Genomic DNA, 230,686 nt, shown 5'->3' with positions numbered 1-230,686 from the left:
GTTGTATCAATAGGATGAATGACACTATTGATGTCTGCCGCGTTGAGGGTGACATCAGGATTGATGGCGAAGACATCTATGATCCGAAAGTCGATCCAGTCCAATTGCGCGCCAAGGTTGGTATGGTTTTTCAAAAACCCAATCCGTTTCCCAAATCGATCTATGACAACGTAGCCTACGGGCCCAAAATCCATGGATTGGCCCGCGACAAGGCCGAGCTAGACGAGATTGTGGAAACCGCTCTGCGTCGTGGTGCGATCTGGGACGAGGTCAAAGATCGTCTTGATGCGCCGGGGACCGGCCTCTCTGGTGGTCAGCAACAGCGCTTGTGCATTGCGCGTGCTGTGGCGACCGAACCCGAGGTTTTGTTGATGGACGAGCCTTGCTCTGCTCTTGACCCGATCGCGACGGCCCAAGTAGAGGAATTGATAGACGATCTACGCCAGCGGTTTTCGGTTGTTATCGTCACCCACTCGATGCAGCAGGCCGCGCGTGTCAGCCAACGCACGGCATTCTTTCACCTCGGAAATCTGGTTGAAATGGACGATACAGACAAGATATTCACCAACCCCCGCGATCCGCGCACCGAGAGCTATATCTCGGGTCGGATCGGATAAGGAGGCTACCATGTCAGGCACCGATCAACACATTGCGTCCGCGTACGACCGCGACCTCGAAGACATCATCTCGAAGATCATGAAGATGGGCGGTCTCGTTGAAGCCGCAATCCTCGATAGCGCCAAAGCGCTTGAAACCCGCAACCTAGAGCTTGCCGAGCAGGTCCGAGCCGGGGACAAACAAATTGACGCGTATGAAGAAGAAATCAATGAAATGGCAGCGCGGACCATTGCGTTGCGGGCACCAGTCAGCCGCGACCTGCGCATGGTGCTGTCAGTTCTGAAAATTAGCGCAAACCTCGAACGGGTCGGCGACTATGCAAAGAACATGGCGAAACGCACGCCTATCGTCGCTGGGTTCTCGCGGATCAATGGAACGGATGCCGCATTGCGCCGGATGTGCAAAGAGGTACAGCTGATGCTCTCGGATGCGCTGGATGGCTATATCCGTGGTGACGCCGAGCTCGCCGAACAGGTGCGCGAGCGCGATTTGGAAGTCGACCAGATGTATAACGCTCTGTTCCGAGAGTTTCTAACATTCATGATGGAAGACCCCAGCAACATCACCAGCTGTATGCATCTGCATTTCATCGCCAAAAACGTCGAGCGTATGGGCGATCACGTGACCAACATCGCGGAACAAACGATCTATTTGGTCACTGGTGAAATGCCCGAAGAAGACCGCCAGAAGGCCACAGCGATTACGACGGACGTGTCGTAATGTCAGCGGGTAAACCTCAAGTCCTCGTGGTTGAAGACGAACCTGCACAGCGCGAGGTTCTTGCCTACAACCTTGAGGCCGAAGGGTTCATCGTCCGGATAGCCGAAGACGGCGAAGAGGCCTTGATGTTGATTGATGAGGTCGCCCCCGACGTCATCGTTTTGGACTGGATGCTTCCTAATGTATCTGGGATCGAAGTCTGTCGGCAGACAAAAACCAAAGCAGCCACGCGCAATATCCCGATCATCATGCTGTCAGCGCGCTCTGAGGAAGTCGACCGTGTACGTGGCCTAGAGACTGGTGCGGATGACTATGTGATCAAACCCTATTCTGTAGTCGAACTGATGGCGCGGGTTCGGACACACTTGCGCCGCGTGCGCCCTACGACAATGGGGCAGGTGCTGGTATATGGTGATATCACGCTGGATTCCGAAACCCACCGGGTGACCCGTGGCGAGCACCCCATCAAACTGGGACCAACAGAGTTCAAGCTGCTGGCATCCTTCATGGAAAAGCCCGGCCGCGTTTGGTCGCGTGATCTGCTGCTAGATCGCGTTTGGGGTCGCGAGATTTACGTGGATACGCGGACCGTCGACGTTCATGTCGGACGGCTGCGCAAGGCTCTCAATCAGTTTGGCGGTGATGACCCCCTAAGAACGATTAGGGGTGCAGGCTACGCGCTGGGGTAGGGTCACGGTAAATCGATTGCAGGTCGGACTGTGCCTGAACAATTTCCAAACCCAATACGGTAACCATCGCCGTTCGCAGCACCTTTCAATGTCAAAAGATCACCGTCTTCGATAAAGCTGCGGGTCGTTCCACCTTCGAGCTGTAAGGGGTCTTTGCCTCCCCAGCTTAGCTCAAGGAATGAACCACGGCTCTCTCTGTGAGGACCCGAAATCGTACCAGAACCTAGCAAATCACCCACCCGCATCGGGCATCCAGACGTTGTGTGATGCGCCAACTGTTGCGGCGCAGAATAGTACATCTCAGCATAGTTGGTTCGGACGATGGTGCTCTCTGCTCCACCTCCTGGTGTCAGACTGACCTCGAGCTCTAGATCATATAGCATCGGACCAGGTTCATGGAGGTGCGACAAGAGAGGCGTCTCGCGCTCAGGTGTCGACGTTCGGAATGGCTCAAGGGCCGCAGTGGTCACAATCCATGGACTGATGGTCGTTGCGGTGGCTTTGGCCTGAAACGGCCCAAGCGGTTGGTATTCCCACGCCTGAATGTCGCGAGCTGACCAGTCGTTTAATAGGACGTAGCCAAAGATGTTCTCAAACGCCCTTGCCACAGAGATAGGTCCGTTTGACGGCTGACCGACGATTGCACCCATTTCTAGCTCGATGTCAAAACGGGCCGAAGGCGCAAAGCGGGGCAGGTCATCGTTTGGCCCCTTGAGCTGCCCGTGGGGGCGCGTGACATCAGTTCCGGAAACCACCACCGACGAGGCGCGCCCATTGTAGCCGATCGGGATGTGAAGCCAGTTGGGTGGCAACGCATTCTCGGCACCGCGAAACATCGTACCCACATTCGTGGCGTGATGTTTGCTGGCATAGAAATCAGTGAACTCTGTGACAATGAACGGCATATGCAGCTGGGCATCCGCCATTGGAACCAGATGAAGCTCTAATTCTGATTGCTGGGCTGATCCATCTTTTAGCATCTGGGTCAGTTCGTTGCGCAGCTTGCCCCATGCGCGGGGTCCAAGGGCCATAAACGCGTTCCAGCTTGCCGATTGCAACGTGCCGCCAAAGGATAGAACGCCCACATCCTCTAATGTGGCCACGTCGAGGATCAGATCACCAATGGCAACCCCGCAACGCGGCGCTGTCTCGCCCACAGAAAACACGCCATAGGGCAGGTTATTCAGCGGAAATTGTGTCTGGGCGGAATTGGCGCTGGTGACCCAGCTTTTGATCAAATCGCTCATGTATGGTCCTTAGATTGCATCTGGTTGCCTGCGTGGATGGGCCGCGTCAAAGGCTGGATGCGCAAGACAGCGTGTTTCGATTTCTGTCAGGCGCTTGAGTGAAGAAAGGTCAGTGCCCCAGCGATGTGCATTATTAAGCTGAGGAATGAGACAAACATCCGCGAGCGTTGGCGCATCGCCAAAGCTGAACTTGGTCCCAGCTGGCAAGAGCGCTTGGAACGCCTGCAAACCGCGCAGCATCCAACGGTTCATCCACGACACCACCTCGTCTTGGGTGTGGCCCATGGATTTGATCGTCGAGACAACTCGCAAGTTGTTCACTGGGTGAATATCACTCGCAATGACGTTCGCTGAGGCACGCATATTTGCCGCCATCAATGGGTTGCTGGGGATCATAGAGGGTGCAGGGCAGACAGCCTCTAGGTATTCAAGGATCGCCATAGATTGCGTCAGGACCGAGCCATCCTCAAGCACAAGGCTTGGCACGCCCCCAATCGGATTGCGCTGCAAATTGCTCTGCGTGTGCTGATCCCCTGTCGCCAAATCCAACGCTATCGTTTCATAGGAAAGCCCCTTGAGGTTTAGAGCAATCCGAAGGCGGTAAGATGTGCTTGAACGCCAGTAGCTATAGAGCTTCATTTGCGTCCTGGCTTCCCATCAAAATGCTTTTCTAGATCAGTCCAACAGTCGATGTAGTTGTCTTGCAGCGGGGCTTCCTTTGCGGCGAAATGGGTCAGGTGTTGCGGGAACCGCGTCTCGAACATGAAAGACATCGTATTGTCGAGCTTCTCTGCCTTTAGATCAGCATTCGACGCGCCTTCGAACGCATCGCGATCGGGCCCATGCGGCAACATCATATTGTGTAGGCTAATTCCACCGGGAATAAAACCCTTGGGCTTGGCATCGTACTGGCCGTAAATATTGCCCATCAATTCGGACATGATGTTCTTGTGATACCACGGCGGGCGGAATGTATCTTCGGCAACCATCCAACGTTCACGGAACAGAACAAAGTCGATGTTTGCGGTGCCTTCTTGTCCAGAAGGTGCCGTCAGAACGGTAAAGATCGAGGGGTCAGGATGATCGAACAATACAGCGCCGACAGGACAATAAGTCTTTAGATCGTATTTGTAGGGCGCATAATTTCCGTGCCAAGCCACCACGTCCAACGGCGATTGGTTGATCTTTGTCTCGTGAAATTGACCGCACCATTTGGCGGTGACGGTTGATGGCACTTCACGATCTTCAAAGGCCGCGACCGGTATTTTGAAATCGCGCGGATTGGCCATGCAGTTGGCCCCAATCGGGCCTCGGTTCGGCAGTTCAAACTTTTGCCCGTAGTTTTCACAAACGAAACCACGACAGGGACCTTCCAAAACCTCGACACGGTAAACCAGCCCTCTGGGGAGAACCGCGATTTCCTGTGGCGCGATATCGATGATCCCTAGCTCTGTGCAAAACCGCAATCGTCCTTCTTGCGGGACGACAAGCATTTCGGAATCCGCCGAATAAAAATACGCATCCACCAAGCTTTCCGTGACGAGGTATACATGCGTCGCCATTCCAAACTGCGTGTTAACATCGCCCGCAGTCGTCATTGTGCGCATCCCCGTGAGCCATGTCAGCGGCACATCTGAATGAGGTACAGGATCCCATCGGTACTGGCCCAACGACACCACGTCGGGGTCGATATTTGGGGCTGATTTCCAGCTGGGCAGATCGATCTTTTCAAACCTATTTGTGTGTTTGACCGAGGGTCTAATCCGGTAACACCATGTCCGTTCGTTTTGATGACTGGGCGCTGTAAACGCAGTTCCAGATAGCTGCTCACCATAGAGGCCATAACTACATTTCTGCGGCGAATTCATACCTTGGGGCAGGGCGCCTGGCAGCGCCTCGGTTTCGAAATCGTTTCCGAAACCTGGCATGTATCCTTGGTGTGGGCCCGCAACAGAAGGTGCTTGATGTAGCGAGGTCGGGTTCGTTTTAGATGTCATGTCGGCCTCATTTTAGTCAGCGAAGGTCTAGACGTAGGGTTTAGCGCCTCAATCATAGACCAGACAGGCCAGCGGGCCGATCTGTTTTGGCATCCCAATAGAATTCTGTCGGGGTGCCAATAGTGTTCATGTCTTAGACGTCACTCAAAACACCGCGTTCGATCTGATCCGCCTCAATGCTTTCAAACAACGCTTTGAAGTTGCCTTCGCCAAAGCCATCATCACCCTTGCGCTCGATAAATTCAAAGAAGATCGGGCCGATCACGGTTTTTGAGAAAATCTGCAACAGGATACGGGTTTCCCCTCCACCAACGACGCCTTCTCCGTCAATCATGATCCCGTGCTTCTTCATCCGGTCAATGGGTTCTTCGTGGTCCACGACGCGTGTTTTGCTAAGCTCATAATATGCTTCAGGCGGGCCCTTCATATACTTGATTCCACGCGACGCGATTTCATCGGTTGATGCGTAAATATCATAAGCACCGACAGCGATATGTTGGATACCTTCACCTTTGTACTGCTTGAGATATTCAACGATCTGACCAGTTTCACCACGGTCTTCGTTGATCGGAATGCGGATCCGGCCACAGGGCGACGTCAACGCACGACTAAGAAGGCCGGTGAATTTGCCTTCAATGTCAAAGAAACGGATTTCCTTGAAACCAAACAGATCGCCGTAGAACTTGAACCAGACGTCCATGTTCCCTTTGTGTACGTTGTGGGTGAGGTGGTCCAAGTAGTGGAAACCAACGCCCTCGGGATGGGTTTTGCTCACCCAGTCAAATTCTTCGTTGTATGGGTTTGCCTCATAGTACTCTTCGACAAAGTAAATCAGCGAACCGCCAATGCCCTCGATCGCGGGAACGTTCATGGCCTTATCATCGCCCAGATAGGGTGTCGCGCCCTTGGATACAGCATGATCGAACGCATGCTGCGCATCCACAACACGCCAGCCCATTGAAGGTGCACAGGGCCCATGCAGATCAACAAAACGGCGTGCATGGCTCTCAGGTTCGTCGTTGATCACATAGGTGATGTCACCTTGCTGCCAAAGCTCAATGGCCTTGGATTTATGCGTCGCCGTATGCACATATCCCATTTTCCCAAACAACTCTCTCAGCTCGTCTGGATTTTCATGAGCAAACTCAACAAACTCGAATCCGTCTGTTCCTGCTGGGTTTTCGGGGGTGATTGTCGACTTTGGCGCATCATGCGGGAAAGGTCCCATGGCTTATCTCCTTGATTTCCACAAAGATAGGCCAGTGTCGGCGCGTTCGGTGCGCAAAGTGGCGTAAGATTTTTAAAATTATTGCGTTAATATTGCAAGAATAATGTAAAATACGCACTATATCCGCATGCTTCAGCTCGATTCGTTAGATATCAAACTCTTAGCGGCCCTCCAAAGCGAAGGCCCGCATTCTGCTATCGATCTGTCAAAACACCTGGGCATGTCCGCCTCGCAGATCGGGCGACGCCGGCAACGGCTTGAACAAGAGGGTTTTATCGACCGCTCTGTTTTTCGACTGAGCCCCAAGGCGCTTGGGCTTGATGTGCAGGCGTTCATACAAATCCAGACGGAATCGCAAACACGGGCGACACACCAGTCGATCCTCGAATTGGTGAACAGGCAGCCACAGGTTGTTGCGGCATGGACCTTAACGGGCGAAGACGACTACATCTTTCGTGTGTTCTGTTCTGGCTTGCCGGATCTGAACGCTCTCATTCAGAACGTTCTCTTACCCCACAAAGGGATTGGCCGCGTACAGAGCCAAATTGTTATGGGTGAGATGAAAGACGACACCGCGCTACCGCTGGATCACTTGACCTAATATGGGGCAGGGCGGCTCTGTCCTACCTCAAACATCAATTGGCAACGCACCTGAAACCTTCATTTGTCGCAGAATGAATGTCGTCGTGGTCGTCCACACAACGCCCAATCGTAGAACCTTGTGCATGATGAACCGCTCAAGAGCCTCGGGGGCCGTCGCCGCGACTTTGAGAACAAAATCAAAATCCCCAGTTATCGAGGCACATTTCAACACCTGTTCTTCACGTGCAATGAATGCCTGAAAGAATTCGATCGACTCTTCACTATGATCAACGAGCGAAACCTGAACATGCGCAAACGCATTCAACCCAAGCTTCTTGCGGTCCAGAATTGCCGCATACCGAAGGATAAACCCATCATCCTCAAGCCGTTTGACACGACGCCAGCAGGGCGAGGGCGACAGCCCAACGGCGTCTGACAATTCCTGCGTACTCGCCCGTCCATTGCGTTGAAGCGACTTCAGGATCAGTTTTTCAAATCTAACGAGCAAATCTTTTCCTCGCTTATGGTTTTGAGGGTAAATTTTACCGCAAACCGTTCAAAAGATGCGACTCTAGGCGACTTATTTCCATCAGTCTGGAATAATCTACCCCTAATGATAGGGAGACAGAGACGCCCAAGGATACAAAATACTCCGCGAAAAAGTCCGATAGTTCTGGCTGGATCGAGTACACAAAGGAAGAAGATCGGATCTGGCACGACCTCGTCGCTCAGCAACAGCAACGGGTAGATGCGCTTGCCGCGAGTCCGTTTCTAGAGGGCAGAGGGCATTGAACCTGCCAACTGACCGAGTTCCTCAATGCGTAAAAGTCGCCAAGTGCTGATGGATCAGACGGGCTGGCAGGTCGAGCCAGTGCCCGCATTGATCGGGTTCTCACAGTTCTTTGGAATGCTGTCCAAGGCCACATTTCCAGCCGCGTCATTCATTCGAGGTCGCGAAGATTTCGACTACATAGAAGAGCCCGATATTTTCCATGAAATCTATGGCCATACACCACTCTTGACCGACCCCAGGTTTGCAAAATTCTCGCAGAAGCTTGGTGAAACTGGAACCAAATGCGACAAGTCTGAATACTCTTGGTTAATCCGCCTATATTGGTTCACTGTCGAGTTTGGCTTGATCCGCGAGGGACATGAAATCAAAGCCCTAGGCTCTGGGCTAGCCTCATCCCCAGGAGAGCTGGATCATTCGATAAACGAGCCGACAGTCGTCCGGAAACCTTTTGATATCATCGATATTTTGCGAACACCTTACCGCATCGACATCAATCAACCGATCTATTTCGCCTGAGAGAATGTGGACCAACTTCTTGAAGCAGCCGAGCGCGACTTGGTTACCGATATTCGCCATGCCAAGGCACTGGGCCTTCATGCGCCGTCATATCCGCTAAAGAACAAAGGGGAGCAAATCCAATGAGCGACTTAACTTCTAAGAATTGCGCAGCCTGCGACGGTTGGGCGCCCGAGCTGACCGACGACCAGATTGGAAAGCTGAAAACCGATCTAGACCCGAGCTGGGAGATGGACGCCCAAGCACAGACACTTACACGAAAGTTCGCATTCAAGGGGTTTGCCAAGGCGGTGTACACAGCCAACCTATTAGCGTTTCTGAGCGACAAGGAAGGCCACCATGCGGATATCGCGTTCGGCTGGGGCTACTGCCACGTCACCTTTACGTCGCATGAACTGGGACGGTTGACCGAAAATGACTTCATCTGCGCGGCAAAGGTGGCTGCTGCTGCAGCCTGATGGTCGTGACGAATGTCATCGTCGGCCTTGGGATCGCTACCGTCATACCGGGCAGGGCCGTCCACATCCGTTTCTGACAGGCAGCAAGGATCTGAGAATCCTCGCGACTTTGAAAAATAAACGATCAACGCTCGAACGAACCCCAAGTGCTCGATGAGTTGCCGCTGTGTTGTCCCATCAGCAGACTTCATCCTAGGATCGCCATCATGTCGCGCCGTTTGTCCAACTGGGTTGGACTGGGATCAGTAAGGATGTTCAGAATTCGCAAATGACCTAAGCATACCGAATGTGTGGAGGACGTTGAGTTCTGGTGCAAGTTGCTTGGGAGCTGGAGTTAGGTAAGACTATACTCACCATTCGCATAATCAGTATTATGTAATATAAATAACTACGCTTTTTGATAAGAAGTCCGATTAATATTAATTATTATCAATATCCTGCGGCACATTCCGAACCTCAAAACAAATGACTTGAACGGCCCCAGCAGCGTGACCGCCACCAAAGTTAGCCGCAAGGTCAAACGAAATTGTGTATGTTTCGCCAGCAACTGTCGATGCTGATTGCGAAATCTGCGATTGACCGTCTTTGTCGGTCATTGTCCATCCGCCGCCCTCGACCAACCCGTCGAACGTCGTGCTGTTGGAAGACAAATTCTCGAGCAGATTATCGTCTTTGTTGTCTCCATACACGATGTCGTCACCAGCGCCCACGTTAATTACGTCGTCGCCATGACCGCCCTCCGCTACATCGTTGCCGTTTTCGAGATAAATGCGGTCATTACCTGCTCCACCAAATGCTACATCGTCGCCGCGGCCCGCAATGATGCGGTCACCGCCAGCGCCAGCGTCGAGGTGATCATTGCCGCCATTCCCGAGCAGTACATCGTTCCCCTGCCCTGTCACGATCACGTCGTGGTATGAATATGCCATACCATAATCGGATAGGACTACTGCGCTTTCGTCATAGACCCATTCGCCATCAATGAAGGTCCACTCGTCACCAAACATGTCGCCAGCGGCTAGGTCGTTGGCGTCTTTTGTGACGATCTTATCATCACCTTCAAGACCGTTCGATTTGATCGCTTCAGGCGCTGACGTATCCATTACGGTCCCAGAATTGCCAGCAAATCCGTCGATAATGTCATCGTTTACTTTGGTTCCGATCACCTCTTGTACCGGTGCGTTCACTACTAATGCCATGTCTCTTCCAGTTTTATCTTAAAGAGAGTGGGCAAGATGATTTCAGAGGCCTCGAAATCACCTTGCCCAATGGAGGGTGGATAGTAGTGTTCCCTCTTTCACCGACTGGAAAACAAAATGCGAAGGCGCAAATAGATGCTTAGCTGCGCGAACGGATAGGTGCGCCACTCAAAGAGTTATCAAGTTCAGGAAGATCGGATATAACATGCTAAAAAAGCAGGGTTTTCGCCATAATTGACGTGAAAACAGAATGAAGAATTACGGTAAAGAGCCGCGGGTTCTTGGGGCAAAAACCCCCTAATCGCGTGCTAGTTGTACACCAAGCATAGGTGTTTATCCAACAATTCGATGGTGTTTGAAATGGATGTGCCCCAGCCCGCATCTTCGACGAAAACGTCCATTGCAGCAAACGATTTTGGTCCAAGAAATCCATCAATCGGACCCGGATCTGCTCCTGCCATTTTCAGCAATCGCTGCAATGTGGCCGCTTCAGTCAACTCGTCGGCCAGCGCTCTGCCACAGGCGACAACGCCATCTCCTTGGGCCTCTAGAGTAGCAAGTCCATCGGGCACTTCGAGAACCATGCTGTCGTCGGCTGGTTTCGGAGCCGATGCCATATCCCGTCCAAGCAAGCACGCCCCTAGCCTCTTGGACACGCCATCAGTGGTCTCAGGCGGCGTGCCCTTGGTCTCGTACGTGCAGCTTTCTGCGTTCTTGGCGCAAGAAAACGCAATTCTCCATTCAGCGTTACGCTCCGCACTTGTGACCACTCCGTCACCGTTTGAAAAATACGATACCGATACATGTCGAGGGTCCCTTCTTGCCAGAACGCAGGGAACTGAACCGAAGGTACATCCGAGATATGTGAAACCACATTTTGCGCGCCTGGTACTGACCTATCAAAAGTAGATGATACGCACGCCTGACCAAGTACAGGTGATGCTGCCGCGACGAGAACGAACGGGATGATTGAGCGCACAATGTTCATTGGCCGGCTCGGATCAATGGGCCATTTGCACGAAATGCAAGCGATGCGAGGACGACCGCGTTTGTGTTTACCGTCACTGACGAATTAGTCGTGCCGTCAATCTCGTAAATCCCTTCGCGCCAACCAACATCAGTGTCCCCAAGCGGGGCGATCGCGTCGATCAGTTCTTGGGTATATTCGGTGCCGAACAGTGCGTCCCATGCAAATGCGACCTTGGTCGTGACGGTGCGCTTGCTGTCTAGGCGCTCGCCCGAAAAGCTCATCACAGCCCAAGGCGCCCCCCCCGCCCCAGACAGACGAATAGATAAAGTATGGCGCCTGATCGATATGCGACTCACTGACAGCAGTTAGGATCCCTGTGTCGCGATAGCGTTGCTCTTGGGCCTTGTAGATTGACGAGGCAAAACGCAAAGACCGAGCGTCAAACCCGAATTCCAAACCATCGAACAGATACGGCTCGATAGCCGTGAATGCAGGCGTCAAGTTCCGGTGCAAACGGTCATCGACGGGAATAGGATGCCCCAAGACGTCCTTGACCATCAGATGTGCTGACGCATCGTAGGCGCGGTACATATCAAAGCCGAATAGCATCATAGCCTTGACCGCGTATTGCTCGTAGCGGACCCGCCCCTCTTGATCATAGCGCGGGTTGCCATCGGCCATATTGCCGCCAATCAATTGGCCATCCTTTACCATCTCATCCAAGGCCCACCGGTTGATCAGGGCCGCCGTCTTAGAAGCGAACACAGGATAGTTCGCTTCGACATGGGAGAGTGCCGCGACCATTCCTGCGATGTCTAACGCCGACCAACCTAACCCGCGCTCAACGGGCTTGTTGCCGTAATTTACCAGACCACCGTCGCGGACATCATAGGCTTTGTTCGGCAAGAGATCATCGAACAAACGCATCTCAATCAACGTATCAAGCGCCTTGCCGATGCGTTCGATGGCTTCATCGCTTTGGATGACGCCAAGTGTGTCAGCCGAGATCGTCGCAACAAAATAGGACCCCGTTTCCCACATGGTGGTAGAGAGATAGTTGTTCGTCGAATTGACCAACCCTGTGTCCGGATTGGTGTTATTGGCAAAGTAAGTCCATGCGATCCGAGCGTATTCGAAGTCGTTTTCACGCGAGGTGCCAGTCGGAGCCAGAAGCAACGGTTGGGTCTCTTCGAACGCATCTATAGCACCGCTATTCGATTGGGCGCTCTCAGCCGTTGCGGCGCCAATTTTTTCGATTTGGGTCACGAGCAATAGTCCACATCCAAGAGCAGAAATTCCAACGCATCGGAATGTTATCGACCGCATTAGAATGATGAGGATATTTTTCCTTAATGATCCGCAAACAGATCAAAAGCCGACCAATGTCATTTGCAGACATGCCAACTTGGCCCGGCTCATTTGCATAGTTCACCTTTTGACCGGTGCTAGCGTTGCATACTTTGTTGGGCGCTTCACCTTCGAAGAGGCTCAAATTACGGAGCGTATTGGTCAGTTCTGCGATGCGAGTATCAAGCACGCGTTTATCAACGATGCAGAGCTCGTAAGCCGCGACTAAACCACTGATATAGGATGACGTGTCCCACATCGTGGTCGACGGGAACCCATTCACCGCATTCACCAAACCGGTGCTCTCTTGGTAATTCCGTTCGAAATAACACCAAGCGGTTTGGGCCATTTCCATTTCACGCGGTGTCAGTTCACCATTGCGTCCAAAGTGCGGTGTCGAACTGCGCCCACGGTCGCGATCACACGTCGCTACGGAATGGCCGCCTTCTGACACAGTCAGCGTCAGTGGCGTCTCAGAGCTGATGGTGACGCTGTTGTAGCTTTCGCCATCCAATGTGACGCCATCAATTGTTAGCGTTTTTCCAGCTGGAAGCGTCTCCTGTGCATGAGCGATCGGAGCAAACACGAGCGCACTCGAAATAACCAAGTTCTTTAAGAAAGGTGTCTTGGGCATCATTGTTTTCCCCTTCTTGGAAAAATTCTCATTTGTTTAATACTGCATCACACTGCCTCTTTCAGAAAATCTAGAGCCAGACGGTTGCGTCTGCCTACGGCCCCATACGAAACATCATCTGCGCATTGCATGATGATCCCTAAACCACGGCCGCTTTCGGTCATAAGTTCGATTTTTGAAAGATCCTTGGCGTGAGCCCGCACATCAAACACGGGCGTGCCTTCTGGATCATAGATATCTACGCGAACCCTTTCGTTGCCTTCGCGCAGGTCGATCTGCACCACAGCATCTGTCGCATCCGATGCAGCGTATTTGACGAGGTTGACCAGAGCTTCGGCCAAACAAATCTCAAAACGGATCAGGACGTCAGCCCCCAACACATCAACCACGACTGATTTGAGCGCCAGCACGGCGGCGTCCACATTCTCGAGGACGGTCAGCATATAATGGGTGTGTTTGATCACAGCTTGCTGCGCATCGCGTCTACGGCATCATTTGCGGTTCTATGAACCGTAAAAACACGGTCCATCCGGCAGATGCGGAACATTTGCTCGACCTCAGCGTCCAATCCGCAAACGGTGAGTTCGCCGCGGTGACCTATGATCTTTAGAAGTCCAACCAGAGATCCCAGTCCGGACGAATCCAAGAATGACACATCCTGGAAGTCACACACCAGAAGGCTTGCCCCCTTTAGGATCAAGGTTACGACCTCATCCTTGAAATCATTGGCTTCAGAGCGGTCAATCGATCGACCCCAGGCCGGAAGACTGTGATCTAATTTTCATGTTGTATTGTCGGGATCATCTTCTTCGCTTCTTTCTAATGCTACGACTGTTAGGTCGTCTTCTATAGGGTGCCCGGCACGCCATTCTTTGAGTTGGTCCACCAGAGCATCGGGGAAATTCCGAACGCCGATTTCACTAAGACTAGCGGCCGCGTTTTGTACGCGATCATTTCCAAAGGGTTCCATATTCGGGTTTTCAGCTTCCGAAGCGCCATCCGAGCACATCACAAGTGCGTCGCCCCTTGAGACGTGCAAGGATCTGTTCTCGTAGGTTGCAGCAGCGATCATCCCAACAGGGAAACCACCGTCCCCCACGGGTGTCGCAATGCCATCTTTGGTCACGTGATACGGAGAAGGATACCCCGCCTGACAATAAACCAAGTTGCCAGATGACTTATCAATCAGCCCGCAAAACATCGTAAAGTATTCGGCATTGTCTGCTGCGCTGAACCGAACATTCAACGCACCAACGAGATTTGCAGGATCAAAGAGCCCGTCTTTTGTCCGCGCTTTATCGCGGAAATATTCTGGCGTAATCAAATGGCCAATCGCGACCGACAACAACGATGCGTGAACGCCGTGGCCAGACACGTCGACCGCATAAAACCCGAGAGTTTCATCATCCAAAAGAGAGCACCCAAACATATCGCCTGATACAATCGCAGACGGAACAAATGCCGACGCAACCTTAAACCCCAAGATGTCGTCTTGGATATCCGGCAACAGTTGTTGTTGTGCGGCGGCCGCGGCGCGCAGGTCATCCAAGATTCGATCATTCGCTTCTTTTAGGACTTGGGTGCGTTTCGCCAGCTCAGCGGCATGGGTCACGGAACGGCTTGCTATCATGATGCGAGCCCTGAGCATCGTTGGGCTATCACCTTTGGTGAAGAAGTCATCGACACCAGCCTCAAGAGCCTCTTGCCGCACGTCGATCTCATCGCTGCCGGTTATCACGATGACATGGACATACCGGTCGAGATCAAGCGCACGAATACTGCGGGTCAAATCAATGCCATTCAAATTCGGCATCTGAAGGTCGCTTAGTACAATCTGAGCCTTGCTGTCTTGCAGCAAGGCCAAGGCTTGCTGTCCATCTTCTGCGGGGATTGTCTCGTGACCCATCGCGTCCAACAGGCTGCACAAATACAACCGTTGGATTTCGCTGTCCTCAGCAACAATAATTTTTAACCTAGCGGTAGACATCACACTAATTTCCACGGGGTATGAAACCCAAAAAATGAATTTTTCCCACAGGACACAAATGCGCGCTGCGGCAGTCTATATACTGTCTCGCTACCTTTAATAGCTGGTAAAGCCGCCAAAAAAAGAGGGAAAACGGCGACAAAATTATCAGAGATTTTAATGCCCCAAAACACGGCCTACATAATTTTGGGTGCCAGAGAGATAACCGTCGGCTTTATATCCCGCCGCGCCTTTCTCTCTGTCATATTTTCTCTCTGTCATATGTTGTCTCCTTGACAGAAGACTAGCATGTGCAGTTGGCTCACCGATGATGCGCTATGGTACAAGTGGCGCGCTCATTTGTTCCGCCTCCTATCCTGCTGGGTATTTCAGAATAGCCCCGCTTCACGAGCGATCAACGCGGCTTGCGTTCGGTTGGATGCCTCTAATTTACGGTACAGCGTTTTCATATGAAGTTTGACCGTGGGTTCTTGGATCTCCAAGTCCCTTGCAATTTCTTTGTTTGACTTGCCCTGCGTCAACCCTTCGAGCACCTGCAATTCGCGTTGGGTCAGATTTTTTGCCAGCTCGTGCGTTTCAGGCTCTTCTTCAGCAGTCATAAAATCGAGCGGCGCATATTGCTCGCCCATCGCCATGAATTTCACTGCATTCACAAGCGACTTGGCCGGCAGCGACTTTGGAACAAATCCAGCAGCTCCAGCAGCTAGAGCCGTTTCGGCGACTTGTTTAGACGCTTCGCCAGAAATCAGGGCTACTTTTTGCCCTCCATTTGTTTCAAGCGCTTCTTTAAGTCCAGAGAGGCCGTTCATCCCAGGCATGTTGTAGTCGAGCAGAACGAGGTCAAATGCCTCGCTTGAATTGATGGCCTCAATTGCATCCTTCAGTGTTCCAACTGACTCTGTTTCAATGCCCCCTTCGTTCCCCAGATACAAAACCAAGGTATCGCGCAAAAGTTCATGATCGTCCGCAATCAATATTCTCATAGTAAATATTCTTCGACCTCCTAAGGCTGACTATTCTCACAATATGACCGTTCGACAGCCTAAGTCATGTTAAATCGGCAACTTTCTTAAATCCTTTTGAATTGGTCACCACTTCAATGGGCGATAAATGCCTCCATTAGGGGGTAAACACTGACCTTCTGCGTCGTTGCTTGAGCCGTGCATTTAAGCGACACTTCTTCAGATTGTTTGTTAACAATGTTCGAAAGGCTGTCGATTCGCATAGCCGCTTCCTGCGTCGTTGACACGAGCACTTGTTCCCGCCCTGTCACGAAGTCAGCTGCAATAGAGATGCTGACGCTCGTCGATCTACCCCTCATTTTATATGTGATCGACGAAGCGCCGGGGGCTCGAATAGAAGAATTCATATCCGTTTATGTGGCCGGTAAGAGCGCGTTAGAAGATTATTTTGACACTGCCGCTACCCTAGAGCACCGCTTGACACAAAGCGGCAAGCCCGAAGTCGCTCTGACAATTCAACGCTAGGCGCAGCTCGTGGGCATGGGCCACGCCAAATGCCACATTGGCAACGATTCATTGACTGTTGTTCCTGCCCGATGACGTCATCAAGAGCCCTCGTGGTGCGCTGTAACAGATGGTTGAGGCCCATGCCCAGGTTGGCGGTCACATGCTCGCCACGATGGAGGTGCCTCGCGCCGCAACAAGCAACTACGGCGACCTAGACGTAACGCATGAAAGCGGCCCCCTCGCCAATGTTCGCGTTTTGGTGGAAAAGCCCTGCGCCGATGTTGCTTCAGTTGGCGTCACGGGTCTCAGTTTCCAAGGCGAACGCTTTGATTGCGGTTCGATCCAAGGCTTTGTTCAAGCAACCACAGCATATGCCCCTATTCGTCCGGAACTGCGCGACGATTACGCGCATTTCTTGGTGGCGCGCCGCGCGCCGCTCGAACTGGTCGCATAAGCCGGCGCCCAATAGTCAACCTATTCTAACGGATATCTAACTATCCGAATGCCCAAATGCATTTTGGCAAGACGTGTGACCAAATACTTGTAATTTTAACGTACGGAAAAAGTTTATGCATTTGATACCATTGGTTTTTAGCTTTGCGGTGGCCGCAGTAACGAGCCTACAGGCTCAAGAGATTACAGCACCAACTGGCGATGCAATTTTGACGATCACGGGCGGCATTGCCGTGACAAATGTTGGCGAAACACTGGTCTTTGATCTTGATAGCTTGATGGCCCTGCCTTCTGAGATAGTCGAAACAGAGACTATTTGGACGACCGACATCCAGAAATTCAAAGGTGTATCGCTCGTCACCTTGGCGACGCTGATCGGTGCAGACGCCGGAGAACTTTTGGCGACAGCCATTAATGACTACACCGTCAGTATTCCGATCAGCGATGCAATCGAAGGTGGTCCAATTATTGCCTATATGTTGAACGACCAAGAAATGTCCGTCCGAGACAAAGGCCCACTGTGGTTGATTTACCCGTACGACAGCAGTCCCGACTACCGAACCGAGGTCGTATACTCACGAAGCATTTGGCAGCTCGACAGGATTGAACTGGTTGAATAACGGGCGAAACCGACACCTAGCCCAAAGAGAGGATCATTGCGTTGGCAACAAAGGCCCGTGAAAGAAACACGGCAGGTCGTACTTTTGCTGTGCTGGCCGCTTTCATTGCGATTTCCGCAATCTCCTTGCTTACATATAATGTTTCGCGCGAAATCAGTCTGCTTGGCTCGGCAAAGTCGGACAACATCCAATGGTCGCTCGCCCAAACCCAAGTTGAATTCTTAAACTACCAAGAACAATTGAACATGACGCCAGTTGAGCTTCCGACGCTCCGGCGCGAGTTCGATGTGTTCTACAGCCGCATCGCAACCATCCGCGAAGCCCAAGTTTTTGATATCGTTCGGCAAAACCCAACATCCCAAGACTACCTTAACGACGTGTCAGCATTTTTGGTAAACAGCGTACCAATCATCGATGCATCTGATGCTGAAATTACCCAAGAGCTCCCTGCCCTGCAGACCACAACAGCCGATATTCGTCCTGTCGTTCGGGCTTTGTCGAATTCCGGCCTCGATATCTTTGCGGAAAAATCTGACAATCAGCGCCAAGCTGTGGCCCGCACGATGATGCAACTCGCGATCGCAATCGCGACTCTGATCGGGGCTCTTGCACTGACCGTATGGTTTCTAAACCGCTCGAACGCCAGCATCTCCCGACGTGAACAAGAGAAAAATCAAACGTCAGAGCGGATGAACACAGTCATGGGCACTTCTTTGGACGGCGTCATTGTGACTGATTCCAACGGGCAGATCATCGAATTCAATCCTGCCGCCGAGACCATTTTTGGCCACCGAAAGTTAGACGTCTTGGGGCTGGATATCATCGATTTGATCATCCCCAAACACATACAAAACACGCTCGATTTAGGGGGCAACCGCGCACAGACTAACGATAAAAGGAGAGTCGTTGGCCAAGGTCGTGTCAAGCTTGAAGCCAAGCATTTCGACGGCAGCGTTTTTCCCGTGGAACTGGCCGTACAATCAGCAAAGACGGATCAAGGCGAAATATACATCGCGTTCATCCGAGACATCTCAAGACGCGTTGCGGACGAGGCCGAACTTGTGATGGCCCGTGACAAAGCCTTGGCCGGAGAGAAGCTTAAGACTGATTTTCTTGCGACCATGAGCCATGAAATTCGCACACCGCTCAACGGTTTATTGGGAAACATGAGCCTACTTCGGGATACCCACCTCGACACAGCGCAAGATAGATATGTCGGGTATATGGAAACGTCCGGTCGCCTGTTGATGAACCACATCTCAGACGTCCTAGACATCACGCGCTACGATGCTGGAAAATTGGACACGCGGCTTGGACCAGTCAATATCTCGGCTCTGTTGCAGGACATTGTGGACAACCAAAGCAGCGCAGCGTCCAAGCACGAAACGTCACTGACGTGGAAATGGTTGAGCGAGGAAACAAGCTGGATTCTATCTGACCATGACAGACTACAGCACGTCATGATTAACCTTATTGGCAACGCGGTGAAATTCACCAAACGTGGTCGGGTGGATATTACAGTCGAAGAGATCAAAGAGCACGACAACCCAACGCTTCAAATTCAAATCAAGGACACAGGTCCTGGAATGACCGAAGACTTGGTCAAGAGTGTCTTTGATGACTTCGTCACCGGCGACACTTCCTATCATCGTGATGTTAGCGGCACAGGTTTGGGGCTAAGTATCGCAAAACGCTTTGTGAATGCTTTGGGTGGCGATATCCGTGTCGAGAGCAAAGCCGGCTTTGGTAGCACCTTTTGGGTCACTCTGCCGCTTATCCCAGCCACGGCGCCAGCCGTAACAACTGAGACAAAGCCCATAAAACGATCGGATGTATCGCTAAAGGTCCTGTTGGTTGAGGATAACGAAATCAACCGTATCATCGCGAGCGAAATGCTCCAAGCGAATGGCCATACCGTCGCTCTTGCCCATAACGGCGAAGAAGGCGCGCAGGCTGCTCTTACGACCAATTACGACCTGATCTTGATGGACATTAGCATGCCGGTTATGGACGGACGCACAGCGACCCGATTGATCCGAAGCCAAGGCGGTGAATCTGCCCAGACGCGGATCGTGGCGTTGACTGCAAATGCGATGCCCGAAGAGCAAGAAAAATTTCTTAAGGATGGCATGAACGCGATCTTGACCAAACCACTCTCGAGGGACGCTTTGAACAATCTGTTGGATGACGTCAGCGCTGACAAACCAAGCAACACGCCCCCTATGGTCGATCATTCGCACAGTGCCGAAGCCCGAGAGGCCCTGGGTGAAGACGCATTCGCAAAACTGCGGGCCCGTTTCATGACCGAAGTCGACACTCTCCACGATTGGTTATCGACTGACGCCTCCCAAGATCTGCTCGAAATCGCAGAAAAAAGTCATAAGGTCGCAGGCAGCGCCGCGGTATTTGGTGCCGATCGACTACGCGAAAGCCTAAAGGTCATCGAAAGAGCAGCCAGAGAAGGTGATTCGAGCATTGTAAATACTGAAGTCGGCGGCATTAAAACTATCTGGACCCAAACCAAGACCGAGCTTTTATCTGACGCCTGACGCTCGACCGGTGGCAAATCGCGGAAAATGCAAACCCGAGTTGTTGAATTCGCCTAATTGGTCCTGCATGGTCTGCTCAATACTGCTATGAGCACAAGGGCCCTGATGACAGTCCTTATCCAATATTTGGACACGATCACAAACGCACAATCGTTAGAAGAGCTCTGGCAACAGCACTGTGACAAGATGGCGACCTACGGGTTTGACCGTCTGATCTATGGCTACACGCGCCAACGGACGAACAAATCTCTGGGCGACATCGAAGACATGGTCATCTTGACCAACCAACCACCTGAATACATGAACCAATTTCTGGACGCGGGCCTCTATGATGACGCGCCAATGGTAAACTGGGCGTTGGAAAACGCAGGTGCATGTAGTTGGTCTTGGATCCAAGATCAGATCGAACAGGGTGCGTTTTCGCAAGCCGAAATGGACGTCATCGAGTTCAATCAAAAGATGAATACGACAGGCGGTTATACCGTGAGCTTAAAATCGGTTTCTGCCCGATCCAAGGGGGCGATCGCGCTGACGGCCCGCCAAGACGTGAGCCAAGAGGCCATCGATCAGGTTTGGCACCGGCATGGTACCGATCTCATTGTTATGAACAATGTGCTGCACCTCAAAATCCTGACCCTGCCCCATTTTGGCGGCCGTCCCCTGACATCGCGCCAACGCGAGGTTCTTGAATGGGTCGGCGACGGTAAAACAACACAAGACATCGCAACCATTTTGTTGCGGACCTCTGCGACTGTCGAAAAACACCTTCGCCTTGCCCGTGACGCGTTGGGTGTCGAAACCACGGCCCAAGCCGTGCTCAAAGCTGCGTTCCAAAATCAGATGTATGTGCTCGATCGCGCCGGATAGCATGCGCCCCTGACACCAAACCTCGCCTAGAGGTTGCATTTGGCTGCCCAAAGGTAAGGGTAACCACACTTTAACTGTTTTCCGCGGGCTGATCATATTGGTGCAGCTTCGTGAGTGGTGGCCTAAGGCCCAGGAGCAGCGGGATGGGACCCTTTGTGATTTCAAAGCAGACAGTCCGCTCCGGGTAACCGGGCGCTGGTTTGTGGATGGCTAGGCCATTTGGAAACCAGCATCTTCTTTGCACGTGTCCCTCGTTCCCAGATGGTCCGTGCCATAAACGGCACCGATCAGATCCCGATCGGTGCCGTTTTGTTTTCAACTATACCCAACAAAAAAGGCCGCGCAGTCTCCTGCACGGCCTCTTAAAATTATCAGTGGGACTTACCCTTTGACGGCTTTAGCAACCTCAGCTGCAAAGTCTTCTTTTTCGACTTCGATGCCTTCACCTACTTCGAGGCGAACAAAACCAGTGATCTCAACGCCAGCTTCTTTCGCTGCCGCTTCGACTGTCAGGTCAGGGTTCACAACGAACTGCTGGTTCAAGAGAGTGACTTCGGCCATGAACTTCTTCATGCGGCCAACAATCATTTTCTCGATCACTGCTTCTGGCTTGCCGCTCTCACGAGCGATGTCCATCTGAACTGTTTTCTCTTTCTCAACAACGGCTGCGTCGAGATCAGCTTCGGACAAAGACGCTGGGTTCACAGCTGCGATGTGCATCGCAACCTGCTTGCCAAACGCTTCGTTGTCGCCAGACAGAGCAACCAAAACGCCGATCTTGCCCATATCGGTCGTAACCGAATTGTGGACGTAGGACACTACGGATGTACCTTCGAGTGATGCCATGCGGCGAACCGACATGTTTTCACCGATCGTCGCGATTGCGTCTGTGATTGTTGTCTCAACAGATTTGCCGTTGATCTCTGCAGCCTTAAGCGCGTCTACGTCCGACGCGTCTATTGCGACATTCACAATCGAAGCAACCATGCCTTGGAAATCGGCGTTCTTACCAACAAAGTCAGTTTCCGAGTTCACTTCGACAGCAACACCTTTGCCGCCAGCAACGTTCACGGCCACGAGACCCTCTGCCGCAGTACGCCCGGATTTCTTGGCAGCTTTGGCGAGACCTTTGGTGCGCAGCCAATCAACCGCAGCTTCCATGTCGCCATCTGTTTCAGTCAACGCTTTTTTAGCGTCCATCATGCCTGCGCCTGTGCTGTCGCGCAGTTCTTTCACCAATGCAGCTGTAATCGCCATTTGGAGGTTCCTTAAATCAGAATTTAAAGGGGGTGCGAGGAGACCAAAGCCCCCTCGCCTATATCACTTAGCCTTCGGCGGCTGGTGCAGCCTCAGCAGCAGGCGCTTCTTCAGCAACTGCCTCTTCGACTGGCGCTTCGGCCATCTCGCCCAGATCGATGCCAGCGGCGCCCATCTGTGCTGTCATGCCGTCCAGAGCCGCGCGAGCGACCAGATCGGTATACAACGCGATCGCACGTGCTGCGTCGTCGTTGCCCGGGATGACATAGTCCACGCCGTCTGGCGAACAGTTGGTGTCGACAACAGCTACAACAGGAATGCCCAGCTTTTTCGCTTCTGCGATGGCCAGGTCTTCCTTGCGTACATCGATGACAAACAGCAGATCAGGAACACCGCCCATTTCGCGAATACCGCCCAAGGACGCCTGAAGCTTGCCTTGGTCACGTTCCATGCCCAAACGCTCTTTCTTAGTCAGACCTTCGAAACCGGTTTCCATAGCTTCGTCGATAGACTTGAGACGGTTGATCGACTGCGAAACAGTCTGCCAGTTAGTGAGCGTGCCGCCCAACCAACGGTGGTTCATGTAGTACTGTGCGGATTTCTCAGCAGCATCTGCAATCGGGCGCTGTGCCTGACGCTTGGTGCCGACGAAGAGAACGCGGCCACCTTTGGCGACAGTTTCGCGCACAACATTCAGTGCTGCGTCCAGCATTGGAACTGTCTGTGTCAGGTCCATGATGTGGATGCCATTGCGGCTGCCGTAGATGTATTGTTGCATCTTTGGGTTCCAGCGCTGTGTCTGGTGACCAAAGTGAACGCCTGCTTCCAAGAGCTGGCGCATGGTGAACTCGGGTAGAGCCATGTCCGTTTTCCTTTTCCGGTTTTCGCCTTGGCTGAGGGTGAGTGCGGATGCACAACCGGTGGACCATCTTGGGATTTCTCCCCAATAGGCCCGCCTCAACCTGCGGGATTTAGTGCGCGCCGTATAACGGGCTGAGTTATACGGCGCAAGCGTTCATTTAGCGCTAGAAAAAGACCCGTTCGATCACCCAGTAAATCCCAACAGCCGCGATGGTCAGCGACGCCGGAATCGACACGAATTGGCGGTAGGCAGCGGTTCCAACACTCGACGCCGCTGTGCAGACTGCGCACAGCAAGCTGAGCACCAAAAGCGGCAACAGGAATGGCACCAAATAGACATTCAAGAATTCGGGCAATTCCAAGATCGAAAGCGCGCCAAAGATCAACGCGAGAAGGATATAACCGTAGACGACCATGGTCTCCATTCCCGCCACTCGGCTGGCACGCAGCGCCGCATAAGATACCAGAAATGCCACCGCGATAACCGTCAGCTGGCCGCCCTCGACACCAATGTTGAACCCGATGAGCGCGGGGATAAACGCAGCCTCTGGCAGGCCGTAGTCGCCCAACACGGATGCAAATCCCAGTCCATGCAACAGACCAAAGCCAAAGATGATCGCGGGGCGCCATTTGTTCAGCCCCTCGGTAAACACGTTCTCTACAGCAACATAAACAATGGATGCGGCGATCAACGGCTCGACGATGCTGGCAGGAATGTTGACCACACCCAAAGCGCCAAGAGCCAGCGTTACAGTGTGTGCCAGCGTGAACATGGTGACCTGCCACAACAGCGGTCGCACAGTCGCCGCGAGGAAAAACAGACCCAAGACAAACAGAATGTGGTCCAACCCTAGTGGAATGATGTGGTCAAAACCTGCTGGAATGTAGTCCAGAAACACCTGCCAGCCGGACAAAACCGTGCCGCCATTGATCAAGAACGGCTGCGTCAGATCGCCTTCAGATACCGTACCAGTAAAAGGCGCATTTGCGATTGCGTTTTGACGTACGACCAAGGTGCCGTATTCACGTGCCCAGCCGATTTGAAACGTCTCGGCGTCGCCTGCATAGTCCCCCGACAGTGTGACTGTACTGATCCGAGCGAGCTCTGGGTCAATCTCGTCGTTCACAATGATAGACACATTAATCAGCGCAACAGGTTCGCCATCCGCCAAAACGGTAAAGTTCGGAGCAAACGTCGAGTAGTAACCCGCCCACATGTCGGCCAGCGCCTGAACATCAAGCGCGCGCAAGGCGTCATAGTCGGTCGCATTCTCTGCAGCGTCCGTATCCTCGACCCCGTCCAGATCGATCCCAGCCATGATCGCCTCGGCGCTAAAGTCGAGCTCCATCACTATTTGCCCGTCGTCAGCCCGCAAATTTAGGATGGACGGAAACACTTCATGTGCGGCCAATGGTAAACTCAGCGCGAGCCACAACGCGATTGCACTTGACATTACACGTGCCAAAGCCACCCTAAGTTCCAAATTTTTGGAGATCGCCATGCGTCTTGCCCTATCTGTATTTGCTACGTCTTTTGCCATACTTACGAGTAGCGCGACGCTCGGGCATGAGTTTTGGATCGAACCCAAAGAGTTTCAAGTCGAAAATGGTGAAAACATCGTTGGCGACCTCATAAACGGTCAAAATTTCGACGGCGTAAAACTGTCGTTCTTTGAAAAACGCTTTCGGCTCTTTGATCTTTCGGTTGATGGCACGACACAGCCCGTCGCGGGCCGGACGGGTGATCGCCCAGCCCTAAACGTAACTGCACCCGAAGATGGCCTGCATGTTTTCAGCTATGTCTCGACCGACAGCCGCGTGAAGTACGAAGAATGGGACAAATGGCTCGCCTTTGCGGATCACAAGAAATTCGATGACGTTGCCACCCGTCACGCAGCCCGCGACCTGCCCCTCACAAATTTCTGGGAGGCGTATTCGAGATTTGCGAAATCTGTCGTCGCTGTCGGGTCTGGCGAAGGGGCTGACCAAGCGCTCGGGCTCGAGATCGAATTTGTGATGCTGACCAACCCTTATGTTGACCAATCCGACACTGTTCAGGTCCGACTCTTGTATCAGGGCAGCCCCAGACCAGATGCACAAATCGAACTATTCACCAAGGCACCTGACGGCACGGTCACCATTGAGTTGTACAAAACCGATAATGACGGCGTTGGTACGCTCCCCGTCAAACCCGGCTACCGCTATCTCGCCGACAACGTGGTTTTGCGCGAACCGTCCGTTGAATTAGCCGCTGAAAAAGATGCCGTATGGGAAACCGTCTGGGCGTCTCTAACTTGGGCGATGCCAGCAGAATAACTGCCGCATCGATACTTGCGGACGCCTGCGCATCGGGTCATTACAGAGATCATGACAGATCAAATTCTTTGCATCGGATCCGTACTTTGGGACGTGGTCGGCCGGACTGCCAGCTACATGAGCCCCGGCTCCGACGTACCTGGCCGGATCAGCCGCATCCCGGGTGGTGTCGCCCTAAATATCGCAATGACGTTGCGCCGCTTTGATATGGTGCCTGTTCTATTGTCAGCAGTAGGACGTGACGCCGAAGGCGCCGAGCTGATTGCAGCAACAGATCAAATGGGACTGATTTCACAGCATCTCTATCGCTCCGACGACTTACCAACAGACATTTATATGGCGATCGAGGGTGCAAACGGTCTAATTGCCGCGATCGCTGACGCACATTCCCTTGAAAAAGCGGGCGAAAAGATCCTTCGCCCCCTAGAAGATGGAACACTTGGAAGCGCAGAACAGCCGTTTGACGGTTTGATCGCGCTCGACGGCAACCTAACCGAGGCTTTGCTGACGGATATCGCCCATAGCCCACTGTTTGCGCGGGCGGACTTGCGTGTCGCGCCAGCATCACCGGGCAAAGCGACCAGATTGCTGCCCTTGTTGAACCACCCAACGGCCACGCTCTATCTGAACTGTGAAGAGGCCGGATATCTGTGCCAAACCACCTTTAAGACCAGCGCAGACGCCGCGCGTGCGCTGATTTCTCGGGGCGCGCACCGTGTGCTTGTGACCAAAGGGGGCGACCCCACGACAGTGGCCTCTGGCGCTGATCTGATTACGCAAACCCCTCCACCTGTTCTGGTGACACGGGTCACGGGCGCGGGTGACACATTCATGGCGGCCCATATTGCATCAGAAGCAGCGGGCGCCGATGGCCCAACTGCACTGTCCCGCGCGCTGAACGCCGCAGCTGCCTACGTCTCAGGAGACACCTCACTATGACCTTCCCCCTCACCTTTTCGCCCGAAGTCGCAAAGGCCGTTGCAGATAAAACTGCGATTGTTGCGTTGGAAAGCACGATCATCACCCACGGGATGCCCTATCCGCAAAACGTAGAAACGGCCCGTGTGGTCGAAGAAACGGTGCGGACACATGGCGCCACACCCGCAACCATCGCCGTTATGGACGGACAACTGCACATCGGACTGACCGAAACGCAGCTGACCACCCTCGCCCAATCGACAAACGTCGCCAAACTGTCGCGCGCTGACATGGCGGCCTGCATGGCGACCGGCGGAACAGGTGCAACCACAGTTGCAGCTACAATGATCGCAGCGCGGCTCGCTGGTATCAGCGTCTTTGCGACAGGCGGCATTGGCGGCGTTCACCGTGGCGCTGAACACAGCTTTGATATCTCTGCCGACCTGCGCGAACTGGCGAAAACCGACGTCACAGTGGTCGCCGCTGGTGCCAAGGCGATCCTCGACGTCCCTAAGACGCTCGAAGTTCTCGAGACACTTGGCGTGCCCGTGATCGCCTACGGCCAAGACAGCTTTCCCGCGTTTTGGTCCGCGGCATCGCAACATAGCGCACCTTTGCGAATGGATAGCGCCGCTGACATCGCCCATGCGCAGATCGTGCGCCGCGATATGGGGCTAGAGGGCGGGCAGCTGATCGCCAATCCGATCCCCAAAGACGCCGAAATTCCCCAAGAGGTCATCAACCCAATCATTGAACAGGCCCTAAGCGAAGCAGACGCACAGTCAATCAGCGCCAAGGCTGTGACACCATTTCTATTGGGCCACATATTCGAGCTGACCGAGGGTGCATCTCTGACCGCCAACATCGCATTGGTGTTGAATAATGCGAAATTGGCGGCAAAAATCGCCCAAGAGATTGCCAAACGCTGAAAAACACACCGTTGCTGAGACTGGTCATTGTGGCGCACGTCCCAATTGCCTACATAAGCCAATGCACTGTACCGGACGACATTGATGACTAGCCCCTTTGACGAAAACAATGACACACGCCGCCGCGGCATGATTGCGCGTCTGCGGACCAACTTTTTGGCGGGTCTCGTCGTGGTCTTGCCGATTGGTCTGACCCTATGGCTTATTTGGAGCGTGGTTGGCTGGATTGACGGTGTTGTCCTGCCCTTTTTGCCCGATGCAATCGAACCCGCGAACCTGATCAACCAGTATGTCAGCGAAGACAGCCGCATTCGCCAATGGCTTGGTCAAGATACCCGCATCAACGTGCGCGGCATCGGCGTTATTATCTTCTTCTTGTTCACCATGCTCATCGGTTGGATGGCCAAAGGTGTCATTGGTCGCTCGTTCCTGCGCTGGGGCGAAGGTGTCGTCAGCCGGATGCCAGTCGTGCGTTCGATCTATAACGGCGTTAAACAGCTGGCCGAGACGGTGTTCGCACAGACCGAAGCCAGCTTTGAAAAGGCGTGCTTGATCGAATACCCGCGCAAGGGCATCTGGGCGATCGCGTTCATTTCCACTCACACCAAGGGCGAAGTGTTGACCAAAGCGAACACCGGCCCAATGACATCGGTGTTTGTGCCAACAACGCCGAACCCCACCTCAGGGTTTTTGTTGTTCTTTCCAACCAAAGACATCATCGAGCTTGATATGTCGGTTGAAGACGCGGCCAAACTCGTGATTTCAGCAGGTCTCGTTTATCCAAACGGCGAAGGCGGCGTCACGGACGAAGCCCCCGAGTAATGTTTGAACCTGCAGCCACTGGCTTTTTGACAGGATTCTCCTTGATCCTCGCCATCGGCCCGCAAAACGCCTTTGTCCTGCGCCAAGGATTGTTGCGCCAACATATCTTTGCGGTCTGCTTGCTCTACGCAGTTTCAGATGCGATTTTGATCATCGTGGGCGTCATCGGGTTCGGTGCAATTGTATCCCTTTGGCCGAAACTCCCAATGATCATGGCGATTGGTGGGGCGATTTTTCTCTTCTTTTACGGACTGAATCGCTTTGTCGCGGCATGGCGGGGTGACTATGACCTCGTGTTATCTGGCACCTCTTCTGGCTTTGCCGCCACGCTGACCACAGCCGCCGCCATCACGTTGCTGAACCCTCATGTTTATCTGGATACGATTGGATTGATCGGCGCGGTTTCGACGAATTACCCGCTCACCGATGCCAAGACTTTGTTCGCGGCTGGTGCAGTGACATCATCCTTCGTCTTTTTCTTTGGACTAGGGTACGGCGCGCGTCTCTTGGCCCCCGTGATGCAATCAGCACGCTCTTGGCGCGTGCTGGATACAGTCATCGGCCTTGTGATGTGGGCCATTGCGCTACAACTATTGCAGGGGCTCGGCCACTAGGCGAACATTGCGGCCAAATCCACAGTCGCGCGTGTGTTCAAGTCTTGTTTATACGCCGTTAGAAAACGATCTGCCGCCGTGCGCCCCGCATCCTTGAGTTTCGCCAAAACAACAGGCTGTGGGATCATCTTGGTCGCAACACCCAGCTTCACCATCAGGTCATCGTCGGCGACCATATGGATCAACACATCCTTCATCGTGCCCTTGGGAACATTTCCATCCGCCAATAGACGTTTGACAAAATCAATCGCGCGCAGCTCGCGTAACAGGCTGGTGTTAAAGCCAATTTCGTTAATTCGGTTCTGAATAGCTTGCCCATCTCGTGGCATATCAGGGCGCTGCAAGGGGTTGATATTCAGGATCAAAATGTCATCGGGATATGTCTCTGAAAACAGCGGGAACAACGCGGGGTTACCCGTATAGCCACCGTCCCAAAACGCCTCGACCTGTCCCGTCTTAGGGTCTTCGAATTCAACCGCTTTGAAGACAGTCGGCAAACATGCCGTCGCCAACAGCGCCTCTGGCCCGACCTCGTCCCCCTGAAACACTCGGATTTTCCCGCTACGGACATTGGTCGCACAGACAAATAGATCTGGCCCCTGATCGCCACACACGGCCTCGAAATTGAACCGCTCAACAATCGGCTCTAGCGGGTTTTGGTAGAGCGCCCCGTAAGAATACGGCGAGAACATCCGCATCGTCGCATCACGCGCTACAAAGGCAGGTAAATATTTCAATGCCTTGGACAACACACCGGGATCAGGAGACACCACTGACATCCATTGTGCGAGGCCGTCGTCCTGGACGGCTCCAATTTGGCCCCAGAACCAATTAAGATTTTCGCGTGCCCCATCACGGCCATCATGCTGCCAACCCGCTTTGAACGCAGCGCCATTCAACGCACCCGCAGACGTCCCTGAAATCGAAGCGATTTCAATGTCGTCCTCGTCCAAAATGCGGTCCAGCACACCCCATGTGAACGCGCCATGCGCACCGCCGCCCTGTAGGGCCAGATTGATCCGTTTGGTCATCTACAAGGCCGTCCAGCCGCCATCGACACTGATTGTCGTACCGGTGATTTGCGCGGCTGCGTCAGAGCACAGAAATGCAGCCGTTCCACCCAACTGTTGGGTCGTTGCAAATTCTTTGGACGGTTGCCGCTCGAGCATCACGGTCTTGATCACATCCTCGCGGGACATGTCGTATTCTTTCATCGTGTCGGGGATCTGGCTCTCGACCAATGGCGTCAAAACGTATCCCGGACAGATCGCATTCGCGGTGATTGGCAACTGGGCCGTCTCTAACGCCACAGTTTTGGTCAGACCAACGATCCCGTGTTTAGCTGCGACATAGGCAGATTTATAGGGTGATGCGGTCAATCCGTGGGCAGATGCAATGTTGATCACCCTGCCCCAACCGCGATCCTTCATCCCAGGGATCGCAGCCGCTGTTGTATGGAAGGCCGAGCTGAGATTGATCGCGATAATCGCGTCCCATTTCGCGACCGGAAATTCCTCGACCGGCGCTACATATTGAATACCAGCGTTGTTGATCAGGATATCGCAGCCACCAGCCGCATCTATCAGACGTCGGCAATCTTCGGCTTTGGACATGTCAGCTTGGACGTAAGTCGCGGTCACGCCTGTGACATCAGCAATATCACGGGCCAGTTCGTAATCTTCGTCACGGTCCGTGAATGAATTCAGGACAACGTTTGCCCCCGCTTTTGCCAGTTCGCGCGCGACCCCCAGACCGATGCCCGAGTTTGATCCTGTGATTACAGCTGTCTTACCTGCCAATGTCATGTGCCGTGTCCTGTGATTGGGTTTCCCGAACTGTTGTAGAATGCTGCACCTGCAAAGAACAGCCTTAGACAGCCACCATTCCAGCGATGGCACCCCACCATCCTGATCAACAATTACGGGCCGAATGATCTTTTCTTGAAACAGCAACAGTTTGTTTCTTCGGCACCATATGACCCAGAACCTGCACCATTTAGTACACAGTTACTTGGTTAATGCCCCTTTAACACGAGCATTGAAACCAAATCGGACACAATCAAAATGACCGAAGTAATTACATCTGATGGCGCAACACGATTTTTTTACGGCGTCCACACCGAAGACGAAACAGGATCTACCTTTACCGGTATCGTCGTAAAGGGCACGGACATCGAATATGATCCCGCCTCTGGCTTGCCAGTGTTTGGTACAATCGACCGGATGGAATACCACGATATCGTCAATGGCGAGATCATCGTGACCTACGGCACTTACACAGATTTCTCGCGTTCAATCACCAAGATGAACCAGCTCTTCTCGTCTGAAGACGCGCCTTGGTATTCAGCGTCCAACTTTTTGGGCACATCCATTATGACCGCCGACAGCGCAGTCACCTACCAAGCGTCTAGCGCTGACGATTATGTTCTCGGCACTGCAAAGGCCAATGAACTGATTAGTTATGACGGGAATGACCTGATCTACGGCATGGGCGGCAACGACATCTTAAAAGGCGGCGAAGGCGCGGACGTCATCGCCGGTGGTGGTGGTCGCGACCTCATTCACGGCGGCAATGGCGAAGACACTATCAATGGTGGGCTCGGCAATGACACTGTCTTTGCAGGCGACGACAATGACTATGTCGACGGCGATGACGGCAACGATTTGATCTATGGCCATAACGGTGACGACACATTGATCGGCGGCCTTGGCAAAGACGAGATCTATGGCGGCGACAGCAACGACGCATTGAGCGGTGGCGAAGACAACGACATTCTCAAAGGTGGTGACGGAGAAGACATCATCTATGGTGATGAGGGTCGCGATGGTCTCTACGGAAACGATGGTGCCGACGTCATGAACGGCGGTCTCGGAAACGACGAACTGTTCGGTGGCACTGGTGAAGACAACCTGGTTGGCGGCGAAGGCAATGACTACCTCTTTGGAGGTGATGACAACGACACCGTTCACGGCGGCAATGGCAGCGACCGGATGCAAGGCAACAACGGCGACGATTGGATATACGGTGACGCCAGTATCGACAAGATGGCTGGTGGCTACGGCAACGATTTTATGCACGGCGGGGCTGACAACGACAAATTGAACGGCAACTCGGGCGACGACACCCTCGACGGTGGCGCACGTTACGATAAACTTTACGGCGGCGCATGCGATGACACCCTGAACGCTGGCGAAGGCATCGATCAGCTCTCGGGCGGTATTGGCAGCGATACATTCTCTGTAGACGTGACCGGCGATGTTTCCAAAACCACCATTCGCGACTTCAAGGCTGCGGACGATCACCTGACGCTGAACCTTGACACCGAAATGACAGCAGAAGAGGTGTTTAACGCCTTTACCGCCGGTGCGGTTCAGACAGGCAAGCACGTCTATCGGTCAGATGAGGAAGGAAACGAGGTCATTTTGCGTCACTTCGATCTCGTTGAACTGACGGTCGATCACTTCGAAGAGCAAGAAGAAGACGACTTCATGCTTCTCTAATCGCACCCGATTCTCTCAAAAACGAGGCCAGCGGAAACGCTGGCCTTTTTTGTGTCGAACAGATCAAATAGCCATAAAAAAAACGCCCGCGCGAAGCGGGCGTTAAGTTATTGAGGCAGGTTTCATACAGGCAAGAAACCTATCGAGCAGTGTTCTCTATATAAGCATTTACCCGCTCGCATCCAAGCTAAAAGTTTGAAAAGGCTAGAGACCCTCGTTAGGCTCAGGCCCAATAGAACAAGGGACAACAGGGATTAGCTCGAAAATGACAACAGTATTATTCCAGCCTATGCGCGGCCTCGCGTTTACAATCGGGCTGATCGCCGCTGCGGGATTCGCAACCGCCGAACCCAAGCACGGCATCTCGATGTATGGGGAACCTGCACTGGGCGCAGATTTCACCCACCTGCCCTATGCCAACCCTGATGCGCCCACAGGCGGCCAGATCGTTACAGGCGAAGTTGGCGGCTTTGACAGCCTCAACCCCTACATCCGCAAAGGCAGCGTGCCTTGGCAGCTGCGTTTCCTAGCATCCGAAAGCCTCATGGGCCGTTCTTACGATGAACCCTTCGCTTTGTACGGTGTGCTGGCTGAAACGATCGAAACGGGTCCGAACCGTGAATGGGTCGAATTCACCCTGCGCGAAGAAGCTCGTTTTTCTGACGGCAGCCCTGTAACTGTCGAAGACGTAATGTGGTCCTATGAAACGCTCGGCACCCAAGGCCACCCACGCTATGCGGGTCTATGGGGCAAGATCGGTTCGATGGAGCAAACAGGCGACCGGTCGATCAAGTTCACATTCAACGTCGAAGACCGCGAGCTTGCACTGATCGTCGGCATGCGTCCAATCCTGAAAAAGGCACAATGGGACGGCCTCGACTTTGCCGAAAGCGGTCTTGATGTCGTGCCAATCACCACGTCCCCTTATGTGATCGGTGATTTTGAAGCGGGCCGTTTCGTGTCCTTGCAGCGCAATCCAGACTATTGGGGTGCCGATATCCCGTTCCGCCGTGGCACGAACGTGATGGACGAGGTTCGGCTCGAATTCTATGCCGATGGCACAGCCCAATTCGAAGCCTTCAAATCTGGTGAAGTGAATTCTAACCGCGAATTCAACGCGGCCAAGTGGGACAGCCAGTATGACTTCCCCGCCATCGATGATGGTGACGTGGTCAAATCCATTCTGCCTCATGAGCGTCCCAGCGGGATCACCGGCTTTGTCATGAACACCCGTAACCCGATCTTTGCCGATTGGCGCGTCCGCGACGCAATGATCCATGTGTTCAACTTTGAATTCATCAACGAAGCGATGACAGGGTCTGCACAGCCGCGGATCACGTCGTATTTCTCGAATTCGGTTCTCAGCATGCAAGAAGGTCCAGCAGAGGGTCGCGTACGCGAATTCCTCGAACCCTTCGCCGCAGATCTTCTGCCCGGTACGCTCGAGGGGTATGATTTGCCCGTATCTGACGGATCCGAACGGAATCGTGCAGGTATTCGTGCCGCAATTACCCAGTTCGAGGCCGCAGGTTGGACCGTCCAAGACGGCGCTTTGAAAAACAGCGATGGCGAACCGTTCGAATTTGAAATCCTGCTCAAATCCGGTGCTACTGAGAACCAAGCAATCATCGACATGTATGTGCAATCGCTTGAACGTGTTGGCATCACGCCAACTGTGACAGCGATCGACAGTGCGCAATACAAAGAACGCACCAATGCCTATGACTTTGACATGACGTACTACCGTCGTGGATTGTCCCTGTCTCCGGGCAACGAGCAAAACCTCTATTGGGGCAGCGCTGGTGTCACCGAACCTGGAACGCGCAACTGGATGGGGATGAACAGCCCCGCCGCCGAGGCGATGATCGAACGTCTGTTGAACTCGCCAGATCAAAACGATTTCCTTGCCGCAACCCGCGCATTGGACCGTGTTTTGACGTCGGGGCGCTATGTCATCCCGATCTATCAGTGGAATATCAGCCGCATCGCCCACTCCAAGAACTTGCATTATCCAGAGAATCTGCCGATTTATGGCGATTGGATTGGATGGCAACCGGATGTCTGGTGGTATGAAGAAAAGTAAGCTGATTTTTGCATTGGTGGCGCTGGCTGGTTTGACCGCTTGCGCCACCGTCGAAGGCATTGGCCGCGATATTTCTCGTGGGGCCCAAGCCGTAGATCGCGCCTTGTGAAAACTTTGATTTGGAGTGTCGCCGTGGGCTGTCTCTTGACAGCCTGCGGTCCTGCCCGCCTCGCTGGCCAAGCCGCAGTCGGCACAGGCAAGGTTATCGTGGGCACCGCAGACGTCGTTTTATAGGCGACTGTCACAAAACTGTTGTCCTGTTGGGTTAACCAGCGGCAACACAAAGGAATACGCAATGAATATTTTGGTCTTGTGCACAGGCAATTCTGCCCGCTCGATCCTGCTTGAATGTTTGCTCAACCGTGATGATCGGATCACGGCCTACTCAGCAGGCTCCAAACCCGCCGGCAAGGTACACCCACAGTCGTTGACCCTCTTGGCCGACAAAGGGTACGACACAGCAGGTTTGCGTTCCAAAAGCTGGGACGAGTTTGCCCAAGACGATGCACCGCAAATGGATGCCGTCATAACGGTGTGCGGATCCGCTGCTGGCGAGACCTGTCCGATGTGGCCGGGTACACCGGTACGTGTCCATTGGGGCATCGACGATCCGGCAGCCGCATCACCCGAGGACTGGGACAGCGCGTTCGAGCTGGCCTATTCATTGCTCTTGACCAAGGCCGACGCCCTGTCCACAACCGAATTTGCCGATCTGTCGGATCAGGTGCTCGTTAATCACCTCAAATCCGTGGGGGCGCCAGCATGATCCGCAAATACATTGCAGAAGGACTGGGGACCGCGCTTTTGCTCATTAGCGTTGTCGGATCAGGCATCATGGGCGAGACGCTCGCCGACGGAAACACAGCGATTGCTCTCTTGGCGAATGCGATTGCCACGGGATGTATGCTCTATGTTATAATCACAACGCTTGGCCCGATCTCTGGCGCGCATTTCAATCCGGCGGTCACATTGGCGTTCTGGATACGTGGCGAGATCACAACCCGCCCTGCGCTGGGCTATGTCGCCGTACAAATCGCTGGCGGTATTTTGGGCGTATGGGCAACGCATCTCATGTTTGATCGTACGATATTGCAAAGCTCGACCACCGACCGCGCATCTATCGGTCTTTGGTCATCCGAGGCGATTGCGACGTTTGGACTGTTGTTCGTGATTTTCGGAGGGCTGCGCAGCCGCCCCGAGGCAGTGCCGACCCTCGTCGCTCTCTACATCACGGGGGCCTATTGGTTCACGTCTTCGACCAGCTTTGCCAATCCCGCTGTCTCTATCGCGCGGTCGTTCTCGGACACGTTTGCAGGGATCAATCCCGCACATGCACCTATGTTCATCGGGATTCAGATCGTGACGGCGATTGTGGCAACCGGCCTGCTGGCGCGACTGTTCTCAGACGAGTGATGTCACCCACAAGATCGTCGCGTCTTCGGCGCTGACGGACACGACGTTGTGGCCCATAGACGCATCGTAATATGCGCTGTCGCCCCGCCGCATCGTCACGGGTTCATAAAACTCGGTGAACAGCGTCACCTCGCCGGTTAACACGTATAGAAACTCTTCTCCGTCGTGCCGGACCCAACCGTCAAACTCTTCAAAGCTACGCGCGCGCACGCGCGCACGGTACGGCAGCATCTTTTTCTTGGTCAGTGTTTCGGCCAACAAATCATGCTCGTACGTGCTTGTTGCTTGGTTGGTGCCTTCGCCCGATCGCGTGACGGCCATACGCCCGTTCACCTGCCCCTTGACCGGCGGCGTAAAGAGTTGCGGAACCGAGATCGCCAAACCCACAGCCAGCTTCTTCAAAGCATCATAAGTCGGAGACATCTGCCCATTTTCAATTTTCGACAAGGTTGATCGCGCCAATCCTGCCTTTTGGGCAGCCTGCTCGAGCGTCCAAGAACGCGCTTTGCGCAGCTCGCGGACACGTTCCCCCAGATTAACAGGCGTGGCATCAGCATTCTCGCCGTTTTCGCGGGCAATACGGATCAGGGATTTGGGATCAGAACTGGTCATGCGTTCGTATATCGCGCCATTGCCATACCGCGCAAGGGAGGCTAGCGATACCATATGACCCGTGCCCTTCCCCCTTGCCCAGCATCGTTCAATATGGCCGACTATGTGCTGACGGCGGGCCGCGGGACGCCGGACGAAATCGCGCTTGAACACCACCATCCGGACCGTGTGACGCGCTACAGCTTTGACCAGATTGAACAGGCGATCAGGCGCGCCGCGGCAATCTTGGTCGACCACGGCATCAAAGACGGTGACGCGGTCTTGTTGCGACTGGGCAATACACCTGATTTCCCAATTGCCTATTTGGCTGCGATCGCGATGGGCGCACGCCCAGTTCCAACCTCGACCCAATTGACCCCAACCGAACTCGACCGGATTGTAGATGATCTCGCCCCAACCGCTGTGCTTATTGATGCAGAGACATCCCGCCCGACCAAAAACGTCGCCACAATCAACGTCGATGCACTGCGTCGGGGAACTGGTCGCCTCGCTGACTTCATATTTGGTGACCCGAACCGCCCCGCCTATATGGTTTACACATCCGGAACGTCGGGCAAGCCAAGGGCGGTAGTCCATGCGCACCGCGCGATCTGGGCGCGCCAGTCCATGCACGATGACTGGTACGGAATGACAGCAAACGACCGAATTTTGCATGCAGGCGCGTTCAACTGGACGTTTACGCTGGGCACGGGCCTCATGGATCCGTGGAGCCTTGGGGCGACTGCGATTATTCCTGCTGATGGGACGGATCCCGCGCAACTACCACAGCTACTGCATAGATCAAACGCAACACTTTTTGCAGCGGCACCAAGTATTTACAGAAAACTCCTAAAGTCCAATGGCATGCCCGACCTCCCGCATCTTCGCCACGGGCTATCTGCGGGTGAAAAGCTGCCTAACGCCACACGAGCTAGATGGACCGCGCAAACCGGAACACTGGTGCACGAGGCATTTGGAATGACCGAATGCTCGACCTTTGTCTCGGGCTCACCTGTACGACCTGCCCCCAAAGGGTCACTAGGATTTGCGCAAACGGGGCGCAGAGTGAGCTTGCAAGACAACAGCATCGCAATTCACAAGGATGACCCCGGCCTCATGCTTGGATATCTCAACCAACCCCAAGAAACCGCCGCCAAATTCAATGGCGACTGGTTCGTGACGGGTGATGTGGCCGAAATAGACGACGATGGTGCGGTCACCTATCTGGGTCGCGACGACGATATGATCAATGCTGGTGGCCTGCGCGTGTCGCCAATTGAAATCGAAACGGCTGTTGCCGCCCACCCTCTGATCGCCGATGTGGCGGCTATCGCGATCACGATCAAGTCAGACGTCGATATCATCGCGGCCTTTTACTCGGCCGCAGACATGATAGACGAGGCTGAACTCGATGCGCTAGCGGCTGAAACGCTGGCAAGTTACAAACGCCCCCGCCTCTGGCTGCATCAAAACGCGCTGCCACGCGGAGCAAATGGAAAACTGCAACGACGTGCGTTGCGCCTGAGATACGAGATATCTGATGATCAAACTTGATATTCTATCCGACCCGATCTGCCCTTGGTGCTACATCGGCAAGACGCATTTGGACCGCGCGTTAGAGCAGGTTCCTGATCATCCATTCACGATCGAATGGCATCCATTTCAGTTGAACCCTGACATGCCTAGCGAAGGTATGGATCGTCGCGAATACCTCGAGCGCAAGTTCGGCGGCAAAGACGGCGCCGTTCGGGTCTATGGCCAGATCGGGCAACACGCCGAAGACATGGGACTTGATATGGATTTGGGCGCGATCCAGCGGACCCCAAGCACAATCAACGCACACCGCTTGATCCATTGGGCCGGCATCGAAGGCAAACAGACGTTTGTTGTGATGGCCCTGTTCAAAGCCTACTTCAAAGAAGGTCGTGACATCAGCGACATCGATGTGCTCGCCGATATTGCCGACGCGGGTGACATGGATGCCGCCGTTGTGCGCAAATTGCTGGCATCAGATTCTGATGTCAAAGAGATCAGCGACCGCGACGCCCATAGCCGCAGCATGGGTGTCAATTCTGTGCCGACGTTCATCGTGGCCAACCAGCACGCAGTGCCCGGCGCCCAACAACCCGAGATGTGGCTCAAGGTAATCGAAGAGCTCAAGGCGCAAATCACAGAACAATCGTGATCATCGGGCACCTTCCTTCTGGTTATATCCTCGCGCGTCATCTGCCCCCGCTGCCATTGGTGATGGGCGCCGCTATCTTGGGCGGCGTCTTTCCAGACTTTGATATGATCTGGTTCTACTTGGTTGATGACCGCGCCGTGCACCACCACCGCTATTGGGTGCACATCCCTGCGTTTTGGTCAACGGTTTGCGCCGTCACGATGCCATTGATCTATACCTTTGCACGGCAGCTCTTTTTGCCTGCAGTCACGTTCTTTGTCGCGGTTATGATGCATTGCGTTCTAGACACGGTCGCCGGTGGCATCCTGTGGCATTGGCCGTTTTCAAATGAGTTTACGCATTTTATGACGATCCCGTCCCGCTATGATAACTGGATCTGGAACTTTGTACTGCATCCGGTCTTTGGGCTCGAGCTGCTGATTTGGGGATGGGCCTTATGGCTATGGAAAAACCGCTAAAGCGTCTGCGACAGTCCGAATTCGTCGCTTTGATGGCAATGCTGTCTGCGACGGTTGCATTTTCCATTGATGCCATGCTTCCGGCGATGCCCGAAATCGCCCAAGATCTGACCCCCGATGCGCCAAACCGCGTCGGCCTCATCATCACGAGCTTTGTTCTCGGGATGGGGCTGGGGACGTTCTTTACCGGACCATTGTCTGATGCATACGGCCGCAAACCCGTCATGATCGGCGGCGCGGCTGTCTACATCCTGTCGTGCCTTTTCGCCTTTTTCGCCGAAAGCTTTGAGGCCGTGTTAGCATCCCGTGTTCTTATGGGGCTTGGGGCTGCAGGTCCGCGAGTGGTTGCGATGGCCACGATCCGTGATCTTTATGCAGGTCGAAACATGGCGCGCATCACGTCTTTCATCATGATCGTCTTTACGCTGGTGCCCGCAATCGCGCCAACAATCGGCGCTGGGATCATTGCCTTGTCCGGCTGGCGCGGAATCTTTTTGGCCTTTATCGTATTTTCCGCAATTTCGGTCGTCTGGCTGATGTTACGTCAGCCTGAAACGCATCCTGCGGAAAAGCGCAACCCAGTGAACCTGAGCGCGCTTTGGGCTGGTGCAGCCGAGATGTTTGCCCATCCGACCGCACGCCTGTCGATCATGATCCAATCGCTGACGCTGGGGATGCTATTCTCAGTGCTGTCCTCAACTCAGCAGATCTTTGACGATGTGTACGGATACGGTGACACGTTTCACCTGTGGTTTGGCGCGATCGCGGTCACCGCAGGGACCTCAGGGTTTCTCAATGCAAAATGGGTCGTCAAACACGGGATGCGCGCATTGATCAAAGGGATGCTCAGCGTCCAGATCTTTGCGGCCTTCTCGATGGTGATCGCGCTGCAACTCAACCTCACTGAGACAACCGAATTTGCAGTCTACCTCATTTGGACGACCTCAGTGTTCTTTCAGGCGGGTATGACAATTGGCAATCTGAACGCATTGGGGATGGAGCCGATGGGTCACATCGCAGGGATGGCCGCATCGCTGATGTCTGCGATCTCGACAATTGCGGCCGTGTTCATCGCAGCACCTGTGTCGCTGGCGTATGACGGCACCCCCCTGCCAACGGCAGTCGGGATTTTGCTATGCGCGATCGCAGGCCGTTATCTGACTGGAAAATTGCGCCGCGACAGCGACGACGTAACCGACTAGGCCTTTTTCTTACGCTTAATCGCACCGGCTTGTTCAGCTAGATCGCGCACAATGGCAAAGGCACCACGAATTTTGTCAGCGTCCGTTTTCCAATCTCGTTTAACCACGATGCGGTTGTCTTTGACCGCCGCCAACCCGCGTTGATCTTGGATGAACTGCACCAGCCCCTCGGGCGAGGCGAACTTGTTATTGTGAAACATGACCGTTGCACCCTTGGGTCCGGCATCCAGTTTAGACACGCCAGCCTTCTTGCACATTGCTTTGATCCGCACGACCAACATCAGGGTGTTGACCTCGCGCGGCAGCGTTCCGAACCGGTCGATCAGTTCAGCGGCAAAACCTTCCAGCTCCACTTTGGTCGCCAATTCGCTCAGACGGCGATATAGTCCTAACCTCACATCCAGATCAGGCACATAGTCATCTGGGATCAACACAGGCACACCCAGATTGATGTTCGGTGACCATTCTCCGTCATCGGTGATGCCTTCGGCTTCGCCTGATTTGATCTTGCCGATCTGTTCTTCCAGCATCTGCTGGTACAGCTCATAGCCAACCTCGCGCATCTGGCCGGACTGTTCTTCGCCCAACAGATTACCAGCCCCACGAATGTCCAAATCCTGACTGGCAAGCGTGAACCCTGCCCCAAGGCTGTCGAGGCTCGCCAGAACCCGGAGGCGTTTCTCGGCGGTTTGGGTCAGCTTTTGGCGCGGCTTTGTCGTCATATAGGCATAGGCGCGGGTCTTGGACCGGCCCACACGGCCACGGATTTGATAGAGCTGGCTGAGACCGAACATATCCGCACGGTGCACAATCATCGTGTTGGCCGTTGGAATGTCCAAACCGGATTCCACAATCGTTGTCGCCAACAGCACGTCGTATTTGCCGTCGTAGAACGCGTTCATGCGGTCGTCCAATTCGCCCGCCGCCAACTGGCCGTTGGCTTGGATATAGCTGACCTCAGGAACTTCGGATTTCAGGAAATCCTCGATCTCGGGCAGGTCCGAAATGCGCGGCACCACAAAGAAGCTTTGGCCACCGCGATAATGTTCACGCAACAACGCCTCGCGCAGGGTGATGGTGTCAAACTCGCTGACATAGGTGCGGATCGCCAGACGGTCGACCGGCGGCGTGCCGATAATGCTCAGCTCGCGCACGCCGGACAATGACAGCTGCAATGTCCGCGGGATTGGCGTCGCGGTCAGCGTCAAAACATGCACATCCGTCCGCAACGACTTGAGCCGCTCTTTGTGCGTCACGCCGAACTTTTGTTCTTCGTCGATGATCAAAAGCCCAAGGTCTTTGAACTTAATGCTCTTGGCCAACAGCGCGTGTGTGCCCACAACAATATCCGCTGTACCATCTGAAATGCCGTCGCGTGTTGCGGCTGCATCCTTGGTTCCGACAAAACGGGACAAGGGCCGCACATTGATCGGAAAGCCGCGGAACCTCTCGGCAAAGCTCTTGTAGTGTTGGCGCGCCAATAGGGTTGTCGGCGCGATGATCGCGACCTGCGTGCCAGACATAGCAGCCACAAATGCAGCACGCATCGCCACTTCGGTTTTGCCAAAGCCTACGTCGCCACAGACCAGACGGTCCATCGGGCGCCCTGCCCCCATGTCCTCGATCACGTCGCTGATAGCACCTAGCTGATCCTCGGTCTCGACATAGGGGAACCGAGCGCAGAACGAATCCCACATGCCATCGGGTGGCGTCATGATCGGTGCTGTCCGCAATTCGCGTTCTGCTGCAACGCGGATCAGTCGCTCTGCAATCTGACGGATGCGCTCTTTGAGCTTGGCCTTTTTCGCCTGCCACGCGCCGCCGCCCAGTTTGTCCAACAGACCTTCATCATGGCCGTATTTGGACAACAGCTCGATGTTCTCAACGGGCAGATAAAGCTTGGATTGCTCGGCATATTCCAAGAGCAGACATTCATGCGCGGCACCTGCCGCGGTGACGACTTCCAACCCCCTAAAGCGGCCCACACCGTGATCGACATGAACCACCAGATCACCCGGTGTCAGGCTCTGGGTTTCGGTCAGGAAGTTTTCAGCACGACGTTTACGCGGACCTTTGCGAATGAGCCTGTCACCCAACACATCCTGTTCCGAGATGACCGTCAGATCGGGCGTCTCAAATCCATGTTCCAGCGCCCAAACCGCCAGATGGACACCACGTTTCCCGACACCATCAAAGCTGCGGATCGGGATCGCCTCGGCGATGCCCTCGTCCTCAATCAAACCTGTCAGGCGCTCACGGGCGCCTTCAGAATAGCTGGCTATCACAACGGGCCCGTGGGCCAACTTGGCCGTGATATGATCTGCAAGTGCGCCAAACAGGCTGATGCTTTCTTGCTGACGTTCAGGCGCAAAATTACGGCCAATGCGCCCGCTTGCATCAGCAACACCGGGACCGCTGGCTTGTGCCAATGCGTGGAATTGCACAACACGGTGGTTGGCGGTCGCCTGATCCCACGCCGCCTCGTCCAGATACAATAATTCAGGAGCCGCCGGTTTGTAGACCGTGTCCATTCGCTTTTTCATTGCGAGCGCTTCGCGGCGTGCATGGTATTGATCCGCAATGCTCTCCCACCTTGCGATCCGGCTTGGGGTGACCTGATCATCCAAGGTGATCGTCACGCCCGGCAAAAAGTCAAAGATCGTCTCGAGCCGGTCGTAAAAGAACCCCATCCAATGCTCGACACCTTGGTGTTTGCGGCCCGCACTAACGGCTTCATACAGAGGATCATCTGTGCCAGCCGCACCAAATTCGATCCGGTAGGTCTGGCGAAACCGCGTGATCGCCGCCTCGTCCAAAATCACTTCGGACACGGGCGCCAATTCGATCAAGTCGAGCTTTTCTGTTGTGCGTTGCGTCGCCGGATCAAACCGCCGCGCCCCATCCAAGTCATCGCCAAACAGATCCAGCCGTACTGGGCCACTATCCCCCGGTGGATAGACATCGATGATCCCGCCCCGAACAGCATAGTCCCCGGGCTCGGTCACAGTTGGCGTTTGAACAAACCCCATCCGAACCAAAAACGCCCGCAGCGCTTTTTCGTCGATCCGGTCGCCGACTTGCGCCTTGAATGACGCCTCGCGCAACACATCACGCCCGGGCACCCGCTGGGTCCCGGCGTTTAATGTGGTCAACAACACATAGTGCGACGGCATGTCATGAGTAAGCGCCGCCAAGGTCGCCATCCGCTGGGCCGAGACATCCGCATTGGGCGACACACGGTCGTAGGGCAAACAATCCCAACCAGGAAACACAATCACGGGCATGTCAGGGGCAAAGAACGCGAGCGCGGCGCGCATCGCCTCGAGCCGTTTGTCATCCCGTGCAACATGACACACAGGCGCGTTTGATCGCGCGACTTCCGCGAGGATCAACTGGACGTCAAACCCTTCGGGCGCGCCACCCAAAACACGATGTTCATTTGCTTGTGACATAGACCGCAAGACCTACGCTGACCGACGCCCAAGTCAATGCCAAAGCACCACGTTGCAAGCATCTTTCTTCAAGGAAACGCTCACTAGCGCACCCCTGCATCATCGACCTGCACCTAGATGGTTTACCCGCCGAACGGCCCAAGAACGAGGTTTTGGTACATGCCAAACATCGCCGTGACAAAAATCGAAACCATCCCGATGACTTGGGTCCACAAACGGTGCCGTGCCAAACGGGCGCGCAACAGCTCGCCTCGGGGCTGCTCTTCTGCAATCAGGCGCGCGGTCGACAGGCTCAGCGCACCGACAAAGCTCATCGGAAAGGCGAGCAGAAACACCGCTTGGGCAAATTCAACGTCATACCAAAACGCAAGCAGCGCCAGTGACGTCAGAGTGAAACACAACAGGGCCAAGACCCAAAGGCCCGACACCCGCCCAATATAAAGCAACCTGTTCACGTTGATGCGTACGATGTCCTCGAGGTCGATCTCGTCTTGCCCGCCATTGCGGCGCGCGCGCAGCACCATGTCATACGGCACACCCAGCACCCAATGGCTGGTCGTTGACCACACCACCGCAAGAGCGATCCAGAACCACAGGTTCGAAAACGACCGCATGTCGATGATTTCAAATATCGTTTGGTAGATGTCCACGCCGCGTCCCTTTGTGCGCACCCAAGCCGGCTCGCTTGGATTTCGCGACACTAGCTGCGCGAGAAATAAATTCCTACCCTTGAGCGACACCCCATTCCATGCGACCCAAGTATCTGTGACCGATATGCAAAGGCTAGAACGATGAAACCGACCCTCGCCCCGTTTCCCGCCACGCGGTTGCGCCGTTTGCGCAGCTCTAAAGGCCTTCGCAATATGGTATGCGAGAACACGATCACGCCACATGATTTTATCTGGCCCATCTTTGTGATGGACGGCACCAACACAACCGAACCCGTCAACTCGATGCCGGGCGTGATGCGCCGGACCGTCGATCTGCTTGCCGACGCCGCACGTGAAGCACGCGACTTGGGCATTCCTGCCATTTGCATTTTTCCCTACACGGATTCGTCGCTTAAGACCGAGGACTGCGCCGAGGCATGGAACCCTGATAATTTGTCGAACCGTGCAGTGCGCGCGATCAAGGACGCGGTTCCAGAAATGATCGTGATGACTGACATTGCGCTGGATCCCTACAACATCAACGGCCACGACGGATATGTACGCGACGGTGTGATAGTGAATGACGAAACGGTCGAGGCGCTGGTCAAAATGGCGCTGGCACAGGCGAATGCTGGTGCAGATATCCTTGGACCTTCTGATATGATGGACAACCGGATTGGCGCCATGCGCACAGCACTCGAGGCAGAGGGCCAACAGAACGTGGCAATCCTTAGCTATACCGCCAAATATGCCAGTGCCTTCTACGGCCCGTTCCGCGATGCCGTCGGCGCCTCAGGCGTCTTCAAAGGCGACAAGAAGACTTATCAGATGGACCCTGCCAATTCAGACGAGGCGATGCGCCTCGTTGAGCGGGACCTCACTGAGGGCGCGGATATGGTCATGGTCAAACCCGGCATGCCCTACCTTGATATCTGCCGCCGTGTGAAAACCGAATTCGGTGTTCCGACCTTCGCCTACCAAGTGTCGGGCGAATACGCGATGGTTCAGGCGGCCGCACAACACGGCTGGATCGACAGGGATGCCGTGATGATGGAGAGCCTCATGGCGTTCAAACGCGCAGGCTGTGACGGCATTCTAACCTATTTCGCACCCGCTGCTGCGAGACTGTTAAACAGCTAGCCCTGCGGCGACTTACCGCCGAATGTGAACAGCCGTGAGGTATGTTGTGCGTGACAGCACGCGCAATAGCGCCTATAGTTGCGACAGATCCCGCGTCTAAGTGGGGCATGATCCGGCAGTAAACACAGGCACATCACATGAGCAGATTCTCAAATTCCGCGCTGACACGGCGCTACTTCACCCTTGGCGCTTTGGCCGGAACGGGCGCTTTGGCCGCCTGTGGCAATGGCATCGGCAGCCGAGGTCCTGAAACCATCGACGCCCGCGTCGATAGTACTCTCAACTTTATGTACAACGAATTTCCAGGCACTCAGCAGCTCGCCTCTCAGGCCGCTGGTATACTGGTTATGCCGTTGGTGACAGAGGCCGGTCTCGGCCTAGGCGGCGCTTACGGGCGTGGCGCCCTGCAGGTACAAAACTCGACCGTCGACTATTATTCAGCGGCACGCGCCAGTGCTGGTATTCAGATTGGCGCACAGCAATACGCGCATGTTCTGTTCTTTATGACCAACGAAGCATTGTTTGGATTCCGTCAAAGCAGCGGTTGGGCTGCGGGTGCAGATATCGAATATGCGCTGAACGACAATGCCGAAAGCATCAAAGCCGAGACGACCACGTCTTTGGCCCCTGTGATCGCTGTTGTGTTTGGCCAAACGGGATTGCGCTTGGGTGCGACGATCGAAGGTAGCAAATACACCCGAATTATCCCCTAACTCTCTGACATTACGTAAAAAGCCGCGCCATTTCAGCGCGGCTTTTTCGTTTATGCCCGCAGCTTTTCGCCTTTGGGATCAAAGGGCGGCTCGTGCAGGATTGTACCCGCGTGCGGTGCCCCAAGGATCATGACGCTGACACGGTCGCCCGGTTTTGCGTCTTTGACATACCCCAGAGCCAGCGATTTTTCGACAGTATACCCATACGTACCAGAAGTGACGCGCCCTTGGGCGCTGCCGTCTGCGCCAAAGATGGGCTCGCCACCGGTTGCATCGACACCTTGGTCGTCGACTTCGATCAACACCAAATGCTCACGTGATGCATTATCTTTTACTTCCAAGTATGCTGATTTGTTCAAGAAATGTTTTTTCAATTTGATTAAACCATCAAATCCGACCTCTTGGGGCCAATACTCGGGCGAATATTCACGCGACCAGCTTCCATAGCCCTTTTCAACGCGCAGAGACATCAACGCACGGCTTCCTACGGGGCCCGCGCCAATCTCTTTGCCAGCATCTATCAACGCCGCGTAGAGCTTGGCTTGATCCTCAGTCGCGCAGTGCAGCTCCCAGCCTAGGTCACCAGTGAACGAGACACGCAACGCCAGCACCTCGACCCCGGCCAATGTGATCGTCTGACTGCGCATGAATGGAAAATCAGCCGTGGCAAGAGACGCATTCGTCAGACGCTGCAATAGATCGCGCGACAGCGGCCCCGCAACATTGAACCCGCACATGTCGATCGTCTTGCTCGTGAACGTCGTCCCTGACGGAAGCTGAACATCCTGAAAGAAGCGCTGGTGATACCGCTCGGCCATTCCGGACCCGATGATCATGAAACGATCCTCAGCCAATCGCGTGACGGTGAAATCGCCTGCAATCCCACCACGTTTGCCGATCAATGGCGTGAGGCAGGATCGCCCGACAGCTTTGGGCATATTGTTGGCAAACATGGCGTTTAGCCAATCTGCGGCCCCATCGCCCACAACTTCGTATTTCGCAAAGTTGGAGATATCGATGATACCCGCCCGATCACGCAACATCCGACACTCAACACCGACAGGCTCCCACCAGTTCTGGCGGGTAAAGCCGTTCGTGTCTTCTACACCGACCTCATCTGCGAACCACAGTGGGTGTTCCCATCCATAGTTCAGGCCAAAGACCGCCCCCATATCGCGCTGGGTTTCATAGATAGGACGCGTCCGTACAGGGCGACCCGCACTGCGTTCCTCATTGGGGTAGTGAATGGCAAAGCGGTTCGCATATTGATCACCAACCCGTGCCTTGGTGAATTCGGTGCCAGCCCAATCGCCAAAGCGGGCAACATCCCATCCAAACATGTCGTATTGCGTCTCACCCTCAACGATCCACTGTGCCGCCATCAGTCCCATCCCACCGCTCTGCGAGAAGCCGGGGATAATGCCGTTGCAACAGAAATAATTCTGCAATTCAGGTACTGGGCCAAAGAGCACGTTACTGTCAGGCGACCAGATCATCGGCCCATTGATAACCCGCTTGATCCCTGCGGACCCAACAACCGGCACGCGGTCAATCGCACGCATCATGTTGTCCTCGATCCGGTCTAGATCATCTGCAAAGAGCTCGTGACCAAACCCTTGTGGGGTTCCATCCTCAGCCCAGAACCGAACGTCCTTTTCATAGGCCCCAACGAGAAGTCCCTGCCCCTCTTGGCGCAGGTAATATTCGCCGTCTCGGTCCGCGACAGATGGCAGGCGACGATCCATCGCAGCAATCTCAGCAATGGTCTCTGTAACAAAATACTGATGCTCGGTCGGCAACAGCGGCAACTTGAGTCCTGCCAATGCAGCCACTTCGCGCCCCCAGAGGCCCGCGGCATTGATCACCCACTCGGTCGCGATGTTGCCTTTGGGCGTCTCGACAATCCATGTCCCGTCCGGTTGCTGGGTCGTTGCAGTGACAGGTGTAAACCGCATGATTTCGGCGCCGTTTTGACGCGCACCTGTCGCATAGGCATTGGTGACACCTGATGGGTCAACATTGCCACCATCGGGTTCGTACATGATGCACCGCACGCCATCGAAATCGACCAGCGGATGCAGACGCTCAGCCTCGTTCCGCCCGATTTCGTGGAAATTCATGTTGTATAGCTTTGCCTTAGCCGCCTGCAGTCGCAATTGATGTTCGCGGCTTTCCGTCTGCGCGAGGTATAGCGACCCCGGTTGAAACACGCCGCAACCCTGCCCGGTTTCCTGCTCTAGCTCTTTGTACAGCCCCATCGTGTAGTGCTGGATCCGGCTGATGTTCGTGCTGTCATGCAGGCCGTGAATGTTTGCGGCCGCATGCCACGTCGAACCGCTAGTCAGCTCGTCCCGCTCGAGCAGGACAACATTGGTCCATCCCAGCTTTGTCAGGTGATAGAGAATAGAGCATCCAATGACACCGCCTCCAATGACGACAGCTTGGGCATGGGTCCGCATGTGATGTGCCTTTCGGGCCTGTTGAACCTCTTTATCACACCGCGAGTCGCGGCCATTCATTTGCCTCAAGGCGACATAGTTGGTCGCAGTGATACAAGTCGCGACAAAAGATGTCGCAAATGGCTGGACCTCCGCACAATCCTCGTCGCAGGATACCCTCAACACATCATCGGAGAGCAGTGTCATGAAAACCACCACCCGTGTTGTCGTGATCGGAGGCGGCGTCGTTGGCGCATCTGTATTGTATCATTTGACCAAGCTAGGGTGGTCAGACGTGATGCTGCTGGAACGCTCAGAGTTGACCAGCGGTTCGACCTGGCATGCTGCCGGTGGCTTTCACACTTTGAACGGCGATACCAACATGGCCGCGCTCCAAGGATACACGATCAAACTGTACCGCGAGTTGGAAGAGATCACAGGAATGTCCTGCGGGCTGCATCACGTCGGCGGCGTGACCCTTGCGGATAACCAAGACCGCTTTGACATGCTCGTCGCGGAACGGGCCAAGCATCGCTACATGGGGCTTGAGACCGAAATCGTTGGTCCTCAAGAGATCGCCAAGATTGCGCCAATAACAAACCTCGATGGCATCATTGGCGCGCTCTATGATCCGCTCGACGGGCACCTCGATCCATCCGGCACCACCCACGCCTATGCCAAAGCGGCGCGAATGGGCGGTGCGACGATCGAAACCCACACCATGGTGACCGAGACAAACCAACGGCCTGATGGCACATGGGATGTGGTCACGGATAAAGGCACAATTCACACCGAACATGTGGTCAACGCGGGTGGCCTCTGGGCTCGCGAAGTGGCTGCAATGGCCAGTGTTTACTTGCCTCTGCACCCGATGGAACATCAGTATATCGTCACCGACGATGTGCCCGAAATCTACGAGGCCACCAGCGAACACCCCCACGTGATGGACCCCGCTGGCGAAAGCTATCTGCGCCAAGAAGGTCGCGGATTGTGCATCGGTTTCTACGAACAGCCCTGCAAACCGTGGGCCGTAGATGGAACTCCTTGGTCGTTTGGGCACGAGCTACTGCCTGACAATTTGGACAAAATCGAAGACTCGATCGACTTTGCTTACCGCCGGTTCCCTGTTCTCGAACGCTCTGGCGTGAAATCAGTGATCCACGGTCCCTTTACATTTGCACCCGATGGGAACCCGCTGGTCGGCCCCGTCCCGTTCTTGCAAAACTACTGGTCCGCTTGCGGCGTGATGGCCGGCTTTAGCCAAGGTGGCGGCGTCGGCCTGATGTTGGCCCAATGGATGGTCGAAGGTGAATGTGAACGTGACGTGACCGCAATGGACGTCGGGCGCTATGGCAATTGGATCAACCCCGGCTACACCCGTCCAAAGGTGATCGAAAACTACCAGCGGCGTTTTTCCGTCGCCTATCCGAACGAAGAACTGCCCGCCGCGCGGCCGCATCGCACAACACCAATGTATGACACGTTCAGCAAAATGGGTGCGGTCTGGGGCCATCAGTTCGGGCTCGAGGTCGCCAATTACTTTGCCAATGGGGACGAACCCACATTCGAGACACCGTCCTTCCGGCGCTCTGATGCCTTTGCCGCAACCGCACGCGAGGTGCATGCCGTCCGCAACAGTGTTGGCATCAATGAGGTTCAGAATTTTGGCAAATACGAAGTCCACGGACCCGGTGCACGTGATTGGCTAGACCGGATCATGGCAGGGCGCATCCCCAAACCGGGTCGGCTGTCGTTGTCGCCCATGTTGTCGCCCAAGGGCCGGTTGCTAGGTGATTTCACGATCTCATGCCTCGCGGATGACCAATTCCAATTGACTGCGAGCTACGGTGCCCAAGCGATCCATCTGCGATGGTTTGAACAAAACCCCGGACCCAATGTTCGGCTATTGAACGTCTCGGACCAACGCACAGGATTTCAAATCGCAGGCCCCCGCGCCCGTGACGTGTTGACCGCCGCATTGGGGCGTGACCCAGAAATGGCGTTTCTTGATGTTAAACCGGTGCTTGTCGATAGCGTGAACTGCTTCATTCAACGGGTCAGCTATACGGGTGATCTGGGGTTTGAAATCTACTGCGATGCGATCGACCAACGCCGGCTTTGGGACATCCTTTGGACAGCGGGCCAATCTTACAATATCACGCCCTTTGGAATGCGTGCAATGATGTCCTTGCGACTAGACCGGTTCTTTGGGTCATGGATGGCTGAATTTTCGCCTGACTATACCGCTGCTGAGACGGGCATGGACCGCTTTATCAGCTTCAAGAAGAATGCAGACTTTATTGGTCGGGGAGCGGCCGAAGCTAAGCGCGCCAATCCACCTGCGCGACAATTGATTGTGTTTGAGGTCGACGCCAATGATGCCGATGCCACCGCCTACGAGCCGGTATTCATCGACGGCAAGGTTCAGGGCTTTGTCACATCTGGCGGCTATTCGCATCACGCAGGCAAGAGCATCGCGATGGCCCTCGTGCCGACTGAACATGCAACTGGATCCTTAACCGCCGAAATCGAAATCCTCGGAAAGATGTGCAAGGCCACACAAATCACCACGCCGCTCTTTGATCCTGACGGCGCGCAGATGCGCAGATGATCGCGGCGTTGATCCTAGCTGCTGGTCGAGGAACGCGAATGCGCGGGATCGACAAACTGCTCGAACCTGTGGATGGGCAACCGTTGCTGCGTCAACAGGTCGAGATCGCACAACACGCCTGCGATCTTGTGGTGGTGATGGTGCCACAGGACGGTCACCCGCGCGCGCAGGCTCTGGCAGGGACAAACGCCCAATGTATCGCGGTACAGGACCCACTGGGTGGACTTGGCGACAGTTTGCGTGATGGGGTCGCCGCGCTGCCAGAGGTCACAGGGTTCTTTGTCGTTCTGTCAGACATGCCCGACATCACCAAAGACGAGTATAATCTAGTTGCCCAAACGCTCGGGCACAAACAAATCGTACGCCCACTGACAGCCAGCGGCGCGGCGGGTCATCCGATCTACTTTGACGCAATTGTTCGACCCGAGTTTGCATTTCTATCTGGGGATACCGGTGCCCAATCAATCATCGCCCGTGACTCGTCACGGGTCGGATATGTTCAGCAAAACGACAATCGGGCGCGTCGAGATCTCGACACGCCCGAAGACTGGGCCGCATGGCGGCGCGAAACGGGTCGTTGATCACATGATCAATTTGGCTTCGTGTTTCTTCAGCACTTTGCGAGCCGCACTAAAGCCAGCGCTCACCGCACCATTCGACAATTCTGGGAACAGGTCGATGATTTCAGCGCGTTGCGACGCACCGATCCCACGCAGGCTATAATCGCCGGGTTGGAAGCTCTCGGTCCACGCGCCGTTCGACAAAACCACCTCATGGCGATCAAACAGCAGGTGCAAATAGGTGACCTGCGTCGTCTCGACCGCATCAATGCCTGGTACTTGGGTCAAATGTTTGACCGCAGACAGAACCTCGATTTCTTCAAAATAGAGGCTCGCGGCCTCTCCGGTCATCAGCATGCGGTGGTTCGGCGACAGCAGCAGATCGCGCTCGGGCATCCCGTTGCCCAGACTTCCCGCCCGCACCAACACCGGTTGGTATTGAGGCATCTGAGCGAGCACTGCCGCATCAAGCGACTTGGAACCAGCCCAACAGATTTCTTGAATACCGTTGTCACGGGTGAACACACGGTCACCGGCGCGCAATGCTTCTACAGGCATCTCACCACGCGGCGTTGCGATCATCGTACTGGGCGTAAAGCATGGAACGACTTCTTCGATCTCCGAATATTCCAACTCGCGCGTGACATTGCCGTTGTCATCGAGAAACTCGACGCGTCCGGCCTCTGGGCCCGTGCGGATGATGTTGACGTTTAAGCCGCTCAAATTCAGCACGTCGATATCAGAACCATCGGGGTCTTCACCGCCGATAATTGTGTGGTTACCTGCTTCGGTCACAACAAACAGGTCGCTACCAAATCCACCTTCGGCGGTGTCGTTGTCGCCACCAACATTCAACGTGTCTTCGCCCAAACCACCACGCAGGGTATCGTCCCCGTCGCCGCCGGTCAGTGTGTCATTGCCTTCGCCGCCGCCTAGAGTGTCTTGGCCCTGACCGCCATCGATCGTGTCTTCGCCTGACCCGCCGCTGATCTGGTCATTCCCTTCACCGCCATCAACAATGTCGTTGCCCGAACCACCTTCGATCGTGTCCTGACCTGTGCCACCTTGGATGGTGTCATTGCCCGAGCCGCCATCAATCGTGTCGTTGCCCGAACCACCGTCGATAGTATCATTGCCTTGCTGGCCAAAGATCGTGTCCTGACCACCGCCGCCGTTGATCGTATCATTCCCGGGGACCAGCGGCTCGACAACTGCATCGTCAATCAGGTCACCATTCATCGAAAATCCGGACTGCGTCGAACGCGGCGAAAGCGTGAACTCGATGAATTCACGGTTTTCAAACTCGGCGCTAAACCACGCGTCTTGGTCATCGGGGCTGTTAAACTCACCACCCGAAGCTGTCACAGTGCCACCGGTTGTCGTCACGGCCAGTGATGTATCATCAGCAACGCCAAACTGGCTGAACGAATTGCCGTCCACTTGGACAGTTTCAACAGTCCCGTTCGTGTTGCGATCAAGGTCATTGAAGGTCGCGGTCGAATTCAATGCAATTGGCGTGCCAGTTGTTGCATTCGGGCTGCTGGGCACGAAAAATTCCATGCGGAACGTAGCCGTTTCACCCGCAAAACCGGCGTTACCGCTGGCGCCGCTGTTCAACAGGATTTCAAAGCCGGGACCGCCCGAAATATCAACGGGCATATTATCGTTGGAAACCGACACCAAAACCAAACGCCCGGAAACGGATGTGCCGTCTTCCAACGTGGCAACATCACGGTAGACAACGCTGTCACCTGGATCAGCAGCGTTATTTCCTGTCGACGTATCTGATCCAGCAACCACGTTGCCGACCGCCATCGTCAAAGGTGTCGCGTCTGAGCCCGGAACAACATTCTCGCCGGCATCGCCATACAGGATGTCGTTACCTTCACCACCATTGATCAGGTCATCACCACCTTCACCCGATGCAATGTCTGCGCCATTGCCCGCGTTGATTATGTCGTCCTCGGCTGTGCCTTGGATCTGATCGTCGTTTGGTGTTCCGTCGATATCGGCCATTTTTGAGGTCCCTCGCAGCTAAGGAATAATGTGAGCCACGCCCAACGCAGCTGTTAGGTGGCATGTATTCGCTAACATAGCGCTGTTGTAGGAGGAAGTTTAATCAAATCATAGCACGCTGTCGCGCGGTGCACGCCATTGCCATATTCTGCACTGCTATCCGATACAGTCTTAGACAGGCTTTGTTGCACAAATTGGGTGAAGGACGTTCTTGCCCTTACCCCAGACGGATTTAGCCTACGGGCTTAGTGATAGGTATGCCAAGAGCCGTATAGCGGTTAAGGACGGCGATGCGGACTTGGATTTCCGCGACCTGGCGATCGAAGTCCCTCGCCATCAACGATTGGCCCAGTAGTTTCATACAATGCATCTTGGTTTCGACGCGGCTTCTGCGATGGTATCCGCTCCAGTGTCGCCACAACGTGCGGCCCAGATATCGTTGTGCATTGACCGCATCGTTGCGGGCAATTGCTCCGGCGCTCGTGGGCTTCCAGGGCTTTGCATTCTTGCGTGGCGGGATCACTACATGGGCACCTCGGGCGGCAATTGCCTCGTGACATTTACGCGTGTCATACGCCCCGTCTGCGGTGACGCTGCCGATGTCCTGATCAAGCGGGATTTGGTTCAGGAGTGCGGGCAGCACGGGAGCATCCCCGATGTTGCTGCCCGTGACTTCGACTGCCCGCACTTCCAGCGTTTCTTCGTCGATACCTATGTGTATCTTGCGCCATATGCGGCGTTTAGAGCCGCCATGCTTACGCGCATTCCACTCGCCTTCACCCTCGGCCTTGATCCCCGTACTATCGATAAGAAGATTCAACGGGCCAGCACCGCCACGATAGGGCAGGCTCACGTTCAGCGTTTTCTGGCGGCGGCAAAGAGTGCTGAAATCCGGCACTGACCAATAAAGCCCGACCAACTGCAGCAAGCTCTGAACGAACCCGGTTGTCTGGCGGAGCGGCATGCCAAAAAGGACTTTGAGCGTCAGACACGTTTGAATAGCGGCGTCACTGAATTGCTGTTGCCGACCGCGTTTGCCGTTTGGCGGCGGCGTCCACACCATCTCTGGATCAAACCAGACCGACAACGATCCGCGCCGCTTCAAACTGTCATTGTAAGACGACCAATTCTTGGTCTTATATTTAGTAGGGGACCAGCTGCTCATCCCCTGCAGCTATCACGCTGGATTCATACAGTGAATCCCATCAACCCATTTGTGCAACAAAGCTCCACGTCACCACAACCAAGGGCTGTAGATGTGTTTCCGAAACCGAAACAATTAATCGCGCACTTGGTGTATTCGCAAAAACGGGATCGCCATTGGCGCGTTTTATCGTGAACTAATTGGCGAAAAATTAACTAATTTCCGCCCTGACTGGTATTGAATGCAGGAAATAGCGAAACAGTTGAACAACGTTAACGTGGGGTAAAATCAGTTTCCTAGCGTTGTCACATTTTATATTTTTCTCGTGAACAATCCTATTTTTCCGACAAAATCGGCACCCGAACGAGAACAACAGTGCCATATTCTCGAATCAATTGGACCACGCGGGTCCTCGTGAGTCGCCAAATTGTGAGGAGATTGTGAAAGCACTGGTACCGATGGTCGGACTCGAACCGACACGATATCACTATCGGGGGATTTTGAATCCCCTGCGTCTACCATTCCGCCACATCGGCTGAACCAGTGGCGCGGTCCTACCCTTGCGGGCGGGGGGCGTCAATGGGATTTGCCGCCCCTTTCGCGTTTTTTCTGACCGCTCTTATAGGCCTAGAGCTGGCGGGCGCTAAACGTATCACAGGCGCGCATGTCACCGGTTTGATATCCGGTTGCGAACCAACGCTGACGTTGCTCGGATGTGCCGTGCGTAAACGTATGCGGTTGCACGCGCTGACCAGCATTGCGCTGGAGCGTGTCGTCGCCAATTTGTTTGGCCGCATTCAGCGCCTCTTCTAGGTCTCCACGCTCAAGCGTGCCGAACTTTTGCTGCACTGCGCGGGCCCAAATTCCGGAATAGCAATCGGCCTGCAATTCAATCCGAACCGAAATCGCGTTTGATTCCGCGGGCGATGCTTGGCGCCGTGCTTGGTTGGCTTGGCCCAAAATACCCAGCTCGTTTTGAATGTGGTGGGCAATCTCGTGCGCCACAACATAAGCCGCCGCAAAGTCACCCCCTGCCCCAAGCCTATCCTGCATCGTCACAAAGAATGAGGTCCAGATACGCCTTGCGATCTGCGGGGCAATAAAACGGACCAGACGCTGCCGAGGCGCCGCCGCATGGTGATTGTGTGCCACCTTTGAACAGGACCAACGTTGCAGGATCATACTGCGTGCCGACTTGCTGTGGAAAGATATCAGCCCAAACTGCTTCGGTATCGGCCAAGACAACCGACACAAATTCCGCGGCCTGTTGATCTTGTGGAGTGATCCCTGCGCTCTCAGTGACGGCTCCGCCACCCGTTTGACCGTTGAGCAAGGGCGAGACATCAATGCCTAAAAAATATCCAGCAACCAGTATCACGATCAGACCGATGCCGCCGATCCCACCTGCAGATCCAGCCTTGCGGCCCTGACTACGAAGGTCTTCGATATTGCGGCTTTTGCGACGTCCCTGCCATTTCATCGCCCTACCCCTTTATGCACTCATTATTCGGACACCAATCTATCTGTTGCCGCGCGCACCGCAACCTTGACCATCCGGCACCGCTGGTGGAAGAAGAGCACATAGAATAAGAGCGAGCAGCACATGATCCGCCGACTATATGAAACGACCCTGTCTTTGGCCGAAACGCGCTATGCGCTTTGGGCCCTCTTTATCGTGGCCTTTGTCGAAAGCTCTGTCTTTCCCATCCCGCCCGATGTGCTGATGATCCCGATGATCATTGCCCGCCCCAGCCGTGCCTTTGTCATCGCAGGTGTTGCGCTGGTGGGTTCGGTGCTCGGCGGAATGCTAGGCTACTATATAGGCTCGGGATTGTTCGAAACGGTCGGCAAGCCGGTCCTCGAATTCTACGGCAAAGACAAATACTTTGGCGAATTCGCAGTCCGCTATCAGGAATACGGCGCTTGGGCCGTGCTGATCGCCGGCGTCACACCATTCCCGTACAAGGTCATTACGATCCTGTCGGGTGCGACCAGCCTCAACCTTGGTGTCTTTATCGTGGCGTCGATCGTCGCCCGCGGATTGCGGTTCTTTATTGTGGCGGCTCTCTTGTGGAAATTCGGCGCACCCATTCGTGATTTCATCGAAAGGCGTCTTGGCCTTATGTTCGCGATATTCTGCGTCGTATTGGTCGGCGGGTTCTATGCGGTGAAATTTCTATGACATCACGCCAGCTCATGCTTTTAGCCGGTCTTGGCTCTGCCGCCTTGTTGGCCAGTGCGTTCTTTTTCCAAGTTATCGGCTATCCGCCCTGTAAAATGTGCCTATGGCAACGTTGGCCGCACGCCGCCGCGATCCTGATCGGTTTGGTCGGCTACCGCTACGGCGCCCCAGCGATTGCATACCTCGGCGCGCTTGCGACATTTATAACGGGTGCCATCGGGGCCTATCACACCGGTGTCGAGAAAAAGTGGTGGGAAGGCCCAAGCAGCTGTTCAGGCGGCGGCAATCTAGGGACCGATCTGCTGTCGACCGATATCACCCCTGTTGTGATGTGTGACGAAATCTCGTGGCAATTTCTTGGCTTGTCGATGGCCAGCTACAATATGCTCGCCGCCTTTGCCCTGACAGTTGTCTGGCTAGCCGCCGCGCGCCGGACGGCGGGTTGACAGCAACAGATTCGTCTCACTCTGACTTACCCCATCCAACCTGCGGATTTCAAACAGCACCCTGTCAAAGTCTTCCAGTGTATCGGTCTCGATTTCGGCTATGAAATCCCACTTGCCGTTTGTGGAATGAACGACAGAAACCGGCGGCATACGCATCAAGGCTGTTCTCACCCTTTCAGCCCCGCGCCCTTGAATCCCCAACATCATCAACCCGCGCACCGCTGCAGGCTTGACGTCATGTCGCGTCAGAACGGTAAAACCGGCAATCTCGCCCTGTTCGACCAAACGGGCCATCCGGCTACGTACAGTCGCACGGCCAACCTGTAGAATATCCGCCAGTTCAGATAGGCTCGCACGCGCATCGCGTTTGAGTGCCGCGATCAAGCGTTGATCCATATTGTCCATTTTGATCTCCCCAGTCGTCCGATATGAATAAGATACCACCAATATGCGCATGTTGACCCCTCCCGTCCATACCATCACGCACGGTACGGTCGCGATAACACAACAGACCTAGAGGTGGATCATGACCCCGAAATCGCTCTTTTTGATCGGCGCGCCCGTTGATTGTGGTAAAACGCGCCAAGGCTGCATAATGGGGCCTGATGCCTTTCGAACAGCTGGGCTGGACACAGCATTGCGCGCCTTGGGCCATCACGTCACTGATCTTGGCAACCTGACGCCTGACGTGGTGGACGCATCTGGCCCCGACCACCTTCATCAACTGTCAAAAACAGTTGGTTGGACCCAAAGCCTGTCGCGCGCCGCACAAGACACAGCCCCAAAGGGAATGCCAGTTTTTCTAGGTGGCGATCACGCGCTCGCGCTGGGGACCGTCAGTGGCATGGCCGAATATGCCGCCACCCAAGAACGCCCTTTGTTTGTTCTATGGCTGGACGCGCACAGCGATTTCCATACACCAAACACCACGGCCAGTGGCAACCTGCATGGCACACCTGTCGGCTATTTCACCGGACGTGCTGGGTTTGATGCCTTTCCATCCGTCACCGCACCGGTGCCTTTTGAAAACATTTGCATGATTGGCCTACGCTCGGTCGATCCAGAAGAACACTGCGCCTTGGCCGACGTCGATATCGCCCTGCACGACATGCGCAGCATCGACGAAAATGGCATCAAGGCACCGCTCGCCACATTTCTCGAGCGTGTTCGCGCCGCGAACGGTCTTTTACACGTCTCGCTAGATGTCGATTTCCTGGACCCCGACATCGCCCCTGCTGTTGGCACGACCGTTCCTGGTGGTGCGACCCTGCGCGAAGCCCACCTCATCATGGAAATGCTCAGCGACAGCGATCTTGTGACCTCGCTGGATCTGGTCGAGCTCAACCCATTCCTCGACGAACGCGGACGCACTGCAACCCTGATGGTCGATCTGACGGCCTCTTTGATGGGTCGCCGCGTCTTTGACCGCCCTAACCGTGCTGCATAATGACAAAGGATGCTCAGACTATGACCCATAACCCAAATGCCTCTGCCCTCGCCATGGTGCCCTTTGTCAGCGTCGACAACATGATGAAGCTCGTCCATCAGATCGGCCTGCCAACAATGCTAACCGGCATTGCCGACCGGATCGAGGCCGATTTCAAACGCTGGGAGAGCTTTGACAAAACCCCGCGCGTGCCCAGCCACTCCAAAGAAGGCGTGATCGAACTCATGCCAACATCAGACGGTGAAACCTACGGGTTTAAGTATGTGAACGGCCACCCATCTAACATGAAGAAAGGGCTACAAACCGTTACTGCATTTGGACTTTTGGCAGATGTAGATTCTGGATACCCTGTCATGCTGTCCGAAATGACATTGCTTACAGCACTGCGGACTGCGGCGACGTCGGCCCTCGTGGCCAAGTATCTCGCGCCGAAAAACAGCACGACCATGGCGATGATCGGCAATGGTGCTCAGTCCGAATTTCAAACCATCGCGATGAAAACGATCTGCGGCATCACCCACGTTCGGCTCTATGACATTGATCCTGCCGCTACGGCCAAATGTGCCGCTAATCTCACCGCTTCGGGCCTGCACGTCACCCAATGCAATACCGGCGAAGAGGCAATGGAAGGCGCGCAGATCATCACGACCTGCACCGCAGACAAGCAAAACGCGACAATTCTGACGGACAACATGGTCGGCAGCGGCGTGCACATCAACGCAATCGGCGGCGACTGCCCGGGCAAGACGGAATTGCACCGCGATATCCTGCTGCGATCAGATATCTTTGTGGAATACCCCGAACAGACACGGATCGAGGGTGAAATTCAGCAGTTGGACGACGACCACGCCGTCACAGAATTGTGGGAAGTGATGTTGGGCCGCAAACAGGGACGCACCTCCAACAAACAGATCACGCTTTTTGACAGCGTCGGCTTTGCAATCGAGGATTTCTCGGCGCTGAACTACGTCCGCGATCAGCTGCAAGACACAGGGCTCTATCAGAATCTCGACATGCTGGCCGACCCTGATGACCCCCGCGACCTGTTCGGAATGCTCCAACGCGCCTCATAACAGCGTCACAGCCCCCCTTCTGGAGGCCGCTAGGCAAATAAATCAACAAAATGCGGCATCTGCCGCCTATTTGGATCACTCCGCGCTTCCCACCATATGCGCGGGGTGATACCTTTGGGCTGTACAATATATTGCGAAAAGCAACAGGACGAGCCCGACAGTGAGCGACACGCCAGACACCCCCGAAGACGACAACGCACCAGCCCCTTACGTCTATGACGGGCCGCAGATTTCGATCACGGATGAAATGAAGACGTCGTACCTCGATTACGCGATGTCCGTGATCGTCAGCCGTGCGATCCCTGATCTGCGTGATGGTCTGAAACCTGTGCACCGCCGCATCCTCTATGCGATGTACGAGACCGGCAATAGCCACGACAAATCCTACCGCAAATCTGCCCGTCCTGTTGGCGACGTCATGGGTAAATACCACCCGCACGGCGATGGCGCGATCTACGACGCTCTCGTTCGGATGGCCCAGGATTTCTCGATGTCGTTGCCACTGCTTGATGGTCAGGGCAACTTTGGCTCGATGGACGGCGATAATGCGGCCGCGATGCGTTACACCGAGGTGCGGATGGACAAGCCCGCAGCCTTTGTGTTGGCGGACATCGAAAAAGACACTGTTGATTTCCAAGATAACTATGACGGCAAAGACCGCGAACCAACGGTTCTGCCCTCGCGCTTTCCAAACATGCTGGTCAATGGTGCGGGCGGTATTGCCGTCGGTATGGCCACCAACATTCCACCTCACAATCTAGGCGAAGTGGTCGATGCGACCCTTGCGTTGATTGACGACCCTGATCTCAGCTCTGAGGATTTGATTGAATACGTGCCCGGCCCTGACTTTCCAACGGGCGGCATCATGCTGGGTCGGTCCGGTGCGCGCAAAGCTTACCTCGAAGGCCGCGGCAGTGTGATCGTACGGGCGAAAACCCGCGTCGAGGAAATCCGCAAGGACCGCTTTGCCATCATTCTCGACGAGATCCCCTATCAGGTGAACAAAGCCACGATGATCGAAAAGATCGCCGAGCAGGTTCGCGAGAAAAAGATCGAAGGCATCAGCCACGTCCAAGACGAATCCGACCGCAATGGTGTGCGCGTCGTGGTCGAGCTGAAGCGCGATGCCACAGCCGAGGTCGTGCTGAACCAATTGTTCCGCTTTACTCCGATGCAGACTTATTTCGGTTGTAACATGCTGGCATTGAACGGTGGTCGCCCAGAACAGCTGACCCTGCGCCGGTTCCTTACGTCGTTCGTGGACTTCCGCGAAGAAGTCGTCGCGCGCCGGACAGCGTTCGAGCTGCGCAAAGCCCGCGAACGCAGCCACATCCTGTGTGGTCTCGCTGTGGCCGTTACCAACATTGACGAAATCGTCGCCACAATCCGCTCTTCTGCAGATGCGGCCGAGGCACGTGAAAAACTGATGACCCGCCGCTGGCCTGCTGAATCGATCCTCGAATATATCGAACTGATCGATGATCCGACCCACACTGCCAATGACGACGGCACCTATAACCTGTCCGAAACCCAAGCCCGCGCAATCCTCGAGCTGCGTCTGCAACGTCTGACACAGATCGGCGTGAAAGAAGTCACAGACGAGCTGCAAGAATTGGCTGGCAAGATCCGCGACTATCTCGAAATTCTGGGCAGCCGTGAACGTATCATGCAGATCATCCGCGACGAGCTGCATGAGGTGCGTGATCAGTTTGCTGTTCCGCGCCGCACTGCGATCGTTGATTGGTCCGGTGACATGGACGACGAGGACCTGATCGAACGCGAAGATATGGTCGTGACTGTGACGTCGGGTGGCTACATCAAACGCACGCCTCTGGCTGATTTCCGCGCGCAACGTCGTGGTGGCAAAGGCGTCGGCGGCATGCAAACCAAAGAAGAAGACGTCGTCACGACGCTCTTTGTTGCCAACACGCATACACAACTGTTGTTCTTTACGACCGATGGTATGGCTTACAAGCTCAAGACTTGGCGTCTCCCGCAGGGGTCTCGTACCTCCAAGGGCAAGGCCATTGTCAACATTCTACCGATGCCTGTCGGCGCCTCTGTCGCGGCTATTCTACCCATTGATCGGGATGAAAAAGACTGGGCTGATCTTCAGGTAACCTTTGCGACATCCGCTGGAACTGTGCGCCGTAACGCACTGTCTGATTTCACTAATGTGAAATCGAACGGCAAAATCGCAATGAAGTTTGAAGGCGAGCACGCAGAGACCAAGCTGATCAATGTGCGCATTACAGCGCCTGATGATGACGTCATGCTGGTAACCAACTCGGGCCGCGCCATCCGCTTCCGTGCCAATGATGTGCGTGTGTTCAACAGCCGCGCCTCAACCGGTGTACGCGGGATCAAACTGAACGGCGACGACACGGTCGTGTCCATGTCGGTCATTCGCCACTTTGAAGCTGATCCAGCCGAACGTGCAGCCTATCTCAAGATGCGCCGCGCCATGGCAGGTCTGGCCGATGATGCCGAGGTCGATGACGACGACGCCGTGGAGGCTGGTCAGTTGAGCCAAGAGCGTTACGCCGAGATGTCAGCGGCCGAGAACTTGATCCTGACCATCACGGCACAGGGCGCCGGCAAACTGTCATCCTCACACGACTATCCGCTACGTGGTCGTGGCGGCATGGGTGTAACAGCCATGGACAAGGCGATGCGCGGTGGTGAAATCGTCACGTCCTTCCCTGTCGATATCCACGATCAAATCATGCTTGTCACAAACCAGGGCCAATCGATCCGCGTCCCTGTAGAAGGCATCAGCTTCCGCTCGCGCAGTGCAGGTGGCGTCAAAGTATTCGACACCGGCAAAAACGAGATGGTCATGTCCGTCGCATGGATTGCGGAACAGGATGACGACCAAGATGATGGCGAAGACGGCCCCGCCCCGGACGCGAGCGATAGCGCAGAGAGCTAACCAGAATCCCCACCTGCGCATCAACGACGCGCGGGTGGATTCCTCCCGCTATTCGCGCCCCGGCGAGCCAATTGCCAAATAAAATCGCATGGGTTGTCTTGTCGTTTTCCAAACGCGGATTGATCAATTCTTTGATGGTCAGACTAGAACCGTTTACTGCTCTTTTTCATCCCTTTACCTTAAAAAAGGCTATTGCTATCAACCAAATACGGGCAGATCACCTGCCCTTCGGCCAATGAACAAAAGCATCGGATGCTGTGACCGTTCAAAAAGAGTTCTGTAATGGGATCACTGTTAAATTATGTGACCTATTCGCCTCGGAACACCTAAGAAACGGCACCGATATTTTTCACCTTGCTGACCATAGTTCGCGGTAAATTTAACAGTTTTTTGATAATAAAACATTTCTATTTCTCGGAGAAATCACATGATGAAATATACAAAGACATCTACCACACTTGCCGTAGCGGCAACTATGGCACTCGCTGGCGCCGCGCAGGCCGACGGCTTCACATATTACGGCATCGAGATCACCGAAGATCGCATCACCTTTGAAGGCGATTGGTTTGGGATTCGCCAGATCGACGCGGCGGCCGACTACAAAATGGGTTCATTTTTGGCCACCGTCGATATCGCGTAGACTCAGTTTCGCTCAAGCGATGGCGGCTCAAACAGCGATCCAGACCGTGCGACAACAATTGCACTCGGCTACTACATCACGCCTGAACTTCTCGCTGGTCTAGCTGTTACTTCGTTCAGCGACTTTGATGAGAACGCAAATTTGGTCTTCGCAGAATATAACAATGGCCAGATGGTCGCGGGTCTCGCGTTGACGGACACCGATGGTGAAAGAAACACAACAATCTACGGCGAATATAAGGTCTCGGATGACCTGTCTTTCGGTGTTGTGGTTGATAAGTTCAAAGACAACGATGCGGTCACTTTCGTTCAGGTTGACTACGGCGTGGGCGATATCGAAGTCGGTGGCAGCTACCTGACCTTTGGTGGTGACGAAGGTTTCGTTGCAATCGATGCAAGCTATGGTTTTGGCAACGGCCTGAGAGCCACTAGCGCCTACTCAACTGTTGTTGGGGTTGATTTCGACATTAATCAGATCGACATCGGTGCGTCTTACGAATTCGCACCAGGCGCGATGATCGAAGCATCTGTCGGTCACCTTTCCGGTGATGGCGTGCCTGACGATATTAGGACTATTTCGATTGGCCTGACATTTGAGCGCGGCAACCGTGCGATCGTTGCTGAACGCCTGCGTGACGATACGCGCCGTGCGCAGGTCAACATGTTGTTCTTCTAAACCAACCGAAAAATTAATCGTGAAAAGGGCCTGCTCGCGCGGGCCCTTTTTTATTGCGCCTGCACCTCTTTCCTTTCGACGAGTGCGCAGCTACATCCCAGCCTATGACACAGACACTCAACATCATTGGCGGCGGCATGGCCGGTTCCGAGGCCGCATGGCAGGCGGCAAACGCGGGCCTCAACGTCGTGATCCACGAAATGCGCCCCAAGGTCGAAACCTTTGCTCACCAGACGGGTGATTTGGGCGAGATGGTATGCTCGAACTCGTTCCGTTCGGATGATGACGAACAAAACGCTGTGGGCTTGCTTCATTGGGAAATGCGCGCTGCAGGCGGCTTGATCATGGCCACGGCTGACAAACACAAATTGCCAGCGGGCGGCGCACTTGCCGTTGATCGCGAACCCTTTGCGCAGAGCGTGACCGCGGCGTTGAAATCCCATCCGAACATTTCCGTGTCTTACGAAGAAATCACCGAGCTTCCGACAGACGGCCATTGGATCATCGCCACTGGCCCGCTGACCTCGGGCAACTTGGCGGACGCGATCGCCAACGAGACTGGCAAAGATGCGCTCGCATTCTTTGATGCAATCGCACCGATCATCTATTTTGACAGCATCGACATGTCCCAAGCGTGGATGCAGTCGCGGTATGACAAGGGCGAGACCGAAGAAGAGCGCACTGCCTATCTCAATTGCCCAATGACACGCGATCAGTACGAGGCCTTCATCGACGCCCTTCTCGCGTCGGACAAGACCGAGTTTAAAGAAGGCGAAACCGCAGGCTACTTTGACGGCTGCCTCCCGATCGAGGTTATGGCCGAACGCGGCCGCGAAACATTGCGCTTTGGCCCAATGAAGCCCGTTGGCCTGACCAATGCCAATGATCCCGAAAATAAACCCTACGCCGTGGTTCAGCTGCGCCGCGACAACGCGCTGGGGACGCTCTACAACATCGTCGGTTTCCAGACCAAGATGAAGTACGGCGCGCAAACAGATGTTCTGCGCATGATCCCCGGCTTGCAAGACGCGCAATTTGCACGGCTTGGCGGCATTCACCGCAACACGTTCCTCAATTCGCCCACACTCTTGGACGGACAGATGCGGCTTAAATCCAAACCACATCTGCGCTTTGCAGGTCAGATCACGGGTGTTGAGGGCTATGTCGAATCCGCCGCGATGGGCCTGCTTGCCGCGCGTCTCGCTGTGGCCGAAATTACCGGACAGGAACTGGACCCCGTGCCTCACACAACGGCGATGGGTGCGCTCGTCACGCACATCACTGGTGGGGCCGACGCAAAGACGTTCCAGCCGATGAACGTGAACTTTGGCCTCTTCCCACCTGTCGAAGGGCTCAAAGGTGGACGCAAAGGGCGCAAGGACCGCTACAAAGCCTACACTGATCGCGCCAAGGCCGATTGGACTGCATGGCTCGACAGCCAATAATTCCCAAGCTAGCGTCACCTCATGACAGATGACGTTCTGAAACCTGACCTCTGGGCGCCACGTAGCGTAACCGAGACCCGCGCGATCTATGCCGATTGGGCTGATAGCTATGATGCCGATGTGATAGCGTCAGGCTACGCCACCCCCACCCGTCTGGCCCAAGCATTGCGCGATCATATAGCCGCCCGCGACCGCATCCTAGATTTCGGATGTGGAACTGGTTTGTCGGGCAAGGCGCTGACCCACGCAGGGTTTACAGACGTCCACGGTACAGACATATCACCCGAAATGCTGGGTCATGCCCAAAACGCGGGCGTCTACACCCAGCTATGGCAATCCGAGCCCGGCTCGATCGACATCCAGCACGGCCCCTATGCGGCCATTGTTGCGGCAGGAGTGATCAGCCTAGGGGCAGCACCGCCAGAAACATTCGAAACCCTGATCGGCGCTCTGCCCGCCGGTGGTCTATTGGCCTTTAGCTTTAACGACCCCACACTGACCGATGGGAGCTATGACGCCTATTTGGACGGGCTGATCACGGCAGGAAAACTGACGGTTCTGTACCGTGCCCATGGCCCGCATCTGCCCAAGAAAGATATGGGATCGGACATCATCATCGCTCGCGTTACATGACTTTTACCACGCGGTTCGCGCCGTCACCGACTGGCCCCTTGCATCTGGGGCACGCCTATTCCGCGCTTTTGGCGCATGATATGGCCCGCGCTGAGAACGGCACGTTTCTGTTGCGGATCGAGGACATCGACCAATCCCGCGCGCGCGCCGCATGGGAAACCCAGATTTACGACGATCTGAAATGGCTCGGCATCAGCTGGGACGCGGCTCCGGTCCGGCAATCAGATCAAATGATCCGTTATTCAACGGCGCTCGAGACGCTGTACGACCGCGATCTGATCTATCCGTGCAGCTGCAACCGCCGCGATATCCAATCGGCACTCTCAGCCCCCCAAGAAGGTGCGGTATTACCCACGGGGCCTGACGGGCTGATCTATCCGGGCACCTGCGCGCCAAAACGGTTTGCCAATCACACCACACCTAGGGATCCTGCAGCCGTCTACCGCTTTGCCACTGCAGACGCCGCTCACCGATTTGGGACGCCCTGCAATGATGACATGTGCCTTTCCTTCACTGAAACGGGACACGGGCCAAACGACCAGACCGGAACAATTTCAGTTTCGTCGCGTGCGATTCCACAGACAATCGGCGACATCGTGATCGCCCGCCGCGATATGGGAACCTCGTATCACCTGTCCGTTGTGCTGGATGACGCGGACCAAGACATCACGCATGTGATCCGTGGCGCCGATCTCTTTGATGCCACGGCAATCCATGTGATTTTGCAAAAATCCTTGGGTCTACCGACACCGATCTATCACCACCACGCTTTGGTCCGCGACGATTCTGGCAAGCGGCTTGCTAAACGCGACGATGCGCGCGCGATTTCAAAGTACCGCGCCGAAGGGGCCACGCTAGACGACATACGCCATCTGGTCGGTCTCTAGATCATCGGTTTCATCAATTCGACCGGCTCGTCGCCAGAAATGCTGGTGTAGAAGCATGACCGCCGGTTCGTGTGGCACGCCGGACCAATCTGCCGAACCACCGCCAGCAAACAGTCCTTGTCACAATCCATGCGCAAATCGACCAACTCTTGGGTGTGGCCGCTGCTCTCGCCTTTGATCCAGAACGCGGACCGCGACCGGGACCAGTAGGTCACCCGCTTTGTTTCGATCGTTTTGGTCACGGCTTCTGCATTCATCCACGCCAGCATCAAAACTTCGCCGGTCTCTTCGTCCTGCGCAATCACTGGCAACAGCCCTGCGTCATTAAATGTCAGGGAATTAGGATCAAACATGGCAGAAAACCTTTTGCATCATGGACGGTCACGCCTATCTAGAGTGGGACAGACTTTAGGGCAATCGACATGACCGCAGATACCGACCTAATCAAACTCTATTCTGCTCGCATTTTGGCGTTGGCGGCGGATATGCCTCTGACTGATAGGTTGGAGACACCCGATGCCACCGCGAAAAAGCGCGCGCCGCTGTGCGGTTCAACCGTCACCGTCGATTTGACCCTCGGGAACGGCCAGATCACGGGCTACGGCCAAGACGTCAAAGCCTGTGCACTGGGTCAGGCCGCCGCAGCCGTCGTCGGCGCTGGCATTCTCGGGTCCACACCTGCGCAAATTCAGTCTGGCCGCGACCAACTCTTGGATATGCTCAAGAACGATGGCCCCGTGCCATCAGCCCCATTTTCGGATCTTGAGGTACTGACACCGGCACGCGACTACAAGAACCGTCATGCCTCAATCATGCTGGCGTTCGATGCTACGCTCGACGCGCTAAATAACATTAAGACAACTGCATAAATAACTGTTTTTCATAGAAAAACCGCCGCACTTCCTGTTGGAAGGCGGCGGACTAAGTCAGCTTGTCTGTGTGGGACCCGGGCTTTCGCAAATTCAGAGGGGAGGCAAAACCCTTCTGACGGGACAGTAACAGGCAGTGACAGTCAGGTGCGCGTCATCGTTGGGACAGGGACGCGTGCGAGGCCGGCACAGACAGCTAGGCAGTATCGGGATGTCAGAGGATCATACGACCCCCGGCAAAGACAGCCCGACAAAGAGCATAACAACGAGAGCAACAGCACCGGCAAGATCTTCAATCAATGTATCTTGCGACCGTTTGATTGCGATTTTGATATCTTTGGCCATTTTGGCCTCCTGCGCTGATGTTCTCTTTGTTGCCCCTTTGTTCTCATATGGAGGAACGCCTGTAAAGAACTTTTTGGGAACATTAGCGAACAAAACGGAACAAAAATCGCTAACCTACTGATATCAAACGAATAGATTTATCTTGTTCCATCAGCCAAAGCAGAACACGCGCGGCCTGACCACGGGGCGACGTCAGCGTTGGATCATCGTGTAGCAGCTTGCGCGCATCAGATTGGGCCATGGCCATCAATCCCAATTGCCGTTCCAGATCAGCCACCCGAAACTGTGGAAGGCCCGATTGCGCAGTGCCAATCACGTCGCCCGCCCCCCGAATAGCGAGGTCTTCTTCAGAAATCCGGAACCCGTCTTCTGTCTCGCGCATGATCTCGAGCCTGCGCTTGCCGGTTTCGCTCATCGGCGCTTGGTACAACAACAGACATGTCGACGCGGCCGATCCACGACCCACACGCCCACGCAGCTGGTGCAACTGTGCCAGACCAAAGCTTTCGGCCCGCTCGATGACCATGATCGATGCATTAGGTACGTTCACCCCAACCTCGATCACGGTCGTGGCCACCAACACGGATGTTTCACCTGCGACGAACTTGGCCATCGCTGCATCTTTATCCGCGGGCGGCATTTGGCCATGGACCAAACCGACCACACCTTCGCCCATGACAGCACGCAACCGTTTGAACCGTTCCTCGGCGGCGGTCATGTCGACCACTTCGCTCTCTTCGACCAGCGGGCAGACCCAATAGGCCTGCCGCCCCTCGGCCACAGCGGCCTGCAAACGTGCGATCACCTGATCCATTCGGGATGTGGCAACCAATGCCGTCTGGACCGGCGTCCGTCCGGGCGGTTTTTCATCCAGAACCGACACATCCATATCGCCGTACTGAGCCAATTCCAAACTGCGCGGGATCGGCGTCGCCGTCATGACCAGAACGTCCGTCACAGGACCCTTGGCCCCTAACTCTAGCCGCTGGCGCACGCCAAACCGATGTTGTTCATCAATGATCGCCAACCGCAGATCACCAAATTCCACGTCCTTTTGAAACACAGCATGGGTGCCCACTAGGATCTGAATATCACCAGCAGCCAAGGCCGCCAGTTTTGCGGCGCGTTCACGCCCCTTGTCGCGGCCCGTCAGGATTTCCAACACGACACCGGCTTGTTCCGCCAGTGGCTGCAACCCTTCGAGATGCTGCCGCGCGAGGATTTCTGTAGGCGCCATCATCACGCCCTGCCCGCCAGCCTCGACTGCCACCAACAACCCAATGAACGCCACGAGAGTTTTACCAGCCCCCACGTCGCCTTGAAGCAAGCGGTTCATCTTTGTCGGCTGGGCCATGTCATCTGAAATCTCGGCAATTGACCGAACCTGCGCGCCCGTCGGGGCAAAGGGCAATTGATCCATCACCCGCTTTTGCAAACGACCAGTGCCGACCGACGCGCGACCGACTGCCCGACGATCCTTGGCTCGTGCCAAGGCCAACGTGAGCTGATGCGCCATCAATTCATCATAGGCCAATCGCAACCGCGCAGGATGTTCCGGTGACAAATCCCCATTGTTTTGCGGCGCATGCACATGAACCAGCGCCGCCTCCCATGCAGGCCAGCCCTCGCGTGCGAGCAACGCGCCATCAACCCACTCATCCACCTGAGGCACGCGGGACAATGCGGACTGCGCCGCCTTGTAGATTCCCTTTTGCGTGACGCCAGCGGTCAACGGATAGACCGGTTCAAACTGTGGGATGTCGCCTGCTTCGGATACTGGCAACATATAGTTGGGGTGCACCATTTGGATCAGGTTATCAAAACTCTCAACCTTGCCCGATACAATACGCCGCCCGCCTTCGGGCAACATGCGCCGAACGTAATCCTCGCGGGCATGGAAAAACACCAGTTGAAAACTGATCTGCGCGTCTGAGACAAAAACCCGATAGGGCCGCCCCTTTTGACGCGGCGGCTGATGCCCATCGATTTGCACCTCGACCGTGACAACTTGCTGACCGATCACTCCGTCAACTGTGTCGCGCACGCGCCGGTCAATGCCAGAATGCGGCAATGTAAACAGCAAATCGCGCGGCGTCTCGACATGCATCTGTTGATAGTTCAGCGCCGTCTTGGGCCCGACCCCTTCCAGCGATTTCAGCTCGGCAAACAGCGGAAACAGGATTTCGGGGCGTCCGCTCATGCGTCGCCGATCAGGGCCAGCCAATCGTCCTCGTCTATGGTTTCTACCCCCAGATCGGCGGCCTTCTTGGCCTTAGACCCGGCCCCTGGCCCTGCGACCAAGAGATCGGTTTTCGCCGAGACCGACCCAGATACTTTGGCCCCTAGGCTTTCGGCTCGCGCCTTGGCCTCGGCGCGCGTCATTTTCTCCAGTGATCCGGTAAAGACCACGGTCTTGCCTGCAACGGGGCTGTCAGATGTGACCTGCACGGCCTCTTGCACATCCAAATGCGCCACCAGCCGATCAATCGATGCGCGTTCCGCCTCTTCTTGCATTGCGCGCACCAACGATCCGGCCATCACGGCGCCAACGCCGTCAATGTCGATCAACGTCTCCCACGCGTCACCCTCACCGATGACTGCGGCTGTCATTGCCCCCTCGAACGCGGACCATGTGCCATAGCGGTTCGCGATCAGATTTGCCGACGCATCGCCCACATGACGGATCCCCAAAGCAAAGATCAGCCGCCCCAAACCAATGCGGCGTTTGTCATCAATCGCGTCAAACAAATTGCTGGCCGATTTGTCGCCCCAGCCTTCGCGGTTCTTGAGCTGCTGCAGTCCACTGCCGAACCGATCTCGCAGGGTGAAAATATCCGCAGGCTCTTTGACCCAAGCGTCGCTGTGAAACTGCTCGACCTGTTTCGCGCCCAAACCATCGATGTCAAACCCGCCACGGCTGACAAAGTGCTTGAGCTTTTCAACGGCCTGCGCGGGGCAAATCATACCGCCGACACAGCGCCGCACAGCATCGCCCTCTTCGCGTACCGCGTGGCTCCCGCATTCTGGACAGGTTTCAGGAAATTCATATGCTTGGGCCGTCGCCAACCGTTTTGCTAGATCGACATCACAAATTTTCGGGATCACATCACCCGCGCGGTAAATCTGGACCCAATCGCCGACCCAAATGTCGCGGCCTTCTCGGATCGGCGCGCCTTTGCTGTCCAACCCTTTGATGTAGTCCTCGTTGTGCAACGTCGCATTTGAAACAACGACCCCGCCCACGGTGACTGGTTTGAGCCGTGCAACGGGGCTAAGTGCGCCAGTACGCCCCACCTGAATGTCAATTGCCTCGAGCGTCGTCCAAGCAAGCTCGGCTGGGAATTTATGCGCAATTGCCCAACGCGGCGTGGTCGAACGGAACCCCAAACGACGCTGCAGCCCCAGATCGTTCACCTTGTAGACGACGCCATCAATATCGTAGCCCAATGTCGCGCGTTGCTCTTCGATACGGCGGTAATGCGCGATCATCGCCTCGGGGTCATCACACAACTGGGTCAACGGATTGGTTGAAAACCCCAACGCTGCAAGCCGCTCAATCGCTGCGTTTTGTGTGTCCGCCAACGGCGCAGACAGATCGCCCGACGCGTAGGCAAAAAATCTAAGCGGTCGATCCTTGGTGATCTCCGCGTTCAATTGGCGCAGTGATCCCGCCGCCGCATTGCGAGGGTTGGCAAAACTCTTGGCACCGCGTGCCTCTTGCCGCGTGTTCAAATCCTCGAAATCCGCGTGGCTCATGTAAACTTCGCCGCGTACTTCCAGAACGTCAGGCGCATTCTTTAGGGTTTGTGGAATATCCTGAACCATACGCGCATTCGCAGTCACGTCCTCGCCCACCGCGCCATCGCCACGTGTTGCAGCTTGAATCAGCACACCGCCCTCGTAGCGCAGAGAAAGAGACAGGCCATCAATTTTTGGCTCAGCCGTATAGGCCAAGGCATCCTCTAGCCCGAGGTATTTGCGCACCCGTCTATCAAATTCGACAACATCTTCGTCCGTAAACGCATTGCCCAGTGAGAGCATCCGCACAACATGGGTGATCTTGCCGAACCCATCTATTGGCGCAGCGCCGACTTGGTCGCTCGGGCTGTCGCCGCGTTTAAGATCAGGAAATCGCGCTTCGATCGCCATGTTCCTGCGTTTTAGCGCGTCATATTCAGCGTCAGACATCTGCGGCGCGTCCGAACCGTGATAGTCATCGTTCGCCTGCCCCAAAACATACGAAAGCCACGTCAGTTCATCTGTCGCAGCTGTCCGTGTCAAATCATCGACATCAATTTGGGATGTGGCAGGCTGATCTGAATTGGCAGTCATGGCGGACCTTACGCATTGTTCTTACGTATAGGTGATAGGTCGCGCCTTTCTGTTCGTCCAGCCCAAGACCTAATGCTAGGCGCCGATCGCGAGCATTTCCTCGTCCACAGTAACCGGTTCTGGATCGCGCAGAACATAGCCACGCCCCCAAACCGTTTCGATGTGGCTCTCACCGCCAGTGGCTGTCGCCAGTTTTTTGCGTAGCTTGCAAATGAACACGTCAATGATCTTGAGCTCTGGCTCATCCATGCCACCATAGAGGTGATTTAGGAACATCTCTTTGGTCAGCGTTGTCCCTTTCCGCAGGCTGAGAAGTTCGATCATCTGATATTCTTTGCCGGTCAGATGAACGGTCTTGCCGCCAACCTCTACCGTTTTTGCATCCAAATTAACCATCACCCGTCCGGTTTTGATGATCGACTGTGAATGCCCTTTGGACCGGCGGATGATCGCATGAATACGCGCGACCAATTCCTCGCGGTGGAATGGCTTGGTCATATAATCATCAGCGCCGTACCCAAACCCCTTTAGCTTGTTTTCGGTGTCGTCAGAGCCGGACAAAATCAGAATTGGCGTCTCAATACGGGCGAGCCGCAGCTGCCGCAGAACCTCGTGGCCATTCATATCGGGCAGACCAAGGTCCAGCAAAATGAGATCATAGTCATATAGTTTGGCCAGATCGATACCCTCTTCGCCCAGATCCGTCGCGTAGACGATCAGGTTTGCATGGGACAGCATCAACTCAATACTCTTTGAGGTCCTGGGGTCGTCTTCTACAAGCAAAACGCGCATTTAGTCAGTCTCCACTTACGGCTATATCTTGACCCGAGAATGAACCGAATTTGGTTAACCGATCGTTACCGCATATAAAGAAATTATCAATTCTCGCTACGGTTGTCTATATTTCTGCAGCGCTGTCGCTTTGAGTGCGGCCTCGCCATGCTCGCTAACTGCTTTCTCCCATTCAGAAAATTCGTCATCCGACAGGCCGTACAGACGCAATGCAGAACTGCGCGGCAGCAATCCGTACTGGACACCGCGCACCACAGCCGCCTTGCGCGATGCGACCCAGCGCCGCGTACTGGCATCTGGCAAATCGGCCCGCGTCATCACAGTCCCATCCGGTAATGTCACGGCCCGTGGTCCATCTATTTTCTTCAAATACATTCTCACCCCTTCCAAAGGTCTCGTGAAGGGCGACCATGCGACATAGGGTTTAATGCGAGGTGAAGCAGGACCTTGTTAGTTCGTCGAATTTTCCTATATTTCGGCTTAATCTGATTGGATCTGTTAATGTCTCTTGATCAACCACTAAATTCCTTGGGTTTTGCAAAAGCCCCCGCCGACACTCGAGTCGTTGTCGCCATGTCTGGCGGCGTCGATAGCTCGGTCGTGGCCGCTCAATTGGCCGAAGAAGGTTACGACGTCGTTGGCGTCACGCTTCAGCTCTATGACCACGGGGCCGCATTGGCCAAACAAGGTGCCTGCTGTGCGGGGCTCGACATCCACGATGCGCGCCGCGTGGCCCAGGAAATGGGCTTTCCCCATTACGTCTTGGACTATGAGAACACATTCAAAGAAGCCGTGATCGACGAGTTTGCTGACAGCTATCTCGCGGGTGCCACGCCTGTGCCCTGCATCCGCTGCAACGAACGCGTAAAATTCAAGGACCTTTTGGAGACGGCAAAGGACCTCGACGCTGACTGCATGGCAACCGGTCACTACATCCAGCGCAAGATGGGCGACCACGGCGCGGAACTGCACTGTGCCACGGACGCCAATCGCGACCAGTCATATTTCTTGTTCTCAACCACACTAGATCAGCTTGATTATTTGCGCTTTCCTCTGGGCCACCTGCCGTCGAAAAACGAAACTCGTGCCTTGGCCGAAAAATACGGGCTGTCCGTGGCGGACAAGCCCGACAGCCAAGACATCTGTTTTGTCCCCAACGGCAACTATGCTGCGGTGATCGAAAAACTGCGCCCCGGCGCGGCAGAGCCCGGTGATATCGTGGACATCAATGGTACCGTTTTGGGCACGCACAACGGCGTCATCCACTACACTGTTGGCCAACGCCGCGGGCTCGGGATCGGCGGACTTGCCGATCCGCTCTATGTGGTGAAACTCGACGTTGACGCGAAACAGGTCATCGTAGGTCCCAAAGACATGCTGTCGACCCGTACAATTCCAGTGCGCGAAATCAACTGGTTGGGCGACGACGCTTTTGACGCATCTGTCGAACGGAACATCATGGTCAAGGTCCGCTCAACCCGCCCACCGCGCGAGGCAATCGTGCGTCCAATCTCGGCGACCGAAGCCACTGTCGAACTGCTTACCCCAGAAGAAGGCGTGTCACCCGGTCAGGCCTGCGTGTTCTACTCCCCCGACAGCCCCCGCATTTTGGGCGGTGGCTGGATCTGGCGCGGCTAGAGCGGATGGCCCGTGTCATTCTCTTGAACAAACCTTTTGGGGTTCTGTCGCAGTTCACGGACGAAGGCACAAACCATCCCACGCTCAAGGACTATGTGAAAATCCCTGGCGTATACGCGGCGGGTCGATTGGATCGCGACAGCGAGGGGCTGTTGGTGCTGACAGATGACGGCAGACTGCAAAACCGGATCGCCAGTCCAAAATTCAAACAACCCAAAACCTATTGGGCCCAAGTCGAAGGCACCCCTGACGATGCAGCGCTAGAAGCGCTGCGCGCTGGCGTGAAACTAAAAGACGGGATGACCAAACCCGCCCGCGCCCGCATCATTGATGCGCCAGACGTGTGGGAGCGTGATCCACCTATTCGCGTACGAAAAGCTATTCCTGACACATGGATCGAACTGGTCCTGACCGAAGGACGCAACCGCCAGGTGCGCCGCATGACTGCGGCTGTGGGCCATCCGACTTTGCGCCTGATCAGGTACAGTATCGGGGACTGGACCATCGACAATCTGGCGCTTGGTCAGTGGCGGGACAGCTGATGCGCCCGATTGCCGTACTCACAGCCGCCATCGCGGTTGTCGGCTCAAACAGCCTTGTGTTGGCCCCTATCGCCGCCGAAGTCGCGGATGGGTTTCAAACCACAGCACCCAATGTTCTGTTGGGCTCAGCGCTCTTTGGTGCGGGCACCGCGTTCAGCGCGCTTTTCTTGGCGACCCGTGCTGATGCATTGGGCCTTGCCCGTGCTCTGACTTTGGCCGTCAGCGCGATCGCTGTTGGATTGATCCTGTCGTCGCTTGCGCCCTCGTTGATCTGGTTGATCGTGGCGCAATGCCTCGTGGGGCTTGGATCAGGGACGGCTTTGCCTTGCACCTATGCCATCACCGCTGACCTCGCCCCAAAGGACCGCGAGGCCGAAACGCTGGGCGTTGTGCTCACAGGATGGACGATAAGCCTCGTCGCCGGGGTCTCACTATCAGCTATCATCGCGGACCTTTTGCATTGGCGGGCCGTGTTTGCACTGATGGCGCTGGCCTCGGTTGTCATCACCCTGTTCATCAGCCGCCTGCCAAACGCGCCTGCACCGCGCGGCACATTGTCCAAGAACCCGCTCAAATCGCTCAAAATCCCCGGTGTGCCGCAGGGCTTGTTCTATGCCGCCGCCTTTATGACTGCGTTTTATGGCTCTTATGGATACCTCGGGGCGCACCTGACTGGACCCTTGGGGTTGTCGACCACGTTTTCGGGGATCGCCGCCTTGTTCTATGGGATCGGATTTGGCGCATCGGCGGTATTCGACCGCTATATCGACCAGTTCGGTCAGGCCCGCGCGCGCCCTATCGCCTTTGGCACGTTGGTTGTGACTTATCTGTTGCTGGCCAGCTTTGCACAACACTCGATCCCGCTGGTTGCACTCTGTATGATCTGGGGCGCGATCAACCACTTTGGGCTGAACCTAATCGTCAGCAACCTAACCGCACTTGAGCCGACCAAACGCGCCGCGATCCTCGGGCTCTATTCAGCGACCACATATCTCGCCATGTTCTTTGGCACCGCGATCTACGGGCAAATCTTTGCACATTACGGATTTGCGGGATGCGCCATCGCATCGGCTCTTTGCGTTGTACCAGTGCTGGTTCTTGTTACTCATCGGAGAGCCGCCCCAGTATAGCGCGAGCTGCCAGCACGCCGGACGGTAAACCATCACGTCCCAGACGCTCCATCGTCAGATCCATTGCCGCATCTTGCGCATGTCTGTCGGCCCAAACGTCGCCCAAGCCACCAGCAATCTTGTCTGCCTGACAATCGCCAAAGATAAATTCTGGCACGACACGTGTTTCGCTGACCAAATTGACCAATGTCACCGTATCCACCCGCAGCATGCGCCGAATGATCGCACGGCTGATGCGGTTCATGTCATAGGCAATCACCATGGGCGTCGCATTTGCCGCCAATTCCAAAGACACCGTTCCCGACGCCGCCAGCGCCATGTCCGCCGTGGCAAAGGCGCTGCGTTTCTGCGCCATCCCCTCTGGGCTGTCACTGGAAAATACACAGCTCTCGACATCCCATTCGCCGACCATGCGCGAAACATCATCATAAAGATGCGCAAGCGTTGGCACGACGACCCGTAGACCGGGTACGTCCTGCGCAAACTGGCTGACGGCGGCACCAAAAGTCTCGGACAACCGGCCAACCTCGCTCCGTCGCGATCCGGGCAGTACCAACAATGTCGGGGCATCCCCCAAATGGTCGCGTCGAAACGCAGCAATCTCTGCGTCACTGGCCAACGGCTCGCCCACAACGGGGTGACCTACAAAATCACAGGCCATGCCTGCGTCCTGCATCAACGGTGGCTCAAACGGCAACAAGGCCAGCACATGATCAATCACGCGGGCCATTTTCGCCGCACGCCCTGCACGCCACGCCCAAACCGACGGGGCCACATAATGCACGGTGCGAATATTTGATCCCGCTTTGACCAGCTTGGCCACGCGTAGCGAAAAATCAGGACTGTCGATGGTGATCATCACATCTGGCACGCCGGTAACGACCTGATCAGCAGTTTCGCGAATGCGCCGTTTCAACGCGCGGTACTTTGGCAGGATCTCGGCGATCCCCATGACCGACAACTCTTGCATCGGGAACCGGCTGACCAAACCCTCAGCTTGCATCAACGGCCCGCCAACCCCGTCAAACACGACATCAGGCCGCTCGGCCTTGAGCCCCACCATAACGGCCGCACCCAAACGGTCACCCGACGGCTCGCCTGCAATGATAAAGACGCTTAGCGCAGCCATAGAAACAGCCCCACTCCATTGGAAATCTTAACGCATTGGGGCGCATCGATGACCATCACACCACCTGCTTCGATCACGATACCATCCAATCCGGCCTCGGCCGCCAGCATAACAGTCTCAGGCCCGATAGTGGGCAGGTCGATCCGCCGATCCTGATCCGGTTTCGGGGCTTTGAACAGAATACCGCCTTTGGGCAACGCTGGATCACGCTGGCCATTGATTCCGCTTAGCCATTCAGCCCAGTCGCTGACGGTCACCGCCACCATGTCAAAGGCCCAGCCGATAGGACCGCTGGGGGCGTCTTCCTTTGGCACGATCAAAGACCGCAACATCCATGCCGTCCCCGGTATGGCCTCGATTGCCAAAACCTGTCCGCCGCTGACAACACAGGCTTGGCCCACGTCAGCCACGCCCATGGCCGCGACAACAGCCACCGCTTTGTCCGCATCGTTTTCATGGGTTTCAATGGGCTGTACTCGCGTCAGAACACCCGCCTCTGGCAACAACATCGGGGCCAGTTCATGCGCCGCCCGCACAACAAAACCACGGTCTTCAAAAATCTCGAGAACTTCGCGCAGCAGCGCATCATCCCCTTGGCCAAACGCACCAACCAGCCGTTGAACAAGCGGCGCACTGACAGCGTCCACCTTGGTCAGATCAACATCAGGGCGCGAAATTGCACCGGCAAAGCAGACGTCCGTGACGCCCTCAGCCTCTAACGCGGCCAACAACGGGCCCAATCCTTCGAGCCTGTATTGCAATCGTTTGGTTTCACCCAACCCTTTGACAGGGAACTGTTCCATCTCGCAGAGAACAACAGGAGTTCCAGCCCGCACCATCGCGTCCATCACCAACCCCGGCAGTGAGCCCTGCCCTGCGAACAGCGCCAGCATCACTGAGGTGTCAGGAAATGGCGATCACTTGCGCCAAGAACAAAGGCCACCAGCTCGTCGACGTAGGCGCTGTCGCTTTCTTCCGACAGCCGCTTGGCACGATCTTGGAACGTACCATCGCCCTGCTTGAGCATCTGAAAGGCCGCGCGCAACGCTGTGATATCACCACGTGCAACGCCTTTGCGTTTGAGCCCGACGAGGTTCAAACCATCCAGCGCGCCCCTTGGACCCTGAACCAAACCGTGCGGGATCACATCGTTCGTCACCATGCTCAGTGCGCCAATGATGGCACCTTTGCCAATGCGGACCCATTGGTGAATACCGCTTAGGCCACCAATGATCACGTCATCATCAATCACACAGTGCCCCGCGATTGCGGCCTGGTTCACAACAATCACATTGTTGCCGATGATGACGTCATGGGCCACGTGACAACCAGCCATAAAGAGCCCGTCGTCCCCAATCTGGGTCAAACCGCCGCCACCCTTGGTGCCCGTGTTAATAGTGACATGCTCGCGAATACGGTTGCGCGCCCCAATGCGAAGCGCCGTCGGCTCGCCGTCGTACTTCAAATCCTGCGGGATTTCACCAATGCTGGCGAATTGATAGATCACCGTGTCGGCGCCCACATGCGTGTCACCCGTCACCACAACATGGGATTTCAAAACCACCCCAGCGGCCAAAACGACCCGTGGCCCGACGACGCAAAACGGGCCAATCTCGACGCCCTCAACGATTTGCGCGCCGTCCTCGATCACTGCACTGGGATGGATCGCCATACTCAGAGGTCCATCATTGCGGTAAATTCAGCCTGTGCGGCCAACTCACCATCAACAGTTGCGACGCCCTTAAACTTCCAGACTTTCGCGCCTTCTTTGCCGCGGGTCGTTTCGATGTCCATACGCAGCACATCGCCAGGCACGACCTTGCGCCGGAATTTACAGCCATCAATCGCCATAAAGTAAATAAGCATGTTTTTGTCAGCCAGCCCAAGAGCCGTTCCAACCATCACGCCCGCGGTCTGCGCCATCGCCTCAATGATCGTGACACCGGGCATGATAGGCGCGCCCGGGAAATGTCCCTGAAAATGCGGCTCGTTCATGGTGACATTCTTGATGCCCACAGCCGATTGGGTGCCATTCATATCAACGACTTTGTCGACCAACAAAAACGGATAGCGATGCGGCAAAATCCGCTGGATTAGATCAATATCCGCAGTGGTGACAACGTCCGACATAATACCCTAGGCTCCTACTGTTCTTTGTGTGTCCCTTGCTAGCAACCCCCCGCCACGGGGGCAAGCACACCCACGGGCAAGGCCCCGCCGAAGCAGACGCAAAATGTTTCAACGCTGTAATAGAAATCCGCTAGTTTTCGAGCGCGTTCATGTCCGCGACAGCCTCAGCCGTCACATCAATCGCATCCAAACTGCCAAAAACACTGCGCCGCTCTAGGATAACGCTGGCGCCTCGTCCGCGCATAATCTGGCCCAAAACCGGCCCCGAGGTTTGTAGAAATTCGCGACGACCATCCTCTAGAATGCGGCCCAAATTCCGTTCTTTGGTATCTTGGGCGCGGCGGATCTTTTGGACCTTTTCATCAAAGGCCTGTGCTTGGGTGCGGAACGCGTCCGCAGCCATAGTTGCACGCGCGGTGGTCAGATCCCGCTCTTCTTGCTCTAGATCATCTTCAATCTGACGGTTTTCCGCAGCAAGCGCCGCAACCCCAGCTGCATATTCTTCCTGAATACGCTGGCCAAAATCGCTCTCTGCGAAAAACCGGTCACTGTCTATCGTTAGCACCGGCGTCAGCGGTGCGTCTTGGGCCGCAACCGCGCCCCCGAAGCCAACCGCTACTAGAACCGCTGCGAACAGCCGCCGGAACATCGCTTAGAACCGTGTCGAGATGGTCACGTCAAAGCTCTTGGGGCGGTCAAACTCTTCAGCCATCAATGGCTCGGTAAAGTTAAACCGCAACGGCCCAACCGGTGTATCCCAGAAGATTGAAAGACCGGCCACCGCACGCGGTGTAAAGTCGTTGTAGAGAACGTTTGCACCCGTGCTACGACCGCTCACATCCCAGACAGAACCGTAGTCGATGAATGCACCACCAGAGATACCGTATTCTTCTGGCAGACCCAGAGGGAAATCAGCTTCGAGGCGCACGACCGTGAAATAGTTACCACCCAAGGCGATGTCAATATCTGCACCATCGTTTTCACGTGGGCCAATGCCGCCTGGTTCAAAACCACGCATAACGCGACTGCCTAGGAAATAACGGTCGGTGACGCGGCTGTCGCCCTCGCCAAAGGTCAATGCACCACCTTCAAAGATCGCGCGCAGCGTGACCTCTTCGTTCAGCACCTTGGTTTCAGCACCTGCGAAAATGCTCGTTTTCACAAAGGCCTGATCCCCACCCAAACCGGCAAAGTCCTGACCAAAGCGGAAGACGAAACCACCTGTAGGGTTAAAGCCAGAGCGACGTGAATCGTAGCTGTAGGTGTATCCCAATGCGCTGGATGACAGTGTTTCGCCATCAGCGGCCTCGGCAAATACGATCGCGCTCTCGTCCACATCTGCGCCCGACAGGCTCTGCGACTCGTAGGAATAACGAACCTGCAAACGACCATTCTCGCTGACAGGGAATGTCAGAGACGGCGACACACGGAATGTCTCGGTGTTATACAGCGCGTTGTCATTGTCTGTTGTCGCGTAATCGATCGAAAACGCGAACCGCAGGTCACGACCCAAAAAGCTAGGCTCGGCAAAGCTGAACCCAAGCTGGCGGCTCGATGATGCGGTGCTCAGGTCAAAGCTAAGCTGCTGACCACGACCCAAGAAGTTACGCTCTGAGAAGCTGGCCACCAGACCAAAGCCACCATCGCTGGAATAGTTCGCACCAAAGGACAACGAACCTGTTGGCTGCTCAGCCACGTCCACATCCACAATCACTTGGTTCGGGGTCGAGCCCTCGCGTGCCTCAACATCAGCATTGGCGAAATACCCAAGTGCGCGAATACGCTCGGCGCTGGCGCGGATCTGGCGTGGGTTAAAGGGGTCCCCTTCAACGACACGGAACTGACGACGAATAACGCGGTCCAAAGTAGTCGAGTTGCCCTCGATATCGATACGCTCAACGAAAATCCGCTCGCCACGCGTCAGGACAAATTCAACATCCAACGTCAAATCACGGTCGTTGCGGCTGATCCGTGGTTCAACCCGGACAAAGTTCAGACCCTTGCGGATCGCCAGAACTTCGAGACGGGCAATCGCATTGTCCACATGCTCGGGGCTGTAGACCACACCTGACCGCAAACGCAGCGCATCTTCGAATTCTTGTGGATCTGCTTCGGCAATTTCGGAAAAAACGCTGACATCGCCCACGCGGAAGGACTGGCCTTCTTGGACGTTAAAGGTAATCAAATAGGCATCGCGCTCGCGGGTCAGCGCAACATCAACGTTTTGTACGTTGAAATCGATGTAGCCACGGCTGCGGTAGAAATCAGTCAGGATCTGCTTATCAAACTCGATGCGGTCCGCAACGAATGTGTCACGTTGTACAATCGCACGCAGCAAACCGGCCTGCTTGGTCGCCAGCACACGACGCAAACGGCGGTCGCTGTATTCAGAGTTGCCAACAAAGGAAATGCGCTCGATCTCGGTCACGCCACCTTCGAACACTTCAAACACCAGATCGACACGGTTGTCGCTGCGGCGGATGATCTGTGGCGTGACAGTCGCGGAAATCCGACCGTCGTTGACATAGGCTTGTGTAATTGCCGAAACATCGGCCTCGGCCTGTGTCGGGCTGTAAACACGGCGCGATTGGCTGCGGACAACTGCCCCCAGCTCTTCGTCGCTTAGGCGGTTGTTGCCTTCAAAGTTGATGCGGTTGATCGTCGGGAATTCTTTGACGATGATCACCAGCATCCCACCTTGGGGCTGCACATCGACGCTCTCGAACAATCCGGTCTGACGGATACGCTGTGCCGCGTCGTTCAGCTGTGCCCCAGACACCGCCTCACCACGTGTAATTCCAGCGAATGTCAGAATGGTTGCCGTTTCGATCCGTTGGTTGCCTTGGACATCAACAGAATTAAACCGGAACGCTTGTGCTTGTGCGGCGTGGCTCGTGGCTATTACCAGCATCAAAACTACAGCGCCAATCTGGCTTAGCTTGCTTAACATTAGGCCCAAGGCCCGCGCCCGCGTCGTGTCGATCATTTTTATTTTTCCCGCTCGAGTATTTAACAGACAGTCCCAGACGTTCTGACTACCCCGAGCGGGCCGTGTTGTCAAAAGCAAGACGCGCACAAACCCATCGGTTGCGCGCGCATCTATTGTTGAAAAAGTTCAAGTCCGGCGGAGCCCCGCCGATCGGGCTACATTGAGCCTAGGAATGACCCGCCCCAAAGAGCGAAAATGATCGTGGCACCATAGAGCAAACGATCCCAGTTGATATCGATCAACAATGACAATCCACGGTATCCTGTCGCAATAGTCTGCATGGTTCACTCACTTTGGTTACATGTGTCGCTGACCAAATACATCGCCCCTGATTGTGGCACGATTGCGGCAGCGGCTTGGTGCTTTGGGGGCAATTCGCCCGCGAACGGGCGGAAATCAGCCCTCAACCCTCGTAAAACAAAGGTTTAGCAGAACATATCCGTGAACACCGCGAACACCATCAGCGTCAGGATCAGACCCAGACCCAGCGCCATCAGCACCCGCAACGCACCCTCGGATGGCTCGCGCCCAGTGACCGCCTCGTAGGCATGAAACACCAGATGTCCACCGTCGAGCACAGGCACCGGAAACAGGTTCAAGAGACCCACCGCCGTGCTGAGCAACGCCACAAACGAAATAAAGCTCACACCACCTTGGCTGGCCATCGCACCGCTGGCCTGTGCGATTCCAATTGGGCCGCTCAGGTTACAGGTTGAAATTTGTCCGGTGATCATCGCACCCAAACCGGAAACCGACTGGGCGATGATGTCCCAAACGCGCCCCACTGAACCAGTGATTGCGGTCCACAATCCAACGGATTCGGTCGCAGGCTGATAGAACGTCGAGGCCGCAATACCGATGCGGAAATTGTTCTGGAAACCGCCACCAGCTGTCGGCTCGGCTGTGACGCGCGGAGTTAGTGAGAACTCCAACGTCTCATCGCCGCGCTGGACAGTCAGATCAACAGGTCCGCCATCTGCTGCAGCCACAGCCGCCACCAATTCGTCAAAGACCCAAATCGGCGTGCCGCCCACTGCGGTGATGACATCGCCCACTTCGACACCTGCATCACGTGCAGCACTCTCTAGGCTAACACCACTGGCGACCGGCGGGCGCGGATGCGGCGCCTGAACGGTGATCTCTTCGCCGTTCCGCAACACGCGGTAATCCAGCGTCTTTTCAATCGGTAGTGAATTCAGGAACGGCCCGATGACGTCATAGTCCGGAACCGTCATGCCTGCGATTTCCAACACTTCGTCACCGACCTGCAACTCTTGCACATAGCTGTCAGGCAGCGGCGTCATCTCGGCGATGATCATCTTTTGGCTTGGGGTGCCATAAATCAGCGCGAACATCATAAAGATCAGAAAAGACAGAATAAAATTGAAAACGGGTCCTGCAGCAACCGTCAACGAGCGTGCCCAGAGCGGCGCACCCATCATCGTGTTGCGCGCCCGTGGAACATCACTATCCCCACCCACGCTTGCGGCATTGGCGTCGCCTGCAAATTTGACATACCCGCCAAAGGGCAATGCCGCGACCTGCCACTGTGTGCCGCGTTTATCCACGCGGCTGTACAAGACAGGACCAAAGCCCAGGCTGAACACATCCGCATCAATCCCGCACCAGCGGCCGACGATGTAATGTCCATATTCATGAATAGCCACGATGATTGACAGCGCGACCACAAATGCCACCATCGTAAAGCCAAAGCTGCCGAATTGTCCCAGAATGTCCTGCACGGGTTATCCCATCTCTTGAATTATTTCGCCTGCGCGAATGCGCGACAGGGCATCAGTGTCTTGCACCTTATCTAACGTGAGTTCGGCAATTCCAAGGCACAGCTCGGATGACATTTTGTTCAACGTCTCAGCCACCACATCGGCCATCTGCAAAAACCCGATGTCGCCTGCGATGAACCCATCTAGCGCACGCTCTTTGGCGGCATTGAATACAGCGCCCGACAATCCACGCGTCTCCATGACGTCCCGCGCCACCGTCAACGCCGGATAGCGCGCGGGATCAGGGGCGCGGAATGTGAACTGTCCCAATTTGGCAAAGTCCAACCGCTCAACCGGTAAATCCTGCCGTTCAGGCCAGTGCAGCGCATAGCCAATTGCATGCCGCATATCGGGCGGCCCCACATGCGCCATGATGCCACCATCACGGAAACCAACCATCGCGTGGATCATGCTTTCATGGTGTACAATCGTTTCAATTGACGCAGGTGGAATGTCAAAAAACTCTCTGGTTTCAATCAGTTCCAACGCTTTGTTAAACATGCTTGCGCTGTCGATTGTAATCCGCTGCCCCATGTCCCAGTTTGGATGCGACGACGCTTGGGCCAATGTTGCCCCCGCCAGATCTTGGATCGGCCAATCTCGAAATGCGCCACCCGAGGCGGTGATGATCACCCGCTCAACCTCTTCGATATTCTCGCCAACCAAGGCCTGAAAAACCGCAGAATGTTCACTGTCGACAGGAAGGATGCGCGCGTCATGCGCCGCCGCTGCTCCCATGATCAACTGGCCAGCGGTCACGAGGCTCTCTTTGTTGGCCAACGCCAATGTCGCGCCCTGCTCTAGCGCCCGCAGTCCGGGCACCAAACCCGCAGCACCAACAATGGCCGACATCACCCAATCCACGGGCCGTGTTGCGGCCTCGGCGATAGCTGCATCACCTGCTGCAACCTCGACATCGGTGCCAGCCAACGCATCGCGCAATGGCGCCAAACAGTCTTCGTAGCAGGTCACCGCAATTTGCGCGCCCAACTCGACCGCATCGCGCGACAATTGTTCGACATTGCGGCCACCCGTTAGGGCCACAACATCGTAGGCGTCAGGTGCGCGCCGGATCAAATCAATGGTGTTCTGCCCAATCGACCCCGTGGCGCCGAAAATACTGACCCGCCTCAAAAACGAACCCCCGGCACGTCAAACAAGTATGCGATGATCAATAGAACCAACGACGCGCCCAACAGCGCATCAAACCGGTCGAACAAACCGCCATGCCCCGGGATCAGCGTGCTGCTGTCTTTGACGCCCGTGCGCCGTTTCAATGCACTCTCGGCGATATCGCCCATTTGTCCTGAAAAGCTAAGCAAGACGGACAACCAGATCACGCTCGCTCCGGCCTTGGTATAGAACCAAAACGCGACGCCGATCAAAGCTGCAGCAATCCAGCCTGCGATGGTTCCGCTCCATGTTTTCTTGGGGCTGATCGCAGGCCAGAACTTGGGGCCGCCAAACGCGCGGCCCGCAAAATAGCCAAAAATGTCGGTCGCCACGACGATCGACACCAACCACAGCAAATACGCGAGGCTAAAGTCAGCCCGAAAGACGACCAACCCGAACCCAGCCAGCTGAATGCCAAAGCAAAACAGGAAAAACGTCATCCGTTCGCGGGGTCTGGTCCGAATGGCCATAGCTCCGACCAAAGGCGCAATCGCCATGAACACCCACAGCCATTCCCGTTCGGTGGACAAAAATCCGCTAAAAACACTGGCGACAAAGGCCGCCATCAACATGCCCGGTGTCGGACGGTCGGGCTGGATCATCATCCAGAGCTCCCAAACCATCACAGCCGTGACAAAAACCGCCAACATCTGAAACCAGACGCCACCTGCGACAATCGCCGCAATTCCAACAACAGCCATCGCCGCACCACTTGTGATGCGAACCGTCAGATCATCCCAGTTGCCCCCCGCCATGTCAGCTACACCTTAACCGCGCCAAAGCGCCGGTCGCGCGCGCCATAACGGCCCACAACCTGTGCAAACTCGGCCTCGGTAAAGTCCGGCCACAGCGTGTCGATAAATTCGTATTCGGCATAGGCCGACTGCCACAAAAGAAAGTTGCTGATCCGCGCCTCACCACTGGTCCGCACAACGAGATCGGGATCTGGCAACACGCTGGTATCAAGGTATTTGGCCAATGTTTCGTCCGTGACGTCCTTGTAGGACAACCGGCCCTGTTCAACATCATAGGCCAGACGCTTGGTCGCGCGGGCCACCTCGTCGCGGCCCCCGTAATTCAGCGCAATCGTCAGATGAACAGCATCATTGTCGCTGGTCAGCAATTCGAGATCATCCATCATCCGCACCAGACGTTCGTCGAGACGGACACGGTCACCAATAAAGCGGACCCGCACACCTTCGCGCAGCAAATCCTGCGCCTCGCGCTGGATATACCGGCGGAACAGTTTCATCAGACCCGAAACTTCGGTCTGGGTTCGTTTCCAGTTTTCAGTCGAAAATGCGAATATTGTCAGATACTTGACCCCAAGCTTCGGACAGACGTTAACGATCTCGCGCACACGCTTTGCGCCTGCGTGATGGCCAAACAAACGTGGCCGACCTCGCGACTGTGCCCACCGCCCATTGCCATCCATAATCACGGCAACATGACGCGGCCCTTGGGTCTCTGTCTCAGACATTGCGTCTCACTCTATTCAATCATCAAATGTTATATAAAAAAGAGACCCCGAACAATCGCGCGGGGTCTAAATGTCTTAAACTTGCATGATCTCTTCTTGCTTGGTCTCCAGCGCACCATCGACCTGCTTGATAAAGCTATCAGTCAATTCCTGCACTTCGGTTTCCCAAAGCTTTTGATCATCTTCAGGCATGCCAGCGGCTTTGCCCTTTTTGATCTGAACCATTCCGTCGCGGCGCACATTGCGCACAGACACGCGAGCGTTTTCGGCATAGCTGGCCGCAACTTTTGTTAGCTCGCGGCGACGCTCTTCGTTCAATTCGGGGATCGGCAGCATGATGATGGTGCCGTTCATTTGCGGATTAATGCCCAGACCGCTCTCGCGGATGGCCTTTTCGACCTTGTTGACCAACCCCTTGTCCCAAACGTTGATCGTCACCATGCGTGGCTCTGGCACGTTCACAGTACCAACCTGATTGATTGGGGTCATTGTGCCGTAGGCATCTACCATCACCGGCTCGAGCATCGAGCCAGAGGCGCGACCTGTCCGCAACGACGCAAATTCGGTGCGTAGGTTTGCCATTGCGCCATCCATGCGGCGTGTCAGGTCGTCAGTATCAATTTCTAGATCATCGCTCATCGCTCAGGTCCCGTCTTGTTTGCCATAACGGCGGGTTTTCCTAGATATACCGCCAACACAGGGGGCTTGTATAGCCTCGTCCTGTGCAGCAGTGGCGCAGATTATTCGCAAATAAGGCGGTCTGACTCAGTCGTGGACGCGGGTGTAGGTGCCCTCGCCCGCCAGAATGCCACGGAACCCGCCGGGTTCGTCTAGGCTAAAGACGATGATCGGCAGGTTGTTATCGCGCGCCAAAGCGATCGCGCTGGCATCCATGACACCCAGATGCTTTTGCAGCACCTCGTCATAGGTCACATCGTCATACCGCACCGCATCATCATGCTTGGCTGGGTCTTTGTCATACACACCGTCAACCTTGGTGCCCTTAAAGATCGCCTCGCAGGCCATCTCGGACGCGCGCAGCGTGGCCGCAGTGTCCGTAGTGAAATACGGGTTGCCTGTGCCCGCCGCGAAAATGCATACGCGCTTTTTCTCGAGGTGGCGCACCGCGCGTCTGCGAATATACGGCTCACAGACCTGATCCATCGGGATAGCGCTGATCACCCGTGTGTGGATGTCCAACTCTTCCAATGCAGATTGCATCGCCAGTGCGTTCATGACGGTCGCCAACATGCCCATATAGTCGGCCGTGGTCCGCTCCATGCCCTGTGCGCTGCCTTGCAAGCCGCGGAAAATGTTGCCGCCGCCGATCACCATGCAAATCTCGACACCCATCTCGTGGACTGTCTTGACCTCTTTGGCGATCCGCTGAACTGTCGGGGGATGCAGGCCGTACCCTTGATCCCCCATCAAGGCTTCACCTGAAATCTTCAAAAGGACCCGTTTGAACGCCGCAGTTTCGGTGTCACTCATCGCAGAAGTCCCCTTGCTCTTTTGCTTCGCCACAAAATGTAGCAAAAAGAGAGTAGGTTCAATGCCCCGCGTGCGGGTTTTCTAAATGGATTTAAAAATTACATAAAGAACGCGCTGCAAGATGATAAATATAAAAGATATACCGACCCAAAGATCTGTTCTGATTGCCGGCGCAACCGCAAGTGGCAAATCCGCGCTCGCGCTGGATATCGCCCAATCTGGTGGTGGTGTGATCGTCAATGCAGACGCGTTGCAGGTTTTTGGTGGCTGGTCGATCCTCACAGCCTGCCCTCAGGCGGATGATTTGGCCCGCGCCGCGCACGTTCTTTATGGCCATGTGCCCTATGATGCGTCCTATTCTGCGGGGGATTGGCTGCGCGATGTCACGCCTTTTGTCACCGGACCCGAGCGTCCCATCATTGTTGGCGGCACTGGGCTTAACTTTGCGGCCCTGACCCAAGGACTCGCCGATATTCCCGAAACACCTGCCGATGTGCGCGATCACGGCAACACGCTGACGCTCGACGCCTTGCTTGCCGCCCTTGATCCGCAGACCACCGCACGTATCGACACCCAAAACCGCGCACGGGTCCAGCGCGCGTGGGAGGTGCTGACTGCCACCGGTCGCCCGCTTGCTGATTGGCAGGACGACACACCGCCGCCGCTGCTGCCGCTTGACGCCTGTACACCTATTGTGCTGAACGCGGACCGCGACTGGTTGAACGACCGCATTGCACGCCGCTTTGATCTGATGATTGAAATGGGCGCGCTAGACGAAGTGGCCGCAATGGCCCCCACTTGGGACGCGAACCACCATTCATCCAAGGCAATCGGCGCATCGGAACTGATCGCACATCACCACGGCAAAATGACCCTCGACGATGCGCGTGCTGCTACCATCACCCAGACCCAACAATACGCCAAACGACAGCGCACATGGTTCCGAAAACGTATGCGCGATTGGAACGCGATCGCCCTGTCCTAGCCAAATCTACACATCGGCCCCTGACCCATATCTTGAGACGCACCCTTGCCCATTTCCCATATCTCGTGGCTTCAAAAACAAGGGGTTATCGGATAATCTTTCACTAATCGAACATCGCTCGGTAAAAGCGTCCAAGTTCGAACCCCGTCAAAAAATGGCGGACCAAAGGCAGAGACAACAGGCAAAGAACGGGGCAGTTCATGACAGTTACAGATATTTCCGCTTTTGCGGACAAAACCGGTGTCGACACTGAGCGGCTGGAAATTGTATCGATTACATCGCTGGCACAGCACGGTCATTGGCGCACGGCCGCTATGCGCAGCCATGCTGCTCCACGCCTGTTATGGATCACCCGCGGTCAGGGCCGCATTACCCTATCGGGTCAGACCCGCGGTTTTGGTGCAAACAACCTCATCTATATCCCACCTGGCACTCTGCATGGATATGACGTGGGCGTGCACACCTTTGGTCAACAGATCACCCTGCCACTGTCTCTTGCCGGTGACTGGTCTGCACAGCCAATCCATTTACGTCTACGAGATGTCGTACAGCAAAAGGAATTCATGTCCCTGCTCGATAACCTCGAGCGCGAAAACGCATCAACCGACCCCGGCAGTGACCGCGCAGCAGTCCACCACGCCGGCATGATCAGCGTTTTTGTCGAGCGCCAAACGCGGCTTTTGTCCGAAACCACCCTGCCCGACAGTTCTGCCGCACGTCTGGTGCGCCGTTATACTAAACTAATCGCGACGGAATTTCACAGCGAACAAGGTGTCACGGAATATGCCCGCAAGCTCAACGTCACCCCGACACATCTGACACGGTGCTGCCAACAAACCTGTGGCCGCTCCGCCCTCAAGCTCTTGAATGACCGAATTTTATTCGAAGCGCGCAAGCAGTTGTCTGAAACCAGTCGCCCGATTTGCGAGATCGCATCCAGCCTTGGATTCCGCTCGGCCGCCTACTTCACTCGCCGCTTTCAGGCCGAAACTGGGCTCACACCGTCGGCATTTCGCGCGCAATCGACCGTGCACCCGCAGCATTCTGCGTCCAGACACTGAATCCTCAGCCAAAGCGTCTCGGAGTCGCAAACAAACTAGTTAAATGTCGCATTTGTGACCCAAATTCAGAAACCAACCGTTGACCTTGTAGTTTAAACAATGCCGAATGGCAGACACACCGCGGGGGAGCGGCACGGCCATTTGGCTGAAAAAGATGTCACAAAGCAATTGCTTGGAATGACGCTGTCACCCTCCCGCTGCACGTAATGTGTCAACAGGGAGAAAAGTATGACGCAGTCAATGAACACACATCCAGCGGCCAAGATGTATGCGGATGAGCACGAGGCAGGCGATCTTAGCCGCCGCGAGTTCCTAGCACGCACAACCGCATTGGGTGTCACAGCCGCTGGTGCTTATGGCCTGATCGGTCTTGAAACACCGGCTCACGCAGCAGCACACGCAACCAAAGGCGGCACATTGCGCATGCAGATGGAAGTCCGCGCGCACAAAGACCCACGCACATACGACTGGACCCAGATGGCGTTCGTCACTGCTGGCACAACTGAATATCTGGTCGAGTACAACTCTGACGGTACGTTCAACGGCATGCTGGTCGAAAGCTGGGAAGCAAACGCAGACGCGACAGAGTACACTCTGAACGTGCGTCAGGGCGTCAAGTGGAACAACGGCGACGACTTTACAGCTGACGACGTGGCCCGCGTCATCACCGGCTGGTGTGACACGTCCCTCGAGGGTAACTCGATGGCGTCGCGCATGACATCGCTCGTTGACGAGGCCACTGGCCAAGCGCGCGACGGTGCGATCTCTGTTATGGACGCAAACACTGTGAAACTGGTTCTCAACGGCCCAGACATCACTGTGATCCCTGGCATGGCAGACTATCCTGCCGCTGTGACACACGCATCATACGATGCAGCAGCCCCTCTCGACCAGTTGGTCGGCACAGGCCCAATGGTCATCACCTCGAACGAAGTCGGCGTCAAAGCTGTCCTCGAAAAAGGCGACCACGCTTGGTGGGGCGACGAAGGTTACGAAGGCGGTGGTTTCCACCTCGACCGTATCGAATACGTCGACTACGGCACAGACCCATCCGCATGGTTGGCTGCTGCTGAAGCAGAAGAAATCGACGTGCTCTATGAAAACGTCGGCGACTTTGTAGAAATCTTTGACGGCATCGGCTGGAACAAATCCGAGGTTGTCTCGGGCGCGACTGTTGTTATCCGTCCGAACCAGCAAGCCGAAGTTGATGGCGTCAAGCCTTACGCAGACAAACGCGTTCGTCAGGCGATTGCTATGGCTGTCGACAACGCGATCTGCCTCGAGCTGGGCAACGCGGGTCTCGGTGTTCCTGCCGAAAACCACCACGTCGCGCCTGTGCACCCAGAGCACGACCCTTCCATGGGCCGCATTCCGCACGATCCAGCAGGTGCTGCTGCCTTGATGGCAGAGGCCGGCATGGCTGACTACGAGCACGAGCTGATCTCGATCGACGACGACTGGCGCAAGAACACCACCGATGCGGTGGCGGCTCAGCTGCGTGACGCAGGTATTCCTGTGAAACGTACAATCTTGCCTGGCTCGACCTTCTGGAACGACTGGGCGAAATATCCGTTCTCATCGACCAACTGGAACCACCGCCCACTGGGCACTCAGGTTCTGGGTCTTGCTTATAAATCCGGTGTGCCGTGGAACGAAGCTGGCTTTGCCAACGACGAATTCGACGCACTGCTGGCAGAGGCAAACTCGATCGCTGATGCAGACGCTCGTCGTGTTGTGATGGGCAAACTGCAGGGCATCATGGTCGAAGAAGGCGTGACCATTCAGCCATACTGGCGCTCGCTCTATCGCCACGCACGCGATGGCGTAAATGGCACCGATATGCACATCGCGTATCTGCCACAGATCTACAAGTACTCGGTCGAGTCCTAAGACGATCTCATAATTGGGCCGCTCCGATATGTCGGGGCGGCCCTTTTTCTCTCGAATACACCGCATGCGCGATTTCTAGACACAGACAACTGTGCGGCGCTGCACCCAACTGACCGACAGGGGCCAAAATGGGACTGTTTATTTTACGCCGCTTGGGGGTGATGATCCTCACGGCCCTCTGCCTGACATTTATCGTCTTCTTTCTGACGAACCTCTTTCCGAACCTTGAAAAACTCGCGAAAAATCAGGCGAACAACCGAATGTCCGACGCGGATGTTGTCACTTGGCTTGGCAATCGCGGCTATATGGATCCCCTCCCTCTGAAATACGGCCAATGGCTGGGCGTTGTCCCCGGTTATGTGATCGAAGGCACCGACGGCACCACCCGCGCCCGCTGTGCCTCCCCACAACAAGCCGTCGAAGACGCGCCCACATTCTGTGGCATCCTTCAGGGCGAATGGGGCAACTCGACGGTGTTCAAAGACCGCGTGGGCGATATCGTCAGCACTCGACTGGGGCTGACAGGCAAACTGATGTTCTTTGTTATGCTGCTGATGGTGCCCGGTGCGCTGTTGCTGGGCGTGCTTGCGGGTATGCGAGAAGGCTCTCGAACCGACCGCACACTATCGACCTTTTCAATCGCGACCACCGCGACGCCAGAATATGTCTCGGGTGTGATCTTTATCGCCATCTTTGCGTCATCTGCCGTGGGCCTAAAATGGTTCAAAGGCACAGCCACATCGGCGATGGACGATGCGACCTTCAACAACTTCTTTCTGCCGGTGCTAACCATCGCACTCTACGGCATGGGCTATATCGCCCGAATGACGCGCGCCTCGATGACCGAAGTCATGACCGCGCAATACATCCGAACTGCACGGCTCAAGGGCGTCAGCTTTCCTAACATTGTTATGAAGCACGCCTTGCGCAACGCGCTGATCGCACCCTTTACCGTCATCATGCTGCAATTCCCGTGGCTCTTGAACGGCGTGGTGATCGTCGAGACGCTCTTTAACTACAAAGGGTTCGGATGGGTGCTGGTCCAAGCGGCCGGTAACAACGATATCGAACTCTTGCTCGGCGTGTCGGTTGTGTCTGTGATCGTGGTGCTTGTCACCCAACTGATCTCGGACATCGGCTATGTCTTCCTCAATCCACGCATTCGCATTTCATAAGGGGCCAGATCAATGGAACAACTGACTTGGACAGGTGCCCTTTCTGGCTACATCGACCCCGCTCTCTTGGTGCTGATGATCTCACTGGTCGCCTTCATCGTGGCTCAGATCGCGCTTTCTTTTGTGACCGCACCGGGGGCAGTTTCGACCAACCCTGACGGCACATTGAACATCACGCGCGGCCCACAGGAATTTGCTGGTGTGGGGATCAAGATCGCCTTTACCGGCATCGTGCTGTGCCTCTTGGGCTACATCATCTTGGGCGTTGTCATGCCTTACGGCAGCACAGGTATCGTTGGCGCAATCGCCAAACAATTCCTGCCCGTTTGGATCGCCCTGATCGTCACCTATGTGCTGTCGATCACCTTCAAACGCCGCCTCGGGCTCTATGGAAAACTCTTTGACAGCCCCATCGGCATGATCGGCTTCGGTCTGGTGATGTTCTGGGTGTTCACCGCGGTTTTGGGTGGCCCTCTGGATTTGATCGTCACCCATGACGAACTGTCTCAGGTTTCGGGCCTCAAGAACAAAACCCCCGGTATGGCCGTCCCCGGAGCATCCGAAATGATCCCCGGCGCGCACTACCTATTGGGCGGAGATACACTGGCCCGTGACGTGTTCAGCCGTGTTGTCAAAGGCGCTTGGGTCGTTGTGCAAATCGCACCACTGGCCACGATCTTTGCCTTTATGGTTGGTATCACGCTGGGCCTGCCCGCAGGTTACTATGGCGGCAAACTGGATACGTTCCTGTCGTTCCTCGCCAACCTGATCCTCGCCTTCCCAGTGATCCTGTTGTTCTACCTCCTTGTCACACCAGAGATCGTCGCCACAGGACTGCCTAACTTTATGGCGTTGGTTCTGTTCTTGTTCCCACTGATCTTTGTCGCGGTCCTGATCCAGTCGCGGTTCTACACAGAACCCGCGAAACGGACACGCATCATGGCGGCATGGATGATCCCAATGATCATCGTCTACCTGATGATCGTCAGCCAAAAAGGGACGGTCATCAACATCCTGCCTCAGGCGCTCGACCGCTTTGATATCCCCGGCGGTATCCTCGTGGTGTTTGTGTCGGTGGTCTTTGTGAATTCGCCCACCGTGTTCCGTATTGTCCGGGGCCTGACACTGGACATCAAAACCCGCGACTACGTGGCCGCCGCCCAAACCCGTGGCGAAGGTCCGTGGTACATCATGCTGTGGGAAATCCTGCCCAATGCACGTGGCCCGCTGATCGTCGATTTCTGTCTGCGCATTGGCTACACCACCATCTTGCTTGGGACCTTGGGCTTCTTTGGCCTCGGCCTGCCGCCTGAAAGCCCTGACTGGGGCAGCACGATCAACGAAGGGCGCAAGCTCTTGTCGATCTACCTGCACCCTGCTCTGCCACCAGCGTTGTCCCTGTTGTCATTGGTGCTGGGTCTCAACCTGTTGGCAGACGGCTTGCGCGAAGAAAGTCTGAAAGACTGATGCGCGCCCTGTCCCACATCCTGACCCGCTGGGTTGAAAATATTTACGACTTGGTCGCTTTTATTTTCAACCCGCCGCGCGCAGTTCCAATACGCGCCGTTTCAAAACATACAAATTACGTAATTCAGACCCGAAATTACGCAAAATACATAAAACAAGGGGCCAAGCATGACTGATCACACGACCTATGACGGCCCCATTCTGGAAATCGATAATCTATCGATCTCTTTCTTTACCCGCCTGCGAGAAATCCCGGCGGTGATGGATTTTTCCTGCACCGTCCAACCGGGCGAGGCCATGGGTCTCGTTGGGGAATCCGGCTGCGGTAAATCCACCGTGGCGCTGGGCGTTATGCAGGACCTCGGCGTCAACGGACGCATCGTTGGCGGCTCGATTAAATTCAAAGGCCGCGATCTGGGCCAGATGTCCCAAGAAGAGCTGCGCGACGTCCGCGGATCCGAAATCGCCATGATTTATCAGGAGCCTATGGCCTCTTTGAACCCCGCAATGAAGATCGGCAAACAGCTGATGGAAGTGCCGATGATCCACGAGGGCACTTCAAAGGAAGAGGCCTATCAGATGGCGCTCGAGGTGGTCACTGACGTCAAACTGCCCGACCCAAAACGTATTTTGGAGAGCTTCCCGCACCAGCTTTCTGGCGGCCAACAGCAGCGTATCGTCATTGCGATGGCCCTGATGTCCAAGCCCAGCTTGCTCATTCTGGACGAACCAACAACCGCGCTTGATGTGACGGTTGAGGCGGGAATTGTCCAACTTGTCAAAGAGTTAGGCACAAAATACGGCACGTCGATGCTGTTCATTTCGCACAACCTCGGGCTGGTTCTAGAGACCTGCGACCGCATCTGTGTGATGTATTCCGGCGAAACGGTCGAAACCGGCAGCATCCAAGACGTGTTCGACAAAATGCAGCACCCCTACACTCAGGCGCTGTTCCGTTCGATCCCATTGCCCGGTGCTGACAAAAATGCGCGCCCTCTTGTGGCGATCCCTGGCAACTTTCCGTTGCCGCACGAACGCCCAATGGGGTGTAACTTTGGCCCACGCTGCGACTATTTCGAGGCTGGAACATGTGACAAAGGTCCGATCCCGATGTCCGGCGTCAGCTTTGGTGACCGTCACGAAAGCCGCTGCATGCGGATCAGTGAAATCGATTGGGATGCGCCTATAACTGTCGCAGAACAAAAGGAAAAAGGCGAAATTGGCGATGTGGTCCTGCGCATGGACGACCTCAAGAAATACTACGAGGTCAGCGCCAATGCCCTGTTTGGCGGCGGCAAAAACAAGAAAGTCGTCAAGGCCAACGAGACCCTCAGCTTTGAAGCGCATGAAAGCGAAACGCTCGCCATCGTGGGCGAATCCGGTTGCGGTAAATCCACCTTTGCCAAGGTTCTGATGGGTCTTGAGACTGCAACATCGGGCGAGGTTCTGCTCGACAATCAAAGCATCGGCAGCACCCCGATCGAAGCACGCGACACCAAAACCGTGTCCGACGTACAGATGGTGTTCCAGAACCCGTTTGACACGTTAAACCCGTCGATGACCGTCGGTCGTCAGATCATTCGCGCGCTCGAAGTCTTCAAGATCGGCAACAGCGACGACGAACGTCGCGATAAGATGTTGAATTTGCTGGATTTAGTCAAATTGCCACGTGCGTTTTCCGACCGGATGCCACGGCAATTGTCAGGTGGTCAAAAACAGCGTGTCGGCATCGCCCGAGCCTTTGCCGGTGGTGCACGGATCGTTGTCGCGGACGAACCTGTTTCGGCGCTTGATGTATCGGTTCAGGCTGCTGTCACCGATCTGTTGATGGAGATTCAGCGCGAGGAGAAAACCACGCTGCTATTCATCAGTCACGACCTTAGCATCGTCCGCTATCTATCTGATCGCGTTATGGTAATGTACCTTGGGCATGTGGTCGAATTGGGCACAACGGACCAAGTGTTTGCCCCACCATACCACCCCTATACCGAGGCATTGCTGTCCGCCGTTCCGATCGCAGACACAAGTGTCGAGAAAAAGCACATCGTGCTCGAAGGCGATATTCCATCGGCAATGAACCCGCCCCCCGGCTGTCCGTTCCAGACGCGGTGCAATTGGAAATCAAAGGTTGCAGGCGGTCTGTGCGAAAAGGACGTCCCACCGATGAAAACGATGTCCGATGGGCTTCAAATCAAGTGCCACCTGTCAGACGCCGATCTGGCCGAGATGGAACCTGTGATCAAGATCGCAGCGGAATAGGATACTGCCGCGCAGAGCTTTCGCTTTGCGCGGTAACCAACCGAAAAATAAAGAAAATCAGCTTCCCCAGATGACCCGAACATAGTTCTGGGTCTCTTCGAACGGTGGCACACCGCCGTAACGCTGAACTGCGCCAGGACCGGCGTTATACGCCGCAAGCGCCAGCCGCCACGAGCCAAACGTGCGGTACTGTTCGCGCAGATACCGCGCCCCGCCATCTAGATTTTGCGCAGGATCATTTGGGTTCACCCGCAAATACCGTGCCGTTGCCGGCATCAGCTGCGCCAGCCCCAAAGCACCCGCGCTGGATTTCGCATTGGGGTTCCACGCGCTCTCTTGCTGGACCAACCGCAGAAACAGGTCTTCTGGTACGCCATGACGACGCGCAGCGGCTTTGGCTACATTCAGATATTGCCCACGATATGCCCCGTTATACCGCAGCGTGGTGTTCTTAACCGGCACCTCGGCCCGCGGTGGTTGCAGGCGCACGGAATTGGCATATTGAGAGGACGCACGTCCATCCAGCACATTCAATTGAGACTGAAAAATCGCGCTGCTGCTACGGGACGAAACCGTGTCGGACCATACCGGCGCACCGCTTATCGCGATCGCAACAGACAGACTTATACTCGCAAAACGCATCTCAGGACCCCAAGACCTATCCGTTAGAGCGGACTATAGCGCAAAATATGGGCAGGACCAGCCTTCATCCCCTGTTAACCGCGTTCCGCTCATGTAGAGTGCAGACAACTGCAAACAGATTCGACAAAGGGGGCTCTGACATATGGCCGGATCCGTGAACAAAGTCATTCTCATCGGCAATCTTGGGCGTGATCCCGAGGTGCGTACATTCCAAAACGGCGGCAAAGTGTGCAACTTGCGCATCGCAACCTCCGAGAACTGGAAAGACCGCAACACAGGTGAACGCAAAGAGCGCACCGAGTGGCATTCCGTTGCCATCTTCTCGGAACCTTTGGCGCGCGTTGCCGAGCAGTATTTACGCAAGGGATCGAAAGTCTATCTCGAAGGCCAGCTGGAAACCCGCAAGTGGCAAGACCAGTCCGGCCAAGACCGATATTCAACCGAAGTCGTTCTGCGCCCATACACATCAACCCTGACCATGCTAGACGGCCGTAGCGAAGGCGGCGGCGGTGGTGGCAGCGGCTACGGTGGTGGCGGTTACGTTTCTGACCAGTCCGGCGGCAGCTATGGCGGTGGTGGCAGCTACGGCGGCGGCGACGGTGGCGGCGCACCATCAGGTGGTGGCGGCGGTGGCAACATCGACGACGAAATTCCGTTCTAAGATATATGTGTCGGGGCCTTCAATGGCCCCGAACGTCTGCGGGCATTGCCCCCAGACACCACAGGTATCCCAAAAATTTGAACCTTAGGCGGCGTCGCGTAGCGCTGCCAAGATGGTGTTGTGATTCACGTCCGAGGTCACAAACGCCTGACCAATGCCGCGCGCCATAATAAAGCGCAGCGTTCCGGCAACGACCTTTTTATCCTGCCCCATAAGATCAAGCAGGGCCTCAGCATCTGGCAAATCACCAGAGATATCGCGCAGGTCGGTTTTCATGTTCATGGCCCGTAGATGGGCGCGAACACGACTGGGGTCTTCTTGGGAACACAGCCCCATGCGCGCTGAGACGTCAAAGGCCAACGCACAGCCAATTGCGACACCTTCACCATGCAGCAGCCGGTCAGAATAACCCGTTGCCGCCTCAAGCGCGTGACAGAACGTATGACCAAGGTTCAAGAGCGCACGATCGCCCTGCTCGGTCTCATCGCGCAAAACGATCTCGGCTTTCATTTCGCAGGACCGTTTGACCCCATAGGCGCGTTTTTCCATGTCGCCCGCCGCCAATGCAGGGCCGTTCTCTTCGAGCCATTCAAAGAAATTCGCATCGCCCAACAGTCCGTATTTTACGACCTCACCATAGCCAGAGAGAAAATCACGCTCGGTCAACGATCCCAGCACCGCGATATCCGCGATCACTAGGCTTGGTTGGTGAAAGGCGCCGATCAGGTTCTTACCTTGGGGCGCGTTGATGCCTGTTTTGCCACCGACAGAGCTGTCGACCTGCGCCAACAGCGATGTCGGGATTTGCACAAACCGGACACCACGCCGCAATACGGCCGCGGCAAAGCCCGCAAGATCGCCAATTACACCGCCGCCCAAGGCGACAACGACATCCCCTCGCTCTACCTTTTGCTCGAGCAGCCATTCAACCGCGCGACTGAACTGCGGCCACGCCTTGGTCGCTTCGCCCGCAGGCAAAGCAAGCGAGACCATGTCGATCCCGTCCTTGGCCAGCCCGTCGCGCAAAGCCGCTAAATGCAAAGCGGCGACGTTTTCATCGCTCAGAACGGCTACGCGCGGACGGCTCAGCATCGGCGCGATATGCGCGCCAACCTCGGCCAACAGGCCGTCGCCGATGCGGATGTCATAGGCACGGCCCGGCAAGGCCACAGGAACGATTTGAAAAGGTGTCATGTTAGCCTTCTTCGGTCAGGACGTCAGTCCGAGTGCGCAATGTTGCGATCACAGCATCGGTCATATCGTCGATAGAATACGCGGGATCCGCAGCAACAGCGAGGTCTGCCAATCCATAGATCGAACTGCGGTCATTAAAGATCTGCGTCAGCGTGGCGCGCGGGTTAGACGTGCGTAGCAAAGGACGGGTGTCTTTGGATTTAACCCGATCCCACAAGAGATTCAGATCAGCGTCCAACAAGACAGAGATGCCGCGTTCGGTGATGGCCGTGCGATTGCGTTCAGCCAAGAACGCGCCGCCTCCGGTCGAGAGAACTGAGGGGACATCAGTCAGCAAGCGTTCGATCACTTCGGCCTCGCGGTCGCGAAAAAACGGCTCGCCATCACGAGAGAAAATCTCGGCAATGCTTCGTTGAGCCGCCTCTTCGATCTCAGCATCGGAATCGCGAAAGGGCACGTTCAAACGCGCAGACAACGCCCGTCCGACTGCCGTCTTGCCCGAGCCCATCATGCCCACCAAAACAACCGTTTTATGTAGATTCAGCCCCATTCGGCCCCCGATAGAACACTCGCCACATCGGCTGTGACCCGCTCAATTGAAATTTGTGCACTTGAATGGCGTGATCTTGCGCAAAAGGCCATATATAAGTTCGACAACGACCACGTATGACGCAAAGGCAAAAACCATGTGGCGAATGATTAAATTCTTGATTTTACTTGTTATTTTGGCGGCAATTGCTCTGATTGCCTATGCGTATGTCGGGCCGATTTTTTTCGTCAGCGACTTTGCAGCGCCCCAAGAACAAGTGGTCGTGCCGGTTATTTTGGGCACGGAATAGGGCAATTCGGATGACAACGCAGCGCTACACCTCACGGACCACAGGGATCAGCCTGTCGGTTTGTCTGTGTGCGCTCGTATCCGGTCAGTTCGTCGTGGCCCAAGAGACAGGCGCGCCAATGTCAGCAATCGATTGGCTGTCCGAAAGCGTGAGCGACGCCGCGATCGTAGCGCCACCCACCACCTCTATTGTTCCTGACGAGCCCGCTGTCGCCGCCACCGTTGGTGTGCCTCAGGTCACTGTGACACCTCTGGATACGAACACAGGTCAGGCGCTCGGGCTCTTGGCCCGCGAGGTGACGGGTCTACCGTTGGGCCTGTGGCGCCACAGCGACGCAGACACCTTGAATGATTTGGTTGCAGCCCAACAGATAGAGAGCCTGCCAGCCATACAAGATCTGTTGCGAACACTGCTATTGGCCGAGGCGGAACCGCCCAAACCAACCAACAGCACCCCTGATTTATTCTTGGCACGCGTGGACAAACTGCTTGATCTTGGTGCGCTGGAACCGGCTTTGGCTATGCTCGAGCGCGCAGATACAACCGATCGTAACGTGTTTCGGAGGTTCTTTGATGTGGGGCTTTTGACGGGCCAAGAGAACAAAGGCTGCGACATCCTAACCGCGCGTCCTGACTTGGCCCCGACCCTGCCCGCACGAATTTTCTGTCTGGCACGTAATGGTGATTGGAGCGCTGCGGCGTTGACGCTGAACACGGCCCGCGTTCTGGGCGATGTCAGCGATACTGATGACCAATTGCTAACCCTATTTTTGGAACCCGAGCTGGCCGAAGAGGCCGCACCACTGCCGCCTGTGTCCCGTGTCAGCCCGTTGTCCTTTCGGATGCGTGCCGCGATTGGCGACGGGATTGGCACTGCCAGCCTGCCCCGCGCCTTTGCCCAAGCGGACCTGCGTGACACCGCCGGTTGGAAGGCTCAGCTAGACGCGGTTGAGCGGTTGATCCGCACCCAAGCCATCGCGCCCAACACATTCTTTGCCGTCTACACAGATCATCAACCTGCCGCGTCTGGCGGAGTCTGGGACCGTGTTGAAGCGGTTCAAAGGTTCGACACAGCGATCCGTGCGCGGGACCCAAATGCCGTTGCAGCCACCCTGCCCGTGGCGTGGTCTGCCATGCAAAAGGTTCATGCCGAACGCGCGTTTGCCACGACCTATGCTGACGATCTGTCCGGCCTCCCTTTGGGGGATGCGAGCGATCTGCAATTTGAAATTGGCCTGATGTCGGCATCGTACGAAACCATCGCAGTCGATGCCGAGCCTAAGAGCCAACAAGACTGGTTTATGGTTGCGGTCGCGACGGGGCGTTTTGACGAGGTCGCCGCGATTGGCCCCTTGCAAATCGCCATTCAAGCCGCCTTTTCAGGGGCCAAACCCGCCCAAGTCAGCCAAGACCTCGTGGCGAACGGTCAATTGGGCGAGGCGCTGCTGCGTGCAATCGTCCAGTTCAACATAGGCCAGCAAGGCGAAACCGCCGATGTGACCCAAGCGCTCGCCCTCTTCCGCATGGTTGGGTTAGAGGCCACAGCACGACGGGCAGCACTTGAAATTTTGGTGTTGGAGCGTCGGTCATGAGCCACGATATGGCGCTGTGGATTTCCAGTTTTCTCGAGGCGCAAGCGGCCGAACTGGATGCTGCAAGAAACACCCAATTGGCCTATGCGCGTGATTTAACGGATGTCGCTGACTGGTTAAAATCCAAGGGTCTGCATTTTTCATCCGCGACCCAAGGTGACATCGAAAACTATTTGATCTTTTGCGACGCACAGGGATTGGCCAAATCAACGCGCGCGCGTCGCCTGTCGGCGGTCAAACAGCTCTACCGCTTTGCGTTTGAAGAAAGCTGGCGTGCGGACAACCCCGCCATTCAGATCAAAGGCCCGGGCAAAGACAAGCGTTTGCCCAAGACACTCAGCGTCGAAGAGGTCGACAGATTGCTAGAGGCATCTCGGACCTCGGCCAAGTCTGTCGACGACCGCCTGCGCAACACCTGCCTAATGGAATTGCTCTATGCCACTGGCATGCGCGTGACCGAGCTTGTGTCCTTGCCCGTTTCTGCGACACGCGGCGATCCACGGATGCTTTTGATCCGCGGCAAAGGCGACAAAGAACGCATGGTGCCGCTGTCCCCCCCCGCGCGCACTGCACTGGCCGATTGGATCAAACGCTGGGACGCATTGCAGGACGCAGCTGTCAAAGCCGGCAAGCCGCGCGCGCGCCACCTATTTCCGTCTCGTGGCAAAGACGGTCACCTGACACGTCATCGGTTTTATCTGATGATCAAGGAATTCGCAGTTGCCGGAGGCGTGGTCCCCAGCAAGGTCACACCGCACACTTTGCGTCATGCCTTTGCTACCCATTTGCTGGCCAACGGCGCCGATCTGCGATCCATCCAGACGCTGCTAGGCCACGCTGATGTCGCCACCACCGAAATTTATACACATGTTCTGGATGAACGCCTGCGTGAACTGGTGCTCGAACATCATCCGCTTGCCAAGGGCTAGCCCTTGAAGCGGGACGCAACAAACCCCATAACGCTAAATGACATGTCGCAAGAGATACCAATGATTGATGCTGCTTTCTGGGGCACCGCCGGAGCAATTGTTTTGCTTCTGGTCCTGTCCGCTTTTTTCTCGGGGTCTGAGACGGCCCTGACTGCGGCGTCGCGCGGCAAACTGCGCAGCCAAGCAGACAAAGGATCGCGCGGCGCGCGGCGTGCATTGACCATCACCGAAGACAATGAACGGCTGATCGGGTCGGTCTTGTTGGGCAACAACATCGTCAACATCTTGGCTGCGTCTTTGGCAACAGCTCTGTTTACGCGTCTCTTTGGCGAGAGCGGCGTCGCCTTGGCCACTCTCGTGATGACAGCACTCGTGTTGGTATTTGCCGAAGTTCTGCCCAAAACCTACGCGATCACCAATGCCGAGGGTGCCGCCGCGCGGGTCTCGCCCATCATTTCTGTGGTGGTGTTTGTCTTCTCGCCGGTCGTCTCGGCGGTCCGTTGGTTTGTGCGCGGTGTCTTGCGTATTTTCGGCGTTAAGATCGACCCCGACAGCAATGTCCTCGCCGTACGTGAGGAAATTCAAGGTGCGCTTCAGTTGGGCCACTCCGAAGGTGTTGTCGAAAAAGAAGATCGCGACCGGATTTTGGGCGCGTTGGATTTGGCGGATCGAACCGTCGAGGAAATCATGTTGCACCGTTCGGGCATTGAAATGATCGACGCTGGTAACACCCCCGAGGATATCCTGAACCAATGTCTGGCCAGCAAACACACGCGCCTGCCCATCTACAAGGACGAGCCAGAAAATATCATCGGTGTGATCCACGCCAAAGATCTGTTGCGCGCGGTCAATACGCTGTTGCGCACACCGGGCGAAGACGCGTCGTCATTGGCTGATTTCAACGTGATCGAAGTCGCGATGGAGCCGTATTTTGTACCCGAAACCACGCCGCTGGACGACCAGATGCGCCAGTTTCTAGCACGGCACACGCACTTTGCTCTGGTGGTTGATGAATACGGCGCATTGCAAGGTCTGATCACGCTCGAGGATATTCTCGAAGAAATCGTCGGCGAGATTACCGATGAATTCGACGGTGGCGAAGACAACCAGTTGGCCCAGTCGGACGACGGAACTTTTATGGTCGAAGGCAACATGACGATCCGTGACCTAAACCGCGCGAACGATTGGTCCCTGCCCGACGACGAGGCAAACACAGTCGCTGGTTTGGTGATCCACGAGGCACAGATGATCCCAACCGTGGGTCAGGTGTTTTCGTTCCACGGCTTCCGCTTTGAAGTGACCGAGAAACAGAAAAACCGGATTGCAACGCTCAAGGTACGACCGTTGCAACCCGTTGTGACTAGCGGCCTTTGAACAAACCACCAAGGATGCCGCGCACAATGCGGCGTCCTGTTGTACCCTTTAGCTCTTTTACGACGACTTTGGTCAGGGCATCGCCCCAGCCTTTGCCAGACGAGCGGGACCGCGAGGTCGAGCGCTCGACCTTTTCGCCTGAATAGTGGCGGCCCTTCTTGTGTTCGCGCTCTTGCTCTTCCAGCTCTTCTTCTTTTGCTTCTGCATCCGCCGCTTCGCGGGCGGCTTCGTCTGCCCGCTTTGTCAGCATTTCAAACGCACTATCACGATCTAGCAACGTCTCGTACTTGCCTGCCAAATGCGACGTCTTGATCAACTCTGCGCGCTCGGCCGCGGTCAGTGAGCCCAGCTGCGACGATGGCGGGCGGATCAGCGTTCGCTCAACGATCCCAGGCACACCTTTGTCCATCAACATCGAGGTCACCGCCTCGCCTGTTCCGACGTCGCGGATGGCGTCAGCAGTATCAAAGCGCGGGTTCTCGCGGTAGGTCTCAGCCGCCGCCTTAAGCTCTTTTCGGTCCTTGCCCGTAAAGGCGCGCAGGGCGTGCTGCACACGATTACCAAGCTGGCCCAGAATATCCTCGGGGACGTCTGCAGGGTTCTGCGTGATGAAAAACACACCAACACCTTTGGACCGGATCAAACGCGCAACCTGTTCAACCTTGTCGACCAACGCCTTGGGCGCGTCGTCAAACAACAGGTGAGCTTCATCAAAGAAGAACACCAGCTTGGGTTTGTCTGGATTGCCGACCTCGGGCAGCGTTTCAAACAGTTCGGACAAAAGCCACAGCAGGAACGTCGCATAGAGTTTGGGCGCATTCATCAGCTTGTCCGAGGCGAGGATATTGATGCGGCCACGGCCGTCTGTATCCGTCGAAATCATATCAGACAGCTCAAGCGCAGGCTCACCAAAGAGCTCGGCGCCCCCTTGGTTTTCTAGTGTCAAAAGCTGGCGTTGAATTGCGCCGACCGAACTCGTCGCCACATTCCCGTAGCGCAGCGACAGATCCCTGGAATGTTGTCCGACCCAAACCAGCAACGATTGCAGATCTTTGAGATCGAGGAGCGGCAGCCCCTCTTCATCGGCCACACGGAATGCGACGTTCAGCACGCCTTCTTGGGCCTCGGTCAGCTCTAGCAGACGCGCAATCAATAGCGGCCCCATCTCAGCGACCGTGGTGCGCACGGGGTGGCCTTGGTCACCAAAGAGGTCCCAGAACGTGACTGGGAATTTGTCGTATTGCAGATCTAGGCCAATGGTTTCGGCCCGTTTCATGAACGGCTCGTGCAATTTGAACGTCTCGGAACCAGACGCCGCGAGCCCGCTTAGATCGCCTTTGACATCCGATAGGAAAACCGGAACGCCAGCCGCTGAAAAACCCTCGGCCAGAATTTGAAGCGTAACCGTCTTACCGGTACCTGTGGCCCCCGCAATCAGACCGTGCCGGTTGGCATAGCCCAGCTTGAGCTCTTGGGGGACGCCATAGTCCTCGCCACCACCGCCGATAAAGATACTGTCGCTCATAGCTGCCTCGCAAAAAAAATCTATTGGCTAAAATACATTCTTAACATTTACATGCCAGAGTATTCGCCGAGCCCGTGATGTTTTGTTGGATCTGGCTCTATCCTCCCTGTCAGACTTACCGCGCCTCATGCCGAGGTCTTTTTCTGCTTTCCCGTCAAGGTTGCGGAAAATGGTTGGTTTTTTTTAGAATTCCCACGGAAAGTTGTGGTTTAGACTGTTGACGCCCTGTTCCGAGTTTCGTACCGTCTCACGATAAATCGGCTAAGTCCGATAGGGAGAAACGGGAGAAGGGTCCAACTGCGGGCCCTTTTTCTAATTTTAACACTTGATTTCAACACGTTACATTGCCACCGCGATCAGCAGATTCTTGCCCATTCAGGGTGTAATTTGGCGCTGACAGCCCCGTTTAGGCATGGTAAACCGCGTTTGTAGAGACAGCAAACTAGGCTCGGCTCTATGTCATCTAAGGGACCGCACTACGGTTCGTTAACACAGGAATTGGTTCTATGTTGAACATGCTCAAACCCCTCTCATTGGCCGCGTTGATGGCTTTGGCCTCTCCTTTGGCCGCTCAGGAAACAACAACCGAGGCTGAAACAGCCGATCCGGCAGACAGCCTGAGCATGGGAACAGAAGTAACCGACACTGCCGAAGCAAGTGGCCCACAGGTTGGCGAACAATACCTCAAAGAAGAATTTGGTGATTGGGCGCTGCGCTGTCTCAAGACAGAAGCAGGCGACGATCCTTGCCAGCTGTACCAATTGCTGCGCGATGCAGATGGCAATGAAGTCGCCGAGATCAGCATGTTTGCCCTACCCGACGGCAGCCGCGCCGCAGCGGGTGCAACCATCGTGGCACCGCTCGAGACATTGCTGACCGAGAACATAAAGCTTGCGGTCGACGGTGGCGAAACACGCACCTACCCGTTCACATTCTGCAACCGTGCGGGTTGTGTTGCGCGGGTTGGTTTCCGCAACGAAGAGATTGCGTCCTTCAAGCGGGGCGCATCGGCCAAGATCACATTGGTCCCTGCCGGCGCACCTGATCAAACGGTCGAGCTCGCTGTTTCACTCAGGGGCTTCACGGCTGGTTATGATGCGGTTTCTGCCCTGCGTTAAGCCGCCTATCAATTTATGAATTGGGCGCCGCTCTCGTTCATCGAGGGCGGCGTTTTTTGTTGCACGTTTATGTTGGACGGGCCAATGCGAGAACCGCGTTCAACCCGCCAAAGGCAAACGCATTCGACAGGACCATATCAATCTGCGTAGCACGGGCCGATCCCGCAACAACATCCAGATCACATGCTGCGTCCTGATCCGCCACGCCGACCGTTGGTGGCACCGTTCCATCAAGCGCCATCAAACATCCCAGTAGTTCAACCGCGCCTGCTGCTCCAATCAGGTGCCCATGCATCGATTTGGTAGAAGAAACCAACAGATGATCCGCGTGATCACCAAACACGGCGCGGATCGCGGCAACTTCGATTTGATCATTTGCGCGGGTCCCAGTGCCGTGCGCATTGATATAGCCAACCGACTGTGGCGCGGTATTGCCAAGGGCCCTGCGCATCGCCGCTTCAGCCCCATGTTGCGAGGGCATGACAATATCGCGGGCGTCCGAGGTCATCCCAAACCCTGTGATTTCCGCATAGACAGTCGCACCACGTGCTAGGGCCGCGTCGCGATCCTCCAAAACAAAGACAGCGGCCCCTTCCCCTTGGACCATGCCGTCGCGCGTGCTGCAAAACGGGCGGCATCCGGTTGGCGACAGAACGCGCAACCCCTCCCATGCTTTGATCCCGCCAAAGGACAACATCGCCTCGGCCCCGCCTGCGAGGGCGGCTTCGACCATACCCGACGCGATCATCTGATAGGCCTGCCCGATCGCATGGTTCGATGACGCGCAGGCGGTTGAAACCGTATAGGTCGGCCCTGTGACACCAATGCCCATGCTGATGTGGCTGGCCGCCGCATTTGCCATCAGGCGTGGCACCGTAAACGGATGAACCCGTGATTTGCCGTCCTGAAACACAGCGCGGTAGGCATCATTTTGCGTGCCAAAGCCGCCACCCGATGTCCCCATGATGACTGCGGTTCTGTCCGGTGTCAGGGTAATTGCCGCATCCGTCATAGCCTCGCGCGCGGCGACCAAAGCAAACTGCGCAAAACGGTCCAAGAGACCCAGCTGCGGTTTGTCAAAATGCGCGGCAGGCTCGAACCCTCGAACCTCGGCCCCGATCTGAATGCTCAGCCGGTCCGCGTCTTGGCAGGTCAGTGTCCCGATCGCACAGGTCCCATCCGCCATAGCCGCCAGCGTGCTGGGTACGTCTGCACCCAGCGGATTGACCGTCCCCCGTCCTGTGATGACGACTCGGCGCACCACTTATCCTTATCCTTGGGCGCGGCGCAATTGATCCACCGCTGCGATCATCGTGGCGACGGTCGAGATATCAAAGGGGCTGTCTTCGGGCGCATTTGCATTAAACGGCACCGAGATTTCAAACGCTTCTTCGATTGAAAAGATGACTTCGACCAATCCCATACTGTCAATCCCCAAGGCGTCCAGCGTGTCGGTCAGCGCTACATCTGTCGGCTCGAGCACGGCTTGCTCGGCTAGAATAGCAATCATGGTTTTGGTCGTGTCGACGTTAGCCATTGGGATCAATCTTGGACACACGCTCGCGCAGTTTCGCAAAGTCGCGTATCAGGCGCGGCAGACGGCGCAGCGCCTTATAGCTTTCGATATTGGCATCCATGCGCGTCGCCGGATAGCCCAGCATGAAACGCCCGTTCGGTACATTGGACATCACGCTGGTTGAAAATCCGGTCACAACATCAGCACCAATATTCAGGTTGTCCGCCACAGCCGTACGTCCGCCCAATACAGAGCGGTCACCGACCACAACCGATCCTGCGATACCCGTATGGCCACAGATCAGGCAATGCTCACCCAGAACCACGTTATGGCCGATCTGGACGAGGTTATCGATCTTAGTGCCAGTGCCGATATGGGTCGGACGGACGGTGCCGCCATCGACACATGAATTCGATCCAATCTCGACATCATCCCCGATCACAACGCTGCCTAGCGAATGGATACGATGCAACGTCGGATCCTCTGGCACCACGATATCTTTGCCCTCGTGGTTGCCGCGGATTTGCTCGGCAGAGGACGGCTCGGACGTGACAAAGGAAAACCCATCGCCACCGATCACTGCACCGGGTTGTGCGATAAACCGATCGCCAATCACAACGCGTGCGGTGATCCGGACTCCTGCATGGATCAACGCGTCGTCGCCAATCTGAACGCTGTGGCCCAGAGAGACATGCGCCCCAATCACAACATTGCAGCCTACGGTACAATCCGCGCCGATCACAACAAATGGTCCGATCGATGCATCTGCACCAATCTGAGCGGATGGATCAATCACGGCTGTCGGATGCACACCCACGGGCGCATTGCCGCTATCGTCCATCATTTGGGTCAGACCCGCCATGGCGAGACGTGCTCGCGGCGCGATAATGACCGCCTCTAGCCCCAAAGCCTGCCAATCGCAGCCTTCCCAGACCACAGCAGACATCGCATCGCTGTCGATCAAACTGTCGAGATACGCGGGGCTCATCGCCAGTGCCAGATCGTCATGCCCTGCCAGCGCGGGTTCAGTCGCGCGGGACACCAAACGGTCAACAGCACCGAACGCAGATGCATTCAGTGCCGTTGCAATATCTTGGATCGTATAGGCCATAAAAATCCTCAGAAACTCTGAGGACCAGACTTAGCCTCCGACGGCGCGCAAAGCCACCCCTTCGCGCGACAGAGCGTTCCAAATTTTGCCATCACGACCATAGATGTCGCGACGGAAGTTCAATGTGCCACGCACATCGGTGAATGCTGTACGGTATACAATGTGGACCGGAACCGGCTGGTTCAGGTTCACACGGGCCTCAGCAGCGGTCCGCAGTTTGGCCTGAAAGAAGCCCTCTGGATCGGCCGTCTGTTTCGCCAACAATGCATAGGCAAAGTCAAACGGGTCATTCAGACGAATACAGCCGTGGCTATAGGCACGAACTTCGCGGCCGAACAGGTTCTTGGCCGGCGTGTCGTGCAGATAGATGTTGTACTGGTTCGGGAACATGAATTTCACCAGACCCAGCGCGTTACCGCGGCTCGGAGGTTGGCGCATGTTGAACGGGAATGTGCGTGCGCTGTATTGGCTAAAGTTCACGCTCGAGCGGTTGACCACACGGCCACGGCTGTCTGTGATTTCCAAGTGGCTGACCGCGTTAGGGTTCGACTGCAAGCGCGGCAGGTATTCCTTGGTCGCGATCGAGCGCGGGACATACCAGCTCGGGTTGATGACCATGAATTCCATCACGTCCGAGAATTCAGGGCTACGACGGTTGCTGTCGTTTGCACCAATGACCGAACGGGTCTGGAAGGTCACAGCATCGTTGTCGATGATCGACGCGGTAAAGTCTGTCAGGTTCACCCAAACATGGCGCGTACCACGTGGACGGTTGATCCAACGCTCGCGCTCCATTGCTACAATCACTGCCTGCAGACGGCTTTCAGCCGATTTGTTCAGCTCAGTGACCGTGCCCTGTCCGGCAGAGCCATCAGCGTTTAGACCGTGTGCCGTTTGAAAGCGTTGAACGGCTGCTTGGATGTTAGCGTCGTATGTCTGTGTTGCGTTGCCTTCGAGAAAGCCCATGGCGATCAAGCGGTTACGCAGGTTCACAACCTGCTGACCCGATGTGCCAGGTGCGAGCGTGCCAGAAACACGAGCGCCAAAACCGCCCTGTGCCAACAATTGCTCGAGACGCAGTTTTTCGCGCATCAGGCGCGAATATTCGGGTGCCGCAGGTGGCAAGCTGCGCAGGAACGCAGCAGGTGTAGACTGCGCGAATGCAGCAAGTGTTTGTGCACGACCACGATATGGCACTTCGCGTTTGATTTCTCTGTCGACACGCGATGGGACCAAGACACCAGTTTGTACGTCACGTGCGTACTGCAAGAACAGGCGCGACATCTCGACTTCCATCTGGCCCCGCTCTTGGGGGGTCGATGCGGCGCGAAGCTGCGCCTCGATTGTCTCAGGGTTATAGCGGCTCTGGGGCAGTCCATGATCGCCCGCCGTCTCTAGGGCCGCCAAAAACGCGTTGCGGCGCGAACGGTCATTGTTGCCAGTCCAGATCGGTTCAAAATTGACGGCGCGATAAAATTCGGCCAGCGCGGCGTCGCGCGATGCGGCCCCGGCGACCGCTTGTTTAAAGGCGGAAACCTGTGCGACTGCAGCTTTGGGCGCGGCAGCGACAACAAACAGTGCAGAAACAAGCAATGTTAGAGCAAATACTGGTGTGCGACGGGACAGAAACATCAACACATCCTCCCTAGAGATACAAAATGATGCCTCTGGTGTCTTTCACGAGGCAAATAGAGTCCATTCACATTTCCGAAAGACAGGCATTTTGTCTACATGTTGCCGTACTGCGCTGACATATCTGTCACAGTTCCCTTGTAATCAAATTCTGCGCAAATTATCGCCTATTTCCCCTTCCGTAATGCCGAGGGCGTAGAAACAGGTTGGTTGGTGATTCGAGTTGTGGCATAAGGTCGGTACATCTGGGGATGTAATGGCAAATTGGGTCTGAAAACAGGCTCTTACAGGCAAGCGACGGGACAGCGCTTTGAATATGATGAAACAGAAATCTTCTGGAGTGATCACACGCCGCGGTCTTCTAGGCGCTTTTGCAGCGTCGGCCGTAGTTGCAGCCCCTACCTATTCCAATGCTGCAGGCTTCCTGCGCGGTGGTGGCGATATCCGCCGGATCAAGATGTATTCGGGCCGCACCGGCGAGCGCATCGACATGATTTATTGGGTGGATGGCGACTATATCGCTGACGCCGTCAAAGAAGTGAACTTCTTCATGCGCGACTGGCGCAATAGCAAGACGATCCAGATGGACACACGCACCATCGACGTCATGGCCGCCTCGCATAACCTGATGGATACGTCCGAGCCTTATATGCTGTTGTCCGGCTACCGCAGCCCTGAGACAAACGCGATGTTGCGCCGTCGGTCCAGTGGCGTCGCCAAGAATTCCCTACACATGCGCGGACAAGCCGCCGACATTCGCCTCTCGAGCCGTTCGGTCAGCCAGATGGCCCGCGCTGCACAGCGTTGTTCCGGTGGTGGCGTTGGCCGCTACTCTGGTGCAAACTTTGTGCATATGGATTGCGGACCCGTCCGCAGCTGGGGCAGCTAAGCCGCCCTAACAAGCCAAAGCAAAAGCGCCTTAGGGCGCTTTTTTGTTGTTTGGTCCTAATTTAGCCCTGCCACAGAACCGCATCAGGATGGAATTGCGACCACGCGAACCAAAACGCTTGGTGCCTGCCAACGTCCTGGCCATCTTCGCCGATTGCACGGATGCCGCCTGCATCCAGCACCAGTCGAATATTTTCGACCTTGATGTCTTAGCCTTGCTAAAGGGCGACCAGTGCCGTGGCCCGCGGAAATGCAACCGCCGGCCCCGAGGCTGTCGTCACGCCGATGACGTCCTCGTGCACGGGCAACCGTGGATCAACGTCACCCACAGGAAAGATTGGGCCATTCGCATCCCGTCCATTGCGGAAATCGGGATTGCGACCCAATGCATGACGTTCTGTCAGAACCGTTGTTTCAGGATGTGCTGCACGCCATGTCGCCCAATCTGTCGTGATGACCGACGCTTGCTCTAGTACGATGCCTTTGTCCGCCAGAGGTCCAGCAACAGCTGTTCCCTTGAACGTGACAAAAACCGTAAATGTATTGATATCGTACATGACCTTGTTCGAGCGGATCAGAAGACCCGAAGTGCGCAAAACGGGCCGCTGAACTCCGGCTGGCATCCCATCCGTAAAATAGGCCTGTGCCGCACCGCACAGCGTACAATAGGGAATACCCAAATCGCGGCCGCCCAGTGTGTCATTGACCACTTCGCGGACTTCCATGATCTGGCGGGGATAGGCGCGGTATTCGCCATTGACCTGGACACCGAACACAACGTCGTCCTCGTTCAACCAATCGGCATCAGCCGCAGCGATCACGTCCGGATTGTCGGCTGCGGGAATACAGTTACAAGGATCATCCGTGCGATCAAAAGGACGATCATCAATCAACACGCCACCCCACGATACATGTCGCGAGTCGATGTCCCCTTCGACAAAGAGACGCTCCCAAGCCGGCACAACAGTGGTGAAGATTGCCCGTTTGGTGTCTAGGTAGTTCGGCGGTTCGGGAATATCCCACGCGATCAGATGATCCGTGACGACACCCCAACCATTGATCGGGCTCAGCTCTTTGCCCAGCAATTCCGAGGCGGCCGCAGTCAGTTCGTCATTTAGCTCTGGACCACGGACAAAGCGCATCAAATCACTGATCAACCACGCCACCCGCGCATCACCAGACGCGGTACTGACAGTCAAAGCTGATGCCTGATCTTCACCCCAGAATGAATTGTTCATGCTGTCTACAAAGGCGATTTCAACCGCATCGCGAACGGCATCGCCGAGCGGGCTTTGGATTGTCGCAGGTGGCTCGCCATATTGTTCGATCACATAGGCAGGTGGTGTGTCGGCCTGCGCGCATGCAGATAGCAAGAGCCCACCCGCAGTGACGGCTGCAGTGAACGCACTGCGAAGTGACGATGTGAAACGTTTTGGCATTGGGTGACCCTTTGGTAGCGAGCAATGTAAACAGGCTACGCTGCAACGATGGTCAGTGACCAATAACGACTACGTCAAAATTGGGTGATCAGACATAAACGCCTGCGGTGATTGAAAGATCTGGAACACCCAGTATGCTCATCCAGACAAATTAATGCTTGATTGAGCAAAGAAACTCTTGCCGCCAATTATTGGCCGTTTCTGGATCAGTCAAAGGCCTCCGCTATTAGACAAGAGATGTCATCAATTGTAATTCACCAATTTCCAACCATCGAAGAACCTCACATCGCGACCATAAAAAACAAGTCGCGGAACAGTGGTCTAACCTCAGCTAATTTTATTGGTCTCGATCGTGTACTTTGCGCTGATTTCAACGAAAAGCGAATGTATTTGGCATCCATCAGCGATGGCAATTTAGAGATCATAAGCTCCGTTCCCACTGTCATTACGGATGGAACCGCGGTCCAAACAGACTTGATGGATTTCCAAGACGGGCGCATCATCGTCAGCAAATTTTACCAAGGCTCGGTTGGAATCTACCGGCTTGAAGGTGACAAGATCGAGTTTGAAGGCGAGATTAACGAGAATAATTTCAAGGGCCTGAATGGCGTCAGGTTTATCCCCAATCATCCCAGCCTATTGTGGCTCACTTATTGCGGCAACAAGAAAAAATGCCACCAAATCGCGGACATCGAAACGAAGAAACTGATCCATCAGATCGACACCGAGCAACAGTGCCAAGATGTTGCATTCATTGATGGTTCTGCTGCCGTCTTTGCGCGTACAGATCACATAAAAGTTGGGGCCAAGGCCACCTACCTATTCAGTCGGAAATGGTGGATGTTTGCCACGGCCTATGTCTACAAAATCCTCGAAAACCTGCGCGAGACCGAACCCGAGTTTGTAAGCCGTTGGAAAGGCAAAGGGCATATTGATGCCTGCAAAGCCTACAAGGGCGAGGTTTTTGCAGCCAACCAGTATCTGGACCGTGTCGACATCTTTAAGCTTTCTGCCAAAGGAAAGCTGTCTCTATCGAGGACGATCAAGGGGATGGGCATGCCACACGGGCTAGACCTTCATGACAACAAGCACGCCGTGACGAACTACGGTGACCAAACGTTGCGGGTCATGGATCTGTCGTAGCTTAGAATTTGGCGCCACGGGGTTGAGCCTGCACAATAGGTTCTCCCAAGCTGGGTCAGTCATCATTGTGGGAATTGGCGCACCCGAGAGGATTCGAACCTCTGGCCTCTGCCTTCGGAGGGCAGCGCTCTATCCAGCTGAGCTACGGGTGCGTCTTCGTGATCTATAGCGCCGCGCCCTCTGCCCCGCAACGGCAAAACCGCGCGTCAGGCAAAGAGGTCCTGGCACAACTCCAAGGCATCAACGAGCACATCAACCTCGTCGCGCGTGTTATACAGACCAAAGGACGCACGCGCGGTTGCAGGCACACCCAAATGCTCCATCAACGGCTGCGCGCAGTGATGTCCAGCACGCACGGCCACGCCCCTTTTGTCCAGCACGGTCGAGATGTCATGGGCATGTGCGGCACCGTTCAAAGTAAACGAAAAGATCGCCGCCTTGGTTGCGCTGTTGCCTTGGACGTTTAGCCAATTCAGCCCTTCAAGCCGCGTGCGGGCATAGTCTCGCAAATCGCGTTCGTGGGCGGCGATGTTATCCATCCCCAGCTCCATCATATAATCCAGCGCGACCCCTAGACCGATCGCTTGCACGATACCCGGTGTGCCAGCTTCGAACTTCATCGGGGCATCATTGTAGGTCACCACGTCCTTGTGAACCTCGCGGATCATATCACCACCACCGATAAACGGACGCATCTCGGCCATCCGCTCGGATTTGATATAGATCGCCCCAGAACCCGACGGGCCATACAGCTTGTGACCCGTGATGGCGTAGAAATCGCAACCGATGTCAGCCACATCAACAGGTTGGTGCACTGTCGCTTGGGACCCATCAACCAGCACTGGGATGCTGCGTTCGTGGGCCGCTTGGGTGATCGTTTTCACGTCCACGACTGTCCCCAACACATTGGACAGATGGGTCACAGCAACCAATTTGGTTTTCGGGCCCATGGCATCAATCACCGTTTGGGTATCAAGATCACCATTGGTGTCTACGTCGACCCACTTGAGCACGACGCCTTGGCGTTCACGCAAGAAGTGCCACGGCACGATATTGGCGTGGTGCTCCATCACGGACAGGATGATCTCGTCGCCGGCCTCGAGCCGCGGCATCGCCCAACCGTAAGCCACGGTGTTGATGCCTTCGGTGGTGCCCGAATTTAGCACAATCTCGTCTTCAAACGCCGCGTTCAGAAAACGCGCAATCGTGCCACGCACGCTTTCGTATTTCTCGGTCGCGAGGTTCGACAGGTAGTGCAAGCCGCGGTGCACGTTAGAATATTCTTCGGCGTACGCGCGCGTGATCGCATCGATCACGACCTGCGGCTTTTGAGCAGACGCGCCGTTATCAAGATAAACCAGCGGTTTTCCATTTACCTCGCGGGCGAGGATTGGGAAATCACGGCGAATTTCAGAGACGTCATACATTCAAATATCCTCCGGGCACGGCGGCCCCGATCAGTGTGATAATCAACGATGCGCCCACGATCAGTCCGGTCACAGCCACAAATAGGCAAAACGTAGATTTCCCAAGGCTTTCATAGCCATGCAACACATTTAGAAAGTTTACCAAGCACCACAAGAGCAACCCGAGCGATACGAATGCGGCGAATTGGCCCAGTTCGGGTGAAATCAGCAAGAGCGAAATCTGTGCAACTTCGACCACCAACAGAACCATCTGCAGCCAAACCATCAATTTGAGCGTGTTCTCGAAACTGCCCGTACCTTGCAACGCCTGGCATGTGAAATAGAGAGCAAAGACCATGATCACCTGCCAAGACGCCACCACCACCGCAAGGGTCATGGGCGCCATGCCGAGTGTCGTAGCCTCTGCAGGTATCCCGCCCAACGCCGCAGCGCCATAACGCAAGAACACAGTCGCGATGCTGATCAAAACCAACACAGACCACATCGCATTGCGTGGCGCGGAAACGGTCATCACCATCCGCGCGCTATCACCCGGTTGGGTCAAAGCCCCCCAGACCAAGGCGAGAAACTGCTTCATGATGTGACGCGCTCAACGCGGAATTCGGCCTCGCGAAAACAGAACGACCAGATCAACAGAAACGCGATCGCCCAGACTGCACCGACCAAGGTCAGCGCCGGACCTGCCCCGATGAAACCCGCCACAAGACCGTGCAACAACACCGCAGGTGTCGAAGCCAACAACGACCAGAACAACGCCAATCGTGCGGTATAGAATGTGCCTTGGGCCCCAAATATGCGAGCGATCAAATGGCTGATGGCGGCGATGACATAGAATGCCAGCGGCCAGATCATCAACCAGCCCAGAAATTCATAGGCGACCAATTGATCCAGTCCAACGTCTTCGAGATGTGCCGTGCGCGACAGCCGTGGCAATTGCGCAATGAAGATGGTCAAACACGCACCCATCAGAATGGCGAGCACACGATCCTCTCGTGTGCCCATATCCAACAGACGGCGCATGACGACAGCAGGGCGCCGCCAGCTTTGGATGATATCCTGCGAGATCGCCATCAGTCGCGCCTGCGCATCAACCAGTTTTCAAGACGGTCACGCAAAGCATCCGCAAGGTCTTCGTTCTCGATCTCGTCCAATGCCTCGGCAAGGAACGCGAGCGTCAACAGGTCCTGTGCTTGCCCAACAGGTACGCCGCGGGACTGCAAATAGAACAACGCATCGTCGTCGATAGCACCCGACGTCGAGCCGTGCGAACACGCCACATCGTCGGCATAGATTTCCAGCTCTGGCTTGGCCAAGAACTGGCTGTCACCATCCAACAGCAACGATTGCGAAATCTGATACCCATCAGTTTTCTGAGCATCCGCTTTGACCAAGATCTTGCCTTGGAACACGCCTGTCGCACCGTTACGCAGCACCTTCTTAAAGACCTGACGGCTCTCGCAGTTCACCGCATCGTGGGTGATAAACACTGTGTCGTCATGAAGGAAATCACCGCCATCACCAACAGCCGCCCCTGCCACATGGGCCTGTGCGTCGTCACCGGTTAGCTCCAACACACATTCGTTGCGGGTCATCACGCCGTTTGCGGTCAACGTAAAGGACTTGAACAGGCTTTCGGTTCCCAATTGGGCGAACAAGCCCGTTACAGCACGACGTTCATGGTCGCGCCCTTGGGCCCGCACATGGTGGAACGCAGACCGGTCCGCAATCTCGACTTCCGTGACGGAATTGAACCGCGCAGCCGCTGCTCCGTTCTCGAGAACAGTCACGCTGGCACCTTCGTCAACGCGGACAACGTGGTGCAGCATCACGTCGGAAGACGTATCGCGGTGCAAATAGATCAAAGAGATCGGACGTGCCGCCTGCCCTGTCGCGTGGATCACTATGCCGTCGTCAGCAAAGGCTGTGTTCAATGCGGCCAGCGGGCGTTCAACAGGGTCTTGGCCTTTGGTCTCGAGCACACCGTAGATGTCACGCACCCAATGGATGTCGTGCGCCATAACATCTGACAAGCGTTCGATGGTCACACCATCCATTGCCAAATCGTCGGATGCATCGGCATCAAACACTCCGTCCACAAAGACAATCTTTAACCGGTCGATTTGGTCGAACATTGGCGCTTCATCGCTGGAAAACAGCGCGGCCTCGGTCGCCGCCTCGTCAACCAAGCTCGAAGGCTCAGTATATTTCCAATACTCGTCACGGCGGCTCGGCAGACCCATTTTGGTCACCCGCGCCAACGCATCGCCGCGTGCCTCGACAGCCCACGCAGCGCCCAAAGGCATCGACAGTGCCGCGAGCCGCGCGTCAGTCGCGTCTTGCTTTAGTTGCGGCAGGGCCATTATGCGACCTCCGACAAAATGTCAGCATAGCCGTTGTTTTCGACCTCAAGCGCCAGATCCGGACCGCCTGTTTTAACAATGCGACCATCGGCCATGATGTGCACGACGTCCGGCTGAATGTGGTCCAGCAAACGCTGGTAGTGCGTGATCACAAGAAACGAACGCCCCTCGGACCGCAATGCATTGACGCCTTCGGCCACCAATTTCATCGCATCGACGTCCAAACCCGAGTCTGTTTCATCCAAGATGCACATCTTGGGCTCGAGCATCGCCATCTGCAAAATCTCGTTGCGCTTTTTCTCACCACCGGAAAAGCCGACATTGACCGGACGCTTCAACATGTCAGCGTCGATTTTCAAGCTCTTGGCCTTTGCACGCACCAGCTTCAGGAAATCAGCCGCAGACATCTCGTCTTCGCCGCGTGCTTTGCGCTGGCTGTTCACTGCGGTCCGCAAGAACGTCATGTTACCAACACCTGGGATTTCGACGGGATACTGAAACGCCAGAAATAGGCCCGCTGCCGCGCGTTGTTCTGGCTCCATGTCCAAAAGATCGACACCATCAAGCGTCGCCGCACCACCGGTGACTTCGTAGCCGTCTTTGCCAGACAGAACATAGCTCAGCGTGGATTTACCTGAACCATTGGGACCCATGATCGCGTGGACCTTGCCCGGTTCAATGGACAGATCAACACCCTTGAGGATCTGCTTATCTTCGTCTTCCAGATCGACCTTTAGGCCTTTGATTTCCAACATTTCTGTCTCCTTTATATTCGTTTGGGTCCGCCTAACGCGGGTTCCCCATGATCTCGGTGATCCGGCCCAGTTCGGCCGGTTTGATGTCTCTGGGTGTCACCTCAAACCGCGCCATACGTCCGATGTAATCGACACGCGGCACAAATTCTTCAATTTGATGATAGGTTTTACGGTTCATGTAGTCGTCGAAATAGACGGTCACAGGCTTGGTCGCACGAAACAAGACCGCCAACAAACAGCCCTGCCGAAAACGGCCATCAATCAAAACAGTATCTGGGTGCACGAAATCATCGCGGTCCCATACGTTCAGCGGGTAACGGCTAAACTTTTGATGGTTTTTGGTATTCTTGGGGCTACCCCACGCAACCGTAGGACCGATGTCAGCCCAATGCATGTTTACAGGCGATGCCGACGGGTTGGCGTCAAAGTATTCCGACATCATCGCGGCCCAGTGCCGGTCGCTTTCAACTGAAAAGATTGTTTTGCCCGACATTTCGGCAGCCATCACCGTCGAGCCACCACTGCCGTATTCCAAAATAGCGGACGCATCAGAGTAGGCCTGCGTGATCCACGCGGCTTCGGCCTTTGGCAAGGTGAGCGTGGGTCTTTCAATCACGCTCATGCCGACACCTCTAGATCAGGTAGGCAACTCCGCGAAACAGAATCGAATTCGGCTCGGCCATTGCTTTGGTCATCGCGACCCATTCGGGGGAAAACACGCTGCCGAACTTGGCTGGATACATCCAAACCAGATTGTGCAGACCCAGCACCGCGCCCATCAGACTGGTGCCCAACAATGCCATGTGTGAAAGTAGTTTGAGATTGAAGGTCTCGCGAAAGAACAACACGATCCCCATGCCCATCACGACGTCCATTCCAAACATCATATCGGCGTTCATTTCCAAATCGTTGTACCCGAGGAAATGAAACCGAGCGAAACGGATCGCCATCACCGCGAACACGCCAGAAAACAGCGCCATCACCAAAGACAATGGATAGCCCATTCTTCCGAACGCGCCGATCTGTACGGTTTTGCGCCCCATTTTCTTGGGGATCAGCATGTTGGTCTCGGGATCGACATACTCGGTATTGAGCGGATCGTTGATCTGCGCGATCCGCTGTGCAAACTCGGCTTTCTGCGCGTTTTTGCAGATTTCTGTCATTGGGAACGGCCTTTACACATGATTGGTAAGGTCCGACTACCCAGCAAACAGGGCGGGAATGAGACGTCAATTTGCCGAAATCAGGGGTCATCATTTGCGCCCCACAAGAAGATAGGCAAAGAGGCTGCCCAAAAATCCGGACAATCCAGCAATGATTGCGACCTCACCGCCCATCAAAGGCGGCAAAACAGCATCGATCAGCACGGCAAAGCCGCTGCAAAATCCGCCAGTGAGAACAGCGGGTATCAGAATACGACCGATCATCCGTCGATCTCCTGCGCTGTGCGGCGACGGGTCAAGATTATGGTCAGAACCAGATAAATCGGGCCAAAACTCAACACAGCGGGCCAATGCGTCCAAAACTCGGACGCAGAATAGCTGTCAGAGCGCCACAGAAATGTGATGCCCCAAAAGACCGCAATCGCGATCCCAGTATTGACCAACAGCCCCGTCACGACTTAGCCCACCGACCCTTCGAGAGAGATCGCAACGAGAGCTTGCGCTTCCATCGCAAATTCCATCGGCAGCGCCTGCAGCACGTCCTTGCAGAAGCCGTTAACGACGAGCGCCACAGCCTCTTCTTCGTCCATGCCACGCTGGCGGCAATAGAATAGCTGATCATCGTCGACCTTGGATGTGGTCGCCTCGTGCTCGACGCGGCTGCTGTTATTTTTGACTTCGATGTACGGCACCGTGTGTGCCCCACATTTGTCGCCAATCAACAGGCTGTCACATTGGGTATAATTGCGGCTGTCTTTTGCCTTAGGATGCATCGAGACCAGACCACGATACGTGTTCTGTGCTTTGCCTGCGCTGATCCCTTTGGACACGATCCGGCTCTTGGTGTTTTTGCCAAGGTGAACCATCTTGGTGCCTGTGTCGGCCTGCTGCATGTTGTTGGCAATCGCGATCGAATAGAATTCGCCCTGACTGTCATCACCGCGCAGGATGCATGACGGGTATTTCCACGTCACAGCCGACCCAGTTTCAACTTGCGTCCACATCACCTTGGACCGGTCGCCACGGCAATCCGCACGTTTGGTCACAAAGTTATAGATGCCGCCTTTGCCGTTCTCATCACCAGGGAACCAGTTTTGAACGGTCGAATATTTGATTTCAGCATCGTCCATCAGAACCAGCTCGACCACCGCCGCGTGCAGCTGCGCCACGTCGCGTTGTGGTGCGGTACAGCCCTCCAGGTAGGATACGTAGCTTTCTTTGTCGGCAATGATCAGCGTGCGCTCGAATTGGCCGGTGTTTTCCGCATTGATACGGAAATACGTGGACAGCTCCATCGGGCAACGCACACCCGGCGGGATGTAGACGAACGAGCCATCAGAAAAGACCGCCGAGTTCAGCGTCGCATAATAGTTGTCAGAGACAGGCACGACGGACCCAAGGTATTTCTGGACCAATTCAGGGTGTTCTTTGATCGCCTCAGAGATCGAGCAAAAGATCACACCCGCTTTGGCAAGCTCGGCTTGGAACGTGGTGCCAACGGATACGGAATCGAACACCGCATCAACAGCAACCTTGCGCTCTTCCTCTGGGGCCTCAACACCAGCGAGCAGCGCTTGCTCTTTCAAAGGAATGCCCAGTTTCTTGTATGTTTCCAGCAACTTGGGATCAACCTCATCCAATGACTTGGGTTTGACCTCCATGCTTTTGGGGCGCGCATAATAGTACTGATCCTGAAAATCGATCTCAGGGTAGTCGACCATCGCCCAGTCAGGCTCGGTCAATTCGAGCCAACGACGATAGGCCGCGAGACGCCATTCCAGCATCCATTCGGGTTCGTCATTCTTCGAAGAGATCAAACGCACGATATCCTCGGACAAACCCTTGGGCGCGTATTCCATTTCGATCTCGGTTTCCCAGCCGTATTTATACGTGCCGGATAACTCTTTGACCGCATCAACGGTATCCTGATCGACGCCGTCTTTGACTTCTACATCATCCAAAGCTGTCATTTCGCTCTTCCTCTAATCTCACGCGGCCCGCGCTTTGTGCCGCTCATAGGCGTTGCACCACGCATCCGCAAACCGCTTTATGTCGTCGTCCGTTGTCTCGAGGCCCAGCGACACGCGAATTGCGCAGGCCGCTTCGGTCTCGTCGTATCCCATCGCGCGCAGCACAGTGCTGGCTTTGACCTTGCCACTAGAACAGGCTGATCCCGCGCTGATCGCAAAGCCCGCGAGGTCCATCTGCATCACTTGGGTCTCGCCCTTCCAGCCGGGTGTCATCATGCATGTCGTGTTGGGCAGACGTGTCGCAGCCTGCCCTACAAAAATAGTATCCGGCGCGCGGGTCTCAATGGCTGTTTCCAGACTATTTCGCCGCACGGCGACCGCATCCCATGCACCCGCCTCGACATCACGCTGTGCAGCTTCGGCAGCTGCACCAAATCCGGCTATGCCAATGATGTTTTCAGTTCCTGATCTGCGACCCATTTCCTGGCCACCACCACGCAATTGAGCAACCGGATCATCGGCTGTGAAATTGATCAAGGCGCCAATCCCTTTTGGCCCGCCAATTTTATGCGCAGACAGGATCATATAGGACGGGGTTTGGCCGTCCGGATAGGTCACGGGCATCTTGCCCACCATCTGGGTGATGTCGCAGATCACCGAATAAGGAACCGATCCTGCGCGCGCGGCATTGATGTGACTGCTGGGCACGACCTGCGCCGTCTCAGGCAAGATACCAGTTTCGCTATTGGCCGCCGACATCGCGACCAAGGCCACAGGGCCGCGATCCGCTTGCCACTCTTGGTCTGCCTGCGCGAGCACCCAGTTGAACATCTCTGTCACGCCGCTGGGCGAAAGCGCACCCTTGCGGTTGATGATCGCGGGCAGCTTGGCCTCGCTCCATGCGTTTAGGCAATCATGCTCGGTTGGCAACGACGCAAAGACCCCGCCATGCTGATCCCGTTGCCCCACCGCGAGGGCGGCGGCCTCGGTCGCACTTCCGTTGAAAATGACTTGGTTGGTTTTGCACCCGACCAACGCCGCGACCTGCGCGCGCGCCCGCTCCATCATCGATTTGGCATCGCGCCCTTCGGAATGGACGCTCGACGGATTGCCCATGATGTCCATTGCCGCGACCATCGCTTTGCGCGCTTCGGGGCGCAGCGGTGTGGTTGCATTATGATCGAGATAAACGCGCATCAATCGACGATTTCAAACAGGTTTGGCACCGCAGGGCACGGTGCCAAATCATTGGACACTACGTCGCTGAGACGGGTCTGGTGCAGGAACACATAGACATGCGCGCTCAGCCCCTCCCACAACCGGTTGCTCAGCGATTGCGCGCGGCTGCCGGAGGCCGCCCCCGACGCCCCTGCCCCTTTGTGCATGGCGCTGACAGTTTCATCAACGGCGCCCAGAATATCGACCACGCGGATGTCGCTGGATGCGCGGGCCAAACGGTATCCACCACCGGGACCGCGGACGCTTTCGACCAGTCCTTCGCGGCGCAATTTCACGAACAACTGCTCGAGATATGGCAACGAGATATCTTGTCGTTTGGAAATTTCGCCCAGCGTTACGAGACGCGCATCCGACTGCAACAAGGCGAGATCGACCAAAGCAACCATCGCATAGCGGCCTTTCGTGCTCAGTTTCATTTCAAAACCCCCAAAAATACTACGTTTCCACGACAATCAGTTGACGCGATGCAGCCTCGCGTTTAATTGCGATAAAACCGCCCTGAACCAATTATTGGATCAGAGTTTAGAAGTGTTCTAAAGTCCCTGACTGATTTCGTCAAGAAACCACCCAGGGCCGCGCGCAACAAGACTAACAACTAGATCGAGGACCCCAATGCCCGAAGTGATTTTCCCAGGTCCCGAAGGCCGCCTAGAAGGCCGCTATCACCCGCAAAAAGAGCGTGATGCACCGATCGCTATCGTGCTGCATCCGCATCCGCAATTTGGCGGAACGATGAACAACCGCGTGGTCTATAATCTGCACTACGCGTTCTACAACATGGGCTTTACCGTGTTGCGGTTTAATTTCCGCGGCGTAGGACGCAGTCAGGGCGAATACGACCAAGGTATTGGCGAGCTGTCTGATGCGGCGTCCGCGCTCGATTATCTTCAGTCGATGAACAACAACTCCAAGCATTGCTGGGTTGCAGGGTTCTCGTTTGGTGCATGGATCGGGATGCAGTTGTTGATGCGTCGCCCCGAGATCACTGGCTTTATTTCGGTCAGCCCACCAGCCAACATGTACGACTTTAGCTTTTTGGCGCCCTGCCCGTCTTCGGGTCTGATCATCAATGGCACCAATGACCGCGTAGCGCCTCCTCAAGATACTCATACTTTGGTGGACAAACTGCACGAGCAGAAAGGCATCACGATCACGCACACCGAAATCGACGACGCGGGACACTTCTTTGAAGATCCGCACATGGACAACATGATTGACCATACAACGACATATGTTCGCCGCCGCCTGACCGAGAATACCCGCTAATGGCGCTGACCGCAGATATTGCCGACGAGCTGGCGCAAAAAGCACTGGATGCGTTTGAAAAGTCTGGTGATGAGAAAATTGTCGACCAGATCGGCGATGTCCTCGGAGCGTCGTCGCAAACATTGCAAGAGGCATATCTGACCTCGATCCGTGTGCGCCGCGCGGAAAAGCGAGCACGCGAAATGCTCGCAAAGTTCGACTAGGGCCACGTTCCGAGGTCTTGGGCCGTCCTGCTGGCCAATTTGTTGATCAGATAACTTGGCACCCACAATATGTGTGCTGCGATCTATGGTTAGGATCACTGCCGCGGAACTGGGACAAAGTGTCCATATTTTTCAAACGGCATTCGTCGTATACAATCGCATACCGTCTTTTCATCTTTGACCAAACGCGCTATGCCGCGCGCAATCATTCGAATCCATCAAAGGACCGCACCATGACCAAGATCAAGGTAGAGAACCCCATCGTCGAACTCGACGGCGATGAAATGACCCGCATCATCTGGGACTTCATCAAGAAAAAGCTGATCCTGCCGTATCTTGACGTTGATCTGCTCTACTATGACCTCGGCATGGAAGTCCGCGACGAAACCAACGACCAAATCACTATCGACGCGGCAAACAAGATCAAAGAGATCGGTGTTGGCGTCAAATGTGCGACGATCACACCAGACGAACAGCGTGTCGAAGAATTCGGCCTCAAAGAGATGTGGCGTTCGCCAAACGGCACGATCCGCAACATCCTCGGCGGTGTTGTGTTCCGCGCGCCAATCATCTGTTCCAACGTTCCGCGCCTCGTGCCCGGTTGGACCGACCCGATTGTCATTGGCCGTCACGCCTTTGGTGACCAGTACAAAGCCACAGACTTCCTGATGCCTGGCCCTGGTAAACTGACAATGAAATTTGTTGGTGAAGACGGCGCTGTCATCGAGAAAGAAGTGTTTGACGCTCCTGCTGCCGGTGTTGCGATGGGTATGTACAACCTCGACCAGTCGATCATCGACTTTGCGCGTGCGTCCATGAACTACGGCCTCAACCTCGGTTGGCCTGTCTACCTGTCCACCAAGAACACGATCCTCAAGAAATACGACGGTCGTTTCAAGGATCTGTTCCAGCAGGTGTTCGAAGAAGAGTTCGAAGACAAATTCAAAGCCGCTGGCATCACATATGAGCACCGCTTGATCGACGACATGGTCGCGGCTGCGATGAAATGGTCCGGCAAATTCGTTTGGGCCTGTAAAAACTACGATGGTGACGTTCAGTCCGACACTGTTGCACAGGGCTTTGGCTCGTTGGGTCTGATGACATCGCAGCTGATGACACCCGATGGAAAAGTCGTCGAAGCCGAGGCCGCACACGGTACGGTCACGCGTCACTTCCGCCAGCACCAAAAGGGCGAAGCGACTTCGACAAACTCGATCGCATCGATCTACGCATGGACAGGTGGTCTCAAGCACCGCGCCAAGTTGGACAACAACGATCAGTTGGCAAAATTCGCGAACACATTGGAAAAGGTCATCGTCGACACAGTCGAGAGCGGCTTTATGACCAAAGACCTCGCACTGTTGGTTGGCCCAGATCAGAAATGGCTGACAACAGAAGGTTTCCTCGAGAAAATCGACGAGAACCTGAACGCCGCGATGTAATCCATCCAGCGCAAGCAGATCAAAAGAGCGTCGCGATTGTCTCGCGGCGCTCTTTTTTGTTAGGCTCTTGATATGAGCAGCCCTCTTCTCTCAGGTATGGCAAATATTCTGGCCGACACCCGCAATGTGGCCGCCAAAGAAGCTGTCTTGCTCACCACTATCGGCCTTGTTGGTAATTGGGTCGGCGGACGGTTCAGTTGCGATGCAACAGCGCTGTCATTTACGACCAACGCAATGAACCGCCGGCTACAAACCAAGGATGCTGATGCCACTATTCCCTATGCCAGCATCACAGATCTACAGTTTGGCCGCATGATGATCTGGGCGCGCACGGTCGACATCACGACCGATGCGGGGTTTTTCAGGCTTAGAACCGCACCGCGGCACACCCAGTCGCTGTTTGATCTGCTTGATGCGCACAGACCCTGAGCGCGTTTTTCCACTTGACCCAAACCCCTCGCGGCTGTCCCCTTGAGACGCTGCAAAAAGGATCACTCCCATGCCCAAACACCTCATCTTACTACTGTTCGCCGTCTGTGCTGAAACCGTCGGCACCACTGCATTGCAGGCCAGCCAGCAATTTACGCGCCTGTGGCCATCGGTGCTGGTCGTCGTCGCCTACGCAATTTCGTTCTATCTGTTGGCTTTGACGCTTAAATACATGCCCGTAGGGATCATGTACGCAATCTGGTCGGGGCTCGGGATTGTCTTGATCGCAATCATTGCGTGGCTGGTCTACGGCCAGTCACTGGATTGGCCCGCGATCCTTGGGATGACCCTAATCCTTGGTGGTATTATCATCATCAATCTATTTTCCAAAACAGCCGTTCATTGAGGCCCATTATGACCCGATTCAACACACAGAGGCGCTATGGCTCCGTCACCAAGAGCTTTCACTGGCTGACGGCATTGCTGATCCTCGCGTTGATCCCGCTGGGGATTATGGCGAACAAAGCCGCCCACGCCCCCGAGCCTGACTTTGAGCGGGCCGCATTCCTGTTTTCTTTGCACAAAACGCTGGGTGTGACGGTTTTTTCAGTCGCCATTTTGCGTATTCTCTGGGCCTTGCGCCAAGCCAAGCCCGGACCTCTGCACCCTGACCGGCGTGCCGAAACGCTGTTGGCCGAGATTGTCCATTGGACGCTCTATGGCAGTCTGGTTCTTGTCCCGCTGACCGGTTGGATCAGTCATGCCGCCACCGAAGGTTTCGCGCCGATCTGGTGGCCCTTTGGTCAGGGCTTGCCCTTTGTTCCCGTTGACCAAACCATCAAGTCATTCTTTGCCGGCCTGCACATCGTGTTTGAACGCGTTCTAGTCATCTCAATCTTTTTGCATGTCGCGGGTGCTTTGAAGCACCAGTTCATTGATCGCGACAGCACATTGAGACGGATGTGGTTCGGCAACCGTGACGCGGTCGATGTTCCCCCTCACCGTCATAGCGCAATCCCTGCTGTTCTTGCGGGCGGCGCGTTTGCGCTGGCGATTGGTGTTGGATCTGCGATTGGGATGTTCGAGAAATCAACTGCGCCCGTTCACGCCGCCGCTCTCGACACCGTCGGGTCAGACTGGACCGTTGCCGACGGAAACATTGCTCTCTCGATCACTCAATTCGGAAACACCGTTACCGGTGAATTCACCGATTGGACCGCTGCAATCGTATTTAACCCAGAGCCGGCCGAGGTTCAGGGCAACGTTGATGTCACGATAAACATTGGATCACTGGTTCTGGGGTCTGTGCGCGATCAGGCGATGGGCCCCGACTTCTTTGATGCAGACCAGTTTGCCACGGCGACCTTTGTAGGCGAGCTTTTGGCCGTGCCAGACGATGGGATCGTGATGGACGGCACCCTGACAATCAAAGACCAATCCGTGCCAATCGCTGTGCCAATGTCCATGCTCGTTGACGGTGATACAGCCACATCATCAGGCAGCATCACACTGGACCGCCGCAGTTTTGGCATCGGCGACAGCATGGCCGACGAGAGCAGCCTCGCATTTGCTGTTGATGTCTCGATCAACCTGACCGCGACCCGCACGGCCAACTGATCAAAACAAAAAGAGCCGCCCCAACTGAATGGAGCGGCTCACATCTATCAGGTTCGAACCCGCTTACTGAGCGATGCCAGCCTCGATTGAGATCATGACCTCGACTTCGTCAGACGCGGCAGGTGCGAACGCACCAAGGCCAAAGTCAGAACGCAGCAGCGTTGCTGTCGCGTCAAAACCTGCCCATGCTTTGCCAGCCATCGGATTGTCGCCCGACTGGTTCAACGTTGCGTCCAGAACAACCGATTTCGTCATGTTGTTCAGCGTCAGATTACCCGTGATCATTGCGGTGTTATCGCCTGTGACCTCGATAGCGGTCGACGTAAACGTGACCATGTCTTCGTCAGACGCACCAAAGAAATCAGAGGACATAAAGTGGTTAAAGCGGCCTTCCCAGCCCGTCAGCATGCTCTTGGTCGGCATCGAAACGGAAACCGAAGAGTTTGCTGGGTCTTCTTGGTCAAACATGATTTGACCCTCAAAACCTGAGAACATGCCGTAGGTTGTTGAAAAACCAAGGTGGGAATAGCTGAATACGATCTGGCTGTGGCTCGCATCAAGATCATAGGCCTGCGGTGCCGCAACTGTGGATGAAGCGGCTAGACCTGCCAGAGCGGCGGCGATCAGTGTCTTTTTCATTTTGAGGGTCTCTATCTGTGACAGCGGAATTGCTGTGACTAGATGTCGCGCAATCGGACATTAAGGCAAGCCACGATACATCAACAGGTTGTGTTCAAAAACGCGCAGTCAGACCCCTGATCCTTGGCGGCCGATGCCCCGCTAACAACAATGCCCCTCTAAAACGACAAAACCACCCTGCGCAGAAACAGGGCGGCCATGCTTGGTCGAGACGGTAGGATCACGCGACCAATGGCATCTTCGTCGAATTTTGCGCCTGCATACGCAGATCGTTGCGGCGGTGTTCACGGGTTCCGGACAACAACAGGTCGCGCCCCATGCGGTCTCTGAGTTCAATCAGGTCTTCTTCCGAGCCCGCAGTCACAGGAACGGTGACCGAAGAATTACGGCGACGCATGACCAAAACAGCCTGACCATCGCAAGACTTTGATCGGTCCAAATGCACACCACCGATCGCATCAAAACCGTAGTTCGCAATGATAGTATTGCGCCCAGTGCGGTTCGTAATCACTTCACGCACTTCCTCCATACGTTTGTCCACATGGACCTGTACGGCTGTACCGCGTGTGGCGTACCACAACAGCAAACCGCCCAGAACGGCCATAACCAAGGCTGCCGCGATTTTAATCGCCAGCACATCTGTAACAGCGACATTCGACGGCAACATCAATGAAAACAGCGAAAGCATTGCAAATATGCTTCCAAGGAAGCCCGCGATCATCTGAGGAATGACAATGCTCAGCGATGCGCCCCCGCGCGGTCGAATGATGTAGCCTGCATATGTTTCTTCGATTTCGTGCGTTTTGTTGGATTTCGGGCGTCCTATGCGCCCTGCTCCAACACCCTGTCTTGGTGTCTTGTGCATTTGTGCTATCCCAGTCTATCAACTTATGATTGCGTTAATCATTCGTAAACAATTGAGGCGGGAATGAGGCAAATTCACATTTTTTCAATATTAAAGTGCATTACGTGAACGTAAGTCGCGTTTTAGGATACACGGTACAACCACCCCAAAATCCGCACTTGTCGCGTATTCCTACAGGTGTATAAGGCGACGTCCTTGTGCGGAACGATTTGAACCGCGCAGTCTCTCGTGGATGGGGTGCACAAGGATTTATGCCCCTCCTATGAAATGCGCTTGAGAAAAGAACTGGAGCATTCATGCCGCTATATGAGCATGTATTTATTGCGCGTCAGGACCTGTCCAACACGCAAGCCGAAAGCCTCATCGAACATTTCTCCACAGTCCTCGCGGACAACGGCGGCAAAGTAGCCGATAGCGAGTACTGGGGCGTCAAAACGATGGCCTACAAGATCAACAAGAACCGCAAAGGCCACTATGCCTTTTTGCGTTCCGATGCACCGGCACCAGCCGTGCAGGAAATGGAGCGTTTGATGCGCCTGCATGACGACGTCATGCGTGTTCTGACCATCAAGGTCGACGAGCACGAAGAAGGCCCATCGGTTCAAATGCAAAAGCGCGAAGAACGTGGCGAACGCCGCGAGCGCCGCTAAGCTAGATCAGGAAAGGTATCTAAGTCATGGCTACTAAACCATTTTTCCGTCGTCGTAAGTCTGATCCATTTGAGGGCGAGAACGCTCCAAAGATCGATTACAAAGACACTCGCCTGCTTCAGCGTTATATCTCTGAGCGTGGCAAGATCGTTCCATCCCGTATCACCGCAGTCGGTGCCAAGAACCAGCGTGCGTTGGCTCGCGCCATCAAACGTGCTCGGTTCCTCGCGCTTCTGCCCTACGCTGTTAAGTAAGGAGACACCGCAATGGATATCATCCTTCTAGAACGTGTGGCCAAACTGGGCCAAATGGGCGACGTCGTGTCGGTCAAACAAGGTTTCGCACGTAACTTCCTTTTGCCAACTGGCAAAGCGATGCGTGCATCCGAGGCGAACATCAAAGCCTTTGAAGCTCAAAAAGCGCAACTCGAAGCAACCAACCTCGAGACCAAGAAAGAAGCGGACGCTCTGGCGGACAAGCTGAATGGTCAACAGTTCGTTGTGATTCGCTCTGCATCGGATTCGGGCTCGCTCTACGGTTCGGTTTCGACCCGTGACGCAGCAGAAGCTGCGATCGAGGGTGGCTTTACAGTCGACCGCAAGCAGGTTGCACTTACAGCGCCGATCAAAGACCTCGGTCTGCATACGGTTGCTGTTAAGCTGCACCCAGAAGTTACTGCTGAAATCGTTCTGAACGTTGCACGTTCCGAAGAAGAAGCTGAACTTCAGGCTGCTGGTAAATCGATCCAGGAGCTGGCTGCTGAAGAAGAAGCAGAAGCTGAGTTCGAGATCCAAGAGCTGTTCGACGATATCGGCGCTGCCGGTATGGACGACTTTGGCGACGACGAAGCGGCTCCTGCTGCTGACGACGCAGCCGAAGAGGCCAGCAACGAAGACTAAGGTCTCTCGCATATCTCATAGAAAAGGCCGCTCTGATCCAGAGCGGCCTTTTTTTATTGGATTAGATCTGGCGGCTTAGCGTTTGAACGTTTCCATCGACAGGATCGCGTCGCAAACAGCGCCGTTCTCGGTGCCGACCCAAACGTCCAACCAACCATCGCTGGGACGTGTCAGGACAATCTTGGCGTCCAGATTGCCGTTGTCATCATCGTCGTAGTACCAATTCGCAGATGAGGTATTCACCAACAATATTGAATCGCACTCGCTCACGACACTGACGACCAACTGGTACGCACCCATGCCCGACAACGAGAACGTAAAGTCTGGTGCCGTCGTCACATAACCCCTGCCCCGATCCGTACCCGGTGTCACGTTGCGACAGTTTTGAATGTTGTTGTTGCCACCCGCACGAACCGGAAATTGCCGCTCTTGAAACAGCTGTTTACCCGTGCCCTCATAGGTGTCGCCGGATTGATTGAAGTCCGGACACGCAGCGGCCGCACCGGCCAAGCTCAAAAATGTCAAACAAGTTGCAATAACGCGTTTCATGATGAATCCCCTTCTCATAGCCCAAAGTATGGCGCAAAAACGCCGCCATAAAAAGCCACGGTTGCAAATACGCTAATTTTCTACACAAAGGCGAAAACACCAACGTCACAGCAACCCAGGGAACGAAAAAGGCCGCCCCAGCGGGACGGCCTCTAAAAACTATAGATCTAAGAGCAGGGTTTAGTCGTCTGCTTCCAGAGCTTCGACAGCCTTTTGCAGATCATCTTTGCTGACCTCTTTCTCAATCAGGTCCGCCTGATCAAAGATCATGTCGACAACTTTGTCTTCAAAGATCGGTGCGCGCATTTGCTGCTGCATCTGCTGGTTTTGCTGAACAAACTCAAAGAACTGACGCTCTTGGCCAGGATACTGACGCGCCTGGTTCATGATCGCTTGGGTCATCTCGGCGTCGGTAACTTCAACCTCGGCCTTTTGACCGATCTCAGCCAACAACAGGCCCAACTTCACGCGGCGCTCGGCCAGTTCGTTGTGCTCGTCTGTTGGTGTGATCTCTGGGTGATCGTGACCTTCAACCTCTGGGTTATCTTCGTGCCACAGCTGATGTGCGATCTGGCCAGCTTCGGCTTCAACCAATGATGGTGGCAGCTCAAAGGATACTTCTTTGTCCAACGCATCCAGCAGACCACGCTTGGCAACCGCACGTGCAGCACCTTTGTACTCGGCTTCAAGACGCTCGGCGATCTGACCCTTCAAAGCGTCCAGATCTTCGGCACCAAACTGCTTGGCCAGCTCATCATTCAGCTCTGCCTTGGCAGGGGCTTTGACGGCTTTGATCTTGCACTCAAACACAGCCGCTTTGCCAGCGAGGTGCTCGGCCTGATATTCAGCTGGGAACGAAACTTCTACGTCTTTCTCGTCGCCTTCTTTGACTCCAACGAGGTCATCTTCGAAACCAGGGATGAAAGAGTTGGACCCCAAAACCAGTGGGTAATCTTCTGCAGCGCCGCCTTCAAAGGCTTCGCCATCTACTTTGCCCAAGAAGTCAATTACAACTTGGTCGCCATCTTTGGCTTTCGAGCCCTTCTTGCGGTCTTCAAAGTTCTGCGCGCTCTCTGCGAGGTTCTCAAGAGCCTCAGCAACCGATGCGTCGTCTGCTTTCACGGACATCCGCTCGAGCTTCATTTTCGTAAAATCTACTTCTGGGATCGGAGGAAGCATTTCGTACGACATGTCTACATTGACGTCGTCGCCCTCTTTCCAGTCTTCGTTTGTCATTTTGACGTCGGGCTGCATCGCAGGCTTGTCGCCGCTGTCTTCAAAATGCTTCGCCATGGCTTCGTCGATGGCTTTCTGCATCGCTTCGCCCAGCATACGCTGGCCGTACTGCTTCTTGAGCAGCGCCATAGGGACCTTGCCCTTACGGAAACCCTTCATTTCGATCTCTGGCTGCGCTTCGGCCAGCTCAGCGTTCACCTTCTCTTCCAGCTCGGCAGCTGTAACTACAATGGAATAGCCGCGCTTGAGGCCTTCGTTCAGGGTCTCTGTGACCTGCATGGAATCCGTCCTTTTTCTCTTCGTTTTTGGTGCGGGTGAAGGGACTTGGTCAAGACTTTATTTGCTAGCAAATCTGCTACGCATCTTACCGCAAAAGAACCCCAATACGTAACTGCTACGCAGTCACTACACGCATGTATCGCCGCCAGATATTCGTGCGTTTAACTGGTGTCAACCCAATGGAGTTCCACCCGTCTATCTAAGGGTAAAATAGTGTACCAATGGTGCGCCAATACTGTACCTCTAGTACTCCCAGAGACGTTCTATTGGCCCTCTATGATGTGCTGCTGTGCATCTACGGATGAGTTTTCAGCCCGATGTAGAGCTATCAGCATTTGTCGATTGTGAATTACTTAGGTGCATGCTGATTTCGCAAAGTACACCGAGAGGCACACAGGCCATTGCGATGTAGATACTCAGATCGATCATCCGTCCGACCCCCATGCCTCGAGTTATCATCGGTATGGATTCCGGTAGAAATAGTGCGAGAAGAATATTAAACACCGAAAGCGCAAACCCTATTGCGGCTATCCAAGTACCGACCTTTGTAAAAAACATTCTATTGTTCCTTTCTACGCCTTGAGGATGCTAACAGGGCAGCTGCTAGATGCTTAAGTAAGGACCGATGCACCCGATGTACATGCTGTGCATTTGCGAAAGTATTTTCTTTGTTTTGGATTCATAGGTGGCAACCCCTGCCCCCGAAAATCTTTCGTGAGAATCCATAGGGTCCCATTTGTTATAGCTGGTGTAATCCTAGCGACCCCTAGCCATAGACTGTGGTTAGACCAAGGATAATTCACGGCTCATACTCTGGTATCATTGTCAATAGTAACACCACACATTCTGAGCGACCCCTTGTGATCTGGTTGGTATCCTTCTTTGGGACTCTAACTTTAGATGCCAGTGAATACAGGGGGTTAGCCACTGATACACCACAAAGATAATAATATCAATGACTTAGGGATCGTATGTTATCTATTGACAGCCCTTTAGCCCAAAACGAATCGAATGTTTCAATATATCACGTACTTGTGACTTATGTTACAAGCAGGGCCTAGTGTTACACATATACTACAATTATTATACTAAATAAATTATTTTGTGCTTGACTCAAATAAATACTTGACACGAGATGATTCGAAGCGCCGGCCCATATAGCCCTTTTGCTACACGCTAGAATTATCCTAAGCAATTACGAGAACTTACTGGAATCATTATACATATTTATAAGTCACCGTACGTTGTTCATGAGATGTAAGCCACAACCTAAGACTATAATCATCATCCAAAAGACCTCTTCGGTATACTCATGGTGAGCTTCCACAAGAGTGACCAGCTGGATAACGTTGAGGTCTCCCCCCTCGACGGTGTACACCTTGTTCGAGGCATCCCACCTCTGGTTCAGGTGTACACCAATTCAATAAATCTCAACAACTTAGACTAGCGATCTTGCGGGTAATTGACGTGAACTTAAGGTTATAGCCACACACCAAATACCTCTCCGGTATACACGTGGTGAGCTTCCACAAGAGCGACCAGCTGGATACAAAGAGAGTGCCTACTGTAGGATGGTGGACACCTAACGTCTGATAACCTGCAAGTCTGTCTACGCGGGTGTCCACCAACATCACTCACACAAAGTACAACCACTAAGCGTAGCGATGCTCGAGTATAAACCGCAGCAATCTCAGGATGTGCTTGGGGTATCTTATGTCTGGGAATGTATATGACCCCTACTGGTAATAGTCGTTAAGAGGATGAGACCATCCAAGACCTTATGTATATGCCACAACAAATGAGCTTAAGGTTCTTGAGCGTAGCGACCCTATAGATACCACCAACCAGATTATAATTATTGTGGTTAAATACTAACTGTTCTTGAGGCTGTAAGCCGATCCTAAGCTATACCATATGTATGGGTGTACACCCTTCTTAGGCTCTCTATCCTTTATGATTATCAATACTGGTGGTTGGTTCCTTATGTAGTGGTGTACACCACCCTACAGGTCCTTCCCCTTAATATTATTATCCAGTTGGGGTCGATACGCTCCCTTCTCTGTCTGTCGTCATATAAAATGGGACATGAGAGCGGTTTGAGCAATGGAGGCTCTGGCTCTTATGTGTGATTGATTATGCGGCTTGTTTTTGATGTTGCAAGCGGCGGTGTTTGATTGTCTGTTTCTTGATCTTTTCCCTTTCTCTGAGAATGGCTTTGCCGCGCCCGAAGTAGACGTCGGCAGGTGTCACGTTGCTCAGGCTCTCGTGGTAACGCTGGTTGTTGTAATAATCGACGAATGCCCCGATCTGGCGTTCGAGATCGCCAGGAAGATAGTAGTTTTCCAGCAGCACGCGGTTCTTCATCGTCTGATGCCAGCGTTCGATTTTACCTTGGGTCTGTGGATGGAACGGAGCACCACGCACGTGTGCCATATTTTGCCCTTCCAGCCATTCGGCCAGGTCGCCAGATATGTAACACGACCCGTTATCACTGAGCAGGCGCGGTTTGTGTCGAACAATTGCTTGGTCACAGCCTGATGCTGTCAGAGCGAGCTCAATCGTCTCGGTCACATCACTGGCCCGCATGGTTGTACAAAGCTTCCATGAGATGATGTAGCGGCTATAATCATCCAAGATCGTGCTCAGATAGTACCAACCCCATCCGATTATCTTGAAGTAGGTAAAATCAGTCTGCCACATCTGGTTGATGGCGGTGGTTTTATCCGTGAACTCGTCGGCTGCTTTGATCACCACGTAATCTGGTGCTGTGATGAGATCAGCTTCCTTCAGAATGCGATAAGCTGATGATTCAGATACAAAGTACCGCTTTTCGTCAGTGTATTTGACGGCCAGCTCGCGCGTGCTCAGCGCCTCATGCTCCAGTGCAAACGCAATCAGATCGTCACGACGATCGTCAGGGATGCGGTTCCAGACGGATTTAGGGCATGGAGATTTGTCAGCCAGCCCGTCAAACCCGCCTTCGAGATATAAATCACACCAGCGGTAGAATGTGGTGCGTGGAATGCCAAGCATGTCGAGGGCCTGCTTGGTTGGCAGATGTGATCCTTCAACGGTACGGATGATCTCAAACTTCTCTGATGCGTGATACCTCATTCCAGATCCTCCCCAACCCCTGTCATGCTTTTTTTGAGCAGGCGGTTCTCAAGCGTTAGATCGGCCACGCATTCCTTCAAGGCCATGGCTTCTGAACGCAGTTCTTTCACTTCAGGGGATGTGGCCTGACGGGCTGTGTCGCCAGACAAGCGGCGTTTGCCTGCTTCAAGGAACTCTTTCGACCAGCTGTAATACAGGCTCTCCGCGATGCCTTCACGACGGCAAAGAGCAGAGATGCTCTCTTCTCCGCGCATTCCCGCCAAAACAATGCGGATCTTCTCTTCAGCCGAATAAGTTTGCCGTGTCTTGCGGCGGATGTTCTTTACCAATTTATCTGCAGACGCTTTGCTGCTTCCGGATTTATTGTTCATCTTCACTCCATGAAGGTTACGATGAACCAGAAATCCTCCGGTGTTCAATTCCTCAAATCTGTCCCAAAGGCGCTGACGTCAGACAAATGATAAGAAAATTGACCCCGTAGACCTAAGAGTGAAGTTCTCAGGTAAGGTTATAGAGGACTATCTGAACCCTCCGAATAAAGCCAAGCGTAGCTTAACGAGTGCTGTCATCAGTCCGATCTACTACGCAGCTAACACACACAACCAAACCTTTAAGGTCACAGGCCACCAAGAGCGCATTATTACAGTGGTTCTACCTGTGACCTCTGAGGTCTTGGAAGCTGCTGATGGTTTTTCCCTCAAGCACCACATGATCCACGCTTGTAAGGATGTGGTTAGGAATAAGGATTACTGTCATGGGTAAACGATACGCTACGCTAGTCCTACGTGATGATCCTGCTGTTGCACCCTACGTAGAGTTCCTACGGGATGATCTACAGGATGAACAGCTAGTCCAAGAAGCACTCACACAGGCATTCTACGCATCCTACAGGACTTATAATCGTTATGGTGGTCCTAGCGATGACCTAAAGCACATCCCGATACCAGTATCCTGCTCTGAGGTTGTTTCTGAGGCCATAGAAATCTCAAGGAAGTATCCAGAAGAGCCTGATGAGGAGGTGCTACAGCGTATCTTGTTCAACCATTTGCAGGTCGATGCCCCACCGGAAGCCTAAAAGCCCTGAACCAAGCTGAATGAATGAATGTCTGACGCCAGCACCCAATAGGTAACACAGGCTGGCGTCAGACTAAGCAGTGTTTTAATACGATTGGCCTCACCAAGTGTTGGCAAGCGATAGGTCCGCATCCAACGTGTCGAGCGTAGCTAACGTATGGAAGTGGCAGAGTCTGTTTTAGACTAAATTCGTCAGTCCCGGCACCACTATGTCACCTGCTGAGTGGCTGAACTTCTTAAGTAAACCACGTTCCTTAAGCGAAATCGCTCGGCTTAGGATTATCTCATCTTCAATTTCTTTATTAAAATTATCGTTAGAGATAATCGCTGCCTCTTTTAGAGTTGCCCACGCAATAATATCCGCATCCGCAGCTAGCCCACGTTGGCTGACAGTAATCATCTGTTTTTCAATCGAAAGTAGTTCAGACAACATATTCGGCAGACCCTCACTTAATCCTGCAAGTTGAAGATGTTTTGCAAATCTGTGAAACTTACTATCCCAGAATACATGCGGATCGTATCCCGAGGCTTTCAACCGCACCAGAAGGTTGGCGACTGCCTCGAATGCCTTTTGATGATCCTCATCAGTATCACTGTAGACACGGCCCCAAAGATTAGCTCCGTCGATTGCAACAGGACCTGATCCGTACATCTTCAATGTTTGGGCTTCTGCCTTTGCTTTTTGTTTTTTTCTATCTTGTTCAAATATGACAGCTAATCGTGCCTCTTCTGCTTCGGCTTCTTTTGCCTTCTTCTCCGCCTCTGCTTCAGCTTCTTTTGCCTTCCTCGCTGCCACAACTGGATTGTCTTCGTCTTCAAATCTCCAGCGGTAGGATTTTTTATGCCACAGAGGAAATTTTTTCTTCGCAATTCCTTCAGCTAGGCCAATCCAAATAAAGTAAGCAAAAGGTAATACAAGTGCAGCAATGTATGAAATCTGCTGGAGTCCCAACCCCGCAATAAAAAGGAAATTCATTACTGTAACAAACGACCACAGCCCCCACGATCCCTGACTTCGTACTAAATTCATAACAACAGGAGCTATTAAAGCCGTAACGAAAATAACAATCGAAAAAACAAGCATACTCTATCCTTCGATCCTTACAGCAGTTCCAGACGCTACCAGCATCACCATTGAACCAGCTTTTGAGAGTTCAACATAATCGAGGTCAACACCAACGACTGCATTAGCACCGACCTCATAGGCTTCTTTCTTGAGTTCATAGAGCGCAGTCTTACGGCTATCCCTCATGGTCTGCTGTACAGCCTCAGAACGACCGCCAACGATGTCCCTTACGCCAGCGAATAGGTCCTTGAAGATGTTCATGCCAAAGGCGCACTCAGCAGTAACGATCTCAATGCGCTCAGTGATGTTCAGGTTAGGTGCTGTTTCTGTTGTGAGGAGTATGGCGTCTACTTTTAGATCATACTGTCGTGCTGCTTGGCCAACCGCCTCAATTGTTTCATCATCTAATCCTGCTGCAACTTTACGGCCATGATTAGCACAAGATCGACAAAGACCATTATAACTATTGGCGTTCATCCTGTCAGCGAAGCCCATTTCCATTGCACACCCAACACATTCGACCATAAGTCTCTGACCTTTCTTAAACATCCCAATCGGGCGTCTTACGCTTAACTCAACCTTCGAGCAGGTCGCCCCAAACGAGCATACTGGTGTTAACTAGCGTTATATCCGTTAGTATATAGAATCAATACTAAAGGCTATCATTGTGAGACTTCCTGTGTTAACTGTGATTCAACAACAAACGAAGACTCGGATGATTACGGACGCAACCTCTTCCACTGCACCCCCCCTTCTCCCTCGTGTTACGGAAGATGCCTCCCCCAAGGCAGAGCTTCGTTTGTTGCCCTCCCCCTGATCTACATGTGTCGCTCATTTGAAGTGAGCTAAAGCAAGCCCAAACAAAGGTTCATATTATGAAGAAGATCATCTCTGCTGTGGCTGTCGTTCTAGCTCTCTCTAGCACTGCTCATGCTCAAGATTTCGACAAGGGTGTAGCCGCTTTTGGCACTGGTGATTATGCGACTGCTCTTCAGGAATTGAGACCTTTCGCTGAACAGGAGAACCCTTTTGCTGAACAGAAGAATGCTGCCGCTCAAGCCCTTCTGGGTGTCATGTACGAATTCGGTCAGGGTGTTCCTCAAGACTACACGGAAGCTGTGAGTTGGTATCGTAAGGCTGCTGAACAGGGGGTTGATTTTGCTCAAAAAAATTTAGGGAACATGTACGCTAACGGTTGGGGTGTTCCTCAAGACGACGCAGAAGCAGTGAGTTGGTATCGTAAGGCTGCTGAACAGGGGTTTGCTGACGCTCAACACAATTTAGGGTTCATGTACGAAAACGGTCGGGGTGTTATTCAGGACTACACGGAAGCTGTGAGTTGGTATCGTAGGGCTGCTGAACAGGGGTTTGCTGACGCTCAAACCAATTTAGGGTTCATGTACGAAAACGGTCAGGGTGTCCTTCAAGACTACACAGAAGCTGTGAATTGGTATCGTAAAGCTGCTGAACAGGGGCTTGCTCGTGCTCAATTCAATTTAGGGAACATGTACAAGAACGGTCGGGGTGTTCCTCAAGACTATGCCGAAGCAGTGAGTTGGTATCGTAAGGCTGCTGAACAGGGGGAAGCTAAAGCTCAAACCAATTTAGGTCTCATGTACAAAAACGGTCAGGGTGTTCTTCAAGACTACGCAGAAGCAGTGAGTTGGTATCGTAAAGCTGCTGAACAGGGGAATGCTGTCGCTCAAGCCAATTTAGGGAACATGTACGCCTTGGGTCGGGGTGTTATTCAAGATAATATTCTAGCGCACATGTGGTTCAACATCGGTGGTGCAAACGGTAATGAAATTGGTTCAGAAAACCGCGACATCATAGCCGAAGAAATGACCCCGCAAGACATCTCAACAGCCCAAGCCATGGCAAGAGACTGCATGAGCAGCAATTACCAGAACTGTGGCCAGTAAGAATTAAATAGCTATCCTGCGTAGGTAATCAGCTAGTTTAGGCAGACTATAGCCTTTACCGTAGTTGGTGCCTACGCCCCCTACACTAGACCATCCACCAGCCTGATCTATGGCTTCTAAAGGCACGTCACAGTCTCTCAGGCGGTCTCTGAAGCTATGTCTCAGGCAGTGCGCAGTTTTACCGTTGTAGTACTTTCTGAGGTGCTGGCAGAGCGTAGCTGAGGCCCCTGTGTTGTTCAGGTTTCCACAGGAAGCGTAGCGCGGGAACAGGTAAGGACTGTCGCTATTAGCCTCTAGTAACTTCTGTAGGGCTTTTGTGGCACTATCAGACACGACAGGTAGCGACCTCTTGCTATTATCCGTCTTGAGACCTCTACAATCATTCTCTCTGATATTAATAACCAGTAAGTCCTCAGTGTGGATTACATCCTGTTTCATGAGGCCAAGAACTTCAGATAAGCGACAACCAGTTTCACCAAGAATAGGTAGTATCAGGCGTAGCCGACCATAAGCGAGAGACGCGCTGTACAGACCCTTGAGTTCAGCCACAGAGAACGGTTCCCTTGGTGTCGCATCCTTACCTTCACCCTTGATAATGATCCTTGAGAACGGGTTCCTCTTGTCTATGTCGTACTCCCAGAAGGCAAAGTTCAGGATAGACGTAAGACACTGAAGCCTTCTTCTACGGGTACTGGTTTTCTGCTCACTATAGGACGCTAGGAACGCTTTGGCATGGCTTCTGGTGTACTGATCCACAGGTAAATCACCAACTACCTCTATGAGTCGCTTAACAGCTTGCTCTGAGGGGTTCGGGTTGATCTCTTTTAGGTCCAGAAACTCATCGAAAACTTCGCTTAAAACTAGCATTTGCTAACCCCTTGATTCGTTTGTTTAATCAAGAGTTAGTTTGGTGCGGGTGAAGGGACTTGAACCCCCACGCCTTGCGGCGCCAGAACCTAAATCTGGTGCGTCTACCAATTCCGCCACACCCGCATGTCTAAGTGGGGCCGCGAACACGACCCCAATGTTGCGCGTTCTCTAGCAAAGCCAGAGACCGGATGCGAGAGGAAAAACACACATTCATCATTCCTTGCGATCATTCGCGAAAAAAGGTGACGACAATGGCGAATTGTTACCGTAGCTTCCCCTTAATAAGAGGCAGTAACATATAGCGAAAATGCCATGAATCCGAAAACGGACGGGCGCAGCCGCACAATCATTTCGGCTCCTTTTGGCGAGAACTGGGTGAATAGCGGCCTGCTACGAGGTACCACAGTCATGACATTAGATGGGGAACTCCCTGTCGAACACCTAACCCGCGGGGACCGAATTATCACACGCGACACAGGAATGGCCTTTTTGCGCGGCGTTGATGTTGCGATACGGCGCGCGCGGTGCGTTCGCATCACAGCAAGAACTTTGGGAACAAACCGCCCCGACGGTGATCTGATCCTACCAGCACAGACAGCAATCAACATTCGCGACTGGCGTGCCAAGGCGCTCTATGGCGCCGATGCGGCATTGATCCCAGCCTACCGGCTGATCGATGGCGAATTCATTACCGATATGGGCAACACTGATGTCCGGGTGCATGAACTGCGGTTCGATACCAGCCACATTCTATATGCTGGTGGCATGGAAATCGTGGCTCCCCAATACCAGACCACTCAGATCGCTCGGCACGCTTAACCCTTAGGCGACCTTTCCGGCCACACCCCCTAGCCAAAGGCCGCGTCAACCTGTATGGCGCGGCTAACTTTCCGACTTTTGGCAGATAGGCCCCGAAATGGATCTGAGAAATATCGCGATCATCGCGCACGTTGACCATGGCAAAACCACTCTTGTGGACGAGCTTTTGAAGCAATCCGGTTCATTCCGCGAGAACCAAGCTGTGGCTGAACGGGCCATGGACAGCAACGACCTCGAGCGTGAGCGCGGCATCACTATTCTGGCCAAGGCGACTTCGGTCGAATGGAAAGGCATCCGCATCAATATCGTGGACACGCCCGGTCACGCCGACTTTGGTGGCGAAGTAGAGCGTATCCTGTCGATGGTTGACGGTGTTGTTCTGCTTGTCGACGCTGCAGAAGGCCCGATGCCACAGACCAAGTTTGTGACCTCCAAGGCGCTGGCCCTCGGCCTGCGTCCTATCGTGGTTCTGAACAAAGTAGACAAAGGCGACGCCGAGCCGGACCGCGCATTGGACGAATGTTTCGACCTTTTCGCTAACCTCGGCGCTGACGACAACCAACTCGACTTCCCAGCGATGTACGCCTCTGGCCGTTCCGGTTGGGCCGATATGGAGCTCGACGGCCCTCGCAAAGACCTGACCGCCCTGCTCGATCTGATTGTCGCTCACGTTGAGACACCAAAACAGGTTGCTGCGCGCGAAGAACCCTTCTGCATGCTGGCTACGACACTGGGCTCCGACCCTTTCATCGGTCGTTTGCTCACTGGTCGTGTTGAAGCTGGTACACTTAAGGTCGGTGAAACCGTCAAATCGCTGGATCGCGACAACAACCGCATCGAGCAGTTCCGCGTCACCAAGATTCTGACAGCCAATGGTCTCGAGCAGACGCCAATCGACGTTGCTGAGTCCGGCGACATCGTTTCGCTCGCCGGTATGACCAAAACAACAGTGGCCGATACGATCTGTCACGTCGAAATCGACGAAGCAATCCCTGCCCAACCGATTGACCCGCCCACCATCACCGTCACCTTTGGTATCAACGACAGCCCGCTGGCTGGTCGCGACGGTAAAAAGGTACAGTCCCGCGTCATTCGCGAGCGCCTGATGAAGGAAGCGGAATCCAACGTCGCAATCAAAGTGACCGACACTCCAGGCGGCGACGCTTTTGAAGTTGCCGGTCGTGGCGAATTGCAGATGGGTGTTTTGATCGAAAACATGCGCCGCGAAGGGTTCGAGCTTTCGATCTCGCGTCCGCAGGTTTTGTTCCAAGAGATCGACGGCGCGCGTCACGAGCCAGTCGAAGAAGTTACCATCGACGTGGATGACGAATATTCCGGCGCAGTGATCGAAAAGATCACAGGTGCCCGTCGCGGTGAATTGGTAGAAATGAAACAGGCCGGTGCAGGCAAAACTCGCATCATCGCCCATGTTCCATCGCGTGGCCTGATCGGTTACCACGGCGAATTCCTGACTGACACACGCGGCACCGGTGTTTTGAACCGCGTGTTCCACGACTGGGCGCCACACAAAGGTCCAATCCCAGGCCGTCGCGCTGGCGTTCTGATCTCGATGGAAAATGGCCAGTCCGTTGCTTATGCGATCTTCAACCTCGAAGACCGCGGCAAGTTCTTTATCGGCAGCCAAGAGAACGTCTACCAAGGCATGATCATTGGCGAGCATTCGCGCGAGAACGATCTCGAAGTGAACCCGCTCAAAGGTAAGAAGCTGACCAACGTGCGCGCATCCGGCACCGACGAAGCCGTACGTTTGACAACGCCGGTCCGCATGTCGCTCGAAGAGGCGATCGCCTATATCGACGACGACGAACTGGTCGAAGTCACACCAAACGCGATCCGCCTGCGTAAGCGTCACCTTGACCCGCACGAGCGTAAACGCGCGGCACGCTCTGCGTAAAACATTACAGTTAACCGAAAAAAGGCCCCGCTAGATTTCTCTAACGGGGCCTTTTTAATGCTTTGTTTTACAGAACGGCTTTGGCTGCCGCGATCGCTGCGTCTGCGTTATCCGCTGACGCGCCGCCACCTTGGGCCATGTCCGGACGACCACCGCCGCCTTTGCCCCCCAGCTCTGCAACAGCGGCGCGAACCAGATCGACCGCCGACACAGCTTCGGCCTTATCCGCGGTGACACCCGCAGCGACAGCGGCCTTGCCGCCAGCATCCGCGATCAACAGCACCGCACCCGAACCGATTTGTGCTTTGTAATCATCGACCAGTGCCGGCAAATCTTTGCCCGTCACACCTGACACAACCTGCGCCAAAAACTTGGTGCCGTTCACATCTTCGGCTGCCGGCGCATCTGTCTGACCACCGCCCGACACCGCCAACTCACGACGCAATTGCGCCACCTCGTTGGCCAATGCCTTGCGCTCATCCATCAATGCTTTAACCCGCGCAGGTGCATCTGCTGCTGGTGTTTTGAGTACGGACGCAACCTCGGCCAAACGGCCGTCTTGTGTGCGCAGATAATCCATCGCGGCTTGCCCACTCAACGCTTCGATCCGGCGTACGCCCGACGATGACGCGCTATCACCAAGCATGACAAATGCACCGATGTCGCCCGTGCGACCCACATGCGTGCCGCCACACAGTTCCAACGAATAGGTATTGCCAAGCGACCCTCTGCCAGAATTCGGCTGCGCACCCATAGAAACCACACGAACTTCGTCGCCGTATTTCTCACCAAACAGCGCCTGAGCACCTAGTTCTCGTGCATCATCCGGTGTCATGATCCGTGTCTCAACGCCTGTGTTCTGGCGAATATACGCGTTGACCTCAGCCTCGACCGATTGCAACTGCTCAAGGCTCAGCGCCTTGCCGTGACTAAAGTCAAAACGCAAACGATCCGGCGCATTCAACGATCCACGCTGGGCCACATGATCGCCCAGCGATTGGCGCAGTGCCTCGTGCAAGAGGTGCGTCGCCGAGTGGTTGGCACGAATTTGGCTCCGGCGTGTCGGATCAACATTCAACTCAACAGCAGTGCCAACTTCGAATGTACCCTTTGTGATTTCAGCGATGTGAATAAACACCCCTGCTGTCTTTCGCGTATCCGTCACGCGCGCGCTCAGACCGTCGGCATGCACGACACCGGTGTCACCAACTTGGCCGCCAGATTCGCCATAGAACGGCGTCTGATTAACGACAATCTGGACAGTGTCCCCAACAGTCGCTGATTTGATCTCAGCGCCGTGTTTAACGATTGCCGTGATCTGCGCCTCTGCAGTTTCGGTGTCGTACCCTAGAAAATCGGTCGCCCCATCACGGTCAGCAATGTCCAACCAGATCGTCGCATCAACCGTTTCACCGGACCCAGACCATGCCGCGCGCGCCTTTGCTTTTTGCTCGGCCATCGCTTCGTCAAAGCCATCGCTGTCTACACCGCGACCCTTTTCGCGCAGCGCATCCTGCGTCAAATCAAGCGGGAAACCATAAGTGTCATAGAGTTTGAATGCCGCCTGCCCTGGCAAATCAGTGCCCTCCGCTAGGCCGTCCAACTCGTCATCCAACAGACGCAAACCGCGTTCCAGCGTTTGCTTAAAGCGCGTTTCCTCCAACCGAAGTGTTTCTTCGATCAAAGCCTGCGCTTGGCCCAATTCGGGATACGCCGCACCCATTTGCCCAACCAACGACGGGACCAAACGGTGCATCAGCGGATCCTGCGCCCCCAAGAGATGCACGTGACGCATCGCACGGCGCATAATCCGGCGCAAAACATAGCCACGACCATCGTTAGACGGCATCACACCATCCGCGATCAGAAACGATGTCGACCGCAGGTGATCAGCAATCACACGGTGATGGGTTTTGCCGGGACCATCCGGATCGGTCGAGGTCGCGTTGGCAGATGCCTCGATCAACGCGCGGATCAGGTCCGTTGCATAGTTGTCATTTGTGCCTTGCAGCAACGCGGCAACCCGCTCGATCCCCATTCCTGTGTCGATCGACTGATTGGGCAGCGGGCTACGAGAACCGTCTTCGAACTGCTCGTATTGCATGAACACGAGGTTCCAAATTTCGACGAAGCGATCACCGTCTTCTTCGGGCGAACCCGGAGGGCCACCCCAAATGTGATCGCCGTGATCGTAAAAGATCTCAGAACTCGGGCCACAGGGGCCGGTCGAGCCCATCATCCAAAAATTGTCGTCGGTCGCGATCCGAATGATCTTGTCATCCGAAAGCCCGGCAACCTTCTTCCAAATCGCTGCCGCCTCGTCATCGTCGTGGTAAACCGTCACAACGAGCTTGTCTTTGTTAATGCCCAGCTCGCGCGTCACCATGTTCCACGCATAGTTAATCGCATCATCCTTGAAATAGTCGCCAAAGCTGAAGTTGCCTAACATCTCAAAGAACGTATGGTGCCGTGCCGTATACCCCACGTTGTCGAGGTCATTGTGTTTGCCGCCCGCGCGTACGCATTTTTGCGCCGAGGTCGCGCGCGAATAATCCCGAGATTCGGCGCCGGTGAACAGGTTCTTGAACTGAACCATTCCCGAATTTGCGAACATCAATGTCGGATCATTTCGCGGCACCAAAGGGGACGACGATACAATCTCGTGCCCTTCGGATTTGTAGTAGTCCAAAAAGCGTGTTCGAATATCATTCAAGCTTGGCATGTGCTGGGTCTCAGTCTGGAAAAAACGGTTCTATTTCAAATAGCCCCGCACCCCATCAGTGTCCACAGTGGACCCCAAAATGAAACAAGGGGCGCGACTGCACCCCTTGTTTCCGATTTTTTGTGTCAGATGATACGCTTCAGCTCTCGAGAATATCGTCCGAGCCATCGTCTTCGACGCGTTCAGCCTCGGGCATCTCGAAATCCAGACCATGCGCCGCTCGGATCTTGTCTTCGATCTCTAGCGCCGTGCGGGTGTTTTCTTTGAGATACGTTTTTGCGTTCTCACGGCCCTGCCCGATCCGCTCGTCACCATAGCTGAACCAAGCGCCGGATTTATCTACGATCCCGGCCTTTACTCCTAGATCAAGCAATTCGCCCATCTTCGAGATGCCCTCGCCATACATGATGTCGAATTCAACCTGCTTGAATGGTGGCGCCACTTTGTTTTTGACGACTTTCACACGAGTTGCGTTGCCGACCACTTCATCGCGATCTTTGAGCGCGCCAATCCGGCGAATATCAAGGCGTACCGATGAATAGAACTTGAGTGCGTTACCACCCGTTGTCGTCTCTGGGCTGCCGAACATGACGCCAATCTTCATCCGAATCTGGTTAATAAAGATCACAGTACAGTTCGTGCGATTGATCGAACCCGTCAATTTGCGCATTGCCTGTGACATCAGACGGGCGTGAACACCCACGCTGCTGTCACCCATGTCGCCCTCTAGCTCGGATTTAGGCGTAAGTGCCGCAACAGAGTCGACAACAATCATGCTAACCGCACCCGAGCGGACAAGAGTATCAACAATCTCAAGAGCTTGCTCGCCTGTATCCGGCTGCGAGATCAACAACTCGTCAAGGTTAACACCCAGTTTACGCGCGTACTGCGGGTCCAAGGCATGCTCGGCATCGACAAAGGCGCATACGCCGCCCTTCTTCTGTTCTTCGGCAACACAATGCAGCGTCAGCGTTGTCTTACCCGAGCTTTCAGGGCCGTAAATTTCAACAACGCGGCCTTTCGGGATGCCGCCAATTCCCAAAGCAATGTCCAAACCCAAAGAGCCGGTCGATGTTGATTCAATCTCTTGGATCGCATTTTCGCCGCCCAACTTCATGATCGAACCCTTGCCGAACTGCCGTTCGATCTGCGCCAATGCGCTATCCAGAGCCTTTTGTTTGTCTGCTGATTTTTTGTCTGTCATTTGAAGAAGGTCCGCCGTTGCCATGTCCTGTTATCCTTATTTCATGTGACCCTTAGGGTCGCAATCGTTTGGTTTGTTCTTCTCTTGTTCTCAGCCTGTATGAGATCAAAACAAGAACATTTCAAGAAAATTCGCATAAAGCTACTTTTTCTCAACAAGGTTAAAGAGTAGTTTAGATATACGGCCTCGTTAGAAATTACGCATCAGGATTTTGCTAAATGCTTGTTTTTTGGGATGAAAACCTCGTCTTCTTGGCTGTACCCAAGACAGGGTCCACTGCGCTATCCAATGCTCTGGCACCGCGTGCCGCGATGGTTTTGCGCGATCCACCGTCGATCAAGCATTCTCCAGTCTATCGATATCGGCGATTCCTTAAGCCCTATTTCAAGCAAGCGGGCGGCAAAGACCCCGAGGCAATGGCGGTCGTACGCGAACCCATCAGCTGGCTCAGCAGCTGGTATAGGTACCGGCATAGAGAGACGCTTGCTGGGCATCCAAATAGCACCATCGGTATCAGTTTTGATGATTTTTGCCTCGAGTATATGAAGGGGAAAAGGCGTGATTTCGCAAACCTCGGATCGCAATCAAAGTTTCTGCTGACCGGAGACAATGAACTTGGTGTGACACATCTCTTTAAATATGAAGATCAGCCTCGTCTAATCTCATTTCTAGAAGCGCGCCTAAATCACAAAATCGAACTGCCGCAGGCGAACGTTTCTCCTCAGATGAACCTTGAGCTCTCGGAAGAAGTCGAAGAACGGCTTCGGCGCAAGTGTGCGCTAGAGTTCGCGGTTTGGGAAATGGGCGCCGCCTAAATCTAGTGTAGTTGCTTTTGAACAGTAGTTGTCAGGTCGTTCAACGAGAACGGCTTTGGTAAAAAGACCGAGTTCGGGATGTCTGGCTGCCCTTCTCCAAACGCGTCTTCTGCATAACCCGAAACAAAAACAACTTTGGTATCGGGTCTATCCACTAAGGCTTCTCTGACCCAACTTGGGCCATCCATCCCCGGCATGATCACATCGGTGACAAAGATGTCGACTTCGAGAGATTTATCTTGGAGCGTTTCAAGTGCTGTCTCAGCGCTATCCGCTTCGAGAACAGTATATCCACGCAATCGCAAGGCGCGGGATGCAAAGGCACGCACCGGTGCCTCGTCTTCCACAAGCAACACCACCCCATCCGCTGTTCGCGACATCTCGATCGGTTTTACGTTCGGTTTGGCGACAGCTTCGACGGCACGTTTTTCGTGAGCTGGGAAGTACAATGTGAAGACTGTTCCGCTTCCGACGATCGAGTCAGCAAAGATGAACCCGCCGGTTTGCTTAATGATGCCGTATGCAGTCGATAAGCCAAGCCCAGCCCCCTCACTCGTTCTCTTGGTTGTATAGAAAGGTTCGAAAATCTTAGGCAGTTTCTCAGATGAAATCCCGACGCCGTCGTCCAAAACGCGGACCGTCACATAATCGCCTGCAGGAATGATCGCTCTATCACGTTCAAGTGGGGATTTGAGGTTCTTTGCTTCGGTTTCAATACGAATTTCACCACCATCTGGCATCGCGTCGCGAGCATTCACCACAAGATTCATCATCACTTGCTCAAGTTGACGCTTGTCCACCTTGATCGGTAGCAAACTAGGATCATGGCTGAGCGTCAGTGTCGTCTTTTCCCCAACAAGCCGGTTCAGCAAATGAGTTAGATCGGCAAGAGTATCCCTCAGATCTAGGATTTCAGGTCGCAAGTTTTGCTTCCTCGAAAATGCCAAGAGTTGCCTGACGAGGCTCGCCGCACGGTTTGCGTTTTGATTGATCTGGACCAGATCAGAATAGTCCTGATCCCCTTGATCATGACGGAGCAGTAGGAGGTCACAATGCCCAGAAATAGCCGTCAAAAGATTGTTAAAGTCATGCGCCACGCCGCCCGCCAATTGACCGATCGCCTGCATTTTTTGGCTCTGCACGAATTGCGCTTCCAAAGTCTTTAGCTCGGTCACATCATTCATGACGGCGACCAAGACTGGCTCGTCGTCCTCGTAGACCCTATTCAGCGAAATTTGCACGAATGTTTCTTCATCGTCGTTCACAGCGCGCAAGAACTCGGGTTGGTGCAATCCTTTGCCATTGGCGGCATCTTGCAGCCAATCATTAAGTGGTCGGCCCAATCCTTCGAACAATTCGCCAAAATGCGTGCCTTCTGGGATCGTCGTTTTCAACAAGCAACAGGCATCTTTGTTAGACGCCAAGACCCGACCGTTTGGCGCAATTCGAAGCAGCGGAACCGGCAGAGCCTCGAGCCCTGACCACTCAGCAGAAACAGATGAGGCCCCAGCTGTCGCGGGAAGAAGGTAGACCTCTTTGCGGCCTCCTGCGCCTTCAACTTCGGCGACGAGGCAACTGATCACACCCTCTGCCGCATCAACATTGTACACTTGGCCAGACCGGAGCGGCAAATCCCGAAAGATACGGTCCAGCGTTTTGACGCGTCCGCCCATAAGTTTGCGAAACGCCTCGTTCATAAAGAGGATGGTCCCAGATGGACCGCTGGTCAGCATCGGTAGGCTAAGACTATCCGCATCGCGCCCCGCAGCCGCAGACCGGTCGCCAATATCTTCGAGCCGCCAAAGAAACTTGTCATCCGTCACACAATGAACCGACAGCCGCACATGCCCGCGCCTCGTGACGATGTCCCCTCGGGACGCGCCTTTGATTTGGGCCTTGGTCTGCATTCGAAACAGCAAGGCGGACGGGTTCACGAATAGATCGTCAAACGCGTGTGCAAGAGTATCGGCGGGATGATCCTCAAAGCGATGACCTGCCGCCTTGTTCCTGTACATGATTTCACCCTGCCCGTCGGTGATAAAGCTGGGCGACGCATCATGGTCGACAAAATGTGAGACCGAATTGAGCAAAATCCGCTGGTGTCGACGTTGACGAAGTCGAGCAATCCCCGCAGCAGCGCCGACGACGAGAACGATTGATCCGGTCAAAACTAACCCCAACGCCATCCGTAAATCTGTCATGAAATAAGCCGCGAAAAACAGTGTGATTGCAGCTGCCGTGGCGACAAAGAAATTTGGGACCAGCTGCGTTACAGCCGATAACGAGGAAGAGTGAGTGATGACCGGTTGCGACACGCGCGCCCTCGCTTTGATTCTTGCCTCCCCATAGGGGCACACAAAACCTTACAGAGAGGTTAACACGCGAAGCGAGCCCGGAACACCCCCAAACTCAACTTGGGGTTGCTATGCGGGCGCGCGCAATAGCGCCACGAAAAACCCGTCACCATGATCAAGCGGTGTGAATTGGATTTGGCTCTCGCACGTCCAGCTCGGGTTTTTGCCCAAAAACGCGTCGACTTGATCAGCATTCTCGACGGCAAACAACGAACAGGTCGCATAGGCCAACAACCCACCCGGCATTACCCATTTTTTTGCGTCATCCAATATGCCCGCTTGGGTCTGGCAGAAGGCGCTCAGGTCCTCTGGGGTAAATGCCCATTTCCCTGCAGGTGCACGACGCCAAGCACCCGATCCTGAACAGGGTGCGTCACACAAAACGACATTAAAATCAGCGCCTTGTGGGGCATTATTAGTATCAAAATTCGCAATATTGACGCCGGCCCGATCTGCTCGGGTCCATAGATCCTTCATGCGCTCAGGTGCACTATCGTGTGCAAATATCTCGGCCTTAGTCAGCGCAGCCATGGCCAGCGATTTGCCACCGCCACCCGCGCAATAATCCAAGATACGTCCCTGTTCAGGCAGCGGGATCGCCGCGACGACGGCTTGGGATGCAGCGTCTTGTAGCTCGATCAGGCCACCGAGGTAGGCACTAGAAAGCTGCACGCGCCGAGGGTTCTTGGTCACTTCTAGCGCAGTTGCGACATCAGGGTGGCGGACCACCTCAATGTCGTCCAAACCCAATTGAACCACCGCATCATCGACAGTGCCCAACCGAAGGTTAACGCGCACAAAAACTGGCGCACGTTCTCTCAATTTCAGTGCTATATCAGTCGCTTGCGCCCCCAGACTGGTATCGAATTGCTCGACCATCCAGTCCTGTACGTCCATTTGAACACTTCGGTCCTGCGACGCGAACGTTCCAATCCCGTCTTGTTCGTCCTGCGTCAAAATCGCAGCGCCGTAGCCCTTGCCATCAAACCAAGCGTCGCTGTCACCACCGGTATCTAAACAGGCCCCGATCATGATACCACGGCCTGTTTCTGCACCGCCAATCGCTGCATAGCTGCGCCGACACCGCAGAGCGCCGAACACATGATCGCGGATGGCGGCACGGTCTTTTGAACCCGCAAACCGGTGGGTCCGCGCCCAAGTTGTCAGAACTTTCTCTGCCGCACCTCCAACGAGGATCGCATCCAAACATTCAATTGCGGCAGCGACACGGGCGGACGGGGTCATAAGGGATACCTTAAAATCGATTCTTAGGTCGTTGTTAAGACTACATTATTCTGTAGTTCGGGCTCTCACGAGTGATCTGAACATCATGCACATGGCTCTCTTTCAAACCCGCGCCTGTGATTTTCACAAACTCACAATTCTTGCGCATTTCCTCGACAGTAGCACAGCCAGTATAGCCCATTGCCGCACGCAGGCCGCCAACCAATTGGTGAACCACAGCACCTGCTGAGCCTTTGTATGGAACCTGGCCTTCGATGCCTTCTGGAACCAACTTGTCACTGGCCGCATCTTTTTGGAAATAGCGGTCAGCCGAGCCGCGCGCCATAGCACCCAAGGACCCCATCCCACGGTAGGATTTAAAGGATCTGCCTTGGTACAAAATCACCTCGCCGGGGGATTCGTCCGTACCCGCGATCATTGAGCCGACCATGGCACAGGACGCACCTGCGGCGATGGCCTTGGCGAAATCGCCGGAAAACTTGATACCGCCATCTGCGATAACAGGCACGTCGCCCGCGCCGGACGCACAATCCATAATTGCAGTCAGCTGCGGCACACCCACACCCGCAACCATGCGAGTTGTACAAATCGAACCGGGACCAATGCCCACTTTGATCGCGTCAGCACCCGCACCGATCAAGGCGCGTGTCGCTTCGGCGGTGGCGACATTGCCCGCGACCACCTGCACATCACTCGACAGCCGTTTGACGCGTTCAACGGCGACAGCGACCCCTTCCGAGTGGCCATGCGCCGTATCGATCACAACCATATCGACGCCCGCGTCGATCAATGCCTCGGCCCGCTCAAATCCAGCGTCACCAACCGTAGATGCCGCAGCAACACGCAAGCGGCCCAGCTCGTCCTTGCATGCCTGCGGGTTCAGCACAGCCTGTTCGCTATCTTTAAGCGTCAAGAGACCGGTCAGTTTGCCATCGGTATCAACGACCAACAGCTTTTCAATCCGCCGCGCTCGCATCAATGACCGCGCTTCGTCCAAATCAGCAGGTTCCTGCAGCATGGCGAGATTGTCGGTCGTCATCATCGCGCTGACGGGCGTGTTATCATCGCTGGCAAAACGCATGTCGCGGTTTGTCACGATCCCGACCACGTGCCCTTCTGGGCCAATCACCGGAAAACCAGTGACACGGTACCGCTCTTGCAACGCTTTGGCATCCGCCAGTGTCTGGTCAGACGTCAGCGTGATCGGGTTGTAGACGATCCCGCTTTCAAAGCGTTTCACACGGCGGATTTCGCGAGCCTGCTCTTCGATATCTAGATTGCGGTGAACGACACCAATGCCGCCAGCCTGTGCCATTGCAATGGCCATACGCCCTTCGGTCACTGTGTCCATTGCCGAACTCAGCAATGGGATATTCATCGCAATGGATTGCGTTACAAATGTCCGCGTGTCTGCCGTGCTCGGCATGACGTTGGACGCTGCTGGCACCAGCAGCACATCATCAAATGTGAGAGCCTCACGAATCTTCATCTGCAGTCTCCTTGCGATGTCACCGTTGGCACGTCCCTATTCCACGAAACCTACGCCTGCGAAACCCCTAATGCGCGCAAAACTCCTTGCATGCCGCTATATCTTGGCCCCAATGTCCAAAACATGAGCACACATGGATATGAGAGCGGTCGTTTGAATTTGCCATTCGTTGGCATCAGCACCTTTGGCAAACGCCCCTACGTTGAAAACTGGACCGAAATCGAAGCCGACGTGGCGATCCTCGGGGCGCCGTTTGATGGGGGAACACAGTTCCGCCCTGGCGCGCGATTTGGGCCCCGTGCCGTGCGCGAAGCATCGACGCTCTTTAGCTTTGGCCACGCGGGCAGCTACGATCACGAAGACGATGCAACCTACCTGCCCGGCAATGTCCGCATCATCGATATGGGCGATGCCGACATCATCCACACCGACACCGTTCGCAGCCATGCAAACATTGAAACCGGTGTTCGCGCAGCCCGCGCCGCTGGCGCATTGCCTGTGACCATCGGCGGCGATCATTCGATCAACATCCCTTGTATCAATGCCTTTGACGATCACGGCGATATCCACATTCTGCAAATCGACGCGCATTTGGATTTTGTAGATGAACGCCACGGTGTCCGGTTCGGGCACGGCAACCCGATGCGACGTGCGGCTGAAGAACCTTATGTCACTGGCTTGACCCAAGTGGGCATTCGCAACGTATCCTCAACCGCCAAGGAAGGCTACGCCACAGCCCGCGAAATGGGGTCTGATATTCTCAGCGTCCGTCAGGCCCGCGATCTGAGCCCACGCGCCTTGGCTGACCGACTGCCAAAACAAGACATCTACGTCACCATCGATATTGACGCATTCTGCCCTTCGATCGCTCCGGGGACAGGCACACCGTCGCATGGCGGATTTCTCTACTACGAGGTGCTCGAGCTGCTACAAGAGGTGAGCAAGAGCCACCACATCGTCGGCATTGATTTGGTCGAGGTCGCACCTGACTATGACCCGACAGACAGCACTGCGATCCTTGCCGCACAACTGCTGCTCAACCTCATCGGCTTTATTTTCCACAACCAAAACTCATAATCATATTGCAGATTTATGACGCAGCGAGACCGGATTTTGCCGCTCTTTGCCTTTCGCAAAATCCACCGCCCCTTATGCTCGGTATAAACAACAAACGAGCTGTGTGATGAGCAACGATCCTCTGGTGATTTTTACCCCTTCGGGCAAGCGTGGAAACTTTCCAGTCGGCACGCCTATTTTGACCGCTGCGCGCCAGCTGGGCGTCGACCTCGACAGCGTCTGCGGTGGACGTGGAATTTGTTCGAAATGCCAGATCACGCCGTCCTATGGTGAATTCCCAAAACACGGTGTGACAGTCGCTGATACCGCATTGTCCGAATGGAACAATGTCGAACAGCGCTATGATGATATTCGCGGCCTGCCCAAAGGCCGGCGGCTGGGGTGTCAGGCGACCGTTCAGGGCGACATCGTCGTGGACGTCCCACCAGAAAGCCAAGTGCACAAACAGGTTGTGCGTAAACGGGCCGAGGCGCGGGACATCACGATGAACCCCTCGACCAAGCTTTACTACGTCGAGGTGCAAGAACCCGACATGCACGACCCTTCGGGCGATATGGAGCGTCTGACCGCAGCCCTGCGCGACCAATGGGAGCTAAGGAACGTGCACGCCGATTTGCACATCCTGCAGACCCTTCAACCGACCCTGCGCAAAGGCGCATGGAAGGTCACAGTGGCTGTGCATCTGGGCGACGACGAAAACGCACCACGCATCATGCACATCTGGCCTGGCTACTACGAAGGCACGGTCTACGGTCTCGCTGTGGATCTTGGGTCGACCACGATCGCCGCACACCTGTGTGATCTGCAAACCGGTGACGTCGTTGCCTCGTCCGGTGTGATGAACCCACAGATCCGCTTTGGTGAAGACCTGATGAGCCGCGTGTCCTATTCCATGATGAACGCAGGTGGCGATGTGGAAATGACCAACGCCGTGCGCGAAGGCATGAACGCGCTTTTCACTCAGATCGCGACCGAAGCCGAGATCGACAAGGCCCTCATCGTGGACGCTGTGTTCGTGTGTAACCCTGTGATGCACCATCTGTTGCTGGGGATTGATCCGTTCGAGTTGGGCCAAGCCCCCTTCGCCCTTGCCACTTCTGACAGCTTGCGCCTGCGGGCCAACGATCTCGACCTCAACATCCACCCATCTGCACGTATTTATCTGCTGCCCTGTATCGCAGGTCACGTGGGTGCGGACGCTGCGGCTGTGGCCCTGTCCGAAGCACCCGACAAATCCGCCGATCTCGTTTTGGTCGTGGACGTGGGCACCAACGCAGAAATCTTGTTAGGCAACTCGGACAAGGTTCTCGCCTGTTCGTCGCCAACCGGTCCCGCATTCGAGGGCGCACAGATCAGCAGCGGCCAACGTGCAGCACCTGGCGCCATTGAGCGTGTCGAGATTGACGAGATCACCAAAGAGCCGCGATTCCGCGTTATTGGCTCAGAAATCTGGTCTGACGAAGACGGGTTCGACGCCGCTATCGCCACCACCGGTGTCACCGGCATCTGCGGCTCTGGTATCATCGAAATGGTCGCTGAGATGCGCCTCGCTGGTATCGTGGACGGTCCGGGCCTGATTGGCTCGGCCGAACAAACCGGCACCGACCGCTGCTTTCTCGACGGGCGCACCTATTCCTACCGCGTCTACGACGGCACGGCGTCTGGTGGCCCGCTGATCACCATTACAAACCGCGACATTCGTGAAATCCAGATGGCCAAGGCCGCGCTCTATTCCGGTGCACGTCTGTTGATGGACAAATTCGACGTCGACACTGTCGACCGTGTTGTTCTCGCAGGCGCCTTTGGTGCGCATATCTCACCCAAACACGCCATGGTGCTAGGCATGATCCCTGATGCGCCGCTGGATGCTGTGACATCTGCTGGCAACGCCGCGGGTACAGGCGCGCGTATCGCCCTGCTGAACCGCGATGCCCGCACCGAGATCGAAGAAACCGTGCGCAATATTCACAAGATCGAAACAGCGATCGAGCCGCGTTTCCAAGAGCATTTTGTCAACGCCAGTGCGATCCCGAATTCAGCAGAGCCGTTCCCGATCCTCAATTCGATCGTCACGCTCCCCACGGCCACATTCAACACAGGCGGTGGCGACAGCAGCGGTGGCCGACGCCGTCGCAAACGGTCCTGAACATCCGCCGCCCCAAACATAGGGGCGGCGAACCGCACGACAGGCACGCGTTTTGCGTTCTGGCTTGACCCTCTTGCACCCGCCGCATACCTAAGAACCAGAGCGCGGGTATGGTGAAAAGGTATCACGCGAGCTTCCCAAGCTTAAGTTACGGGTTCAATTCCCGTTACCCGCTCCACCTCCCCTCTTTGGCTCTACAGACCTACGCGGCGGCTTTATTTACAGCGCCCATTGCGCTTGCTCGGCGTCACGTCGTCGTTGCGCTCGCGCGACACCCACGCTACCTCTCGGGCACGTAACGGAGCCTTTGCATGACCCTTCCCTTTCTCACGCCCCTCTCCACCGACACCCTCCGCAATCTCGGTATTCCCGAACCATGGGGATACGGCATCGCCGACCGTGTGCGATTTGGCGAAATCGATGCACTGGGTCATGTGAACAACACCGCCTACCTCGGCTGGTTCGAGACGTTTCGCATTCATTATTTCCGCGAATACGCCATCAACGATTACAAAGGCACGCCGCCGCGGATCGTTCTGCGGCGCACATCGTGTGACTATCTCCAAGAGATGAAGCTGAACGAAGACTACATCATCACCGGTCGCACATCGGAAATGCGCAACACCAGTTTTACGATGGACTATGCGGTTTGGTCTGGCGGCAGCCTGCGCGCGACCGCACAGGCTGTGATTGTCACGCTTGATGAAGCGGGCAAAATCCCACTGCCCGACGGCCTGCGCGAGACGTTCAAATCCCGCGACGGCGCCGTTCAGCTGTGATGTTTGTGCAAGAACGCGACCAAAGCCGCTGTTGAGCCATCTTTGCCGTCAGCACTCTCTGTGCCCTCAACAACCGGTTGCAAGGCGGTGGCCAATTCTTTGCCTAGCTCGACGCCCCATTGGTCATAGGAATTAATCCCCAACACCACCCCTTCGACAAACACACGGTGCTCATAGAGGGCGATGATTTGTCCCAACACACACGGTGTCAGTTTCGGATAGGCAATTGTCACACTCGGGCGATTTCCTGGGAACACGCGGTGCGCAGCCTGACGCTCTAACTCTTTGCCTTCAAGCCCTTTTTTCTCCGTGATGGCGCGCGCTTCGTCCATCGAACGACCCTTCATCAGAGCCTCGGATTGCGCCAAACAGTTGGCCATCAACAGGACATGCTGGTGCCGCAACTCGGGCTCAAACCCTTCGGCGGCCACCAAAAACTCGCACGGAATGACCCGCGTGCCTTGGTGGATCAACTGGTAGAATGCGTGCTGACCATTGGTGCCCGGCTCGCCCCAGACGACTGGTCCGCTTGGTACATCCAATTCGGTGCCATCCATCGCTACACGCTTGCCGTTGCTCTCCATTTCGAGCTGTTGCAGATACGCAGGCAGCCGCGCCAAACGGTTGTCATAAGGCAAAACCGCACGTGTTGCGTAGCCACACACTTGGTTGTGCCAAATGCCCACAACAGCCAAAATCGCAGGCATGTTTTCGCGCCATTCAGCGTTTAGAAAATGCACGTCCATCGATTGCGCACCGCGCAACATTGCGCGAAATGCGTCGTCGCCGATGGCGATCATGAGGCTCAGACCAATCGGGCCCCACATCGAATAACGCCCACCGACCCAATCTTCGAACCCAAAAACGCGATCTGCGGGAATACCAAAATCGGCTGTCTTTTCTTCAGAGGTGCTAAGAGCGGCAAATTGGCTGGCTGGATTGTCGACTGCATCGCTCATCCATGCCTTGGCCGTGCGCGCATTGGTCATGGTTTCGGTCGTGGTAAAGGTTTTGGACGCAACAATTACCAAAGTCGTCGTGGGATCACACGCTGCCAAGACTTCGGCAATGTCCGCACCATCAACGTTCGATACGAAATGCGTGCGTGGCCCATCATGGTAGGGCGACATTGCAATCGTAGCCATCGCAGGCCCCAAATCGGACCCGCCGATACCGATATTGATCACATCCGTGATTTTGCCGCCCTGCCCCGCGAATTCACCAGAACGGACCGCGCCCGCAAAAGCGCTCATTCGGTCAAGCGTGGCAAGAACTTCGGGCATGACGTCTGCACCATCTACTTCGATTGGGCCGCCGTCCAGATTGCGCAGTGCCGTGTGCAAAACTGCGCGCCCTTCGGTGTCATTGATCGTGGCACCGCCGAACATCGCGGCGCGTTTGTCGGCGACGCCCGCATCCTCCAGCAGTTTGAACAACAAATCGCGCGTTTCGGCGTCAATGTTCGTTTTTGAATAGTCCAAACGCATGTCAGACGCTTCTACAGCATAGTCGCCGGCCCGCTCAGGTTCGAAAAGATCAAGGATCGTACGGTCCGCAACCAATGCATGGCGGGCTTTTAGGTCATTCCACATCGTTTAACTCGCCGTCCAATGTACTGTCGTGCCGTTCAAAATTGTCGCGATCGGCGCTTCGTCTGGTGAGAGGGTCTTGGCCTTCTCCAATGCCGCTCGTTTTTCGTCGCCGATAATGACCACGTGGCGTGACATTGCACCGCGCAACACTTGCGCCGACAATGTGATCCGTGGCTCAGGCGCACCGGGCGCACGCATTGGCACCAATCTGTGATCCCCGTGCAAAGCATCGTGCAACCGGTCCGCACCTGGAAAAATCGAGGCCGTGTGCATATCAGCCCCCATCCCCAGCAACATGACCGAAATCGGCAGCTCCGGTGCCAGAGACGCTTCTAGCGTTTCCAGTCTTTCCTCTGGCGTGTCGGCCTCGGCATAGAGCGGAACATAGGTCGCCGCCGCTGCGCGATTAACCAACAACCGTTCTCGCAACAAACGCGTGTTGGACCGCTCGGATGTCTCTGGAACCCAGCGTTCATCGGTCAGCATCACGTGGACCCGCGCCCAATCCAAATCAGCCGCGCATAGGCTGTCGAAAATCGGTCCCGGTGTCGTCCCACCCGGCACTGCCAAACTGACATGATCGTGGTTAAACAGATGATTTTCCAACTCACCAGCCAAAGTATTGGCCAGATCCATCATCATCATTTCGCTATCGGGGTATTCTACAAACTGCATGGTTCCGCTCCTACCCTTTGATATCACGCCAGCGACGATTATCGCGATGCATCAACATCATCGCGTCCTCTGGACCCGCTGATCCCGGCTCGTACGGCTTGGGCACGTCGTGCTTTTCAACCCAGTTATTGATGATCGGATCGGTCCACGCCCACGCCGCTTCAACCTCGTCACCGCGCATAAACAGCGTTTGGTTGCCGCGCATCACGTCCATGATCAAACGCTCATAAGCATCTGTTACATCTTCACTTTCTGGCCCCAACGCATCAGCAAACGTCATATCCAAAGGCACATCAACCAGACGCATACCGCCGGGTCCGGGCTCTTTGATTGTGACCTGCAAATCCATGCCTTCGTTTGGCTGCAACTGGATCGATAGGATGTTGCGGTGACGTGCCTCGTCTTCGGGAAAGATCGAATGCGCAAGGTCTTTGAAAACCACCGCAATCTCGGACGACCGCGCCTTTAGTTTTTTACCAGTGCGCAGATAGAACGGCACGTTCGCCCACCGCCAGTTCGCGATATGACATTTCATCGCGACAAAGCTCTCAGTAAAGCTCTTCGGGTTCTCTGCGTCTTCGCGGTAGCTCTTTTTGCCGCCCGCGGCATCATATTGGCCCCGCACAATGTGGTGCGTTTCAACCGGCTGCAACGCTCTGATAACTTTGAGTTTCTCGTCGCGCACAGCGTCACTGTCAAATTTGCTCGGTGGCTCCATTGCGATCAGACACAGCAGCTGCATCAGGTGGTTTTGCACCATATCTCGCATCGCACCCGATTTGTCGTAGTAGCCGCCACGCCCCCCAACACCGACAGTTTCAGCAACTGTAATCTGGATGTGATCAACGTATTGCGCATTCCACAGTGGCTCAAACAGGACATTGCCAAAGCGGACGGCCATCAAGTTTTGCACCGTTTCTTTGCCTAGGTAATGGTCAATCCGGTAGATTTGCTTTTCGTCAAAGTGTTTGGCCAAAACCGAGTTCAGCTCTTGAGCACTCTCCAGATCGCGACCGAACGGTTTTTCAACCACGATCCGGCTGGTGCTATCTGCGATCTTATAGCGGTGAAGGCGTTCAGCAATGTCGCCAAATAGCCCTGGTGCAACCGAGAAATAATACGCGTTTACAACCTCTTGGCGCACCAACTCGTGTAGTCGATCCCACCCACCGTCACCACGTGCATCAATCGGCGTGTAGAACAGTTGACCAATAAAATGATCCAGCGCCTTGGTGTCTTTCTTTTCATCACCACCGAATTCGCCAATCGCGGTTCGCACAAAATCGCGGTAGCCTTGATCATCCAGCTCAGACCGCGCTGCACCAATAATCCGCGCAGTGTTCGGCATTTGACCGGAAACAAACCGCCGGAACAAACCAGTCAAAATCTTACGACGGGCCAGATCGCCCGTGCCCCCAAAAATCACCAAATCGAAATCTTCGACGGGAATGACGCGTGAGACCATCTTCTTCTCCGAATGTCGCCTATATCGCGACTTATGTTAGCGTTAACGTACCTAGCTCGCTGATACCCAAGCGCGACCCGACTGTCCAGAACGGAACGTCGACTGGTCTTGCGATATACGCAACTGTGTCAGGTCAGGCTTCCAGTTCTGCATCCCAATACAGGAAATCCATCCAGCTTTCATGCAGGTGGTTGGGCGGGAATTTCCGACCTTGATTGCGCAATTGCTCGGATGCCGGTTGCCGCGGGGGCTTAATCAGGGACATGCCCGACCGGCTCAGCATCTGCGAGCCCTTCTTCAAATTGCATTTGGAACAGGCCGCGACGACGTTTTCCCAGCTCGTCACACCACCCCGCGCCCGCGGCACGACATGGTCAAATGTCAAATCCCCACGCGCGCCACAATACTGGCAGCTAAATTCATCGCGCAAGAACAGGTTAAAACGGGTAAATGCCACGCGTTTTTGCGGCTTTACATAGTCTTTTAGGACAACGACTGACGGGATCCTGATCTCAGTCGAGGGGCTATGCACCACCTCTTCATACTCGGCAATAATGTCCACACGGTCCAACCACGCGGCTTTGATCGCATCCTGCCAAGGCCACAGTGAGAGCGGATAGTAGGACAGAGGCCGGTAATCGGCGTTCAAAACAAGAGCGGGGCAATGGCGCAAATTCTGAGGTTCGCGCACAAAGGCTGTTCTGAACTCGTTTCGCATTAGGCCGACCATCCCCATCCCGTTCGCCACAAGGGCATCCAAGACGGGCCATCCCGCCCCTTCACACCGCTGACTATATATCGCGGTCTCGAACTGGCAAGCCCTACGACATATAGTGTGGTGGCGATTTTAGAGGCGAATGGTCACAGGTCTATGACATCGAACTTTGGGCGACATGCGCGAAAGCTGATTGGCCCGTCATCTGTGCCAGCGGGATTTCCGTCAGATTGCGCGCCTCAACAGCGGCCAATTCAGAACGGCACAGACTCTCATCTTCGATTTCCTGACGCATCTGCGCGATTTTGACGGCGCGATGCACCCGAGGAAAGCGGCTGACCCTTAGGTCATCTGGATAGACACTGTCGATCCAACGTCCCTCGCACAGCACCAAGTCGTGTCGCGGCAACAGGATATGATGATAACAAACCCCACCTGCCAACGGGACAGGCCGCAAATCAGGGTGCGGCCCTAGGTTACCAACCTTGCAGAGCATTTGGCGATCTTCGTAACGCCGGGTGACCTCCCCACCTTCGAGCAACAGCCGCTGGTTTGGTGGCACCACGAGCGCTGCATGCCCTTCGACGGCTGCAATCTCAATCGGTGACAGCGCGGGCCAAGTTTCTAACTCACGTGAGGTCAGCCGCGTGATCCCCGCCCATAGAACCGTCTGAAACCCGTTGTCACGTGTCATGACGCGATCCCCGGGCACCAACCATTCCGAAGGCACTAGCCCCTGATCCGTCTCGACCCGCATCGCCGAGACATAAAAATCGCGGGCTTGGGCATGGGGGGACAGGCGCGTATTGCTCGCACCCAAATAGGCATAGAGCACACCCACCTCGAGCGGTAGAGACGGTAGATACGCGGCTCGCTTGCCGCCAACAATCACACGTTCGATCCGAATATGTTGTCCCTCTGGCGACATCAAAAGCGCGAAGGGATCAATTTGAACCTGTCCCTGATTCAGGACACTTTCAGCCACATCAAAAACTGTGGCGTGCTCGCCATCTGGGGATAATTCGACGCGCAGCCGTTCGAGCGGCGCGTCGTCTGTACCAATAAGGGAAAACCGCCCCGATCGGGGATCGAATCGCAAGCTTCCCTCGCGATATCCGTAGCGCATTTTGCGTTTCATTTGGGCCCCTTTTGGTGACTGAGGAGGCCAGATTTACGCCCTATGTCTTAATAAGCGGTTGACCGATTAACGATAACCGAGGCGATCCCGCATAAACGCCAAAGCGACCTGCAAACCGTCAGGCGCAATCCCGTGCGCCGTGCCCTTCATGATGTGGGCATAGACGTCGCGCCACCCAGCGTTCTGCAAGGCTTCGGCAGCTTGTGGCAGTGATTGCGGCGGCACGACATCGTCCTGATCACCGTGCACCAGCAAAACAGGCGGCCGCACAACGACCTCATCGGCCAGCAAATCAGGCTCAAGCAAGCGGCCTGAAAACCCAACCACACCGGCGACTTCGTCCTCGCGGCGGGGTGCCACGTGCAATGCCATCATCGTGCCTTGGGAAAAGCCTAGGATCATCAACTGTTCGGGCAACAGGTCATTGTCGACCATCAGCGCATCCAGAAATGCGTTCAAATCACCGACCGCGTTCATCATGCCAGCCTTTGATTCTTCTTCCGAGCTGCCATCAATCCATGGGATCGGGAACCACTGATATCCCATCGGGCTGCCTGCGCATTGCTCGGGCGCGTCAGGTGCGATGAACATCGTGTCCGGCATATGTTCCGCAAGAGGATCAGCCAGCCCCAGCAGGTCTGCACCATTCGCCCCGTACCCGTGCAGGAATACGACGCATGACCGCACTTCCCCTGATTGCGCCTCGCGCCGTCCCGCTTCCAAAACTCGTGTCATACCAGTCCCCTTCGACCCGTCATTTCTGCGTAGTATGCCCAGAGCAGCCGCGCTGCAACCGAACGCCACGGCGACCAACGCGCAGCGATCGCCCGTGTTTCCCGCTCGGTTGGGCGGTCTGTTCCAAACACATCGCCTATTGCGACCTGAAGCGCGAGATCCCCATCAGCAAACACATCCGCCCGCCCCATGGAAAACATCACGTAAATCTGCGCGGTCCAACTGCCAATTCCGGGCAGCGCGACCAATGCTTTGATCGCTTGCTCTGACGGCATTGCGTGCAGCGCGTCAAAATCGAGATCGGCCTCGGCCAATCCGCGTGCATACCTGATCTTTTGCTTGCTAAAACCGACATCTCGCAACGCTGTTTCGGGCGCCGCCAAAACAGCCTGCGGCGTCACGAAACCCGCGGCACGCATCCGCGCATTGATCGCATTTGCGCTGGCGACAGACACTTGTTGACCGTTGATAATATCAAGCACCGCGACAAACCCGCTGGATTTTAGCCGTAGTGGCAATGGACTTAGACGCTCGATTAGCGGTGCAAAGGCGGGCTCGGCATCTGCAAGCCACGCGGCACCTTCGGCCACATCGTTGGCGTCCTTGATGATCCGCTCATCCATGTCGTCGAACCCAATCCATCGCGGCCTCGACTGTTTCGAACTTTCGCGCATCTGGCTGCGCAGGGCGCGCGATCATCGCGACCGATAGGCCCAATTGACGGGCGGCATCCAACTTGGACCGGCTTGCCACGCCACCTGCGTTCTTTACGATCAACCAATCGACACCCAAACGGGTGAACACGCTCACCTCGTCTTCGACAGAAAACGGCGGTCGCCCGATCAGAAACTCGCCCCCTTCCCAAGGGAAAGGCGCAGTTGGCGGATCAATCTGGCGCAAGATCAAGCGGCGCCCCTCGAGATTTCGAAATCCCTCTAGGGTTTGGCGACCCGTGGCCAAAAACACGGTCGCATCTTCGGCGATATACTCTGCGGCGTCGTCTTCTCGGGCAATCATCTCCCACCGATCGCCTGCCTCGGGCTCCCATGCGGGGCGCAGAACCTGCGCATAGTCCACCGACATTCCCGCGCAAACCTCGGCCGATCTCAGCGACATCCGGCTGGCAAAAGGATGCGTCGCGTCCAAGACATGACTGATCTTTTCGGCCCGCAAATAATCAGCAAACCCTTGGGCATCGCCAAATCCGCCAACTCGCGTCGGAATGGCCAACGGTTTAGGATGGCGCGTGGCCCCTGCCAAAGACGCCACAGCTGGCACACCAGCACGATCAAGAGCACGCGCCAGTTCACGCGCCTCGCCCGTCCCCGCCAACAGCAACAGATTCACTGGGCCCTCGCCAAAATTTCCCCAACACGGTCAATAACGACAATATCGACAGTCGTTTGTGGGACCATCGCGCTGACCCGTGCCAGCGCGGCTTGTGCAACCCATTCGGCCATCGGCGCGCCTACACGATCGTATGCCTCAAGCGCGGTATTGGCGTCCACGACATCCGCATCCAAATCCTGCGAAAGTCTTTCAAAATCGACCTGCGAACGCCCCGAATGCAAATCGATCGCCCCTTGCGCCAGTTTGGTGAGCTTGCCAATCCCGCCACCAATGGTGATGTGCGGCACAGGATGTTTGGCCAAATACTTTAGCAGTCCCCCAGCAAAATCGCCCATGTCCAGCATCGCGTGGTCCGGCAACAGGTGCAAATCTTGGACAACCTTTTCGCTGGTTGCACCAGTACAACCAGCCACATGGGTCAGACCATCCGCCGCCGCAACATCGATCCCCCGGTGAATAGACGCGATCCACGCCGCACAGGAAAACGGGCGCACAATCCCCGTGGTTCCCAGAATGCTCAATCCGCCCTCGATCCCCAGCCGCGGGTTCCAAGTCTTGCCAGCCAAAACGCGCCCGTTCGGCACAGCCACTTCGATTTCTATGTCTGGCGACTGGTCAAAGGCCACAGCCATCTCGGCGACCACCTCGTCCATCATCGCACGAGGTACGGGATTGATCGCAGGTTCGCCCACAGCAATCGGCAGGCCCGGCTTGGTAACTGTCCCTACCCCGTCACCTGCACGAAATACCACGCCGCCAGCAGATGGGCGCACGGTCACAACGATCATCGCCAAATGCGTAACGTCCGGATCATCGCCCGCATCCTTGACGATCCCCGCGCGCGCCCAGCCCTCGCCAACCTCTGACAGGTTGATGTCAAAGACGGGAACTTCGCCGCGCGGCAGGGTGATTTGAACCGCATCCGGCACACCGGAACCCCACAAGCCCGCCAACGCCGCCTTGGTTGCGGCGGTCGCACAGGCGCCCGTGGTCCATCCCCGGCGCAACTCTCCTTCGGGCTTGCGGCTCATGACGCGACTATACATGCCGCCAAAGGACATGCCAGCGTCGCTTCATTGCTTTTCGTTACAGTGAGGTTTCGACATAATGGGGTTATGAGCGACTCACTTCCCACCACGCATGACTGGCCTACCTTGGAAAAGGGTTGGGTTTGGCTATGCGGCGCAGGCCCCGGCGATCCGGGCCTTTTGACCCTGCACGCGCTGAACGCGCTGCGGCAGGCGGATGTGGTGATCTATGATGCGCTCGTTCAGGAACAAATCCTCGACTGGGCACCACAAGCCGAACATATCTATGCGGGCAAACGCGGCGGCAAACCGTCAGCCAAGCAACGCGATATCTCGCTCCGGTTGGTCGATCTCGCACGCGAAGGCAAAAAGGTCCTGCGGCTCAAGGGCGGTGATCCATTTGTGTTTGGCCGTGGCGGCGAAGAGGCACAGACCCTCGTTCAGCATGGCATTCCTATTCGGATTATCCCTGGAATCTCGGCTGGTATTGGCGGCCTCGCATATGCGGGAATTCCTGTCACTCACCGCGACGTGAACCAATCGGTGACCTTTGTCACAGGTCACGACCAATCCGGTAACGCGACCTCGTCACTGGATTGGAATGCAATCGCCAAAGGGTCCCAAGTCATCGTGATCTACATGGGCATGAAACACATCGCCCAGATCACATCGTCGCTGATCTATGCCGGCCGTGACCCACACGAACCAGTGGCGATTGTGACAACAGCCACCACCGAACACCAAAGGGTGCTGGAAACCACGCTGTCGACCGCAACCGCCGACATTGAAGAAGCCGGCCTCGAGCCACCTGCGATTATCTGTGTCGGGCGCTCGGTCTTGATGCGTCAGACCCTTGATTGGCAGGCCATGGCAAAAGGTCACGCACCGCGCGATCTTGATCCACTGGGTCGCGGCCGTCCGGCTGAAAGCGCTTAAATGCGCCCGCCTCTGACTTTGACCGATCTATGTCAGGCCTGATTCTATCTGCCCCTTCATCCGGCGCGGGGAAAACCACGCTCACTCTGGCCTTGTTGCGGGCTCTGATAAACGCTGGTGCCTCTGTTCGCGCGGCCAAGTCCGGCCCCGACTATATTGACCCACGCTTCCACGCAGCAGCCTGTCATGCCGGGTGTTTTAACCTCGACGCATGGGCGATGTCCCCCGCGCGCATAAAATCCCTTGCGTCCGGCGACACTCCCTTGATCATCGAAGGGGCGATGGGGCTCTTTGACGGCGCCCCACCAGCAGGTCGAGGCGCAACCGCAGATCTCGCACGACAGCTCGGTTTGCCGGTTGTTCTGATCCTCGATGCGGCTCGTATGGCGCAATCCGTCGCACCGCTCGCGATGGGGTTCGCGAACCATGATACGTCAGTCAAGATCGCTGGCGTCATTCTCAACCGCGTTGGATCAGACCGACATGAAATCATGCTGCGCGACGCCATGGCCCCGACAGGGCTGCCTGTTCTGGGCTCCGTTCGTCGAAATTCAGAACTGAGCCAGCCGTCGCGCCATCTGGGTCTGGTCCAAGCGTCCGAACGCCCTGATCTCGATGCCTTCCTTGACTGCGCGGCGGCGCTCATCGCGCCCCAGCTCGATATGGATGCAATCACCGCGTTGCTTGCAGGTCCAAACCTGTCCTCAACCAGCACCCCACGCACCGCACCACCTGCGCAAAACATCGCAATCGCCAGCGATGCGGCCTTTGCCTTTGCCTACCCACACTTGCTGGAGGACTGGCGCTCTGCGGGCGCACAGATCACACCGTTTTCACCCCTCAACAACGATCCAGCACCACAGGCCGATCTGATTGTCCTGCCAGGCGGCTACCCCGAACTCCACGCAGGGCAAATTGCTGCAAATTCCATGTTCATCAATAGCCTTAAGAATGCGCCACGAGATACTCAAATATATGGGGAATGCGGCGGATACATGACGTTAGGGTCCACCCTGATCGACGCAGATGGAACACCGCACAGAATGGCCGGGCTTTTGGATTTGGAAACCAGCTTTGCGACCCGCAAACTGCACCTTGGTTACCGCACAGTCCATGCGACAGCGGGCCCGTTCACCGGCGAACACATGGCGCATGAATTTCATTATGCGACAACCCTTCGCGCGCAGGGTACGCCACTCTTTACGGCCAGCGATGCGACGGGGACGTCTCTCGAACCAATGGGGCTGACCACTGGGCGTGTCCACGGCTCGTTTGCGCATATCATCGACGCTCCCTTGCCCTGACCGCACAACAAGTCTACCGATTTGCCAAAGGGGATCGCCATGACCACCACCAGCCACATCGACGACAGCCGCGCGAAACGCAATGTAGCGATTTTGGTCCTGTCCCAAGCGATCCTTGGCGCGCAGATGCCTATGCTCTTTGTCATCGGCGGTTTAGCGGGCACACAGCTCGCGTCGAACGTCTGTCTTGCGACGCTGCCAATCTCGATGATTGTCTTTGGCTCGATGACCACTGCCCCGTGGATCAGCCCCTATATGCAGCGCAATGGTCGCCGCGCGGGCTTCTTCCTTGGTGCCATTGCAGGTGCGCTGGGTGCGGGTGTCGCGGCCTACGGGCTCTACATCCAGTCCTTTGCAGTCCTGCTCATCGGCTCGTATATTTCTGGCATCTACATGTCGGCCCAAGGGTTCTACCGCTTTGCGGCAACCGACACGGCATCTGAGGCGTTCCGCCCCAAGGCGATTTCATATGTGATGGCAGGTGGTCTGTTCTCTGCCATTTTCGGGCCGCAACTGAATAAGTTCGTCCAAGACGCCTATGTCACCCCGTTTCTGGGCTCGTATCTCGCAATCATGTGCCTGAACTTGGCCGGTATGTTGCTGTTTTTCGGCCTCGACCTGCCCGCTGGCACCGGCAAAGTCGTTTCCAAAGTTTCATCTAGCATTCGGACCCGCGCGCGAATGTTGCGCGAACCCAAGATCATCGTCGCTATCATCTGCGCGATGGTGTCCTACGCGCTGATGAACCTCGTTATGACATCCACCCCTCTGGCGGTTGTCGGCTGCGGGTTTACCAAGAACAACGCCAACGACATCGTTTCATTGCACGTGGTTGCAATGTTCCTGCCGTCGTTCTTTACAGGACATCTGATCAACAAATTCGGCGTCACACGGATTATCGGCGCAGGTCTCGCGATTCTGGGGGCTGCTGGTCTGGTGGCACTGACGGGCGTCACGCTGACGAACTTCTTTGTGGCGTTGATCCTGCTGGGTCTGGGATGGAACTTCGGCTTTATTGGGGCGACCACCCTTCTGGCGTCCTCGCACACACCTGACGAACGCGGCGTGATCCAAGGTTTGAACGACGCCATCGTCTTTGGCTGTGTGACACTCGCCAGCCTCGCATCAGGCGGTTTGATGAACTGTTCAGGTGGCGATGTCGTCCAAGGCTGGAACGCCGTGAACCTCGCTATGGTGCCGTTCTTGGTGCTGGCAGGTGGTGCGTTGATCTGGCTGGGCCGTCGCCCGAACCTCGCGGCTTAAATCCGCCCGGACATCGACGACCAGATCAGGCTTGCCTTGCGGGCAAACTCGCTTCCCTCCAGCTTGCCTTCGATCACCCGTTCCGGCACGGCAGCAGCCGCACGCAACACCGATCTCGCACGCCACCCTGCACGCAGGGCACCACGCGCCTCGGATGACACGTCACTCTTGCGCGCACGCGCGGAATCAATCCGGTCTAGCCCCGCTTGCGCCAAATTCCGCACCCCTTGGGGTGTGCCGTCAACCAGCGGCTTGCGCCCACGGGCCTCTAATTCTGGAACCGCACGCAATAGGTTCGCTACCCCGATACCGTAAGCATATTCGCGAACGACGCTTTCGTCGGCTGCGCCCAAACACTGGGCCACAACCCACGTGAGGTGGCCAGACGTAGCATCAATATATTCATCTAGATGGCTCGGATCCTCGAACGCATCCGAATAGATATCCCAGCGCCGTGCCGCGACAAAACCATCTAGCAACGCCGCCTGCTGGGGCGTCAGTACCTCGGCCAATGCATCCACGACTTCGTGTTTGCGCGGGGTCGCACCGTTTGCGATTTCCTCTAGCGCATCGCGCCACCACTGAAGACGCATCTCGGCAATCATCGCCTCTTGAGTGACCCAAGGCGCCCGCGACACTTCGACATTCAGCGCATAGAGCGGAAACAAAACGCGGCGGGCCTCAACGGGCGTCGCCATTGTGGCCAAGAAACGATCAGGATCGGCGCGTTCGACCAAAGCGGCACATGCAGACAAACTCATTTCAACCTCACCACCCAAAGAACATAGGCCACTTCATCTGGCGCAGCACGCCACAGCGCGATCTCGCGTTCTGTCTTATGGACAGCTTTGCTCGTATCGGCGTTTGTCGTATCCACCTGCGCGATCCGTGCTTCAAGACCATCATAGTAGCGCGCCCACCCTGCACCGATGATCCAACGATAATCGACAACTTCGTACCCTGCCGCTTCGATTTCTGATCTTGTGCTCGCCAGATTACCGATCTCACCCTCGCCCGCCCAGAACGCAGCACCACCGCCAGTTTCGGCATCAGTCAGACACGGATGGGAAAACGCGACATGTCCGCCATCGTTTAGGGCATCACGCCAACCAGATAGACAGTCAGCAATACCTAAGAAATATAGCGCGCCTGCACACCAGATCAGATCATATGGCCCGCTGACCGACGCCATGTCAGCCACGCGCGCCTCTACACGGCCTTGGTACTGTGCAACACGTGCTTGGGCTTCAGCGACGAAATGCGCCTTGGTATCAACGGCTTCGATTTGCGCCTGCGGTAGCGCATCCGCTAAAACGACCGTATCCGCACCGGGACCACAGGCCGCATCCAGCACCTTGACAGCACCCGATGCACCAGCCACCTCAATGGCCCAGCGCACGTCGCTCTCTAGTCCGGGACCTTCGCGATCGTTCTCGGAATGAACGGCCCAAAATCCGGTCAGACCATTGTTCATACGGCCTGCGCCCCGTCGCGCACCAGCTTCCACCGTATCGCGTCGAGCAGCGCATCAAACGACGCATCGATGATGTTCGGGCTGACCCCAACAGTGGACCACCGGCGACCGGCCCCATCTTCGCTATCAATGATGACCCGCGTGACGGCTTCGACACCGCCGCCTGTGATCCGCACTTTGAAGTCGACTAGCCGCATGTCGTCGATCATTTCTTGGTTGGGTCCCAAATCCTTGGCCAGCGCCTTGGCCAGCGCATTCACAGGACCACGGTCCGATCCCGTCTCATCCATGCTCTCGGAGACAGACAGCACCTTTTGATCACCGATCTTGGTAACGACGACAGCCTCGGACAGCGACACCATGCGGTTGTACTTGTTCTTGCGACGCTCAATATTCACTCGGTAGCGCTTGACCTCGAAATAATCTGGCAGCAGCCCCAACTCGCGCCGCGCCAACAGCTCAAAGCTCGCCTGTGCGGTGTCATAGGAATACCCCTGCGCCTCGCGCTCTTTGATCACCTCTAGGATACGGCCCAGCGCGGCGTCACTCTTGTCCACCTCCAGCCCCATATCCGCCAAACGCTTGCGCAGGTTGGACTGCCCCGCTTGGTTCGACATTGGGATGATGCGGCTGTTTCCAGTGATAGCCGGATCGATATGTTCGTAGGTTGTCGGGTCTTTCAGGATCGCGCTAGCGTGCAGCCCTGCCTTGTGGGCAAAGGCACTGGCCCCCACATAGGCCGCCTGCCGCTGAGGCACACGGTTCAGAATATCATCCAGCATGCGCGACACCCGCGTCAGATCGGCCAGTGCATCGCGGCTCACACCGATCTCGAACTGGCTGGCAAACGGTTCTTTTAGCAACAAGGTCGGGATGATCGACGTCAGATTGGCATTGCCACACCGTTCGCCTAATCCGTTCAATGTCCCTTGGATATGCCGCGCACCTGCCAGAACCGCAGCCAGCGATCCCGCCACAGCATTCTCGGTGTCATTGTGCGTGTGGATGCCCAGACGCGTCCCTTCTACGCCAGATGCAATCACCTCGCCGACGATGCGCCCGATCTCGTGGGGTAGCGTGCCGCCATTAGTGTCGCACAGCGCGACATAGCCCACGCCCGCATCCAAAGCTGCGTGGATACAGCGCAGTGCATAGTCAGGGTTCGCCTTGTAGCCATCAAAGAAATGCTCGGCGTCAAAAATCGCTTCGCGACCACGCGCCACAATATGGGCAAAGCTATCACGGACATTCTCTACGTTTTCATCCAGCGTGATGCCCAGCGCGGTCGTTACGTGAAATTCGTGCGTCTTACCCACCAAACAGACCGCAGCCGTCCCCGCATTGATGACACCAGCCAGAACATCGTCATTTTCGGCCGACCGACCGCTGCGTTTGGTCATGCCAAAGGCGGTCATCGTCGCGTGTGTCTTGGGCGCTGTATCAAAAAACTCGCTATCGGTCGGATTGGCACCTGGCCAACCGCCTTCGATATAGTCGATCCCCAATGCATCCAACGCTTCGGCAATCTGAACCTTTTCAGGGGTCGAGAAGACAACCCCTTGGGTCTGCTGCCCATCCCGCAGCGTGGTGTCAAAGAGCCATAGACGTTCGCGGGTCATAGTAACCCCTCCAACTTGGACGCATCAAACGAGGCGGTTGGCTCTAGTGCCACGCCCTCTTTGCTCATACGCACCTCTACACCTGCTTCGGTCAACCGAGCCTTCAGCGCATCAACCGCGGCAAAGTCTTTGTTTTCCGTCGCGGCAGATCGTGTTGCATTGAACAATTCAACATAGGCCTGCAAATCCGCGCCGCCGACAACCCAATCTCCTATGTTATCGCCCAATAGACCGATCATCGCACCCGTCGCCTTGAGCGCTGCGGCGTCTCCTTGGGATGCAAGGCTGTGCATCCGCATAATGACCTCGGATACGTTTACATCATCCGCCAAGGCATCTGACGCTCGTTCCTGCCCCATATCCAACGCAACGCCATCCGTCAGCTTGCGCCACTTGCGCAGCGTCGTCTCGGCCTCGGCACGTTTCTTGTCAGTCCAGTCCATTGGCTTGCGGTAGTGCGTCGATAGCATGACAAAGCGGATCACCTCACCCGGTACACCTTGGTCCAGCAAATCACGAACGGTAAAGAAATTGCCCAAGCTCTTGGACATCTTCTTGCCCTCGACCTGCAGCATCTCGTTATGCATCCAGACCTGCGCGAAGTCGTGACCACAGCATTTGCTTTGTGCGATCTCGTTCTCATGGTGCGGGAACTGCAGATCATTGCCACCGCCGTGGATATCAAACGCAGGCCCCAACAGGTCATACGCCATCGCGGAACATTCAATATGCCATCCCGGGCGTCCCCGACCCCACGGGCTATCCCAACCGGGCTGATCCTCTGTCGACGGCTTCCACAGAACGAAATCCATTGGGTCTTCTTTGAACGGTGCCACCTCTACACGGGCACCGGCAATCATATCATCGACAGACCGTCCCGACAGCGCGCCGTATTCCTTATAGGACCGCACCCTAAACAGCGCATGCCCCTCTTTGGCATAGGCATGCCCGCCTTCGATCAAGCCCTCGATCATCGCGACCATTGGCGCGATATAGGCTGTGGCCCGTGGTGCATGGTTGGGCTCTAGCGCGCCCAGCGCACCCATATCTGCCAGATACCACGAGATGGTTTCATCCGACCGCTCGGCGATCAAATCCTCTAGGCTGCCCTTGGCACCTGCTTCTTGCCGCGCCAGTGCGGTCGCGTTGATCTTGTCATCTACGTCCGTGAAGTTGCGCACATATGTGACGTGATCCGCCCCATAAGTGTGCCGCAGCAACCGGTAGAGCACATCAAACACCAACACAGGGCGCGCATTGCCCAGATGGGCGCGGTCATAGACGGTGGGACCACAAACATACATCCGCACATTGTCAGGGTCCAAAGGGGTAAAATCCTCTTTGGTTCGTGTCTTGGTATTGTGCAGACGAATGGTCATAGTTGGTCCTCGCGCAGGGTCGCATCCCGCGGACTTAGCAACTTATGAGTTTGTGAAAAACGTAAAAGAGCGGTCCGCGTGACGAATGTCAGCAGATAATAATACAGCAGATGATGCAGGTGCTCTTCATACGCACCTCTATAGCGGGCCACAGCCCCCCTGCCTAGCCCCTAGTAATATTGGGCAACTTCTATTTCGACCCCGCTTTCGGCGACAAAATAAAACCGCCGCCCCGGTTCGTAATCCGCATGTCGGTTGGGTTCATACCCCGCCGCGATCACCCGCGCCTCGGTCGCGTCAATGTCATCCACAACAACTCCCAAATGATTTGGGCCCGCTAACGTTGTGGTGGTGTCTTTCATGTGATCAAGAATTTTGACCGGCGCATATGGTGCAACATAGCTGTCCGCCTCACCGACCAGCACGCTATAGCCACCATTTAGCGCCGTGCCCTCCCAACGGATATGCCAGTCAAACAACGTACACAGCGTTTCGGCAAAGGCTTTGGCGTCCGCAACCGCGACATTCAAATGTTCCAAACGCGCCATCAGCTTCTCCTTGGGATGTGTGACGACACACTATCGACGCCTCACCACATACGGCAAGCATCCTGTCCGAATTTCATGCCCCCGACATCACGCTGGATATTGACAAACCACCCTTTCAGGCGGCCCATGATCCCATGACACTTTCAACACGCATCAGCACACTCACCCCCGGCGGTTCCGACGGTTGGGAAGTTTTCTATCGCGCCCGCCAGATGAAGGCCGCCGGTACGCCCGTCACTGAACTGACGATCGGCGAACATGACATCCGGACCGAGAAAATCATCCTCGACGCTATGCACCGCGCCGCGGTCGATGGGCATACGGGCTATGCAGCGGTCCCGGGCACCTTGGGTCTGCGCGAGGCTGTCGCGGCACGCATTCAGAAACAAACAGGTGTGCCGACAACACCTGACAACATTCTGATCACCCCCGGTGGTCAGGCCGCCCTCTTTGCCGCTCATATTGCGGTTCTCGATCCCGGTGACCGTGCGCTGTTTATTGATCCCTACTATGCGACCTACCCCGGAACCATTCGCGGTGCGGGTGGCATACCCGTGGCCATTCCCGCCGACGCTGATGCAGGGTTTCAACCCACCGCCGCGAACATCACCCCCCATCTGACGGACGATGCTGCGACCACCAAATCGCTGCTGATCAACACACCCAACAATCCGACAGGCGTGATTTACACCCAAGACACTCTGACACAGATCGTCGACACCTGCCGCGCCCATAATTTGTGGCTGATCTCGGACGAGGTCTACGACACCCAAGTGTGGTCCGGCACTCACCTGTCAACCCGCGCAATGTACCCTGACCGCACTCTAGTGATTGGCTCCATGTCCAAGAGCCACGCCATGACCGGCAGTCGGATTGGCTGGATCTGCGGCCCCGAAGACGTGCTTGAAGCGATCACCAATCTGGCCACGCACACCACCTATGGCGTACCCGGCTACATTCAGGACGCCGCTTTGTTTGCCCTGAACCAAGGCGACACTCTCGAAGCCCGCGTCGCAGCACCTTTTGCCCGCAGACGCCCACTGGCCATGCAAGTGCTCGAGGGGCAGAACCTCGTGCGCGCTGTCCCCTGTGATGGGGCAATGTATCTGATGCTGGATCTACGTGCGACCGGCCTGTCAGGGCGTGATTTTGCCGAACAATTGTTGGATACACACCACATCGCTGTGATGCCCGGCGAAAGCTTTGGCACCGCCGCCGCGGGTCACGTGCGTGTCGCTATGACAGTTGACGACGCGTCCTTTGTCGCCGCCCTAGAAGCCCTTGTCGCCTTTGCACATACCCTGACGCAGGAGCCTTAGATGACCTCTTTTCGCGACCTCCATCACCAAGACACCCCAATGATCCTCGCCAATGCGTGGGACATCGGATCGGCGCGCATGTTGGCCGCAAATGGCGCACACGCGCTGGCCACATCATCGGCGGCCTACGCCTTTACCCTTGGGCTGCCCGACGGCACGCTGGACCGCGACCAACATCTCGCCCACGCCCAAGACATCGTCGCCGCCACGCCTCTTCCGGTACAGGGGGACTTTGAGAACGGGTTTAGTGATGATCCAGAAACCTGCAGTGAAACGGTTCGACTAGCAGCCGAGATCGGGCTCGCTGGGATTTGTATCGAAGACACCATCCTGGATGCGCCCGCTCAGGCCAATGGTCGCAAACCGGCTTATGATTTAGACCTCGCTGTCGAACGGATCGCGGCGGCCTGTGCGGCCGCGCGCGCTGCCCAATGATTTTGTTCTGACAGCCCGCGCCGACGGCATGCTGACCGGCACCTACGACACGGACGAGGCATTGCGCCGGATCCAAGCGTTTGATGCAGCGGGTGCTGATTGCCTCTATGCACCGTTGCCGCCCAGCTGGGATGATCTGGTCCGACTGGTCAACGCAACCGACAAACCCACCAACGCCCTGATTGCAGAGCCGATGTTTGTCGCAAAAACCCAAGCAGACTATGCAGCCATCGGCGTTGCACGGCTGTCTTTGGGATCGTCTCTGGCGCGGATCACCCATGCCGCTATCCAAGACGCGGCCACCGCCATGTTTGGCGCAGGCGACTTTACCCCCTTTGGAAATGCCATGTCTGGCGATAAGGTCGACGCTTTATTAACCAAGTTCTGACCTCATCAAGGGGTCAAACACCTTATTGTTTTGACCCCACGAGGTTCGTTTATGCGTTCTACTATTTTGGCCATCGGTGCAGCCGCCTTCTTTGCAATGCCCGCAACGGCCCAAGTCTTTCCTGACCCAACATCCACCTCTGTCAATGACAGCGCCAATATGATCGATGCCAAAACAGAGGCCCGATTGGTCGACGCGCTCGAAGATTTATAGCGGCGCAGCGGCACGGAAATGACCATCGCCACACTGTCTTCGGTACAATTTTACGCCAATGACACCGAGGTTGCCGACTATACGACCCAGCTCTTTAACTATTGGTGTGTGGGTGATCCAGACGAAGGCGACGGCATCTTGATGTTGATTTTCCTTGACGACAACGAACTGCGGCTGGAACTGGGGACAGGCTATGGCGACAGCTATACAGCCGAAGCCCGCGACGTGGTCAACGATGTCATCCTGCCCGTGTTTCGAGATGGCGATTTCTCGAAAGAGATCGAGGCCGGCACCACTGCAACGATCGACACGATCGCCCTCCCGTTCAAAGGGATGGGAACCGCGGCCCCCGCAACGTCTGGGAAAGGCGGGAATGCGCTATGGTACATTTTGGGCGGGATCGGCGCCGCTATTGCCGGGCTTGTCGGCCTGAACCGTAGACGAGCCGCGAAACTTGCCGCAACACCCTGCCCGTCATGTGGCAACACAGGGCTGACCAAAGCCTACACCGTCCTGACCGAGGCAACGCTCGAGGCCGAAGGATCAGCCGAGACCCGCACAACTTGCCCCCACTGCGGGTGGTCCGAGGCCGAGCCGCGCACATTGTCCAAACTCAAACCTGATGAGAAACCTGAATTCTCAGGGGGCAAGGCTGACGGCAAAGGCGCCTCTGGAAAATGGTAACCCTGTAAAAGAAACGGGGCGACCGCACTGGCCGCTTCACTCTGATTGAGCACGACCTGCCGCTAGAACTTGAACGAAACGCGCGCAGTGGCCGTCATCGCATCAACATCGAACCCTGTTCCGTCAAAGTCGTCGAACGAATGCTGCAACACTTCGCCACCGACCAGAATGGTGTCTCTCATCGCATAGACCGCACCGACGCCAAAGAAATACCCGTCATCGACCCCGCCCAAGGCTGTGTCCGAGGCATCCGTCTGCGCAAAACCTGCGGTCATATAGGGCAGGATCGCCCCTGCGTCATACCCCACACGCCCCTTTAGGCGCAGGACACTGTCGACTTTCCCCGCCAACTCGGTGCTTTCGATCTCTGTTAGGTCATAGTCCAACTCGCCCCCCAACACGTAGCGGCCCAAGTCGTACATATAGCCCGCGTGCACACCGTAGAGCGCGCCATCTCCATTCAAATCAGCCCCATCAGGGTCCACGTCGACCTGACCTAGACCCAACTGAATACCCGCATAGCCACCGGTCCAATCTCGGCCATAGGTCGGTGCAGGCGCCATGGTTACTGTCTCCACCATCGGATCAATTTCGGCCTGCTCTAATGTGCCGGCAAAGGATGGGGTCGTCGCACCCAATACGAGTGCTGATGTAACGCTTACAAATTTCATCATTGTTCGTCTCCATGTTTGGCTGTGGGGGATACCGCGACCAATGAAACAGCCCCACACCACCCGGATACCGCAGCTAAACGCCAGCCTGGTCAGCCCTTTCAACGAAATCAGCCACACTCTGGTTTCAGCAAACCCCTGCCCAGAAACCGGAAATTGCCCCGTGGCTTTCCGCCGACAGGTGACGCGCTGTGCTCACAATCTTGCCTATTAACCCGTTGGATCGGCAGGTATCGGCCCATAAGATTTTCCAAACCCACGTCGCACACAGGCAAGACGTGTCGCGTTTTTACCGCGCTAATACTCTTATGAACCACGCGGATCTTTCCAACGCTTGGCGCATTGCGCTGGTCCACCGCACCATTGGGGCGCGGCGTGGACGTGCGGCACGTGGACGCCCGCATCAGATCTAGAGACCACACCTTTTCTAGATTTTTTTGCCCAGAGGCCCACCATGACACAGACAACTCCGACAACCACCCGCCGCACAGGTCGTGCCGGCGGACGCGCCGCCCGCCATGCCGCTCGCAACGCACCTCTTGATGACGTCATGCGCCCCGTGCGCGCAGGCCTGTCCGGTGGCACCTACAATCCGCTCTCTGAGACGGACATCGCGAATATCCACGAAACTGCCCTAAAGGCGCTCGAAGAAATCGGACTGGCCGACGCACCACAGTCTGGCATCGACTATATGACCGCCGCTGGCGCGACCCTAGGTGACGATGGCCGCCTGCGGTTCCCACGCGCGCTGGTCGAGGACATGCTCGCCGTTGCAGCAACTGACGTGACGCTAAAGGGGCGCGACCCCGTCCATGATTTGAACCTCTCAGGGACCAAAGTGCACTACGGCACGGCTGGTGCCGCTGTGCACCTCGTTGATGTCGAGGGCCGCAACTACCGTGAATGCACGGTCCAAGACCTGCATGACGCCGCACGCGTCACCGACACGCTCGATAACATCCATTTTCTCCAGCGCCCTATGGTTTGTCGCGACATCACCGACAACTACGAGCTGGACATCAACACGATCTATGCTTGCGTCGCAGGCACCACAAAACACGTCGGAACCTCCTTTGTTGAGCCGGACTTTGTGCCGGGATGTTTTGATCTTCTGCACATGATCGCAGGCGGCGAAGACAAATGGCGCGAGCGTCCGTTCTTGTCGAATTCCAACTGTTTCGTTGTCCCGCCTATGAAATTCGCAACCGAAAGCTGCGCAGTCATGGAGCAATGCATCGAAGGCGGCATGCCCGTCTTGTTGCTGTCCGCGGGCCAAGCCGGTGCAACGGCCCCTGCCCCGATCGCAGGTGCCATCGTCCAAGCGGTGGCGGAATGCCTTGCCGGTATCGTCTACGTCAATTCGATCAAACCCAGTCACCCTGCTATCTTTGGAACTTGGCCCTTTGTGTCGGACCTACGGACTGGGGCGATGTCTGGCGGATCAGGCGAACAGGCCCTTTTGACCGCTGGGTGCGCCCAGATGCACCGTTACTACGGCCTGCCTGGTGGCGCTGCCGCAGGGATCGCAGACGCCAAACTGCCGGACATGCAGGCGGGTTGGGAACAAATGTGCTCTAACGTGATGGCGGGCCTATCCGGCCTCAACATGGTCTACGAATCCGCAGGCATGCACGCCTCGCTCTTGGGCTTTTGTCTCGAAAGCCTGATTTTGGGCGATGATCTGTTGGGTCAGGCCATGCGCTGTGTGCGCGGCATCGAAGTCAACGAAGAAACCTTGGGGCTAGAGACGATGCGCGCAACCTGCATCGGTGGGCCTGGGCACTATTTGGGATCGGATCAAACGCTGAATCTGATGCAGACCGAATATGTCTACCCGACCATCGCCGACCGCACCTCACCCAAGGAATGGGCCGAAATTGGCAAACCCGATTTGATCAAGAAAACCATTGCGCGCAAAGAAGAGATTCTCGCCACACGCTCGGCCGCACGGTTTGATCCAGAGTTGGATGCAAGAATTCGCGCGACGTTTAACATTCACTTGCCAGCATAGTCAGAGCTGACTGGGGGCGCGGCCCCCAGACGCTCGGATACTCTTGGAACCGAGCCTGCCAAATAGGCCAAGGCGCGCCGTTTTCGGGCAAATAAAATTCAGGTGGGCAGGCAAAACATGCAAATTACGTAATTTAAGATCAAAAATACGCAAATTACATAAAATTCACGCTGATGCTGCGGCTTTTTCCTCAAGCATTAGCCACTCTTCTTCGGCCTCGGCAAGCTTGGATTGACGCTCAACCAAGGCGTCCGTCACCTTTTGAAATTTGACCGGTTCTTTGGTGAATAGGTCCGGATCAGACATCAAGGTTTCAAGCTTTGCGATCTCCGCCTCATAGCGTTCGATCACGCTCGGCAGCTCTTGAAGACGGTGCTTTTCCGTGAACGACAGGCCAGCTGCCGCGTCCTTTTTTGACGCGAGCTTTGCTTCTTTAGGCTTTGTTTTTGTTTGGCTTTCCACCTGATCGACCTCAGCCTTCTGAAACTGATAGTCGCTCCAACCGCCAGCATAGACCGTGGCACGTCCGCGCCCTTCCATAGCGATGGTTGTCGTGGCCACACGGTCGAGGAAATCACGATCGTGGCTGACCAATAGAACGGTACCGTCGTAGTCGTCCAAAATCTCTTGCAAAAGGTCGAGCGTCTCAATGTCCAAGTCGTTGGTCGGCTCGTCTAGGATCAAAAGATTGCTCTCACGCGCCATCAATCGGGCAAGCAAGAGGCGGGCTTTTTCCCCACCTGACAAGGACTTAACAGGTGCGCGGGCTTGCGCCTCGTCGAACAGGAATTCCTTGAGATAGCCCACAACATGTTTGGGATTGCCGCGCACCATGACCTGATCAGCCTTGCCGCTGACGCGCATTTCTGGATCACCCGTCAGGCTATCCCAAAGCGACATTTCCGGATCGAGGTTCGACCGAGCTTGGTCAAACACTGCAACCTCAAGATTGGTGCCCATTTTTACCGAACCACTGTCCGGCTGCGTTGCCCCAATCAGCACGTTGATCAGGCTGGTTTTGCCGACGCCATTGGGCCCCACAAATGCGATCCGGTCGCCACGCTGCACCTTGAGATCAAAGTCACGGACAATCGTCTTTTCACCAAATTCCAGAGATATAGCTTCGGCCTCTAACACTTTGCGTCCACTTGCTTTTCCGGATTCAAAAGCAAGGCTCGCAGCGCCCTGACGACGGATCATATTCGATCGCTCAGATCGCAAATCCTGCAAGACACGGACCCGACCTTGGTTCCGTTTGCGGCGTGCTGAAATTCCCTCAACCGCCCAGCGTGCCTCGGCCTTGATCTTGCGATCCAGCTTGTGACGTTGCATGTCTTCGTCTTCCCACGTTTTGTCACGCCAGATTTCGAAATTCTCAAAGCCCTTTTCCTGCCGGCGCACCACCCCACGATCAATCCAAAGCGTGGCACGGGTCAAAGCACGCAAGAACGCGCGGTCGTGGGAAATCAGGACATAGGCCGTGCGCGTCTGCGCAAGCTCTGTCTCAAGCCACGCAATCGCCTCGATATCAAGGTGGTTCGTAGGCTCGTCTAGCAACATCAATGACGGCGCTTCTGCCATCAGTTTGGCGAGGGCCGCGCGCCGACGCTCGCCCCCTGATGCAGTCGATACATCACCAGCAGGATCGAATTTCAGCCCTTCGGCAACCATATCGACCTTGTAGGTCTCGGACGGGTCCAGTGCGCTCTCGGCATAGTCACCAAGCGTCGCAAACCCCTCCATTGTGGGGTCTTGCTCCATGTAGCCAACCGAAATCCCCGGGGGGACCACGCGACTACCTGTGTCGGCCTCAACGAGATTGGCCATAACCTTCATCAAGGTGGATTTGCCCGATCCATTGCGCCCAACGAGCGCGACCCGATCACCCGGCTGGACCACAAGTCCAAGCTCGGAAAACACAGGGTCGCCACCAAAAGTCAGCGAGATATCAGAGAGTTGTAAAAGGGGTGCACGTGCCATGCCCCCGCCTAGCCAGATGCGATCAGGGCGTCAAGCACACGACTGCGCAAGCTGATGTAGTGTTCGCAAGCGCCCAGCAGGGATTTGCGCGACATCCAGAGCGGTAAAAACGTGCAGTGTGTCGACCTCGCGGTCGATCACCGCGTGATCGCCAACCCACCCCCCCATGCGCAAATAGCTGCGCAGCAACTCAGGTAACGATCGCGTAGCTTGCTTTGTGCAAACCGAAGCTTGGGTATCCAAAGCAACTGTTTCGGTTGATTTCGTTGATGGCCGCCGGTCTTCGGGTCCCATGTGCCGATCAAACAAGAGCTGGAATGCCTGTGCATGAGCTGCCGGATCGGCCCCCTTGAACGAGCTGCACCCGATCACGGTTTGCACGCCTTTCGCCGCGACAACGGCGGTTAGTTGGGCCCAAGCAAGACGTAAAACGTCACTGTCTAGTTCACCTCGTGCAGTGCAAAACCGTCCCAGTTCGAGAACGTTACAGCCATAAAGTCCAGCAATATCATACCGTTGCCCCGTATAGGACCGATCAAAACCCCCCTGATCCGTCAGATGTGCAATGCGAAACGTACACGCCAATGCGCCCGTCTCAACATCCGTGATCATAACGTGGTCGCTGGTGTCGTCCCATATATCGCGGTCCAACCCTGACCCGCCAAAGAACGCCGCATGGCGCAATGCGGCCACCGCGTTTCGGTCTGCGGCTGTTTGGGCCAGATGGCTGCGGTATCGCGGCGGGGCTATGATCATCGGGCCTGCGTCCTTGCGGGTTGTGCGCGCGGTCAATCGACCTAAGTAATGCGTAGGCCAAATAAGGAGTGCGCGACAATGGACAAAGTCATCAAAACCGATGCCGAGTGGCAAAAAGACCTAAGCGCCGAAGCCTACCGCGTATTGCGCAAGCATGGCACGGAACGGGCGGGCACGAACGACAATTTCCCTAAGGATGCGGGCATGTTTCGTTGTGCAGGATGCGATGCACCATTGTTTGAGCAGGACACCAAGTTTGAAAGCGGCACAGGCTGGCCGTCGTTCTACGCACCAGTCGATGGCGAAATGGTGGGTGAACAGGTCGACCGTAGTTTCTTTATGAAGCGGACCGAGGTGCACTGTAACCGGTGCGACGGGCACCTGGGGCACCTGTTCCCTGACGGCCCCGCCCCGACTGGTTTGCGGTATTGCATCAATGGCGCTGCGTTGACGTTCGAGGCCGAGGACTAAACTCGGCCAATTTGCTTAGCTATCGCCGAGAACAGCAGCCGGGTTAAAGTTGGCAAGGTTGCCCATCAACTGGCGCAAGAAGGTTGTGTTGCGGACATTGCTGTCCGTGACACGCCGCGACAACGTCACCACCTGACCATCCGCAAGCGTAAAGCGTTCGATGTTTTGAACAACGCCTGCGTCGTCAAAGGTGATCGCAACCAGTTGGCGGTCGATGATTTGCGGCGCAAATCCGCCGACGCGCTTCCAACGAGACGACACATAATAGAAACCTGCACCGTTCAGCACACCGCCCGTGGTCGGAATACCAACCGTTTCTTCGACCGAGGCGCGGGTGTCGACACCAACAATGACATTAGCAAGATCTTCGTCGGACGGCACATAGCCGTGGTTTCGGAACTGCGCCACACACGCGGCCAAACCCACAACCACGGTTCCCACAATAACACCGCGCAACAAACGCGACCCAATTTTCAACTGCCGAGCCATTTTGACCCCCTCGTTTTTTTGCCTTTGACCGCTGCGTCTCTTGACGGTTGCGCTCATGGCCTGCATGTCCCACCTATAACACCTGCCCCTGCTGGTTCAAGAATGGATCGCCATATGTCCCAAATGCCAACTTTGCCGCTGCGCGTCGCGGATCTAACAAAAAACCGTGCCAAACCTATTTCGGTAGAGCCGTCTGACGCGGATCTTGCGCTGATTGCCGCAGAACTCGACCTTGTTTCGTTGAAGAAAGTGCGTCTTGAAGGCAAGCTTGCCCCTATTGGAAAAACGGACTGGCGGTTAACTGCGATGGTCGGGGCGACTGCGGTGCAGTCCTGTGTCGTCACTTTGGCGCCTGTTACAACGCGTATCGATGATGACTTTTCATGGACCTATGTCAAAGACATGGATGTGGTCGATGTTTCCGAGGTCGAAATGACCGAAGACGAAAACACCGAGCTTTTGGGCACTGAAATCGACCTGATGGCGGTGCTGATTGAGGCTTTGGCCCTTGCCCTACCCGCATATCCACGCGTGGATGGCGCTGAAATCGAAACAACTGTTTTCACCGAACCGGGCAAAGCCCCAATGACAGACGAAGATGCGCGGCCATTTGCGGGGTTAGGAAACCTGCGCGATGCCTTGGAAAACAAGGGCGATTGAAGCCACGCGACACCAACCTAGAAAAGGGTTGCACATGTGCGGAATCGCAGTATGTTCGCGGCCTCTTAGACGGCAGGTCTCGACAGCGTGTGAATTCGCGTTTATGACCGCCCGAAACACGTAATGAACACCAGGGCTCGCGCCCTCCCAAACCCGAGGTCGAGACGACATGGCTGTCCCTCAGAATAAAATTTCCAAGTCGCGCCGGAACAACCGCCGTTCGCATCACGCACTCAGCGGTGCAAACCCGAACGAGTGTTCTAACTGTGGCGAGCTGACACGCCCACACCACGTATGCCCGTCCTGCGGTCACTATGCAGAGCGTGAAGTGGTTGCGATGGTCGACGACATCGATCTGGACGAAGACGCAGCATAAGCTGGTCTGGTGCGCAAATGACAACTCTGCTCACCGAAACGGCCCCCGTTTCAGAGACGACTGTCAGCGCCACGTCTGAACACATTGTATTATCGGTTGACGCCATGGGCGGAGACCAAGGGCCTGCAACTGTTGTTGCGGGCCTTGCTATGTTTTTGGCCTCTGAATCAGATGTCAGCATTTTATTGCATGGCGATCGTCGCACACTGGATCCGTTGGTTGCCCGCAAGGGGTTAAGCGACCGGATCGATGTGCGTCACGCCGAAGACGTGGTCAGCATGAGCGACAAGCCGAGCCAAGTGATGCGGCACGGCAAAAAGACATCTATGTGGTCTGCAGTTGAGGCCGTCCGCAGTGGCGATGCGTCTGTTTGTGTGAGCTGCGGAAACACTGGCGCGCTTATGGCCGTCAGCATGATCCGCCTGCGCAAGGTCGACGGTGTGAACCGCCCTGCCATTGCCTGCCTTTGGCCCTCTCGCAATCCAGGCGGGTTCAACGTCATGTTGGACGTTGGTGCAGACATCCGCGCCGATCAGGACGATCTACTGACCTATGCGCTGATGGGGGCATCTTATGCCCGCAACGGTTTGGGTCAGAAACGTCCACGCATCGGCCTGTTGAACGTCGGCACCGAAGAACACAAAGGCCGCGCAGAACTGAAAGTCGCCCATGAAATGATTGGCGATGCTGCAGAACGCGGAGCCTATGACTATGTGGGATTCGTTGAAGGCGGCGATATTCCATCAGAGCGCGTCGATGTCATCGTCACAGACGGCTTTACGGGCAACGTTGCCCTAAAGACAGGCGAAGGCACCGCGACACTGATTTCCGACCTCCTGCGCCAAGCATTCAGAAAGACCCCCCTATCGATTTTTGCAGCACTGCTCGCGATGGGATCCTTGGGTCGTCTGCGCAAGCGCATCGACCCACGCAGGGTCAATGGTGGCGTATTTTTGGGGCTGAACGGCACGGTCGTTAAATCCCATGGGTCGGCAGACGCAACAGGTGTGGCCGCCGCTGTCACGCTCGCTTTTCAGTTGGCTCAATCAGGTTTCTCGGACAAATTGGCGAAGCGGGTTGCCGCTGCGGCAAGTCTGACCCAAGATAGCGTCCAAGATCAATAAAAGGCAGATCTCATGACCGTTCGTGCAGTTGTCAAAGGCGTTGGCCATTACCTTCCTGAACGGATCGTTCCGAACGCCGAATTTGAGACGTTTCTCGATACGACAGACGATTGGATCCAGTCCCGTTCGGGCATCAAGAATCGTCACTTCGCCGCCGAAGGCGAGACCACGTCGGATCTAGCCACGCACGCTGCAAACGCCGCTCTCGCTGACGCTGGCTTGCAGGGCAGTGATATTGACGCGATCGTTTTGGCCACATCGACAGCTGATCTGACATTCCCAAGCTCGGCCACCAAAGTGCAGCACGCGATCGGTAATACGAATGGCTATGCCTTTGATATACAAGCAGTTTGTGCAGGTTTCGTCTTTGCGCTGTCAAATGCGAATGCGTTGATTGCATCGGGTCAGGCCGAGCGGGTTCTGGTCATCGGGGCAGAAACATTCAGCCGGATCATGGATTGGACGGATCGCAGCACATGCGTTCTGTTTGGGGATGGTGCCGGTGCGCTGGTGCTTGAGGCAGAAACCGGTGCGGGCACGTCCGCAGATCGTGGCGTACTATCTGTCGATCTGAACTCTGACGGCAGCCACCGCAATCTTTTGTATGTCGATGGTGGGGTCAGTACCCAGTCCACGGGCCATCTTCGCATGGAAGGCCAAGAGGTGTTCCGCCATGCGGTCGAAAAGCTCGCTCAAACGGCGCACACCGCGTTGAACAAGATCGGTTTGGGCGCTGGAGACGTCGATTGGGTCGTCCCCCATCAGGCGAACATCCGCATCATCAAGTCTACAGCGCGCAAGCTGGGCGTCCCTATGGACCGCGTCGTGGTGACGGTCGAAAATCACGGCAACACTTCTGCTGCGTCGATTCCTTTGGCCCTTTCTGTCGGCAAGGAACGTGGTCAGATCAAACAAGGTGATTTGTTGGTCACCGAAGCGATTGGCGGTGGGCTTGCTTGGGGGTCCGTGGTCCTGCGTTGGTAAGCGCAAAGTCTCGCTTTAACTGCCCCGTCTAACGCCTTGTTATTGACTCTCAATTTCTGATCCGCCTAGGTTGTCTGAACTAGGGGGAAGAAAATGTCTGAAAAAACTCTTACACGGATGGACCTCAGCGAAGCGGTCTTTAACGAAGTTGGTCTGTCGCGCAATGATAGCGCGCAATTGGTCGAAAGCGTTTTGGGGCACATGTCCGACGCGCTGGTCAAAGGCGAACAGGTTAAAATCTCGTCCTTTGGGACCTTTGCAGTCCGCGAAAAGGCAGCCCGCGTGGGCCGCAACCCTAAGACTGGCGAAGAGGTTCCTATTCACCCGCGCCGTGTCCTGACATTCCGTCCCTCGCACCTGATGAAGGACCGCGTGGCGGCCGGCAACAAACGGTAAAATCATATGGCCAAATCACGCGACGCGTTCCGCACCATCAGTGAAGTGGCCAGTTGGCTGGATACTCCGGCCCATGTTTTGCGGTTTTGGGAAAGCAAATTCACGCAAGTGAAACCTGTCAAACGCGCTGGTGGGCGGCGGTATTACCGCCCCGATGATATGCGCCTGTTGGGTGGTATCAAAAAGCTGTTGCACGAAGACGGGATGACGATCAAAGGCGCGCAACAGATCCTGCGCGACCAAGGCATCGAACATGTTGCTGCGATGAGCATCCCCTTGGATGTTGATGCGCCGAGTGACACGGCGTCGTCTGAGAAACCCGCAAAGGCCGAGGTGAAACCCAAGACTGACAAGGCAACGGCTGCAGACGCGCCAGCCGCACCAGAGGCGACGACCACCGCAGAGACTGTTCCTGAACAGCCCGAAACAGCCCCGAGTGAAGCGGTCAGCGAAGTCGAAGCGACCGACGACAAGGTGTCCGATGCGGCACAGAGCACCGCGGACGAGGCCCAGAAAGCACCAGAGATAGACACTGCGCCCGCTGAAGCCGAGGCCGTGCAAGATCAAACCGAAAGCCCCGAGGACATGGCCCCTGCTGCCGTCGAGGTCGCTGAAAGCGAAGCGCCAGAGCCTGAGCCTGAAGAAGCTGCATCACCGGTCGACGAAGTGGAGGTCGCTGAGGCTGAGGCTGAGGCTGAGGCTGAGGCTGAGGCTGAGGCTGAGGCTGAGCCAATCGCCGCACGAGACGCGCCACAAGCCCCTGAGAGCAATGTCGTTCCTATCACGCCCGCAGCGGCACCTGCCCCGCTTGGACCCAGCAACATTCCTCCCGATCCAAACGACGCGGACGTCGACGGAAAACCGGGTGTTATGGCCAAACTGGCCAAAGCCAAAGAGCCGTCGCCAGAATTGGCAGCCTTCCTTGCGCGGCTTAAAATACTGCGCGAACGTATGTCGCGCAACTGATCCAAAACATGACGTTTCTCGCTTGCCCCTGCGCCAAAAACCAGTATCAACGCTGCCAAGTCGGGCTATGGCGCAGCCTGGTAGCGCGTCCGTCTGGGGGACGGAAGGTCGCAGGTTCGAGTCCTGCTAGCCCGACCAACACAAACGTCCGTACGTGCATTCGCGCGGCGGGCGTTTTGGTTTTTTAGGGGACGGTACAATGACGGCAACAGGTGTTCTATCTGATCGCCAGATCAGCGACATGGTCACAGACGGCGGCATCGCGTCGGACGTGCCTATTGTTGACGGTCAAATCCAACCTGCATCCCTTGATTTACGCCTTGGATCAAAGGCTTACCGTGTTCGCGCGTCTTTCCTTGCGGGGCTAGGAAAGACTGTTCACGACAAGCTTGCTGATTTTCAGATGCACGAGATTGAACTCGCCGGTGGCGCCGTTCTGGAGAAGGGATGTGTTTACGTTGTCCCATTGATGGAGCGTTTGGATTTGCCGGCAGGGATGACAGCGGCTGCCAGTGCCAAAAGCTCGATCGGGCGGTTGGATCTGCTCACTCGCATTATAACCGACAACGGGATCGAATTTGACCGTGTTCCAGAGGGATACACCGGCCCTCTGTTTGCCGAAATCTGCCCCAGGTCTTTTTCCGTCGTGGCCCAACCCGGTCAAATGCTGACCCAAATGATTTTTCGGCAAGGCAAGACACTGATCTCGGACGATGATCTGATGGCGTTGCACCGCGAAACTCCGATTGTCTCGGGCGAGCCGGTGATTTCCGGCGGTCTGGGGTTTTCTGTTGATCTTCGCCCAGAAAATGGCGATCTGGTTGGGTACCGCGCCAAGCCGCACACTGGCGTCGTCGAGCTGGCCAAGCTCGCGCACTATGATCCCGCAGAGTACTGGGAAGAAGTGCGCACCACCCAAGGGCGGATCATTCTCGACCCCGGTGCGTTCTATATTCTGGTCAGCCGCGAGGCGATCACAATTCCCCCAACCCATGCTGCCGAAATGGCGCCGTATCTCGCTATGGTTGGTGAATTTCGCGTGCACTATGCAGGCTTTTTCGATCCCGGCTTTGGCTGGGCCGAGGCCGGTGGTTCTGGATCGCGAGGCGTTTTAGAGGTCCGCTGTCACGAAGCGCCGTTCGTTCTAGAGCACGGTCAGGTCGTCGGACGATTGGTCTATGAAAAAATGACTGAAACACCCCAGCAGCTCTATGGTGCGGGGATCGCATCGAACTATCAAGGCCAAGGCCTAAAGCTGTCAAAACACTTTAAGAGTGCTGAATAGTCACCTGATAAATATCAGAACTTGCCCATTCTCCGCGTGATACGCATGGCTTGGCGTGCGCGTTTGGCGCCCTCTTTACCCTGCTGCGCCTGACGGCGCTCTTCGGGTGTCATATCGTTCGAGTTACGACCGCGGTTGGCCGCCATATTGATGCCCTTGTTGATGCCTTTGTTCAACAAACGGCGAAAGATCATATTCAGAATGCGGTCCATGGTCCGTCTCCTTGTGCCCTTCTAATATAGGGAATTGTGCTACTAAATGCGATCCTATCGCCAAAATGGGACGTTTTTGAGGCGCTATTCTTCGAACATCTCGGACTGGTTTTCATCCTCGTCGCCGTCTTCGGTGTCGCCCAAAGCAGTCGCGCCGGGTGGCGGTCGGTTTTCCAAGAGACCCGCCGCACGCAGTTCTTTGAGCCCTGGCAGATCTCGGGCGTTCTCGAGACCAAAGTGGTCTAGAAACTCTTGGGTCACCACAAACGTCACAGGCCGGCCCGGTGTCATGCGGCGACGACCAAAGCGGATCCACTCGAGCTCGATCAACTGATCTACGGTGCCGCGCGACACAGATACACCGCGAATTTCTTCGATCTCGGCACGTGTGACGGGCTGGTGGTATGCAACGATCGCCATTGTTTCGATAGCGGCCCTGCTCAGTTTACGGGTCTCGACCGTTTCTTTTTGCATCAAGAATCCGAGATCCGGTGCTGTTCGGATGGCCCAAGCGTCGCCCACCTTAACAACGCTAACTCCGCGCCCTTCGTACCGTTTGCGCAGATGCACCAATGCTTCGGCCGCGTCACAGCCGTGCGGCATCCGTCCAGCCAGCTCTTTGACCGTTACGGGGTCAGCTGTGGCAAACATGATTGCCTCGACCATGCGTTCTTGCTCAGCCATGGGCGGGGCTTCGAACAGGCTTTCTTCTTGGGTCTGTTCTGGCTCACTCATCAGGCAGTCTCTTTCGAATTTGGATCGGGGCAAAGGTTTCACCTTGCCGGATGTCAATCTTACCCTCTTTGGCAAGCTCTAGCGAGGCGGCAAAGGTCGCGGCCGTCGCCGAGCGGCGTTTTTGCGGGTCTGTCTCCCAACCATCGGGCAGATAGCTGCTGATATCGGTCCAGTCACCCGCAAAGCCGATCAGATTGCGCATTCGTTCGAGCGCTTGCTCCATCGTCAGGACCGATTTGCGATCCATGATAAACGGGCGGAATTCATCCTTGGTCCGGATACGGGCGTAGCCCTGCATCAAATCCAGCAGCGTCGCGGTATAGGTCACACGACGGACACGGGCGACGTCTTCGGTGATGCCACGGGCAAAGAAATCGCGCCCCAATTGATCGCGCGCCATAAGTTTTGCCGCAACATCGCGCATCGCCTGAAGGCGTTCCAGCTGGAATGCGAGGTGGGCCGCAAGCTCTTCGCCAGATGGCCCCTCTTCGGTCGGGTCAGGCGGTAGCAAGAGACGTGATTTAAGAAAGGCGAGCCACGCGGCCATCACCAAATAGTCGGCCGCCAATTCGATCCGCAGGTCTGCCGCGGTTTCGATGAATTTGAGATACTGCCGCGCTAGGTCCAGTACCGAGATTTGTCGCAGATCGACCTTTTGGGTACGGCTCATCGTCAACAGCAGGTCCAGAGGTCCCTCATACCCTTCGACATCAACGATCAGCGCTTCAGCCGCCAGCCGGTCGCTGACACTGACGGTGCTTTCCTGAAAATCGTCGGTTTGATCGTTGGACACGAGACGGCAGCCTTAGGCGTTGAGATAGCCTTCAAATTCACGGGCAGCGGCTGCAATGTCAATGTCATCAGGGGTCGAACGGGCCAAAACGGCGCGGTTTGCGCGGGTTTGTGCGCCTGACGTCATGTTGCCGCCAGCTTCAGCGACAGCAATCATATCATCCTGTTCACCGTTACAGTGGAGGACGATATCACATCCGGCGTCCAAAGCGTCGCGGCTACGGGTTGCCACAGTCCCCGACAGAGCCTCCATCGAGATGTCATCCGTCATAATCAGGTTGTCGAATTCCAGTTCGGATCGGACCAAATCCATCATCACAGGCGACGTGGTCGCGGGCGCATCAGGGTCGATTTGTTTAAAGACGATATGCGCACTCATCCCCATGGGCAGACTGTTGAGCGCTTTGAACGGGGCAAAATCGCGGGCCATCAGGTCCGCCTTGGGCGCATCAACGGTCGGCAAATGCAGGTGGCTGTCGACCAACGCACGCCCATGTCCAGGCATATGTTTAAGAACAGGCAGAACACCAGCTGCCATCAGCCCTTCGGCCGTGGCCATAGATGCTTTGACCACGGTTTCTACGTCCGAGCCATAGAGACGGTTGCGCAAAAACGGGTGCGTGTCAGCTTGGGCAATGTCGGCTGTGGGGGCGCAGTTGGTATCGATCCCAACAGCCATCAATTCGGACCCGATCAGCAAATTGCGCAAATACATAGACCGCAAACGATGCTCAGGCGCGACACGCTCCATTTGATCCATAGGCGGCAGGTATTCGCGCCAGACAGGTCCAAGCAAACGTTGAACCCGTCCGCCTTCTTGGTCGATCAAAACTGGAGCATTCCAGCCGACGCATTCACGAAGATCGCTTGTCAGTTTGTGAAGCTGCGCGGGCATATCAACGTTGCGCGCAAACAAAATGAACCCAAACGGGTTCGCCTCACGGAAAAACTCACGTTCCCACGCCTTTAGGGTCGTGCCCTCACATCCAAGAATATAGGCGCCCTGCCCCATGGTGCGATCCTAACGGACCACAACCGGAATACATACGGCGTTTTCAGCGGCCAGTGCCGAACAGAAGCGGCGAGCATCTGACAAATCGTCAAAACCCATCGCCCGCAAGCGGAAGAACGTCCGACCACCCGATTGCGCCTGTTGGACAACCTGAGTTTTGTCGCCCAAGAGGTCGGCAAACCGAACACGCAGGCGCTGCCATTCGCTATTTGCAATGTCTGCGCTGTCAAAGGCACCAAGTTGCACGAGGCGGGTCCCTGCTGGGATCGTCTGAGGTGCGACAGCCGCGACTGGGATCGCCGCTGCGTTGACCGCAGTTGAACGCACCGCGGTTGCACGCAGATCTTTGTCTGGACGCACGCTAGGGCGCGGTGAGCGGGTCACACCTGGAATGCTTGTCGAGATCGCCAAGGTTTCGGGACCTGCACCAAGAGATGCAACTGCCGCAACAGTCTCACCCTCGCCCAGATCGCTCAAAGGTTCGGCACCAGCTGTGATTTGTTCAACCAGTGATGCCACATCGCCAGCTGTCAAAGGTGCGCGCGGCACGAACTCTTCTTCGAGCGCAGTTGTAACTGTGCTTTCGAGCTCGGCGGCAGGCTCGGCTGCCTCGGCTGTGGTTTGGGTGTTTTCAGCCAGCGGATCCTGATTGATGATTGCGGTGACCAAATCACCGGCATCAAGGTCAACTTCGCGGGGGGCCAACAAAACGGTATCTTGAGCCGCCGCAGCAACACCTTCGGCGGCGACTTCGTTAACGGATAGACCGATATGATTTGCAATCGTGCCACCGGGGTCAGTCGGCGCCTCGCGCATCGGGCCGTCGATCGCCTCGACCACGGGAATGCCCGTGACGTCGCGCACCAATAGTTTGTATCCCCAAACACCCACGCCCACGATCAGAGCGAGCGATACAATCGCGCCAGCCGCATTGACCATGTTTGTAGGATTGGAACCAGAAGATGCCATAGATGCGGTCGCGTAACCGCCAACCTCGGTCGGATCAATAGCTGCCATCTGCGCCTCGCTGCCCCCGAGGTACAATGCCGTCGGGTGGTCTCTTGAAAAACTGCCTCGCCCGCGGTGTGTGGATACTTTAGCGCATCTCGTTTGCGGGTGTGACGCCAAGAATACCCAAACCGGCCGAAATAACAACTGCTGCGGCACGGATCAGCGCAATTTTCGCCTGTGTGGTTTCTGAATCACCCTCTTGGAAGAACCGCAGACTTTCGTCCGTGTTACCCCGGTTCCACAAAGCGTGAAATTCTCCAGCGAGTTCATAGAGATAGAATGCGATCCGGTGCGGTTCATTCGTCCGCGCAGCGATCTCGACCAAACGCGGCCATTCGGCGATCTTTTTGGCCAATGCCAGTTCGCCTTCGTTGGTCATGCCAGCCAAATCGACAGAAGACAGCGCATCATCTGAAACATCGATGTTCGCCTCGACCGCTTTACGCAGAACCGATTGCACCCGCGCATGGGCGTATTGGACGTAGAACACAGGGTTGTCCTTGGACTGTTCCGTGACCTTGTCAAAATCAAAGTCGAGCGGAGCGTCCTGTTTACGGGTCAGCATCACAAAGCGGGTCACATCGGGGCCCACCTGATCAACTACGTCCCGCAAGGTGATAAACGTCCCTGCCCGTTTGGACATTTTGAACGGCTCGCCATTCTTGGTCAGCTTGACCAATTGGGTCAGCTTTACATCCAGCGGCACTTGGCCGTCAGACAGTGCAGAAACAGCCGCCTTCATCCGTTTGACATAGCCGCCATGATCAGCGCCAAAGACGTCGATCAGTTCGTCAAACTCGCGGCTGATCTTGTCATAGTGATAGGCGATGTCCGGCGCAAAGTAGGTCCAAGCACCGTCAGATTTTTGGATCGGCCGATCAACATCGTCACCATGTTCCGTCGATTTAAACAGCGTTTGCTCGCGTGGTTCCCAATCCTCGGGCTTTTTACCCTTGGGCGGCTCGAGCGTTCCGCGATAAATCAGGCCTTTGGCATCAAGCTCGGCGATGGATTTTTCAATCTGGCCCGTGCCATAGAGCGATTTTTCGCTATAGAACACGTCCATTTCGATGCCCAACGCAGCAAGGTCGGACCGAATGAGGTTCATCATGGCGTCGGTTGCGAATTCGCGGACGTCTTCGAGCCAGTCAGCTTCGTCTTTGCCAACCAACGCATCACCGTGCATCTCAAACAGTGCCTGCCCCAGTGGAATCAAATAGTCGCCGGGGTATGTGCCGTCTTCAAATGCGACCTCTTGGCCATTCGCCTCGAGATACCGCAAGAACACGGACCGAGCGAGCACATCAACCTGTGCGCCACCGTCATTAATATAGTACTCACGCGTTACGTCGTAGCCCGCGTAGGCCAACAGGCTGGCCAACGCATCGCCAAAGACCGCACCCCGTACGTGGCCCACGTGCAATGGTCCGGTTGGGTTTGCGCTGACATATTCGACGTTCACCCGCGTACCAGTGCCCATGATCGACTGGCCGTAGCCACCATCGTATGTCTTTTTGACCAAGGCCTGCCAGACCCAATCAGCCAACCGCAGGTTCAAGAAACCAGGTCCTGCGACCTCGGCCACAGTAATCCGATTTTCATCTTGCAGCTTGGTCGCCAGCGCCTCGGCAATGTCACGCGGTTTCATTTTCGCAGGTTTCGCCAGCACCATCGCGGCGTTTGTCGCCATATCGCCGTGAGCCGCATCGCGGGGCGGTTCGACCGTAACATTATCCATGTTCAGGTCTGCTGGGAGCACACCATCAGCGACGAGCGCCTCGAGGCTCTCGATTACAAGGGTACGGATGTTGGCGAAAAGGTTCATTTCATGCGTCCTAACTGCGTGTCGGGGGTTTACCACTGTAAGCGGCCACGTCAACGTGGTGCCAGCCAATGCAATGGAGACCGCGCAACATGACACGCGCTACACTATGTGCCACCGCCGTGGTCGGAATTTTGATGATCCTAAGCGCCACTGCCATGCGTTTCGAACTGGGCACCCCCGGGATATCATCAATGTTCGAGCGTTTCGCCGGCTCAAATGCAGGACAGGTCTTTCAGTCGCTTGTTGTTGTGCACGGTTTATCGGCGACTGTGTTTCAGTTGCTCGTTGCAGCGTTTGCCTGTTTTGTCGCGCGCGATTTGGGCAACGAAACATCATGGGTCTTTGCATGGTTGTCTGTGGCGGCCGCGGTCTGTGCAGCTCTATTGCTAGGGTTGGCGTTGTTTTTGTCGGCACAACAGCAGTTTGGGGCATCTGAAAACATCGGCTGGACGCTCTATCCCCCGCTGAGCACGGAAACCACATCGGAACGACTGGGCGGCCTGCTGGGCTACCTCGAGGCATGGGGCAGCACGACGGGGTTCGCGACAATCTCGCTTGCTGATCTGCCGATTGTCAAAGATGGGCCTGCTGCGATGATCCTATTTGCAGCCTGCGCATTGGTGGGAACACGGCCCGGATACCGATTGGGTGCCACGTTTTGTCAGGTCTTTGTCTTGGTGCAATTGGTCTTCGCCTTGGTGGATACGACCCGATTGGTGGCCAACCCAATCTATCTGATAGGAACAATGCCGCTGTTGGTCATCTTGATGATCCAGCTGAAGGATGATGACACCCCCAGCGCACCCTACCTGTCAGCAGGTGTTGTTCTTAGCTTGGGCGTATTGCTGGTGACGGGGTTCGGTTCGCAGGCGACGTCCCAAGCCCTTGACAATGACACCCAGCTGCCAGTCGCAGTGGCGCATGGATTGCAGGGTGGAATGGTTGTGTTTGTTCTGTTTGCGGCGCTGAACCAATGGCTGCGCCCTCGCATTTCCTATACGGCCCTCTGGGCGCATGGACTGGCCATTGCAACGATCATGGGATTGAACGCATTCAGCCACATCCAATTGGCCAAACAAGGCATGCCCCGCCGTTACATCGACTACCCCGATACATTCGCAGCACTGAACCTCGGAATTTCGACTGCTTACGTCCTACTTGGGGTCTTGGTCCTTGGCGGGCTGATCGCAATGCGGCGCAGGCGCGCCTAACCGGTCACCAATCGCTTGTGCGTATCGAGCGCGAAACGGTCCGTCATACCAGCGATATAATCTGCAACGATGCGCGCCAAGGCAGTTTGATCTGCAGCCGCTGCGACATCTGCACGCCATTCCGAAGGAAGATGCGCCGGATCATTCAGAAACAGCGGGAATAGATCATTCACCACTTGGGTCACATCCTTGCGCATCTGCACAACGCTGGGCGCGCGGTACATGCGGGCAAAGAGAAAGGCGCGGATTTGCTTGAGATCAGACCACAGCGGATCAGAAAACCTGACCACTTGATATCCCAACGCACGAATATCGTCCGAATACTGCGCCTCTGTGTTTGCAAGCATCGCGCGGCTGGTGTCGATCACATCGGACACCATAACACCAAAGACGCGGCGCAGCGCTTCGTGGCGGCGGCGATAGGCGTCAATATTGGGATATAGTCGATCCACCTCTTTATACGCCTCTCCCACAATCGGAAGTTCGCAAATCTCGTCATCTGTAAACAGCTCGGCGCGCAACCCGTCATGTAGATCGTGATTGTTATAGGCCACATCGTCTGACAAAGCGGCAACCTGTGCTTCGGCGCTCGCATGCGTGGTCAGTTCCAGGTCATGCACTCTATTATAGTCCGTCAGGGCGAATGGTGGGTCCAGCACGGGGCCATTATGCTTGGCGATCCCCTCGAGGGTTTCCCACGTCAGGTTTAAACCATCCCATTCAGCATAGTGTCTTTCCAGCGATGTCACGATTTTCAACGCCTGCACATTGTGGTCGAAGCCACCGTAGGGAGACATCAACACATCCAGCGCCTCCTCGCCCGTATGACCAAAGGGCGTGTGCCCCAGATCATGGGCCAGTGCGACGGCTTCGGTTAGCTCGCCATTCAATCCCAATGCACCCGAGATCGTCCGCGCAACCTGTGCGACTTCGATCGAATGGGTCAGTCGCGTGCGAAAATAGTCACCTTCATTCTCCACAAAGACTTGGGTCTTGTGCTTGAGACGCCGAAAGGCGCTTGCGTGAATAATACGGTCGCGGTCCCGTTGGAACGGCGAGCGAAAGCTGCTCTCTTGTTCCGCGACCAACCGTCCCCGGGTTTGCGTCGCGTCACAAGCATAGGGCGCTGCCATTGCGTGCCTCGTCTTGTGGGTTTTGCCTGCTGACCTTATAGTGCGAATTAGACACCAGCGACAGAGAGAACTGACATGCTGACCCTACCCCCCACTGTGACCAATCGAGCCTTTGAACGGCTTGCCGAAATTGGCGCTGCAGATCAGGGCAAGGCGCTTCGCGTCGCCGTCGAAGGTGGCGGTTGTTCAGGATTTCAATACGAGATCGAACTGGACGTGGTCGGCGAAGACGATCTGGTTCTTGAAGGTTCTGGCGAGAAAGTTGTGATCGACAGCGTGTCATTGCCGTTTCTGGCCCAAGCGACCATCGATTTTTCAGAAGAGCTGATTGGTGCGCGGTTTGTCATTGAAAACCCCAATGCGACCAGCAGCTGCGGCTGCGGCACGTCCTTCTCTATATAAGGTCGGACGTTTCGCACTGACTTTGCCGACGACCCACGCCACAAATCGACCTGCCACCTCTTTTTTAGGGCTCTTCTTAGACAGCGGGCCATTGCAAAGGCCCGTGCACCCGGCTTTCTGACATCCCACACTGTATAATGTCGCGCGCTGGTGGGCCGAATTTGGCCCGACATCCCCAAAACACCTCGAAATTGCCTTTGGTTCAGATAGCTGGATCCCATTGGGGCGGCCAAACTATGCGCGTTTCATCTAAGTTCGTCGGCAAAACTGCATGACAAGTGACCCGTTGCAAAAAAAGTTGTCGCCCATTTCAGATTTTTTTTGGGACCACCGTGAGCTTTGTGACAAAACCGGCGGTGCGTGGCACCAGACACCTAAATCCACAAAACCAGTTATTATTGAGCATCCTCTGTGCAGCCTTGAACACCCAATTTCGCACACATGCACACATCCAGTTGAAACGTATTTAAACGTTATGATTCATAGCGTTACCAGACACGGAATGCTCATTTTTTTGTGATGATTGAAACCCTTTTCGCCGCCGGAAAGAGACCCATCTGTCCATCATCGAAACGCGGCAACGGCCACACAGACACTGACGTCAGGCCACCGCCGTTGAATAGGAGACGACGAAAACGCGACGAGAGAATGACGACTTCTCCCCCCTCTTTGCAAGGCCTCGCAAAAACGCACATTGCGTCCTGCAAATAAAAACAAACTAAACCGTTTAGTTTGAGTATCGAGCGCCTATATCACACCCATCAAGGCAGGCATCTGCCGCACAACACACACAAAAGGAACTATACAATGAAACTGACAACAATCGCACTCGCACTGACAGCAACTCTTGGCGCAACAGCAGCAACTGCAGACGCCTTCACAATCATCCCTGACCAAGAAGTAAACTCGGTCGTCGAACTGGGCCTCGTGAAATCCATCACTGGCGGCACTGTTGAGATCCGCGACTTCCGTCTTGGTACAGCTGGCGACGTTCTGGGCATGACTTCGGTTAGCGCCGGTGCAAACACAGACGTTCGCGTAAACGTAGGCCAAGAGCCTTTGGGTGACGTTCTTGCAGTCCTGCTGGACGCAAACGGCAACCCAGTTGCTGAGTACGAAATCGACGTTGTGCGCTGAGCCCGTAGCCTTCTGATCTGCAGACCCTTCCCCCCCCAAGCAGATCAATCATTGGACCGGTGCCTCCCCAGCGCCGGTCCTTTGTTATGTTTGGGGGGGCAAAGCCACCGAATACTGGTTGTATGGTCCGTTCTGTTCAGTCAAAATTGACGGAACACGGATCGGGGACTGCCATGAAAATCGCCACGTTCAACATCAACGGAATCAAAGCGAGAATTAACGCCCTGCCAGACTGGCTGGACGAGGCGCAGCCTGACGTCGCGATCTTGCAAGAGATCAAATCAGTTGACGAAAACTTCCCTCGCGAGCTGTTCGAAGAGCGCGGCTATAACGTTGAATCCCATGGGCAAAAGTCCTTCAACGGCGTTGCAATGTTGTCAAAGCTGCCGCTTGAGGATGTGCAGCGTGGCCTACCGGGCGATGATGAGGACGAACAGGCCCGCTGGATCGAGGCAACAGTTGTAGGCGAACAGGCCGTCCGGCTATGCGGATTGTATTTGCCAAACGGAAATCCGGTTCCTGGTCCGAAATACGAATACAAGCTCAGCTGGATGGAGCGGCTGCTGACGCGTGCCAAGGATTTATTGGCCGAAGAACAGCTCGCGTTGATCACAGGTGATTTCAACATCATTCCCCAGGCCGAAGATGCCGCAAATCCACAAGTCTGGCGTGAAGATGCGCTTTTTCGGCCAGAGAGCCGGGCCGCATGGCGCCGGATTGTAAATCTGGGATATACCGAAGCGTTTCGTGCGCGCACCCATGGGCCGGGGCATTATTCGTTCTGGGACTATCAGGCCGGTGCATGGAACAAGAACGACGGTATTCGTATCGATCATTTCCTGCTGACGCCGCAATGTGCGGACCTGCTGCGTGAATGCAAGATCGATGCAGAAATTCGTGGTCGGGAAAAACCATCAGACCACGTACCGGTCTGGGTCGAACTCGCAGCCTGAACAAAAAAGCGCGCCAGAATGATCTGACGCGCTTTGAATTCTTCAGCAAACCTACGTTTAGTCATCACGGTGTACTTTTTCGCGACGCTCATGACGCTCTTGCGCCTCGAGGCTCATGGTGGCGACAGGACGGGCATCCAGACGCTTTAGCGAGATCGGCTCGCCAGTGATGCTGCAGTACCCAAACTCACCTTCGTCAATACGGCGCAGGGCAGCGTCGATTTTGCCAACCAGCTTCCGCGCGCGGTCACGTGTACGCAATTCAAGAGCGCGGTCAGTTTCCTCGGATGCACGATCAGCTACGTCAGGAATGTTGCGTGTGCCGTCTTGCAGACCAGTGATGGTATCTTTGCTGTCGGACACCAGATCAGCCTTCCAATCCAACAACTTGCGCTGGAAATAGGCCAATTGCCGATCATTCATAAACGGTTCGTTCTCGGCAGGCTTGTAGTCGTCAGGCAAAAAAACTTCAGCGTTCATTGTGGCTCCCTCACTTACACTTGGGGCAGATGGTTTTAGGCTTTTTGTCATCCGCTCCCCCCCTTAGTTGGCCGCTCAATACCGCCGTTCGGACCGACTGTCACGCCCCAAAAGTATCAATTGCGTTCAAAATCCCTTGACCTATTGGGCAATCAAAGAAATGTCATACACACCAATGATTTATCGATGACGGGTGCAAAAATGCGTTTTGATGGAACTGCCAGCTATGTGGCGACCGACGATCTGACTGTGGCGGTCAACGCCGCTGTGACCCTAGAGCGTCCTTTGTTGGTCAAAGGCGAGCCGGGCACCGGCAAAACCGAACTCGCCCGTCAGGTTGCCGCTGGGCTCGGGGTGCCGATGATCGAATGGAACATCAAATCCACCACAAAGGCCCAGCAGGGTTTGTATGAATACGACGCTGTGAGCCGTTTACGTGACAGCCAATTGGGCGAGGCGCGCGTGCATGATGTCGGCAACTACATCAAACGAGGAAAACTGTGGCAAGCCTTTGCTGCAAAAGAAAAAACCGTTCTTCTGATTGATGAGATCGACAAGGCTGACATCGAGTTTCCAAATGATCTGTTGCAGGAACTGGATCAAATGGAATTCCATGTCTATGAGACCGGCGAAACCGTGCGCGCAGACATTCGCCCAATCGTGATCATCACATCCAACAATGAAAAAGAGCTTCCGGACGCGTTTTTGCGGCGCTGTTTCTTTCACTACATCCAATTCCCAGACATCGATACGATGCGTAAAATCGTCGAAGTGCACCACGCAGGCATCAAAGAGACTCTTTTGACGACGGCCCTCACCCTGTTTTACGAACTGCGCGACACCGCTGGGCTTAAGAAAAAGCCATCGACGTCCGAGGTTTTGGATTGGCTAAAGCTGTTGCTGGCCGAAGATCTGAGTGCAGAAGACCTCAAGCGCGACGGTGCGAATGCGCTGCCGAAACTCCATGGTGCCCTGCTTAAAAACGAACAAGACGTTCATTTGTTCGAACGGCTTGCGTTTATGGCGCGATCTCAACGTTAACGAATTTTGGTAGCCCAAGCTACACACACCCCAACATATTGAGAAACCCCAACAATCGGTGTGAGTCTTTTTGACCACGCCTGATTCGAAAGCGTGTGTTCCACTCGCTTTACAGGTGATTTTCGCACTTCTCCGCGTCGTTATGAGTGGGCTGGTGTGGGTTGGACACGCAACCGCCCAATTCTGACCCTACGCCAGCCTCAGTCGACAGGCAGGAACTGACTGAGCTATTGAGGAGAGCGTTTTGACCAAGGCAAAAATGCCGGTCGATATCCGCCCAATTCGCGCAGAGGACAGGTCTGCGTGGTATGAGTTGTGGACGGCCTATTTAGAGTTTTACGAAACGACTGTTTCGTCGGACGTCTATGACAAAACCTTTGAACGCCTTTTGGGCGATGATGATCGTGACTTTGCTGGGTTTCTGGCGTGGGTCGACGGCAAACCAGTTGGGCTGGTGCATTTCCTGACGCATCGCCACTGCTGGAAAATCGAAGACGTCATCTACCTGCAAGATCTGTATGCTGACCCATCCGTTCGCGGCGCTGGCGTTGGCCATGCATTGATCGAGGCTGTTTATTCAGCTGGAGACAGCGCTGGAACACCCACGGTTTATTGGCTGACCCAAGATTTCAACGCTCAGGCACGCAAATTGTATGACCGCGTCGCCAATCTGACCCCCTTTGTAACATATCAGAGGGCAGCAGCATGAAGCGGATGAGACTTCTAATGGTGCCTTTGGTCGCGTTCCTCGCGTCCTGCACCCCGATCCCGAACAACACAATCCCTGCACGTGCCGCCAATCTGGCGACGGTGTCGGCATTGCCACCGATGAAAACCTTTGCGAACAGGGCACCCGCCATAGCGAGCCGTCCCAACAGCGAAATCGCTCAGGATTTTCTTGATCTGGCGTTCAGAATGGAAAGCGGCCGAGCCATCCCAGTGATGACCCGCTTCGATGGACCGATCTCTGTTCGTGCGACAGGTGCGACACCTGCAAGTCTTGGCCCTGATTTGCGCCGCCTGCTGGGGCGCATCAGATCAGAAGCTGGCATCGATATTTTTTACACAACATCCGAATCTGCGAGCATCACGATCCATGCCCTACCCCGCGCCGAGTTACAGCGCGCCGTGCCGTCAGCAGCGTGTTTTGTCGTTCCGCGCGTGTCGTCGTGGGAAGAATTCAAATCGGCGCGTCGTTCGCCGCAGGTTGATTGGACAACATTGAACCGTCGCGACCGTGTGGCGATCTTTGTGCCATCCGACACCAGCCCCCAAGAGCTTCGTGACTGCCTGCACGAGGAGCTGGCCCAAGCGCTCGGGCCGCTCAACGATCTATACCGTTTGCCGGACTCAGTCTTTAACGACGACAACATTCATGCGGTTTTGACGCCGTTTGATATGCTGATTTTGCGTGCTTATTACGCGCCAGAGCTGTCCAACGGCATGACGCGCGGCAACTCTGCGGTACAACTGCCTAGATTGCTGTCACGGATCAATCCAGCGGGCGACCGTTCTGGAGGTCGGCCCTCTAACGACACGTCTCGCGATTGGATCGAAGCGATGGAAGCAGCACTTGCCAATGGTGCGAGCCCTGCCAAACGCCGTGCATCTGCCGCCACTGCTGTCGGGCTTGCCCGCGCATTTGGTTGGGATGGCTCGCGTCGTGGCTTTGCGCATTTCGCCTTTGGTCGTCTACAAGTTGGCAACCAGCCAGAAGTCGCGTTGGCATCATTCCAAGCGGCGAACAATATCTACGCCCAAAGCAGCAACACCCGACTGCATTCCGCACATGTTGCGGTGCAGTTGGCGGCCTTTTCGCTGTCATCAGGTGACGGGCTGCTGACGCTCGAGCTTGTGAACCGTGCAATTCCCGTTGCGACCCATCACGAAAACGCCGCCCTACTGGCCACGTTGATGATGTTCCGCGCAGAAGCGCTAGAGCTGACCGGACGCATAGACGAAGCACGTCAGGTCCGTCTGGACAGTCTGGGCTGGGCGCGATACGGCTTTGGTTCGGAACGCAACGTGCGGGCACGGCTTAGAGAAGTACAAGAGCTGAACCCGTTTAATGGAGCCGCATCAGGTCTATGATCTTTCCCATTGGTGGTCTTGTTTTGGGTGCGCTGTTTGGCGGGCTGTTTGCAAAAATCAAAGGCGGTAAAATGCTGGATGTCCTGCAATACGCAGCGACATGCGCGATTTTGCTGGGCCTGATTGGTCTGTTCCTCGTGATCTTTATTGATCGCCAGATGTTCTAAGCGATGTTTCTGCCTTTTTTTAAGACCCTCAGAGCCGGTGGTATCCCTGTCAGCCTGCGCGAATACCTTAGTTTTCTGGACGGTGTAAAATCGGGGTTGGTGACTTATGACACCACCGAATTTTACTACCTCGCCCGCACCATCATGGTCAAAGATGAACGGCATCTCGACCGGTTCGACCGAGCGTTCTCGGCTGCGTTCGAAGGATTAGAAAGCTTGACGGACGAGCAGGTCATGGAGGCCGTCGATATTCCTACCGATTGGTTGGAAAAGATGGCAGAAAAGCATCTAAGCGACGCTGAAAAAACCGAGATTGAAGCCTTGGGCGGATTTGATAAGCTAATGGAAACATTAAAGAAACGCCTAGAAGAGCAAAAGAAACGTCATCAGGGTGGTAGCAAATGGGTTGGCACCGCGGGGACCTCGCCCTTTGGTGCCTATGGCTACAATCCTGAGGGTGTTCGCATCGGCCAAGACAAGAGCCACCACCAACGCGCGACCAAGGTTTGGGACAAGCGGGCGTTTCGCAATCTAGACGACACCGTCGAGCTGGGCACACGCAACATCAAAGTCGCGCTCAAGCGTCTGCGCAGTTGGGCGCGTGACGGTGCAGCGGACGAACTGGACCTAGACGGCACAATTCGTGCGACGGCTGAGCATGGCTATCTAGATGTCCAAACCCGCCCCGAGCGGCGCAACGCGGTCAAGGTTCTGCTGTTCCTTGATGTTGGCGGATCGATGGACCCCTATATTCGCGTGGTCGAAGAGCTGTTCAGTGCCGCGCGGGCCGAATTCAAACATCTCGAATACTTCTATTTCCACAACTGTCTCTACGAAGGCGTGTGGAAGGACAACAATCGCCGTTGGGATGCGCAGATCGACACCCACGAAGTGCTGCGCACCTACGGATCGGACTACAAATGCATCTTTGTCGGTGATGCCAGCATGTCGCCCTATGAAATCGCTTATGCGGGCGGTGCAAACGAGCATTGGAATGCCGAGGCCGGATCGGTTTGGCTAGGCCGCGCGCGCGATCACTGGGCAAATCATATGTGGATCAACCCACTGGGCGAACGCTATTGGCAGTACACCCATTCGATCGGCATGATCCAAGAAATCTTTGGCGCGGACCGGATGGTACCAATGACATTACAAGGGATTGAACGTGGTATGCGGCAATTGAGCCGATAGGGCTTGGCCCCTGCCCCAGATCACCCCATATATAAGTCATGCTCAAGTTTACCCCCATCCTGCTCGCCGTGCTCTACGGCCTCGCGATGTACCGCTTTTCCATGTGGCGCACCGCCAAAGAACTAAACGCCAAATCGACAGAGTTGGCGGATGCAGGTTTGCGGGCTTTGTGCGACCAGATGGCCGCGGCTCTGGGGATCAACCGGATCAAGGTGCATCTCTATGAGATCGAGCCGGTCAACGGGCTGGCCGCTCCCGACGGACGCATTTTCATCACCCGTGGGTTCTATGACAAATACCGTCAGGGTCAGGTCACTGGCGAAGAAATGGCCAGCGTGATCGCGCACGAGTTGGGCCATGTCGCGCTAGGACACGCACGCCGCCGAATGATCGATTTTTCGGGACAGAACGCGATGCGAACAGCCATCGCGATGGTGATTTCGCGATTTGTCCCTTTTGTTGGGCCCATGATTGCAAACGGATTGATGAGCCTGCTGGCCGCACGTTTGTCGAGAAGCGATGAATACGAAGCCGACGCCTATGCCAGCGCCCTCATGATCAAAGCAGGAATCGGCGTGGAGCCGCAAAAATCGCTGTTTACCAAGCTTGAGAAACTGACCGGTGCGCGAGGTGCAAGCCCAGCATGGCTGATGAGCCATCCAAAATCCGAGGATCGTATTGCTGCAATTGATGCAAACGCCGACAAATGGGTTAACTCGTAAGCGCCTTGGCCAGACGTGGCAGTCGCGCCTTTTTCAACAGTTTCCGCATCGTCCAATCCTCGCCAGACAGACGGCGTGCTTCGTTCAAAATAGCGTCTGCAACCTGTTGAATTTCGTCTGGGTGATCAGACCATAGGGCCCAAAGGAACCCATCAGGGTCACGGCGCTCGACGCCCTCTTCTGACAGAATGTTGCGCGGGAAATCCTTGGCATTCATCGTGACGATCGCATCAGACGAACTGTGGATCGCGCTGGCCAGCACGTGAATATCGTTTTCATCCGGCAGATAGAGCCGCGCTTCGAGCCCTTGATGCACGGGGACAGAGGCTTTGGGCCAATAGGCGGACAATATTGCAATCTCTCCACGCGCGATGGTCTCGCCTTCGGGGCCAATTTTCCGCGCGGCGAGCGCCCATTCCTCTAGAATACGGCTCGACCAACGAGGCTCGAACAATCCAGCTTTGGCAGCGCCCATCAACATCTCACGCATCACTGTAGGAAACAGCACGCATGCGTCGAGCACGACCCTCATAAACGGAAGAACAACGCCTTGAGATACCCGCTCTCAGCCAATTGCGGCAGCAACGGATGATCAGGACCGGCAGTCCCAGTATAGATCAGCTGTGCAGGACGCTCGGCGCGACCAATGCCGCGTGTCGATGCGGTGAAAAACTTGGATTGATCAACAGCGTGACTGCACGAACACAGCCCCAAATACCCACCTGGTTTGACCAAAGGCGCGGCGAGACGTGCCACTTTTTCGTAGGCGCGCATACCGGCCTCTAGTGCGGCGCGGGATGGTGCAAATGCGGGTGGATCACAGATCACAATGTCGAACTGACGTCCCTCTTGGCCAAACCGAGTGAGCGCTGCGAACGCATCACCCTTGGTCCCCGTAAAGCGGTCAGCCACACCCATTTCAGCGGCCCCTTGGGCTGCGAGATCAAGAGCGGGTTGCGAGCCATCAACACAAAGCGTTGATTTCGCACCAGCGGCCAAGGCAGCTAGACCAAATCCGCCAACATGCGAAAACACATCCAAAACGTCCGCGTCCTGCGCCAATCCAGCCACAAACGCATGGTTAGGTCGTTGATCATAGAACAGGCCTGTCTTTTGACCGCCCATGATGTCAGCCATATAGGTCGCACCATTCATCTGAACCGGAACTGCAGCGGTGGGTGCGGTGCCTAGAGCGACCTCCATCACTTCGTCCAAGCCTTCGAGACTGCGCGCGCGGCCGGTGCCGTTCTTGATCACAGTGGTCACACCAACGATCTGAACCAATGCATCTGCGAGTGCGTCAAACATAACCTCGGCCCAAGCCGCGTTCGGCTGAACAACAGCGATGTCACCAAAGCGGTCAATGATCACACCGGGCATTCCGTCGCCTTCGGCATGGACCAAACGGTAGAACGGTTGATCATAGAGGCGGTCGCGGTGCGCAAAGGCGCTTGCAATCTTGGCCTGCACCCATTCGGCATCGACGGGAACGGTCAAGTCCCGCTCCATCACGCGGCACATAATCTTCGAGCCGGAGTTTACCGTGACTTGGGCTATCTCGCGCCGGTCGGCGTCTTCGAGCACTGCGATTGATCCCGGGGCCAGTGCTTTGGTCCGGCGATCCATCACCATTTCATTGGAATAAACCCAAGGCGCCCCGAACCGCACGCGGCGGGGGTCAGTTTTGGGTTTCATGCGAACAACGGGTAAGGAGGACTGCGTCATGCAGCCCTCCTACCCTGTTCAATTCATATGCGAAAGAGCTAGATCAGCTCTCGTAGCGGACAGGCTGTGCAATCAGCGCGTCTGTGATGGCCTCTGTGAGGTGGCGCGTGATGCGCACCTTTTGTGTCTCGCCAGCGGCTTCGGCGCGTGCAGCCACCTCGCCACCAAACGCCGGAAGGTCAGCATTCATGTTACGTGTCAGCAGAACCTGACCGTTGACTGCGTCACGGACAACCATGTCAAAACGGATGTTGTGCACACCGCCGAATGTCCAACGCGCTTTTTCTGTTACCGAATGAAAGCGGTTGATTGTGATCTCGACATCAACCGATTGATCACCAGTCATACGCGAAGCTGTCCCTGCGAGGCTTTCTTGGAAGATACGTGCGATCTGTTGTTTGCGATCGCCCAACCCATCACCGCGCCAAACAATGTCAGCCACAGGATAATAACGGTTTGCTTCGGAAACGCGCAGATCCTGCGGGATGCCGACGCTGATGCCGCTGAGTGTGAAATTCGGTGCAATTGCGACCTGAGGAGTGGCCAACTGGCCTGCATCCAGCGGTGCATTACGCGACACCTGATCGACCCCGCCACATGCGGTCAAAGTTGCGGCTACGGCCAGTGCAGTCAGAGTTTTCATCAGTTTCATCGTTATGCCTTTCCGGCCATGCGGCCGCGGTGCTCTTCGATTTCATTAAGCTTGCGTTAACGTTTGGCGACCAACCAAGGCACACATGTGGTCAGTCTGGTTCAATTTCGCGAAAAGGTTGAGAAGGTAGATCAGATACTCGCCGCAATTCGTTCAATCTAGTGGGAATTGCATATTGTTAGCGCTAACCAAGCGTGCTACCCCCAGCCAAACTGCGAGATCAGAGCATGAGGCGAGAATGACCCTGAACAGCACTGTACACGACGTGACCCAACGTATCATCGAGCGATCTGCAAAGACCCGCGGCGATTATTTAGACCGGATGGCCGCTGCTGCTGCCGCTGGGCCGCGCAGAGCGCACCTAACCTGCGGAAACCAAGCGCACGCCTATGCGGCGATGGGTGACGACAAACCCGCATTGGTTGCAGAAAAGGCCGCCAATGTCGGAATCATTACGGCCTACAATGATATGTTGTCGGCGCACCAACCCTTTGCCACTTATCCTGACATGATCAAGGAAACAGCGCGCAAGAATGGCGCCACGGCCCAAGTTGCAGGCGGTGTGCCCGCAATGTGCGACGGTGTGACCCAAGGCCAGACGGGAATGGAGCTAAGCCTGTTTTCTCGCGATGTTATCGCGCTGGCCGCTGGAGTTGGCCTCAGCCACAACACGTTTGATGCAGCCCTCTATCTAGGTGTCTGCGACAAGATCGTGCCGGGCCTTGTGATCGCGGCCGCCACCTTTGGCTACATCCCGGGATTGTTCTTGCCCGCGGGGCCCATGACCAGTGGTTTGCCCAATGATGAGAAGGCTAAGGTCCGTCAGCGATTTGCAACTGGTGATTGTGATCGCGCCGAACTGATGAAGTCGGAAATGGCATCCTATCATGGTCCGGGCACTTGCACATTCTACGGAACTGCTAACTCGAACCAAATGCTGATGGAATTCATGGGCCTGCACCTGCCGGGCGCCAGCTTTGTGAACCCCAACACGCCCCTGCGCGATGCCTTGACCGCTGCGGGAACCGAACGCGCGCTCGCGATTACGGCTCTTGGCAACAACTATACCCCTGTCAGTGATATTCTGGACGAACGTGCGATCGTGAACGGTATTATCGGATTGATGGCGACGGGTGGTTCGACCAACCTTGTTCTGCACCTGCCCGCAATGGCACGTGCCGCCGGCGTGATCTTAGATCTCGAAGATTTCTCGGACCTTTCTGCTGTCATTCCTTTGATGGCCAAGGTTTATCCAAACGGTCTGGCCGATGTGAACCACTTCCATGCAGCGGGCGGTCTGGGCTACATGATCGGCAACTTGCTCGAAGAAGGTTTGCTGCATGACGACGTTAAAACCGCCGCCGGTGATGGTCTTAGCCGGTATGCCCAAGAGCCCAAGCTTGTCGGTGACACTTTGACATGGGTCGATGGCGCCAAGGTTAGCCTGAACGAACGGATCGTACGTCCTGCGTCGGATCCGTTTCAGCCACAGGGTGGCTTGACCCAGCTCAAAGGCACGCTCGGCACTGGTGTGATCAAAGCTTCGGCAATTGATCCCAGCCGCCACATGATCAGCGGCCCTGCGCGCGTGTTCCACACCCAAGACGCCGTAAAGGCTGCGTTCCAAGCGGGTGAATTGACCGAAGACGCGATTATTGTTGTTCGGTTCCAAGGCCCGAAATCCAACGGAATGCCGGAACTGCACGGCCTGACGCCTGTGTTGTCTGTTATGCAAGACAGAGGTCTCAAGGTCGCACTTGTCACAGACGGTCGGATGTCAGGTGCGTCTGGCAAGGTGCCAGCAGCGATCCACCTGAGCCCAGAGGCCGCTGACGGTGGCCCCATCGCCTATATTCAAGACGGTGACATGGTCACTCTCGATATCGCACGCGGTTCGCTGCATGTAGACGCTGACTTTACCGACCGCCCCCGCGCGCAACCCGACCTGTCGGGCAATGGCAACGGAGTAGGACGTGAATTGTTCGAGATGTTCCGCCAGACTGTTGGCCAAGCCAAGGACGGTGCAGGCGTCGTCGTCTAAACTGACCTAAGTACCAATTAACTTTCGCCGGAGGCTCCGGCATTCGTAATCCGAGGACCACATTATGACACCTGAAGCCGCCAGCACTCGCGCCCGTGAAATTTGCCTATTGGCGCCTGTTGTACCCGTTCTTGTTGTTCATGACGTCAGCACGGCAGCACCTCTTGCTCAGGCTCTTGTCGCAGGCGGTTTGCCCGCACTCGAAGTCACATTGCGCACGCCAGCAGCTCTAGAAGTGATCCGCGAGATGGCTCAGGTCCAAGGCGGCGTTGTTGGTGCAGGTACATTGTTGACCCCAGCAGACGTTGAAGCCGCAAAAGAAGCTGGCGCGACCTTTGGTGTCTCGCCCGGCGCGACAGACGTTCTATTGGATGCATGCGAAGCTAACGACCTGCCATTGCTGCCCGGCACCGCGACATCGTCCGAGGCCATGCGCCTGCTAGAGCGCGGCTATACAGTTCAAAAGTTCTTCCCCGCCGAAGCAAATGGCGGCGCACCAGCGCTCAAAGCGATCGGGGCACCCCTGCCTCAGATCAGCTTTTGCCCAACAGGGGGTGTATCGTTGAAGAACGCACCTGACTATTTGAAACTGCCGAACACCCTGTGTGTTGGTGGCAGCTGGGTCGCTCCTGGCGACTTGGTCAAATCAGGTGATTGGGCAGGCATCGAAACCTTGGCGCGCGAAGCAGTGGCCAAACTAGGCTAACTGCGCCCGACCCGCGCTGCACGCCCACCGCGGCGTTTGGCAGGCCCCGCGCTTGCCAGCCCCTCGGTCAAAACGGCCGTCATTGGGTGCTGGGCGTGATCGGTTCCATAGCGCGCCAAAAGATCTGTGATCAATGGACGTGGGTTTGCCCCTTGGGGCAAGCTCAGCGCCCAATCCAGAAAAATCGAGCGGCATTCACCAGCGGTGATGCCGTCAATGCGGTAGCTTTCAAAGATCAACCCTTTGGGGTCTAGCCCGTCACCCTTTTTCATCATGATGCTCCGTTGGCTGCCCCAAGTGGCGCGTGATGATAGCATCGGCCTGCGTGCTCGCCTGTTCCAACGTCTTGCGCATCTCATCCACCGTTTCCGCCCCAAGCTGTGACAAAACAAAATCGGTAGCACCCTGCCCCGCTTCGGTCAGGACCAATGGACCTTCGGAAATCAGCTTGGCTGCTGCCTGCAATTTCCACACCATGGCAGCGGCGTGGACAAGTTCGTTCCTGTCTGCGGCTTGCAAAGCATCAGATGCGACACCTGCATCGAGCTGGGCCTCTAATGTACGAGACCCGTCTCCGGCTCGCAGTGCCAATGATTGGGCGAACAGTTCGATGTCTTGCAAGCGTCCCGCCCCGATCTTGGCGTCCCATTCATTGTCCGGTGCTTTGGCCCGTGCGATCCGGCGTCGCATGTCAGCCACATCGGTTGCGATTTCTGTGCCGTTTTGCTTGCTTTGCAATAGCTCTAACCGGAACGTTTCGATCTCGGCCCCCAGTTCAAGGTTCCCAGCAACCGCACGAGCACGTGTCAGAGCCAAATGTTCCCATGTCCACGCCTCGTACTGCTGATAGCTGGTAAAGGACGCCAACGACGTCGCAACGGGACCTTGGCGCCCTGAAGGACGTAGCCGCATGTCGACCTCGAACAATCGCCCCTCTGCCATCGGCGCGGTCAGGGCTGTGAGCAACGCCTGCGTCAAACGTGCATAGTACGTGCGGGTTTGCAGCGGGCGTGGCCCGCCAGAGTTCTCTACCTCTTGGGCGTCATAGATCAGGATCAAATCCAGATCAGATCGCGCATGTAGCCGCCCCGACCCCAAGGATCCCATCCCAAGCACGACAGCCCCGCGGCCGGGTTGCGGGCCGTGTTTGGCTTCGAACCCCTCGACCACGACGGGCCAGAGCGCGGTCAGGCACGCCTCGGCGACATCTGAATACTGGGCGCCTGCTTCGTCCGCGCTTACAAGGCCGCGCAGATGATGAACGCCCGTGCGAAATGCCCATTCTTTGGACCAGCGCCGCGTGGCATCTAGCTGGCGTTCGTAGTCCCCAATTTCACCTAGTTGGGCTGCCAGCCCTTCCGTGAGTTCAGCACGGCCTGGCCACTGTGCAAAGAACGCGCCGCCAATGACGGCATCAAACACACCAGCGTTGCGCGAGAGATAATTGGCAAGTGCGGGCGCGCTACCACAAATATCGACAATCAAATCGATCAGTTGCGGGTTCGCGTCGAACAGCGAAAACAGCTGGACCCCTGCGGGCAACCCCGCAAGAAACGCATCGAACTGGTTCAGCGCTTCGTCGGGTTGCGCCGATTTTGACAGGCGTGTCATGATTTCTGGACGCAAGCGGCGGAACAGTTCCGCAGCACGATCACTTCGAAGGGCTGGATAGCTGGGCCAACGGGCGGTCACCTCGGCCCCGAAATCATCCTCGGCCTCTGTTTGTGTGGGCGCATCTGGGGCAAAGAACCCTTCGGTCAGATGGTGCACATCTTCTAGTCGGGTTGTGATGTCGTCGCGCAGATCGTCGGCATTGGTGTCCATCAAACACGCGAGACGGTCAAAACCTTCGTCCGTCTTGGGAAGCGTATGGGTCTGCGCATCACGGATCATCTGCAACCGGTGTTCGACCGTGCGGTGTGCGACGTAATGATCCCAAAGCGTTTCACTGATTTCGGACGTGATCCAACCGGTTTGTGACAACACACCCAGCCCATCACGCGTGCCACTGACCCGCAAACGGGGATCGCGCCCACCCGAGATCAACTGGCGGGTCTGCGTAAAGAATTCGATCTCGCGAATGCCGCCACGCCCCAGTTTCATGTTGTGATCGGGCAAGGTGATTGCCCCCCCCAACCCTTTGTGCGCGCGAATGCGCAACCGCATGTCATGGGCGTCTTGGATCGCCGCAAAATCCAGATGCTTGCGCCAAACAAACGGCTTGAGCGTATTCAGAAAAACATTGCCTGCGGTGATATCCCCACCACAGACCCGCGCTTTGATCAAGGCTGCGCGTTCCCAAGTACGACCGACACTTTCATAGTACCTTTCGGCTGCTTCGGTCGACAAACACACAGGTGTCACACTGGCGTCGGGCCGCAACCGAAGATCGGTCCGGAACACATACCCGTCCTTGGTCGTATCCCCGATGACTGATGTCAGGCGACGCGTGACACGGATCAGAGCGGCGCGAACATCATGATAGTCGTCCGCCTCATACTTTGTTTCATCAAACAGACAAATCAGATCGATGTCGCTCGAGTAGTTCAGCTCGAACGCGCCTTGTTTACCCATCGCCAGTACAAAATACCCTGAACCAGTTTCGGCATCATCTTCGGTCATACCCGGCAGCTTGCCCCGCGCGATTTCAGCCCTCAGCAATCGGCGCACGGCAAGGTGAACCGCCGCGTCAGCAAATCGGGTCAACCGCGTTGTCACCTCCAACAAATCCCAAACACCCGCGATATCCGCAAGCGCCGTGATCAGAGCAACCCGCCGTTTGGCACCGCGCAAACCCACATCCATGTCCGAGACGGTCAGCGTTTCGATCCCTTCCATCACGTCTTCGAATGCGGCCTCAGGGTCGGCGAGCGCGGCACGCAACCAATCAGCCTCGCGTTTAATCAAACCCAACAAATAAGGTGACGAACCCGCAGTCCCCACCAACAGCGGATCGAACCGCGCATCACAGTACCCCGCGACTTCGCCCCCCAAGTCAGGGTCAAAAGCACGTGGCACGCGGGTCATTCGATTGGCAAAGCTCATTGGTCGACCGTGGCCCACCTGTTCGCTCTGGTCAATTCCGCGCGTGCCTCGTAGCGTCGTCAAAAATTCGGAGATCATTATGAGTAAGAGTTTAAAACGTGTGACCCGAGTTTTGGCCGATGCAGGCTGGGATGGTGAAATCATCGAATGCGGGTCGGAAACGCGCACCGCACAGCAGGCCGCCGACGTCGCAGGATGTCATGTGGATCAAATCGCCAAGTCGATCATTTTCCGTGGCGAAACCAGCGGGCGCGCAATTTTGTTTGTGACAGCAGGCGGCAGACAGGTTGACCCTGCGCGTGCGTCTGAACTGGCCGGCGAACCGTTGGGCAAAGCGGATGCAGCGCTCATTCGTACGCAGACCGGATTTGCGATTGGCGGTGTCAGTCCAGTCGGCCATTTGATCGAAACGCTCGCGTTTTTTGACGAAACCTTGATGAAGTTTGATGTGATTTACGCCGCTGCAGGCACCCCACGCCATATTTTCCCTGCTGTACCCGCGAAGCTGCAAGAACTTTCGGGCGGAAAATTAGTATCGTTTACAGTAGCTTAAATCAAAAATGTAAAAAATATTTACATTAGTCCTTGACCAAAGGGCCAGTCTTCCCATCTGTTTCAATGTGAATAGCATTCACATCAACACACACCCAAGGAGACTGACAATGAGCACCGCTTCCCTACAGCAACCGACACAGCCCACATCTTGGTTCGGGCGCACCGAACATTGGCTGGACGAGCGCGGCAAAGGCGCTTGGATCGCGGCGATGGTGCTTGGCTTTATCTTTTTCTGGCCTGTCGGTCTCGCCCTTTTGGCCTACATGATCTGGAGCAAACGCATGTTTTCGAAATCGCACACTTGCGGCAACCGCCGTCACCGTAATGTCGCTCGGACGTCTTCGGGCAACACAGCATTTGACGCATACAAGGCCGACACATTGCGCCGCCTTGAAGAAGAGCAGCAGAACTTTGAGGCGTTCCTCGAGCGTCTGCGTGAAGCCAAAGACAAATCCGAGTTCGACCAGTTCATGGAAGACCGCGCGGACAAAGTCGAAGAAGACAAAGTTGAAGAAGACGCCTAACCCCATGACCCCTACTCCCCAAACGTGCCTCCCGCGTTTGGGGATCATTTCAACACACACATTTCAATGGAGCCTCTAATGTCTACGACCGCCGATATCTGGTCCCTACCTAACCCCCACACTCACAGCGATTTCTATGCGTCTGTCCCGACGAAACGCGCTGTGGCTTGGGTGTTCGATATGGTGCTGATTGCGATCACTGCCGCGCTGCTGTTGCCGTTCACCTTGTTCCTCGGAATTCTGATCTTTCCTGTGATGATCTTGGTTGTCGGATTTCTGTATCGCTGGTTTTCGATTGCGAGTTCTTCGGCAACGCCGGGCATGCGGATCATGGGGCTAGAATTGCGGACAATCGCCGGCGAACGCCTGTCGTCCGGAACCGCTCTGGCGCATACGCTGTGGTATACAATCAGCATCGCGGTGTTTCCGCTGCAATTGATTTCGATCCTTTTGATGCTCACCAGCTCTTACAAACAAGGTCTGACAGACCATGTCTTGGGCACGACAGCACTTAATCGCGCGCTTTACGCGAGGGATCGTTAACCCCTCCCTAAATCTGGTGGTTGGACTTGTTGCGCGGCTTTGGTAAAGTCGTGCAACACATCGCGTTAGGATCCCATGCGCCATACTCTCCCCATTGCACCACAGTTTTACGTGACAGCGCCCCAACCGTGCCCCTATTTGGATGGCCGGATGGAGCGTAAGCTGTTTACAGCACTGCAAGGCGAGAATGCGGAAAAGCTAAACAATGGGCTGTCAAAACAGGGCTTTCGTCGTTCGCAAAATGTGCTGTACCGCCCCGCCTGTGCAGAATGTTCTGCCTGTTTTTCGGCACGGATCAATGTTGCGAATTTTGCACCGTCGCGCAGTCAGCGCCGTGTTAGCAAACGGAATGCACATCTGGTTCGCAATGCATCGTCACCGTGGGCCACAGAAGATCAGTTCGCCTTGTTTCGGACCTACCTCGACAGTCGTCACGCAGATGGTGGCATGGCTGACATGGATATCTTTGAATTTGCGGCGATGATCGAGGAAACACCAATCCGAAGCCGTGTGATCGAATACAATGACCCTCCGGGCGAAACGCCATTAGCTGCGACCTGCCTGACAGATGTCTTGGATGACGGTCTGTCTATGGTTTATTCCTTCTTCGACCCCGACCTAGAGCGTCAAAGTCTCGGGACGTATTTGATCCTGGATCATATCGAGATCGCCCGCGAGGCGGGCCTTCCTTACGTCTATCTGGGCTATTGGGTCCCCGGCTCACCCAAGATGGGATACAAGGCCAAATTCTCTGGTCTCGAGATCTATCGCGGCGGTGTCTGGCAGCCGATTGGCAACCCAGAAGAATATGCCGACAACACCCACCCGCTATCGGTCGATCCGATTGCAGAACAGGTCGCGCGGATCAATTTGCCTGACGGGCGCCCAACAGGATAATGGCACAACACATCCACGCGTTCACGATCGTGGTGCCCGACTATGACGCAGGGCTTGCCTTTTACGTGGAAACGCTCGGGTTCACACTGACATCTGACATTGATTTGGGCGGCGGAAAACGCTGGGTCTTGGTCACTCCGAAAGGAGCAGCGACCCATATCCTATTGGCGCGGGCTGATGGTCCCGATCAAGATGCGACTATCGGCAATCAAACCGGTGGGCGTGTGGGTTTTTTTGCACACCGATGACTTTCAGACCGACTATGCAGCGATGCGCGACGCCGGTGTGACATTCCACGAAGAGCCACGTCACGAAGTCTATGGCTCGGTTGTGGTTTGGTCTGATCCCTTTGGCAACCGTTGGGACCTGCTACAGCTCAAAGCCTAGCGGTGAAACGAAAACGGGGGCCTCGAAAGGCCCCCGCGTGTAGTTATGATCTCCGACTTAGTTGCCGATCAAGTTCGGAACAATCGTGACCACAGCTGGGAACAATGCCAGCAACCCCAGACCCAAAACTTGGATCAGAACAAAGGGTGCAACACCGCGGTAGATGTGGCCCGTTGTAACCTCTTTGGGAGCAACGCCGCGCAGATAGAACAGGGCAAAGCCAAAGGGCGGTGTCAGGAACGATGTCTGAAGGTTTACAGCAATCATAATTGTCACCCACTTGGGGTCCATTGTGCCGCCGTAAATCACGGGCCCAACGATCGGGATCACGATGTAGATGATCTCGAGGAAGTCGAGCACAAAGCCCAGCACAAAAAGCACGAGCATCACAATCAGGAACACAGTCCATTCATTGTCAAAGCTCCGCAAGAATTGCTGGATGTAGTGCTCGCCACCAAAAGAGATGACCACAAGGTTCAACAACTGCGATCCGATCAAAATGGTGAACACCATCGACGTGACCTTGGCCGTTTCGCGAACAACAGGCGACAAAACCGCCCCCAGCCACAAGACGGCACAGCCGTAGAGGATCGAGAACATCGCAAAGAGGAACGATAGGAAGGCGACGAGGAACGCAATGCGGTTCTCAAAGGCTACCGTTTCTTGATTGACCCGTAGGTCAAAGTTTGTCCCGACAAGGATCAGCACAACGATGGCAAAGGTACCATAGATGACGATCCAGCCAGACTTGCCCTGATCGTTCAGCTTGCGGTACGCGGCCAAGAGGATCGCGCCCCCTGCCCCCAGCGCCGCAGCAGGCGTTGGGTTAGTGATACCACCCAAGATGGATCCAAGCACCGCGATGATCAGAACCAGCGGTGGGAACACCACACGCAACAGTTCGTTCTGACCCAGCATTCCAGCCGCCGCTCGTGCGCCGTAGAGCACCAACAACATCGGCAAGGCCAACAGCAGTGTCGTGCCCCCTGGTGACGTCACAGGTTTGATCAGCAAGATGTCGATCAGTAGGATCAGACACAGCCCCACGCAACCGACCAAGACCGGAGCACGGTTGGCCGACGGTGCGATACCGCGCGCAACTGCAAACATCAGAGCGAACAGCAGCACAGTGACTGCAATGCCTGTGCCAACGGGTGCTGCGTCTTCGATCTTTTGCTCGACCAGAGCTGCGCGTTCTTCGTCGCTCAATGCGCGTGCCTCGGTAACACCACCTGCCTCGTTGATCGCAGCCTGTTCAGCAATTGCTGTGTCCCACGCATCTTGACCGTGCAGGTCAATCATCGCGGCCGCGCAATCCTCAGAGACGTTTGTGCGCAACGACGCTGTTTGACCAGCATCGCTAAAGCTGTCCACGATGACCGACTGGTTGCCGACAATGTTGACGTTTGACAGCGTGATCGTACCAAAGATCAGAACAACTGGGATCGCGAGGAACCAAGTCAGACCTTCGTTGCGGGTGATTACATCGCCACCAGAAGCCGTCATTTCAACTGCCGGCGCTTTGGACGGGTTCAACAGCGCATAGCCAAAGGCGTATGCTGCATAAAGAACCGCAAGCAAGATACCCGGCAAAAGCGCGGCTTGGAACAAGGTTCCGACCGACACAACAGCGGGTTCACCCAGATACGTCAGCGCATCTGAACAGCCTACCAATGACGCGCGTTGTTCTTGGGCTGCGGAATAAAGGTCACCTGCCAACGTCCCCAATAAAACGATCACAATCGACGGCGGAATGATCTGGCCCAATGTGCCAGATGCCGCGATGACACCAGTTGAAAGCTCTGGTGAGTAGCCGTTCTTTAACATGGTAGGCAGCGACAACAGTCCCATGGTTACAACCGTCGCACCAACGATACCTGTCGACGCCGCAAGGAATGCGCCCACAACAACAACCGACACGGCCAAACCACCAGGAAGCGGGCCAAAGACACGTGCCATCGTGCGAAGCAGATCGTCCGCAATCTTGGACCGCTCTAATGTGATCCCCATCAGGACGAACATCACAACAGCAAGCAGTGTTTCAATCGACTGACCAGCAAGAACACGTTCGTTCATGCGGTTCACAATAAAGGAAACGTTCCGGTCCAGTGCCGTCTCCCAACCGCTGACGAATACAGGTTCAGAAAATCGCGGTAAATCAGGAAAGCGGAAGATCGAGATTGCGTCGGCTCTTACGCCTTCGGCAATCAGTCCCGCATATTCAGCGGATCCCTTGTCGATCGCTTGGTGAATGAGCAATCCCGCACTGTCGAGCACTGCGATGATTGCAAATGAAATAACTGCCGATCCACCAATGGCGAACGCCACTGGAAAGCCCGACAAGATCCCCGCAAAGAGCGAAAGGAAAACGATGATCAGGCCGATTTCTACGCCATCTAATCCAAACAACATATTAATCGTCCCTTAGTGGATTTCTGCAGCAAGTTCGGCATCTGGATCGCCCAACCTGTCTTTATCAATGAATTTACCTTCGCTCTCAGGGCCCTCTTTCCATTCGAGGTACGAACGGAAGAAGAATGCCCATGCATGAATAAAGACCATGCCAGCAAAAGTGATGAGCAACAGCTTGAACAGCCAGTAGTAGTCAAAGCCGTTCGGGCTAAAGCCGATGGTTTCAACATTCCACCGCAGCGCGCGCGCCTTGAGGATCAGTTTTTCCAATGCGTCAGACGCGGATGGCTTTGGCACAATCAGGTGCCGCCACAAGAAGTACCAACCGTACATCCATGTCAGCACAGCCGCAGGAAGCATAAAGAAGATGCTACCAAACATGTCGATCATGCGCTTGGTGCGGAACGAGACTGCCGAGTAGACCAAATCCACGCGCACGTGGCCGCCTTGGACAAATGTATAAGCTGCGCAAAGAGTGACGATCAGGGCGTTCTCAAATTTGAGCGCCTCGGCCCACCAGCTGATGTCGCGGGTGAACCCTTTGCCAAAACCGATGGTGATGTCGGCGGATGTGAAAATCCGCTGCATAAAGATGATGACGATCTGTTGCAGCACCATAACCAGGCCTGCCCAAGCGGCGATCCGTCCGACCACATTGGCGAACCCTTCGAGGCCGCGAACGACGCCCCACATAAAGCCATTTTTCCAAAAGCCGATGGCGGCAATGACGAGGAAGCTTGTGAACACGACAAAGAAGAACTCGACCGACCCACCGTAGTAAATAAACCGCATCAGGGCGGTTTTGTCCTCGGTTGTGTTGGCCCATGTCAGCCAATCCGCCCAGCTTGTGGGGTGGGTGATGACAAAGATCACGTTGTAGAAAGCTTCGATCAGGTTTCCGACGATCCAACCGATCCCACCGAAAAAGCCCATTGCGGGTTCGACGTATTCGACACCCGCCTCAGCGGCAGCGGCCTTGGCCTCTGTGATTTGGTCCTTGGTTTGGACACCTTGTAGAGCTTCGAACCACCGCGAAAAGCCGGTGTCCCAGTTGGGCCAAAAGCCTGCTTTTTCTTCCATGATGTTCCCCGTTTGGTCGTGCGCAACATCAACCCACCCACACGGTGGAGAGTCGCGAAAATCTGTATTGTTTCAGAACTCTAGACAGAGTTTTCGAAGTGCTGGCCCACCCTCATTGCTGAGGATGGACCGGCATTTCTTGTTGGATAGAGGGCGCGTGCGCCCCCCAATCCGGCCTTAGCCCAGAACGCGGTCGCGCTGTGTGCGGTAGGCGCTGATCGAGTCTGTGATCCAGCCCGAAGACGCAGCCATCGATGCACGGTAGTCAGCAAAGATTTCTGCAAACAGCTCGTCGTCTGCAAATTCTGCATAGACCTGCTCGCTGGCTGCGCCAAACGCATCCCAAACGCTGTCAGGGAATTCCAGAACCTTAACGCCACCGGCCTTGAGACGCTCGAGCGCCGCACCGTTGTTGTTGAGGTACTGAGACAAGTTCCAAACGTTTGCGTGACCTGCAGAGACTTCGATCGCCGCCTGCTGAGCAGGTGTGAGGCCTTCGAATACTTCGCGGTTTGTCGCAACCGACAGACCAGCTGCTGGCTCGTGGAAGCCCGCGGTGTAGTAGAACTTGGTGATTTCTTGGAAACCAGCCTTTTCGTCAGCCCATGGGCCGATCCACTCGGTGCCGTCGAGAGCGCCAGACGCAAGCGCCTGATACACTTCTGCACCTGGAAGGTTCTGTACCGACGCGCCCATGTAACCCAGAGCTTTGCCGCCGAGGCCAGGCATACGGAACTTCAGACCGTTAAAGTCTTCTGGACCAGTCACCTCTTTGCGGAACCAACCGCCAGCCTGTGTACCAGTGTTACCAGCGAGGAACGACTTGAGGCCAAAGATTTCGCCCAGCTTGTCGTGCATCGCCATGCCGTTGCCGTGGTAGTACCAGTTGTTCAGCTCTGTCGCTGTCATGCCGAATGGCACACCAGTGAAGAATGCAAAACCAGGGTGCTGGTTGACGAAGTAGTAGTCAGCAGCATGATACATGTCAGCCTGACCGGATGTAACAGCGTCAAATACTTCGAACGCACCAACCAGCTCGCCGGCTGCTTTTACGTCGACAGTGATCTGACCATCTGTGATCGCTGTGATGTTTTCAGCAGTTTTCACAGCTGCGTCAAAAACACCAGCAAGGCCGCGGCCCCACGATGTAACCATAGTCAGCGTACGCTTGCCCTGTGCGTAGACAGGTGCGGCGAGTGTGGACGCAGCAGCAGCCGAGCCACCCAGTGCAGACGTTTTTAGAAAAGAACGACGATCCATATTGGTTTTCCTCCCATTAAATTCGGAACCTCTTCCCCCTCCACGGGGCAAAAGGATTGATCGTTGCAAGTGTGAAGAGACTACTCAGAGCAAGCTCTGGGTGAAATACGTAGTAATGCGTAGAAATCAGTCAAATTTACATTTTGAGCCGTGATTATTGGCGCTTTGACAGCGCTAAAAGGTCAGAGTAGCAAAACGTCCCTGCCTTTGCCCCCTTTGATTCGAAGTGATTCCCGCGTATCGAATCGCTCCATGGCATGGATGGATTCTCTGCGTGGCGTCTTTCGCCTAAGCTACAGTCAAAAGGTTTTCCTTTTGGCAACCGTGCCTTTGGTCCTTGCGGTCTCTGCGGTTTCCTTCCTCGTTTTGACGCAATCCCGCCAATTAGCAGAGCGCGAAATTGAAGCGCTCGAGACACAATTGATCGATGCCAAACGCGAAGAATTGCTGAATTATTTGTCGATTGCGCGCACCGCGATTGTGAACATTTACGGGCGCGCCGCCCCTGATGATGAGGCCGCCAAACTAGAGGTCACTCAAATTTTATCGTCCCTGCTTTATGGTCAGGACGGGTATTTCTTTGTCTACGATTATGACGGCAACGCGCTGGTCAGCCCCCGCCAAACCTATCTCATCGGCAAAAACTGGTCCGGCCTAACAGATGACAACGGCGTTGCGATCACGGACGAACTCATCCGCATTGCGCGCAATGGCGGCGGCTATCATGCATTTACGTGGTCCAAGCCGTCCAATGGCGAGCCGGGACGTATGGCGGCCTATGTGATCGGACTACAGGATTGGAAATGGGTCATGGGGACCGGCATTTTCATTGATGACGTGCTCGACACGGTTGCGATGGCTCGGGCAGATGTAGAAGAGCGCATTCAACGCACCTTTTTCCTCGTCATTCTGATTTCCGTGCTTGCGGTTCTAGGCGTGTTTTTGTCCGGCATGATCCTGAACCTGCGTGAAAGACGGCTGGCAGATGCCAAGCTCAAAAATTTGACGCAACGGATCATCGACACCCAAGAAGAAGAACGCGGCCGCGTTGCCCGTGAATTGCATGACAGCATCAGCCAAATTCTGGTTGGTGTTCGCTACGCTCTCGAACTGGCGCGACGCCGTATCCAAAAGGGGGACACGCGTGCCGCCGAAAACCTAGACAGCGGGATCGATAGTTTAGGCGGTGCGATCCAAGAAGTGCGCCGTATTTCGCGCGATTTGCGCCCCGGCGTGCTAGACGATCTGGGTCTGGGTCCAGCGCTTAAGGCACTGGCAGATGATTTTGCCCAACGCACCAACATCAAGACCGACCTCGAGACGGCTGTGTTTCGCAACCGGTTGGACAAAGACGCAAAGATTGCGCTCTACCGCATTGCCCAAGAGGCGTTGACCAACATCGAACGGCATTCCGAAGCGAACACTGTTTCGATCTCGTTGTTCGGCGGTCGCAGCGGCGCGATCTTGCGGATCTCTGACAATGGTATCGGACTACCCGCACGGATCAGAACGGACCCAAGCAGCGGTCTTGGCCTGCGCAACATGCAAGAACGCATCGACCAATTGGACGGCACTTTGCGACTGGTGTCGCACCGACAAAGCCGCAACACAGGTGCTGATATCGAGCACGGCACCGTGATCGAGGCGACCGTCCCCCTTACCCATATGCTTCACCCTCAGGCCTCTCGGCCCGCCGATAGAAAGACTGCTTCATGACCCAAACTGCAACGCGTGTCGCGATTGTTGACGATCACCCAATGGTCGCTCAAGGCATTGAATCCATTCTAGAAACTTATGACGACATCGACGTTGTTGCGACCTTTAACAACGGTCAGGCGATCATTGATGCTGTCGAAACATTGGCTCCTGATGTTATCTTGCTTGATCTGAACATGCCGGCGGTCAACGGCCTTTCGACGACTGAGATGGTTCTTGAACGCCGCCCCTCGACGCGTATCTTGATTTTGTCCATGCACGACAGTGCCGAATATATCTCGACCGCGCTGGGGCACGGCGCTCTGGGCTACTTGCTCAAGGACGTGCCCACGGACGAGATTAAATTGGCCATCGATACGGTCATGTCAGGTGGGCAATACCTGTGCACCGGCGCCGAAGGCGCGATCCAACCGGGTGCGCAGAACGCAAGCGCGCTGACCAACCGCGAACAGTCGATTTTGCTGCAACTGGCCCAAGGTAAATCGAACAAAGAAGTCGCCATCGATTTGGAAATTTCGGTTCGCACCGTCGAGACCCACCGCAAAAACATCAAACGCAAACTAGGTATTTCAACGACCGCAGGTCTGACACGATATGCGATGGAGAATGGTGTTTTGCAGGGAACCGGCAGCCGGCTCTAGAACACTTACGAATTCCTTACGGATGCCGGATATGCAAATGTCATGCCGCATTCTTTTGGATCGCACTCGAGCGACAGCATTGACCGATTTGCCGAAACCGCGAACGAGATCACTCTCTTTCGTCCCAAGGCGCTGCGCATCGAATTGATTGGATCAATGATGCATAGCGCCGGCTCATCTGGCCGAGACGCCCTGCGCACCAGCCTGACAACTGCCATAGAAAATTGGGACTACTCGATGCTTGTCGCATTTGGGACGGCGCCAATAAACGGGTTATCAACCCGTAGATTGGCATCGATACGAGGCGTCGTCGTGGGCCGTGCGGATTGGGTGCAAACCCTGCGTCAGGCGGATGAAATGGTGCACGGTATTCTGTCTGCCTTTGGCGGTTACGAAACACCTGATAACAGTCTGATCGAGGAATTCGTCGCCTTCACGCAGGACGCGCTGGAACCCATGACGGACTTGATGGTCAATTCAATTTGGAATGAAACCAATCGAAATCGCACCGCCGCATTTTCAGAAGCACGGCGCAGCCAAAAGGTGGTTCAGACCGCAATTGAACGGATCAATGAAATCAGCCAGTCGGTCCGATTGATTTCACTCAACGCAGCGGTCGAGGCCAGCCATGCAGTAGCCGCCGGACGCGGGTTTTCTGTCATTGCAGAAGAAATCCGTTCACTTTCTGAACAAATAGAATCCGCCACTCAGGATGCAGGTGATGAGGTTGAAGCGCTCAATCTGAACTAAGCGCCTCCACCTGGTTATACGAGGAAACCGGCGTCTTCGAGTTCGGCCAAATCTGTGTCTTCGAGCGTGATCCGCAACCCTTCGGCTGAAATCAAGACCGCGCTTTCTTCTTGGCTGAGGAACAGATCGTCAGTGGTCAATCCGGTCAGCGCAATCGCATCTGTACCCACAGCAAAGTCTGTGATGACGTCTGATCCGTCTCCAGCTGCAAAACCAAAGGTATCAGCACCTTTGCCACCAAAGAGCGTGTCATCGCCCTGCCCGCCAATGATCAAATCATCACCACGACCACCATTGACCAAGTCGTCATCGATACCACCGTCCAACGTATCGTTTCCGCTGTCGCCATAAATCTCGTCGTTGTCATCGGCGCCATAGATAGTGTCATTGCCTGCGTTTCCGTAGAGAATATCCAATCCGTTGTTAGGGATTGGGTCCCCTTCGTCATCGGGTACGTTCAGGCTGTCAGGACGATCAGGGCCAAGTCCGCCGTAGATCGTGTCATTGCCGGTTCCGCCTTTGACAAAGTCCGAACCTTCGCCCGCGATAATAAAGTCAGCACCGCGTCCACCCGACACAAAATCATCATCGAAACCCGCGTCGACAATATCGTTGCCATGACCCGCATAGATAATGTCGTCATCATCACCGGTTGTGATCCGATCATGACCGGCACCAGCATAAACGGTGTCTTTGTCATCGTTTGGATCGGTATCATCCGGCAAAATACCGGGGAACCCAAGGTTTGGAATACCAACGGTTCCGTCAGCATCCGTTTCAATCACATGGCCCGTTGAAATGATGTCGTTGCCGCGCCCACCATCAACGAGGTCATTCCCCAGCCCGCCAATGATGCGGTCGGCACCACCGCCGCCGCGCAGTTCATCATTGCCGGTGCCACCACAGAGAAAGTCAGACCCGTCACAGCCATATAGCGCGTCATCGCCCTCTCCGCCATACAAGCGGTCGGCATCATTCCCGCCCATCAGCGCGTCGTCACCCGCCCGACCGATCAACAGGTCCTTGCCGCGTCCGCCAAACAACCGGTCATCACCGTCATCGCCGCGCAATTTGTCGTTGCCTTGCCCACCGATCAGGCTGTCATCACCGCTATTGCCGTGCAACTCGTCATGTCCACTGTCGCCATACAGTTCATCATCGCCATTGCCACCATGAATTTCGTCTTCGCCGTCGCCGCCGTGCACCAGATCATTGCCGTTGTCGGCATAAATCCGGTCGGCTCCTTTGCCGCCCGACACCGTATCGTCCCCCTCACCAGCGCAGAGCAAATCATTGCCGTCACCGCCAAAAAGGCTGTCGTCGCCCGCGTTACCCATAAGGGTGTCGTTACCGTTATTACCTTTGAGCACATCATCGCCCGAACCGCCTGCGACCAAATCCGCGCCACCGCCTCCAGAGATAAAGTCGTCGCCTGCTCCACCGAACAGCGTATCGTCGCTTTGCCGTCCATAGATCCGATCGTCCCCATCGCGCCCGTAAATTGTGTCGGAACGTCCCGTCCCGGACAGAAATTCGTCAGCCTCGACAGGCTCGTCGGTTATCGTCGGCTCTTCGATCAAGATATCCCGCGATAATTCGACCGCGACACCTTCATCAAATTCGATAACCAAATCGACATCGCCGTCCGTGGTTGTGAAATTCAGGTTGAACAACGCCCCTGCGAAACCAGCGGTCACACCGCTCGTCGCATCGACGCCACTCTCTACTGTATTCACTGATCCGAGCAACGTGCCGTCGTAATTAACTTGCCATACCAACAGATCCGCAGGCGACGCCTCGCCATCGCCAGCCGCGACAGACAGCAACACCACTGCATTCAAATCCTCAACGTCTGTTTCGTAAATTCCGACTACGCTGGTTGTGTCTACAGCAACTTCGGCCAGCGCGCTATCGAGCGCGGCGCGCACCTCTGTTGTCAATGTCATACCTAAATCCCCATTTTGGATATCGATCTCTGGCAGCGTAGCGAGATCTAGCCTCTGCTACATACCGACGCGCCGCAGGACGCAAGGAACATAGTTAAAGATGGGTTAACGCGTGATACAATTTTGCAAAATCAGGCAGATTGTTCTAGATTTGGAAAAAATTGCGAGGGCCTCGGCACCACTTTGATGGCATGGATATTGGAATGATGTCGCACAAAAGCCGTCTGGCGACATAAAATATCTAAAAATAATCACTCAGAGACACATTATTCCGCATTATCGCTGTTGACGCCCCAATTCTGGGTGAATAGTGTTTGCACACGCAGAAAGGACCTCATCATGAAAGACGTCGTCGTCGTTCTAGGAAATAGGCGCATGGGCCGGTAACGGCATCCTAACGGAAACCCCATGCGCCCCCCGACATTCCATCGGGGGTTTTTTTGTGACCAACAACCAGCGCACCCTGCGCCTCAGACTGTCAAAACGGAGCACACTATGACACGTCAAATGACCGGAGCGAAAATGATCGTCCAGGCCTTGATCGACCAAGGTGTGGACACTGTATTCGGATATCCCGGTGGCGCTGTGCTACCGATTTACGACGAAGTGTTCCAACAAAACAGCATCAAACACATTCTGGTGCGTCACGAACAAGGCGCTGTTCATGCGGCCGAAGGCTATGCTCGTTCGACCGGCAAACCCGGCGTGGCACTTGTGACATCCGGCCCCGGTGCGACCAATGCCGTTACCGGCTTGACTGACGCCTTGATGGATAGCATCCCGATCATCGTTTTGACCGGTCAGGTTCCAACATTCATGATCGGTTCGGACGCGTTTCAAGAGGCCGACACCGTTGGCATCACCCGCCCCTGCACCAAACACAACTGGTTGGTAAAGGAGACCGATCAGCTGGCCGAGACCCTGCACACAGCATTCCATGTGGCGACAAACGGTCGCCCGGGTCCTGTCCTGATAGACATCCCAAAGGACGTTCAGTTCGCCACCGGCACCTATACAGACAAGAAATCGCTTAAGAGCCACTATAAACCACAGGTTAAGGGCGACATCGACGCGATCACCAAGTTGGCCGAGATGATTGAATCCGCAGAACGGCCCGTGTTCTACACTGGCGGCGGCGTCATCAACTCTGGCCCCCATGCCAGCCAGTTGCTGCGCGAGCTTGTCGCTGCAACGAACTTTCCAATCACATCGACCCTCATGGGGCTCGGATGCTATCCGGCGTCCGGCGAAAATTGGCTCGGAATGTTGGGCATGCACGGTCTCTACGAGGCGAACATGGCGATGCACGATTGCGATCTGATGATCAATATTGGCGCGCGATTTGATGACCGCATCACCGGTCTTGTCGACAAATTCAGCCCAGATTCGAAAAAGGTGCACATCGATATTGATGCGTCCTCAATCAACAAGGTGATCCACGTTGATGTTCCAATTTTGGGCGACGTTGGACATGTGCTCGAGGATCTTCTCAAGATTTGGAAGTCGCGTGGTCGCAAGACAAACGCCAGCGCATTGAAGAACTGGTGGGGCCAGATCAACGAATGGCGCGCGATCAACTGCCTGAGCTACAAACAAGAAGGCAAGGTGATCAAACCCCAGCACGCTCTTTCGCGTCTTGAGGCTCTGACCAAAGGCAAAGATCGCTATATCACTACCGAAGTTGGCCAGCACCAGATGTGGGCGGCGCAATACCTCGGGTTTGAAGATCCAAACCGCTGGATGACGTCTGGTGGATTGGGCACGATGGGTTATGGCTTCCCAGCGTCGATCGGCGTGCAGCTTGCACACCCCGACGCCTGCGTCATCAACGTCGCGGGCGAAGCGTCTTGGCTTATGAACATGCAAGAGCTTGGGACCGCGACGCAATACAACTTGCCAGTGAAGCAGTTCATTCTGAACAACGAACGGCTTGGGATGGTACGCCAGTGGCAGGAGTTGCTGCACGGCGAAAGGTATTCCCAATCATGGTCCGAGGCCCTGCCCGACTTTGTAAAACTCGCCGACGCGTTTGGGGCCAAGGGCATTTTATGCTCGGACCCTGATGATCTGGATGATGCGATCATGGAAATGCTCAATCACGACGGTCCCGTCTTGTTCGATTGTTTGGTCGAAAAACACGAGAACTGTTTCCCGATGATCCCATCGGGCAAGCCGCACAATGAAATGTTGTTGGGCGAAGAGTCCACCAAAGGCGCCATCACTGGCG

The 230,686-nt window shown here is 55.4% G+C and carries 222 protein-coding genes, 5 tRNA genes and 5 pseudogenes (2 of these 232 cut by a window edge); 114 read left to right on the top strand and 118 right to left on the bottom strand.

The genetic code is table 11. The annotated features are described in order from the left end of the window. The 3 genes in view from pstB to phoB are tightly spaced (at most 10 nt apart) and all read left to right on the top strand, a layout consistent with a single transcriptional unit that may run on beyond the window. Positions 1-617 carry the 3' portion of a phosphate ABC transporter ATP-binding protein PstB gene (gene pstB / locus TR2A62_RS03175; protein WP_009159346.1) on the top strand. Its footprint begins 178 nt before the window's first position, so 617 of the gene's 795 nt are visible here — the last part of the coding sequence; the start codon falls outside the window, past its left edge; the stop codon is at positions 615-617. Between the two features lie 10 nt (positions 618-627). After that, positions 628-1,338, top strand: a complete 711-nt coding sequence (gene phoU, locus TR2A62_RS03170) for a phosphate signaling complex protein PhoU (RefSeq protein ID WP_009157303.1) — start codon at positions 628-630, stop codon at positions 1,336-1,338. Then, the gene (phoB, locus tag TR2A62_RS03165) at positions 1,338-2,027 is read left to right on the top strand and encodes a phosphate regulon transcriptional regulator PhoB (protein ID WP_009158596.1); all 690 of its coding nucleotides are present in this window, start codon (positions 1,338-1,340) and stop codon (positions 2,025-2,027) included. The genes phoU and phoB overlap by 1 nt, the downstream gene beginning before the upstream one ends. 2 nt (positions 2,028-2,029) lie before the next feature. Here phoB and fahA read toward each other — a convergent pair whose 3' ends face one another. From fahA to hppD, 4 genes are all read right to left on the bottom strand, one after another. Beyond that, positions 2,030-3,274 carry a fumarylacetoacetase gene (fahA, locus tag TR2A62_RS03160; RefSeq protein ID WP_009159369.1) on the bottom strand — a complete coding sequence of 415 codons (1,245 nt, stop codon included), beginning with the start codon at positions 3,272-3,274 and terminating at the stop codon, positions 2,030-2,032. 9 nt (positions 3,275-3,283) lie between these two features. Then, positions 3,284-3,913 carry a maleylacetoacetate isomerase gene (gene maiA / locus TR2A62_RS03155; RefSeq protein WP_009160638.1) on the bottom strand — a complete coding sequence of 210 codons (630 nt, stop codon included), beginning with the start codon at positions 3,911-3,913 and terminating at the stop codon, positions 3,284-3,286. Then, positions 3,910-5,271: a homogentisate 1,2-dioxygenase gene (gene hmgA / locus TR2A62_RS03150; protein ID WP_040820109.1), complete on the bottom strand. Its 1,362-nt coding sequence runs from the start codon at positions 5,269-5,271 to the stop codon at positions 3,910-3,912. Before hmgA ends, maiA begins: the two co-directional genes overlap by 4 nt. A 133-nt stretch (positions 5,272-5,404) precedes the next feature. Next, positions 5,405-6,499 (bottom strand): 4-hydroxyphenylpyruvate dioxygenase, encoded by a 1,095-nt coding sequence (gene hppD / locus TR2A62_RS03145; protein ID WP_009159041.1) that lies wholly within the window; start codon positions 6,497-6,499, stop codon positions 5,405-5,407. A 127-nt stretch (positions 6,500-6,626) separates the two neighbouring features. On the opposite strand from hppD, the gene TR2A62_RS03140 reads away from it, so the two are divergent. After that, on the top strand, positions 6,627-7,100 hold the full coding sequence (locus TR2A62_RS03140) for an Lrp/AsnC family transcriptional regulator (RefSeq protein ID WP_009160392.1): 474 nt from the start codon (positions 6,627-6,629) through the stop codon (positions 7,098-7,100). Between the two features lie 27 nt (positions 7,101-7,127). On the opposite strand, the gene TR2A62_RS03135 is transcribed toward TR2A62_RS03140, so the two are convergent. Further along, positions 7,128-7,589, bottom strand: coding sequence for an Lrp/AsnC family transcriptional regulator (locus TR2A62_RS03135; protein WP_009159555.1), 462 nt, complete (start codon positions 7,587-7,589; stop codon positions 7,128-7,130). A gap of 309 nt (positions 7,590-7,898) precedes the next feature. On the opposite strand from TR2A62_RS03135, the gene TR2A62_RS17485 reads away from it, so the two are divergent. Together TR2A62_RS17485 and TR2A62_RS03125 are read left to right on the top strand one after the other, a co-directional pair. Then, the gene (locus TR2A62_RS17485) at positions 7,899-8,390 is read left to right on the top strand and encodes a phenylalanine-4-hydroxylase (protein ID WP_009160038.1); all 492 of its coding nucleotides are present in this window, start codon (positions 7,899-7,901) and stop codon (positions 8,388-8,390) included. A gap of 122 nt (positions 8,391-8,512) precedes the next feature. Further along, a complete protein-coding gene (locus TR2A62_RS03125; RefSeq protein WP_009160201.1) occupies positions 8,513-8,848 on the top strand; it encodes a 4a-hydroxytetrahydrobiopterin dehydratase in 336 nt (111 codons plus the stop codon). 419 nt (positions 8,849-9,267) lie between these two features. On the opposite strand, the gene TR2A62_RS17480 is transcribed toward TR2A62_RS03125, so the two are convergent. The 9 genes and pseudogenes from TR2A62_RS17480 to TR2A62_RS03085 all read right to left on the bottom strand — a co-directional run bounded on the left by TR2A62_RS17480 (position 9,268) and on the right by TR2A62_RS03085 (position 15,968). Beyond that, positions 9,268-10,047, bottom strand: a complete 780-nt coding sequence (locus TR2A62_RS17480; protein ID WP_009160003.1) for a calcium-binding protein — start codon at positions 10,045-10,047, stop codon at positions 9,268-9,270. A gap of 308 nt (positions 10,048-10,355) precedes the next feature. Next, the gene (locus TR2A62_RS03115) at positions 10,356-10,817 is read right to left on the bottom strand and encodes a peptidoglycan-binding protein (RefSeq protein ID WP_150103448.1); all 462 of its coding nucleotides are present in this window, start codon (positions 10,815-10,817) and stop codon (positions 10,356-10,358) included. A 214-nt stretch (positions 10,818-11,031) separates the two neighbouring features. Then, positions 11,032-11,298, bottom strand: a complete 267-nt coding sequence (locus tag TR2A62_RS19320; protein WP_255346150.1) for a DUF3131 domain-containing protein — start codon at positions 11,296-11,298, stop codon at positions 11,032-11,034. Positions 11,299-11,380: 82 nt separating this feature from the next. Next, a pseudogene (locus tag TR2A62_RS03110) lies at positions 11,381-12,343 on the bottom strand (DUF3131 domain-containing protein); the annotation flags it as partial. Continuing rightward, positions 12,246-12,998 (bottom strand): DUF3131 domain-containing protein, encoded by a 753-nt coding sequence (locus tag TR2A62_RS03105; protein WP_083791097.1) that lies wholly within the window; start codon positions 12,996-12,998, stop codon positions 12,246-12,248. The gene TR2A62_RS03105 and the pseudogene TR2A62_RS03110, both read right to left, overlap by 98 nt. A gap of 47 nt (positions 12,999-13,045) precedes the next feature. Continuing rightward, complete coding sequence (locus TR2A62_RS03100; protein ID WP_150103550.1) at positions 13,046-13,441, bottom strand: ATP-binding protein; 396 nt, start codon at positions 13,439-13,441, stop codon at positions 13,046-13,048. A 17-nt stretch (positions 13,442-13,458) separates the two neighbouring features. Next, complete coding sequence (locus TR2A62_RS03095) at positions 13,459-13,698, bottom strand: STAS domain-containing protein (protein WP_255346149.1); 240 nt, start codon at positions 13,696-13,698, stop codon at positions 13,459-13,461. Between the two features lie 81 nt (positions 13,699-13,779). Further along, positions 13,780-14,985 carry a PP2C family protein-serine/threonine phosphatase gene (locus TR2A62_RS03090; protein ID WP_009159179.1) on the bottom strand — a complete coding sequence of 402 codons (1,206 nt, stop codon included), beginning with the start codon at positions 14,983-14,985 and terminating at the stop codon, positions 13,780-13,782. Positions 14,986-15,353: 368 nt separating this feature from the next. Continuing rightward, positions 15,354-15,968 (bottom strand): response regulator transcription factor, encoded by a 615-nt coding sequence (locus TR2A62_RS03085; RefSeq protein WP_009159719.1) that lies wholly within the window; start codon positions 15,966-15,968, stop codon positions 15,354-15,356. A gap of 309 nt (positions 15,969-16,277) precedes the next feature. On the opposite strand from TR2A62_RS03085, the gene TR2A62_RS19480 reads away from it, so the two are divergent. The 5 genes from TR2A62_RS19480 (at position 16,278) to TR2A62_RS03065 (ending at position 20,943) form a co-directional block, all read left to right on the top strand. Then, on the top strand, positions 16,278-16,472 hold the full coding sequence (locus TR2A62_RS19480; protein ID WP_369699500.1) for a hypothetical protein: 195 nt from the start codon (positions 16,278-16,280) through the stop codon (positions 16,470-16,472). A 142-nt stretch (positions 16,473-16,614) separates the two neighbouring features. After that, positions 16,615-16,908 carry a hypothetical protein gene (locus TR2A62_RS19475; protein ID WP_369699499.1) on the top strand — a complete coding sequence of 98 codons (294 nt, stop codon included), beginning with the start codon at positions 16,615-16,617 and terminating at the stop codon, positions 16,906-16,908. A gap of 115 nt (positions 16,909-17,023) precedes the next feature. Next, positions 17,024-17,527, top strand: coding sequence for an oxidoreductase (locus TR2A62_RS03075; protein WP_009160631.1), 504 nt, complete (start codon positions 17,024-17,026; stop codon positions 17,525-17,527). Positions 17,528-17,568: 41 nt separating this feature from the next. Beyond that, complete coding sequence (locus tag TR2A62_RS03070; RefSeq protein ID WP_009159302.1) at positions 17,569-20,076, top strand: ATP-binding protein; 2,508 nt, start codon at positions 17,569-17,571, stop codon at positions 20,074-20,076. 105 nt (positions 20,077-20,181) lie between these two features. Continuing rightward, the gene (locus tag TR2A62_RS03065) at positions 20,182-20,943 is read left to right on the top strand and encodes a LuxR family transcriptional regulator (RefSeq protein ID WP_009158492.1); all 762 of its coding nucleotides are present in this window, start codon (positions 20,182-20,184) and stop codon (positions 20,941-20,943) included. Positions 20,944-21,324: 381 nt separating this feature from the next. Here the strand turns inward: TR2A62_RS03065 and tsf are convergent, their stop codons facing one another. The 3 genes from tsf to TR2A62_RS03050 form a co-directional block, all read right to left on the bottom strand. Further along, positions 21,325-22,200 carry a translation elongation factor Ts gene (gene tsf, locus TR2A62_RS03060; protein ID WP_009160040.1) on the bottom strand — a complete coding sequence of 292 codons (876 nt, stop codon included), beginning with the start codon at positions 22,198-22,200 and terminating at the stop codon, positions 21,325-21,327. 67 nt (positions 22,201-22,267) lie between these two features. Continuing rightward, complete coding sequence (rpsB, locus tag TR2A62_RS03055) at positions 22,268-23,062, bottom strand: 30S ribosomal protein S2 (protein WP_009159759.1); 795 nt, start codon at positions 23,060-23,062, stop codon at positions 22,268-22,270. A 163-nt stretch (positions 23,063-23,225) separates the two neighbouring features. Continuing rightward, on the bottom strand, positions 23,226-24,515 hold the full coding sequence (locus TR2A62_RS03050; RefSeq protein WP_223296063.1) for a HupE/UreJ family protein: 1,290 nt from the start codon (positions 24,513-24,515) through the stop codon (positions 23,226-23,228). A 46-nt stretch (positions 24,516-24,561) separates the two neighbouring features. Here TR2A62_RS03050 and TR2A62_RS03045 point away from each other — a divergent pair, with 46 nt between their 5' ends. From TR2A62_RS03045 to TR2A62_RS03025, 5 genes are all read left to right on the top strand, one after another. Further along, entirely contained in the window at positions 24,562-25,377 is an 816-nt protein-coding gene (locus TR2A62_RS03045; RefSeq protein ID WP_009158111.1) for a DUF4198 domain-containing protein, read from the top strand. Between the two features lie 51 nt (positions 25,378-25,428). Next, a complete protein-coding gene (locus TR2A62_RS03040; RefSeq protein ID WP_040820103.1) occupies positions 25,429-26,316 on the top strand; it encodes a PfkB family carbohydrate kinase in 888 nt (295 codons plus the stop codon). After that, on the top strand, positions 26,313-27,224 hold the full coding sequence (locus TR2A62_RS03035; protein ID WP_009158031.1) for a pseudouridine-5'-phosphate glycosidase: 912 nt from the start codon (positions 26,313-26,315) through the stop codon (positions 27,222-27,224). The genes TR2A62_RS03040 and TR2A62_RS03035 overlap by 4 nt, the downstream gene beginning before the upstream one ends. Before the next feature lie 84 nt (positions 27,225-27,308). Then, complete coding sequence (locus tag TR2A62_RS03030; RefSeq protein WP_009159062.1) at positions 27,309-28,046, top strand: DUF502 domain-containing protein; 738 nt, start codon at positions 27,309-27,311, stop codon at positions 28,044-28,046. Beyond that, entirely contained in the window at positions 28,046-28,660 is a 615-nt protein-coding gene (locus tag TR2A62_RS03025) for a LysE/ArgO family amino acid transporter (RefSeq protein ID WP_009157434.1), read from the top strand. The genes TR2A62_RS03030 and TR2A62_RS03025 overlap by 1 nt, the downstream gene beginning before the upstream one ends. Here TR2A62_RS03025 and TR2A62_RS03020 read toward each other — a convergent pair. Further along, a complete protein-coding gene (locus TR2A62_RS03020) occupies positions 28,657-29,691 on the bottom strand; it encodes a patatin-like phospholipase family protein (protein WP_009160095.1) in 1,035 nt (344 codons plus the stop codon). The two genes, TR2A62_RS03025 and TR2A62_RS03020, sit on opposite strands and share 4 nt — an antisense overlap. Continuing rightward, positions 29,692-30,465, bottom strand: coding sequence for a 3-hydroxybutyrate dehydrogenase (locus TR2A62_RS03015; protein WP_009158463.1), 774 nt, complete (start codon positions 30,463-30,465; stop codon positions 29,692-29,694). Between the two features lie 258 nt (positions 30,466-30,723). On the opposite strand from TR2A62_RS03015, the gene TR2A62_RS19455 reads away from it, so the two are divergent. From TR2A62_RS19455 to TR2A62_RS02990, 5 genes are all read left to right on the top strand, one after another. After that, positions 30,724-32,160, top strand: a complete 1,437-nt coding sequence (locus TR2A62_RS19455) for a calcium-binding protein (protein ID WP_009159450.1) — start codon at positions 30,724-30,726, stop codon at positions 32,158-32,160. Between the two features lie 265 nt (positions 32,161-32,425). Further along, positions 32,426-34,243, top strand: coding sequence for an extracellular solute-binding protein (locus TR2A62_RS03005; RefSeq protein ID WP_009157602.1), 1,818 nt, complete (start codon positions 32,426-32,428; stop codon positions 34,241-34,243). After that, positions 34,230-34,352: a lipoprotein gene (locus tag TR2A62_RS03000; protein ID WP_150103549.1), complete on the top strand. Its 123-nt coding sequence runs from the start codon at positions 34,230-34,232 to the stop codon at positions 34,350-34,352. The genes TR2A62_RS03005 and TR2A62_RS03000 overlap by 14 nt, the downstream gene beginning before the upstream one ends. 186 nt (positions 34,353-34,538) lie before the next feature. Further along, positions 34,539-35,009, top strand: a complete 471-nt coding sequence (locus TR2A62_RS02995) for an arsenate reductase ArsC (protein ID WP_009160097.1) — start codon at positions 34,539-34,541, stop codon at positions 35,007-35,009. Beyond that, entirely contained in the window at positions 35,006-35,656 is a 651-nt protein-coding gene (locus TR2A62_RS02990; protein WP_009159876.1) for an MIP/aquaporin family protein, read from the top strand. The genes TR2A62_RS02995 and TR2A62_RS02990 overlap by 4 nt, the downstream gene beginning before the upstream one ends. Here TR2A62_RS02990 and TR2A62_RS02985 read toward each other — a convergent pair. Beyond that, positions 35,645-36,268 carry a helix-turn-helix domain-containing protein gene (locus TR2A62_RS02985; RefSeq protein WP_040821061.1) on the bottom strand — a complete coding sequence of 208 codons (624 nt, stop codon included), beginning with the start codon at positions 36,266-36,268 and terminating at the stop codon, positions 35,645-35,647. The two genes, TR2A62_RS02990 and TR2A62_RS02985, sit on opposite strands and share 12 nt — an antisense overlap. 54 nt (positions 36,269-36,322) lie before the next feature. Here TR2A62_RS02985 and TR2A62_RS02980 point away from each other — a divergent pair, with 54 nt between their 5' ends. The 4 genes from TR2A62_RS02980 to TR2A62_RS02965 are packed head-to-tail and all read left to right on the top strand — an operon-like array spanning position 36,323 to position 40,092. Then, positions 36,323-37,801: a class I adenylate-forming enzyme family protein gene (locus TR2A62_RS02980; RefSeq protein ID WP_009160301.1), complete on the top strand. Its 1,479-nt coding sequence runs from the start codon at positions 36,323-36,325 to the stop codon at positions 37,799-37,801. Next, on the top strand, positions 37,788-38,432 hold the full coding sequence (locus TR2A62_RS02975; protein WP_009157606.1) for a DsbA family oxidoreductase: 645 nt from the start codon (positions 37,788-37,790) through the stop codon (positions 38,430-38,432). Before TR2A62_RS02980 ends, TR2A62_RS02975 begins: the two co-directional genes overlap by 14 nt. Continuing rightward, entirely contained in the window at positions 38,429-38,890 is a 462-nt protein-coding gene (locus TR2A62_RS02970; protein WP_009160071.1) for a metal-dependent hydrolase, read from the top strand. Before TR2A62_RS02975 ends, TR2A62_RS02970 begins: the two co-directional genes overlap by 4 nt. Next, positions 38,869-40,092, top strand: coding sequence for a multidrug effflux MFS transporter (locus TR2A62_RS02965; RefSeq protein WP_009160834.1), 1,224 nt, complete (start codon positions 38,869-38,871; stop codon positions 40,090-40,092). Before TR2A62_RS02970 ends, TR2A62_RS02965 begins: the two co-directional genes overlap by 22 nt. On the opposite strand, the gene mfd is transcribed toward TR2A62_RS02965, so the two are convergent. After that, on the bottom strand, positions 40,089-43,544 hold the full coding sequence (mfd, locus tag TR2A62_RS02960; RefSeq protein WP_009159038.1) for a transcription-repair coupling factor: 3,456 nt from the start codon (positions 43,542-43,544) through the stop codon (positions 40,089-40,091). The genes TR2A62_RS02965 and mfd overlap by 4 nt on opposite strands. Before the next feature lie 122 nt (positions 43,545-43,666). Next, entirely contained in the window at positions 43,667-44,194 is a 528-nt protein-coding gene (locus TR2A62_RS02955; protein ID WP_009159601.1) for a hypothetical protein, read from the bottom strand. A 141-nt stretch (positions 44,195-44,335) separates the two neighbouring features. Between TR2A62_RS02955 and hemB the strand changes: the two genes are divergently transcribed. Beyond that, positions 44,336-45,334: a porphobilinogen synthase gene (hemB, locus tag TR2A62_RS02950; protein ID WP_009158533.1), complete on the top strand. Its 999-nt coding sequence runs from the start codon at positions 44,336-44,338 to the stop codon at positions 45,332-45,334. Positions 45,335-45,471: 137 nt separating this feature from the next. After that, positions 45,472-46,047 (top strand): YSC84-related protein, encoded by a 576-nt coding sequence (locus TR2A62_RS02945; RefSeq protein WP_009157927.1) that lies wholly within the window; start codon positions 45,472-45,474, stop codon positions 46,045-46,047. 50 nt (positions 46,048-46,097) lie between these two features. Here the strand turns inward: TR2A62_RS02945 and TR2A62_RS02940 are convergent, their stop codons facing one another. Beyond that, positions 46,098-48,506, bottom strand: a complete 2,409-nt coding sequence (locus TR2A62_RS02940) for an FAD-dependent oxidoreductase (protein ID WP_009159172.1) — start codon at positions 48,504-48,506, stop codon at positions 46,098-46,100. 184 nt (positions 48,507-48,690) lie between these two features. Here TR2A62_RS02940 and TR2A62_RS02935 point away from each other — a divergent pair, with 184 nt between their 5' ends. Together TR2A62_RS02935 and TR2A62_RS02930 are read left to right on the top strand one after the other, a co-directional pair. Continuing rightward, positions 48,691-51,096, top strand: coding sequence for an FAD-dependent oxidoreductase (locus TR2A62_RS02935; protein WP_009158584.1), 2,406 nt, complete (start codon positions 48,691-48,693; stop codon positions 51,094-51,096). Then, entirely contained in the window at positions 51,093-51,677 is a 585-nt protein-coding gene (locus TR2A62_RS02930) for an NTP transferase domain-containing protein (protein WP_009157718.1), read from the top strand. The genes TR2A62_RS02935 and TR2A62_RS02930 overlap by 4 nt, the downstream gene beginning before the upstream one ends. On the opposite strand, the gene TR2A62_RS17470 is transcribed toward TR2A62_RS02930, so the two are convergent. The 4 genes and pseudogenes from TR2A62_RS17470 to TR2A62_RS02910 form a co-directional block, all read right to left on the bottom strand. Beyond that, positions 51,678-53,672, bottom strand: a complete 1,995-nt coding sequence (locus TR2A62_RS17470; RefSeq protein WP_009160157.1) for a Hint domain-containing protein — start codon at positions 53,670-53,672, stop codon at positions 51,678-51,680. A 232-nt stretch (positions 53,673-53,904) separates the two neighbouring features. Beyond that, on the bottom strand, positions 53,905-54,837 hold the full coding sequence (locus TR2A62_RS02920; RefSeq protein ID WP_009157880.1) for an IS5-like element ISTasp1 family transposase: 933 nt from the start codon (positions 54,835-54,837) through the stop codon (positions 53,905-53,907). Positions 54,838-55,266: 429 nt separating this feature from the next. After that, positions 55,267-55,352 (bottom strand) — tRNA-Leu (locus TR2A62_RS02915). Between the two features lie 91 nt (positions 55,353-55,443). Continuing rightward, positions 55,444-56,296, bottom strand: a pseudogene (locus TR2A62_RS02910) (neutral zinc metallopeptidase). 123 nt (positions 56,297-56,419) lie between these two features. Here TR2A62_RS02910 and TR2A62_RS02905 point away from each other — a divergent pair. Then, entirely contained in the window at positions 56,420-56,998 is a 579-nt protein-coding gene (locus TR2A62_RS02905) for a YqaA family protein (protein ID WP_009157977.1), read from the top strand. After that, positions 56,995-57,444, top strand: a complete 450-nt coding sequence (locus tag TR2A62_RS02900) for a disulfide bond formation protein B (RefSeq protein ID WP_009160120.1) — start codon at positions 56,995-56,997, stop codon at positions 57,442-57,444. The genes TR2A62_RS02905 and TR2A62_RS02900 overlap by 4 nt, the downstream gene beginning before the upstream one ends. Here the strand turns inward: TR2A62_RS02900 and TR2A62_RS02895 are convergent. Continuing rightward, the gene (locus tag TR2A62_RS02895) at positions 57,415-57,849 is read right to left on the bottom strand and encodes an Lrp/AsnC family transcriptional regulator (protein WP_009157491.1); all 435 of its coding nucleotides are present in this window, start codon (positions 57,847-57,849) and stop codon (positions 57,415-57,417) included. The genes TR2A62_RS02900 and TR2A62_RS02895 overlap by 30 nt on opposite strands. Positions 57,850-57,970: 121 nt before the next feature. On the opposite strand from TR2A62_RS02895, the gene rocF reads away from it, so the two are divergent. The 8 genes from rocF to gluQRS all read left to right on the top strand — a co-directional run bounded on the left by rocF (position 57,971) and on the right by gluQRS (position 67,176). Further along, entirely contained in the window at positions 57,971-58,891 is a 921-nt protein-coding gene (gene rocF / locus TR2A62_RS02890) for an arginase (protein ID WP_009160416.1), read from the top strand. A 20-nt stretch (positions 58,892-58,911) separates the two neighbouring features. Continuing rightward, positions 58,912-59,964 carry an ornithine cyclodeaminase gene (locus tag TR2A62_RS02885; RefSeq protein ID WP_009159637.1) on the top strand — a complete coding sequence of 351 codons (1,053 nt, stop codon included), beginning with the start codon at positions 58,912-58,914 and terminating at the stop codon, positions 59,962-59,964. A gap of 160 nt (positions 59,965-60,124) precedes the next feature. Beyond that, a complete protein-coding gene (gene gyrA, locus TR2A62_RS02880; protein WP_009158782.1) occupies positions 60,125-62,896 on the top strand; it encodes a DNA gyrase subunit A in 2,772 nt (923 codons plus the stop codon). A 427-nt stretch (positions 62,897-63,323) separates the two neighbouring features. Continuing rightward, the gene (locus TR2A62_RS02875; protein ID WP_040820095.1) at positions 63,324-63,536 is read left to right on the top strand and encodes a hypothetical protein; all 213 of its coding nucleotides are present in this window, start codon (positions 63,324-63,326) and stop codon (positions 63,534-63,536) included. A gap of 57 nt (positions 63,537-63,593) precedes the next feature. Next, positions 63,594-64,211, top strand: coding sequence for a porin (locus TR2A62_RS02870; protein ID WP_150103447.1), 618 nt, complete (start codon positions 63,594-63,596; stop codon positions 64,209-64,211). Positions 64,212-64,315: 104 nt separating this feature from the next. Continuing rightward, complete coding sequence (gene trmFO, locus TR2A62_RS02865; protein ID WP_009159352.1) at positions 64,316-65,656, top strand: methylenetetrahydrofolate--tRNA-(uracil(54)-C(5))-methyltransferase (FADH(2)-oxidizing) TrmFO; 1,341 nt, start codon at positions 64,316-64,318, stop codon at positions 65,654-65,656. Between the two features lie 21 nt (positions 65,657-65,677). Continuing rightward, entirely contained in the window at positions 65,678-66,289 is a 612-nt protein-coding gene (locus tag TR2A62_RS02860) for a class I SAM-dependent methyltransferase (protein ID WP_009160118.1), read from the top strand. Then, entirely contained in the window at positions 66,286-67,176 is an 891-nt protein-coding gene (gene gluQRS / locus TR2A62_RS02855; RefSeq protein ID WP_009157896.1) for a tRNA glutamyl-Q(34) synthetase GluQRS, read from the top strand. The genes TR2A62_RS02860 and gluQRS overlap by 4 nt, the downstream gene beginning before the upstream one ends. Here gluQRS and hisI read toward each other — a convergent pair. Continuing rightward, positions 67,173-67,529 carry a phosphoribosyl-AMP cyclohydrolase gene (gene hisI / locus TR2A62_RS02850; protein ID WP_009160791.1) on the bottom strand — a complete coding sequence of 119 codons (357 nt, stop codon included), beginning with the start codon at positions 67,527-67,529 and terminating at the stop codon, positions 67,173-67,175. The two genes, gluQRS and hisI, sit on opposite strands and share 4 nt — an antisense overlap. 69 nt (positions 67,530-67,598) lie before the next feature. Here hisI and TR2A62_RS02845 point away from each other — a divergent pair, with 69 nt between their 5' ends. Continuing rightward, positions 67,599-68,045, top strand: coding sequence for an iron-sulfur cluster assembly scaffold protein (locus TR2A62_RS02845; protein ID WP_009157709.1), 447 nt, complete (start codon positions 67,599-67,601; stop codon positions 68,043-68,045). A 222-nt stretch (positions 68,046-68,267) separates the two neighbouring features. Here the strand turns inward: TR2A62_RS02845 and TR2A62_RS19315 are convergent, their stop codons facing one another. The 5 genes from TR2A62_RS19315 to TR2A62_RS02825 all read right to left on the bottom strand — a co-directional run bounded on the left by TR2A62_RS19315 (position 68,268) and on the right by TR2A62_RS02825 (position 73,889). Then, the gene (locus TR2A62_RS19315) at positions 68,268-68,390 is read right to left on the bottom strand and encodes a hypothetical protein (protein WP_009158449.1); all 123 of its coding nucleotides are present in this window, start codon (positions 68,388-68,390) and stop codon (positions 68,268-68,270) included. A gap of 109 nt (positions 68,391-68,499) precedes the next feature. Further along, positions 68,500-70,590: an ATP-dependent DNA helicase RecG gene (gene recG, locus TR2A62_RS02840; protein ID WP_009159250.1), complete on the bottom strand. Its 2,091-nt coding sequence runs from the start codon at positions 70,588-70,590 to the stop codon at positions 68,500-68,502. Beyond that, the gene (ligA, locus tag TR2A62_RS02835; protein ID WP_009160072.1) at positions 70,587-72,722 is read right to left on the bottom strand and encodes an NAD-dependent DNA ligase LigA; all 2,136 of its coding nucleotides are present in this window, start codon (positions 72,720-72,722) and stop codon (positions 70,587-70,589) included. Before ligA ends, recG begins: the two co-directional genes overlap by 4 nt. Before the next feature lie 75 nt (positions 72,723-72,797). After that, the gene (gene ctrA, locus TR2A62_RS02830; protein ID WP_009157433.1) at positions 72,798-73,514 is read right to left on the bottom strand and encodes a response regulator transcription factor CtrA; all 717 of its coding nucleotides are present in this window, start codon (positions 73,512-73,514) and stop codon (positions 72,798-72,800) included. Between the two features lie 96 nt (positions 73,515-73,610). After that, positions 73,611-73,889 carry a DUF1153 domain-containing protein gene (locus TR2A62_RS02825; RefSeq protein WP_040820093.1) on the bottom strand — a complete coding sequence of 93 codons (279 nt, stop codon included), beginning with the start codon at positions 73,887-73,889 and terminating at the stop codon, positions 73,611-73,613. 126 nt (positions 73,890-74,015) lie between these two features. Here TR2A62_RS02825 and mnmA point away from each other — a divergent pair, with 126 nt between their 5' ends. Genes mnmA through TR2A62_RS02810 form a run of 3 tightly spaced genes read left to right on the top strand, consistent with a single transcriptional unit; the run spans position 74,016 to position 76,824 of the window. Beyond that, positions 74,016-75,152, top strand: coding sequence for a tRNA 2-thiouridine(34) synthase MnmA (mnmA, locus tag TR2A62_RS02820; RefSeq protein WP_009159994.1), 1,137 nt, complete (start codon positions 74,016-74,018; stop codon positions 75,150-75,152). Positions 75,153-75,157: 5 nt separating this feature from the next. Further along, entirely contained in the window at positions 75,158-75,694 is a 537-nt protein-coding gene (locus tag TR2A62_RS02815; protein ID WP_009160796.1) for a pseudouridine synthase, read from the top strand. Beyond that, a complete protein-coding gene (locus tag TR2A62_RS02810; RefSeq protein ID WP_009158320.1) occupies positions 75,694-76,824 on the top strand; it encodes an MFS transporter in 1,131 nt (376 codons plus the stop codon). The genes TR2A62_RS02815 and TR2A62_RS02810 overlap by 1 nt, the downstream gene beginning before the upstream one ends. Here TR2A62_RS02810 and lpxB read toward each other — a convergent pair. The 13 genes from lpxB to pyrH form a co-directional block, all read right to left on the bottom strand. After that, entirely contained in the window at positions 76,796-77,953 is a 1,158-nt protein-coding gene (gene lpxB / locus TR2A62_RS02805; RefSeq protein ID WP_009157479.1) for a lipid-A-disaccharide synthase, read from the bottom strand. The two genes, TR2A62_RS02810 and lpxB, sit on opposite strands and share 29 nt — an antisense overlap. Then, positions 77,941-78,846: an LpxI family protein gene (locus TR2A62_RS02800; RefSeq protein WP_009160839.1), complete on the bottom strand. Its 906-nt coding sequence runs from the start codon at positions 78,844-78,846 to the stop codon at positions 77,941-77,943. Before TR2A62_RS02800 ends, lpxB begins: the two co-directional genes overlap by 13 nt. After that, positions 78,846-79,625: an acyl-ACP--UDP-N-acetylglucosamine O-acyltransferase gene (gene lpxA, locus TR2A62_RS02795; protein ID WP_009157898.1), complete on the bottom strand. Its 780-nt coding sequence runs from the start codon at positions 79,623-79,625 to the stop codon at positions 78,846-78,848. Before lpxA ends, TR2A62_RS02800 begins: the two co-directional genes overlap by 1 nt. Before the next feature lie 2 nt (positions 79,626-79,627). Next, positions 79,628-80,083 (bottom strand): 3-hydroxyacyl-ACP dehydratase FabZ, encoded by a 456-nt coding sequence (gene fabZ / locus TR2A62_RS02790; protein ID WP_009158607.1) that lies wholly within the window; start codon positions 80,081-80,083, stop codon positions 79,628-79,630. Positions 80,084-80,213: 130 nt separating this feature from the next. Next, positions 80,214-80,732: an OmpH family outer membrane protein gene (locus TR2A62_RS02785; RefSeq protein ID WP_009158742.1), complete on the bottom strand. Its 519-nt coding sequence runs from the start codon at positions 80,730-80,732 to the stop codon at positions 80,214-80,216. Positions 80,733-80,735: 3 nt separating this feature from the next. After that, positions 80,736-83,069: an outer membrane protein assembly factor BamA gene (bamA, locus tag TR2A62_RS02780; RefSeq protein ID WP_009158970.1), complete on the bottom strand. Its 2,334-nt coding sequence runs from the start codon at positions 83,067-83,069 to the stop codon at positions 80,736-80,738. Between the two features lie 158 nt (positions 83,070-83,227). Further along, positions 83,228-83,353: a hypothetical protein gene (locus tag TR2A62_RS19310; RefSeq protein ID WP_009159171.1), complete on the bottom strand. Its 126-nt coding sequence runs from the start codon at positions 83,351-83,353 to the stop codon at positions 83,228-83,230. 144 nt (positions 83,354-83,497) lie between these two features. Next, positions 83,498-84,814, bottom strand: coding sequence for an RIP metalloprotease RseP (gene rseP / locus TR2A62_RS02775; protein WP_009159968.1), 1,317 nt, complete (start codon positions 84,812-84,814; stop codon positions 83,498-83,500). A gap of 3 nt (positions 84,815-84,817) precedes the next feature. Beyond that, a complete protein-coding gene (gene dxr, locus TR2A62_RS02770; RefSeq protein WP_009160780.1) occupies positions 84,818-85,987 on the bottom strand; it encodes a 1-deoxy-D-xylulose-5-phosphate reductoisomerase in 1,170 nt (389 codons plus the stop codon). Continuing rightward, a complete protein-coding gene (locus TR2A62_RS02765; protein WP_009160393.1) occupies positions 85,984-86,781 on the bottom strand; it encodes a phosphatidate cytidylyltransferase in 798 nt (265 codons plus the stop codon). The genes dxr and TR2A62_RS02765 overlap by 4 nt, the downstream gene beginning before the upstream one ends. 5 nt (positions 86,782-86,786) lie before the next feature. After that, complete coding sequence (locus TR2A62_RS02760; protein WP_009158702.1) at positions 86,787-87,506, bottom strand: isoprenyl transferase; 720 nt, start codon at positions 87,504-87,506, stop codon at positions 86,787-86,789. A 75-nt stretch (positions 87,507-87,581) separates the two neighbouring features. Continuing rightward, on the bottom strand, positions 87,582-88,145 hold the full coding sequence (frr, locus tag TR2A62_RS02755) for a ribosome recycling factor (RefSeq protein ID WP_009159583.1): 564 nt from the start codon (positions 88,143-88,145) through the stop codon (positions 87,582-87,584). 126 nt (positions 88,146-88,271) lie between these two features. After that, on the bottom strand, positions 88,272-88,997 hold the full coding sequence (pyrH, locus tag TR2A62_RS02750) for a UMP kinase (RefSeq protein WP_009160394.1): 726 nt from the start codon (positions 88,995-88,997) through the stop codon (positions 88,272-88,274). Positions 88,998-89,118: 121 nt separating this feature from the next. Between pyrH and miaA the strand changes: the two genes are divergently transcribed. From miaA to TR2A62_RS02720, 6 genes are all read left to right on the top strand, one after another. Further along, positions 89,119-89,982: a tRNA (adenosine(37)-N6)-dimethylallyltransferase MiaA gene (gene miaA, locus TR2A62_RS02745; protein ID WP_009157422.1), complete on the top strand. Its 864-nt coding sequence runs from the start codon at positions 89,119-89,121 to the stop codon at positions 89,980-89,982. 200 nt (positions 89,983-90,182) lie between these two features. Next, complete coding sequence (locus TR2A62_RS02740; RefSeq protein ID WP_009158285.1) at positions 90,183-91,043, top strand: AraC family transcriptional regulator; 861 nt, start codon at positions 90,183-90,185, stop codon at positions 91,041-91,043. Positions 91,044-91,271: 228 nt separating this feature from the next. Next, positions 91,272-92,933 carry an ABC transporter substrate-binding protein gene (locus TR2A62_RS02735; RefSeq protein WP_009158954.1) on the top strand — a complete coding sequence of 554 codons (1,662 nt, stop codon included), beginning with the start codon at positions 91,272-91,274 and terminating at the stop codon, positions 92,931-92,933. Between the two features lie 128 nt (positions 92,934-93,061). Beyond that, entirely contained in the window at positions 93,062-94,108 is a 1,047-nt protein-coding gene (locus tag TR2A62_RS02730; protein ID WP_009159505.1) for an ABC transporter permease, read from the top strand. Positions 94,109-94,120: 12 nt separating this feature from the next. Then, positions 94,121-95,575: an ABC transporter permease gene (locus TR2A62_RS02725; protein ID WP_009160322.1), complete on the top strand. Its 1,455-nt coding sequence runs from the start codon at positions 94,121-94,123 to the stop codon at positions 95,573-95,575. A gap of 168 nt (positions 95,576-95,743) precedes the next feature. Then, complete coding sequence (locus TR2A62_RS02720) at positions 95,744-97,834, top strand: ABC transporter ATP-binding protein (RefSeq protein ID WP_009158180.1); 2,091 nt, start codon at positions 95,744-95,746, stop codon at positions 97,832-97,834. 57 nt (positions 97,835-97,891) lie between these two features. Here the strand turns inward: TR2A62_RS02720 and TR2A62_RS02715 are convergent, their stop codons facing one another. Beyond that, a complete protein-coding gene (locus TR2A62_RS02715; protein WP_040820086.1) occupies positions 97,892-98,476 on the bottom strand; it encodes a lytic transglycosylase domain-containing protein in 585 nt (194 codons plus the stop codon). Between the two features lie 142 nt (positions 98,477-98,618). On the opposite strand from TR2A62_RS02715, the gene ssb reads away from it, so the two are divergent. Next, positions 98,619-99,137, top strand: coding sequence for a single-stranded DNA-binding protein (gene ssb, locus TR2A62_RS02710; RefSeq protein ID WP_009160794.1), 519 nt, complete (start codon positions 98,619-98,621; stop codon positions 99,135-99,137). An 84-nt stretch (positions 99,138-99,221) separates the two neighbouring features. Here the strand turns inward: ssb and aroB are convergent, their stop codons facing one another. Together aroB and TR2A62_RS02700 are read right to left on the bottom strand one after the other, a co-directional pair. After that, positions 99,222-100,331: a 3-dehydroquinate synthase gene (gene aroB, locus TR2A62_RS02705; protein WP_009157470.1), complete on the bottom strand. Its 1,110-nt coding sequence runs from the start codon at positions 100,329-100,331 to the stop codon at positions 99,222-99,224. 1 nt (position 100,332) lies between these two features. After that, entirely contained in the window at positions 100,333-100,881 is a 549-nt protein-coding gene (locus tag TR2A62_RS02700) for a shikimate kinase (RefSeq protein ID WP_009158219.1), read from the bottom strand. A 145-nt stretch (positions 100,882-101,026) separates the two neighbouring features. Between TR2A62_RS02700 and TR2A62_RS18680 the strand changes: the two genes are divergently transcribed. Genes TR2A62_RS18680 through TR2A62_RS02685 form a run of 4 tightly spaced genes read left to right on the top strand, consistent with a single transcriptional unit; the run spans position 101,027 to position 105,064 of the window. Further along, positions 101,027-101,170 carry a hypothetical protein gene (locus tag TR2A62_RS18680; RefSeq protein WP_223296173.1) on the top strand — a complete coding sequence of 48 codons (144 nt, stop codon included), beginning with the start codon at positions 101,027-101,029 and terminating at the stop codon, positions 101,168-101,170. Positions 101,171-101,180: 10 nt separating this feature from the next. Beyond that, positions 101,181-102,761 carry a hypothetical protein gene (locus TR2A62_RS02695; RefSeq protein ID WP_009158483.1) on the top strand — a complete coding sequence of 527 codons (1,581 nt, stop codon included), beginning with the start codon at positions 101,181-101,183 and terminating at the stop codon, positions 102,759-102,761. Further along, the gene (locus TR2A62_RS02690; protein WP_009158470.1) at positions 102,758-103,690 is read left to right on the top strand and encodes a site-specific tyrosine recombinase XerD; all 933 of its coding nucleotides are present in this window, start codon (positions 102,758-102,760) and stop codon (positions 103,688-103,690) included. Before TR2A62_RS02695 ends, TR2A62_RS02690 begins: the two co-directional genes overlap by 4 nt. A 60-nt stretch (positions 103,691-103,750) precedes the next feature. Then, a complete protein-coding gene (locus TR2A62_RS02685; RefSeq protein ID WP_223296062.1) occupies positions 103,751-105,064 on the top strand; it encodes an HlyC/CorC family transporter in 1,314 nt (437 codons plus the stop codon). Here the strand turns inward: TR2A62_RS02685 and TR2A62_RS02680 are convergent. Further along, positions 105,051-106,589, bottom strand: coding sequence for a helicase HerA-like domain-containing protein (locus TR2A62_RS02680; protein WP_009157428.1), 1,539 nt, complete (start codon positions 106,587-106,589; stop codon positions 105,051-105,053). The genes TR2A62_RS02685 and TR2A62_RS02680 overlap by 14 nt on opposite strands. Before the next feature lie 506 nt (positions 106,590-107,095). Between TR2A62_RS02680 and TR2A62_RS02675 the strand changes: the two genes are divergently transcribed. Further along, entirely contained in the window at positions 107,096-107,707 is a 612-nt protein-coding gene (locus TR2A62_RS02675) for an invasion associated locus B family protein (protein WP_009159930.1), read from the top strand. Positions 107,708-107,774: 67 nt separating this feature from the next. Here the strand turns inward: TR2A62_RS02675 and TR2A62_RS02670 are convergent, their stop codons facing one another. The 4 genes from TR2A62_RS02670 to TR2A62_RS02655 are packed head-to-tail and all read right to left on the bottom strand — an operon-like array spanning position 107,775 to position 111,966. Next, on the bottom strand, positions 107,775-108,968 hold the full coding sequence (locus TR2A62_RS02670) for a beta-ketoacyl synthase (RefSeq protein ID WP_040820081.1): 1,194 nt from the start codon (positions 108,966-108,968) through the stop codon (positions 107,775-107,777). Positions 108,969-108,977: 9 nt separating this feature from the next. Then, on the bottom strand, positions 108,978-109,244 hold the full coding sequence (locus TR2A62_RS02665; protein ID WP_009160728.1) for an acyl carrier protein: 267 nt from the start codon (positions 109,242-109,244) through the stop codon (positions 108,978-108,980). Then, the gene (locus TR2A62_RS02660) at positions 109,237-110,334 is read right to left on the bottom strand and encodes a UDP-3-O-(3-hydroxymyristoyl)glucosamine N-acyltransferase (RefSeq protein WP_009159703.1); all 1,098 of its coding nucleotides are present in this window, start codon (positions 110,332-110,334) and stop codon (positions 109,237-109,239) included. The genes TR2A62_RS02665 and TR2A62_RS02660 overlap by 8 nt, the downstream gene beginning before the upstream one ends. A 30-nt stretch (positions 110,335-110,364) precedes the next feature. Next, the gene (locus TR2A62_RS02655) at positions 110,365-111,966 is read right to left on the bottom strand and encodes a murein L,D-transpeptidase (protein ID WP_009159358.1); all 1,602 of its coding nucleotides are present in this window, start codon (positions 111,964-111,966) and stop codon (positions 110,365-110,367) included. A 316-nt stretch (positions 111,967-112,282) separates the two neighbouring features. Here TR2A62_RS02655 and TR2A62_RS02650 point away from each other — a divergent pair, with 316 nt between their 5' ends. After that, complete coding sequence (locus TR2A62_RS02650) at positions 112,283-112,855, top strand: DUF882 domain-containing protein (RefSeq protein WP_009158780.1); 573 nt, start codon at positions 112,283-112,285, stop codon at positions 112,853-112,855. A gap of 217 nt (positions 112,856-113,072) precedes the next feature. On the opposite strand, the gene TR2A62_RS17465 is transcribed toward TR2A62_RS02650, so the two are convergent. Beyond that, positions 113,073-114,293, bottom strand: a complete 1,221-nt coding sequence (locus tag TR2A62_RS17465; RefSeq protein ID WP_009157952.1) for a DUF3179 domain-containing (seleno)protein — start codon at positions 114,291-114,293, stop codon at positions 113,073-113,075. 384 nt (positions 114,294-114,677) lie between these two features. On the opposite strand from TR2A62_RS17465, the gene TR2A62_RS02640 reads away from it, so the two are divergent. Continuing rightward, positions 114,678-115,436: a hypothetical protein gene (locus TR2A62_RS02640; RefSeq protein ID WP_150103446.1), complete on the top strand. Its 759-nt coding sequence runs from the start codon at positions 114,678-114,680 to the stop codon at positions 115,434-115,436. A gap of 75 nt (positions 115,437-115,511) precedes the next feature. Here the strand turns inward: TR2A62_RS02640 and TR2A62_RS02635 are convergent. The 13 genes from TR2A62_RS02635 to TR2A62_RS02580 form a co-directional block, all read right to left on the bottom strand. After that, positions 115,512-115,588: transfer RNA gene (locus TR2A62_RS02635), tRNA-Arg, on the bottom strand. Positions 115,589-115,642: 54 nt separating this feature from the next. Next, positions 115,643-116,863, bottom strand: coding sequence for a cysteine desulfurase (locus TR2A62_RS02630; RefSeq protein WP_009159632.1), 1,221 nt, complete (start codon positions 116,861-116,863; stop codon positions 115,643-115,645). After that, a complete protein-coding gene (locus TR2A62_RS02625; RefSeq protein WP_009157651.1) occupies positions 116,856-117,440 on the bottom strand; it encodes a YIP1 family protein in 585 nt (194 codons plus the stop codon). The genes TR2A62_RS02630 and TR2A62_RS02625 overlap by 8 nt, the downstream gene beginning before the upstream one ends. Further along, a complete protein-coding gene (locus TR2A62_RS02620; protein WP_009157663.1) occupies positions 117,437-117,934 on the bottom strand; it encodes a hypothetical protein in 498 nt (165 codons plus the stop codon). Before TR2A62_RS02620 ends, TR2A62_RS02625 begins: the two co-directional genes overlap by 4 nt. Beyond that, entirely contained in the window at positions 117,934-119,223 is a 1,290-nt protein-coding gene (locus tag TR2A62_RS02615; RefSeq protein WP_009158481.1) for a SufD family Fe-S cluster assembly protein, read from the bottom strand. Before TR2A62_RS02615 ends, TR2A62_RS02620 begins: the two co-directional genes overlap by 1 nt. After that, complete coding sequence (sufC, locus tag TR2A62_RS02610) at positions 119,223-119,978, bottom strand: Fe-S cluster assembly ATPase SufC (protein ID WP_009159353.1); 756 nt, start codon at positions 119,976-119,978, stop codon at positions 119,223-119,225. The genes TR2A62_RS02615 and sufC overlap by 1 nt, the downstream gene beginning before the upstream one ends. 31 nt (positions 119,979-120,009) lie before the next feature. Next, a complete protein-coding gene (locus tag TR2A62_RS02605) occupies positions 120,010-120,600 on the bottom strand; it encodes a hypothetical protein (RefSeq protein WP_009160169.1) in 591 nt (196 codons plus the stop codon). Between the two features lie 10 nt (positions 120,601-120,610). Further along, complete coding sequence (locus TR2A62_RS02600; protein ID WP_009160613.1) at positions 120,611-121,141, bottom strand: hypothetical protein; 531 nt, start codon at positions 121,139-121,141, stop codon at positions 120,611-120,613. Positions 121,142-121,231: 90 nt separating this feature from the next. Then, the gene (locus tag TR2A62_RS18675; protein ID WP_009159316.1) at positions 121,232-121,405 is read right to left on the bottom strand and encodes a hypothetical protein; all 174 of its coding nucleotides are present in this window, start codon (positions 121,403-121,405) and stop codon (positions 121,232-121,234) included. Next, positions 121,402-121,596 carry a hypothetical protein gene (locus TR2A62_RS02595; RefSeq protein ID WP_009157881.1) on the bottom strand — a complete coding sequence of 65 codons (195 nt, stop codon included), beginning with the start codon at positions 121,594-121,596 and terminating at the stop codon, positions 121,402-121,404. Before TR2A62_RS02595 ends, TR2A62_RS18675 begins: the two co-directional genes overlap by 4 nt. A gap of 3 nt (positions 121,597-121,599) precedes the next feature. After that, a complete protein-coding gene (gene sufB / locus TR2A62_RS02590) occupies positions 121,600-123,111 on the bottom strand; it encodes a Fe-S cluster assembly protein SufB (protein ID WP_009160777.1) in 1,512 nt (503 codons plus the stop codon). An 18-nt stretch (positions 123,112-123,129) separates the two neighbouring features. Continuing rightward, entirely contained in the window at positions 123,130-124,308 is a 1,179-nt protein-coding gene (locus tag TR2A62_RS02585; protein WP_009159582.1) for a cysteine desulfurase family protein, read from the bottom strand. Beyond that, positions 124,308-124,766: an Rrf2 family transcriptional regulator gene (locus TR2A62_RS02580; RefSeq protein WP_009158812.1), complete on the bottom strand. Its 459-nt coding sequence runs from the start codon at positions 124,764-124,766 to the stop codon at positions 124,308-124,310. The genes TR2A62_RS02585 and TR2A62_RS02580 overlap by 1 nt, the downstream gene beginning before the upstream one ends. Positions 124,767-124,962: 196 nt before the next feature. Between TR2A62_RS02580 and TR2A62_RS02575 the strand changes: the two genes are divergently transcribed. The 6 genes from TR2A62_RS02575 to TR2A62_RS02550 all read left to right on the top strand — a co-directional run bounded on the left by TR2A62_RS02575 (position 124,963) and on the right by TR2A62_RS02550 (position 129,307). Continuing rightward, a complete protein-coding gene (locus TR2A62_RS02575) occupies positions 124,963-125,616 on the top strand; it encodes an alpha/beta hydrolase (RefSeq protein ID WP_009160866.1) in 654 nt (217 codons plus the stop codon). After that, the gene (locus TR2A62_RS02570) at positions 125,616-125,819 is read left to right on the top strand and encodes a hypothetical protein (protein ID WP_009159868.1); all 204 of its coding nucleotides are present in this window, start codon (positions 125,616-125,618) and stop codon (positions 125,817-125,819) included. The genes TR2A62_RS02575 and TR2A62_RS02570 overlap by 1 nt, the downstream gene beginning before the upstream one ends. Positions 125,820-126,052: 233 nt before the next feature. Then, a complete protein-coding gene (locus TR2A62_RS02565; RefSeq protein WP_009159249.1) occupies positions 126,053-127,261 on the top strand; it encodes an NADP-dependent isocitrate dehydrogenase in 1,209 nt (402 codons plus the stop codon). A 72-nt stretch (positions 127,262-127,333) separates the two neighbouring features. After that, positions 127,334-127,690 carry a hypothetical protein gene (locus TR2A62_RS02560; RefSeq protein ID WP_150103445.1) on the top strand — a complete coding sequence of 119 codons (357 nt, stop codon included), beginning with the start codon at positions 127,334-127,336 and terminating at the stop codon, positions 127,688-127,690. 70 nt (positions 127,691-127,760) lie between these two features. After that, entirely contained in the window at positions 127,761-128,096 is a 336-nt protein-coding gene (locus TR2A62_RS02555; protein ID WP_009159119.1) for an SMR family transporter, read from the top strand. Positions 128,097-128,104: 8 nt separating this feature from the next. Further along, complete coding sequence (locus TR2A62_RS02550; protein ID WP_009159132.1) at positions 128,105-129,307, top strand: cytochrome b/b6 domain-containing protein; 1,203 nt, start codon at positions 128,105-128,107, stop codon at positions 129,305-129,307. A gap of 63 nt (positions 129,308-129,370) precedes the next feature. Here the strand turns inward: TR2A62_RS02550 and TR2A62_RS02545 are convergent, their stop codons facing one another. Further along, positions 129,371-129,946 (bottom strand): YceI family protein, encoded by a 576-nt coding sequence (locus TR2A62_RS02545; RefSeq protein WP_009160202.1) that lies wholly within the window; start codon positions 129,944-129,946, stop codon positions 129,371-129,373. A gap of 220 nt (positions 129,947-130,166) precedes the next feature. Next, positions 130,167-130,811, bottom strand: coding sequence for a hypothetical protein (locus TR2A62_RS02540; RefSeq protein ID WP_009157997.1), 645 nt, complete (start codon positions 130,809-130,811; stop codon positions 130,167-130,169). Between the two features lie 296 nt (positions 130,812-131,107). Here TR2A62_RS02540 and rpsF point away from each other — a divergent pair, with 296 nt between their 5' ends. Genes rpsF through rplI form a run of 3 tightly spaced genes read left to right on the top strand, consistent with a single transcriptional unit; the run spans position 131,108 to position 132,360 of the window. Then, positions 131,108-131,461 carry a 30S ribosomal protein S6 gene (rpsF, locus tag TR2A62_RS02535; protein ID WP_009159028.1) on the top strand — a complete coding sequence of 118 codons (354 nt, stop codon included), beginning with the start codon at positions 131,108-131,110 and terminating at the stop codon, positions 131,459-131,461. A 26-nt stretch (positions 131,462-131,487) separates the two neighbouring features. After that, positions 131,488-131,715, top strand: a complete 228-nt coding sequence (gene rpsR / locus TR2A62_RS02530; RefSeq protein WP_009159696.1) for a 30S ribosomal protein S18 — start codon at positions 131,488-131,490, stop codon at positions 131,713-131,715. 12 nt (positions 131,716-131,727) lie between these two features. Beyond that, entirely contained in the window at positions 131,728-132,360 is a 633-nt protein-coding gene (rplI, locus tag TR2A62_RS02525; RefSeq protein WP_009157619.1) for a 50S ribosomal protein L9, read from the top strand. Positions 132,361-132,435: 75 nt separating this feature from the next. Here rplI and TR2A62_RS02520 read toward each other — a convergent pair whose 3' ends face one another. From TR2A62_RS02520 to TR2A62_RS02505, 3 genes are all read right to left on the bottom strand, one after another. Further along, on the bottom strand, positions 132,436-132,909 hold the full coding sequence (locus TR2A62_RS02520; RefSeq protein WP_009158426.1) for a hypothetical protein: 474 nt from the start codon (positions 132,907-132,909) through the stop codon (positions 132,436-132,438). Between the two features lie 180 nt (positions 132,910-133,089). Further along, positions 133,090-134,424, bottom strand: a complete 1,335-nt coding sequence (gene tig / locus TR2A62_RS02515; protein ID WP_009159284.1) for a trigger factor — start codon at positions 134,422-134,424, stop codon at positions 133,090-133,092. 2,133 nt (positions 134,425-136,557) lie between these two features. After that, a protein-coding gene (locus TR2A62_RS02505; protein WP_150103444.1) for an IS3 family transposase occupies positions 136,558-137,909 on the bottom strand; the annotation gives its coding sequence in 2 pieces (ribosomal slippage) (positions 136,558-137,573 and positions 137,573-137,909; 1,353 coding nt in all). A 383-nt stretch (positions 137,910-138,292) separates the two neighbouring features. Between TR2A62_RS02505 and TR2A62_RS02490 the strand changes: the two genes are divergently transcribed. Further along, the gene (locus TR2A62_RS02490; RefSeq protein ID WP_009158416.1) at positions 138,293-138,613 is read left to right on the top strand and encodes a hypothetical protein; all 321 of its coding nucleotides are present in this window, start codon (positions 138,293-138,295) and stop codon (positions 138,611-138,613) included. A gap of 177 nt (positions 138,614-138,790) precedes the next feature. On the opposite strand, the gene TR2A62_RS02485 is transcribed toward TR2A62_RS02490, so the two are convergent. Beyond that, the gene (locus TR2A62_RS02485) at positions 138,791-139,696 is read right to left on the bottom strand and encodes a hypothetical protein (protein ID WP_009159434.1); all 906 of its coding nucleotides are present in this window, start codon (positions 139,694-139,696) and stop codon (positions 138,791-138,793) included. Positions 139,697-139,699: 3 nt separating this feature from the next. Then, the gene (locus TR2A62_RS18955; protein ID WP_223296061.1) at positions 139,700-140,227 is read right to left on the bottom strand and encodes a YbjQ family protein; all 528 of its coding nucleotides are present in this window, start codon (positions 140,225-140,227) and stop codon (positions 139,700-139,702) included. Positions 140,228-140,553: 326 nt separating this feature from the next. Between TR2A62_RS18955 and TR2A62_RS02475 the strand changes: the two genes are divergently transcribed. Next, positions 140,554-141,600, top strand: a complete 1,047-nt coding sequence (locus TR2A62_RS02475; RefSeq protein WP_009157784.1) for an SEL1-like repeat protein — start codon at positions 140,554-140,556, stop codon at positions 141,598-141,600. A 3-nt stretch (positions 141,601-141,603) separates the two neighbouring features. Here TR2A62_RS02475 and TR2A62_RS02470 read toward each other — a convergent pair whose 3' ends face one another. Together TR2A62_RS02470 and TR2A62_RS02465 are read right to left on the bottom strand one after the other, a co-directional pair. Continuing rightward, complete coding sequence (locus TR2A62_RS02470) at positions 141,604-142,467, bottom strand: tyrosine-type recombinase/integrase (protein WP_040820062.1); 864 nt, start codon at positions 142,465-142,467, stop codon at positions 141,604-141,606. A gap of 41 nt (positions 142,468-142,508) precedes the next feature. Then, positions 142,509-142,593 (bottom strand) — tRNA-Leu (locus TR2A62_RS02465). Between the two features lie 189 nt (positions 142,594-142,782). Between TR2A62_RS02465 and TR2A62_RS02460 the strand changes: the two genes are divergently transcribed. Both TR2A62_RS02460 and typA read left to right on the top strand, forming a co-directional pair. Next, positions 142,783-143,289: a Hint domain-containing protein gene (locus tag TR2A62_RS02460; protein ID WP_083791020.1), complete on the top strand. Its 507-nt coding sequence runs from the start codon at positions 142,783-142,785 to the stop codon at positions 143,287-143,289. Positions 143,290-143,386: 97 nt separating this feature from the next. Then, positions 143,387-145,204 carry a translational GTPase TypA gene (gene typA / locus TR2A62_RS02455; RefSeq protein ID WP_009159950.1) on the top strand — a complete coding sequence of 606 codons (1,818 nt, stop codon included), beginning with the start codon at positions 143,387-143,389 and terminating at the stop codon, positions 145,202-145,204. 67 nt (positions 145,205-145,271) lie between these two features. On the opposite strand, the gene alaS is transcribed toward typA, so the two are convergent. Together alaS and recA are read right to left on the bottom strand one after the other, a co-directional pair. Beyond that, on the bottom strand, positions 145,272-147,926 hold the full coding sequence (gene alaS, locus TR2A62_RS02450; protein ID WP_009159170.1) for an alanine--tRNA ligase: 2,655 nt from the start codon (positions 147,924-147,926) through the stop codon (positions 145,272-145,274). Between the two features lie 139 nt (positions 147,927-148,065). Beyond that, positions 148,066-149,154: a recombinase RecA gene (recA, locus tag TR2A62_RS02445; protein WP_009160349.1), complete on the bottom strand. Its 1,089-nt coding sequence runs from the start codon at positions 149,152-149,154 to the stop codon at positions 148,066-148,068. Between the two features lie 194 nt (positions 149,155-149,348). On the opposite strand from recA, the gene TR2A62_RS02440 reads away from it, so the two are divergent. Next, on the top strand, positions 149,349-149,945 hold the full coding sequence (locus TR2A62_RS02440) for a sulfotransferase family 2 domain-containing protein (RefSeq protein ID WP_009159192.1): 597 nt from the start codon (positions 149,349-149,351) through the stop codon (positions 149,943-149,945). A gap of 2 nt (positions 149,946-149,947) precedes the next feature. Here TR2A62_RS02440 and TR2A62_RS02435 read toward each other — a convergent pair whose 3' ends face one another. The 3 genes from TR2A62_RS02435 to guaB form a co-directional block, all read right to left on the bottom strand. Then, entirely contained in the window at positions 149,948-152,146 is a 2,199-nt protein-coding gene (locus tag TR2A62_RS02435) for an ATP-binding protein (protein WP_083791096.1), read from the bottom strand. 222 nt (positions 152,147-152,368) lie between these two features. Next, positions 152,369-153,544, bottom strand: a complete 1,176-nt coding sequence (locus TR2A62_RS02430) for an RsmB/NOP family class I SAM-dependent RNA methyltransferase (RefSeq protein WP_009157414.1) — start codon at positions 153,542-153,544, stop codon at positions 152,369-152,371. Between the two features lie 40 nt (positions 153,545-153,584). Next, positions 153,585-155,033 (bottom strand): IMP dehydrogenase, encoded by a 1,449-nt coding sequence (gene guaB / locus TR2A62_RS02425; protein ID WP_009160236.1) that lies wholly within the window; start codon positions 155,031-155,033, stop codon positions 153,585-153,587. 123 nt (positions 155,034-155,156) lie between these two features. Between guaB and speB the strand changes: the two genes are divergently transcribed. The 4 genes from speB to TR2A62_RS02405 all read left to right on the top strand — a co-directional run bounded on the left by speB (position 155,157) and on the right by TR2A62_RS02405 (position 159,035). Beyond that, positions 155,157-156,110: an agmatinase gene (gene speB / locus TR2A62_RS02420; RefSeq protein ID WP_040821041.1), complete on the top strand. Its 954-nt coding sequence runs from the start codon at positions 155,157-155,159 to the stop codon at positions 156,108-156,110. Between the two features lie 106 nt (positions 156,111-156,216). Continuing rightward, positions 156,217-158,256 (top strand): ASKHA domain-containing protein, encoded by a 2,040-nt coding sequence (locus TR2A62_RS02415; RefSeq protein WP_009158508.1) that lies wholly within the window; start codon positions 156,217-156,219, stop codon positions 158,254-158,256. A 104-nt stretch (positions 158,257-158,360) separates the two neighbouring features. Beyond that, positions 158,361-158,434 (top strand) — tRNA-Gly (locus tag TR2A62_RS02410). Between the two features lie 133 nt (positions 158,435-158,567). After that, positions 158,568-159,035 (top strand): thioesterase family protein, encoded by a 468-nt coding sequence (locus TR2A62_RS02405; protein WP_009159654.1) that lies wholly within the window; start codon positions 158,568-158,570, stop codon positions 159,033-159,035. Here TR2A62_RS02405 and pgi read toward each other — a convergent pair. The 9 genes from pgi to TR2A62_RS02360 all read right to left on the bottom strand — a co-directional run bounded on the left by pgi (position 159,026) and on the right by TR2A62_RS02360 (position 167,736). Beyond that, positions 159,026-160,627, bottom strand: coding sequence for a glucose-6-phosphate isomerase (gene pgi / locus TR2A62_RS02400; RefSeq protein WP_009160739.1), 1,602 nt, complete (start codon positions 160,625-160,627; stop codon positions 159,026-159,028). The two genes, TR2A62_RS02405 and pgi, sit on opposite strands and share 10 nt — an antisense overlap. A gap of 3 nt (positions 160,628-160,630) precedes the next feature. Further along, positions 160,631-161,302 (bottom strand): 6-phosphogluconolactonase, encoded by a 672-nt coding sequence (gene pgl / locus TR2A62_RS02395; RefSeq protein ID WP_009159080.1) that lies wholly within the window; start codon positions 161,300-161,302, stop codon positions 160,631-160,633. A gap of 10 nt (positions 161,303-161,312) precedes the next feature. Then, the gene (gene zwf / locus TR2A62_RS02390; protein ID WP_009158045.1) at positions 161,313-162,767 is read right to left on the bottom strand and encodes a glucose-6-phosphate dehydrogenase; all 1,455 of its coding nucleotides are present in this window, start codon (positions 162,765-162,767) and stop codon (positions 161,313-161,315) included. A 133-nt stretch (positions 162,768-162,900) separates the two neighbouring features. Beyond that, complete coding sequence (locus TR2A62_RS02385) at positions 162,901-163,485, bottom strand: HNH endonuclease (RefSeq protein ID WP_040821040.1); 585 nt, start codon at positions 163,483-163,485, stop codon at positions 162,901-162,903. Positions 163,486-163,636: 151 nt separating this feature from the next. After that, positions 163,637-164,620: a Hint domain-containing protein gene (locus tag TR2A62_RS02380; RefSeq protein ID WP_009158997.1), complete on the bottom strand. Its 984-nt coding sequence runs from the start codon at positions 164,618-164,620 to the stop codon at positions 163,637-163,639. A gap of 66 nt (positions 164,621-164,686) precedes the next feature. Continuing rightward, positions 164,687-165,355 carry an alpha/beta hydrolase gene (locus tag TR2A62_RS02375; RefSeq protein WP_009158133.1) on the bottom strand — a complete coding sequence of 223 codons (669 nt, stop codon included), beginning with the start codon at positions 165,353-165,355 and terminating at the stop codon, positions 164,687-164,689. Beyond that, on the bottom strand, positions 165,352-165,978 hold the full coding sequence (locus tag TR2A62_RS02370; RefSeq protein ID WP_009160618.1) for a DNA-3-methyladenine glycosylase: 627 nt from the start codon (positions 165,976-165,978) through the stop codon (positions 165,352-165,354). Before TR2A62_RS02370 ends, TR2A62_RS02375 begins: the two co-directional genes overlap by 4 nt. Further along, positions 165,971-166,702 (bottom strand): cobalt-precorrin-6A reductase, encoded by a 732-nt coding sequence (locus tag TR2A62_RS02365; protein ID WP_009159757.1) that lies wholly within the window; start codon positions 166,700-166,702, stop codon positions 165,971-165,973. Before TR2A62_RS02365 ends, TR2A62_RS02370 begins: the two co-directional genes overlap by 8 nt. Then, positions 166,699-167,736: a cobalt-precorrin-5B (C(1))-methyltransferase gene (locus tag TR2A62_RS02360; RefSeq protein ID WP_040821038.1), complete on the bottom strand. Its 1,038-nt coding sequence runs from the start codon at positions 167,734-167,736 to the stop codon at positions 166,699-166,701. Before TR2A62_RS02360 ends, TR2A62_RS02365 begins: the two co-directional genes overlap by 4 nt. Positions 167,737-167,820: 84 nt before the next feature. On the opposite strand from TR2A62_RS02360, the gene cobA reads away from it, so the two are divergent. From cobA to TR2A62_RS02345, 3 genes are read left to right on the top strand one after another with little or no spacing between them, the layout of a single operon-like run. Beyond that, positions 167,821-168,669 carry a uroporphyrinogen-III C-methyltransferase gene (gene cobA, locus TR2A62_RS02355; protein ID WP_040820057.1) on the top strand — a complete coding sequence of 283 codons (849 nt, stop codon included), beginning with the start codon at positions 167,821-167,823 and terminating at the stop codon, positions 168,667-168,669. Positions 168,670-168,698: 29 nt separating this feature from the next. After that, on the top strand, positions 168,699-169,973 hold the full coding sequence (locus TR2A62_RS02350) for a cobyrinate a,c-diamide synthase (RefSeq protein WP_009159213.1): 1,275 nt from the start codon (positions 168,699-168,701) through the stop codon (positions 169,971-169,973). Between the two features lie 39 nt (positions 169,974-170,012). Then, the gene (locus TR2A62_RS02345; RefSeq protein ID WP_009160143.1) at positions 170,013-171,236 is read left to right on the top strand and encodes an MFS transporter; all 1,224 of its coding nucleotides are present in this window, start codon (positions 170,013-170,015) and stop codon (positions 171,234-171,236) included. Here TR2A62_RS02345 and TR2A62_RS02340 read toward each other — a convergent pair. The 5 genes from TR2A62_RS02340 to TR2A62_RS02320 form a co-directional block, all read right to left on the bottom strand. Next, complete coding sequence (locus tag TR2A62_RS02340; RefSeq protein WP_009158419.1) at positions 171,233-171,997, bottom strand: squalene/phytoene synthase family protein; 765 nt, start codon at positions 171,995-171,997, stop codon at positions 171,233-171,235. The two genes, TR2A62_RS02345 and TR2A62_RS02340, sit on opposite strands and share 4 nt — an antisense overlap. Then, the gene (locus TR2A62_RS02335; protein ID WP_009158895.1) at positions 171,994-172,710 is read right to left on the bottom strand and encodes a trans-aconitate 2-methyltransferase; all 717 of its coding nucleotides are present in this window, start codon (positions 172,708-172,710) and stop codon (positions 171,994-171,996) included. The genes TR2A62_RS02340 and TR2A62_RS02335 overlap by 4 nt, the downstream gene beginning before the upstream one ends. Then, positions 172,707-174,329, bottom strand: a complete 1,623-nt coding sequence (gene cimA / locus TR2A62_RS02330; protein ID WP_009157495.1) for a citramalate synthase — start codon at positions 174,327-174,329, stop codon at positions 172,707-172,709. Before cimA ends, TR2A62_RS02335 begins: the two co-directional genes overlap by 4 nt. Then, the gene (gene cysS, locus TR2A62_RS02325) at positions 174,326-175,708 is read right to left on the bottom strand and encodes a cysteine--tRNA ligase (RefSeq protein WP_009158294.1); all 1,383 of its coding nucleotides are present in this window, start codon (positions 175,706-175,708) and stop codon (positions 174,326-174,328) included. Before cysS ends, cimA begins: the two co-directional genes overlap by 4 nt. A 170-nt stretch (positions 175,709-175,878) precedes the next feature. Further along, on the bottom strand, positions 175,879-176,256 hold the full coding sequence (locus TR2A62_RS02320) for a VOC family protein (RefSeq protein ID WP_009159976.1): 378 nt from the start codon (positions 176,254-176,256) through the stop codon (positions 175,879-175,881). 134 nt (positions 176,257-176,390) lie between these two features. Between TR2A62_RS02320 and TR2A62_RS02315 the strand changes: the two genes are divergently transcribed. The 4 genes and pseudogenes from TR2A62_RS02315 to TR2A62_RS02305 form a co-directional block, all read left to right on the top strand. Beyond that, complete coding sequence (locus TR2A62_RS02315; protein ID WP_009160812.1) at positions 176,391-177,575, top strand: pyridoxal phosphate-dependent aminotransferase; 1,185 nt, start codon at positions 176,391-176,393, stop codon at positions 177,573-177,575. Then, positions 177,576-178,398, top strand: a pseudogene (locus TR2A62_RS02310) (isocitrate lyase/phosphoenolpyruvate mutase family protein). It begins immediately after the preceding gene. Between the two features lie 51 nt (positions 178,399-178,449). Further along, positions 178,450-178,611, top strand: a complete 162-nt coding sequence (locus tag TR2A62_RS18670) for a hypothetical protein (RefSeq protein WP_009158234.1) — start codon at positions 178,450-178,452, stop codon at positions 178,609-178,611. A 15-nt stretch (positions 178,612-178,626) separates the two neighbouring features. Further along, positions 178,627-179,295 (top strand): annotated as a pseudogene (locus TR2A62_RS02305) (YgcG family protein); the annotation flags it as partial. 62 nt (positions 179,296-179,357) lie between these two features. Here the strand turns inward: TR2A62_RS02305 and TR2A62_RS02300 are convergent. Then, positions 179,358-179,969 carry an outer membrane protein gene (locus TR2A62_RS02300; RefSeq protein ID WP_009160885.1) on the bottom strand — a complete coding sequence of 204 codons (612 nt, stop codon included), beginning with the start codon at positions 179,967-179,969 and terminating at the stop codon, positions 179,358-179,360. A gap of 188 nt (positions 179,970-180,157) precedes the next feature. Between TR2A62_RS02300 and TR2A62_RS18945 the strand changes: the two genes are divergently transcribed. Then, on the top strand, positions 180,158-180,379 hold the full coding sequence (locus tag TR2A62_RS18945; RefSeq protein ID WP_009160630.1) for a hypothetical protein: 222 nt from the start codon (positions 180,158-180,160) through the stop codon (positions 180,377-180,379). A 41-nt stretch (positions 180,380-180,420) separates the two neighbouring features. After that, positions 180,421-181,977: a trimethylamine methyltransferase family protein gene (locus TR2A62_RS02295; RefSeq protein WP_009157682.1), complete on the top strand. Its 1,557-nt coding sequence runs from the start codon at positions 180,421-180,423 to the stop codon at positions 181,975-181,977. 165 nt (positions 181,978-182,142) lie between these two features. Here TR2A62_RS02295 and TR2A62_RS02290 read toward each other — a convergent pair whose 3' ends face one another. Then, positions 182,143-183,957 carry an ATP-binding cassette domain-containing protein gene (locus TR2A62_RS02290; RefSeq protein WP_009160717.1) on the bottom strand — a complete coding sequence of 605 codons (1,815 nt, stop codon included), beginning with the start codon at positions 183,955-183,957 and terminating at the stop codon, positions 182,143-182,145. Between the two features lie 30 nt (positions 183,958-183,987). Then, positions 183,988-184,749, bottom strand: a complete 762-nt coding sequence (locus TR2A62_RS02285) for a GNAT family N-acetyltransferase (RefSeq protein WP_223296060.1) — start codon at positions 184,747-184,749, stop codon at positions 183,988-183,990. A gap of 42 nt (positions 184,750-184,791) precedes the next feature. Here TR2A62_RS02285 and msrB point away from each other — a divergent pair, with 42 nt between their 5' ends. Beyond that, entirely contained in the window at positions 184,792-185,184 is a 393-nt protein-coding gene (gene msrB, locus TR2A62_RS02280) for a peptide-methionine (R)-S-oxide reductase MsrB (protein ID WP_009159108.1), read from the top strand. 15 nt (positions 185,185-185,199) lie between these two features. Here the strand turns inward: msrB and TR2A62_RS02275 are convergent, their stop codons facing one another. Continuing rightward, positions 185,200-185,673: an outer membrane protein assembly factor BamE gene (locus TR2A62_RS02275; protein ID WP_009159639.1), complete on the bottom strand. Its 474-nt coding sequence runs from the start codon at positions 185,671-185,673 to the stop codon at positions 185,200-185,202. A gap of 114 nt (positions 185,674-185,787) precedes the next feature. Between TR2A62_RS02275 and TR2A62_RS02270 the strand changes: the two genes are divergently transcribed. The 8 genes from TR2A62_RS02270 to TR2A62_RS02235 all read left to right on the top strand — a co-directional run bounded on the left by TR2A62_RS02270 (position 185,788) and on the right by TR2A62_RS02235 (position 191,464). Continuing rightward, positions 185,788-186,333 carry a DUF177 domain-containing protein gene (locus TR2A62_RS02270; RefSeq protein ID WP_009159312.1) on the top strand — a complete coding sequence of 182 codons (546 nt, stop codon included), beginning with the start codon at positions 185,788-185,790 and terminating at the stop codon, positions 186,331-186,333. Positions 186,334-186,502: 169 nt separating this feature from the next. Continuing rightward, the gene (gene rpmF, locus TR2A62_RS02265; RefSeq protein ID WP_009160180.1) at positions 186,503-186,709 is read left to right on the top strand and encodes a 50S ribosomal protein L32; all 207 of its coding nucleotides are present in this window, start codon (positions 186,503-186,505) and stop codon (positions 186,707-186,709) included. 17 nt (positions 186,710-186,726) lie between these two features. Then, positions 186,727-187,833: a phosphate acyltransferase PlsX gene (gene plsX, locus TR2A62_RS02260; RefSeq protein ID WP_009157700.1), complete on the top strand. Its 1,107-nt coding sequence runs from the start codon at positions 186,727-186,729 to the stop codon at positions 187,831-187,833. Positions 187,834-187,845: 12 nt separating this feature from the next. Further along, on the top strand, positions 187,846-188,817 hold the full coding sequence (locus TR2A62_RS02255; RefSeq protein ID WP_009158502.1) for a beta-ketoacyl-ACP synthase III: 972 nt from the start codon (positions 187,846-187,848) through the stop codon (positions 188,815-188,817). Positions 188,818-188,910: 93 nt separating this feature from the next. Continuing rightward, entirely contained in the window at positions 188,911-189,213 is a 303-nt protein-coding gene (gene ihfA / locus TR2A62_RS02250) for an integration host factor subunit alpha (RefSeq protein WP_009159523.1), read from the top strand. 6 nt (positions 189,214-189,219) lie between these two features. After that, complete coding sequence (locus tag TR2A62_RS17965) at positions 189,220-190,179, top strand: MerR family transcriptional regulator (RefSeq protein ID WP_009158210.1); 960 nt, start codon at positions 189,220-189,222, stop codon at positions 190,177-190,179. Positions 190,180-190,240: 61 nt separating this feature from the next. Next, a tRNA-Pro gene (locus tag TR2A62_RS02240) sits at positions 190,241-190,317 on the top strand. Positions 190,318-190,378: 61 nt separating this feature from the next. Beyond that, a complete protein-coding gene (locus TR2A62_RS02235) occupies positions 190,379-191,464 on the top strand; it encodes a 2'-deoxycytidine 5'-triphosphate deaminase (protein WP_009159187.1) in 1,086 nt (361 codons plus the stop codon). A 14-nt stretch (positions 191,465-191,478) separates the two neighbouring features. On the opposite strand, the gene TR2A62_RS02230 is transcribed toward TR2A62_RS02235, so the two are convergent. From TR2A62_RS02230 to argS, 6 genes are all read right to left on the bottom strand, one after another. Beyond that, entirely contained in the window at positions 191,479-191,676 is a 198-nt protein-coding gene (locus TR2A62_RS02230; RefSeq protein ID WP_009158586.1) for a hypothetical protein, read from the bottom strand. A gap of 84 nt (positions 191,677-191,760) precedes the next feature. Further along, positions 191,761-192,411, bottom strand: coding sequence for an SMC-Scp complex subunit ScpB (gene scpB, locus TR2A62_RS02225; RefSeq protein WP_009157571.1), 651 nt, complete (start codon positions 192,409-192,411; stop codon positions 191,761-191,763). Next, complete coding sequence (locus TR2A62_RS02220; RefSeq protein WP_009160691.1) at positions 192,404-193,204, bottom strand: ScpA family protein; 801 nt, start codon at positions 193,202-193,204, stop codon at positions 192,404-192,406. Before TR2A62_RS02220 ends, scpB begins: the two co-directional genes overlap by 8 nt. A gap of 12 nt (positions 193,205-193,216) precedes the next feature. Continuing rightward, positions 193,217-194,215, bottom strand: a complete 999-nt coding sequence (gene nagZ / locus TR2A62_RS02215; protein WP_009159635.1) for a beta-N-acetylhexosaminidase — start codon at positions 194,213-194,215, stop codon at positions 193,217-193,219. Between the two features lie 9 nt (positions 194,216-194,224). Next, complete coding sequence (locus TR2A62_RS02210; RefSeq protein WP_009159021.1) at positions 194,225-195,232, bottom strand: SPOR domain-containing protein; 1,008 nt, start codon at positions 195,230-195,232, stop codon at positions 194,225-194,227. Positions 195,233-195,311: 79 nt separating this feature from the next. Then, positions 195,312-197,051: an arginine--tRNA ligase gene (gene argS / locus TR2A62_RS02205; protein ID WP_009160066.1), complete on the bottom strand. Its 1,740-nt coding sequence runs from the start codon at positions 197,049-197,051 to the stop codon at positions 195,312-195,314. Between the two features lie 89 nt (positions 197,052-197,140). On the opposite strand from argS, the gene TR2A62_RS02200 reads away from it, so the two are divergent. Further along, a complete protein-coding gene (locus TR2A62_RS02200) occupies positions 197,141-198,262 on the top strand; it encodes a cytochrome c oxidase subunit I (RefSeq protein WP_009160707.1) in 1,122 nt (373 codons plus the stop codon). On the opposite strand, the gene TR2A62_RS02195 is transcribed toward TR2A62_RS02200, so the two are convergent. Continuing rightward, positions 198,259-199,395 carry a deoxyguanosinetriphosphate triphosphohydrolase gene (locus tag TR2A62_RS02195; RefSeq protein WP_009159255.1) on the bottom strand — a complete coding sequence of 379 codons (1,137 nt, stop codon included), beginning with the start codon at positions 199,393-199,395 and terminating at the stop codon, positions 198,259-198,261. The two genes, TR2A62_RS02200 and TR2A62_RS02195, sit on opposite strands and share 4 nt — an antisense overlap. A gap of 78 nt (positions 199,396-199,473) precedes the next feature. Here TR2A62_RS02195 and TR2A62_RS02190 point away from each other — a divergent pair, with 78 nt between their 5' ends. The 3 genes from TR2A62_RS02190 to xth all read left to right on the top strand — a co-directional run bounded on the left by TR2A62_RS02190 (position 199,474) and on the right by xth (position 201,887). Further along, positions 199,474-199,797 (top strand): iron-sulfur cluster assembly accessory protein, encoded by a 324-nt coding sequence (locus TR2A62_RS02190; protein ID WP_040821035.1) that lies wholly within the window; start codon positions 199,474-199,476, stop codon positions 199,795-199,797. A gap of 807 nt (positions 199,798-200,604) precedes the next feature. Then, complete coding sequence (locus TR2A62_RS02180) at positions 200,605-200,934, top strand: hypothetical protein (protein ID WP_009160889.1); 330 nt, start codon at positions 200,605-200,607, stop codon at positions 200,932-200,934. Positions 200,935-201,107: 173 nt separating this feature from the next. Then, the gene (gene xth, locus TR2A62_RS02175) at positions 201,108-201,887 is read left to right on the top strand and encodes an exodeoxyribonuclease III (protein ID WP_009158123.1); all 780 of its coding nucleotides are present in this window, start codon (positions 201,108-201,110) and stop codon (positions 201,885-201,887) included. A 57-nt stretch (positions 201,888-201,944) separates the two neighbouring features. Here xth and dksA read toward each other — a convergent pair whose 3' ends face one another. Further along, positions 201,945-202,367, bottom strand: a complete 423-nt coding sequence (gene dksA / locus TR2A62_RS02170) for an RNA polymerase-binding protein DksA (protein WP_009159140.1) — start codon at positions 202,365-202,367, stop codon at positions 201,945-201,947. 201 nt (positions 202,368-202,568) lie between these two features. On the opposite strand from dksA, the gene TR2A62_RS02165 reads away from it, so the two are divergent. The 6 genes from TR2A62_RS02165 to TR2A62_RS02145 all read left to right on the top strand — a co-directional run bounded on the left by TR2A62_RS02165 (position 202,569) and on the right by TR2A62_RS02145 (position 207,579). Then, positions 202,569-203,408 (top strand): MoxR family ATPase, encoded by an 840-nt coding sequence (locus TR2A62_RS02165; protein WP_040821034.1) that lies wholly within the window; start codon positions 202,569-202,571, stop codon positions 203,406-203,408. 259 nt (positions 203,409-203,667) lie between these two features. Continuing rightward, a complete protein-coding gene (locus tag TR2A62_RS02160; RefSeq protein WP_040821033.1) occupies positions 203,668-204,117 on the top strand; it encodes a GNAT family N-acetyltransferase in 450 nt (149 codons plus the stop codon). A gap of 5 nt (positions 204,118-204,122) precedes the next feature. Then, complete coding sequence (locus TR2A62_RS02155) at positions 204,123-205,499, top strand: DUF2927 domain-containing protein (protein ID WP_369699498.1); 1,377 nt, start codon at positions 204,123-204,125, stop codon at positions 205,497-205,499. Beyond that, the gene (locus TR2A62_RS18665) at positions 205,496-205,666 is read left to right on the top strand and encodes a hypothetical protein (RefSeq protein WP_009158490.1); all 171 of its coding nucleotides are present in this window, start codon (positions 205,496-205,498) and stop codon (positions 205,664-205,666) included. The genes TR2A62_RS02155 and TR2A62_RS18665 overlap by 4 nt, the downstream gene beginning before the upstream one ends. A gap of 3 nt (positions 205,667-205,669) precedes the next feature. After that, positions 205,670-206,857, top strand: a complete 1,188-nt coding sequence (locus tag TR2A62_RS02150) for a VWA domain-containing protein (RefSeq protein ID WP_009157689.1) — start codon at positions 205,670-205,672, stop codon at positions 206,855-206,857. Between the two features lie 38 nt (positions 206,858-206,895). After that, a complete protein-coding gene (locus tag TR2A62_RS02145) occupies positions 206,896-207,579 on the top strand; it encodes a M48 family metallopeptidase (protein WP_009158144.1) in 684 nt (227 codons plus the stop codon). Here TR2A62_RS02145 and TR2A62_RS02140 read toward each other — a convergent pair. Genes TR2A62_RS02140 through TR2A62_RS02130 form a run of 3 tightly spaced genes read right to left on the bottom strand, consistent with a single transcriptional unit; the run spans position 207,569 to position 209,956 of the window. After that, positions 207,569-208,111: an RSP_2648 family PIN domain-containing protein gene (locus tag TR2A62_RS02140; protein WP_009158273.1), complete on the bottom strand. Its 543-nt coding sequence runs from the start codon at positions 208,109-208,111 to the stop codon at positions 207,569-207,571. The two genes, TR2A62_RS02145 and TR2A62_RS02140, sit on opposite strands and share 11 nt — an antisense overlap. Then, positions 208,108-209,304: an RSP_2647 family RNA methyltransferase gene (locus tag TR2A62_RS02135; RefSeq protein ID WP_009158727.1), complete on the bottom strand. Its 1,197-nt coding sequence runs from the start codon at positions 209,302-209,304 to the stop codon at positions 208,108-208,110. The genes TR2A62_RS02140 and TR2A62_RS02135 overlap by 4 nt, the downstream gene beginning before the upstream one ends. A gap of 43 nt (positions 209,305-209,347) precedes the next feature. After that, positions 209,348-209,956, bottom strand: a complete 609-nt coding sequence (locus tag TR2A62_RS02130) for a DUF6778 family protein (RefSeq protein ID WP_009158403.1) — start codon at positions 209,954-209,956, stop codon at positions 209,348-209,350. Positions 209,957-210,194: 238 nt separating this feature from the next. Here TR2A62_RS02130 and edd point away from each other — a divergent pair, with 238 nt between their 5' ends. Next, the gene (gene edd, locus TR2A62_RS02125) at positions 210,195-211,997 is read left to right on the top strand and encodes a phosphogluconate dehydratase (protein ID WP_009160810.1); all 1,803 of its coding nucleotides are present in this window, start codon (positions 210,195-210,197) and stop codon (positions 211,995-211,997) included. A 64-nt stretch (positions 211,998-212,061) separates the two neighbouring features. Then, complete coding sequence (eda, locus tag TR2A62_RS02120) at positions 212,062-212,703, top strand: bifunctional 4-hydroxy-2-oxoglutarate aldolase/2-dehydro-3-deoxy-phosphogluconate aldolase (protein WP_009157388.1); 642 nt, start codon at positions 212,062-212,064, stop codon at positions 212,701-212,703. On the opposite strand, the gene TR2A62_RS02115 is transcribed toward eda, so the two are convergent. Further along, on the bottom strand, positions 212,700-212,978 hold the full coding sequence (locus TR2A62_RS02115; RefSeq protein ID WP_009160495.1) for a hypothetical protein: 279 nt from the start codon (positions 212,976-212,978) through the stop codon (positions 212,700-212,702). The genes eda and TR2A62_RS02115 overlap by 4 nt on opposite strands. Next, the gene (locus TR2A62_RS02110) at positions 212,962-215,748 is read right to left on the bottom strand and encodes a [glutamate--ammonia-ligase] adenylyltransferase (RefSeq protein ID WP_009158791.1); all 2,787 of its coding nucleotides are present in this window, start codon (positions 215,746-215,748) and stop codon (positions 212,962-212,964) included. Before TR2A62_RS02110 ends, TR2A62_RS02115 begins: the two co-directional genes overlap by 17 nt. A gap of 79 nt (positions 215,749-215,827) precedes the next feature. Between TR2A62_RS02110 and TR2A62_RS02105 the strand changes: the two genes are divergently transcribed. The 5 genes and pseudogenes from TR2A62_RS02105 to TR2A62_RS17960 all read left to right on the top strand — a co-directional run bounded on the left by TR2A62_RS02105 (position 215,828) and on the right by TR2A62_RS17960 (position 218,654). Then, on the top strand, positions 215,828-216,301 hold the full coding sequence (locus TR2A62_RS02105; RefSeq protein ID WP_009159445.1) for a YbaK/EbsC family protein: 474 nt from the start codon (positions 215,828-215,830) through the stop codon (positions 216,299-216,301). A 109-nt stretch (positions 216,302-216,410) separates the two neighbouring features. Then, positions 216,411-216,827, top strand: coding sequence for a DUF2852 domain-containing protein (locus tag TR2A62_RS02100; protein ID WP_009160317.1), 417 nt, complete (start codon positions 216,411-216,413; stop codon positions 216,825-216,827). 78 nt (positions 216,828-216,905) lie between these two features. Then, positions 216,906-217,370: an RDD family protein gene (locus TR2A62_RS02095; RefSeq protein ID WP_009157473.1), complete on the top strand. Its 465-nt coding sequence runs from the start codon at positions 216,906-216,908 to the stop codon at positions 217,368-217,370. Positions 217,371-217,445: 75 nt separating this feature from the next. Beyond that, positions 217,446-218,267, top strand: coding sequence for an arginyltransferase (locus tag TR2A62_RS02090; RefSeq protein ID WP_009157708.1), 822 nt, complete (start codon positions 217,446-217,448; stop codon positions 218,265-218,267). Further along, positions 218,267-218,654: pseudogene (locus TR2A62_RS17960) on the top strand (VOC family protein). Before TR2A62_RS02090 ends, TR2A62_RS17960 begins: the two are co-directional and overlap by 1 nt. Before the next feature lie 57 nt (positions 218,655-218,711). Here the strand turns inward: TR2A62_RS17960 and TR2A62_RS02075 are convergent. The 3 genes from TR2A62_RS02075 to TR2A62_RS02065 form a co-directional block, all read right to left on the bottom strand. Continuing rightward, complete coding sequence (locus TR2A62_RS02075) at positions 218,712-221,066, bottom strand: TRAP transporter large permease subunit (protein ID WP_009158033.1); 2,355 nt, start codon at positions 221,064-221,066, stop codon at positions 218,712-218,714. A gap of 12 nt (positions 221,067-221,078) precedes the next feature. Next, on the bottom strand, positions 221,079-222,146 hold the full coding sequence (locus TR2A62_RS02070; protein WP_009158002.1) for a TRAP transporter small permease subunit: 1,068 nt from the start codon (positions 222,144-222,146) through the stop codon (positions 221,079-221,081). Positions 222,147-222,323: 177 nt separating this feature from the next. Next, entirely contained in the window at positions 222,324-223,406 is a 1,083-nt protein-coding gene (locus TR2A62_RS02065) for a TRAP transporter substrate-binding protein (protein WP_009159044.1), read from the bottom strand. Positions 223,407-223,667: 261 nt separating this feature from the next. Here TR2A62_RS02065 and TR2A62_RS02060 point away from each other — a divergent pair, with 261 nt between their 5' ends. Genes TR2A62_RS02060 through TR2A62_RS19450 form a run of 3 tightly spaced genes read left to right on the top strand, consistent with a single transcriptional unit; the run spans position 223,668 to position 226,513 of the window. Continuing rightward, positions 223,668-225,122: a cache domain-containing protein gene (locus tag TR2A62_RS02060; RefSeq protein WP_009159300.1), complete on the top strand. Its 1,455-nt coding sequence runs from the start codon at positions 223,668-223,670 to the stop codon at positions 225,120-225,122. Then, positions 225,119-225,763, top strand: coding sequence for a response regulator transcription factor (locus tag TR2A62_RS02055; RefSeq protein ID WP_009160359.1), 645 nt, complete (start codon positions 225,119-225,121; stop codon positions 225,761-225,763). The genes TR2A62_RS02060 and TR2A62_RS02055 overlap by 4 nt, the downstream gene beginning before the upstream one ends. A 42-nt stretch (positions 225,764-225,805) precedes the next feature. Then, on the top strand, positions 225,806-226,513 hold the full coding sequence (locus TR2A62_RS19450) for a methyl-accepting chemotaxis protein (protein WP_009160683.1): 708 nt from the start codon (positions 225,806-225,808) through the stop codon (positions 226,511-226,513). Positions 226,514-226,527: 14 nt separating this feature from the next. Here the strand turns inward: TR2A62_RS19450 and TR2A62_RS02045 are convergent, their stop codons facing one another. Beyond that, on the bottom strand, positions 226,528-228,459 hold the full coding sequence (locus tag TR2A62_RS02045; protein WP_009157546.1) for a calcium-binding protein: 1,932 nt from the start codon (positions 228,457-228,459) through the stop codon (positions 226,528-226,530). Positions 228,460-228,954: 495 nt separating this feature from the next. Between TR2A62_RS02045 and TR2A62_RS02040 the strand changes: the two genes are divergently transcribed. Then, positions 228,955-230,686 carry the 5' portion of an acetolactate synthase 3 large subunit gene (locus TR2A62_RS02040; RefSeq protein ID WP_009157531.1) on the top strand. The gene runs 20 nt beyond the window's last position, so the window shows 1,732 of its 1,752 coding nt (coding positions 1-1,732); the start codon lies at positions 228,955-228,957; its stop codon lies off the right edge, out of view.

Origin of the sequence: Thalassobium sp. R2A62, assembly GCF_000161835.1 — a bacterium.
Taxonomy (GTDB): Bacteria; Pseudomonadota; Alphaproteobacteria; order Rhodobacterales; family Rhodobacteraceae; genus Thalassobium.
The sequence above is the reverse complement of the archived record's forward strand: the minus strand, read 5'-3'. Positions and strand labels throughout refer to the sequence as shown.

Bases quoted from the DNA above. Each gene is read 5' to 3' on its own strand.
- speB (WP_040821041.1), top strand. From the start codon at position 155,157: ATGAGCACACATGGATATGAGAGCGGTCGTTTGAATTTGCCATTCGTT.
- TR2A62_RS02210 (WP_009159021.1), bottom strand. From the start codon at position 195,232: ATGGCAGCTATTGATCCGACCGAGGTTGGCGGTTACGCGACCGCATCT.
- msrB (WP_009159108.1), top strand. From the start codon at position 184,792: ATGGACAAAGTCATCAAAACCGATGCCGAGTGGCAAAAAGACCTAAGC.
- TR2A62_RS02800 (WP_009160839.1), bottom strand. From the start codon at position 78,846: ATGCTGGCGCTGTTCGCAGGGCAGGGCTCACTGCCGGGGTTGGTGATG.
- TR2A62_RS03085 (WP_009159719.1), bottom strand. From the start codon at position 15,968: ATGAGAATATTGATTGCGGACGATCATGAACTTTTGCGCGATACCTTG.
- TR2A62_RS03030 (WP_009159062.1), top strand. From the start codon at position 27,309: ATGACTAGCCCCTTTGACGAAAACAATGACACACGCCGCCGCGGCATG.
- tig (WP_009159284.1), bottom strand. From the start codon at position 134,424: ATGCAGGTCACAGAGACCCTGAACGAAGGCCTCAAGCGCGGCTATTCC.
- TR2A62_RS02605 (WP_009160169.1), bottom strand. From the start codon at position 120,600: ATGAGCGTGATTGAAAGACCCACGCTCACCTTGCCAAAGGCCGAAGCC.
- nagZ (WP_009159635.1), bottom strand. From the start codon at position 194,215: ATGGGGCAGGGCGCCTATATTCTTGGATGTGAGGGCACGACCCTAAAG.
- TR2A62_RS02045 (WP_009157546.1), bottom strand. From the start codon at position 228,459: ATGACATTGACAACAGAGGTGCGCGCCGCGCTCGATAGCGCGCTGGCC.
- rpsB (WP_009159759.1), bottom strand. From the start codon at position 23,062: ATGGCTCTACCCGAGTTCACCATGCGCCAGCTCTTGGAAGCAGGCGTT.
- TR2A62_RS02370 (WP_009160618.1), bottom strand. From the start codon at position 165,978: ATGGATGAGCGGATCATCAAGGACGCCAACGATGTGGCCGAAGGTGCC.
- TR2A62_RS02550 (WP_009159132.1), top strand. From the start codon at position 128,105: ATGACCCGATTCAACACACAGAGGCGCTATGGCTCCGTCACCAAGAGC.
- TR2A62_RS17485 (WP_009160038.1), top strand. From the start codon at position 7,899: ATGCGTAAAAGTCGCCAAGTGCTGATGGATCAGACGGGCTGGCAGGTC.
- mfd (WP_009159038.1), bottom strand. From the start codon at position 43,544: ATGTCACAAGCAAATGAACATCGTGTTTTGGGTGGCGCGCCCGAAGGG.
- mnmA (WP_009159994.1), top strand. From the start codon at position 74,016: ATGTCTCTTGATCAACCACTAAATTCCTTGGGTTTTGCAAAAGCCCCC.
- TR2A62_RS18680 (WP_223296173.1), top strand. From the start codon at position 101,027: ATGATTAAATTCTTGATTTTACTTGTTATTTTGGCGGCAATTGCTCTG.
- TR2A62_RS17465 (WP_009157952.1), bottom strand. From the start codon at position 114,293: ATGCCAAAACGTTTCACATCGTCACTTCGCAGTGCGTTCACTGCAGCC.
- TR2A62_RS02565 (WP_009159249.1), top strand. From the start codon at position 126,053: ATGACCAAGATCAAGGTAGAGAACCCCATCGTCGAACTCGACGGCGAT.
- TR2A62_RS03035 (WP_009158031.1), top strand. From the start codon at position 26,313: ATGACCTTCCCCCTCACCTTTTCGCCCGAAGTCGCAAAGGCCGTTGCA.
- rpsF (WP_009159028.1), top strand. From the start codon at position 131,108: ATGCCGCTATATGAGCATGTATTTATTGCGCGTCAGGACCTGTCCAAC.
- fahA (WP_009159369.1), bottom strand. From the start codon at position 3,274: ATGAGCGATTTGATCAAAAGCTGGGTCACCAGCGCCAATTCCGCCCAG.
- TR2A62_RS03075 (WP_009160631.1), top strand. From the start codon at position 17,024: ATGCATTTGATACCATTGGTTTTTAGCTTTGCGGTGGCCGCAGTAACG.
- TR2A62_RS02415 (WP_009158508.1), top strand. From the start codon at position 156,217: ATGAGCAACGATCCTCTGGTGATTTTTACCCCTTCGGGCAAGCGTGGA.
- TR2A62_RS02685 (WP_223296062.1), top strand. From the start codon at position 103,751: ATGATTGATGCTGCTTTCTGGGGCACCGCCGGAGCAATTGTTTTGCTT.
- plsX (WP_009157700.1), top strand. From the start codon at position 186,727: ATGACAACTCTGCTCACCGAAACGGCCCCCGTTTCAGAGACGACTGTC.
- TR2A62_RS02380 (WP_009158997.1), bottom strand. From the start codon at position 164,620: ATGAAACGCAAAATGCGCTACGGATATCGCGAGGGAAGCTTGCGATTC.
- alaS (WP_009159170.1), bottom strand. From the start codon at position 147,926: ATGCCAAGCTTGAATGATATTCGAACACGCTTTTTGGACTACTACAAA.
- TR2A62_RS19315 (WP_009158449.1), bottom strand. From the start codon at position 68,390: ATGGCCAAAGATATCAAAATCGCAATCAAACGGTCGCAAGATACATTG.
- TR2A62_RS02070 (WP_009158002.1), bottom strand. From the start codon at position 222,146: ATGGAAGAAAAAGCAGGCTTTTGGCCCAACTGGGACACCGGCTTTTCG.
- TR2A62_RS02690 (WP_009158470.1), top strand. From the start codon at position 102,758: ATGAGCCACGATATGGCGCTGTGGATTTCCAGTTTTCTCGAGGCGCAA.
- TR2A62_RS02625 (WP_009157651.1), bottom strand. From the start codon at position 117,440: ATGAAGCAGTTTCTCGCCTTGGTCTGGGGGGCTTTGACCCAACCGGGT.
- bamA (WP_009158970.1), bottom strand. From the start codon at position 83,069: ATGATCGACACGACGCGGGCGCGGGCCTTGGGCCTAATGTTAAGCAAG.
- TR2A62_RS02815 (WP_009160796.1), top strand. From the start codon at position 75,158: ATGGCCCGTGTCATTCTCTTGAACAAACCTTTTGGGGTTCTGTCGCAG.
- TR2A62_RS02115 (WP_009160495.1), bottom strand. From the start codon at position 212,978: ATGATGAAAAAGGGTGACGGGCTAGACCCCAAAGGGTTGATCTTTGAA.
- TR2A62_RS18665 (WP_009158490.1), top strand. From the start codon at position 205,496: ATGATCTTTCCCATTGGTGGTCTTGTTTTGGGTGCGCTGTTTGGCGGG.
- TR2A62_RS02765 (WP_009160393.1), bottom strand. From the start codon at position 86,781: ATGGCGGGGGGCAACTGGGATGATCTGACGGTTCGCATCACAAGTGGT.
- TR2A62_RS02735 (WP_009158954.1), top strand. From the start codon at position 91,272: ATGACGCAGTCAATGAACACACATCCAGCGGCCAAGATGTATGCGGAT.
- TR2A62_RS02315 (WP_009160812.1), top strand. From the start codon at position 176,391: ATGACACTTTCAACACGCATCAGCACACTCACCCCCGGCGGTTCCGAC.
- TR2A62_RS02615 (WP_009158481.1), bottom strand. From the start codon at position 119,223: ATGGCCCTGCCGCAACTAAAGCAAGACGCGACTGACGCGCGGCTCGCG.
- TR2A62_RS02230 (WP_009158586.1), bottom strand. From the start codon at position 191,676: ATGGACCGCATTCTGAATATGATCTTTCGCCGTTTGTTGAACAAAGGC.
- TR2A62_RS02335 (WP_009158895.1), bottom strand. From the start codon at position 172,710: ATGAACAATGGTCTGACCGGATTTTGGGCCGTTCATTCCGAGAACGAT.
- hisI (WP_009160791.1), bottom strand. From the start codon at position 67,529: ATGTTTGATCCTAATTCCCTGACATTTAATGACGCAGGGCTGTTGCCA.
- TR2A62_RS02385 (WP_040821040.1), bottom strand. From the start codon at position 163,485: ATGCGAAACGAGTTCAGAACAGCCTTTGTGCGCGAACCTCAGAATTTG.
- TR2A62_RS02905 (WP_009157977.1), top strand. From the start codon at position 56,420: ATGATCCGCCGACTATATGAAACGACCCTGTCTTTGGCCGAAACGCGC.
- TR2A62_RS02490 (WP_009158416.1), top strand. From the start codon at position 138,293: ATGGGTAAACGATACGCTACGCTAGTCCTACGTGATGATCCTGCTGTT.
- TR2A62_RS02275 (WP_009159639.1), bottom strand. From the start codon at position 185,673: ATGGCTCGGCAGTTGAAAATTGGGTCGCGTTTGTTGCGCGGTGTTATT.
- TR2A62_RS03125 (WP_009160201.1), top strand. From the start codon at position 8,513: ATGAGCGACTTAACTTCTAAGAATTGCGCAGCCTGCGACGGTTGGGCG.
- TR2A62_RS02860 (WP_009160118.1), top strand. From the start codon at position 65,678: ATGACAGATGACGTTCTGAAACCTGACCTCTGGGCGCCACGTAGCGTA.
- TR2A62_RS02160 (WP_040821033.1), top strand. From the start codon at position 203,668: ATGCCGGTCGATATCCGCCCAATTCGCGCAGAGGACAGGTCTGCGTGG.
- TR2A62_RS02155 (WP_369699498.1), top strand. From the start codon at position 204,123: ATGAGACTTCTAATGGTGCCTTTGGTCGCGTTCCTCGCGTCCTGCACC.
- hmgA (WP_040820109.1), bottom strand. From the start codon at position 5,271: ATGACATCTAAAACGAACCCGACCTCGCTACATCAAGCACCTTCTGTT.
- sufC (WP_009159353.1), bottom strand. From the start codon at position 119,978: ATGTTGGAAATCAAAGGCCTAAAGGTCGATCTGGAAGACGAAGATAAG.
- hppD (WP_009159041.1), bottom strand. From the start codon at position 6,499: ATGGGACCTTTCCCGCATGATGCGCCAAAGTCGACAATCACCCCCGAA.
- TR2A62_RS02675 (WP_009159930.1), top strand. From the start codon at position 107,096: ATGTTGAACATGCTCAAACCCCTCTCATTGGCCGCGTTGATGGCTTTG.
- TR2A62_RS02200 (WP_009160707.1), top strand. From the start codon at position 197,141: ATGACACGCGCTACACTATGTGCCACCGCCGTGGTCGGAATTTTGATG.
- TR2A62_RS02340 (WP_009158419.1), bottom strand. From the start codon at position 171,997: ATGAGTTTGTCTGCATGTGCCGCTTTGGTCGAACGCGCCGATCCTGAT.
- ctrA (WP_009157433.1), bottom strand. From the start codon at position 73,514: ATGCGCGTTTTGCTTGTAGAAGACGACCCCAGGACCTCAAAGAGTATT.
- TR2A62_RS02145 (WP_009158144.1), top strand. From the start codon at position 206,896: ATGCTCAAGTTTACCCCCATCCTGCTCGCCGTGCTCTACGGCCTCGCG.
- TR2A62_RS02235 (WP_009159187.1), top strand. From the start codon at position 190,379: ATGACGGCAACAGGTGTTCTATCTGATCGCCAGATCAGCGACATGGTC.
- trmFO (WP_009159352.1), top strand. From the start codon at position 64,316: ATGACACAGACACTCAACATCATTGGCGGCGGCATGGCCGGTTCCGAG.
- eda (WP_009157388.1), top strand. From the start codon at position 212,062: ATGACACCTGAAGCCGCCAGCACTCGCGCCCGTGAAATTTGCCTATTG.
- TR2A62_RS02935 (WP_009158584.1), top strand. From the start codon at position 48,691: ATGAAAACCACCACCCGTGTTGTCGTGATCGGAGGCGGCGTCGTTGGC.
- TR2A62_RS02930 (WP_009157718.1), top strand. From the start codon at position 51,093: ATGATCGCGGCGTTGATCCTAGCTGCTGGTCGAGGAACGCGAATGCGC.
- TR2A62_RS02130 (WP_009158403.1), bottom strand. From the start codon at position 209,956: ATGAAACTGATGAAAACTCTGACTGCACTGGCCGTAGCCGCAACTTTG.
- pgi (WP_009160739.1), bottom strand. From the start codon at position 160,627: ATGTGGAATGACCTAAAAGCCCGCCATGCATTGGTTGCGGACCGTACG.
- TR2A62_RS19310 (WP_009159171.1), bottom strand. From the start codon at position 83,353: ATGCAGACTATTGCGACAGGATACCGTGGATTGTCATTGTTGATCGAT.
- TR2A62_RS03040 (WP_040820103.1), top strand. From the start codon at position 25,429: ATGACAGATCAAATTCTTTGCATCGGATCCGTACTTTGGGACGTGGTC.
- TR2A62_RS02740 (WP_009158285.1), top strand. From the start codon at position 90,183: ATGACAGTTACAGATATTTCCGCTTTTGCGGACAAAACCGGTGTCGAC.
- TR2A62_RS02940 (WP_009159172.1), bottom strand. From the start codon at position 48,506: ATGCGGACCCATGCCCAAGCTGTCGTCATTGGAGGCGGTGTCATTGGA.
- TR2A62_RS02100 (WP_009160317.1), top strand. From the start codon at position 216,411: ATGAGCACCGCTTCCCTACAGCAACCGACACAGCCCACATCTTGGTTC.
- TR2A62_RS02475 (WP_009157784.1), top strand. From the start codon at position 140,554: ATGAAGAAGATCATCTCTGCTGTGGCTGTCGTTCTAGCTCTCTCTAGC.
- TR2A62_RS02965 (WP_009160834.1), top strand. From the start codon at position 38,869: ATGGCTATGGAAAAACCGCTAAAGCGTCTGCGACAGTCCGAATTCGTC.
- lpxA (WP_009157898.1), bottom strand. From the start codon at position 79,625: ATGGCGATCCATCCCAGTGCAGTGATCGAGGACGGCGCGCAAATCGTT.
- rpmF (WP_009160180.1), top strand. From the start codon at position 186,503: ATGGCTGTCCCTCAGAATAAAATTTCCAAGTCGCGCCGGAACAACCGC.
- TR2A62_RS02725 (WP_009160322.1), top strand. From the start codon at position 94,121: ATGGAACAACTGACTTGGACAGGTGCCCTTTCTGGCTACATCGACCCC.
- TR2A62_RS02150 (WP_009157689.1), top strand. From the start codon at position 205,670: ATGTTTCTGCCTTTTTTTAAGACCCTCAGAGCCGGTGGTATCCCTGTC.
- TR2A62_RS02320 (WP_009159976.1), bottom strand. From the start codon at position 176,256: ATGGCGCGTTTGGAACATTTGAATGTCGCGGTTGCGGACGCCAAAGCC.
- TR2A62_RS02560 (WP_150103445.1), top strand. From the start codon at position 127,334: ATGAGCAGCCCTCTTCTCTCAGGTATGGCAAATATTCTGGCCGACACC.
- TR2A62_RS02460 (WP_083791020.1), top strand. From the start codon at position 142,783: ATGAATCCGAAAACGGACGGGCGCAGCCGCACAATCATTTCGGCTCCT.
- TR2A62_RS03025 (WP_009157434.1), top strand. From the start codon at position 28,046: ATGTTTGAACCTGCAGCCACTGGCTTTTTGACAGGATTCTCCTTGATC.
- hemB (WP_009158533.1), top strand. From the start codon at position 44,336: ATGAAACCGACCCTCGCCCCGTTTCCCGCCACGCGGTTGCGCCGTTTG.
- dksA (WP_009159140.1), bottom strand. From the start codon at position 202,367: ATGAACGCTGAAGTTTTTTTGCCTGACGACTACAAGCCTGCCGAGAAC.
- xth (WP_009158123.1), top strand. From the start codon at position 201,108: ATGAAAATCGCCACGTTCAACATCAACGGAATCAAAGCGAGAATTAAC.
- TR2A62_RS19475 (WP_369699499.1), top strand. From the start codon at position 16,615: ATGCTCGCCACGATGGAGGTGCCTCGCGCCGCAACAAGCAACTACGGC.
- TR2A62_RS02520 (WP_009158426.1), bottom strand. From the start codon at position 132,909: ATGAAACGCGTTATTGCAACTTGTTTGACATTTTTGAGCTTGGCCGGT.
- TR2A62_RS02195 (WP_009159255.1), bottom strand. From the start codon at position 199,395: ATGGCAGCGCCCTATGCTTGTGACGCGACGCAAACCCGGGGACGGTTG.
- typA (WP_009159950.1), top strand. From the start codon at position 143,387: ATGGATCTGAGAAATATCGCGATCATCGCGCACGTTGACCATGGCAAA.
- TR2A62_RS02075 (WP_009158033.1), bottom strand. From the start codon at position 221,066: ATGTTGTTTGGATTAGATGGCGTAGAAATCGGCCTGATCATCGTTTTC.
- TR2A62_RS02975 (WP_009157606.1), top strand. From the start codon at position 37,788: ATGATCAAACTTGATATTCTATCCGACCCGATCTGCCCTTGGTGCTAC.
- TR2A62_RS19450 (WP_009160683.1), top strand. From the start codon at position 225,806: ATGCCGCATTCTTTTGGATCGCACTCGAGCGACAGCATTGACCGATTT.
- TR2A62_RS02650 (WP_009158780.1), top strand. From the start codon at position 112,283: ATGATGAAACAGAAATCTTCTGGAGTGATCACACGCCGCGGTCTTCTA.
- ssb (WP_009160794.1), top strand. From the start codon at position 98,619: ATGGCCGGATCCGTGAACAAAGTCATTCTCATCGGCAATCTTGGGCGT.
- TR2A62_RS02295 (WP_009157682.1), top strand. From the start codon at position 180,421: ATGACACAGACAACTCCGACAACCACCCGCCGCACAGGTCGTGCCGGC.
- TR2A62_RS02180 (WP_009160889.1), top strand. From the start codon at position 200,605: ATGAAACTGACAACAATCGCACTCGCACTGACAGCAACTCTTGGCGCA.
- TR2A62_RS03000 (WP_150103549.1), top strand. From the start codon at position 34,230: ATGAAGAAAAGTAAGCTGATTTTTGCATTGGTGGCGCTGGCTGGTTTG.
- aroB (WP_009157470.1), bottom strand. From the start codon at position 100,331: ATGACACCTTTTCAAATCGTTCCTGTGGCCTTGCCGGGCCGTGCCTAT.
- TR2A62_RS02875 (WP_040820095.1), top strand. From the start codon at position 63,324: ATGATGAAATATACAAAGACATCTACCACACTTGCCGTAGCGGCAACT.
- TR2A62_RS02825 (WP_040820093.1), bottom strand. From the start codon at position 73,889: ATGTATTTGAAGAAAATAGATGGACCACGGGCCGTGACATTACCGGAT.
- TR2A62_RS02300 (WP_009160885.1), bottom strand. From the start codon at position 179,969: ATGATGAAATTTGTAAGCGTTACATCAGCACTCGTATTGGGTGCGACG.
- ihfA (WP_009159523.1), top strand. From the start codon at position 188,911: ATGTCTGAAAAAACTCTTACACGGATGGACCTCAGCGAAGCGGTCTTT.
- TR2A62_RS02570 (WP_009159868.1), top strand. From the start codon at position 125,616: ATGGCGCTGACCGCAGATATTGCCGACGAGCTGGCGCAAAAAGCACTG.
- TR2A62_RS17480 (WP_009160003.1), bottom strand. From the start codon at position 10,047: ATGGCATTAGTAGTGAACGCACCGGTACAAGAGGTGATCGGAACCAAA.
- recA (WP_009160349.1), bottom strand. From the start codon at position 149,154: ATGGCAACGGCGGACCTTCTTCAAATGACAGACAAAAAATCAGCAGAC.
- TR2A62_RS02255 (WP_009158502.1), top strand. From the start codon at position 187,846: ATGACCGTTCGTGCAGTTGTCAAAGGCGTTGGCCATTACCTTCCTGAA.
- pgl (WP_009159080.1), bottom strand. From the start codon at position 161,302: ATGCAGTTTGTAGAATACCCCGATAGCGAAATGATGATGATGGATCTG.
- TR2A62_RS02545 (WP_009160202.1), bottom strand. From the start codon at position 129,946: ATGAAAAAGACACTGATCGCCGCCGCTCTGGCAGGTCTAGCCGCTTCA.
- TR2A62_RS02660 (WP_009159703.1), bottom strand. From the start codon at position 110,334: ATGGCCTATACGATCCAAGATATTGCAACGGCACTGAATGCATCTGCG.
- TR2A62_RS03050 (WP_223296063.1), bottom strand. From the start codon at position 24,515: ATGTCAAGTGCAATCGCGTTGTGGCTCGCGCTGAGTTTACCATTGGCC.
- TR2A62_RS02945 (WP_009157927.1), top strand. From the start codon at position 45,472: ATGAGCAGATTCTCAAATTCCGCGCTGACACGGCGCTACTTCACCCTT.
- TR2A62_RS02980 (WP_009160301.1), top strand. From the start codon at position 36,323: ATGACCCGTGCCCTTCCCCCTTGCCCAGCATCGTTCAATATGGCCGAC.
- maiA (WP_009160638.1), bottom strand. From the start codon at position 3,913: ATGAAGCTCTATAGCTACTGGCGTTCAAGCACATCTTACCGCCTTCGG.
- TR2A62_RS02665 (WP_009160728.1), bottom strand. From the start codon at position 109,244: ATGGCTAACGTCGACACGACCAAAACCATGATTGCTATTCTAGCCGAG.
- lpxB (WP_009157479.1), bottom strand. From the start codon at position 77,953: ATGGCTGCGCTAAGCGTCTTTATCATTGCAGGCGAGCCGTCGGGTGAC.
- TR2A62_RS02095 (WP_009157473.1), top strand. From the start codon at position 216,906: ATGTCTACGACCGCCGATATCTGGTCCCTACCTAACCCCCACACTCAC.
- zwf (WP_009158045.1), bottom strand. From the start codon at position 162,767: ATGGTCTCACGCGTCATTCCCGTCGAAGATTTCGATTTGGTGATTTTT.
- TR2A62_RS02350 (WP_009159213.1), top strand. From the start codon at position 168,699: ATGTCAGGCCTGATTCTATCTGCCCCTTCATCCGGCGCGGGGAAAACC.
- sufB (WP_009160777.1), bottom strand. From the start codon at position 123,111: ATGACAGCTTTGGATGATGTAGAAGTCAAAGACGGCGTCGATCAGGAT.
- cobA (WP_040820057.1), top strand. From the start codon at position 167,821: ATGAGCGACTCACTTCCCACCACGCATGACTGGCCTACCTTGGAAAAG.
- guaB (WP_009160236.1), bottom strand. From the start codon at position 155,033: ATGAAGATTCGTGAGGCTCTCACATTTGATGATGTGCTGCTGGTGCCA.
- fabZ (WP_009158607.1), bottom strand. From the start codon at position 80,083: ATGTCGGACGTTGTCACCACTGCGGATATTGATCTAATCCAGCGGATT.
- TR2A62_RS03100 (WP_150103550.1), bottom strand. From the start codon at position 13,441: ATGCTGACCGTCCTCGAGAATGTGGACGCCGCCGTGCTGGCGCTCAAA.
- TR2A62_RS02585 (WP_009159582.1), bottom strand. From the start codon at position 124,308: ATGCGCGTTTATCTCGATCATAATGCAACCACACCGCTGCGCCCCGAA.
- TR2A62_RS02695 (WP_009158483.1), top strand. From the start codon at position 101,181: ATGACAACGCAGCGCTACACCTCACGGACCACAGGGATCAGCCTGTCG.
- TR2A62_RS02640 (WP_150103446.1), top strand. From the start codon at position 114,678: ATGTATTTGGCATCCATCAGCGATGGCAATTTAGAGATCATAAGCTCC.
- TR2A62_RS02885 (WP_009159637.1), top strand. From the start codon at position 58,912: ATGACCCATAACCCAAATGCCTCTGCCCTCGCCATGGTGCCCTTTGTC.
- argS (WP_009160066.1), bottom strand. From the start codon at position 197,051: ATGAACCTTTTCGCCAACATCCGTACCCTTGTAATCGAGAGCCTCGAG.
- TR2A62_RS02290 (WP_009160717.1), bottom strand. From the start codon at position 183,957: ATGGCACGTGCACCCCTTTTACAACTCTCTGATATCTCGCTGACTTTT.
- TR2A62_RS02680 (WP_009157428.1), bottom strand. From the start codon at position 106,589: ATGAGCGACAGTATCTTTATCGGCGGTGGTGGCGAGGACTATGGCGTC.
- TR2A62_RS02140 (WP_009158273.1), bottom strand. From the start codon at position 208,111: ATGAGGGTCGTGCTCGACGCATGCGTGCTGTTTCCTACAGTGATGCGT.
- TR2A62_RS18675 (WP_009159316.1), bottom strand. From the start codon at position 121,405: ATGATCGGTCGTATTCTGATACCCGCTGTTCTCACTGGCGGATTTTGC.
- TR2A62_RS19320 (WP_255346150.1), bottom strand. From the start codon at position 11,298: ATGAGCTTTTCGGGCGAGCGCCTAGACAGCAAGCGCACCGTCACGACC.
- TR2A62_RS02810 (WP_009158320.1), top strand. From the start codon at position 75,694: ATGCGCCCGATTGCCGTACTCACAGCCGCCATCGCGGTTGTCGGCTCA.
- TR2A62_RS02985 (WP_040821061.1), bottom strand. From the start codon at position 36,268: ATGACCAGTTCTGATCCCAAATCCCTGATCCGTATTGCCCGCGAAAAC.
- gluQRS (WP_009157896.1), top strand. From the start codon at position 66,286: ATGACTTTTACCACGCGGTTCGCGCCGTCACCGACTGGCCCCTTGCAT.
- TR2A62_RS18670 (WP_009158234.1), top strand. From the start codon at position 178,450: ATGCGTTCTACTATTTTGGCCATCGGTGCAGCCGCCTTCTTTGCAATG.
- TR2A62_RS02920 (WP_009157880.1), bottom strand. From the start codon at position 54,837: ATGAGCAGCTGGTCCCCTACTAAATATAAGACCAAGAATTGGTCGTCT.
- TR2A62_RS02600 (WP_009160613.1), bottom strand. From the start codon at position 121,141: ATGACAGAAATCTGCAAAAACGCGCAGAAAGCCGAGTTTGCACAGCGG.
- rpsR (WP_009159696.1), top strand. From the start codon at position 131,488: ATGGCTACTAAACCATTTTTCCGTCGTCGTAAGTCTGATCCATTTGAG.
- TR2A62_RS02110 (WP_009158791.1), bottom strand. From the start codon at position 215,748: ATGAGCTTTGCCAATCGAATGACCCGCGTGCCACGTGCTTTTGACCCT.
- phoB (WP_009158596.1), top strand. From the start codon at position 1,338: ATGTCAGCGGGTAAACCTCAAGTCCTCGTGGTTGAAGACGAACCTGCA.
- TR2A62_RS02630 (WP_009159632.1), bottom strand. From the start codon at position 116,863: ATGTATGACGTCTCTGAAATTCGCCGTGATTTCCCAATCCTCGCCCGC.
- TR2A62_RS02485 (WP_009159434.1), bottom strand. From the start codon at position 139,696: ATGCTTGTTTTTTCGATTGTTATTTTCGTTACGGCTTTAATAGCTCCT.
- TR2A62_RS02375 (WP_009158133.1), bottom strand. From the start codon at position 165,355: ATGACACGAGTTTTGGAAGCGGGACGGCGCGAGGCGCAATCAGGGGAA.
- TR2A62_RS02360 (WP_040821038.1), bottom strand. From the start codon at position 167,736: ATGAGCCGCAAGCCCGAAGGAGAGTTGCGCCGGGGATGGACCACGGGC.
- pyrH (WP_009160394.1), bottom strand. From the start codon at position 88,997: ATGAGTGACACCGAAACTGCGGCGTTCAAACGGGTCCTTTTGAAGATT.
- TR2A62_RS02065 (WP_009159044.1), bottom strand. From the start codon at position 223,406: ATGGATCGTCGTTCTTTTCTAAAAACGTCTGCACTGGGTGGCTCGGCT.
- TR2A62_RS02575 (WP_009160866.1), top strand. From the start codon at position 124,963: ATGCCCGAAGTGATTTTCCCAGGTCCCGAAGGCCGCCTAGAAGGCCGC.
- phoU (WP_009157303.1), top strand. From the start codon at position 628: ATGTCAGGCACCGATCAACACATTGCGTCCGCGTACGACCGCGACCTC.
- rplI (WP_009157619.1), top strand. From the start codon at position 131,728: ATGGATATCATCCTTCTAGAACGTGTGGCCAAACTGGGCCAAATGGGC.
- TR2A62_RS02715 (WP_040820086.1), bottom strand. From the start codon at position 98,476: ATGCGTTTTGCGAGTATAAGTCTGTCTGTTGCGATCGCGATAAGCGGT.
- TR2A62_RS02655 (WP_009159358.1), bottom strand. From the start codon at position 111,966: ATGTTTCTGTCCCGTCGCACACCAGTATTTGCTCTAACATTGCTTGTT.
- TR2A62_RS02270 (WP_009159312.1), top strand. From the start codon at position 185,788: ATGTCCCAAATGCCAACTTTGCCGCTGCGCGTCGCGGATCTAACAAAA.
- cysS (WP_009158294.1), bottom strand. From the start codon at position 175,708: ATGACCATTCGTCTGCACAATACCAAGACACGAACCAAAGAGGATTTT.
- TR2A62_RS02895 (WP_009157491.1), bottom strand. From the start codon at position 57,849: ATGGACAATATGGATCAACGCTTGATCGCGGCACTCAAACGCGATGCG.
- cimA (WP_009157495.1), bottom strand. From the start codon at position 174,329: ATGACCCGCGAACGTCTATGGCTCTTTGACACCACGCTGCGGGATGGG.
- TR2A62_RS02055 (WP_009160359.1), top strand. From the start codon at position 225,119: ATGACCCAAACTGCAACGCGTGTCGCGATTGTTGACGATCACCCAATG.
- miaA (WP_009157422.1), top strand. From the start codon at position 89,119: ATGATAAATATAAAAGATATACCGACCCAAAGATCTGTTCTGATTGCC.
- TR2A62_RS02430 (WP_009157414.1), bottom strand. From the start codon at position 153,544: ATGACCCCGTCCGCCCGTGTCGCTGCCGCAATTGAATGTTTGGATGCG.
- recG (WP_009159250.1), bottom strand. From the start codon at position 70,590: ATGAGCGGACGCCCCGAAATCCTGTTTCCGCTGTTTGCCGAGCTGAAA.
- TR2A62_RS03045 (WP_009158111.1), top strand. From the start codon at position 24,562: ATGCGTCTTGCCCTATCTGTATTTGCTACGTCTTTTGCCATACTTACG.
- TR2A62_RS02990 (WP_009159876.1), top strand. From the start codon at position 35,006: ATGATCCGCAAATACATTGCAGAAGGACTGGGGACCGCGCTTTTGCTC.
- TR2A62_RS17470 (WP_009160157.1), bottom strand. From the start codon at position 53,672: ATGGCCGATATCGACGGAACACCAAACGACGATCAGATCCAAGGCACA.
- TR2A62_RS02785 (WP_009158742.1), bottom strand. From the start codon at position 80,732: ATGTTCCGGCGGCTGTTCGCAGCGGTTCTAGTAGCGGTTGGCTTCGGG.
- TR2A62_RS02440 (WP_009159192.1), top strand. From the start codon at position 149,349: ATGCTTGTTTTTTGGGATGAAAACCTCGTCTTCTTGGCTGTACCCAAG.
- TR2A62_RS02090 (WP_009157708.1), top strand. From the start codon at position 217,446: ATGCGCCATACTCTCCCCATTGCACCACAGTTTTACGTGACAGCGCCC.
- edd (WP_009160810.1), top strand. From the start codon at position 210,195: ATGACCCTGAACAGCACTGTACACGACGTGACCCAACGTATCATCGAG.
- TR2A62_RS02540 (WP_009157997.1), bottom strand. From the start codon at position 130,811: ATGCACAAGACACCAAGACAGGGTGTTGGAGCAGGGCGCATAGGACGC.
- TR2A62_RS02435 (WP_083791096.1), bottom strand. From the start codon at position 152,146: ATGACAGATTTACGGATGGCGTTGGGGTTAGTTTTGACCGGATCAATC.
- rocF (WP_009160416.1), top strand. From the start codon at position 57,971: ATGACCCCGAAATCGCTCTTTTTGATCGGCGCGCCCGTTGATTGTGGT.
- scpB (WP_009157571.1), bottom strand. From the start codon at position 192,411: ATGAGTGAGCCAGAACAGACCCAAGAAGAAAGCCTGTTCGAAGCCCCG.
- TR2A62_RS03015 (WP_009158463.1), bottom strand. From the start codon at position 30,465: ATGACATTGGCAGGTAAGACAGCTGTAATCACAGGATCAAACTCGGGC.
- TR2A62_RS03065 (WP_009158492.1), top strand. From the start codon at position 20,182: ATGACAGTCCTTATCCAATATTTGGACACGATCACAAACGCACAATCG.
- TR2A62_RS17965 (WP_009158210.1), top strand. From the start codon at position 189,220: ATGGCCAAATCACGCGACGCGTTCCGCACCATCAGTGAAGTGGCCAGT.
- TR2A62_RS19455 (WP_009159450.1), top strand. From the start codon at position 30,724: ATGACCGAAGTAATTACATCTGATGGCGCAACACGATTTTTTTACGGC.
- TR2A62_RS02580 (WP_009158812.1), bottom strand. From the start codon at position 124,766: ATGAAACTGAGCACGAAAGGCCGCTATGCGATGGTTGCTTTGGTCGAT.
- TR2A62_RS03005 (WP_009157602.1), top strand. From the start codon at position 32,426: ATGACAACAGTATTATTCCAGCCTATGCGCGGCCTCGCGTTTACAATC.
- TR2A62_RS02620 (WP_009157663.1), bottom strand. From the start codon at position 117,934: ATGGCGATCTCGCAGGATATCATCCAAAGCTGGCGGCGCCCTGCTGTC.
- TR2A62_RS02845 (WP_009157709.1), top strand. From the start codon at position 67,599: ATGACCGCAGATACCGACCTAATCAAACTCTATTCTGCTCGCATTTTG.
- TR2A62_RS02900 (WP_009160120.1), top strand. From the start codon at position 56,995: ATGACATCACGCCAGCTCATGCTTTTAGCCGGTCTTGGCTCTGCCGCC.
- TR2A62_RS18955 (WP_223296061.1), bottom strand. From the start codon at position 140,227: ATGTTTAAGAAAGGTCAGAGACTTATGGTCGAATGTGTTGGGTGTGCA.
- TR2A62_RS02995 (WP_009160097.1), top strand. From the start codon at position 34,539: ATGAATATTTTGGTCTTGTGCACAGGCAATTCTGCCCGCTCGATCCTG.
- TR2A62_RS02470 (WP_040820062.1), bottom strand. From the start codon at position 142,467: ATGCTAGTTTTAAGCGAAGTTTTCGATGAGTTTCTGGACCTAAAAGAG.
- TR2A62_RS03105 (WP_083791097.1), bottom strand. From the start codon at position 12,998: ATGCCCAAGACACCTTTCTTAAAGAACTTGGTTATTTCGAGTGCGCTC.
- TR2A62_RS03140 (WP_009160392.1), top strand. From the start codon at position 6,627: ATGCTTCAGCTCGATTCGTTAGATATCAAACTCTTAGCGGCCCTCCAA.
- TR2A62_RS03020 (WP_009160095.1), bottom strand. From the start codon at position 29,691: ATGACCAAACGGATCAATCTGGCCCTACAGGGCGGCGGTGCGCATGGC.
- tsf (WP_009160040.1), bottom strand. From the start codon at position 22,200: ATGGCGATTACAGCTGCATTGGTGAAAGAACTGCGCGACAGCACAGGC.
- ligA (WP_009160072.1), bottom strand. From the start codon at position 72,722: ATGACTGCCAATTCAGATCAGCCTGCCACATCCCAAATTGATGTCGAT.
- TR2A62_RS02720 (WP_009158180.1), top strand. From the start codon at position 95,744: ATGACTGATCACACGACCTATGACGGCCCCATTCTGGAAATCGATAAT.
- frr (WP_009159583.1), bottom strand. From the start codon at position 88,145: ATGAGCGATGATCTAGAAATTGATACTGACGACCTGACACGCCGCATG.
- TR2A62_RS02345 (WP_009160143.1), top strand. From the start codon at position 170,013: ATGACCACCACCAGCCACATCGACGACAGCCGCGCGAAACGCAATGTA.
- TR2A62_RS02405 (WP_009159654.1), top strand. From the start codon at position 158,568: ATGACCCTTCCCTTTCTCACGCCCCTCTCCACCGACACCCTCCGCAAT.
- TR2A62_RS19480 (WP_369699500.1), top strand. From the start codon at position 16,278: ATGCTGACGCTCGTCGATCTACCCCTCATTTTATATGTGATCGACGAA.
- TR2A62_RS02730 (WP_009159505.1), top strand. From the start codon at position 93,062: ATGGGACTGTTTATTTTACGCCGCTTGGGGGTGATGATCCTCACGGCC.
- TR2A62_RS02135 (WP_009158727.1), bottom strand. From the start codon at position 209,304: ATGACGCAGTCCTCCTTACCCGTTGTTCGCATGAAACCCAAAACTGAC.
- TR2A62_RS02165 (WP_040821034.1), top strand. From the start codon at position 202,569: ATGCGTTTTGATGGAACTGCCAGCTATGTGGCGACCGACGATCTGACT.
- TR2A62_RS02700 (WP_009158219.1), bottom strand. From the start codon at position 100,881: ATGGGGCTGAATCTACATAAAACGGTTGTTTTGGTGGGCATGATGGGC.
- TR2A62_RS02060 (WP_009159300.1), top strand. From the start codon at position 223,668: ATGGATTCTCTGCGTGGCGTCTTTCGCCTAAGCTACAGTCAAAAGGTT.
- TR2A62_RS02105 (WP_009159445.1), top strand. From the start codon at position 215,828: ATGAGTAAGAGTTTAAAACGTGTGACCCGAGTTTTGGCCGATGCAGGC.
- TR2A62_RS03090 (WP_009159179.1), bottom strand. From the start codon at position 14,985: ATGTCTACCGCTAGGTTAAAAATTATTGTTGCTGAGGACAGCGAAATC.
- TR2A62_RS02760 (WP_009158702.1), bottom strand. From the start codon at position 87,506: ATGTCTGAGACAGAGACCCAAGGGCCGCGTCATGTTGCCGTGATTATG.
- TR2A62_RS02555 (WP_009159119.1), top strand. From the start codon at position 127,761: ATGCCCAAACACCTCATCTTACTACTGTTCGCCGTCTGTGCTGAAACC.